At 61.4% G+C, this 224926-nt stretch carries 211 protein-coding genes, 3 tRNA genes, 1 other RNA gene, 8 pseudogenes and 1 other annotated feature (2 of these 224 running past the window's edge); of the genes and pseudogenes, 126 read left to right on the top strand and 97 right to left on the bottom strand.

From position 1 onward, the window contains the following. The 3 genes from E2K80_RS10795 to E2K80_RS10785 all read right to left on the bottom strand — a co-directional run. On the bottom strand, window positions 1-1063 hold the 5' portion of the coding sequence (locus E2K80_RS10795) for a 5-(carboxyamino)imidazole ribonucleotide synthase (protein WP_135375013.1). The gene continues 8 nt to the left of window position 1, outside the view; the window shows 1063 of its 1071 coding nt (coding positions 1-1063); the start codon lies at window positions 1061-1063; the stop codon falls past the left edge of the window. Further along, on the bottom strand, window positions 1056-1544 hold the full coding sequence (gene purE / locus E2K80_RS10790) for a 5-(carboxyamino)imidazole ribonucleotide mutase (RefSeq protein WP_135375012.1): 489 nt from the start codon (window positions 1542-1544) through the stop codon (window positions 1056-1058). Before purE ends, E2K80_RS10795 begins: the two co-directional genes overlap by 8 nt. Before the next feature lie 268 nt (window positions 1545-1812). Next, window positions 1813-2031 carry a YdcH family protein gene (locus tag E2K80_RS10785; protein ID WP_135375011.1) on the bottom strand — a complete coding sequence of 73 codons (219 nt, stop codon included), beginning with the start codon at window positions 2029-2031 and terminating at the stop codon, window positions 1813-1815. Window positions 2032-2208: 177 nt separating this feature from the next. Here E2K80_RS10785 and E2K80_RS10780 point away from each other — a divergent pair, with 177 nt between their 5' ends. The 9 genes from E2K80_RS10780 (at window position 2209) to E2K80_RS10740 (ending at window position 10653) form a co-directional block, all read left to right on the top strand. Next, on the top strand, window positions 2209-2637 hold the full coding sequence (locus tag E2K80_RS10780) for an Hsp20 family protein (RefSeq protein ID WP_135375010.1): 429 nt from the start codon (window positions 2209-2211) through the stop codon (window positions 2635-2637). After that, complete coding sequence (locus E2K80_RS10775; RefSeq protein WP_135375009.1) at window positions 2630-2857, top strand: DUF1150 family protein; 228 nt, start codon at window positions 2630-2632, stop codon at window positions 2855-2857. The genes E2K80_RS10780 and E2K80_RS10775 overlap by 8 nt, the downstream gene beginning before the upstream one ends. Window positions 2858-3316: 459 nt before the next feature. Continuing rightward, on the top strand, window positions 3317-5299 hold the full coding sequence (locus E2K80_RS10770; RefSeq protein ID WP_135375008.1) for a thiamine pyrophosphate-binding protein: 1983 nt from the start codon (window positions 3317-3319) through the stop codon (window positions 5297-5299). Window positions 5300-5333: 34 nt separating this feature from the next. Continuing rightward, window positions 5334-6545, top strand: a complete 1212-nt coding sequence (locus tag E2K80_RS10765; protein WP_210405368.1) for a cation:proton antiporter — start codon at window positions 5334-5336, stop codon at window positions 6543-6545. 14 nt (window positions 6546-6559) lie between these two features. After that, entirely contained in the window at window positions 6560-8170 is a 1611-nt protein-coding gene (locus tag E2K80_RS10760) for a glutamate synthase-related protein (protein WP_135375007.1), read from the top strand. After that, window positions 8167-8544 (top strand): hypothetical protein, encoded by a 378-nt coding sequence (locus E2K80_RS10755; RefSeq protein WP_135375006.1) that lies wholly within the window; start codon window positions 8167-8169, stop codon window positions 8542-8544. Before E2K80_RS10760 ends, E2K80_RS10755 begins: the two co-directional genes overlap by 4 nt. Further along, a complete protein-coding gene (locus tag E2K80_RS10750; RefSeq protein WP_135375005.1) occupies window positions 8541-9641 on the top strand; it encodes a Rieske 2Fe-2S domain-containing protein in 1101 nt (366 codons plus the stop codon). The genes E2K80_RS10755 and E2K80_RS10750 overlap by 4 nt, the downstream gene beginning before the upstream one ends. Beyond that, window positions 9641-10402 (top strand): hypothetical protein, encoded by a 762-nt coding sequence (locus tag E2K80_RS10745; protein WP_135375004.1) that lies wholly within the window; start codon window positions 9641-9643, stop codon window positions 10400-10402. The genes E2K80_RS10750 and E2K80_RS10745 overlap by 1 nt, the downstream gene beginning before the upstream one ends. Then, on the top strand, window positions 10399-10653 hold the full coding sequence (locus E2K80_RS10740) for a hypothetical protein (RefSeq protein ID WP_135375003.1): 255 nt from the start codon (window positions 10399-10401) through the stop codon (window positions 10651-10653). The genes E2K80_RS10745 and E2K80_RS10740 overlap by 4 nt, the downstream gene beginning before the upstream one ends. A gap of 146 nt (window positions 10654-10799) precedes the next feature. Here E2K80_RS10740 and E2K80_RS10735 read toward each other — a convergent pair whose 3' ends face one another. Next, a complete protein-coding gene (locus E2K80_RS10735; protein WP_238475497.1) occupies window positions 10800-11255 on the bottom strand; it encodes a Fur family transcriptional regulator in 456 nt (151 codons plus the stop codon). A 102-nt stretch (window positions 11256-11357) separates the two neighbouring features. On the opposite strand from E2K80_RS10735, the gene E2K80_RS10730 reads away from it, so the two are divergent. The 4 genes from E2K80_RS10730 to E2K80_RS10715 all read left to right on the top strand — a co-directional run bounded on the left by E2K80_RS10730 (window position 11358) and on the right by E2K80_RS10715 (window position 15018). After that, window positions 11358-12272, top strand: a complete 915-nt coding sequence (locus tag E2K80_RS10730) for a metal ABC transporter substrate-binding protein (RefSeq protein WP_135375002.1) — start codon at window positions 11358-11360, stop codon at window positions 12270-12272. Window positions 12273-12380: 108 nt separating this feature from the next. Further along, on the top strand, window positions 12381-13277 hold the full coding sequence (locus E2K80_RS10725) for a manganese/iron ABC transporter ATP-binding protein (RefSeq protein WP_135375001.1): 897 nt from the start codon (window positions 12381-12383) through the stop codon (window positions 13275-13277). After that, on the top strand, window positions 13274-14173 hold the full coding sequence (locus E2K80_RS10720) for a metal ABC transporter permease (protein WP_135375000.1): 900 nt from the start codon (window positions 13274-13276) through the stop codon (window positions 14171-14173). The genes E2K80_RS10725 and E2K80_RS10720 overlap by 4 nt, the downstream gene beginning before the upstream one ends. After that, window positions 14170-15018 (top strand): metal ABC transporter permease, encoded by an 849-nt coding sequence (locus E2K80_RS10715; protein WP_135374999.1) that lies wholly within the window; start codon window positions 14170-14172, stop codon window positions 15016-15018. Before E2K80_RS10720 ends, E2K80_RS10715 begins: the two co-directional genes overlap by 4 nt. Before the next feature lie 132 nt (window positions 15019-15150). Here the strand turns inward: E2K80_RS10715 and E2K80_RS10710 are convergent. The 3 genes from E2K80_RS10710 to E2K80_RS10700 form a co-directional block, all read right to left on the bottom strand. Beyond that, a tRNA-Gly gene (locus E2K80_RS10710) sits at window positions 15151-15225 on the bottom strand. 294 nt (window positions 15226-15519) lie between these two features. Next, window positions 15520-18957, bottom strand: a complete 3438-nt coding sequence (locus E2K80_RS10705) for a pyruvate carboxylase (RefSeq protein ID WP_135374998.1) — start codon at window positions 18955-18957, stop codon at window positions 15520-15522. A 190-nt stretch (window positions 18958-19147) separates the two neighbouring features. Then, window positions 19148-20281 carry an alpha-hydroxy acid oxidase gene (locus E2K80_RS10700; protein ID WP_210405367.1) on the bottom strand — a complete coding sequence of 378 codons (1134 nt, stop codon included), beginning with the start codon at window positions 20279-20281 and terminating at the stop codon, window positions 19148-19150. Window positions 20282-20479: 198 nt separating this feature from the next. Between E2K80_RS10700 and E2K80_RS10695 the strand changes: the two genes are divergently transcribed. The 5 genes from E2K80_RS10695 to ribD all read left to right on the top strand — a co-directional run bounded on the left by E2K80_RS10695 (window position 20480) and on the right by ribD (window position 25730). Then, window positions 20480-22924, top strand: coding sequence for an ATP-dependent helicase (locus E2K80_RS10695; RefSeq protein WP_135374996.1), 2445 nt, complete (start codon window positions 20480-20482; stop codon window positions 22922-22924). Between the two features lie 68 nt (window positions 22925-22992). After that, complete coding sequence (locus E2K80_RS10690; RefSeq protein WP_135374995.1) at window positions 22993-23310, top strand: hypothetical protein; 318 nt, start codon at window positions 22993-22995, stop codon at window positions 23308-23310. Between the two features lie 66 nt (window positions 23311-23376). Next, window positions 23377-23793 carry a secondary thiamine-phosphate synthase enzyme YjbQ gene (locus tag E2K80_RS10685; protein ID WP_135374994.1) on the top strand — a complete coding sequence of 139 codons (417 nt, stop codon included), beginning with the start codon at window positions 23377-23379 and terminating at the stop codon, window positions 23791-23793. Between the two features lie 359 nt (window positions 23794-24152). Next, complete coding sequence (gene nrdR, locus E2K80_RS10680) at window positions 24153-24620, top strand: transcriptional regulator NrdR (protein WP_135374993.1); 468 nt, start codon at window positions 24153-24155, stop codon at window positions 24618-24620. A gap of 3 nt (window positions 24621-24623) precedes the next feature. Then, the gene (ribD, locus tag E2K80_RS10675; protein ID WP_238475496.1) at window positions 24624-25730 is read left to right on the top strand and encodes a bifunctional diaminohydroxyphosphoribosylaminopyrimidine deaminase/5-amino-6-(5-phosphoribosylamino)uracil reductase RibD; all 1107 of its coding nucleotides are present in this window, start codon (window positions 24624-24626) and stop codon (window positions 25728-25730) included. 209 nt (window positions 25731-25939) lie between these two features. On the opposite strand, the gene E2K80_RS10670 is transcribed toward ribD, so the two are convergent. The 3 genes from E2K80_RS10670 to E2K80_RS10660 all read right to left on the bottom strand — a co-directional run bounded on the left by E2K80_RS10670 (window position 25940) and on the right by E2K80_RS10660 (window position 30505). Next, window positions 25940-28003: a capsular polysaccharide biosynthesis protein gene (locus E2K80_RS10670; protein ID WP_238475495.1), complete on the bottom strand. Its 2064-nt coding sequence runs from the start codon at window positions 28001-28003 to the stop codon at window positions 25940-25942. Between the two features lie 8 nt (window positions 28004-28011). Beyond that, on the bottom strand, window positions 28012-29145 hold the full coding sequence (locus tag E2K80_RS10665; protein ID WP_135374992.1) for a polysaccharide biosynthesis/export family protein: 1134 nt from the start codon (window positions 29143-29145) through the stop codon (window positions 28012-28014). Between the two features lie 85 nt (window positions 29146-29230). Further along, window positions 29231-30505, bottom strand: a complete 1275-nt coding sequence (locus tag E2K80_RS10660) for a capsule biosynthesis protein (RefSeq protein WP_238475494.1) — start codon at window positions 30503-30505, stop codon at window positions 29231-29233. Window positions 30506-30774: 269 nt separating this feature from the next. Between E2K80_RS10660 and E2K80_RS10655 the strand changes: the two genes are divergently transcribed. The 7 genes from E2K80_RS10655 to E2K80_RS10625 all read left to right on the top strand — a co-directional run bounded on the left by E2K80_RS10655 (window position 30775) and on the right by E2K80_RS10625 (window position 35069). Beyond that, entirely contained in the window at window positions 30775-31365 is a 591-nt protein-coding gene (locus E2K80_RS10655) for a riboflavin synthase (protein ID WP_135374990.1), read from the top strand. Then, the gene (locus tag E2K80_RS10650; RefSeq protein WP_135374989.1) at window positions 31362-31592 is read left to right on the top strand and encodes a hypothetical protein; all 231 of its coding nucleotides are present in this window, start codon (window positions 31362-31364) and stop codon (window positions 31590-31592) included. The genes E2K80_RS10655 and E2K80_RS10650 overlap by 4 nt, the downstream gene beginning before the upstream one ends. Continuing rightward, window positions 31589-32164, top strand: a complete 576-nt coding sequence (locus E2K80_RS10645; protein WP_135374988.1) for a hypothetical protein — start codon at window positions 31589-31591, stop codon at window positions 32162-32164. The genes E2K80_RS10650 and E2K80_RS10645 overlap by 4 nt, the downstream gene beginning before the upstream one ends. Next, window positions 32157-33293 carry a 3,4-dihydroxy-2-butanone-4-phosphate synthase gene (gene ribB / locus E2K80_RS10640; protein WP_135374987.1) on the top strand — a complete coding sequence of 379 codons (1137 nt, stop codon included), beginning with the start codon at window positions 32157-32159 and terminating at the stop codon, window positions 33291-33293. Before E2K80_RS10645 ends, ribB begins: the two co-directional genes overlap by 8 nt. After that, window positions 33294-33842 (top strand): 6,7-dimethyl-8-ribityllumazine synthase, encoded by a 549-nt coding sequence (locus E2K80_RS10635; protein ID WP_135374986.1) that lies wholly within the window; start codon window positions 33294-33296, stop codon window positions 33840-33842. Beyond that, a complete protein-coding gene (nusB, locus tag E2K80_RS10630; protein WP_135374985.1) occupies window positions 33839-34324 on the top strand; it encodes a transcription antitermination factor NusB in 486 nt (161 codons plus the stop codon). Before E2K80_RS10635 ends, nusB begins: the two co-directional genes overlap by 4 nt. 436 nt (window positions 34325-34760) lie before the next feature. After that, window positions 34761-35069 (top strand): hypothetical protein, encoded by a 309-nt coding sequence (locus tag E2K80_RS10625; protein ID WP_135374984.1) that lies wholly within the window; start codon window positions 34761-34763, stop codon window positions 35067-35069. A gap of 294 nt (window positions 35070-35363) precedes the next feature. Here E2K80_RS10625 and E2K80_RS10620 read toward each other — a convergent pair whose 3' ends face one another. Then, window positions 35364-35771: an SRPBCC family protein gene (locus E2K80_RS10620; RefSeq protein ID WP_135374983.1), complete on the bottom strand. Its 408-nt coding sequence runs from the start codon at window positions 35769-35771 to the stop codon at window positions 35364-35366. Beyond that, window positions 35768-36088, bottom strand: a complete 321-nt coding sequence (locus E2K80_RS10615) for an ArsR/SmtB family transcription factor (protein ID WP_135374982.1) — start codon at window positions 36086-36088, stop codon at window positions 35768-35770. The genes E2K80_RS10620 and E2K80_RS10615 overlap by 4 nt, the downstream gene beginning before the upstream one ends. Before the next feature lie 103 nt (window positions 36089-36191). Here E2K80_RS10615 and E2K80_RS10610 point away from each other — a divergent pair, with 103 nt between their 5' ends. Then, window positions 36192-36644: an MmcB family DNA repair protein gene (locus E2K80_RS10610; RefSeq protein WP_135374981.1), complete on the top strand. Its 453-nt coding sequence runs from the start codon at window positions 36192-36194 to the stop codon at window positions 36642-36644. 53 nt (window positions 36645-36697) lie between these two features. Here E2K80_RS10610 and E2K80_RS10605 read toward each other — a convergent pair whose 3' ends face one another. After that, window positions 36698-36886, bottom strand: a complete 189-nt coding sequence (locus E2K80_RS10605; protein ID WP_135374980.1) for a DUF6324 family protein — start codon at window positions 36884-36886, stop codon at window positions 36698-36700. A gap of 96 nt (window positions 36887-36982) precedes the next feature. Here E2K80_RS10605 and E2K80_RS19950 point away from each other — a divergent pair, with 96 nt between their 5' ends. The 8 genes and pseudogenes from E2K80_RS19950 to E2K80_RS19590 all read left to right on the top strand — a co-directional run bounded on the left by E2K80_RS19950 (window position 36983) and on the right by E2K80_RS19590 (window position 46129). After that, window positions 36983-37903, top strand: coding sequence for a bifunctional helix-turn-helix transcriptional regulator/GNAT family N-acetyltransferase (locus E2K80_RS19950; RefSeq protein ID WP_135374979.1), 921 nt, complete (start codon window positions 36983-36985; stop codon window positions 37901-37903). A gap of 157 nt (window positions 37904-38060) precedes the next feature. Continuing rightward, window positions 38061-39127 (top strand): annotated as a pseudogene (locus E2K80_RS10595) (AI-2E family transporter). Window positions 39128-39130: 3 nt separating this feature from the next. Then, complete coding sequence (locus E2K80_RS10590) at window positions 39131-39808, top strand: DnaA ATPase domain-containing protein (protein ID WP_135374978.1); 678 nt, start codon at window positions 39131-39133, stop codon at window positions 39806-39808. A gap of 41 nt (window positions 39809-39849) precedes the next feature. Next, complete coding sequence (locus E2K80_RS10585) at window positions 39850-42024, top strand: RNA degradosome polyphosphate kinase (protein WP_135374977.1); 2175 nt, start codon at window positions 39850-39852, stop codon at window positions 42022-42024. Window positions 42025-42045: 21 nt separating this feature from the next. Continuing rightward, complete coding sequence (locus E2K80_RS10580; RefSeq protein WP_135374976.1) at window positions 42046-43635, top strand: Ppx/GppA family phosphatase; 1590 nt, start codon at window positions 42046-42048, stop codon at window positions 43633-43635. 122 nt (window positions 43636-43757) lie between these two features. Next, window positions 43758-44551, top strand: a pseudogene (locus tag E2K80_RS19600) (IS3 family transposase); the annotation flags it as partial. Continuing rightward, window positions 44030-44146: a sequence feature (AL1L pseudoknot), on the top strand. Its footprint overlaps the pseudogene before it by 117 nt. 15 nt (window positions 44552-44566) lie before the next feature. Then, window positions 44567-45451: a type IV secretory system conjugative DNA transfer family protein gene (locus tag E2K80_RS19595; protein ID WP_274379265.1), complete on the top strand. Its 885-nt coding sequence runs from the start codon at window positions 44567-44569 to the stop codon at window positions 45449-45451. An 84-nt stretch (window positions 45452-45535) separates the two neighbouring features. Beyond that, window positions 45536-46129: a DUF7678 domain-containing protein gene (locus E2K80_RS19590; RefSeq protein ID WP_238475765.1), complete on the top strand. Its 594-nt coding sequence runs from the start codon at window positions 45536-45538 to the stop codon at window positions 46127-46129. On the opposite strand, the pseudogene E2K80_RS10565 reads toward E2K80_RS19590, so the two are convergent. Together E2K80_RS10565 and E2K80_RS10560 are read right to left on the bottom strand one after the other, a co-directional pair. Continuing rightward, window positions 46013-46348: pseudogene (locus E2K80_RS10565) on the bottom strand (recombinase family protein); the annotation flags it as partial. The gene E2K80_RS19590 and the pseudogene E2K80_RS10565 overlap by 117 nt on opposite strands. Window positions 46349-46352: 4 nt before the next feature. Beyond that, complete coding sequence (locus E2K80_RS10560) at window positions 46353-46706, bottom strand: hypothetical protein (RefSeq protein ID WP_135374973.1); 354 nt, start codon at window positions 46704-46706, stop codon at window positions 46353-46355. 262 nt (window positions 46707-46968) lie between these two features. Between E2K80_RS10560 and E2K80_RS10555 the strand changes: the two genes are divergently transcribed. The 3 genes and pseudogenes from E2K80_RS10555 to E2K80_RS10545 all read left to right on the top strand — a co-directional run bounded on the left by E2K80_RS10555 (window position 46969) and on the right by E2K80_RS10545 (window position 49454). Further along, on the top strand, window positions 46969-47274 hold the full coding sequence (locus E2K80_RS10555) for a hypothetical protein (protein ID WP_135374972.1): 306 nt from the start codon (window positions 46969-46971) through the stop codon (window positions 47272-47274). Continuing rightward, a complete protein-coding gene (locus E2K80_RS10550) occupies window positions 47262-48746 on the top strand; it encodes a recombinase family protein (RefSeq protein ID WP_135374971.1) in 1485 nt (494 codons plus the stop codon). The genes E2K80_RS10555 and E2K80_RS10550 overlap by 13 nt, the downstream gene beginning before the upstream one ends. Beyond that, window positions 48646-49454: pseudogene (locus tag E2K80_RS10545) on the top strand (IS5 family transposase). The gene E2K80_RS10550 and the pseudogene E2K80_RS10545 overlap by 101 nt, the downstream one beginning before the upstream one ends. A 190-nt stretch (window positions 49455-49644) precedes the next feature. Here E2K80_RS10545 and E2K80_RS10540 read toward each other — a convergent pair. After that, window positions 49645-49730 (bottom strand) — tRNA-Leu (locus E2K80_RS10540). A 247-nt stretch (window positions 49731-49977) separates the two neighbouring features. Further along, window positions 49978-50229: a hypothetical protein gene (locus E2K80_RS19120; protein ID WP_168193045.1), complete on the bottom strand. Its 252-nt coding sequence runs from the start codon at window positions 50227-50229 to the stop codon at window positions 49978-49980. A gap of 5 nt (window positions 50230-50234) precedes the next feature. Between E2K80_RS19120 and E2K80_RS10535 the strand changes: the two genes are divergently transcribed. Next, entirely contained in the window at window positions 50235-50645 is a 411-nt protein-coding gene (locus tag E2K80_RS10535) for a 3-methyl-2-oxobutanoate hydroxymethyltransferase (protein WP_210405366.1), read from the top strand. An 85-nt stretch (window positions 50646-50730) separates the two neighbouring features. On the opposite strand, the gene E2K80_RS19585 is transcribed toward E2K80_RS10535, so the two are convergent. The 9 genes and pseudogenes from E2K80_RS19585 to gatC all read right to left on the bottom strand — a co-directional run bounded on the left by E2K80_RS19585 (window position 50731) and on the right by gatC (window position 56564). Continuing rightward, window positions 50731-51096, bottom strand: a complete 366-nt coding sequence (locus E2K80_RS19585; protein WP_238475493.1) for a substrate-binding domain-containing protein — start codon at window positions 51094-51096, stop codon at window positions 50731-50733. A gap of 70 nt (window positions 51097-51166) precedes the next feature. Beyond that, window positions 51167-51724: a LacI family DNA-binding transcriptional regulator gene (locus E2K80_RS19580; RefSeq protein WP_238475492.1), complete on the bottom strand. Its 558-nt coding sequence runs from the start codon at window positions 51722-51724 to the stop codon at window positions 51167-51169. A gap of 422 nt (window positions 51725-52146) precedes the next feature. Further along, a pseudogene (locus tag E2K80_RS20075) lies at window positions 52147-52359 on the bottom strand (IS3 family transposase); the annotation flags it as partial. Window positions 52360-52461: 102 nt separating this feature from the next. Then, window positions 52462-52815 (bottom strand): annotated as a pseudogene (locus E2K80_RS20070) (DDE-type integrase/transposase/recombinase); the annotation flags it as partial. 142 nt (window positions 52816-52957) lie between these two features. After that, window positions 52958-53354: RNase P RNA component class A (rnpB, locus tag E2K80_RS10515), an RNA gene on the bottom strand. A gap of 11 nt (window positions 53355-53365) precedes the next feature. Further along, window positions 53366-54043: an N-acetylmuramoyl-L-alanine amidase gene (locus E2K80_RS10510; protein WP_443216529.1), complete on the bottom strand. Its 678-nt coding sequence runs from the start codon at window positions 54041-54043 to the stop codon at window positions 53366-53368. Then, window positions 54043-54759, bottom strand: a complete 717-nt coding sequence (locus E2K80_RS10505; RefSeq protein WP_135374969.1) for a hypothetical protein — start codon at window positions 54757-54759, stop codon at window positions 54043-54045. Before E2K80_RS10505 ends, E2K80_RS10510 begins: the two co-directional genes overlap by 1 nt. Before the next feature lie 33 nt (window positions 54760-54792). Continuing rightward, the gene (gene gatA / locus E2K80_RS10500; protein WP_135374968.1) at window positions 54793-56277 is read right to left on the bottom strand and encodes an Asp-tRNA(Asn)/Glu-tRNA(Gln) amidotransferase subunit GatA; all 1485 of its coding nucleotides are present in this window, start codon (window positions 56275-56277) and stop codon (window positions 54793-54795) included. Further along, window positions 56277-56564: an Asp-tRNA(Asn)/Glu-tRNA(Gln) amidotransferase subunit GatC gene (gene gatC / locus E2K80_RS10495; RefSeq protein ID WP_135374967.1), complete on the bottom strand. Its 288-nt coding sequence runs from the start codon at window positions 56562-56564 to the stop codon at window positions 56277-56279. Before gatC ends, gatA begins: the two co-directional genes overlap by 1 nt. Window positions 56565-56876: 312 nt before the next feature. Here gatC and chrA point away from each other — a divergent pair, with 312 nt between their 5' ends. The 5 genes from chrA to E2K80_RS10470 all read left to right on the top strand — a co-directional run bounded on the left by chrA (window position 56877) and on the right by E2K80_RS10470 (window position 59767). After that, window positions 56877-58160 carry a chromate efflux transporter gene (chrA, locus tag E2K80_RS10490; protein ID WP_238475491.1) on the top strand — a complete coding sequence of 428 codons (1284 nt, stop codon included), beginning with the start codon at window positions 56877-56879 and terminating at the stop codon, window positions 58158-58160. Between the two features lie 104 nt (window positions 58161-58264). After that, window positions 58265-58432: a 50S ribosomal protein L33 gene (gene rpmG / locus E2K80_RS10485; RefSeq protein ID WP_108800588.1), complete on the top strand. Its 168-nt coding sequence runs from the start codon at window positions 58265-58267 to the stop codon at window positions 58430-58432. Window positions 58433-58525: 93 nt separating this feature from the next. Next, window positions 58526-59032, top strand: coding sequence for a GNAT family N-acetyltransferase (locus E2K80_RS10480; RefSeq protein WP_135374965.1), 507 nt, complete (start codon window positions 58526-58528; stop codon window positions 59030-59032). Window positions 59033-59141: 109 nt separating this feature from the next. After that, window positions 59142-59381 (top strand): type II toxin-antitoxin system prevent-host-death family antitoxin, encoded by a 240-nt coding sequence (locus E2K80_RS10475; protein WP_135374964.1) that lies wholly within the window; start codon window positions 59142-59144, stop codon window positions 59379-59381. Further along, window positions 59378-59767 carry a type II toxin-antitoxin system death-on-curing family toxin gene (locus tag E2K80_RS10470; protein ID WP_135374963.1) on the top strand — a complete coding sequence of 130 codons (390 nt, stop codon included), beginning with the start codon at window positions 59378-59380 and terminating at the stop codon, window positions 59765-59767. The genes E2K80_RS10475 and E2K80_RS10470 overlap by 4 nt, the downstream gene beginning before the upstream one ends. Before the next feature lie 89 nt (window positions 59768-59856). Here E2K80_RS10470 and E2K80_RS10465 read toward each other — a convergent pair whose 3' ends face one another. Continuing rightward, a complete protein-coding gene (locus E2K80_RS10465; protein ID WP_135374962.1) occupies window positions 59857-60636 on the bottom strand; it encodes a Bax inhibitor-1/YccA family protein in 780 nt (259 codons plus the stop codon). On the opposite strand from E2K80_RS10465, the gene E2K80_RS20065 reads away from it, so the two are divergent. Both E2K80_RS20065 and E2K80_RS10455 read left to right on the top strand, forming a co-directional pair. Continuing rightward, window positions 60559-61038, top strand: coding sequence for a hypothetical protein (locus tag E2K80_RS20065; protein WP_443216569.1), 480 nt, complete (start codon window positions 60559-60561; stop codon window positions 61036-61038). The two genes, E2K80_RS10465 and E2K80_RS20065, sit on opposite strands and share 78 nt — an antisense overlap. 66 nt (window positions 61039-61104) lie before the next feature. Further along, a complete protein-coding gene (locus E2K80_RS10455; RefSeq protein WP_135374960.1) occupies window positions 61105-61959 on the top strand; it encodes a LysR family transcriptional regulator in 855 nt (284 codons plus the stop codon). Here E2K80_RS10455 and E2K80_RS10450 read toward each other — a convergent pair. After that, entirely contained in the window at window positions 61897-62517 is a 621-nt protein-coding gene (locus E2K80_RS10450; protein ID WP_338014541.1) for a peptidoglycan-binding domain-containing protein, read from the bottom strand. The two genes, E2K80_RS10455 and E2K80_RS10450, sit on opposite strands and share 63 nt — an antisense overlap. A 200-nt stretch (window positions 62518-62717) precedes the next feature. On the opposite strand from E2K80_RS10450, the gene E2K80_RS10445 reads away from it, so the two are divergent. The 3 genes from E2K80_RS10445 to aspS all read left to right on the top strand — a co-directional run bounded on the left by E2K80_RS10445 (window position 62718) and on the right by aspS (window position 65845). Continuing rightward, entirely contained in the window at window positions 62718-63041 is a 324-nt protein-coding gene (locus E2K80_RS10445) for a 2Fe-2S iron-sulfur cluster-binding protein (RefSeq protein WP_135374959.1), read from the top strand. Then, on the top strand, window positions 63041-63835 hold the full coding sequence (locus E2K80_RS10440; RefSeq protein ID WP_135374958.1) for an FG-GAP repeat domain-containing protein: 795 nt from the start codon (window positions 63041-63043) through the stop codon (window positions 63833-63835). The genes E2K80_RS10445 and E2K80_RS10440 overlap by 1 nt, the downstream gene beginning before the upstream one ends. Before the next feature lie 159 nt (window positions 63836-63994). After that, window positions 63995-65845 (top strand): aspartate--tRNA ligase, encoded by a 1851-nt coding sequence (gene aspS, locus E2K80_RS10435; protein ID WP_135374957.1) that lies wholly within the window; start codon window positions 63995-63997, stop codon window positions 65843-65845. Between the two features lie 12 nt (window positions 65846-65857). On the opposite strand, the gene bhcD is transcribed toward aspS, so the two are convergent. From bhcD to bhcA, 4 genes are all read right to left on the bottom strand, one after another. Continuing rightward, window positions 65858-66835 (bottom strand): iminosuccinate reductase BhcD, encoded by a 978-nt coding sequence (gene bhcD / locus E2K80_RS10430; RefSeq protein ID WP_135376571.1) that lies wholly within the window; start codon window positions 66833-66835, stop codon window positions 65858-65860. Window positions 66836-66906: 71 nt separating this feature from the next. Further along, window positions 66907-68070 carry a 3-hydroxy-D-aspartate aldolase BhcC gene (gene bhcC / locus E2K80_RS10425; protein WP_135374956.1) on the bottom strand — a complete coding sequence of 388 codons (1164 nt, stop codon included), beginning with the start codon at window positions 68068-68070 and terminating at the stop codon, window positions 66907-66909. 104 nt (window positions 68071-68174) lie between these two features. Beyond that, window positions 68175-69161 carry a beta-hydroxyaspartate dehydratase BhcB gene (bhcB, locus tag E2K80_RS10420; RefSeq protein ID WP_135374955.1) on the bottom strand — a complete coding sequence of 329 codons (987 nt, stop codon included), beginning with the start codon at window positions 69159-69161 and terminating at the stop codon, window positions 68175-68177. Window positions 69162-69183: 22 nt separating this feature from the next. Further along, window positions 69184-70374, bottom strand: coding sequence for an L-aspartate--glyoxylate aminotransferase BhcA (gene bhcA / locus E2K80_RS10415; protein WP_135374954.1), 1191 nt, complete (start codon window positions 70372-70374; stop codon window positions 69184-69186). A gap of 215 nt (window positions 70375-70589) precedes the next feature. On the opposite strand from bhcA, the gene bhcR reads away from it, so the two are divergent. Both bhcR and E2K80_RS10405 read left to right on the top strand, forming a co-directional pair. Continuing rightward, window positions 70590-71408: an HTH-type transcriptional regulator BhcR gene (gene bhcR, locus E2K80_RS10410; protein ID WP_135374953.1), complete on the top strand. Its 819-nt coding sequence runs from the start codon at window positions 70590-70592 to the stop codon at window positions 71406-71408. 134 nt (window positions 71409-71542) lie between these two features. Next, complete coding sequence (locus tag E2K80_RS10405; protein WP_135374952.1) at window positions 71543-72265, top strand: GNAT family N-acetyltransferase; 723 nt, start codon at window positions 71543-71545, stop codon at window positions 72263-72265. 178 nt (window positions 72266-72443) lie between these two features. Here E2K80_RS10405 and E2K80_RS10400 read toward each other — a convergent pair whose 3' ends face one another. Beyond that, window positions 72444-73148 carry a response regulator gene (locus E2K80_RS10400; protein WP_135374951.1) on the bottom strand — a complete coding sequence of 235 codons (705 nt, stop codon included), beginning with the start codon at window positions 73146-73148 and terminating at the stop codon, window positions 72444-72446. Between the two features lie 151 nt (window positions 73149-73299). Between E2K80_RS10400 and mce the strand changes: the two genes are divergently transcribed. Both mce and E2K80_RS10390 read left to right on the top strand, forming a co-directional pair. Next, window positions 73300-73704: a methylmalonyl-CoA epimerase gene (gene mce / locus E2K80_RS10395; RefSeq protein WP_135374950.1), complete on the top strand. Its 405-nt coding sequence runs from the start codon at window positions 73300-73302 to the stop codon at window positions 73702-73704. Next, complete coding sequence (locus E2K80_RS10390; protein ID WP_135374949.1) at window positions 73704-73982, top strand: DUF1467 family protein; 279 nt, start codon at window positions 73704-73706, stop codon at window positions 73980-73982. The genes mce and E2K80_RS10390 overlap by 1 nt, the downstream gene beginning before the upstream one ends. On the opposite strand, the gene E2K80_RS10385 is transcribed toward E2K80_RS10390, so the two are convergent. From E2K80_RS10385 to E2K80_RS10375, 3 genes are all read right to left on the bottom strand, one after another. After that, a complete protein-coding gene (locus E2K80_RS10385; RefSeq protein ID WP_135374948.1) occupies window positions 73954-74658 on the bottom strand; it encodes an EI24 domain-containing protein in 705 nt (234 codons plus the stop codon). The two genes, E2K80_RS10390 and E2K80_RS10385, sit on opposite strands and share 29 nt — an antisense overlap. 145 nt (window positions 74659-74803) lie before the next feature. Next, the gene (topA, locus tag E2K80_RS10380) at window positions 74804-77446 is read right to left on the bottom strand and encodes a type I DNA topoisomerase (protein ID WP_135374947.1); all 2643 of its coding nucleotides are present in this window, start codon (window positions 77444-77446) and stop codon (window positions 74804-74806) included. Between the two features lie 123 nt (window positions 77447-77569). Next, window positions 77570-78025: an Lrp/AsnC family transcriptional regulator gene (locus E2K80_RS10375; RefSeq protein WP_135374946.1), complete on the bottom strand. Its 456-nt coding sequence runs from the start codon at window positions 78023-78025 to the stop codon at window positions 77570-77572. A gap of 126 nt (window positions 78026-78151) precedes the next feature. Between E2K80_RS10375 and E2K80_RS10370 the strand changes: the two genes are divergently transcribed. After that, a complete protein-coding gene (locus tag E2K80_RS10370; protein WP_135374945.1) occupies window positions 78152-79201 on the top strand; it encodes a Glu/Leu/Phe/Val family dehydrogenase in 1050 nt (349 codons plus the stop codon). 108 nt (window positions 79202-79309) lie between these two features. Beyond that, entirely contained in the window at window positions 79310-79621 is a 312-nt protein-coding gene (locus E2K80_RS10365; protein ID WP_135374944.1) for a hypothetical protein, read from the top strand. Here E2K80_RS10365 and E2K80_RS10360 read toward each other — a convergent pair. Further along, entirely contained in the window at window positions 79579-80085 is a 507-nt protein-coding gene (locus E2K80_RS10360) for a low molecular weight protein-tyrosine-phosphatase (protein WP_135374943.1), read from the bottom strand. The two genes, E2K80_RS10365 and E2K80_RS10360, sit on opposite strands and share 43 nt — an antisense overlap. Before the next feature lie 121 nt (window positions 80086-80206). Here E2K80_RS10360 and E2K80_RS10355 point away from each other — a divergent pair, with 121 nt between their 5' ends. Then, a complete protein-coding gene (locus E2K80_RS10355) occupies window positions 80207-80914 on the top strand; it encodes an NAD-dependent deacylase (RefSeq protein ID WP_135374942.1) in 708 nt (235 codons plus the stop codon). Between the two features lie 302 nt (window positions 80915-81216). Here E2K80_RS10355 and E2K80_RS10350 read toward each other — a convergent pair whose 3' ends face one another. From E2K80_RS10350 to rpmB, 3 genes are all read right to left on the bottom strand, one after another. Next, the gene (locus E2K80_RS10350) at window positions 81217-81723 is read right to left on the bottom strand and encodes a copper chaperone PCu(A)C (protein WP_135374941.1); all 507 of its coding nucleotides are present in this window, start codon (window positions 81721-81723) and stop codon (window positions 81217-81219) included. A 47-nt stretch (window positions 81724-81770) separates the two neighbouring features. Then, on the bottom strand, window positions 81771-82121 hold the full coding sequence (locus E2K80_RS10345; RefSeq protein ID WP_135374940.1) for a hypothetical protein: 351 nt from the start codon (window positions 82119-82121) through the stop codon (window positions 81771-81773). 105 nt (window positions 82122-82226) lie between these two features. Continuing rightward, entirely contained in the window at window positions 82227-82514 is a 288-nt protein-coding gene (gene rpmB / locus E2K80_RS10340) for a 50S ribosomal protein L28 (protein ID WP_135376570.1), read from the bottom strand. A 426-nt stretch (window positions 82515-82940) separates the two neighbouring features. Here rpmB and E2K80_RS10335 point away from each other — a divergent pair, with 426 nt between their 5' ends. Continuing rightward, entirely contained in the window at window positions 82941-83609 is a 669-nt protein-coding gene (locus tag E2K80_RS10335; protein WP_135374939.1) for a DUF2161 domain-containing phosphodiesterase, read from the top strand. 104 nt (window positions 83610-83713) lie between these two features. Here the strand turns inward: E2K80_RS10335 and E2K80_RS10330 are convergent, their stop codons facing one another. Both E2K80_RS10330 and E2K80_RS10325 read right to left on the bottom strand, forming a co-directional pair. Continuing rightward, window positions 83714-84733, bottom strand: coding sequence for a glycosyltransferase family 4 protein (locus tag E2K80_RS10330; protein ID WP_274379264.1), 1020 nt, complete (start codon window positions 84731-84733; stop codon window positions 83714-83716). Window positions 84734-84783: 50 nt separating this feature from the next. Then, window positions 84784-85995 carry an O-antigen ligase family protein gene (locus tag E2K80_RS10325; protein WP_135374937.1) on the bottom strand — a complete coding sequence of 404 codons (1212 nt, stop codon included), beginning with the start codon at window positions 85993-85995 and terminating at the stop codon, window positions 84784-84786. 343 nt (window positions 85996-86338) lie between these two features. Here E2K80_RS10325 and E2K80_RS10320 point away from each other — a divergent pair. After that, window positions 86339-86415, top strand: a tRNA-His gene (locus E2K80_RS10320). A 55-nt stretch (window positions 86416-86470) separates the two neighbouring features. Here the strand turns inward: E2K80_RS10320 and E2K80_RS10315 are convergent. Continuing rightward, on the bottom strand, window positions 86471-86788 hold the full coding sequence (locus E2K80_RS10315; RefSeq protein WP_135374936.1) for a DUF6476 family protein: 318 nt from the start codon (window positions 86786-86788) through the stop codon (window positions 86471-86473). Between E2K80_RS10315 and E2K80_RS10310 the strand changes: the two genes are divergently transcribed. After that, window positions 86787-87815, top strand: coding sequence for an RluA family pseudouridine synthase (locus E2K80_RS10310; RefSeq protein WP_135374935.1), 1029 nt, complete (start codon window positions 86787-86789; stop codon window positions 87813-87815). The two genes, E2K80_RS10315 and E2K80_RS10310, sit on opposite strands and share 2 nt — an antisense overlap. Before the next feature lie 181 nt (window positions 87816-87996). Beyond that, on the top strand, window positions 87997-88890 hold the full coding sequence (rpoH, locus tag E2K80_RS10305; protein ID WP_135374934.1) for an RNA polymerase sigma factor RpoH: 894 nt from the start codon (window positions 87997-87999) through the stop codon (window positions 88888-88890). Between the two features lie 243 nt (window positions 88891-89133). Here rpoH and E2K80_RS10300 read toward each other — a convergent pair whose 3' ends face one another. After that, the gene (locus tag E2K80_RS10300; RefSeq protein ID WP_135374933.1) at window positions 89134-89631 is read right to left on the bottom strand and encodes a DinB family protein; all 498 of its coding nucleotides are present in this window, start codon (window positions 89629-89631) and stop codon (window positions 89134-89136) included. A gap of 537 nt (window positions 89632-90168) precedes the next feature. Here E2K80_RS10300 and E2K80_RS10295 point away from each other — a divergent pair. The 5 genes from E2K80_RS10295 (at window position 90169) to E2K80_RS10275 (ending at window position 93834) form a co-directional block, all read left to right on the top strand. Then, complete coding sequence (locus tag E2K80_RS10295; protein ID WP_135374932.1) at window positions 90169-90588, top strand: hypothetical protein; 420 nt, start codon at window positions 90169-90171, stop codon at window positions 90586-90588. Window positions 90589-90813: 225 nt separating this feature from the next. Further along, window positions 90814-91122, top strand: coding sequence for a DUF4389 domain-containing protein (locus tag E2K80_RS10290; RefSeq protein WP_135374931.1), 309 nt, complete (start codon window positions 90814-90816; stop codon window positions 91120-91122). Between the two features lie 130 nt (window positions 91123-91252). Beyond that, window positions 91253-92908: a tryptophan halogenase family protein gene (locus tag E2K80_RS10285; RefSeq protein ID WP_135374930.1), complete on the top strand. Its 1656-nt coding sequence runs from the start codon at window positions 91253-91255 to the stop codon at window positions 92906-92908. Between the two features lie 372 nt (window positions 92909-93280). Beyond that, window positions 93281-93529 (top strand): BrnT family toxin, encoded by a 249-nt coding sequence (locus E2K80_RS10280; RefSeq protein WP_135374929.1) that lies wholly within the window; start codon window positions 93281-93283, stop codon window positions 93527-93529. After that, window positions 93526-93834, top strand: coding sequence for a BrnA antitoxin family protein (locus E2K80_RS10275; RefSeq protein ID WP_135374928.1), 309 nt, complete (start codon window positions 93526-93528; stop codon window positions 93832-93834). The genes E2K80_RS10280 and E2K80_RS10275 overlap by 4 nt, the downstream gene beginning before the upstream one ends. Here E2K80_RS10275 and E2K80_RS10270 read toward each other — a convergent pair. From E2K80_RS10270 to E2K80_RS10245, 6 genes are all read right to left on the bottom strand, one after another. Further along, entirely contained in the window at window positions 93821-95671 is a 1851-nt protein-coding gene (locus E2K80_RS10270) for a M3 family oligoendopeptidase (RefSeq protein ID WP_135374927.1), read from the bottom strand. The genes E2K80_RS10275 and E2K80_RS10270 overlap by 14 nt on opposite strands. 145 nt (window positions 95672-95816) lie before the next feature. Next, window positions 95817-96170, bottom strand: coding sequence for an AAA+ family ATPase (locus E2K80_RS10265; RefSeq protein WP_135374926.1), 354 nt, complete (start codon window positions 96168-96170; stop codon window positions 95817-95819). Between the two features lie 31 nt (window positions 96171-96201). Beyond that, window positions 96202-97248: an endonuclease/exonuclease/phosphatase family protein gene (locus tag E2K80_RS10260; protein WP_135374925.1), complete on the bottom strand. Its 1047-nt coding sequence runs from the start codon at window positions 97246-97248 to the stop codon at window positions 96202-96204. Between the two features lie 10 nt (window positions 97249-97258). After that, window positions 97259-97942: a molecular chaperone DjiA gene (locus E2K80_RS10255; RefSeq protein WP_135374924.1), complete on the bottom strand. Its 684-nt coding sequence runs from the start codon at window positions 97940-97942 to the stop codon at window positions 97259-97261. Between the two features lie 33 nt (window positions 97943-97975). Further along, window positions 97976-98446 carry a GNAT family N-acetyltransferase gene (locus E2K80_RS10250; RefSeq protein ID WP_135374923.1) on the bottom strand — a complete coding sequence of 157 codons (471 nt, stop codon included), beginning with the start codon at window positions 98444-98446 and terminating at the stop codon, window positions 97976-97978. Then, on the bottom strand, window positions 98443-99057 hold the full coding sequence (locus tag E2K80_RS10245; protein ID WP_135374922.1) for a VOC family protein: 615 nt from the start codon (window positions 99055-99057) through the stop codon (window positions 98443-98445). Before E2K80_RS10245 ends, E2K80_RS10250 begins: the two co-directional genes overlap by 4 nt. 274 nt (window positions 99058-99331) lie before the next feature. Between E2K80_RS10245 and E2K80_RS10240 the strand changes: the two genes are divergently transcribed. The 5 genes from E2K80_RS10240 to E2K80_RS10220 are packed head-to-tail and all read left to right on the top strand — an operon-like array spanning window position 99332 to window position 103890. After that, window positions 99332-99898 carry a 5-formyltetrahydrofolate cyclo-ligase gene (locus E2K80_RS10240; RefSeq protein ID WP_135374921.1) on the top strand — a complete coding sequence of 189 codons (567 nt, stop codon included), beginning with the start codon at window positions 99332-99334 and terminating at the stop codon, window positions 99896-99898. A gap of 48 nt (window positions 99899-99946) precedes the next feature. Beyond that, the gene (locus E2K80_RS10235) at window positions 99947-100759 is read left to right on the top strand and encodes a TIGR00282 family metallophosphoesterase (RefSeq protein WP_135374920.1); all 813 of its coding nucleotides are present in this window, start codon (window positions 99947-99949) and stop codon (window positions 100757-100759) included. Then, on the top strand, window positions 100756-101682 hold the full coding sequence (locus E2K80_RS10230; RefSeq protein ID WP_135374919.1) for a DMT family transporter: 927 nt from the start codon (window positions 100756-100758) through the stop codon (window positions 101680-101682). Before E2K80_RS10235 ends, E2K80_RS10230 begins: the two co-directional genes overlap by 4 nt. Window positions 101683-101703: 21 nt before the next feature. Next, on the top strand, window positions 101704-103482 hold the full coding sequence (locus tag E2K80_RS10225) for an SLC13 family permease (RefSeq protein ID WP_135374918.1): 1779 nt from the start codon (window positions 101704-101706) through the stop codon (window positions 103480-103482). 27 nt (window positions 103483-103509) lie between these two features. Next, a complete protein-coding gene (locus E2K80_RS10220) occupies window positions 103510-103890 on the top strand; it encodes a hypothetical protein (RefSeq protein WP_135374917.1) in 381 nt (126 codons plus the stop codon). Between the two features lie 72 nt (window positions 103891-103962). On the opposite strand, the pseudogene E2K80_RS10215 reads toward E2K80_RS10220, so the two are convergent. Then, a pseudogene (locus E2K80_RS10215) lies at window positions 103963-105737 on the bottom strand (SLC13 family permease). A 150-nt stretch (window positions 105738-105887) separates the two neighbouring features. Between E2K80_RS10215 and E2K80_RS10210 the strand changes: the two are divergent. Beyond that, window positions 105888-106628, top strand: a complete 741-nt coding sequence (locus E2K80_RS10210) for a YebC/PmpR family DNA-binding transcriptional regulator (RefSeq protein ID WP_135374916.1) — start codon at window positions 105888-105890, stop codon at window positions 106626-106628. Between the two features lie 106 nt (window positions 106629-106734). Here the strand turns inward: E2K80_RS10210 and E2K80_RS10205 are convergent, their stop codons facing one another. Next, window positions 106735-107625 (bottom strand): LysR family transcriptional regulator ArgP, encoded by an 891-nt coding sequence (locus tag E2K80_RS10205; RefSeq protein WP_135374915.1) that lies wholly within the window; start codon window positions 107623-107625, stop codon window positions 106735-106737. Window positions 107626-107715: 90 nt separating this feature from the next. Here E2K80_RS10205 and E2K80_RS10200 point away from each other — a divergent pair, with 90 nt between their 5' ends. The 3 genes from E2K80_RS10200 (at window position 107716) to E2K80_RS10190 (ending at window position 110326) form a co-directional block, all read left to right on the top strand. Then, entirely contained in the window at window positions 107716-108321 is a 606-nt protein-coding gene (locus E2K80_RS10200) for a LysE/ArgO family amino acid transporter (RefSeq protein WP_135374914.1), read from the top strand. 97 nt (window positions 108322-108418) lie between these two features. Continuing rightward, the gene (locus E2K80_RS10195) at window positions 108419-109294 is read left to right on the top strand and encodes a DMT family transporter (RefSeq protein WP_238475490.1); all 876 of its coding nucleotides are present in this window, start codon (window positions 108419-108421) and stop codon (window positions 109292-109294) included. A 342-nt stretch (window positions 109295-109636) separates the two neighbouring features. Next, window positions 109637-110326, top strand: a complete 690-nt coding sequence (locus tag E2K80_RS10190; RefSeq protein ID WP_135374913.1) for an HAD family hydrolase — start codon at window positions 109637-109639, stop codon at window positions 110324-110326. Between the two features lie 50 nt (window positions 110327-110376). Here E2K80_RS10190 and E2K80_RS10185 read toward each other — a convergent pair whose 3' ends face one another. From E2K80_RS10185 to E2K80_RS10175, 3 genes are all read right to left on the bottom strand, one after another. Further along, a complete protein-coding gene (locus E2K80_RS10185; protein WP_135374912.1) occupies window positions 110377-110844 on the bottom strand; it encodes a CoxG family protein in 468 nt (155 codons plus the stop codon). Between the two features lie 53 nt (window positions 110845-110897). Continuing rightward, window positions 110898-112295, bottom strand: coding sequence for a helix-turn-helix domain-containing protein (locus E2K80_RS10180; RefSeq protein ID WP_135374911.1), 1398 nt, complete (start codon window positions 112293-112295; stop codon window positions 110898-110900). Window positions 112296-112396: 101 nt separating this feature from the next. Beyond that, window positions 112397-113599: a multidrug effflux MFS transporter gene (locus E2K80_RS10175; RefSeq protein WP_238475489.1), complete on the bottom strand. Its 1203-nt coding sequence runs from the start codon at window positions 113597-113599 to the stop codon at window positions 112397-112399. 285 nt (window positions 113600-113884) lie between these two features. Here E2K80_RS10175 and E2K80_RS10170 point away from each other — a divergent pair, with 285 nt between their 5' ends. The 9 genes from E2K80_RS10170 to E2K80_RS10135 all read left to right on the top strand — a co-directional run bounded on the left by E2K80_RS10170 (window position 113885) and on the right by E2K80_RS10135 (window position 121842). Beyond that, window positions 113885-115417, top strand: a complete 1533-nt coding sequence (locus E2K80_RS10170) for an acyl-CoA carboxylase subunit beta (protein WP_135374909.1) — start codon at window positions 113885-113887, stop codon at window positions 115415-115417. Next, on the top strand, window positions 115387-116157 hold the full coding sequence (locus E2K80_RS19575; RefSeq protein WP_238475488.1) for a cupin domain-containing protein: 771 nt from the start codon (window positions 115387-115389) through the stop codon (window positions 116155-116157). Before E2K80_RS10170 ends, E2K80_RS19575 begins: the two co-directional genes overlap by 31 nt. Beyond that, window positions 116154-116549 carry a RidA family protein gene (locus tag E2K80_RS10160; protein ID WP_238475487.1) on the top strand — a complete coding sequence of 132 codons (396 nt, stop codon included), beginning with the start codon at window positions 116154-116156 and terminating at the stop codon, window positions 116547-116549. The genes E2K80_RS19575 and E2K80_RS10160 overlap by 4 nt, the downstream gene beginning before the upstream one ends. A 47-nt stretch (window positions 116550-116596) precedes the next feature. Next, a complete protein-coding gene (locus tag E2K80_RS10155) occupies window positions 116597-116950 on the top strand; it encodes a DUF6497 family protein (RefSeq protein ID WP_145988590.1) in 354 nt (117 codons plus the stop codon). 202 nt (window positions 116951-117152) lie between these two features. Then, a complete protein-coding gene (locus tag E2K80_RS19110; RefSeq protein ID WP_168193160.1) occupies window positions 117153-117293 on the top strand; it encodes a hypothetical protein in 141 nt (46 codons plus the stop codon). Window positions 117294-117515: 222 nt separating this feature from the next. After that, a complete protein-coding gene (locus E2K80_RS10150; protein WP_135374907.1) occupies window positions 117516-117890 on the top strand; it encodes a hypothetical protein in 375 nt (124 codons plus the stop codon). Between the two features lie 265 nt (window positions 117891-118155). Next, on the top strand, window positions 118156-118362 hold the full coding sequence (locus tag E2K80_RS10145; protein WP_135374906.1) for a hypothetical protein: 207 nt from the start codon (window positions 118156-118158) through the stop codon (window positions 118360-118362). Between the two features lie 120 nt (window positions 118363-118482). Next, complete coding sequence (locus E2K80_RS10140; protein ID WP_135374905.1) at window positions 118483-120483, top strand: acetyl-CoA carboxylase biotin carboxylase subunit; 2001 nt, start codon at window positions 118483-118485, stop codon at window positions 120481-120483. A 120-nt stretch (window positions 120484-120603) separates the two neighbouring features. After that, window positions 120604-121842 carry a Y-family DNA polymerase gene (locus E2K80_RS10135; RefSeq protein WP_135374904.1) on the top strand — a complete coding sequence of 413 codons (1239 nt, stop codon included), beginning with the start codon at window positions 120604-120606 and terminating at the stop codon, window positions 121840-121842. A gap of 1 nt (window position 121843) precedes the next feature. Here E2K80_RS10135 and E2K80_RS10130 read toward each other — a convergent pair whose 3' ends face one another. Beyond that, on the bottom strand, window positions 121844-122317 hold the full coding sequence (locus tag E2K80_RS10130; protein ID WP_135374903.1) for a DUF4174 domain-containing protein: 474 nt from the start codon (window positions 122315-122317) through the stop codon (window positions 121844-121846). A 227-nt stretch (window positions 122318-122544) separates the two neighbouring features. Between E2K80_RS10130 and scpA the strand changes: the two genes are divergently transcribed. Next, the gene (gene scpA, locus E2K80_RS10125) at window positions 122545-124677 is read left to right on the top strand and encodes a methylmalonyl-CoA mutase (RefSeq protein ID WP_135374902.1); all 2133 of its coding nucleotides are present in this window, start codon (window positions 122545-122547) and stop codon (window positions 124675-124677) included. 411 nt (window positions 124678-125088) lie between these two features. On the opposite strand, the gene rimO is transcribed toward scpA, so the two are convergent. After that, a complete protein-coding gene (rimO, locus tag E2K80_RS10120) occupies window positions 125089-126462 on the bottom strand; it encodes a 30S ribosomal protein S12 methylthiotransferase RimO (protein ID WP_135374901.1) in 1374 nt (457 codons plus the stop codon). Window positions 126463-126731: 269 nt separating this feature from the next. Here rimO and E2K80_RS10115 point away from each other — a divergent pair, with 269 nt between their 5' ends. Further along, complete coding sequence (locus E2K80_RS10115; RefSeq protein WP_135374900.1) at window positions 126732-128771, top strand: AsmA family protein; 2040 nt, start codon at window positions 126732-126734, stop codon at window positions 128769-128771. Between the two features lie 198 nt (window positions 128772-128969). Here E2K80_RS10115 and E2K80_RS10110 read toward each other — a convergent pair whose 3' ends face one another. Next, a complete protein-coding gene (locus E2K80_RS10110; protein WP_135374899.1) occupies window positions 128970-129470 on the bottom strand; it encodes a hypothetical protein in 501 nt (166 codons plus the stop codon). 316 nt (window positions 129471-129786) lie between these two features. On the opposite strand from E2K80_RS10110, the gene E2K80_RS10105 reads away from it, so the two are divergent. Then, a complete protein-coding gene (locus E2K80_RS10105; protein ID WP_135374898.1) occupies window positions 129787-130266 on the top strand; it encodes a transglycosylase SLT domain-containing protein in 480 nt (159 codons plus the stop codon). A 161-nt stretch (window positions 130267-130427) separates the two neighbouring features. Here E2K80_RS10105 and E2K80_RS10100 read toward each other — a convergent pair whose 3' ends face one another. Beyond that, entirely contained in the window at window positions 130428-131006 is a 579-nt protein-coding gene (locus tag E2K80_RS10100; RefSeq protein ID WP_135374897.1) for a GcrA family cell cycle regulator, read from the bottom strand. 141 nt (window positions 131007-131147) lie between these two features. On the opposite strand from E2K80_RS10100, the gene E2K80_RS10095 reads away from it, so the two are divergent. Continuing rightward, window positions 131148-131969 carry an ABC transporter permease gene (locus E2K80_RS10095; RefSeq protein ID WP_238475486.1) on the top strand — a complete coding sequence of 274 codons (822 nt, stop codon included), beginning with the start codon at window positions 131148-131150 and terminating at the stop codon, window positions 131967-131969. Further along, complete coding sequence (locus E2K80_RS10090; RefSeq protein ID WP_168193159.1) at window positions 131966-133036, top strand: serine hydrolase domain-containing protein; 1071 nt, start codon at window positions 131966-131968, stop codon at window positions 133034-133036. Before E2K80_RS10095 ends, E2K80_RS10090 begins: the two co-directional genes overlap by 4 nt. On the opposite strand, the gene E2K80_RS10085 is transcribed toward E2K80_RS10090, so the two are convergent. The 6 genes from E2K80_RS10085 to metF form a co-directional block, all read right to left on the bottom strand. Continuing rightward, window positions 133033-133872 carry a DMT family transporter gene (locus E2K80_RS10085; protein ID WP_135376565.1) on the bottom strand — a complete coding sequence of 280 codons (840 nt, stop codon included), beginning with the start codon at window positions 133870-133872 and terminating at the stop codon, window positions 133033-133035. The genes E2K80_RS10090 and E2K80_RS10085 overlap by 4 nt on opposite strands. A 62-nt stretch (window positions 133873-133934) precedes the next feature. Then, complete coding sequence (gene argF, locus E2K80_RS10080; RefSeq protein ID WP_135374895.1) at window positions 133935-134861, bottom strand: ornithine carbamoyltransferase; 927 nt, start codon at window positions 134859-134861, stop codon at window positions 133935-133937. 70 nt (window positions 134862-134931) lie between these two features. Then, window positions 134932-135477: a GNAT family N-acetyltransferase gene (locus E2K80_RS10075; protein WP_135374894.1), complete on the bottom strand. Its 546-nt coding sequence runs from the start codon at window positions 135475-135477 to the stop codon at window positions 134932-134934. Beyond that, complete coding sequence (locus E2K80_RS10070; protein ID WP_135374893.1) at window positions 135461-136657, bottom strand: aspartate aminotransferase family protein; 1197 nt, start codon at window positions 136655-136657, stop codon at window positions 135461-135463. Before E2K80_RS10070 ends, E2K80_RS10075 begins: the two co-directional genes overlap by 17 nt. Before the next feature lie 75 nt (window positions 136658-136732). Continuing rightward, window positions 136733-137230: a PaaI family thioesterase gene (locus E2K80_RS10065; protein WP_135374892.1), complete on the bottom strand. Its 498-nt coding sequence runs from the start codon at window positions 137228-137230 to the stop codon at window positions 136733-136735. Window positions 137231-137370: 140 nt separating this feature from the next. Further along, on the bottom strand, window positions 137371-138237 hold the full coding sequence (metF, locus tag E2K80_RS10060; protein ID WP_135374891.1) for a methylenetetrahydrofolate reductase [NAD(P)H]: 867 nt from the start codon (window positions 138235-138237) through the stop codon (window positions 137371-137373). 93 nt (window positions 138238-138330) lie between these two features. On the opposite strand from metF, the gene E2K80_RS10055 reads away from it, so the two are divergent. Both E2K80_RS10055 and E2K80_RS10050 read left to right on the top strand, forming a co-directional pair. After that, complete coding sequence (locus E2K80_RS10055) at window positions 138331-139236, top strand: LysR family transcriptional regulator (RefSeq protein WP_135374890.1); 906 nt, start codon at window positions 138331-138333, stop codon at window positions 139234-139236. A gap of 154 nt (window positions 139237-139390) precedes the next feature. Continuing rightward, complete coding sequence (locus E2K80_RS10050; protein WP_135374889.1) at window positions 139391-140191, top strand: inositol monophosphatase family protein; 801 nt, start codon at window positions 139391-139393, stop codon at window positions 140189-140191. Between the two features lie 30 nt (window positions 140192-140221). Here the strand turns inward: E2K80_RS10050 and E2K80_RS10045 are convergent, their stop codons facing one another. From E2K80_RS10045 to fsa, 4 genes are read right to left on the bottom strand one after another with little or no spacing between them, the layout of a single operon-like run. After that, window positions 140222-140920: a CDP-alcohol phosphatidyltransferase family protein gene (locus E2K80_RS10045; RefSeq protein WP_135374888.1), complete on the bottom strand. Its 699-nt coding sequence runs from the start codon at window positions 140918-140920 to the stop codon at window positions 140222-140224. Window positions 140921-140980: 60 nt separating this feature from the next. Then, complete coding sequence (locus tag E2K80_RS10040) at window positions 140981-141904, bottom strand: tyrosine recombinase XerC (protein WP_135374887.1); 924 nt, start codon at window positions 141902-141904, stop codon at window positions 140981-140983. A 10-nt stretch (window positions 141905-141914) separates the two neighbouring features. Further along, entirely contained in the window at window positions 141915-142634 is a 720-nt protein-coding gene (locus E2K80_RS10035; RefSeq protein WP_135374886.1) for a DUF484 family protein, read from the bottom strand. A gap of 49 nt (window positions 142635-142683) precedes the next feature. Further along, window positions 142684-143337, bottom strand: coding sequence for a fructose-6-phosphate aldolase (gene fsa / locus E2K80_RS10030; RefSeq protein ID WP_135374885.1), 654 nt, complete (start codon window positions 143335-143337; stop codon window positions 142684-142686). 75 nt (window positions 143338-143412) lie between these two features. On the opposite strand from fsa, the gene E2K80_RS10025 reads away from it, so the two are divergent. The 4 genes from E2K80_RS10025 to E2K80_RS10010 all read left to right on the top strand — a co-directional run bounded on the left by E2K80_RS10025 (window position 143413) and on the right by E2K80_RS10010 (window position 148909). Continuing rightward, window positions 143413-145605 carry a primosomal protein N' gene (locus E2K80_RS10025; protein WP_135374884.1) on the top strand — a complete coding sequence of 731 codons (2193 nt, stop codon included), beginning with the start codon at window positions 143413-143415 and terminating at the stop codon, window positions 145603-145605. A gap of 262 nt (window positions 145606-145867) precedes the next feature. After that, window positions 145868-146953, top strand: a complete 1086-nt coding sequence (gene hisC, locus E2K80_RS10020) for a histidinol-phosphate transaminase (RefSeq protein ID WP_135374883.1) — start codon at window positions 145868-145870, stop codon at window positions 146951-146953. Continuing rightward, the gene (locus E2K80_RS10015; RefSeq protein WP_135374882.1) at window positions 146950-147885 is read left to right on the top strand and encodes a prephenate/arogenate dehydrogenase family protein; all 936 of its coding nucleotides are present in this window, start codon (window positions 146950-146952) and stop codon (window positions 147883-147885) included. The genes hisC and E2K80_RS10015 overlap by 4 nt, the downstream gene beginning before the upstream one ends. A gap of 271 nt (window positions 147886-148156) precedes the next feature. Then, complete coding sequence (locus tag E2K80_RS10010) at window positions 148157-148909, top strand: extensin-like domain-containing protein (protein ID WP_238475485.1); 753 nt, start codon at window positions 148157-148159, stop codon at window positions 148907-148909. Between the two features lie 175 nt (window positions 148910-149084). Here E2K80_RS10010 and E2K80_RS10005 read toward each other — a convergent pair whose 3' ends face one another. Beyond that, window positions 149085-150086, bottom strand: coding sequence for a DUF2125 domain-containing protein (locus tag E2K80_RS10005; protein WP_168193158.1), 1002 nt, complete (start codon window positions 150084-150086; stop codon window positions 149085-149087). Between the two features lie 68 nt (window positions 150087-150154). On the opposite strand from E2K80_RS10005, the gene E2K80_RS10000 reads away from it, so the two are divergent. From E2K80_RS10000 to mdoH, 10 genes are all read left to right on the top strand, one after another. Continuing rightward, on the top strand, window positions 150155-150709 hold the full coding sequence (locus E2K80_RS10000) for a gamma-glutamylcyclotransferase (protein WP_135374880.1): 555 nt from the start codon (window positions 150155-150157) through the stop codon (window positions 150707-150709). Between the two features lie 78 nt (window positions 150710-150787). Continuing rightward, a complete protein-coding gene (locus E2K80_RS09995) occupies window positions 150788-152008 on the top strand; it encodes a biopolymer transporter ExbB (protein ID WP_135374879.1) in 1221 nt (406 codons plus the stop codon). A 6-nt stretch (window positions 152009-152014) separates the two neighbouring features. Beyond that, window positions 152015-153952, top strand: a complete 1938-nt coding sequence (locus E2K80_RS09990) for a peptidoglycan -binding protein (protein WP_135374878.1) — start codon at window positions 152015-152017, stop codon at window positions 153950-153952. Between the two features lie 192 nt (window positions 153953-154144). Further along, entirely contained in the window at window positions 154145-154612 is a 468-nt protein-coding gene (locus E2K80_RS09985; protein WP_135374877.1) for a DUF302 domain-containing protein, read from the top strand. A 12-nt stretch (window positions 154613-154624) separates the two neighbouring features. Further along, window positions 154625-156247, top strand: a complete 1623-nt coding sequence (locus tag E2K80_RS09980) for a thiamine pyrophosphate-binding protein (protein ID WP_135374876.1) — start codon at window positions 154625-154627, stop codon at window positions 156245-156247. Next, a complete protein-coding gene (locus E2K80_RS09975; protein ID WP_443216528.1) occupies window positions 156231-157430 on the top strand; it encodes a CaiB/BaiF CoA transferase family protein in 1200 nt (399 codons plus the stop codon). Before E2K80_RS09980 ends, E2K80_RS09975 begins: the two co-directional genes overlap by 17 nt. 149 nt (window positions 157431-157579) lie before the next feature. Beyond that, window positions 157580-158953 (top strand): tetratricopeptide repeat protein, encoded by a 1374-nt coding sequence (locus tag E2K80_RS09970; RefSeq protein WP_135374875.1) that lies wholly within the window; start codon window positions 157580-157582, stop codon window positions 158951-158953. A gap of 20 nt (window positions 158954-158973) precedes the next feature. After that, window positions 158974-160215: an OpgC family protein gene (locus E2K80_RS09965; RefSeq protein WP_238475484.1), complete on the top strand. Its 1242-nt coding sequence runs from the start codon at window positions 158974-158976 to the stop codon at window positions 160213-160215. Beyond that, a complete protein-coding gene (locus E2K80_RS09960) occupies window positions 160212-161729 on the top strand; it encodes a glucan biosynthesis protein (RefSeq protein ID WP_210405365.1) in 1518 nt (505 codons plus the stop codon). Before E2K80_RS09965 ends, E2K80_RS09960 begins: the two co-directional genes overlap by 4 nt. Continuing rightward, window positions 161726-163627: a glucans biosynthesis glucosyltransferase MdoH gene (gene mdoH / locus E2K80_RS09955; RefSeq protein WP_135374874.1), complete on the top strand. Its 1902-nt coding sequence runs from the start codon at window positions 161726-161728 to the stop codon at window positions 163625-163627. The genes E2K80_RS09960 and mdoH overlap by 4 nt, the downstream gene beginning before the upstream one ends. Before the next feature lie 26 nt (window positions 163628-163653). On the opposite strand, the gene E2K80_RS09950 is transcribed toward mdoH, so the two are convergent. From E2K80_RS09950 to E2K80_RS09895, 12 genes and pseudogenes are all read right to left on the bottom strand, one after another. Then, window positions 163654-164493, bottom strand: coding sequence for an alpha/beta hydrolase family esterase (locus tag E2K80_RS09950; protein ID WP_135374873.1), 840 nt, complete (start codon window positions 164491-164493; stop codon window positions 163654-163656). Continuing rightward, entirely contained in the window at window positions 164486-164962 is a 477-nt protein-coding gene (locus tag E2K80_RS09945; protein ID WP_210405364.1) for a rhodanese-like domain-containing protein, read from the bottom strand. Before E2K80_RS09945 ends, E2K80_RS09950 begins: the two co-directional genes overlap by 8 nt. A 384-nt stretch (window positions 164963-165346) precedes the next feature. After that, window positions 165347-166327 (bottom strand): TAXI family TRAP transporter solute-binding subunit, encoded by a 981-nt coding sequence (locus E2K80_RS09940; protein ID WP_135374871.1) that lies wholly within the window; start codon window positions 166325-166327, stop codon window positions 165347-165349. Further along, window positions 166324-168462: a TRAP transporter permease gene (locus E2K80_RS09935; protein ID WP_168193157.1), complete on the bottom strand. Its 2139-nt coding sequence runs from the start codon at window positions 168460-168462 to the stop codon at window positions 166324-166326. The genes E2K80_RS09940 and E2K80_RS09935 overlap by 4 nt, the downstream gene beginning before the upstream one ends. Further along, complete coding sequence (locus tag E2K80_RS09930; RefSeq protein WP_135374869.1) at window positions 168455-170119, bottom strand: sulfatase-like hydrolase/transferase; 1665 nt, start codon at window positions 170117-170119, stop codon at window positions 168455-168457. Before E2K80_RS09930 ends, E2K80_RS09935 begins: the two co-directional genes overlap by 8 nt. A 361-nt stretch (window positions 170120-170480) precedes the next feature. Continuing rightward, window positions 170481-171560: an alpha/beta hydrolase gene (locus E2K80_RS09925; protein ID WP_168193156.1), complete on the bottom strand. Its 1080-nt coding sequence runs from the start codon at window positions 171558-171560 to the stop codon at window positions 170481-170483. Window positions 171561-171787: 227 nt separating this feature from the next. Beyond that, window positions 171788-172699, bottom strand: a complete 912-nt coding sequence (locus tag E2K80_RS09920) for a LysR family transcriptional regulator (protein ID WP_135374867.1) — start codon at window positions 172697-172699, stop codon at window positions 171788-171790. Window positions 172700-172857: 158 nt separating this feature from the next. Next, window positions 172858-173304 carry a GAF domain-containing protein gene (locus E2K80_RS09915; protein WP_338014540.1) on the bottom strand — a complete coding sequence of 149 codons (447 nt, stop codon included), beginning with the start codon at window positions 173302-173304 and terminating at the stop codon, window positions 172858-172860. Between the two features lie 21 nt (window positions 173305-173325). Further along, complete coding sequence (locus E2K80_RS09910) at window positions 173326-174060, bottom strand: ABC transporter ATP-binding protein (RefSeq protein ID WP_135374866.1); 735 nt, start codon at window positions 174058-174060, stop codon at window positions 173326-173328. Continuing rightward, window positions 174057-174883: pseudogene (locus E2K80_RS09905) on the bottom strand (ABC transporter ATP-binding protein). Before E2K80_RS09905 ends, E2K80_RS09910 begins: the two are co-directional and overlap by 4 nt. Further along, window positions 174880-175776 (bottom strand): ABC transporter permease, encoded by an 897-nt coding sequence (locus E2K80_RS09900; RefSeq protein WP_135374865.1) that lies wholly within the window; start codon window positions 175774-175776, stop codon window positions 174880-174882. The pseudogene E2K80_RS09905 and the gene E2K80_RS09900 overlap by 4 nt, the downstream one beginning before the upstream one ends. Continuing rightward, the gene (locus tag E2K80_RS09895; protein WP_210405363.1) at window positions 175777-176820 is read right to left on the bottom strand and encodes an ABC transporter permease; all 1044 of its coding nucleotides are present in this window, start codon (window positions 176818-176820) and stop codon (window positions 175777-175779) included. Between the two features lie 124 nt (window positions 176821-176944). Between E2K80_RS09895 and E2K80_RS09890 the strand changes: the two genes are divergently transcribed. From E2K80_RS09890 to E2K80_RS09880, 3 genes are read left to right on the top strand one after another with little or no spacing between them, the layout of a single operon-like run. Continuing rightward, window positions 176945-177562: a helix-turn-helix domain-containing protein gene (locus E2K80_RS09890; protein WP_135376560.1), complete on the top strand. Its 618-nt coding sequence runs from the start codon at window positions 176945-176947 to the stop codon at window positions 177560-177562. A gap of 24 nt (window positions 177563-177586) precedes the next feature. Beyond that, a complete protein-coding gene (locus tag E2K80_RS09885) occupies window positions 177587-179176 on the top strand; it encodes an ABC transporter substrate-binding protein (RefSeq protein WP_135374863.1) in 1590 nt (529 codons plus the stop codon). Window positions 179177-179236: 60 nt separating this feature from the next. Next, window positions 179237-180346, top strand: coding sequence for a M24 family metallopeptidase (locus E2K80_RS09880; protein ID WP_135374862.1), 1110 nt, complete (start codon window positions 179237-179239; stop codon window positions 180344-180346). A 91-nt stretch (window positions 180347-180437) separates the two neighbouring features. On the opposite strand, the gene E2K80_RS09875 is transcribed toward E2K80_RS09880, so the two are convergent. Together E2K80_RS09875 and E2K80_RS09870 are read right to left on the bottom strand one after the other, a co-directional pair. Beyond that, window positions 180438-181196, bottom strand: a complete 759-nt coding sequence (locus E2K80_RS09875) for a DsbA family protein (protein WP_135374861.1) — start codon at window positions 181194-181196, stop codon at window positions 180438-180440. Beyond that, window positions 181193-182548, bottom strand: a complete 1356-nt coding sequence (locus E2K80_RS09870) for a M48 family metalloprotease (protein WP_238475483.1) — start codon at window positions 182546-182548, stop codon at window positions 181193-181195. The genes E2K80_RS09875 and E2K80_RS09870 overlap by 4 nt, the downstream gene beginning before the upstream one ends. A gap of 51 nt (window positions 182549-182599) precedes the next feature. Between E2K80_RS09870 and E2K80_RS09865 the strand changes: the two genes are divergently transcribed. The 6 genes from E2K80_RS09865 (at window position 182600) to E2K80_RS09840 (ending at window position 192082) form a co-directional block, all read left to right on the top strand. Continuing rightward, complete coding sequence (locus E2K80_RS09865) at window positions 182600-183760, top strand: pyridoxal phosphate-dependent aminotransferase (RefSeq protein ID WP_135374860.1); 1161 nt, start codon at window positions 182600-182602, stop codon at window positions 183758-183760. A gap of 403 nt (window positions 183761-184163) precedes the next feature. Beyond that, window positions 184164-185396 (top strand): N-acetylmuramoyl-L-alanine amidase, encoded by a 1233-nt coding sequence (locus tag E2K80_RS09860; RefSeq protein WP_135374859.1) that lies wholly within the window; start codon window positions 184164-184166, stop codon window positions 185394-185396. Window positions 185397-185872: 476 nt separating this feature from the next. Further along, the gene (locus E2K80_RS09855) at window positions 185873-188449 is read left to right on the top strand and encodes a penicillin-binding protein 1A (RefSeq protein WP_135374858.1); all 2577 of its coding nucleotides are present in this window, start codon (window positions 185873-185875) and stop codon (window positions 188447-188449) included. Window positions 188450-188593: 144 nt separating this feature from the next. Continuing rightward, window positions 188594-189721, top strand: a complete 1128-nt coding sequence (gene prfB, locus E2K80_RS09850) for a peptide chain release factor 2 (protein WP_135374857.1) — start codon at window positions 188594-188596, stop codon at window positions 189719-189721. A gap of 492 nt (window positions 189722-190213) precedes the next feature. Further along, window positions 190214-191149, top strand: a complete 936-nt coding sequence (locus E2K80_RS09845) for an IS110 family transposase (RefSeq protein WP_238475482.1) — start codon at window positions 190214-190216, stop codon at window positions 191147-191149. Window positions 191150-191335: 186 nt separating this feature from the next. Then, window positions 191336-192082 carry a DUF2189 domain-containing protein gene (locus E2K80_RS09840; RefSeq protein ID WP_238475481.1) on the top strand — a complete coding sequence of 249 codons (747 nt, stop codon included), beginning with the start codon at window positions 191336-191338 and terminating at the stop codon, window positions 192080-192082. On the opposite strand, the gene E2K80_RS09835 is transcribed toward E2K80_RS09840, so the two are convergent. The 5 genes from E2K80_RS09835 to E2K80_RS09815 all read right to left on the bottom strand — a co-directional run bounded on the left by E2K80_RS09835 (window position 192052) and on the right by E2K80_RS09815 (window position 196925). After that, window positions 192052-193557: an MFS transporter gene (locus tag E2K80_RS09835; RefSeq protein WP_238475480.1), complete on the bottom strand. Its 1506-nt coding sequence runs from the start codon at window positions 193555-193557 to the stop codon at window positions 192052-192054. The genes E2K80_RS09840 and E2K80_RS09835 overlap by 31 nt on opposite strands. A gap of 3 nt (window positions 193558-193560) precedes the next feature. Continuing rightward, window positions 193561-194130 carry a bactofilin family protein gene (locus tag E2K80_RS09830; protein ID WP_135374855.1) on the bottom strand — a complete coding sequence of 190 codons (570 nt, stop codon included), beginning with the start codon at window positions 194128-194130 and terminating at the stop codon, window positions 193561-193563. Beyond that, window positions 194120-195460 (bottom strand): M23 family metallopeptidase, encoded by a 1341-nt coding sequence (locus E2K80_RS09825; RefSeq protein WP_135374854.1) that lies wholly within the window; start codon window positions 195458-195460, stop codon window positions 194120-194122. The genes E2K80_RS09830 and E2K80_RS09825 overlap by 11 nt, the downstream gene beginning before the upstream one ends. A 179-nt stretch (window positions 195461-195639) precedes the next feature. Further along, window positions 195640-196449 carry a ferritin-like domain-containing protein gene (locus E2K80_RS09820; RefSeq protein ID WP_135376556.1) on the bottom strand — a complete coding sequence of 270 codons (810 nt, stop codon included), beginning with the start codon at window positions 196447-196449 and terminating at the stop codon, window positions 195640-195642. Window positions 196450-196463: 14 nt separating this feature from the next. After that, entirely contained in the window at window positions 196464-196925 is a 462-nt protein-coding gene (locus tag E2K80_RS09815) for a peroxiredoxin (RefSeq protein WP_135374853.1), read from the bottom strand. Window positions 196926-197121: 196 nt separating this feature from the next. Between E2K80_RS09815 and E2K80_RS09810 the strand changes: the two genes are divergently transcribed. The 6 genes from E2K80_RS09810 to lpdA all read left to right on the top strand — a co-directional run bounded on the left by E2K80_RS09810 (window position 197122) and on the right by lpdA (window position 206017). Further along, window positions 197122-200331, top strand: coding sequence for a YhdP family protein (locus E2K80_RS09810; protein WP_135374852.1), 3210 nt, complete (start codon window positions 197122-197124; stop codon window positions 200329-200331). Continuing rightward, window positions 200328-201383 (top strand): tRNA preQ1(34) S-adenosylmethionine ribosyltransferase-isomerase QueA, encoded by a 1056-nt coding sequence (gene queA, locus E2K80_RS09805; RefSeq protein ID WP_135374851.1) that lies wholly within the window; start codon window positions 200328-200330, stop codon window positions 201381-201383. The genes E2K80_RS09810 and queA overlap by 4 nt, the downstream gene beginning before the upstream one ends. Before the next feature lie 328 nt (window positions 201384-201711). Then, window positions 201712-202977 carry an MFS transporter gene (locus E2K80_RS09800; protein ID WP_135374850.1) on the top strand — a complete coding sequence of 422 codons (1266 nt, stop codon included), beginning with the start codon at window positions 201712-201714 and terminating at the stop codon, window positions 202975-202977. A gap of 53 nt (window positions 202978-203030) precedes the next feature. Beyond that, window positions 203031-203612, top strand: coding sequence for a DUF924 family protein (locus E2K80_RS09795; protein ID WP_135374849.1), 582 nt, complete (start codon window positions 203031-203033; stop codon window positions 203610-203612). Between the two features lie 48 nt (window positions 203613-203660). Further along, the gene (locus tag E2K80_RS09790) at window positions 203661-204527 is read left to right on the top strand and encodes an alpha/beta hydrolase family protein (RefSeq protein WP_168193155.1); all 867 of its coding nucleotides are present in this window, start codon (window positions 203661-203663) and stop codon (window positions 204525-204527) included. A 92-nt stretch (window positions 204528-204619) separates the two neighbouring features. Continuing rightward, window positions 204620-206017 (top strand): dihydrolipoyl dehydrogenase, encoded by a 1398-nt coding sequence (gene lpdA / locus E2K80_RS09785; protein ID WP_135374847.1) that lies wholly within the window; start codon window positions 204620-204622, stop codon window positions 206015-206017. Window positions 206018-206255: 238 nt separating this feature from the next. On the opposite strand, the gene E2K80_RS09780 is transcribed toward lpdA, so the two are convergent. Then, a complete protein-coding gene (locus E2K80_RS09780) occupies window positions 206256-208721 on the bottom strand; it encodes a vWA domain-containing protein (RefSeq protein WP_168193154.1) in 2466 nt (821 codons plus the stop codon). Between the two features lie 174 nt (window positions 208722-208895). On the opposite strand from E2K80_RS09780, the gene E2K80_RS09775 reads away from it, so the two are divergent. The 3 genes from E2K80_RS09775 to E2K80_RS09765 all read left to right on the top strand — a co-directional run bounded on the left by E2K80_RS09775 (window position 208896) and on the right by E2K80_RS09765 (window position 213900). Beyond that, complete coding sequence (locus E2K80_RS09775) at window positions 208896-210056, top strand: MFS transporter (RefSeq protein ID WP_135374845.1); 1161 nt, start codon at window positions 208896-208898, stop codon at window positions 210054-210056. 98 nt (window positions 210057-210154) lie between these two features. Further along, window positions 210155-213037: an excinuclease ABC subunit UvrA gene (gene uvrA / locus E2K80_RS09770; protein WP_135374844.1), complete on the top strand. Its 2883-nt coding sequence runs from the start codon at window positions 210155-210157 to the stop codon at window positions 213035-213037. Between the two features lie 113 nt (window positions 213038-213150). Further along, window positions 213151-213900 (top strand): GIN domain-containing protein, encoded by a 750-nt coding sequence (locus E2K80_RS09765; RefSeq protein ID WP_168193153.1) that lies wholly within the window; start codon window positions 213151-213153, stop codon window positions 213898-213900. A 41-nt stretch (window positions 213901-213941) separates the two neighbouring features. On the opposite strand, the gene E2K80_RS09760 is transcribed toward E2K80_RS09765, so the two are convergent. Further along, window positions 213942-215108 carry a cytochrome P450 gene (locus E2K80_RS09760; protein WP_135374842.1) on the bottom strand — a complete coding sequence of 389 codons (1167 nt, stop codon included), beginning with the start codon at window positions 215106-215108 and terminating at the stop codon, window positions 213942-213944. A gap of 255 nt (window positions 215109-215363) precedes the next feature. Here E2K80_RS09760 and E2K80_RS09755 point away from each other — a divergent pair, with 255 nt between their 5' ends. Next, window positions 215364-215939, top strand: a complete 576-nt coding sequence (locus E2K80_RS09755; protein WP_135374841.1) for a hypothetical protein — start codon at window positions 215364-215366, stop codon at window positions 215937-215939. Further along, window positions 215897-216604: a pre-peptidase C-terminal domain-containing protein gene (locus E2K80_RS09750; protein WP_210405362.1), complete on the top strand. Its 708-nt coding sequence runs from the start codon at window positions 215897-215899 to the stop codon at window positions 216602-216604. Before E2K80_RS09755 ends, E2K80_RS09750 begins: the two co-directional genes overlap by 43 nt. Before the next feature lie 59 nt (window positions 216605-216663). Here E2K80_RS09750 and tpiA read toward each other — a convergent pair whose 3' ends face one another. The 4 genes from tpiA to E2K80_RS09730 form a co-directional block, all read right to left on the bottom strand. Then, on the bottom strand, window positions 216664-217431 hold the full coding sequence (gene tpiA / locus E2K80_RS09745; RefSeq protein ID WP_135374839.1) for a triose-phosphate isomerase: 768 nt from the start codon (window positions 217429-217431) through the stop codon (window positions 216664-216666). A gap of 365 nt (window positions 217432-217796) precedes the next feature. After that, on the bottom strand, window positions 217797-218420 hold the full coding sequence (locus tag E2K80_RS09740; RefSeq protein WP_135374838.1) for a TadE/TadG family type IV pilus assembly protein: 624 nt from the start codon (window positions 218418-218420) through the stop codon (window positions 217797-217799). 10 nt (window positions 218421-218430) lie between these two features. Further along, a complete protein-coding gene (locus tag E2K80_RS09735; protein WP_135374837.1) occupies window positions 218431-218976 on the bottom strand; it encodes a TadE/TadG family type IV pilus assembly protein in 546 nt (181 codons plus the stop codon). A 5-nt stretch (window positions 218977-218981) separates the two neighbouring features. Beyond that, window positions 218982-220613, bottom strand: coding sequence for a TadE/TadG family type IV pilus assembly protein (locus E2K80_RS09730; protein ID WP_135374836.1), 1632 nt, complete (start codon window positions 220611-220613; stop codon window positions 218982-218984). A 285-nt stretch (window positions 220614-220898) separates the two neighbouring features. Here E2K80_RS09730 and E2K80_RS09725 point away from each other — a divergent pair, with 285 nt between their 5' ends. Further along, window positions 220899-222323 carry a Glu/Leu/Phe/Val family dehydrogenase gene (locus E2K80_RS09725; protein WP_135374835.1) on the top strand — a complete coding sequence of 475 codons (1425 nt, stop codon included), beginning with the start codon at window positions 220899-220901 and terminating at the stop codon, window positions 222321-222323. A 22-nt stretch (window positions 222324-222345) separates the two neighbouring features. Here E2K80_RS09725 and E2K80_RS09720 read toward each other — a convergent pair whose 3' ends face one another. Beyond that, entirely contained in the window at window positions 222346-222828 is a 483-nt protein-coding gene (locus tag E2K80_RS09720; RefSeq protein ID WP_135374834.1) for a hypothetical protein, read from the bottom strand. Between the two features lie 187 nt (window positions 222829-223015). On the opposite strand from E2K80_RS09720, the gene E2K80_RS09715 reads away from it, so the two are divergent. Beyond that, the gene (locus tag E2K80_RS09715; protein WP_135374833.1) at window positions 223016-223927 is read left to right on the top strand and encodes a pirin family protein; all 912 of its coding nucleotides are present in this window, start codon (window positions 223016-223018) and stop codon (window positions 223925-223927) included. 22 nt (window positions 223928-223949) lie between these two features. On the opposite strand, the gene E2K80_RS09710 is transcribed toward E2K80_RS09715, so the two are convergent. Then, window positions 223950-224321 carry a hypothetical protein gene (locus E2K80_RS09710; protein WP_135374832.1) on the bottom strand — a complete coding sequence of 124 codons (372 nt, stop codon included), beginning with the start codon at window positions 224319-224321 and terminating at the stop codon, window positions 223950-223952. A gap of 256 nt (window positions 224322-224577) precedes the next feature. Between E2K80_RS09710 and E2K80_RS09705 the strand changes: the two genes are divergently transcribed. Continuing rightward, window positions 224578-224926 carry the 5' portion of an alpha/beta fold hydrolase gene (locus E2K80_RS09705; RefSeq protein WP_135374831.1) on the top strand. It continues 446 nt past the right edge of the window, so 349 of the gene's 795 nt are visible here — the first part of the coding sequence; it begins with the start codon at window positions 224578-224580; its stop codon lies beyond the right edge, outside the window.

Raw genomic sequence — 224926 nt, 5'->3', positions numbered from 1 at the left:
GGCCGGTGATGCGGTTGATATGGCCCATTTTGCGGCCTTCGCGGGTATCGGTCTTGCCATAGAGATGGATCTGGGTGCCGGGTGTGGCGGCATGGGCCGGGGCGCTGTCGATTTCTGTGCCGATCAGGTTTTCCATGAGGACATTGGCGTGGCGGCTGCCATCGCCCAGGGGCCAGCCGGTGATTGCGCGGATATGCTGTTCGAACTGGTCAACGGCGCAGCCGGCCTGGGTCCAATGGCCGGAATTATGCACCCGTGGTGCGATTTCATTGACGATAAGGCCCTTTGGGGTGACGAAAAGCTCCACCCCCAGAATACCCGTATAGTCCAGTGCAGTGAGGATGCGCGAGGCGATCAGGATCGCGTCGGTTTTGACGTTTGCAGGGAGTGATGCAGGCACAGTGGTGGTGGCGAGAATGCCGTTTTCATGGTGGTTTTCGCCCGGGTCATAGGCGGCCACGCTGCCATCGCGGCCGCGCGCGGCGATGACGGAAATCTCCCGGGTGAAGGAGACAAACCCTTCGGCAATGGCGGGGGCGCCTTGCAGATCGTCCAGCGCGGCTTGCGCATCATCGGGGCTGGCGATGCGGGCCTGCCCTTTGCCATCATAGCCGAAACGGCGGGTTTTGAGGATCGCGGGGGTGCCGGTGACGGCCAGCGCGGCGGCAAGATCGGCGGCGTTGTCGATCGGGGCAAAGGGGGCGGTGGAAAGGCCCAGATCCGTGAGAAAGCTTTTCTCGGTCAGACGATCCTGGCTGATCTCCAGCGCGCGGCGATCGGGAAAGAGCGGCGTGTTGCCTGAGAGGATATCAAGGGCTGCGGCGGGGATGTTTTCAAACTCGAAACTGATCAGATCACACGCCGCGGCGAAGGCGCGCAGCGCGTCATGATCGCTATAGGGGGCCTGGGTCCAGGCGGCGGCGGCATCGGCGGCGGGGGCGGCGCCGGGCTCATAGATATGGGTCTTGTACCCAAGCCGCGCGGCGGCCATGGCCAGCATCCGGCCCAGTTGCCCGCCGCCAAGGATGCCGATGGTGTTGCCTTGCGGGAGCGGGTCAGTCATCCTGCGGTCCCTCGGGGATCGAAGCGGAAAGATCGGCGCGCCATGTGTCGAGGCGTCTGCCAAGAGCGGGATCGGAGACGGCCAGAATGGCGGCGGCCATCAGACCGGCATTGGCAGCACCCGTGGCACCGATGGCCATGGTGGCGACCGGGTAGCCGCGGGGCATCTGCAGGATGGAATAGAGGCTGTCGACCCCGGACAGCGCCTTGGTCTGGACCGGCACGCCGATCACCGGCACCCGGGTTTTCGAGGCCATCATGCCGGGCAGATGGGCCGCCCCGCCTGCGCCTGCGATGATCACTTTCAGCCCGCGTTCGACGGCGGTTTTGCCATATTCCCACAGCCGGTCAGGCGTGCGGTGGGCCGAGACGATGCGGGTTTCATAGGCCACATCAAGTGCATCCAGCATATCGGCGGCTTGCTGCATCGTGGGCCAGTCAGACTGGCTGCCCATGATGATGCCGACCTCGATTTTATCCATGATCTGTGGCCCCTTCGGCGGATCAGAGCGCGCACTATAGAGCGAAATCGTTTTATTCCGCAATATCAATCATCGAAATTCTCGTTCGAGATCAGCATCTTGCTGACCCGGAGGCAGGGAATTTTGTGTCAGATTAAACGATTTCTGCTTTAGCCGGACGGGCGGGCTACAGCATGCTGCCTTAAACCTGAGACATCGCGCATCACAAATGTCCCGAGAACGCGAAGCGTGGCAGGGTATTTGTGATTCAAGTTTAAGGCAGGGTGCTTTAGGCAATGATGTCGGGGGTCAGTTCATCCTCGATCCGGGCAATCCGGTCTTTCAGGGATAGTTTCTGCTTTTTCAGCCGTTTCAGTGTCAACTGATCCGGCATGGTGCGGTCCGCCAGGGCGGCAATCGCCTCATCCAGATCACGATGTTCGCGGCGCAGCACTTCAAGCTTCACCCGCAGCACATCTTCATGGGTCATCTCGGTGGGGGCGTTCATGGGCCGGCCTTGATGGGGATTCGTCGGTTAGAGCCGCTAACGATACCCACAAATGCCCGTGAGGCAAAGCGGTCCTGCCCTTGCAGGTCTGTGCCCGGTCCCCCATATTTATTGCAACAGGGCTGCCGAATGCGGGGCCCGACCCTGCAGATCGCTTGAATGCTAAGGATGTGCCGAATGACGAAACTGACCCTTGGATCACACCCGTTTTTACTGGGCTTTGATCAGCTGGAGCGGCTGGTGGAGCGCACCGCGAAATCCGGCAATGACGGTTATCCACCCTATAATATAGAACAAAAGGGCGAAAACGCCTATCGCATTACGCTGGCTGTGGCCGGGTTCGCCGAAGAGGATTTGTCGATCACCGTTGAAGACCGTCAGTTGATGGTCCGGGGTCGTCAGGCCGAAGAGAACAGCGACCGGATGTTCCTGCACCGGGGCATTGCGGCACGGCAGTTCCAGCGCAGTTTCGTGCTGGCAGAAGGGGTCGAGGTTGCAGGTGCCCTGATGGAGCATGGGCTGCTGCATGTGGATCTGGCGCGCGTGATGCCCGACAGTATTGTACAGACAATTGAAATCAAAACCGGAGGTCAGAGCAATGTTTGAACAAAATGAAGCTGCCCAAACCGAAGGACAGCCGATTGTTTATATCCGCAAGGTTGCGGTCGCGGATTTGCCGCGCGATGTGCGCAAACAGGCCAAGGGTCTGGAGGAGCTTTACGCGATCGGCAGCGAGACAGGCGAACAACTGGCGCTGGTCAAGGACCGCAAGCTGGCCTTTATGGTCGCAAGGCAGAACGATATGACGCCGGTCAGCGTGCACTGACACGGGCGACACACGAGGTGTGTGTGGGGAAGGGGCGCCTGTGACGGGCGTCCTTTCCTTGTGATCGGGTTCAGGGGGCGTCTTCATTTAATCTGAATCAAAATTCGCTGCCTCCGGGTCAGCAAACTGTTGATCCAATGCGTTTCAACAGTAAGTCGAAACGCTATAGAACGCGAATTTTGATGAGCGGTGGTGCAGAATAAAACGATTTCGCCCTAGTAAAGTGTAACGCCTGTGATACCCCTATGTGCCCGGTTGACAGGGACACCGGCCCTGATGTGTCATCACAGTCCCTGACAAATTCTTGAGATGAAGTGAGTTTCTGCACATACAGCCGATCCCTAATGTTCCGGTCAGGGGATTTGAGGGATGGCAGCGCGCGTATTTTTTTGAAGTCGTTATATTTGCCAGATGTCTGCCTTGAGACATATCCGGGGTCGACAGCAAAGAGAGACATATATGAACGATACAGCTACGGATCTGGACTGGATCAAGGTCGCCGAAGCCAAACAATTGCCGGAAGGCCGGGTGATGACGGTGACGGCGCGGACAAGTTCGATCTGTCTTGTCCATTTTGACGGTCAATGGGCCGCGATGGACAATCACTGCCCGCATCAGGGTGGCCCCCTGGGTGAAGGGTCTATCGAGAAGGGTGTCGATGGCGCCTGCTGGATCAGATGCCCCTGGCACGGGTGGGATTTTGACCCGGTCACCGGCGCGCCTCCCGGCGGGCATGAGGATACGGGCCAGGCGATCTTTCCGGTCCGGGTTGAGGATGGGGATGTTCTGGTCGGGCTGGCGCCCGAGCCGCCACATCAGCGGACCGTCACCGATGTGATGGCCGAGACATTCTCGAACTGGGGTATCCGGGCGGTCTTTGGCATGGTGGGCCATTCCAATCTGGGTCTGGCCGATGCGATCCGGCGGCAGACTGCGGATGGAAAGATGCGCTATATCGGTGTCCGCCATGAAGGGGCGGCGGGGTTTGCGGCCTCGGGCTATGGCAAGCTGACCGGCAAACCTGCCGCCTGTCTGACCATTGCCGGGCCGGGGGCCACAAATCTGATGACCGGCATGTGGGACGCAAAAGTGGACCGCGCGCCGGTTCTGGCGCTGACCGGTCAGGTGCAGACACAGGTGTTCGGCCCCGGGGCGTTTCAGGATATTGATCTGCTGGCGGCCTTTGCGCCGGTTGCGAAGTTTTCGCAGCCCGTGCTGACCAGTTCACAGCACAGCGAATTGGCCTCTCTGGCCTGCAAATCGGCGATCATCGAACGCGATGTTGCGCATCTGGTCTTCCCCGATGATGTGCAGACCATCCCCTCGGACGCGCCCGCAAAAGGGCCGGAGGGGCGCATGGCCCTGCCGGTGGTGATCCCCGCCGATAGCGAGCTGGACCGTGCGCGCGCGATGATCGCAGCGGCCAAACGGCCCTTCATCGTCATCGGCCATGGGGCGGTTGACAGCATGGACAAGGTGATGCCGCTGATCGAGGCGTTGAAAGCGCCCGCTGTGACCACCTTCAAGGGCAAGGGGCTGATCCCCGATGATCACCCCTATGCAGCAGGTGTTCTGGGCCGCTCGGGCACGCCGATTGCCAGCTGGTTCATGAATGAGGCCGATCTGGTGCTGACCCTTGGGTCGTCTTTCGCCAATCACACCGGGATCGAACCGGGAAAAACGATCATCCAGGTGGATTTCGAGCAGGCGCAGCTGGGCAAGTTCCATCCCGTCACCCTGCCGGTCTGGGGGGAAATCGGGGCGTTCTGCGATGCGGTGCAGACCGGGCTGACCCGCCATGCGGAGGCCGAGGATCATGCCGCCGGAATCGCGGAGCGCTGGGCCATCTGGCGGGAGGAAAAACAGAGCCGGGTCAGCGATGACGCGGGCAAGGGGCTGGGATCGGCGGTGATCTTCCGGCATCTGTCCGATCTCTGCCCCGCGAATGCGGTGATTGCCGTGGATGTGGGCAACAACACCTATTCCTTTGGACGCTATTTCGAGACCAAGGGCCAGCGGGTGCTGATGTCGGGGTATCTGGGCTCCATCGGGTTTTCCTTCCCTGCGGCGATGGGGGCCTGGGCCGCCACGCAGGAGGACCCGGAATATGCCGGGCGGCCGGTCATCTCGATCTCGGGCGATGGCGGGTTTGGCCAATATGCAATGGAATTCACCACGGCGGTAAAATACCGGATGAACATCACCCATATTTTGCTGAATAACGGCCAGCTTGGGAAGATCACCAAGGAACAGCGCGCGGGCCATTTCGCGGCCTGGCAGACCGATCTGATCAACCCCTCATTCGCGGCCTTTGCCCGGCTGTGCGGCGGGCACGGGGCCAAGGTGACCAAGGCAGATCAGATCCCTGCCGCGATTGCAGAGGCGCTTGCCTATGACGGGCCCGCCCTGGTGGAGATCATGACCGATATGGAACTGGTCTGATGCGTATCTGGCCACAGGATGCGGGGGAGGACGGGTGACTGTTGCGCTGCTGGCCCTGTCGGCTTTGACCTTTCTATATGCGCTGATGGCGCGCCGTCTGGCTGAGGGCGTGGTGACCGCGCCGATGGTGTTTCTGGGCATGGGGCTGGTGGCCACGCTGTTTGTCGACGCGCCCGAGATGCAGCAGCTTCAGGATTTGCTGCATCCTCTGGCCGAAATCACGCTGGTGATCGTGCTGTTCACCGACGCGGCGATGATGCGGCTGAAACGCGGCGACAGGGCCGGGGTCACCCGTGCCGGGCGGATGCTGGTTCTGGGGCTGCCGCTGATGATCCTGATCGGCTATCTGATCGCCCGCCCGCTGCTGCCTGACTGGCCCCTGTGGGAGGTCGCGCTGCTGGCGGCCATTCTGGCGCCGACCGATGCGGCCCTTGGTCAGGCGGTGATCAGCAATACTGCCGTGCCCGAGCGTATTCGGACGGCGATTACCATGGAAAGCGGGCTGAATGACGGTCTGGCGCTGCCGGCGATATTGCTGTTCGGATGCCTGGCGGTTGCGGGGCTCCACGACAATGTGCAGACAAGCTGGGTTGTCTTCGCGATGGAGCAGGTCGGGCTGGGTGTTCTGACCGGAGCATTGGTCGGGGCCGGAGGTGGCTGGTTTATCAAAAAAGCCTCCTCCACCGGATACAGCAATGATCTCTATGAGGGGATCGGCGTTCTGGCGCTGGCCGGGCTGGCCTATCTGCTGAGTGCCGAGCTGGGCGGCAACGGGTTTCTTGCAACTTTTGTGGCGGGTCTGGCCTTTGGCATGGTTCTGGGCGAACGCCACCCGTTCCTTCTGGAATTCATGGAAACCGAGGGTCAGATGCTGGTTCTTCTGGCCTTTCTGACCATCGGGCTGACATTTTCGATGGACCGGCTGATGGCTGTGGACCCGGTCTGGATCGGGCTGATCGTCACCAGCCTGTTTGTCGCCCGCCCGCTGGCGATCTGGCTTTCCCTCACGGGCAGCGGGGCCGAGCCGGGTGAAAAGCTTTTCATGGGTTGGTTCGGTCCGCGCGGTCTTGCCACGGCGCTGTTCGCGCTTCTGGTGTTGCATGATTTTGACGGGCTGACCCACGGGGATGAGATTTTGCTGATCGCCTTCACCGCGGTTCTGATCAGCGCGGTTCTGCATGGCGTGTCCGCCGCGCCTGCCGCAAGATGGATCGGGCGGGTATCGGGATTGCAAAAAGACGTATAAAAGAAGAGGGACTTATGACCAAAGCCATAATAGCCAAACTGTCCAACCTGCCAGACCGGTCCCCCGCTTATGCGCTGGTCGGCGAAGTTGATCTTGTGGTCGTGCGTTTTGATGAGGAGCTTTCGGTTTTCTATGGCCGCTGTCTGCACCGGGGCGCGTTGATGTCCGATGGGTTCGTGCGCGGCAAAGACCTGATCTGCGGGGTGCATAACTGGGATTACCGGCTGGAAACCGGCGTCTCGGCCTATGCCAATGAGGAGGCGCTGCCGAAGTTCAAAAGCTGGGTGGAGGGCGATGACATCTGCGTCGATGAAGACGAGATCACGACCTGGGCCGCCGAAAACCCGCAACCTTTCAACCGCGATGCCTATCTGGGTCTTTATGCGGACACGTCACATGGCACGGCGGAGGAACCCCATACCGGGCTGATCCAGTCCTATGCGAAGAACGGATTGTCGAAAACCGGCCATCACGGGGTGGTCGATGCGATGGGCGTGCCACGGGATGAACTGCCCACATGGGACGATATCCAGATTCTGACCGCGCAGCTTCACCGCCCGCCGCTTCTGGATGATGCAGAGGTGGGCACCGATGTGGTGATCGGCCCGAATGCCCAGAAACCCCTGCGCCTGAAAATCCCGCTTTTCGTCTCGGACATGTCTTTTGGCGCGCTGTCTGAGCCGGCCAAACTGTCGCTTGCGATGGGGGCCGAGATGGCGGGCACCGGCATCTGTTCGGGCGAGGGTGGCATGCTGCCCGAGGAACAGGCGGAAAATACGCGGTATTTCTATGAGCTTGCCTCGGCCCGGTTCGGGTTTGACTGGGACAAGCTGGCCAATGTGCAGGCGTTCCATTTCAAAGGCGGGCAGGGGGCCAAGACCGGCACCGGCGGGCACCTGCCGGGCTCCAAGGTCAAAGGCAAGATTGCCGAGGTCCGGGGGCTGGAACCGGGGCAGGATGCGATTTCCCCGTCGCGGTTCCCCGACTGGACGGACCCGGCCCAGATCAGGGATTTCGCCGATGAACTGCGCGACCGGACCGGTGGTATCCCGATCGGGTACAAACTGTCCGCGCAGCATATCGAACAGGATATCGACGCGGCTCTTGCTGTGGGTGTTGATTACATCATCCTTGACGGGCGCGGGGGCGGCACGGGCGCGGCGCCGATCATCTTCCGCGACAATATCTCGGTCCCGACCATTCCGGCGCTTGCCCGGGCCCGGCGGCATCTGGACCGATCGGAGCGCAAGGATGTCACGCTGGTGATCACCGGGGGGCTCAGAAAACCGGCGGATTTCGTGAAAGCCATGGCCCTTGGCGCCGATGCCATCGCGGTGTCGAACGCGGCGATGCAGGCCATCGGCTGTATCGCGATGCGGGCCTGCCACACCAATAATTGCCCGGTCGGCATTGCCAGTCAGAAACCGGAACTGGCCAGCCGGATCATCGTCGAAAGCTCGGCCCGGCAATTGGCGAATTTCTTCGAGGCCAGCACCCATCTGATGGCGGTGATGGCACGGGCCTGTGGGCATGATCATCTGTCGGGGTTCACATCCGCCGACCTGACCACCTGGAAACGCGAGATGTCTGACCTGTCGGGCGTGGCCTATGGAGGTATTCAATGACACTGGCCGCCGCCCTTGTTCTGCTGACCAAAATCTGGCTCTGGGTCGGGGCCGCCGTGGCGCTGGCCTTTCTGACCATCGGCATGGGGCGGATCGACGAGGATGCCCGGGGAGCCTATGTGTTCCGGCCGCTGATCGCCCCGGGGGTGATCATGATCTGGCCGCTTGTGCTGTGGCGCTGGTGGGTGCTGGAAACCGGTCGCGATGACTGGACACGCCGCCACCATCCGCCGCGCCGTTTCCACGCCCGGGCCTGGTGCGTTATGGCCATCATCATCCCGCTGATCTTCATCGCGTCACTGGCCGCGCGCCAGAGCCTGACCGAACTGACCGCCCCGGTGCTGCTGGAGCCGCCACAGGAGGCCGGGCAATGAGCGTCAAATACATTCCGGTTCAATGGAACCCGAATAAATGGATATATGACGCGATCATGCTGACCGGCGTGGCGCTGTTCTTGTGGATTTTCATCTTCATCAGCCCCGGTCTGCTGAATCATGAACAACCGATCAATCCGCAAATCCGCAATGCGCGGGCGTTTGGCGCCTGCGGGTTTTTCATGCTGACGGTGATCCTGTGCATCGGTCCTCTGGCGCGGCTCGACACCCGGTTTCTGCCGTTGCTGTATAACCGGCGTCATTTCGGGGTGATGGTGTTCTTCATTGCGCTCTCCCATGCCTATTCTGTCCTTGGCTGGTATTTTTCCTTCTCGCCGGTGGATCGGTATGAGGCGCTTTTATCGGCCAATATCTCCTTCACCCGGTTGCGCGGGTTTCCCTTTGAAATCCTGGGTCTGTTCACCTTGCTGTGCCTGGGGATCATGGCGCTGACCAGTCATGATTTCTGGATGAAATTCCTGACGCCGCGGATCTGGAAAAACCTGCATGTCCTTGTCTATGCCGCCTATGCGGCCCTGGTGGGCCATATCGGTCTGGGCGTGTTGCAGGATATGCATGCCCCGGGCATGGCGATCAGCTTTGGTCTGGCCACGGCGCTGGTGGTGGGGCTGCATGTGGCCGCCGCCTGGCATGATCGCCGCAAGGGCGACCCGGGCGCGACAATGGCGGCAGAGCCCGGATGGGAAACCGTCTGCCGGGTTGAGGATGTGCGCGAAGGGTTCGGCAAGGTCGCGATCCTGTCTTCGGGGGACCGGGTGGCGGTGTTCCGGCAATCCGATAAACTGTCGGCAATCTCCAACGCCTGCGCCCATCAGAACGGCCCATTGGGTGAGGGGCGGATCATTGATTGCCTTGTCACCTGCCCCTGGCACGGGTTTCAGTATGATGTGACCACCGGGCGCTCCCCCGAGCCGTTTACCGAAAAAGTGCCCACCTATGATTTGCGGGTCAGCGACGGGGCGGTGATTATCCGCACCCTGCCCAACCCGCCCGGAACATATGTGGCGCCGGTGCCTGTCCCACCCGGGGCGGCGCCGGCACAGACAGGACCAACACAGACAACGGAGACTGCGTGATGTCTGACCCGGATCGCCCTTTCTTTGTGGGTTACCTGCCGGTCCCTGCCGGATTGCGCGGGTTTCTGCTGCTGGTCTCGGCGGTTCTGATCTGGGGGTTTGCGCTGTTCAGTTGGGGGGTGGGCTCCACCCAGGAGGATCCGGGGCCGGGCCGGTTCCGGTTCGATTACGGGCGCCAGGCTCTGACCGGTGTGATCTCAATGGTGCCCTACCCGATGCTGCATGTCACAGAGGGAACAGACCATATCGGGGCCGGTCAGTCGATCATGCTGGCGGGGGGCGGCAAATTCGGCGTGGCCGGGCGGGTCGCGGATTTTGATGGCGCATTGGTCACCCTGCAGGGCGTTGTTCTGGAGCGGGGCGATCTGAACATGCTGCAACTGGCGGGCGGCAATCAGGGTGTCATGCCGGCAGAGGGGGAGGTGCCCGATGTGGAGACCACCGATCTGGGGCGCTGGCGGCTTTCCGGCGAAATCTGCGACGGGAAATGCCTGGCGGGCGCCATGCGGCCGGGGCGCGGGATTGCCCATCGCGCCTGCGCCTCGCTGTGCCTGATCGGGGAGGTGCCACCGGTTTTCGTGTCCTCCGAACCGGTGCAGGGGCATGAGTTTTTTCTTGTGGGACGTGAAGATGGCACCCCGATTGACCGCGCCATCCTTGAATATGTGGGGCTGCTTGTGATGGCAGAGGGGCGGGTGTCGCTGCGCGGCGATCTGCCGGTGTTCATTCTGGATGAAGACACGCTGGAGGCGCTGGAATGATTGCACGTCTCCTGCGGATTGCGGTGGCTGTCATTGTCGGTGTGGCGCTGCTCTACCTGTCCCGTTTCTGGCCGTTTGACTTGTGGTCGCGCCCCGGTCTTTTTGGTCTGCGCGCCCTGCCGCCGGGGGGAGACCTTGTGCGCCTATGGCTGCGCGGTACGCCTTACGCGCCTTTCAGCCTGCAAATCTGGGTTGTTCTGACGTTTCTGGTGCTGTCATTCACCGAACGGGTGACCTCCCGAAAGACCTGACCCGTCTCGGGATGCGGGCGCTACCGGCTTTTACAGCATGCTGCCTTACACCTGAGACATCGCTTATCACAAATGTCCCGGACCCGCGAAGCGTGGCAGGGTATTTGTGATTCAAGTTTAAGGCAGGGTGCCTTAGGCAGGGGGCTTCAAGATTTTCGCCGCCCGCGCAGGATGGTGTGCTGGCTGATGATTTCATATCCCAGCTCTGCCGCCGCCTTGTCGCGCAGCCGGGCAATTTCATGGGCCGGTATCTCGATCAGTTCACCGGTGTCGATATCCACCAGATGATCATGGTCGTTATGCGGCGTCATTTCATAGCGGGCGGGCGCGTCCTCGAAAGTCAGCTTGCGGATGACCCCAGCCGCTTCAAGGGTGGCCATCGTCCGGTAAACGGTGGCGACCGAAACCGTGTCATCCAGCAGCCGGGCCTTTACAAACACATCATCTGCATTCGGGTGATCATCTGCCGTTGCAAGAATGGCGATGATCACAGTCCTTTGCTGTGTCACCCGCAACCCGGCTTCACGCAGAAGCCGGGCATATTCGGTGTTTTTCTCTGCCGGGGGTTCAGAATGCTCCATGAGATATGAATAGCCTGTCATCACCGGGCAAGCAAGAAAATGAGTATCATTCTCATTTGGCTTGACTCTTGCGACTGCTTCGCATTCACAGTATGCCGGTCTTAACTGATTAGGAGTTTAAAAATGATACGATTCTCACCGCGATCCGCCGTACTGGCCGCGACGCTGGCATCTGCTTCGGTACTCGCCTCTTCTGCCCTTGCCGAAGACGATGATTTTGTCGTCGTAACAACCTTCACGGTTCTGGCCGATATGGCGCAGAATGTGGCCGGTGATGCGGCAGAGGTTGTTTCGATCACGCAGCCCGGCGCGGAAATCCACGGGTATGAGCCCACACCACAGGACATTGTCGCCGCCAGCGATGCCGATCTTATCCTGTGGAACGGGATGAATCTTGAACTGTGGTTCGAACAGTTCCTGGACAATCTTGGCGATCTGCCCTCGGTGACGCTGACTGACGGGATTGTACCGATTTCCATCGCGTCTGGTTCCTATGAAGGGCTGCCCAACCCCCATGCCTGGATGGGTTTGGACAATGCGTTGATCTATGTCGACAATATCGCCGCCGCCTTTGCCGAACATGACCCGGACAATGCCGACACCTATATGGCCAATGCCGAGGCGTATAAGCAGCAGATCCGCGATACGATCGGGCCGCTTCGGGCTTCGGTTGAAGAGATTCCCGAAGATCTGCGCTGGCTGGTCACCTGCGAAGGGGCGTTCAGCTATCTTGCCCGTGATTTCGGCATGCGTGAACTGTATCTGTGGCCGATGAATGCCGATCAGGTTGGCACGCCGCAGCAGGTGCGCAGTGTGGTTGATGCGGTGAACGAACATGACATTCCGGTTGTGTTCTGTGAAAGCACCGTCAACACATCGCCGGCCGAGCAGGTCGCCCGTGAAACCGGGGCAGCCTATGGCGGTGTTCTTTATGTGGACAGTCTCAGCACGGCGGATGGCCCGGTTCCGACCTATCTTGATTTGTTGCGTGTCACTGCCCAGACCGTGGCCGATGGTCTGACCGAGAATATGAACTGAGACGCACAGACCAATTAACAAGTGTTGCCGCCGTGAGCCCTGGTTCACGGCGGTTGGTTTATGATTTATCGTTGATATCAAAGACCCCGAAACAGCAAGGATGTCATGATGCTTGACCAATCCCCCGAGCCATTGCACAGCATTGATACCAATGGGCCGTCAGGCGGTATCCTTGCCCGGGAGGTTACGGTGACCTACCGTAATGGTCACACAGCCCTGCATGACGCCAGTTTTGAGATACCACGGGGCACCATCACCGCCCTGGTCGGTGTGAATGGCGCGGGCAAATCAACCTTGTTCAAGGCGATCATGGGGTTCGTGCCTGCCGCGCGCGGGGACATCCGGCTGCTGGGCAAGACCGTGAAAGAGGCGCTGGCCGCAAATCTTGTCGCCTATGTTCCCCAGTCCGAAGAGGTCGATTGGGCCTTCCCGGTGCTGGTCGAGGATGTGGTGATGATGGGCCGCTATGGCCATATGGGATTTTTACGGCGCCCCCGCCGCGCGGATCATGACGCTGTTGAAGAGGCGCTGCGCCGCGTCAACATGCAGGATTTCCGCCACCGCCAGATTGGCGAACTGTCCGGCGGGCAGCGCAAACGCGTGTTTCTGGCCCGCTCGCTGGCGCAGGACGGGCAGGTGATCCTGCTGGATGAACCTTTCACCGGCGTGGATGTGAAGACCGAAGAACAGATTGTCGCGCTCCTGCGGGAGTTGAAGGATGAAGGCCGCGTCATGCTGGTCTCAACCCATAACCTTGGCTCGGTTCCGGAATTTTGCGACCGCACCGTTCTGGTCAAGGGAACCGTGCTGGCCTACGGACCGACAGAGACAACCTTTACGCGTGACAATCTGGAAAAGGCCTTTGGCGGCGTGTTGCGCCACTTCACATTGGGTGGGGATGAACTGCACGAGGATGACGACCCGCGCGTGGTTCGCATCATCACCGATGATGAACGGCCCTTCGTGGATTACAGCGAGCGGTCTGAGCCGAAAGGCAAGACATGATCGGCACGCTTCTGGAGCCCTTCGGCTATAGCTACATGTTCAATGCGATGTGGGTTTCGTCGCTGGTTGGCGGGGTCTGTGCGTTTCTGTCCTGCTATCTGATGCTCAAGGGCTGGTCGCTGATCGGCGATGCCCTGTCCCATTCGGTCGTCCCCGGGGTGGCCGCCGCCTATATACTGGGCCTGCCCTTTGCGCTTGGCGCGTTCATCGCGGGCGGGCTGGCGGCGGGCTCAATGCTGTTTCTGTCCGGGCGATCAGGGCTTAAAATCGACGTCATCATCGGCATCATTTTCACGTCTTTCTTCGGGCTGGGCCTGTTTCTGATCTCGCTGTCGCCGATGGCAGTCAACATCCAGACGATCATTCTGGGCAATATTCTGGCGATCACGCCGGAAGACACCATGCAACTGGCGATCATCGGTTTTGTGTCGCTGGTGGTGCTGCTGGCCAAATGGAAGGATCTGATGGTTGTCTTTTTCGATGAAAACCACGCCCGTACTATCGGCCTCTATCCGGAGCTTCTGAAAGCAGTGTTCTTCGGATTGCTGTCCGCGGCCATCGTGGCGGCGATGATCACCGTGGGCGCGTTTCTGGTGATTGCGATGGTGGTGACACCGGGGGCCACGGCCTATCTGCTGTGCGACCGCTTTCCGCGCCTGATCATCGTCTCGGTTCTGATCGGAACCGTGACCAGTTTTGTCGGCGCCTATGCCAGCTATTTCCTGGACGGGGCGACGGGCGGGGTGATCGTGACCTTTCAGACGCTTCTGTTCCTGACGGCATTTGTCTTCGCGCCGAAGCACGGGATGCTGGCCGCCCGCCGCAAGGCCTCTCAGGCGCTGGCGGAAAAGCGCGGCGCTGGTCTGGCCGCGACACAAGAGGAGGTCCGCCCGTGATCGACACGCTTCTGCAGCCGTTTCAGTTCGTGTTCATGCAGAACGCCTTCTGGATTGCCATACTTGTTGCCCCGCCCACCGCTTTGTTGTCCTGTTTTCTGGTGCTCAAAGGCTGGGCCCTGATGGGGGATGCGGTCAGCCACGCCGTGTTGCCCGGTGTGGTGCTGGCCTGGATCACCGGTATTCCCCTGATCCTGGGCGCGTTCGGCGCCGGCATGACCTGTGCGCTGCTGACCGGATACCTGTCTTATAACAGCCGGGTGAAACAGGATACGGTGATGGGGGTGGTGTTCTCGGGCATGTTCGGGATCGGGATCATCCTCTATACCTCGATCACCACGAACCAGCATCTGGACCATATCCTGTTCGGCAATATGCTGGGTGTCGGGTCTCAGGATCTGTGGACCTCGGGCCTGATCTCGCTTGGTGTCTGCGCGTTTCTGGTGATGAAATGGAAGGATCTGCTGCTGCACGCATTCGATCCGGCGCAGGCCCGTGCCAGCGGCTTGCGCACTGGTTTGCTGCATTACGGGCTGCTGTCGGTGCTGTCCCTGACAATCGTCTCCACGCTGACCGCCACCGGCCTGATTCTGGCGGTGGCCCTGCTGGTCACCCCGGGGGCGATTGCCTTCCTGATGGTGCGCAGCTTTGACCGGATGTTGCTGGTCTCGGTTGCGGTCTGTCTTTTCGCAATGCTGTTCGGCAGCTATGCAAGCTTCTATATCGACAGTGCGCCTGCCCCGACGATTGTTCTGATCCTGACGGGGGTTTTCATCATTGCCTTCCTGCGGCGGCTGCATGTGACCCATAAGACATCGCAACAGACCATTGCGACGACCCGCTGATCCGCGCGCGACCGGATCCGGGCAAGCAGGTTGCCATGGGCTGCGCCCCGGGCATGAGGGCGCGCGCCCCAAAAAGCAAAAGGACCGCCTGAGCGGTCCCGTGCCGGACTGTTGGATTGACAGTCTTGAAATTGGAGCGGGCGATGAGATTCGAACTCACGACCCTAACCTTGGCAAGGTTATGCTCTACCCCTGAGCTACGCCCGCTCTGTGCCGGTGGTATCTATTTTGACCAGCCGGTGCTCGCAAGTGCTTTTTTCCACTTGTGCGGATTTTTATCCCATGGCGCCCGGGGCCTCCCGAGGCGGGTCAGGTCTCTGCCACCGGAATGGCGATCTTGCCGATATGGCGCTTTTCGCCAAAGGCGACCTGGGCGGCGACCAGAACCACGCCGCACATGGTTGCGGGAAGGCTGGATGTCATCTGTTGCTCCCCGGTCTGAAACTGGGGGCAGAATGTGTGTATATCAGCGGCGATGCAAGCCGGAGCGTCTGCGGTGTATCATTCCACCTCAACCAGCAGATCCTTGGCATCAATCTGCCCGCCCGGCGCCACATGGACCGCCGTCACCACCGCGTCGCGATCTGCGTGGATACCGGTTTCCATCTTCATGGCTTCGATGGTCAGCAGCAGATCGCCCTCTTTCACCTTTGCACCGGGTTGCACCGCGACCGTGGCCACAACCCCGGGCATCGGCGCGCCGATATGGTTTGCATTGCCCATTTCAGCCTTGGGGCGTTTTGCGGTGCTTGCGGCGACCTTGCGGTTTGGAATGCGGATCGTCCGGGGCTGGCCGTTCAACTCGAAAAAGACCTTGGCCTCGCCTTCTTCATTGGTCTCACCCACCGCCTGCATGCGGATCACCAGGGTGACGCCCGGGTCGATGGCGGCCTCGACCTCTTCGCCGGGTTCCATCCCATAGAAAAACGTGCGCGTGGGCAGGGTGCGGACCGGGCCATAATCGGCGTGACGGGTGATGTAATCGGTGAAGACGCGGGGATACATCAGATAGCCGTTCAGGTCTTCATTGTCGATTTCCATGCCGGTTTCATCTGCCAGTTCGGCGCGCGTGGACTCAAGATCGACCGGTTCCAGATGTTTGCCCGGGCGATCCGTCAGCGGCTTTTCGTCTTTCAGAACCTTTTTCAGTATCCCGGCCGGAAACCCGCCCGCAGGCTGGCCCAGATTGCCGCGCATCATGTCGATGACCGAATCCGGGAAGGCGACATCGGTTTTCGGGTCTTCGACCTGATCCCTGGTCAAACCCTGGCTGACCATCATCAGCGCCATATCACCCACAACTTTCGACGACGGGGTGACCTTCACGATATCGCCGAACATCTGGTTCACATCCGCATAGGTCTGCGCGACCTCGTGCCAGCGGTCCTCCAGCCCCAGAGAACGCGCCTGCGCCTTGAGATTGGTGAACTGGCCGCCGGGCATCTCATGCAGATAGACCTCGGATGCCGGGGCCTGCTGACCGGTTTCGAAGGCGGCGTAATGGGCGCGCACATATTCCCAGTAATCCGAGATTTCGCGGATGGATCCGATATCCAGCCCGGTGTCACGCTCGGTATGTTTCAGGGCTTCCACCACGGTGCCAAGCGTGGCCTGGCTGGTGTTGCCGCTCAGCGCATCCATCGCGCAATCCACCGCATCCACTCCGGCCTCCGAGGCCGCAAGGATCGTGGCGCAGGCGATGCCCGCCGTGTCATGGGTATGGAAATGGATCGGCAGGCCGACCTCCTCTTTCAGCGCCTTGATCAATATCCGCGCCGAGGCCGGTTTCAGAAGACCCGCCATGTCCTTCAGGCCCAGCACATGGGCGCCCGCCGCTTTCAGCGCCTTGCCCATCTCGACATAGTATTTCAGATCGTATTTCGCCCGGTCCGGGTTCAGCAGGTCGCCGGTGTAGCAGATCGTGCCTTCGCAGACCTTGTTCGCCGCGATCACCGCATCCATCGCCACGCGCATGTTTTCGACCCAGTTGAGTGAATCAAACACGCGGAACAGATCGACACCGGATATGGCGGCCTGGGTCACGAAGCTTTGCACCACATTGTCGGGATAGTTGGTATAGCCCACCCCGTTTGATGCCCTGAGCAGCATTTGCGTCATGATATTGGGCATCGACCGGCGGATATCGCGCAGCCGCTGCCAGGGGCATTCCTGCAGGAACCGATAGGCCACATCAAAGGTCGCCCCGCCCCAGCATTCGACGCTGAACAGCCCCGGCAGGTTCGCCGCATAGGCGGGTGCTGTGCGGATCATGTCGATCGAGCGCATCCGCGTCGCCAGAAGCGATTGATGCCCGTCGCGCATGGTGGTGTCGGTGATCAGCAGATGGGTCTGTTCCGCCATCCAGTCGGCCACCGCCTGCGGGCCCTTTTCGTCCAGCAGGTTGCGTGTGCCGGGGGTCGGCTCGGCCTTTTGCGCGGGCGCGCGGGGCAGTTTGATATCGGCAGCGGGCAGGGGGCGGCCCTCGGTTTCCGGGTGCCCGTTCACGGTGATATCGGCGATATAGCGCAGGATTTTCGTGGCCCGGTCGCGGCGCGGGGCGAAATCGAACAGTTCCGGCGTCTCGTCGATGAATTTCGTGGTGTACTGGTAGTTCAGAAATGTCGGATGTTTCAGCAGGTTCTCGACAAACGCGATATTGGTCGACACCCCGCGGATGCGAAACTCGCGCAGGGCCCGGTCCATCCGGGCAATCGCGGCTTCGGGCGTGGGCGCCCAGGCGGTGACCTTTTCCAGCAGCGAGTCGTAATAGCGTGTGATCACCGCGCCGGAATAGGCGGTGCCGCCATCCAGGCGGATGCCCATGCCGGTCGCCCCGCGATAAGCGGTGATCCGGCCATAATCGGGAATGAAGTTATTGGTCGGGTCTTCGGTTGTGACCCGGCACTGGATCGCGTGACCGTCCAGCTTCACGTCATACTGGCTGGCCACACCTGTTGCCTTGGCCAGATGCTTGCCCTCGGCAATCAGAATCTGGGCGCGCACGATGTCGATCCCGGTCACCTCCTCGGTCACCGTGTGTTCCACCTGCACGCGCGGGTTCACCTCGATGAAATAGAAATCGCCGGTCTCCATATCCATCAGGAATTCGACCGTTCCGGCGCATTCGTAATTCACATGCGCGCAGATCTTCTTGCCAAGCCGGCAGATCTCTTCGCGCTGGGTATCGCTCAGATAAGGCGCGGGCGCCCGTTCCACCACTTTCTGATTGCGCCGCTGGACCGAACAGTCACGCTCATACAGGTGATAGATATCGCCATGCTGATCGCCCAGTATCTGCACCTCCACATGGCGCGCGCGCAGGATCATCTTTTCCAGATACCCCTCGCCATTGCCAAAGGCGGCTTCGGCCTCGCGGCGGCCCTCGCGCACTTTCTCTTCCAGCTCATCGGGCCCCATGATCGGCCGCATGCCGCGCCCGCCGCCGCCCCAGGAGGCTTTCAGCATCAGCGGATAGCCCACCTTTTCCGCCTCGGCGCGGATCGCCTTGATATCCTCGCCCAGAACCTCGGTTGCCGGGATCACCGGAACCCCGGCCTCAATCGCCACGCGCCGCGCGCTGGCCTTGTCGCCAAGGGCGCGCATGGTGTCGGCCTTGGGGCCGATAAAGGCGATCCCGGCTGCCGTGCAGGCATCGACGAAATCCGGGTTTTCCGACAGCAGACCATAGCCGGGATGAATCGCATCCGCGCCCGCCATTTTGGCCACGCGGATGATTTCGGGGATCGACAGATAGGCCGCCACCGGGCCCAGCCCCTCGCCGATCTTATAGGCCTCATCAGCTTTGAACCGGTGCAGGCTCAGCTTGTCCTCTTCCGCATAGACCGCGACCGTGCGTTTGCCCAGCTCATTGGCCGCGCGCATCACGCGAATGGCAATCTCGCCGCGATTGGCGATGAGGATCTTGCTGAAATTGGTCATGCGTTATTCCTTTAACGTCATAAGTCACGGGATCAGGCCCCATGCTGCAGAGCGGCATAATAGGGCTGACGCAGCGAAAGGAAAGCGGCGATAGCGGTTTGCGTTTGATCTGTATCGAAAACCGCTGCCTCTCCCCTTCGGGTCGAACGCGGGTTTCGATGGGGCTGTCTCATCTAAAACGCAAACCGCTTTAAACGACGCGCCCCGGCAGATCGGCAAGCGAAACGGCCCCGATCTGCGCCATATTCGCCACCATATCCTGTGCCAGCATATCGTGCAGATGGGCAGGCCCGGCGCGGCCAAGGGCGCCAAGCGCATAATGCCAGGCCCGCCCCAGCATCACGAAATCCGCCCCAAGCGCCAGGGCGCGCAGGATATCAAGACCGCCTTCAATGCCACTGTCGAAAATCACCGGCAGATGCGTCGCGGCGCGAATGGCGGGCAGGGCGCTGATGCTGGCCGGTGCCCCGTCAAACTGGCGCCCCGCATGGTTAGACACCCAGATCGCATCCACCCCTTCATCGCCCAATCGCGCCGCGTCGCCCGCATCAAGCACCCCTTTCACGATCAGCGACCCGTCCCAGGCGGCTCTCAAATCCGCCAGATAGGCCCAGTCCGGTGAGGTGCGCAGCAGATAGCCCACATGGGCGGTGGAGGGCAGGGTGCCCTGCGCCTCGGGTGCATAGCTGTCCATCAGCCGCATCCGCGGCAGGCCGGTTTTCCGCATACCCGCGGCCCAGACCGGGCAGCGCGCCACCTGCATGGCCAGACGGGGCGTCAGCTTCGGCGGCTGGACCAGCCCGCCACGGGTCTGCCGCTCCCTCCGCGAGGCGGCGGGCACATCCACGGTCAGAACCAGCGTGTGAAACCCGGCCTCCCGCGCCCGGCGCAGCATATCGGCGCGGATATCCATATCGCGCGGCGGATACATCTGAAACCAGCCCTGATCGCCGATCACACCGGCCAGTGCATCCGGGGTCTGGGTCGCCACGGTGGACAGGGTATAGGGCACGCCCGCCGCCGCCCCGTGACCTGCCAAAAGCCGCTCGGCCCCCGGCCAGATCAGCCCCGACATCCCGAAAGGCGCGATCCCGAAAGGCACCGGATACGCGCGTCCCAGAAACCTGGTGGACAGATCCGGCACCATCTCCCCATGCAGGATCGAACTGCGGAACAGCACCTGATCAAGCGCGGCCCGATTCCGCGCTGTGATCGTCTCGGCCCCCGTCGCGCTGTCCAGATATTCCCACACAAAATACGGGATGCGCCGCCGGGCGCGGGCTTTCAGATCGGACAGGGCCGGGTATGTCTGTGACAGGGACATCGGGGTCAACCAATGCGCTCCCCGCCCGCTTGTCCAGCAAAATCAACCGCTCACGACAGGGCGCGCGGGATAGCGGGTCCCCTGCTTCTCTATCTCAAAAATACTTCCGCCGGAGGCATCCGGGCCCCGCCACCACTGGGGTGGAACAATCTAAGAACATGCCTTCCCACAGGCCCCAAGCCCCTATATGCTTGCCGCATGAGCAGATTTGACGACACAGACACGTTCGAGGCCGCGTCGCTTTCCGCCCGCGCCATGGGCGCCATGGGCGCACCCGCCCTGTCCTATATGGACGGGCTGAACCCGGCGCAGCGCAAAGCGGTGGAAACGCTTGACGGCCCGGTTCTGATGCTGGCGGGGGCGGGCACCGGCAAGACCCGGGCCCTGACCGCCCGGATCGCCCATCTGCTGGCCACACACACGGCGCGGCCCAATGAAATTCTGGCGGTGACCTTCACCAACAAGGCCGCGCGCGAGATGAAAAACCGCGTTGGCGCGCTGATGGGCGGTGCCGTTGAAGGCATGCCCTGGCTGGGCACCTTCCACGCGATCTGCGTCAAACTGCTCCGCCGTCATGCGGAACTGGCGGGGCTGAAATCCAATTTCACGATTCTGGACACCGATGACCAGATCCGGCTGATGAAACATTTGATCCTGGCCGAGGGGATTGACGAAAAACGCTGGCCCGCGCGGATGTTGGCCGGGATCATTGACAACTGGAAAAACCGCGCCTGGACGCCTGAACATGTCCCGGAGGCCGAGGCCGGGGCCTATAACAAACGCGGGGTGGCCCTTTATGCGGCCTATCAGGCCCGGCTGAAAACGCTGAACGCGGCCGATTTCGGCGATCTGCTGCTGCATGTCATCCGTATCTTTCAGGAAAATGAGGATGTGCTGACGCAATACCAGCGCTGGTTCCGCTATATTCTGGTGGATGAATATCAGGATACCAATATCGCCCAGTATCTCTGGCTGCGGCTTCTGGCGCAGGACCATCAGAATATCTGCTGCGTCGGCGATGATGATCAGTCGATCTATGGCTGGCGGGGCGCGGAGGTGGGCAATATCCTGCGCTTTGACAAGGATTTCCCCGGCGCCAAAATCGTCAAGCTTGAGCAGAATTACCGCTCCACCGGGCATATTCTGGCGGCCGCCTCCGGCGTGATTGCGGGCAATAAGAACCGGCTTGGCAAGACGCTGTGGACCGAGGGGGAGGATGGCGAAAAGCTGCGCCTGATCGGCCATTGGGATGGCGAGGAAGAGGCCCGCTGGGTCGGCGATGAGATTGAGGCGATGACCCGGGGCACCCGCCATATGGACCCGATCACACCCGACCAGATGGCGATTCTGGTCCGGGCCAGCCACCAGATGCGCGCCTTTGAAGACCGGTTCCTGACCATCGGCCTGCCTTACCGGGTGATCGGCGGGCCCCGGTTTTACGAGCGGATGGAGATCCGCGATGCGATGGCCTATTTCCGCGTGGTCGTCAGCCCCGAGGATGATCTGGCGTTCGAGCGGATCGTGAACACTCCCAAACGCGGGCTGGGTGATGTGGCGATGCAGAAAATGCAGGTCACGGCGCGGCAGAACGGTGTGGCGCTGATCGAGGGCGCGCGGATTCTGCTGGATGAAAAGGGCCTCGGCGGCAAAGGCGCCAGGGAACTGGCCAGGCTGCTGGACGGTATCAAGCGGTGGCGGGCCATGTTGCGCGGGCCGCAAATCGCTGCCGCGCCGGATAGCGACCTGATCGAGGTGGACAGCCCCGCAGGCACCGCCCCCACCCATATCGAACTGGCCGAAATCATCCTCGACGAAAGCGGCTATACCGGTCATTGGCAGAACGACAAGACCCCGGAAGCGCCCGGGCGGCTGGAAAACCTGAAAGAACTGGTCAAGGCGCTGGAAGCGTTCGAAAACCTTCAGGGTTTCCTCGAACATGTCTCTCTCATCATGGATAATGAAACCGAGGATGGAGAGGCGAAAGTCACCCTGATGACGCTTCACGCCGCCAAGGGGCTGGAATTTCCCGCGATTTTTCTGCCGGGCTGGGAAGACGGGCTGTTCCCCAGCCAGCGCTCGATGGATGAGGATGGGGTAAAGGGTCTGGAGGAGGAACGCCGCCTGGCCTATGTGGGCATCACCCGCGCCGAGGAGGTCTGCACGATTTCCTTTGCCGGCAACCGCCGGGTCTATGGCCAGTGGCAAAGTCAGATGCCCTCCCGCTTTATTGATGAACTGCCCGAGGCCCATGTGGAGGTGCTGACACCGCCGGGCCTGTATGGCCATGGCGGGGGCATGTCGGCCAGCGCATCGCCCGTGGCCCAGGCCGTGGACGGCTCGGATCTGCACCGGAAAGCGGCCAGCGCAGATGTCTATAATTCCCCGGGATGGAAACGTTTACAGGCCAATCAGGGCAATCGCGGCATCCGCCAGCCGCGCGAAAGCCGCACCATGACCATCGACAGCGAGGCAGTCAGCGCATTCTTGCTGGGCGACCGGGTGTTTCATCAAAAATTCGGATACGGGCAGGTGAATGCGGTAGAAGGGGACAAGGTCGAGGTCGATTTCGACAAGGCCGGTGTGAAACATGTGGTGGCCCGGTTTCTGGTCACGGCGGATGGCGCGGGCGATGTGCCGTTCTGACAACAAAAAACGATCGAGAGAGGCAGGATCTTAGACTGGGCCGGTCTGGCCCAAGACAGGAGGCTGCTATGAAAACCCTCATTCTGGAACCTGATGCGGCCCGTGCACGGGGTTGGGTTGCGCGCTATGGCACGGATGATGATACCTGTCATGTGGCGATCAGTGCCGCGCAGACCCGGCTGATGCTGATTGCAAGCTGCTATGACCGTCTTGGTCTGCGTCTTGGCCATCTGGGCGGGCAAAGCCATGCGATCCTGTCGGTGGCGCGCGCCTGCAACCCCGAATGCGAGATTGTTGATCTGTCACGCAAAACCCGGCGCCCCGTATCCGGCCCCAGCCTTGGCTTGTTGTCGGATGCCGGGACCGGGCTGCCCGCCGAGGTCTGAGCCCGCTTTTCCTTTCCTCTGAAACCGGGCAGGGTGCTGCTGCCCGGCAGGATCAGGTGAAGGCAGATGCAAACCGTATTGACAGCGCAGACAGATGGCCCCGGTCTTTACGAGATCACCGGAGAACTGCGCAGATGGCTGGCGGGGCAGGGCGATGGTCTGCTGACGCTGTTCATCCGCCATAGCTCGGCCAGCCTGCTGATCCAGGAAAATGCCGACCCGGAGGTGCAGACCGATCTGATCGCCTATTTCGACCGTCTGGTGCCGCCCTCCGATCACCCGTCCATGTCCTATCTGACCCATACCTATGAAGGCCCCGATGACATGCCGGCCCATATCAAGGCGGCGATGATGCCGGTTTCCCTGTCGATCCCTGTGGCGGCGGGCCAGATGATGCTGGGGACATGGCAGGGGATTTACGTGGTCGAACACCGCCGCCGCCCACATGCGCGACAAGTGGTGGCGATGCTGATGCAGGGCTGACGCGCCCCGGATTTTCAGGTTATGGCGCTGCCTCCCGGGTGGAAAACTCCAGTTTTCCATGTGGAATTCTTGAGAAGTCTGCCGCCCGGGGTTTGCGACCGACCCAGCCTGTCACCATTGGGATGAAATCTTGAACCGGTTTGCGTTGGTCTTCCTTGAAAGCCGCTGCAGACCAGAGTGGCCCGCCGGAACATGGCGGGGCTGTTGCAGATTTCCCCCTCATCTAGGGGGTTGAATTGCCCTCTACCCAACCCCTCGCGGCTCCCCTATAGTGCCTGTGGATAACTGGGCTTCAGACCCAATCAGGCAAGATCAGCGGCCGGTATCCGGGCGCCAAGCGATAAGAAGAGGGGACATGGATGCGCTGCCCGTTTTGCGGAAATGTGGACACTCAGGTGAAAGACAGCCGCCCGGCCGAAGATCATGTGGCGATCCGAAGGCGGCGGTTCTGCCCGGCATGTGGCGGACGGTTCACCACCTATGAACGGGTGCAGCTGCGCGATCTGGTGGTGATCAAATCAAACGGCAAACGCGAGGATTTCGACCGCGACAAGCTGGAACGCTCGATCCGCATTTCGATGCAGAAACGCCCGGTGGAACCTGAACGGATCGACCAGATGATCAGCGGCATCGTCCGGCGGCTGGAAAGCATGGGCGAGACGGATATCCCATCGGGCACCATCGGCGAGATCGTGATGGAAAGCCTGGCCCGGATCGACACGGTCGCCTATGTCCGCTTCGCCAGCGTCTACAAGAATTTCAAGGACGCGGATGATTTCGAGGAATTCGTGGCCGAACTGCGCCCGCCCAACCCCTCAGAAAGCTAGGCCATGACCGGGGAAGACGCCCGCTGGATGCGTCTGGCGCTGTCCCTGGGCGCGCGGGGGCAGGGCCGGGTCTGGCCAAACCCGGCTGTGGGTTGTGTCATCGTCAAAGAGGGCCGTGTGCTGGGCCGGGGCTGGACCGCGCCGGGCGGGCGGCCCCATGCAGAACCGCAGGCGCTGGCGCAGGCCGGGGCGGGTGCCAATGGCGCAACGGCTTATGTCAGCCTGGAGCCTTGCGCCCATCACGGGGTCACGCCGCCTTGTGTGGAGGCGCTGATTGCGGCCTCGGTTGCGCGGGTTGTCATTGCCATGGACGATCCGGACCCGCGCACAGATGGCCAGGGCATGGCCCGTTTGCAGGCGGCCGGGATTGCAGTGACCATGAATGTTCTGGAAGATCAGGCCCGCCGCGCCCATGCGGGGTTCATCAGCCGTGTGACCCGGGGACGCCCGGCGCTGACCCTGAAACTTGCCACCTCCTTTGACGGGCGGATCGCCACGGCCAGCGGTGAAAGTAAGTGGATCACCGGGGCTGCGGCGCGCCGGGTCGTTCATGGACTGCGCGCGCGCCATGATGCGGTGATGATCGGTGCGGGTACGGCGCGCGCTGATGATCCCAGCCTGACCATACGCGATCTGGGCCTGTCCCACCAACCGGTGCGGATTGTGATCTCGCGCAAGCTCGACATCCCCGAGGGCGGTGCGCTGGCCCGCAGCGCTGATACGGTGCCGCTCTGGCTGTGCCACGGGGCCGGCGAGGTTCCGGCGAAGGTGGAGGCCGCCTGGCGCGCGCGGGGCGCGGTGCTGATTGGATGCGCGACTGCGCCGGGCGGACAGCTGGACCTTTCCGATGTGATGCAGGCGCTTGGCCGGGCGGGGCTGACCCGGGTGTTCTGCGAAGGTGGCGGCGCATTGGCTGCCACGCTTCTGGCCGGGGATCTGGTGGATGATCTTCTGGGCTTCACCGCCGGGCTTGTGCTGGGCGCCGAGGGGCAACCGGCGATTGGCGCGATGGGCGTGGCCGCCTTGCAGGAAGCGCCAAGGTTTACCCTGCGGAGCACCCGCGCCATTGGTCCCGATATCCTCCATCAATGGACCCGCGAAACCGGTTGATCCACTCCCTTCCGTTTCTTCTGGTCAAAAATACTCCCGCCGGAGGCATCTGTGATCGCAGATTTATGGCTGAGACGTGCTTTACGGCGCCGGACTGACATTCTGCAATACATATGCATTTCGGAGAGGGCAGCGTCCGAACCGAGGGGTGGGCGCTGCCCGGCGGTGCCGCCGGGCGGAAGAGTGATGCAGGTCTAAGGCGGGGTGCTTCAGCGTCCGCGCCGCCAAAGCCAGGCATGACCTGCAAACCATCCCTGCAGTTTTGCCAAAACCCGCAACCCGGGTTTGCGTGGCAGACCCTCGCCTGCGGCCAGCCGTTCCATCGCCACCTCGACCGGGCAGGGCAGGGAGGTGACCGGGTCCAGATACCGGGGATAGGTGATCAGCGCGGCATGGGCCATCGCTGCCAGCGAGGGGCGGGCCTGACGACGAACGGGGATCGGGCCAAGATCATGGGTCAGGCCCCACCCGGCATAGAAAGGCGTGCCAAGCGTGGTGACCGGCACCCGGCGCAACAGCGCTTCGAACCCCAGAAGCGAGGTCATGGTCACCACCTTATCGGCCTGCGCCAGAAGGGCGGCGGGATCGGCGCCCCGGGCCACATGATCGGCCAGCCGGGCCAGCGCATCCTCGGGCACAGCACCCGGTCGCAGGTCCGCCTCCACATCCGGGTGGGGTTTATAGACCACCATCGCATCGGGGTGCAGGCGCCGTGCGGTTTGCAACAGATCGAGATTGGTCTTCACCTTGCCCGCCCCAAGCGTGATCGAGGCATCATCTTCCACCTGTCCGGGCACCAGCACCACGTGCCGGGTGCCGGGATCCGGCAGATCGGGGGGGCTGCCCAGATTATATTTGCTGAGGCCCAATGCCGTCAGCCGGGCAATCAGGGCTTCGGCGCGGGCCAGCCGCTTGGCGGGCAGGGCGGCGGCCTCGGTGATCAGTCGTTCAAGCCTGCTTTCGCGGGACGGGTCGTAATAGATCCCCAGATCATCACGTACCAGCGACAGGGGCGGGATCAGCGCCGCCCCCAGCCCGCGGGAGCGCAGGAACCCGTCTTCGACGCGGGTCAGTGGCACGCCGGTGGCGCTACAGGCATGGCCCAGGTGGTCATCTTCACGGCCCGCCCAGACCATGACCGGCTTGCCCGATGTGACCGCCGCCTCGGCCGTGTCGGCAAATTGCACAGATTTGCCGCTGGCGCCGTAAAACGCCTGCAAATGGGTCCGTTTCCAGGCGCGCATGCCGATTGCCACATGGCCATGCCGATCCGCGCGCCAGCTGCGGGTCTGTGCCTCCAGCGCGCCCAGAACATCCTCCAGCGGGCAAAGCCGGTCGTGATAGGGATCATACCAGCTTGGGTAGAGGATCAGCGCACCTGCCACCAGTTGTGCGCGGGTCAGCACCCGCTGGCGGCGCTGCACCGGCTGACGATCATCGCTCAGCCCCCAACCGGCATAGAAGGGTTGCCCGAAGACCACCGGCCTGTGGCCTGCCAGAATAGCCTCAAACCCCATCTGGCTTGAAACGGTATAGACCGCCCGGGCATGTTCCATCAGCCGCCAGGGCGATACCGGCCCTTCGCAAAGCAGGATGTCCCCCCCGGCATCCGCAGCACTGAAATGCCCCTCGCGATGCCCGCCCCGGGTTTCGGGATGGGTCTTGATGACAATCTTTGCGCCGGGATGATCCTGCTGCGCCCAATAGAGCATTTCGCGGAAACTGTCACCATTGGCCCCGCCAAGGGTGATCGAGGCATCACCCCGGGTCTGGTCGATGACCAGAACATAACCGGGTGGCGGCGGGTCCAGCGTGGGATCGACGGCGGCATATTTGGTCAGATGCGCCTCGACCATGCGGGCGATGGCGTTCCGGGCGCGGTCCAGCAATGCGGTGTCATCCAGCGGATGGGTGGCCAGAAGATGTTCCAGATCCGAAGGCTGACTGGCATCGAAATACGCGCCGCGCCGATCGATGGTCAGACCAAGGGGCGGTTCCCCTGCGCGGCCCGGATGCAGGGAGCGTAAAAACGCATCCTCCACCCGCACCAGATGCGCGCCCGTGGCGGCGGCGGCTTTTTCGCCGCGTGGGGCATAGGGGGAATGACCCCAGACCAGCACATCGTCATCAGGCCCCGGCTTGCCGATTTTCAACTGATAGCCCGACAGGGTCAGAATGCGCCGGATGCGTGCGTTGGTCAGAAACCCGGCATTGAAATGAAACCCCTTCCGGGGCGTATCCCCGGCAAGGTTCTCTGAGCCGGTCCTGGCCACGACCGGCGTCAGTCGCTTGCCAGACCGGCGATCGAATTGGCCGTGCCAAGGGTTCCGGTCAGGGCGTTGAGCGCCTTGCTCCACTGGGCAAAAGGTGCCTCGGTCACATAAACGGTGTCTCCGTCCCGGATGACGAAATCGCGCGCTTCGAACATACCTGTGGGGGCAGTCAGGTCCAGCACATAGATCATCCGCTGGGTGCCCTGCAGATCGCCACGGCCCAAAACCTGTGATGCAATCTCCACCGGTTCATTGCGCAGAACGAAGACCCCGGTGGGGTCGGCCAAGGTCGATTGCAGACCGCCCACGGTGGCAATCGCCTCGATGGCAGAGATCGTCTGGCTTTCAAACGGCACCCGGGCTTGTTGCCCGGTGGCGCCAAGAGAGGTGAAACTGCGGCTGTCTTCCTCCACCAGAATGCGGTCGCCGCCGCGCATCGCAATATCGAAAGCGGGATTGACATAAAGGTCTTCGAACCAGATCGTGCCGCTTTGCGCCCCGCGCACAACGGTGATCCGGGCGATATCGGCCTCGCCCCGGATGCCACCGGCAGCGGCCAGCATGCCCGACAAGGTGCGGGTGGCGCGTTCCACCGGGAAAATGCCCTGGCCGTTGACGGCCCCGGCCACCGAAACGGTGGCGCCATCGCCTGAGGCGCGGCGTATGATCACCTGTGGATCAGGGGTTTGTTCATCAAGATTTCGGGTGATGATTTCGCGCAGGGCATTGGGGGTGTTGCCTGCGGCGCGGATCCGGCCCGCATAGGGAATAAAGATAAAACCGGCACCATCAACGGTGACCTCGTCGATCACGGCCGCATTTGCGCCTTGCCCGGCCAGCAGCCCGTCTTCGACGTTTTCATAGATCGTCAGGCCCAGCACATCGCCGGGGCGGATCACCTCGGTCGAACTGATGCCGGCATTCTGGAAATCCTCGGAAAAGCCAAGCGCGGGCACCACGGATGTGGCTGCGATGACACGCTGGTTCACCTCAACCACGAAGGCGTCGCCCTCGCGCTGTACCGATCCTGCGAAGATTTCGTTGCGTGTGGGCCCGGATCGCGGCAGGCCGCAGGACGCAACAATACCCATAACAACAGCAAGCGCGACCATGCGCGCCCCTTTGGAAGCCAGTAATTTCACGGAGTGGCTCCTTATAACCCGAAACTGCCTCAGTATATTTTTTTGTGACTTTAGCTTATTTGTGCAAACTGCGCCAGCCTTTGGTTTATTTCACAACGCGCAGGTGTTGCCTTGGTGCCGGTCGGCCCGCTTTCAGCGCATCATAGGGGTCTTCGGATAACAGCATCATATCGACCACCTGGCGCAGCAACTGGCGGCGCCCGCGGCTGGAATAGAAGCTGCCGGTGATCTGTGAGGTTTCCAGCAGATAATGGCGATAATCGCGATAGGCCCGGCTGTCGGGGCGGGTCGGATTGGTGAAAAACGCCTCCATCGGCTGGGTCGAGACGAATTCCGGCTTCAGATAGACCGCTGTCCCGAAAGCCTTCAGCGGCAACCCGCGCCAGAGCGCCTGTTGCGCGGCGGTGGAATTCACGGTCACCGCAGACCGGGCGTCGTTCAGCAGCCGGGCCAGTTTGCCGCCGCGCACGTAATGGACGCGGTCAGAAACACCATGCATGCGCGCCAGGCGGCGGATGTCGCGGCGGATCGGCACCCGGCCATCCTCCAGAGGGTGGGCCTTGAACACCAGATGATGATGCTCCGGTGCCCCCTGGGCGAAGCCTTCGATCAGAACCGCCAGGAAATCGGCCATGGTTTCAAACGGCCCATGGTCGCGGAACGAGGCATCATGTTCCAGTTGCAACAGGGCCAGATGATAGGGAAACCCGCCCTGGCGAATCCGCCAGGTGGCCTGCACCCGGTCGAGCCACAGGAACGGCATAAGCGCCAGACGGCGCAGATAGAGCCATAGCTCGCGGGCGACGGTGATATTGCGATGCGGTTTGAAATTCCGGTAGCGGATGTTCAGGAACATCACAAACCAGTGGTAAAGCGCACCGTAAAAGACGTGCTGACGCATATCGCCCCATTTTGAAGGCGTGTCCGGCAGATTCAGATCCAGACCTTTCAGCGCTTTGCGCATCTGCGGCACAGATCTGTCCATCAGCCGCGAATGCCCGTTGGCGCCGCCTCGTTCATAGGTCACCCAATAAGGTCTCAGATACCCTTCCTCGAACACATGCACGGTCATGCCAAGGGCTTTGGCGATGGCGACCGCGTCTGCATGGACGGGCCTTGTGTCACCATAAAGCACCAGATCGGTTATGCCTTTGTCTTCGATCAGCTGGCGCAGGCGATCCGGCCAGTCTTCGATGATGCCGGTATAGGCAATATAACTGTCCCGGTGGGGCCAGAATGCGCTGTCGCCCTGGTTGAAACCCACGCGCCACACATCCGCCCCCGCCGCGCGCAGCATTTTGCCAAGCCGATGGAAAAAAGGTCCATGGGGGCCTTGCAGGAACAAAAAAACCTTGTGCAACTGGCTAATCCTTCAGGGGCGTGCCGTTGTCACGGCTTATCGCTTTGACGTAAGGTTTCATAGAGGCTTGGCTGATTGAAGGCCGGTTTTGGTGCGGATTATGGCGCGGCGCGCCTTGCCCCGCGTCTCTGCGGCGGCTAAAGCGTTTCGACTTAATGTTGAAACGCCTTTCGCTGCCTTTCGCCTTTGGCTCAAACGCGAAAGCCGTTCTACTGCTTCAATGTAAAGTCGAAACGCTATAGTTGGAACCGGGAAACAACGAGGCTGTTATGTTCACAGGTATCATCACCGATATCGGCACGGTTCAGGCGCTGGAGCATCGCGGCGATCTGCGGGCACGGATCGGCACGGGCTATGACACCGCCGGCATTGATATCGGGGCCTCGATCTGTTGCGATGGTATCTGCCTGACAGCGGTGGCGCTCGGGGCCGGTTGGTTCGACGTGGATATTTCCGCCGAAACAGTGTCGAAAACCAATATCGGCGACTGGGTTGAAGGGGGCCGGATCAATCTGGAACGGTCCCTGAAAGTGGGCGATGAACTGGGCGGGCATATTGTCAGCGGCCATGTGGATGGTGTGGCCGATCTGATTGGCATGGCGGAGGAAGGCGACAGCACCCGGCTGACCTTTCGCGCCCCTGATGCGTTGGCACGCTTCATCGCGCCGAAAGGTTCGGTGGCGCTGAACGGCACATCGCTGACCGTGAATGATGTGAAGGGTGCCGAATTTGGCATCAATGTCATCCCGCATACCAAAGAGGTCACCACCTGGGGGGATGTGGCCGTGGGTGACAGGATCAATCTGGAGATCGACACCCTGGCCCGCTATGTGGCCCGGCTGCAGGAGTGGAGCGCATGAGCCCGGTTGTGATCCTGTCGATCAATGATGCCAGCGGGCAGCGCTGCGTGGATTTCCTGAAAGACGGGGCAGGCGTGTTCTGGTCGGACTGCCGCCGCGACCCGGAAGATGCCCATGGCTGGCGGCGCCTGGATGCGCCTCATGGGCCTTATGCGGATAAACCCGCAGCGCTTGATGTTGCACGCGGCAGTGTCGGCTGGCTGGCCGCAGAGGAGGCAGACAGATGAGCGGGATCGGTCACAATGGCGGCCCGGTGATGGGGCCGGGCTTTGGTTTTCGCAAACATGCCTGGGCCAAGGCGCGTAAGGATTTGCTGCCCAAACTGCCCTTGCAGATCGTGCGCATCCGTGTGGCGCGGGCCAAACGCCTGGGGCTGGAATACAGGACCTATGCCACGATCCGGGCCACTGCGGGCCGGGATATCGTGGGCTTTCTGTTTTCCGGCAATGCGCTGGATTTGCGGCCAAGACAGGTGGCGGTGCCGGAAGGACTGCGCGCCCGGCTGGCGGGGCTGGAGGGCGAGGCCGTGCGGGTTGCGGCGGTCTATGCACCCGCCCATCCCGGGGCGGTTCTGGCGGCCAACCCCGATCTGATTGATTTTGCCGCCCCCGCACCGGGGTTCACCGACAGCTGGGCGGCCCTGCGCGACCGGATCAAAACCACGCTTTGCACCAGCAACCTGCCCGCTGACGGGGTTGTGCTGGTCGCGGCTACCGCCATCGAACGGGACTGGTGCGGGGCGGGGCAACTGGCCGGTCTGCTGAGCGCCGATGCCTTTTTCAGGAGCCAACATGTCTGAGCCCATCCCTTTCGAAAAACCGGGTCCGGTCGAACAGGACTGGTCCGATGCGGTGTCTTCCATCGAGGAGATCATCGAGGATGCCCGCAACGGGCGGATGTTCGTGCTGGTGGATCATGAGGATCGCGAGAATGAGGGTGATCTGGTGATCCCGGCGCAGATGGCCACGCCCGAGGCGATCAATTTCATGGCGATGCATGGGCGCGGGTTGATCTGCCTGTCCCTGCCGGGGGACCGGGTGGATGCGCTGGGCCTGCCGCTGATGGCGTCGTATAATTCCTCGCGGCATGAAACGGCCTTCACGATCTCGATCGAGGCGCGCGAAGGGGTTTCCACCGGAATTTCCGCCCATGACCGGGCGCGCACCGTGGCGGTGGCCATCGACGCGGGCAAGGGGGCGGCGGATATCGCGACACCGGGCCATGTGTTCCCGCTGCGCGCACGCGATGGCGGGGTGCTGGTGCGCGCCGGGCATACGGAGGCCGCGGTCGATATCTCGCGGCTGGCCGGTCTGAACCCGTCAGGCGTGATCTGCGAGATCATGAACGAGGATGGCTCCATGGCGCGGCTGCCCGATCTGGTGGCCTTCGCGCAGTTGCACAATCTGAAAATCGGCACGATCAGCGATCTGATCGCCTATCGCCGTCGCCATGACAATCTGGTGAAAGTCCGCACCGAAGACACGATCATCTCGGAATTCGGCGGCGAATGGCGGATGCGCATCTATACCGATGAGACACAGGGCGCTGAACATATCGTGCTGATCAAGGGGGATATCACCACCGCTCAGCCGGTTCTGGTCAGGATGCACGCGCTGGACCCGATGCTGGATGTGGTTGGCGCCGGTGGCCCGGGCCGGGCGGGTGAGTTCGGCGATGCGATGCGGCTGATCGCCGAAGAGGGGCGCGGCGTGCTGGTCTTGCTGCGTGATCTCAACATGAAACTGAGCGCGGAGCATGAGGTGTCGCCCCAGACATTGCGGCAATACGGGTTGGGCGCGCAGATATTGTCATCACTTGGATTGTCGGAGCTGGTTCTGCTGACCAATTCGCCCAAGCCGAAAGTGGTGGGGCTTGAGGCCTATGGCCTGAACATCACGCAGACGCGCAAAATATCGGAGATCGGATAGATGGCAGGCCCGTCCCATCATACGCTGGCGCTGCCGAAACTCGACCGGCCGGTCAAACTGCTGATCGTCATCGCGCCCTATTACAAGGATATTGCCGATGGGCAGCTGGCCGGTGCCAAAACCGTACTGGAGGAGGCCGGGGCCAGTTATGAATTGGTTGAGGTGCCCGGGGCGCTGGAAATCCCTGTCGCCATCGGGATCGCGCATCGGCAGTCGAATTTCGACGGCTATGTAGCGCTTGGCTGTGTCATCCGGGGGGAAACAACCCATTATGAGACGGTCTGCGAGGAATCGAACCGGGGGATCACCGGGCTGGGCCTTGGCGGGGCCTGTATCGGCAATTGCATTCTGACCGTGGAAAACCACGCACAGGCAGCGGTGCGCGCGGACCCGGCGCAGATGAACAAGGGCGGCGGCGCGGCGGCGGCAGCCCTGCATCTGATCGCGTTGACGCGGCGGTTCGGGGCGCCTAAAGGCGGCATCGGATTCAAACCGCGTGGAGACAGCATCCAGATCGCGGGTGACAGCGAAGGACCGGCGATCGCATGAATGAGACCCGCCCGAAAGGGCCCAGCCGAGACGAGAAATGGCAGATGAAATCGGCGGCGCGGCTTTACGCCGTGCAGGCGCTGTTTCAGATGGAACATTCCGGCCAGGGCGTGGATGTCGTGCGCCAGGAGTTCGAGAGCTTTCGCTTTGGCGAGAGGATCGAGGGCGATGAGATGGCCGAGGGCAATGTGGATTTGTTCCGCAAGCTTCTGGATGATGCCGTGGACCGGCAGGCGAAGATCGACCAGATGACTGACCGGGCCCTGGTCGCCACATGGCCGATTGACCGGATCGACCCGACCCTGCGCGCCCTGTTCCGTGCTGCGGGCGCCGAACTGGTTGCGGCGGAGACACCGCCCAAGGTGGTGATTACCGAGTTTGTCGATGTGGCCCGTGCGTTTTTCCCCGAGGGGCGGGAGCCGAAATTCGTGAATGCGGTTCTGGATCACATGGCGCGCGAAGCCAGACCCGAGGCGTTTTAAGCGGGCGTCCCTTTCGAAAACGGATCGGAAAACTGCAGTTTTCCGTCTGGAATTCTCGAGAATTCCGGCTTCGCGCCAGAGTTGGGGCGTTGGCGATATTCGGCCGCAGGTTGCGTCCCTTTCGGAAACGGATCGGAAAACTGCAGTTTCCCGTCAGGAATTCTTGAGAATTCCGGTTTCGTGCCAGAGTTGAGGTCGCTGGCGGTATTCGGCCGCAGGTTGCGACTCTTTCGGAAATGGACCGGAAAACTGCAGTTTTCCATCAGGAATTCTTGAGAATTCCTGCTCCGCGTCAGAGCCGGAGCCGCTGGCGATATTCAGCCGCAGGCTACGGCATTGCTTTGCAACACTGCCTTGCGCTGCTAAGGTAGTTTGCGTTTGCCCTATCAAAAACCGCTATGGATTATCAAAAGGCTGACAGAGGACCCGGTTACTTATGCCCGATCATATCAAACTCATCCTGCGCCACGCCTTTTACGGCTTTCTGATCGCGCTGGCCTTTGTTGCCATGCTGCTGTGGTTCAATATCGCCAATCTGTGGCATCTTGTGACCCATACGGTCGAAGGGCCGATTGCGGTGGTGATGCTGGTGGTGTTCAGCACGATCACCTTCGGCTCGGTTCAGATCGGCTATAAAATCATGTCGATGGGCGAGGAAGATGAGGGCCCGCAGGGTGGCAGGCGGGACAGGATGCCGCTTTTGAACGCAGCACCGGTCCCGATCCGGGTAGAGGATCGTCACTGATTTTTACGTGTACAAACAATGCACTGTAAACAAACAGGCCAGCCTGCACGGGGCTGGCCTTCGTTGTATGTAAGGCGGCGGGACCGCATAAACCGTCGGGGTTTTCATTCCCGAGGACCTGTGAGTACAGGTGGGCGCCAGGTAAACGGACCAGAATCCGCACAGAGCCAGCTCCCTCGGAGATGTGTAAGGCCACCGGAATCATGCCCCATGTGACAAGAAAAGCAGTACCCGCCTGTGTCAGCAGATAAGGTGGTGTAAGGGGCGGGGCAAGGCTTTGGATCGGGCCGGGCGTTACGCCATCGCCTTGCGAAACCGGATCAGGTGGTCATCCCAGCCGGAATCGAAGGCGGTCAGCAGGCCGAATGTTGCGGCCCCCTCCGGGATACCGTCATGACACAGATGCAGGCGGGTGCCGGCCTCAACTGCGGTGAGGGTCCAGGTCACATGCGTCATCAGCCCGTCCATGGGCCGTGCCGTAAAGCTGTAGCTGAGTTTCGAGACCGGTTTGACCTCCTGCACCTCGCCCCAGCACAGCGGGTCCCCATCCTGGCCCGGCATCGAAAACGGGCCGGTCTGATCCAGCGGCGCCGTGGGCCGGTGGAACCAGATCGCCAGTTTGTCCGGCTCGGTCAGATAGGCCCAGACATCAGCTGGCGGGGCGGCAAGGATCTGGGTTTTCTCAATCCGGTGGGTGGTCATTGGGTCTGGTCCTTTTCAATGGCGGTTTTCAGCGCGGCAAGACGGTCATCCCAGAAGCTCTCGAACAGGTCGAGCCAGCTTTGGACGGCCCTGAAACCCTCGGGGTTGATGCTGTTCAGGCGTTCGCGGCCCCGGGGGGTGATGGTGATCAACTCACCGGCCTCCAACACGCTGAGATGTTTTTTGATCGCCGGGCGGGTCATGTCGAAACGCTCTGCCACGGCGCCGATGGTCATTTCCTGCCCCATCAGAAGGTGCAGAATGCCGCGCCGTGTCGGGTCTGCCAGGGCGCGGAAGGTGGTTTGAGTGTCTTGCATTGGAAATAACACCTTCTGGTTTCATGTTATTTATGACACCCTCTGGTTTCATGTCAATCCCCGCCCGGCTTGATTTTTGTTCCCCTATTGTTCATGGTTCGGCATGCCAGATGATCTGCCCCCCACATCCCTGCGCCCCGGCCAGTTGCTGGCCCGGGGTGTGTGCCGCCATCTTCGCAGCCATGATTTCGCCGTGCTGGAGGAGTTCACGCCGGAACGGGGCAAACGTGTTGATGTCATGGCCCTCGGCCCCAAGGGGGAGCTGTGGGTGGTCGAGTGCAAATCCTCCCGTGTGGATTTCACCTCGGACAGCAAGTGGAAGGGATATCTGGACTGGGCTGACCGCTATTTCTGGGCCGTGGATGAGGATTTTCCGACCGACCTTCTGCCTGAAGGGACAGGGTTGATGATCGCCGATGCCTATGATGCGGATATTCTGCGTTTCGGGCCGGAAACCAAACTGGCAGCGGCCCGGCGCAAGGCCCTGACCCAACGGTTTGCGCGGCATGCGGCCTTGCGCCTGCAAGGGCTGCGAGATCCGGGCGGGGCAGTCTGAGACAGGGGTGTTACCGGCCCTGACCGGGAGACAGTGCAGTCACAGGCTGTGTGTCACTTCGCCATCTTTTGTGCGGCCTGGGCGGCGGCGCGCAGTTCCTCGGCAATTTCCAGCGCTTCCTCGGGCTCGAAATCCAGCGGCAGGTCCACACCCTCGGCATCGACATAGATACGCACCATGCCAAGCGTCGTGGGGCCGATCTGCAAATTCGCGGCCTGATCGCTTTCTGTGTTGATGCTCATTGGCGGGTCTCCACTTGGGTGCGCAAATTCAGGTAGCCCCTTGCCATTTCCGAGACAAGGGGCTAATACTTGCTTTCGGCAAGTATATAGGGTGCAATGGACGAAATTGATCAGATCAGGGCCTTCAACCGGTCGCATACACGGCGTCTGGGGTTGTTGCGTCAGGAATATCTTCAGGCCGGGCTGAGCCTGGCCGAGGCGCGGGTGGTATTCGAGCTGGCCGATGGCGTTGACTGGACCGCGGGCGTTCTGTCCCAGCATCTTGGCCTGAATGAGGGGTATCTCAGCCGGATGCTGAGCCGCCTGTCCCGGGCCGGGCTGGTGGAGCGGACCCGACATTCGCGGGATCGCCGGGTGCATATTCTGGGCCTGACCCGCAAAGGATTGATCCGCGCGGCGGAGCTGACAGCGCTGTCGCGGGCGCAGATTGCGGAGTGGATTGAGGATATGCCAGCGGTTGAACGTGCCGCTTTGGTTGCCCGGATGGCTGGGGTGGATGCGACCCTGTCAAGACAGGCGGCGCAGAGGCCCGAGATTGAATTGCGGGATCTGGCCATCGGCGATCTGGGCTGGCTGATCGAGCAGCACGGCGTGCTCTATGCCCGCGATGAAGGGTTTGATGCCAGTTTCGAGGCGCTGGTCGCGGAAATTCTGGCGGATTTCATCCGCAATCATGATCCCCGCCGGGAACGCGGCTGGATCGCCTGGCAGGGCGGTCGCCGTCTGGGGTCGATCTTCTGCGTCACCGGGCCGGAGCCGGATGTGGCCAAGCTGCGCCTGTTTCTGCTGACGCCCGAGGCGCGGGGGCAGGGGCTGGGCCAGTGCCTGCTGGAGACCTGCATGGGGTTCGCCCGCGATAAGGGCTATCGGCGGATGGTGCTGTGGACCCATGAAAGCCATCGCGCCGCCTGTGCCCTTTACCGCAAAAACGGGTTTTCGCTGGGCAGGTCCGAGCCGGTCACCTCGTTCGGCGTGGCGCTGGTGGAACAGGAATGGTCAATCAATCTGGCGCCGTGATCCGGTGCCCTGACCCGGTTCGCAGCAAGAGGGTCGCCTGTTCCCGGGCGATGATTTCGGGCTCTGAATACCCATATCCGTCCTGAGTTGCGGGCCTTTGGGCTTGCCCTGAGCGGTGCGCTGTCGCATTTACTGGACCAAAGGAGACCTGCGCGCCATGGCTTTGCCGGTTCGACAACAGCTGATATATTGGGGCATCGCGGCGGCGGTGTTTTTTCTGCTGCTGCGGGCGCTTGGAGATATCATTCTGCCCTTCGTGGTCGGCGGTGCGGTGGCCTATTTTCTTGATCCGGTGGCTGACCGTCTGGAACGTCTGGGCCTGTCGCGGATATTGGCGACCGTGCTGATCTCGCTGGTGGCCCTGTTGATTGTGGTTCTGGCGGGGCTGATCGTGATCCCGGTGCTGATCTCGCAACTGGCGGAACTGGTGCAAAGCGCGCCGGATCTGTTTGGCCAGTTACAGGCCTTTCTGTCAGAGCGCTTTCCCACAATCATGGAAGAAACCTCACCACTCCGGCAATCGCTGGCCTCAATCGGTGAAACGATACAGGCGCGCGGTGGCGAGTTGGTGAATACGGTTCTGTCATCGGCCATGGGCGTGGTGAATTTCATGGTCTTTGTGGTGGTCGTGCCGGTGGTGTCTTTCTACCTGCTGCTCGACTGGGACCGGATGGTGGCGCAGATCGACAGCCTGCTGCCGCGCGATCATCGCCCGGTGATCCGGCGTCTGGCCTCGCAGATCGACCGGACGCTGGCCAGTTTTGTGCGTGGGCAGGGCACGGTCTGCCTGATCCTCGGCACCTTCTATGGCGTTGCGCTGATGTTTGTGGGGCTGCAATTCGGGGTTGTTGTGGGGTTCGTGGCCGGATTGATTTCTTTCATTCCCTATGTGGGGGCGCTGTTTGGCGGGGCGCTGGCCGTTGGTCTGGCGCTGTTCCAGTTCTGGGGGAATGGTGGTGGATTCTGGCGGTGGCCGCGATCTTCCAGATCGGCCAGCTGATCGAGGGCAATATCCTGACCCCGAAACTGGTGGGCGGGTCCGTGGGGCTGCATCCGGTCTGGCTGATTTTCGCCCTGTCCGCCTTTGGGGCGCTGTTCGGCTTTGTCGGCCTGATGATTGCCGTGCCGATTGCCGCCGTGATCGGCGTCCTTGTGCGCTATGGGGTGGAGCGATATCAGCAAAGCCTGCTTTACCGTGGCCTGGATCGCCCCGAGGACGATTGACCCATGGGTGAGCAACTGGTGTTTACCCTTCCCATCCGCGCAGCGATGGGGCGTGATGATTTCTTTGTCTCCCCCGGCAATGCGGTTGCGGTTGCAGGCATTGACACCTGGGCAGAATGGCCTTTTGGCAAAATGGTGCTGGTGGGCGAGGCCGGCGCGGGCAAAACCCATCTGGCCCATGTCTGGGCCGATATGGCGGGGGCTGAGGTGGTGGAGGCCCGTGACCTGACCGACCATCATGGCCAGGTGCTGGCCGGTGCGGGCGGTGTTGCGGTGGAAGATGTCGACCAGATCGCCGGGCGCGAGGAGGCGGAAACCGCGCTTTTCCATCTGCACAACGCGCTGGCTCAGGCGGACGCGCCCCTGTTGCTGACCGCGCGTGATGCGCCGGAGCGCTGGGGCCTGCATCTGCCCGATCTGGACAGCCGGATGCGGCAGGCCGGTGTGTTGCGTCTTGGCTCCCCCGATGACGCGCTGTTATCGGCGGTGATGATGAAACTGGCGCACGACCGCAACATGCCCCTGAAGCCGCGTATTCTCAGCTATGCGTTGGCGCGGATTGAGCGGTCTTTCGCCGCAGCGCAGGCCTTTATCGCGGCCCTTGATGCCATGGCACTGGCGGCAAAACGCGCCCCCACCCGGAAGATGGCCAAAGCGATCCTTGCGGAGGATAAGCAATAAATGTCACGCTGCTGTCACATATTCCACCTAGCGCCAGCCCTATGACATACGCAGATTTTCTGACCGCACCGATCCCTGATCCCGTTGCCCTGCCGGAGGCTGAAACCAAAGGCCCGCAACGGTTTTTCAATCGTGAGCTCAGCTGGCTGTCCTTCAACTGGCGGGTGCTGGATGAAGCTGAAAACCCCCGTGTTCCGCTGTTGGAACGGGTGCGGTTTGTCTCGATCTCTGCAGGCAATCTTGATGAATTCTATACGGTCCGTGTCGCGGGTCTGCGCGAACTGGCCCTGGCGGGCAACACGATGCCGTCTGACGATGGTCGCAGCCCGTCGGAACAACTGACCCTGATCAATGAAAATGCCCGCGCACTGATGCAAAGCCAGCAGAAAGTATGGGCCACGCTGCGCAAAGAGCTGGAAGCCAAAGGGATCACGGTGGTCAGCCGATCCGCTCTGGGCGCGGCCGACAAGACACATCTGGAAACCGCATTCCTGACGCAGGTCTTCCCGGTTTTGTCGCCGCTGGCCATCGACCCGGCGCATCCGTTCCCCTTCATTCCGAACGAAGGGTTCTCGCTGGCATTGCAGATGAAGCGTGAACGTGACGGGCGGAGCCTGAAGGCGCTGTTGCCGATCCCCTCACAGATCGACCGTTTCGTGCGCCTGCCGGCCGCAGAAGGCCAGGCGCGGTTCCTGCCGATGGAGGAGTTGCTGCTGCTTCATGTCTCGGCGCTGTTCCCGGGGTACAAGCTGACCGGATCGTGCAATTTCCGGGTGCTGCGCGACAGCGATCTGGAGGTGGAGGAAGAGGCCGAAGATCTGGTGCGTGAGTTTGAAACCGCGCTGAAACGACGCCGCCGGGGGGAGGTGGTGCGGCTGCAGATATCGACCGACGCGCCTGCGGATCTGCATGACGAGATTACCGAAAATCTGGGCGTGCGCGGGGATGAGGTGGTCGAAAGCCACGGTATGATCGGCCTGATCGGGCTGAAGGAACTGGTGCTGGATGAACGCCCCGATCTGCTCTGGCCCAGTTTCATGCCCCGCGTGCCCGAACGGGTGCAGGACCATGAGGGTGATATGTTCGCGGCGATCCGGCAGAAGGATATGTTGCTGCATCACCCTTATGAGACTTTCGATATGGTGATCCGCTTTCTGGCGCAGGCCGCGCGGGACCCCAATGTGGTGGCGATCAAGCAGACGCTGTACCGCACCTCGAATGAATCCCCGATTGTCGAGGCGCTGTGCGAGGCGGCGGAAAACGGCAAATCGGTGACCGCGCTGGTCGAGTTGAAGGCGCGGTTCGACGAGGCTGCGAATATCCGCCAGTCGCGCAAACTGGAACGTTCAGGTGCACATGTGGTGTACGGGTTCATCAATTATAAAACCCATGCCAAGATCAGCACGGTGGTGCGCCGCGAACAGGACAAGCTGGTGACCTATACCCATTACGGCACCGGCAATTACCATCCGATCACGGCGCGCATCTATACCGATCTCAGCCTGTTCACCTGTGATGATGCCCTGGGGCGCGATGCCACCAAAGTGTTCAACTATGTCGGCGGATATGCAGAGCCCGAGGGGCTGGAGAATCTGGCGATTTCACCGATCAGTCTGAAATCAACGCTTCTGGAAAACCTGAAAGCCGAGGCTGAACATGCCCGTGCCGGCAAACCCGCCATGGTCTGGGCCAAGATGAACAGCCTGATCGAGGCCGATATCATTGATGCGCTTTATGAGGCCAGTCAGGCGGGTGTGAAGATTGATCTGGTGATCCGGGGCATTTGCGGCTTGCGGCCCGGCGTGAAGGGGTTGAGCGAGAATATCCGGGTGAAATCCATCGTCGGGCGGTTTCTGGAACACAGCCGGATCGTGTGTTTCGGCAATGGCTCGGGCCTGCCGTCGAAAAAGGCGCGGGTCTATATCAGCTCGGCGGACTGGATGGGGCGAAACCTGAACCGGCGGGTCGAAACGCTGGTGGAATGCACCAATGCCACGGTGAAGGCGCAGATCGTCAGCCAGATCATGGCCGCCAATCTGGCCGATGTGGCGCAAAGCTGGGTGCTTTGTGCCGATGGCACCTTTCTGCGCCCCGATCTCGGCGCGATCGACAATCCGTTTTCCTGCCACCGCTTCTTTATGGAAAACCCCTCCCTCTCCGGCCGCGGGTCTGCGGGCGCCAAGGATGTGCCCGCGCTGACCCATTCCGATGATTGACGCGCGCGGCACCCCCATGTCATGCCTGTGACCATGATGGGGGATGCATCGCCAGCGCTGGGCAGTGAAACGGATGCGTTGCCGTCCGACTGGGGCCCGTTTGGTGAACCCTTGTTCAACGATCCCCGGGCCCGGGCGCTCAGCCGGGTGGGGGTGATCGACATCGGGTCAAACTCTGTCCGTCTGGTGGTGTTTGACGGGGCCGCGCGTTCCCCGGCCTATTTCTTCAACGAAAAGATATTATGCGGTCTTGGGATCGGATTTTCCGAAACCGGGCGGCTGAACCCCGATGGCCGGGTGCGGGCGCTGGCAGCGCTGAAACGCTTTGCGACGCTGGCCGAAGGGATGGGCGTCTCGCCGCTGGTCACCGTGGCAACCGCCGCCGTGCGCGACAGCGCAGACGGCCCCGCATTCCGCGAAGAGGTGGAAGCCGAAACCGGGTTGCGCATGGTTGTGATCGACGGTGCCGAAGAGGCGCGGCTTGCCTCGCAGGGGGTGCTGCTGGGCTGGCCCGGCGCGCAGGGGCTGGTCTGCGACATTGGCGGCTCATCCATGGAACTGGCCGAATTGTTGGGCGGCGGCAGGGTTGGGGCCCGTGCCACATCTGATCTGGGCCCGCTGAAGCTGATGGGGATGAAGGGCGGCAAGAAGGCGATGCGCGCCCATATCAAGGACCGGATCGGCGCCCTGGCCAACCAGTTTGCCGAACGACCGGATCGGCTGTTTCTGGTGGGCGGGTCGTGGCGTGCCATTGCCCGGGTGGATATGGAGCGGCGCGGTTACCCGCTGAAAGTGCTGCATGAATACCGGATGACGCCCAAGGCGATCATGCAAACCATCAAATATATCGGCAAAACTGACATGTTGGCCCTGCGGGGCCAGACCGGCACCAGTGAGGCGCGGATGCGGCTGGTGCCTCTGGCCTCCGAGGTGCTGCGCGTGCTGGTGCGCAAATTCAAGCCGCGTGAGGTGGCGGTTTCCAGTTATGGTATTCGGGAGGGGCTGCTTTACGAGCAGATGGGCGATGAGCTGCGCCATCGTGACCCGCTGATCGAGGCCACACGTTATGCGGAATCGGTCAATGCCCGGATGCCGGGATTTGGCCGGGCGCTGCATTATTTTGTCGAACCGATCTTCTCCGGTGCCAAACCGGCACGCAAACGCCTGATACGGGCGGCCTGTCTGTTGCATGATGTCAGCTGGCGCGCCCATCCCGATTACCGGGCCGAGGTCTGTTTTGACAACGCCACCCAGGCCAATCTGGGCGGCTTGACCCATGCGGAACGGGTGTTTCTGGGTCTGGCCCTGCTGCATCGCTACAAATCCAGCCGGGCGGGGACGAATTTCGACGCGGATCTGCTGAACCTGCTGCCCGAGGCCGATGTGCGGCAAGCAGAAATTCTGGGCCGCGCCATGCGGTTCGGCGCGATGTTCGCGCTGGACCGCCCCACAGATCATGGCCGGTTGAAACTGTTCCCCAAGAAGAAAATCCTGGAACTGCACCTTCTGACAGGGGTCGGACAGGACCTGTTTGGCGAGGTCGCGCAGGCCCGGTTTCAGGCGCTTGCCAACGCAATCGGGGCCGATGCGGTTGTGCGCAGCGGGCGCTGAACCGGATTAAGGGTGAGCCGCGCTCCCCTCTATTCCAAAGCCAAGGTTTGCCAGAGTTGTTGTACGCGCCGAACCGCGCCGGGTTTGCCGGAGGCTCCAACTCATGAGTAGGATGGAGCATCATGACAAAGACAACGAACAAGTATTCACCAGAAGTGCGCGAACGTGCCGTGCGGATGGTTTTGGGCGGCGCAGGACAGCATGAGAGCCGTTGTGCGGCGATTGCGTCAAAGATCGGCTGTGCACCGCAAACGCTGAACGAATGGGTCAAGACGGTCGAAGTCGATACTGGCCAGCGTGGCGGTATCACGCCCGAACAGGCCGAGAAGATGAAGGCTTTGGAGCGCGAAGTGCGCGAGCTCAAGCAAGCCAATGAGATCCTTCGCAAAGCATCCGCATATTTTGCTCAGGCGGAGCTCGACCGCCCACTGAAACGATGATCCAGTTCATCGAAGATCACCGCGCTGATCATGGGGTCGAGCCAATCTGCCGTATTCTGCCGATTGCCCCAGCGACATTTTATGATCATTTGGCCAAGCGGGCTGACCCGTCATTGCTGTCGGATCGCGCCATGCATGATGCAGAACTCAAGCCCGAGATTGAGCGGGTATTTGAGGAAAACCTAAGCGTCTATGGCGTTCGAAAGGTTTGGTATCAAATGCGCCGAGAAAGATTTGATGTTGCGCGCTGCACTATTGCACGGTTGATGAAGGACATTGGGATCGAAGGCGTCGTGCGTGGTAAAAAACCAAAGACAACGATCCCGGACAAGGCTTTGCCATGTCCATTGGACAAGGTGACCCTGCGGTTCCCTGCGCCAGCGCCAAACGTGCTGTGGGTCAGCGATTTTACCTATGTCACGACATGGCAAGGGCTTGTCTATGTCGCCTTTGTCATCGATGTCTTTGCTCGCCGTAACGGCGATGCGCTGATGGAGCAGTTCCAGTATATGGCGAACTCTCCGCATCACCTCGTGGCCTCCACCGGCGCGCGGTCGCTGCAAAAGGAACCGAAGCTCATGGCCAATGTCATGGCCTCGGCCCAGGCAGAGACCCATATGCTGGACAGTGGCCGCTTGCGGGACAGCCTTTCGGTCTCGGATTTCGACTTTGGGGATCTGAAGACCAACCCAACGTCCATCTTTCTGATCCTGCCAGCTGATCGCCTGGATGCGTTCAGCCGCTTTCTGCGCCTGCTGGTCCAGCAGGCTATCACGGTCAATGCGCGCAATGTGGCCGACAAGCCCAAGAAGCCCGTGCTGTTCATCCTTGATGAGATGCCCGCCCTAGGGCGGCTCTCGATGGTGGAACAGGCCTATGGGCTGATGGCGGGCTTTGGCATCCAGCTTTGGGGCATCACCCAGGACCTCTGCCAGCTGCGGCGGGTCTATGGCGAAGACTATGAGAGCTTTATCGCCAACTCGGGTGCGGTGGCCTACTTTGGGTCGCCGGACAAAACCTCGACGGAGTATTTTGCGGCGGCCTGTGGCACCACAACGGTGTGGAACTTCTCCTCAGCGGTCTCCAGTGCCTTCACCTCGAACACCAGCAAGGATGGCTATTCCTCGGGGACAACCACGACCTATTCGGACAACAGGGCCGCGTCCCAGCGCAACCTGGCCTATCCCGATGAGCTGCGCCGTCTGCCGCTGGATCGTCAGCTGCTGCTGATCGAGAACATGAACCCGATCATGGCCAAGAAGATTCGCTGGTATGAGGATGAAGAGCTCTCTGTCATGGGTGTGAACACCCATGCGCGCGAAGACGAAGCTGACAACGTCGATATCCAGAACGTCCAAGACATCCAGGCGGCGTGACCTAACGCCTTCCCCCCACCCCGGCGCGTGCGTCGGGGTGGGTTTTCCTTTCATCACCGATGACAGTTTCTGAGGAGCCACATCATGGCCAAAGATGACAGCAAAGACCCGTTCAACCGCATCGCCAATCCCGATGGCTGGCCACTGCGCGACAAGGATAATGATGCGCCCCAGCTCAGACCCCAGATGCAATATTCTCGGCCTGCGCCCAATCTGGCGCCAAGCGGGGCGATGGGCATTCGGACGGGGCTTGGACAGGCGCAGGTCAGAGAAGCTGATCCACCACCGCTTGATCCAGAGGCAAAGCTCACCTTCACCAGCGCCATCAACGCCGACCCCATGCGCTACTACACTGGCGATATGCCCACGATGCCGGGGTATTCGTTTCTGGCCCGCGTCAATGACGCCCCCACACCCTATGGGATGGAGGAGGGGCGGATTGAGCAACTGGTTCTCAAACATGATGACGAAGTCGTGGCGCGATACAATCACGGTCGATGGATTGGTGCGCTCCCTGATTTGCTCCCGCTCAAACTCCGCAAAGACCGGCAGGTGGCCATAGAGCATTCGCCCTACTGCAGTAGTCGTGTCGATACCCTGCGTGACCGCGATGAAGTCCACACCGTTCTGCCGGAGATCATCCAGAATCTGCAGCAGGTGCAGCATCGACCGGCTTAGACGGTCCAGCTTCCACACGACCAGCACATCGCCTTCACTCAGTTCGCGCCGTAGGGTTTCCAAGGACGCCCTGTCCTTGATCGCGCCTGAGACGCCCAGATCCCCATAGATAATGTCACATCCGGCTGCTTTCAGCGCATCCACCTGGAGCGCCTCAGACTGATCCGCATCAGATACTCTTACATAGCCGATCTTCCGGCCCGTTGTTTCTTGCTTCATATCCTCAGACTGCCTGAGTCCGTTCGTCGCACACCCGTTCGTCCGGCTCCCCTTCCACCGCATTCTCTTCCACAAACCGCGCAAACCGCTGATCCGGCGTTTCTGGGAACAACGCCGCATCCACCTCATTTGCGTTTTTGAAGTGATGCTTCATCAACCAATCATACATCACCCGCGCACGGTGGCTGTCGTATTGGCCCTTGCGCAGGTTACTTAGTGAGCTCTCGGACAAGGCCCATCCATTTGGAAAAGGCAAATTGAGCGCGGCCAGCGCGTTGTGACCGTACAAGCGGCCCACCTTCACAATGGCTGTGTAGAGGGCGGCCTTGTCAGCGGGGTTTTTCGGATCAAAGCTCATACATACGACCGTATGATGGGTTGGTTTTGCTCGCCAAGCCTCAAAGCGTCCACGTCACCCGTTTTCACTCCGCCCTCACCCAAGATGACCACAGGTCTGCCGTGCTAGTGACAGGCTAAGCGTCTTAGATCATTGCAAAATAATCTTGCGCCCACGTGAGATGTGTGTCATGTTTGTTCTGTAATTGTTCTTTTTCCGTCTGCGGCAATAACAACGGAACGAACGGCACAATCTCAACCCAGTAACAAAAGGAGCCCTGGCCATGTCACGCCTGCCAAACACCCATGCCTTATCACCAGCACCCCCCAGTCTGACTGTGGATTGGGAGCTCTATGCTGCCATGTTGGAGGAGAGTGATTTGCCGTTGGATCAGCAGCGCGAGCTTATTGAAATCTTGTGGTCCATCGTTGTGATGTTTGTCGATCTTGGTTTTGACGTCGATCCGGTGCGTCAAATCTGTGGACAAGAGGATGAAGCCTTGTCCGATGATCCGCCGGATTTGCTATCCTTGATGGAACAGGAATGGGCGGATCAATCCGCCAGCGAGGAGGATTCATGGACGGAGTAGCAAACACAAAGAATGAACCCATGAAGGCCGTGATCTATTGCCGAGTCAGCTCCAAGGCGCAAGAATCTGAGGGGCATGGGTTGGAAAGCCAGGAGACGCGGTGTCGGCAATATGCCGAGGCCAAGGGCTATGAGGTCGCGGCGGTATTCCCGGATACGATTACAGGCGGCGGGGACTTCATGAAGCGACCGGGCATGGTCGCACTGTTGTCGTTTCTCGATGCACAACCGGATGAACGCTTCGTCGTCATCTTCGATGATCTCAAGCGCTTTGCGCGTGACAGAGATTTCCACTTCCGTTTGAGGGATGCGTTCCGTCAACGAGACGCCCAAGTTGAGTGCCTCAACTTCAAGTTCGAAGAAACACCCGAAGGTGAGTTCATCGAAACGATCCTCGCGGCCCAAGGCCAGTTGGAGCGCAAACAGAATGGCCGTCAGGTGGCCCAGAAGATGCAGGCGCGGATGGAGAATGGCTATTGGATTCACACCGCGCCCATTGGCTATTGCTATCAAACGATCAAAGGGCGCGGCAAAGTGCTGGTGCCCAATCCGCCTTTCGATGCGATCATCCGTGAGGCGTTCGAGGGCTTTGCCTCGGGGCGCTTCGCCACGCAGGCCGAAGTGAAGCGCTTCTTCGAGAGCTGCCAGGAGTTTCCACGCAACCGGAATGGCGTGGTCGAACAGAAGCGCGTCGTCGATATCTTTACGCAGCCCGTCTATGCCGGGTACATCTGTTCCGAGCGCTATAAGCTGAATTGGCTCAAAGCACAGCATGAGCCCCTGATCTCGCTGGAGGTCTTTGAGAAAGTGCAGGAGCGCCGCCAAGGCGCAACCTACGCCCCCAAACGCAAGAATATCGGCAATGACTTCGCCCTGCGGGGGATCGCCACCTGCACCTGCTGTGGCGCGCCTCTGCGGTCCAGTTGGTCGAAAGGCAAATACCGCCAATACGCCTATTATCTTTGCCAGACCAAGGGCTGTGAGGCCTATGGTAAATCGATTCCCCGGGGCAAGCTGGAAAGCCAGGTCGGAGAAATCATCAAGACGCTGGAACCCACCCAGGGCCTGATCACCGTCGCAACCGCGATGTTCCGCAATGCCTGGGCGATGCGGGCGGAACAGGCGAAGTCGAATATCCAAGCGGCGAAACAGCGCCTGAGAAAGATCGAGGCCGAAATCGACCAGATCCTCACACGTATTGTCGAAGCCACCAACGGCGCAGTTATCCGCGCCTATGAAACCAAGATCGCGGACTTGGAAAAAGATCGCGCGAGAATGAGTGAGACTCTCACCAAACAGAGCCCACCAAAGCACGCCTTCGACGAAAAACTAGGCAGCGTACTTACAAAGAGCTTCACGTTTCCAGCCTGTTATGATTCATTTCCCGCAAGACAATATGCGGAGCAGTGGAATGGCGCGGTCAGATTTGAGCGATTTGGAGTGGGAGTTCATCAAAGCAGTGCTCCCAAATAACAGCCGAGGGGTTAAGCGTGTCGATGATCGGCGTGTGATCAATGGCATCTTCTATGTCTTGCGCACAGGCATCCCGTGGCGCGATTTGCCCGATCAATACGGCCCCTACACAACGATCTACAACCGTTTCAACCGATGGACTTATGCGGGCATTTGGGATCGGGTAATGGAGGCGGTCGCCGATGCGCACAATATCGACACCGTGATGGTGGATGGCACATCGGTTCGGGTTCACCATTCTGCAGCGACGCTCAAAAAAACGACCCGCGTCGTTGCATGGGCCGGTCGCGGGGTGGGTTAACCACGAAAATACATGCACTTACCAATCAGGACGGGTTGCCGATCCGCTATGAACTGACGCCGGGCCAAGCCCACGATGCACCCCCATGCGAACAGCTTTTGGACGGGCTGCAACCTGGCCAATACGTTCTGGCTGACAAGGCATATGACGCGGATTCGATCCGCAAGATGATCTGGGAACAGGGCGCCATCGACGTCATCCCGTCCAAATCCAACCGCAAACTGCCCGCCGAGTTCGACGTCGATATCTATCGCGAGCGCAACAAGATCGAGCGGTTCTTTGGCCGCCTCAAAGCTTCCTTCCGCCGTATAGCCACCCGATACGAAAAGACATCTGCCAACTTCTTGGCGATGATCAAACTCGCATCCGTCAGGCTATGGTGCCAGTTTTATGAGTCCGCTGCCTAGAACTCTGCCTGAGATTCCTCTCAAACCCTTGGAAAATCTGGGAAAGTGGTTGTGTGAATGCCCGCCGACTGGTCCTGAAACTGGCCTTTATGGAGCCCCTCCAATACCACCGATTTGAGGGAGCTAGAAATCCGCAAATATCCAAGCCATTCAAGGCCTTAAGGAGTGTTGAAACCCAATATTTGAGAAGTGGTGCGGGCGGTGGGACTCGAACCCACACGGGCATACGCCCTTCAGATTTTAAGTCTGATATGTCTACCATTCCATCACGCCCGCATCTGGCGTCGCCTTCAGATTGCCAGCTCCCGGCCCGTTTCAGGGCTGAAACCCGGCTCCTCATCGCAACGCTTTGTCCTGTATACGTTTTGCCATACAGACCCAAGGGTATTAAGCTGGTGTGTGTTTCCTTCGGTCAAGCCCGTACCCGTATCACGCCTATAGGACCGGATATACCTTCGCACGAAACGCGGTTTTCCGGGACTTTTTCAGGGGGAGATCAACATCCCTGACGAGAAGCAGGACCCTAATCTCCCGGCAGGTTTTCGCGGAAAATTACCTTAAGGCGCGGGAGGGCCATGTGATAACCCTGTCCGCGGACTGCATGGGTCAGCGTGTTGAACATCTCGCGAATCTCGACCTGTGGGTTCTGGTCAATCACCGCGTCCAGCGTGCCGTTCAGCAGCAATGTCTTGTTGTCATTGGTCGCTTCATGGGCGACAAAAACTGTATTCACGGCCCGGTCATGATCCTTCAGCGCCCGCACCCTACCCAGCATCGCCGATGCTGAAAGCCCTGAAGGGCCGTAAGCGACTGACCATGCTGCGCTATTTCACCCTGGATGAGGCCGCGGCGGCGGAAGTGGCGGGGATCGGCATCGTCCCGGCAGAGGTCGTCCATGCAATCAGTGCCCGGCTGGATATTATGCTCTGGTCCATGGGCTCCGGCGCCGGATATGAAGCGCAATATCTGTTTGCCGAGGATATTCCGGGCGAGGATCGCGGCCATATTCCGCGCCATGCCAGAATCTATCGCAATTTCGCCGCTGAATATGACCGGTTGCAGGCGGAACGCATCGCGGCCTTTTCCGAATTTCGCGATGATGTGGCCTCGGGCGCCTTTCCGGGCGACCGCCAGATTGTGAAGATGCCAAAGGCAGAGCTTGATACCTTTCTGGACAGGATCGGCGGATGAAGCTTTCGCCGGCCGATAAGGTGATTGATCTGGAACAACAGGTCACAGGGGCCTTGGGATGAGGCCGTTTTGCAAGACCGCAAAATCAGGCAGGCGGCGCCCTGCTGTCCCGCATCATAAGCGCCACATCGACCATATTCACCTGCGGCACAACCGGGTCGTCCGGGCATGCCAGCCGATCCAGCAGCAGTGCGGCGGCGCGCAGGCCGATCCTGTGCCTGTCCTGCCAGATGGTGGTCAGCGCGGGCACGTAATATTCCGCCATGTCGATCCCGTCGAAGCCGATGACCGAAATATCCCCCGGCACCGACACCCCACCCTCCTGCAGGCCGGAGATCAGACCGAAAGCCACCATATCGGCGGCACAGAAAACCGCGCTTGGCCGGTCTGCCATCGCCAGTATCCGGGCGGCGGCGTCATGGCCGGATTGCAGCGAAAAATCCCCCCGCATGATCCATTCATCCCGCGTGGGCAGGCCAACCGGGCGCGTTCTTCCAGCATGCCCCTGCGACGCTCAGCGGTCAGCACATTGCCCTGGGGCCCGTCACATGGGCGATGCGCCGGTGGCCCAGGTCATGCAGATGCCGGATCGCAAGCCGGGCGCCTTTCACATTGTCGCTTTGCACAACCGGAAACCTGTCGCCCTTGACCCATTCGCAGGCAAAGACGATGCGGTTGCCGACCCCGGTTTCAACACAGTGATCCAGCATCGCGGGCGGCAGGCCGCCATCCAGCGAGATCACCCCGCCAATCCGCCCGTCAAGGAAATTACCCGCAAGCTCCGTATGCCCCAGCGGGCGGGCCTCGGTATCGGAGATCAGAACCGCATAATCGCTGCCTGCAAAGCCCGCGCTCAACCCGGCAAGGATGGTGGAATAGAACGGTTTTCCCAGATTTGGCGCCAGCAACAGCACCGCGCCTGCGCGCTGCATCCTGAGATTGCGGACCGCCTGATTGACCCGGTAACCGGTGCGGCGGATCGCATCGAACACCGCGTTCCAGGTGCGGTCGGTCAACAGGTCCGGGTTGCCGAGCGCCCGGCTGACCTTCGCGGTGGAGACACCCGCGGTCCGGGCCACATCCTGAATCGTTGCGGGTTTGGATGCCCTGCTCTCTCAGGGGCTTTCTGCATAACTTGGGTTGACACGAATCTGATGACAGATCGGGTATGTAGTCGTTTTCATAACCTGATACCTGCTGTCTCGCTTATTCTGAAATCGACATGTAAACGATTGCAACCTCAGCTCAGGAGCATTGGATTGCAGATCAGCGCGAATGCCATGACAGGATGGACTGCCCGATGACAGAGGCCCGGGGATTTGACCAGCTTTATCACCGGCATGAAGGCACAGGCGGTGTTCGCTGTCTGAACCGCGCCGGGTTTTCTGGAGGCTGATTTGCCTTAAAGAGTTTCGACTTACTGTTGAAACGCCTTTCGCTGGCTTTCGTCTTTGGCTCAAACGCGAAAGCCGTTACACTGTCTCAATATAAAGTCGAAACGCTATAGTTGAGCGGCCAAGTCTGATCTTTCCAGTGCGGCGTAGAAGTTCGCCTCGGCTTCGGCTGGTGGGATGTTCCCGATCGGCTCCAGCAGTCGCCGGTTATTGAACCAATCTACCCATTCGAGGGTGGCGTATTCGACGGCCTCAAAGCTGCGCCAGGGCCCCCGCCGGTGAATGACCTCTGCTTTGAAGAGACCGTTGATCGTTTCTGCTACAGCATGCTGCCTTAAACCTGAGACATCGCGCATCACAAATGTCCCGAGAACGCGAAGCGTGGCAGGGTATTTGTGATTCAAGTTTAAGGCAGGGTGCTTTAGGGCATTGTCATAGGAATCCCCGACGCTGCCGACGGGCGGAGCGATCTTCGCCTCAGACAATCGTTCAGTGTATTTAATCGACAGATATTGCGACCCGCGATCCGAGTGATGCACCAGTTGGTCCTGTGCAGGCCTGCGTTGATGAATGGCCTGCTCCAAAGCATCGAGGACAAATCCGGCAGTGGCCGTGCGACTGACACGCCACCCAACGATACGGCGAGCAAAGACATCGATGACAAAGGCGACATAGACAAGCCCTTGCCATGTCGTGACATAGGTAAAATCGCTGACCCACAGCACGTTTGGCGCTGGCGCAGGGAACCGCAGGGTCACCTTGTCCAATGGACATGGCAAGGCGCACCATATCTCCTCTTTGCTTTATAAATATGGCCGCCGGAGGCTCCTGCAGATCAGGCCGTCGCTTTGGCTGCGGGTTTGGCATTCGCATGAATGCCACACGGTTTCCTTGTGGAAACCGGTTGGGTCAACAGAAATGCGCGGAGGGTCTGTAAGCCGGATTTTGTTCAGGCGTTGCCGCCCTTGATGACCATTCCTCTATACCGGCGATTGCCCGCCGGCTTTAGCTGCCAACCCGGATCTCTCGGGCTGAAGCGGCCCTGGGACAGGCCCGCGAGATCCCTATTTGGCATTGCTCCCGGTGGGGCTTGCCATGCCGCCGCTGTTGCCAGCGGCGCGGTGGGCTCTTACCCCACCGTTTCACCCTGACCTCCGCTGCACACCCGGGGTGACCCCGGGCAGCCCGAAGGCGGTCTGTTTTCTGTGGCGCTTTCCGTCGGATTGCTCCGCCCGGGCGTTACCCGGCACCGTTGCTTCAGGGAGTCCGGACTTTCCTCGAACCTTTACGGGCTCGCGGCCATCCGACCCTCCGCGCCCGGCGGCTCTACGCGGTTGTGGCGCCCCGGTCAACGCCGTAGCGGGTGGCAAGATCGGTGATCAGGGCCATATCGGTGCCATCCAGCGGCCCACGGGCCCAAGGGCGAAACCGCAGGCGCATGGTGTCGAGCAACAGATCCTCGGGGCAATCGGGATAGCCGAAGCGCGTGGTCTGCACCGCAAAGGCAGCGGGGTCAGGGGATATGCCCGGGCCGGTGTCGGACCCGGGCCAGACCGAAAGCCCGGCCGCTGCCAGCCGCCGCCAGTCGAACCGGGGTCCCGGGTCGATCTTGCGGCCCGGAGCCATGTCGGAATGGGCGATGACACCCTGGGGCGGGATGTGCCAGCGCGGCAGGATCTCTGCCAACAGCCCTTCAAGCGCATCCATTTGCGGCGCGGAAAACGGGGTGGCGCCGTTATTGGCAAGCTCAATCCCGATTGAGCGGGAATTCACATCGCCCGCACCGGCCCATTGGCCCGCGCCCGCATGCCAGGCGCGTTTGTCTTCATCGACCAGCGCCAGCACCTGCCCGGTTTCGGAAATCAGATAATGGGCGGAAACCGCACGCTCCGGATCACAGAGCGCGCGCAGTGCTGCCTCACAGCTTGCCATCGCGGTATAGTGGAGCACGACAAGCACCGGGGTCAGCCCGTCGCGCCGCGCCCCGAAATTGGGAGAGCGCATCAGTTCCCGCGCGCAGCCTGGGCGGCGTTGCGATAGACTGTCGGGTTCCATCCGCAGGCATAGCCATCGCCATCCGGGTCCAGCGCCTGCCGGTCCCGCTCAGGGCCGCCAAGGGACAAAAACGCCTCCTGCGCAAGATCATCCGAGCGATAGGCCAGGCAATTGGCCTCGTGACGCCCCTGACGGAAGGGAGAGCGGGAATGGCGCGCCTCGCCCACGGGATGCGAGGTGGAAAGCGCATATTCGATGATATTGGGGCCGGTGCTGCCGGGGCGGTCGGGCAGGGCAGTGGGTTGGACAATCACCAGCTGCTCCTGCATCTGTTCGCGGCGTTCCGCATCGCTTTCGATGCTTTCGCGGGCGGCGACGGCCTCAAAATTCTGCTCGTCCGAGATATCCGGGTTGTTGGTGTCGATCTGTGCCGTGGCGGTCTCTGTCGGGCCGGTTTCGGCCTCGGCAATCGCGGCGGCGGCCCGGGCGGTCACACTGTCGGTCCCGGCGGCTGTTGGCACTGCGGCACTGGCGCTTGTGTCTGCGTCAGGCGCGCGCAGGGATTGCGGCGGCTCCCCCCGCAATTGCGCCTGCCGGGCGGCGCGTTCCGCGGAATAGCTGCCGTAATCGTTGAAACCGACGCCTTCGCTGACATCATTCGGCGGTCTGCTGTTGCAGGCCGCTGCGACCAGCAGACAGGCCAGGGCCAGGCTCAGTTTACCCATTGCTCAACCTCGTTTTACGCTTTGGCGCCGTATTTACCACCATTGGGCCGGTTTCGCCACAAAACCCGCCGCCTGCTCCAGCGCATAGGCGGTGTTGAGCAGATCACCCTCTTCCCAGGGCCGCCCGATCAGTTGCAGGCCAAGAGGCAGGCCCTGACGGTCAAGGCCCGCAGGCACGGCGATACCGGGCAGTCCGGCCAGGTTCACGGTGACGGTGAAAATATCGTTGAGATACATCGCAACCGGGTCTGAAACTTCCTGGCCCAGTTCAAAGGCCGCCGATGGGGTGGCTGGTGTCAGGATCGCGTCAATGCCTGCGTCAAACACGGTTTCAAAATCGCGTTTGATCAGCGCGCGCACCTTGCGGGCGCGATTGTAATAAGCGTCGTAAAACCCTGCGGACAGGACATAGGTGCCGATCATCACCCGGCGTTTGACCTCGGCTCCGAAGCCTTCGGCGCGGGTTTTCTCATACATCTCGGTGATGCCATCCCCCTGGGACAGGTCCGCGCGATAGCCATAGCGCACACCATCATAGCGCGCGAGGTTCGAGGAGGCCTCGGCCGGGGCGACCACGTAATAGGCGGGAAGCGCGTATTTGGTGTGCGGCAGGGTAATGTCGCGCAGTTCTGCGCCTGCGTCTTTCAGCATCGCGGCGCCCTCGGCCCACAGCGTTTCAATCTCGTCCGGCATCCCGTCCATGCGATATTCTTTCGGAATACCAATCACTTTGCCCTTGATATCGCCGGTCAGCATCGCCTCGAAATCCGGCACCGGCAGATCGGCCGAGGTGCTGTCTTTCGGGTCATGGCCCATCATCGCGGCGCCCATGATCGCGGCATCGCGGACGGTTTTGGTCATCGGGCCCGCCTGATCGAGGGAGGATGCAAAGGCGATGATGCCCCAACGCGAACAGCGCCCATAGGTGGGTTTCATGCCGACAATCCCGGTCAGGGCGGCGGGCTGGCGGATCGACCCTCCGGTATCGGTGCCCGTGGCCGCAAGGCAGAGATCGGCGGCCACAGCGCTGGCAGAGCCGCCGGAGGAGCCGCCCGGTGTCAGCGCCGCATCGGAATTGCCCGCGCGCCAGGGGTTGACCGCATTGCCATAGACCGATGTTTCATTGCTGGAGCCCATGGCGAATTCATCCATGTTCAGCTTGCCCAGCATCACCGCGCCTGCGTCTTTCAACCGGCCCGAAACGGTGGATTCATATGGCGGCAGGAACCCTTTGAGGATTTTCGATGCCGCCTGCGATGGCACGCCTTCGGTGCAGAACAGGTCTTTGATACCCACCGGGATGCCGCACATATCCGGGGCGTCACCGGCCTTGATCCGCGCATCTGCCGCTTTGGCACGTTCCAGCGCAAGGTCGGGTGTTTTATGCACAACAGCGCCAAGGGCATCGGCGGCGTCGATGGCACCGAGGCAGGCCTCGGTCAGCTCCACCGATGTGGTTTCGCCCTTGCGCAGCGCGTCCCGCGCCCCGGCGATGGTCAATTTGGTCAGATCAGACATCACTCAACCACCTTCGGCACGGCGAAAAACCCCTCGCGGGTATCGGGGGCATTTTGCAGCACCTTGTGTTGCTGATCCCCATCGGTCACCACATCCTCGCGTCGTTTCAGGCGCATGGGTGTCACGCTGGTCATCGGCTCCACATCGTCGACATCCAGCTCGTTCAGCTGTTCGATAAAGCCGAGGATCGCATTGAACTCTCCGGCCAGCGCGTCAAGCTCGCTGTCCTCAACCTTGATCCGGGCCAGTTTCGCCACTTTCGCGGCGGTGTCTTTGTCGATGGACATGGGTGCTCCATAGCTTGTGCCAGAACGGGGTTTAGCCCCGGCCTGCCTGCGCCGCAAGCCGGTGGAGGCAGGAAATGCGGATCAACCGGTGCGGATCAGGGCCGTTGGGACGGCGGGTCTGACCCCCGTCATCGCCATCAGGGCGGTCTGGAAAGAATGCAAACCATGAGAGGGTGCGGAAAACGCGCGTTTTCCCGGTGGAATTCTTGAGAATTCCGCGCCGGATCGTGATTGACATGATGGGCGCACGCATGGTGAGGGTGAGCGCGAATATCACCGCCCGATATGTCTGATCTGATGGAGCGAGAAAAGATGACCCGGACCTCGCCGATGCCCGATCTGGCCCATCTGATCCGGGTTTTTGCCCGTATCGGCCTGTTGAGTTTTGGCGGGCCTGCGGCGCAGATCGCGTTGATGCACAAGGAACTGGTCGAAGACCGCGACTGGCTGAGCGAACGGCAATTCCTGAATGCGCTCAGTTTCTGCATGTTGCTGCCGGGCCCCGAGGCGATGCAACTGGCGACCTATGCGGGCTGGCGCATTGCGGGCACACGGGGCGGGCTGATCGCGGGCGGGCTGTTCGTGCTGCCCGGTGCAGTGCTGATCCTGGGGCTGGCGATGCTGTACGGCGCGTTCGGGCAGGTGCCGCTTGCCGCGGCCATGTTTCTGGGCATCAAGGCGACGGTGATCATTATCGTGATCCAGGCGCTGATCAAGGTCAGCCGCAAGGCCCTGATCTCGGCCCTGGCATATGGGCTTGCTGGGGCGGCCTTTATCGGGATTTTCTTTCTGCATATTCCCTTTCCGCTGATCATCCTTGGGGCGGCACTGATCGGCGCGCTGTTCATGACCGGGGACCGCCCTGACGCCCCGCTGCCGCCGCCGGTCAGTCCCGGGCAGACTTTCAGAACCATCGCGCTTTGGCTGATGATCTGGCTCTTGCCCGTGCTGGCGCTTTGGTTGAGCGCGCCAGACACGGTGCTGACCCAGCTTGGTCTGTTCTTTGCAAAGCTGGCGGTGGTGACCTTTGGCGGGGCCTATGCGGTGCTGGCCTATATGGTGCAGCAGGTGGTGGGTGATTTCGGCTGGCTGACCACGGGGCAGATGATGGATGCGCTTGGGCTGGCGGAAACCACACCCGGGCCGCTGATACTGGTGACCGAGTTCGTGGGCTATCTTGCGGGTGCGCAGGCCGGTGGTCCGGGTTATGGGGTTGCGGCGGTTCTGGTCACGCTTTGGGTGACATTCGCCCCCTGTTTCCTGTGGATTTTTGCCGGTGCGCCCTATGTCGAATGGATCAGCCACCAGCCCCGCCTGACCGGCGCCCTGACCGCGATCACCGCTGCGGTTGTGGGGGTGATCCTCAACCTGTCGCTGTGGTTTGCGCTGAATGTGTTCTTTGGCGAGGTCAGTCGCGCGACATTCGGGCCGGTGCAGCTTTGGCTGCCTGCGCCCGGCACCCTGTCGGTCGCGGCGGTGGCCCTGTCCGGTCTGGCGGCGGTGTTGCTGCTCTGGTTGCGGCTGGACCTTTTGAAGGTGATCGGGCTGATGCTTTTGCCCGGTATCGCGCTTCATCTGTTGATGACGGGGATTTGAGGTTGACACCTCGGGCCCTGCGGATAAAAAGCGCGCTCAGCTAAGAGATTCACCCGTGCGCGCAAAGCCGCGCCCCGGCCCGACCGTTCTAAGGAGCCCGCGTTATGGCGAAACCGACCACCATCAAGATCCGCCTGAATTCCAGCGCAGGCACCGGCCACTTCTATGTGACCAAGAAAAACGCACGCACAATGACCGAGAAGATGATTGTACGAAAGTATGATCCGGTTGCGCGCAAGCATGTGGAATATAAGGAAGGCAAGATCAAATAAGTCTTCCACATTTCGACTGAACGGGGCCGCGCAGCATCAGCTACGCGGCCCTTTTTTATTGCCTGAAATGGGTGCCGTATCAGGGCCAGCATCATGACCGAGACATTTACCATACGTCCCAGCAATGCCGCCGATCTGCCGGCGCTGGATGCGCTTGTCGCCCGCAGCTATGGCATATTGATGAAACGGGATTATCCGCCCTCGATTCTGGTCACGGCCCTGCCGCTGATTGCACGCGCGCAACCCCGGCTTCTGACCTCGGGCAGTTATTACGTGGCGGTCTCGGCAGAGGGCGCATTGGTGTCGGCAGGCGGGTGGACCCATCAGGGCCCGCAGGGCGGGGTCGGGCCAAGGGATCTGGGGCATATCCGCCTGTTCGCCACCGACCCGGACGCCACGCGCAAAGGCCTGGCCCGCGCGATCATGCGTCATAGTCTGAAGACAGCCGCCGAAGCCGGGATCACCCGGCTGATCTGCCAAAGCTCCTGCACCGCAGTGCCGTTTTACACCGCCATGGGGTTTGAGAGGCAGGGCGAGATCGAGATCACGCTGCGCCCGGGGATCAGCTTTCCCGCCATGCAGATGGTGCGCAGCCTCTGAGACTGCTCAACCAATCACGCCCTCCCTATGCCTGTACAAATAGGAATATTGCCTTATGGACAAAATGGACATTTTGGCTATATTATGGTTGCATAAAAAGGAGGCTGTCATGACACGCGTCACAGCAACAGAATTCAAGAACAACATTGGCGCATTCAGCGATGCTGCAATGCAAGAGCCAGTCATCATTACGAGCCATCAGCGTGACCGGCTCGTACTCCTCTCTGCGGATGAGTATCGCCGTTTGACTGACGGCATATCCAGGGGCGTAAGCGAAGATCGCAAACGTCTGATCCGCGAAAGAGCGGACTATCATCGCGATACCATCATCGAATTAGCTAACCGGTGAGTGAGCCAAAGTGGATGTCGCGGGAGGATGTTGAAGCGATCCACGAAACGATGGTCGATATAGGCGGCGGAATGTATGGTTTGCGGGACGCCGACCTTTTGGAATCTGCCCTGGCACGGCCTCAAAATTTACATGCCTATGGTGAAAACGATCATTTCCAACTAGCGGCCAGCTACGCCGAAGGCATTGCCCGCAATCACCCGTTTGTTGACGGAAACAAGCGCACCGCGTTTGCGACAGCAGATATTTTCCTTGCCGAAAACGGACACAACCTGAATCGCGCTAAAGGGCACGAACATGCGGAAATGATGGAACAGCTCGGGCAAGGTAACATCAGCCGCGAGGATGCCGCCGGGCACTTCAGGAAATATTCCCACTCTTTGTAGCAGGAAGGGTGCGCAGTCTCTGAGACCGCTCAAAAGAAAAGGGCCAGCCCATCGGACCGGCCCTGTTACACGGTTCTTGCGTTCAGCGTTCAGTTGCGGTTGCCCAGAAGCTGCAACAGGAACATGAACATATTGATGAAGTCGAGATAGAGGTTCAGCGCCCCCATGATCGCGGCTTTGCCCAGCCATTCCTGATCCCCATGAGAGGCATGGGCCAGATAGGTGGTTTTGATCTTCTGGGTGTCATAGGCGGTGAGACCTGCAAAGATCAGCACCCCGATTGACGAGATCGCGTACATCATGATCGGCGATTGCAGGAAGATGTTGATGATCATCGCCACAACCAGGCCGATCACCCCCATGATCAGGAAGCTGCCCCAGCCAGAGATGTCCCGTTTGGTGGTGTAGCCCCAAAGCGACAGGCCCGCAAAGGCGATGGCTGTCACCAGAAAGACCTGCACAATCGAGTATGAGGTGAAAGCGATGAATATCCAGCTGATCGACACGCCCATCGTGGCCGCGAACACGTAGAAGAACAACTGTGCCGCCGCCGCCGACAGACGGTTGATCGAGGCGCTGAACGCAAAGACCAGCACCAGCGGCAGGAACATCACCACCCAACGCAGGGCCGACGTATACAGAAGCGCGCCGAAATTCGTCAGCAAGATGCCATTGCCGATGCTGCCCGCCGCCAGTGCGGGGTCGGTTGTGGTGGTCAGCCCGCTGATCGCGAACGCGGCCAGCGCGGTGATCAGCATGCCCACGGACATTGTGCCGTAGACTTTGTTCATATGGGCGCGAAGGCCCTGGTCGATCTCGGCCTGGCCAATGGCAGCGCCGCGGCTCCGGATCGTGTCGAATTCTGCCATGTCATCCTCCAAAAGGTGATTGAAACGGGCAGAATACAAAAAACGCCCGTCCTTGCCGATAAATATGGCGAGAACGGGCGGATTTTCAAGCTGTATCAGCCCTGGAAATGGGCGGAATCACGCAGCGTTCAGCGCTTACAGGCGCCAGTTTTGCGGAACATCCCAGATCGGTCGCGCGGATTCGATGGAAATCTGGCGGTCGCTCAACCCCAGATCGCGGCGGGCATGGGCGTCCAGCGCGGCCAGGGCGCGGCGTTGGCGCCACACGGCAAAAGCGTTAAGAATAAGGGCGTTCAGGCCAGTTCGGCGGGCATGCGTGACGTGGCGTTGAGTAAGTGTGTGGGCCATGATAAGTCCTTTCGATTTCGTTATGCAATGGCAGTTTCATATTCTGATGCTTGATATATGGTATAGTATGATGCATTTTGAAAACGAATGTTTCTGAACATCAATATCACGGAGATTGATATGCCGAGAAATCTCGATATGACCGCACTTCGCTCTTTTGTCACCGTTGCCGATGCAGGCGGTGTCACCAAGGCCAGCGGGTTTCTCAACCTGACCCAGTCGGCGGTTTCCATGCAGTTGAAGCGGCTGGAAGAGAATATCGGCGTTTCGCTGCTGGACCGCACGGCGCGGCGTCTGTCCCTGACCGGCGCGGGAGAACAGATGCTGGGATATGCCCGGCGGATGCTGGAGCTGAATGATGAGGTTCTGGGCCGTCTGACCTCCAAGGATTATGAGGGTGAACTGACCCTGGGCGTGCCCCATGATATTGTCTATCCGGCGATCCCGCAGGTGTTGCAGCGGTTCAACGCGGCCTATCCGCGGATGAAGGTGCAGCTTATGTCGTCTTACACGTCGCGGCTGAAACAGATGTTCGGCCGGGGGGAGATCGACGTGATCCTGACCACCGAAAACAGCCTTGACCCCGGAGGCGAGACCCTGCGCGAGCGGCCCCTGATCTGGGTCGGGGCGACAGAGGGCCAGGTCTGGAAGCAACGCCCGCTGAGGCTGGCTTTCGAGCATAACTGCATTTTCCGCAAAAGCGTCCAGACGGCGCTGGATTCAGACGGCATCAGCTGGGAAATGGCGGTGGAAAGCGATTCCACCCGGACGATCGAGGCCTCGGTCAGCGCCGATCTGGCGATACATGCCTGTATTGAGGGGACCGAGCCGCCCTATGTGGAACGTATCGCCCATCAGGGCGCGCTGCCCGATCTGCCTTCGGTCAAGATCAACATGTATGGCGCGGATATTTCAGGCGATGAACCGACCAACGCGCTGACCGATCTGGTGCATCAGGCCTTTGGCTCGATCTGAATGAAGGTCAGCTCTCTTGCGGGCCGGCGGCGGCCTCCGGGTTCCAGACCGAGATGCCCAACTGCCGGGCTGCGGCCAGCGACAGGATCGGGCTGTCCAGACCCTGGGGGCCTGAAAGGCGCGAATGGCGCGCCTTGTGCGCCCATCCATCACCCCGGTGATCCGTCCGCGATACAGGTCGCGTGCGGCCAGGGCCCGTTGCAGGTCAGACAGGAATGCCGGATCGCCGATCTCGGCCTGACACGGGGTCTCGAACCACAATTCGCGGCGTTCCCTGACAATCTGCTGCCGGGTTTCGGTGACAAAGATGGCCGGTTCCTGAACATGACCGGCACTGCTGATCTGTGGCGGTTGCAGCATGATCTGATCGGTCACCGTTTCGATCACCGCAGGGGTGGTTTCGCGCCCGTAGCAGGCATTCGGGTCCGCGCCCGGTGGCCCCATGCCGCGGCTGACCTCGACCGTGTTGGGCGCGATCAGCCCGCTGATATCGGGCGGAGCCGTCGTGTCACAGGCACAAAGGACCAAAAGGCCCGGAAGGAAGAAACGAAGGGTCACTGCTCTGTCTTGTCCTGCCCGGTTGATCCGGTTGGGATGCAATCTACAGAGTTTTGTCCTTTCGGGAAAGTGGTGCCGGCGCGCGGCATACCCAAGTGGGACCGCAAAGCCGCAGCTTGATGAGATCGCATAAGGGCTGGAAAGGGCAGGCCATGCCGGTTAGCTATGGCCGGTACAGTTTTAAGCGGCAAAGGCAAGACATGGCGAAGATCACCTATATCGAACATAATGGCACCGAACATGTGGTTGATGTGGCGGACGGGCTGACCGTGATGGAAGGCGCGCGCGACAACAACGTTCCGGGGATCGAGGCCGATTGCGGTGGCGCCTGTGCCTGTTCGACCTGTCATGTCTATGTGCACCCTGACTGGTTCGCCAAACTGCCTGCCATCGACCCGATGGAGGAAGACATGCTGGAATTCGCGTTTCAGCCCGACCCGGAACGGTCCCGCCTGACCTGCCAGCTGAAGGTCAGTGCAGAGCTGGATGGTCTGGTGGTGCAGATGCCCGAAAGACAGATCTGATGTTCCGGGCGGGGCTGGCCGGTTTTGCACTGGCGGTTTTGCCGCTGGCCGCATCGGCCTGTATCATCCCCGCCCACAGCATGACCGATATGCCGGAGACCGTGGTGCAGCATGACGGGTCGGGGATTTACCGCGCCTGGTTTGACGGGCCGACCACGCATTATACCCATGGGGTTCTGGGCGATGCGGTCGAGGCGACGGAACTTTGGGCGGAATCGCCCGGTTCCGCCAATTCCTGCGCGACGCTGAATATCCGTCTGGACGCGGATCATGTGTTCGAGGATCTGGCCCCCCGCCTGCAGGATCTGGACGGGGATGGTGCCGCCGAGGTGATTGTGGTGCGCACCCATGTGGATCGTGGCGCGCAACTGGCAATTTACGGCGATGCGGGCAACGGCGCCGATCTGCGACTGCTGGCGGCCACGCCCTATATCGGCCGGACCCGGCGCTGGCTGGCACCCATCGGCGCGGCCGATCTGGATGGGGATGGCCGGGTCGAGATCGCCTATATCGACCGCCCGCATCTGGCGCGGACCCTGCGGGTCTGGCGCTATGACCGGGGCCGACTGGAACAGGTTGCCGCCATTTCGGGCCTGACCAATCACCGGATCGGGGAGGCTTTTATCTCGGGCGGGATACGCGATTGCGGCGCCGGGCCCGAGATTGTGACCGCAGATGCCGACTGGACGCAGGTCATGGTGACCAGGCTGGATGCGGAGGGTGGGTTGAATGCCCATGCGGTGGCGGATTTCACGCGGCCAGCGATGGGGGATGTGCTGGCCTGCCGCCGCTGAGCGCTGCGTGTGGCGCATCTGCCGGATGCCTCCGGCGGAAGTATTTCGAAGATAGAGAAGCAGGGGCGGGGCGGACAGATCGGCTTTGCCGGGGTTGACTTCGCCTGTCTGCCAAGGTGTATCGGCGCGAACCGCTTTTTCCATCCGAGGACGCCCCAGATGCACGCCTATCGCAGCCAGACCTGCGCCGAGTTGAACACCGCCCATGTGGGTCAGACCGTGCGTCTGGCCGGTTGGGTCCACCGGGTGCGGGACCATGGCGGGATTTTGTTTATCGACCTGCGCGACCATTACGGGATGACCCAGGTGCTGTGCGACCCGGACAGTCCGGTTTTCGCACAGATGGAAGAGGTCCGGTCTGAATGGTGCATTCGGATTGACGGTGTGGTGAAGGCCCGCGATGCTGAACTGGTGAACCCGAAAATCCCGACCGGCGAGATCGAGGTGTTTGTGCGCGATCTGGAGGTTCTGGGCGCGGCGGGGGAATTGCCGCTGATGGTGTTCGGCGATCAGGAATACCCCGAGGAAACCCGCCTGAGCTATCGTTATCTGGACCTGCGGCGCGAGAAGATGCAGGAGAATATGAAGCTGCGCTCTGACGTTGTGGCCTCGATGCGGCGGCGGATGTGGGATATCGGGTTCCGCGAATATCAGACGCCGATCATCACCGCCTCCTCGCCCGAGGGCGCGCGCGATTTTCTGGTGCCCTCGCGCCTGCATCCGGGCCGGTTCTATGCGCTGCCGCAGGCGCCGCAGCAGTTCAAGCAATTGCTGATGGTCTCGGGCTTTGACAAATATTTCCAGATCGCGCCGTGTTTCCGCGATGAAGACCCGCGCGCCGACCGCTCGCCCACGGATTTCTACCAGCTTGATCTGGAGATGAGCTTTGTCGAGCAGCAGGATGTGTTCGATACGGTCGAACCGGTGATCGCGGGCGTGTTCGAGGAATTCGGCAAGGGCGCCGTGGTTGACCAGGACTGGCCGCAGATTTCCTATCGCGATGCGGCGCTTTGGTATGGCACGGACAAGCCGGATTTGCGCAACCCGATTAAAATGCAGGTGGTCAATGAGCATTTCGCGGGTTCCGGCTTTGCGATTTTCGCCAAGCTGCTGGAGCAGGAGGGCACGCAGGTGCGCGCGATCCCCGCGCCGGGGGGCGGCAGCCGGAAGTTTTGTGACCGGATGAATGCCTTTGCCCAGAAAGAGGGGCTGCCGGGGATGGGGTACATCTTCTGGCGCGAAAAAACCGCGGATGCGGTCGCGCAGGAGATGGGCATCACCGTCAAAGAGGCGCAGGCCAGGATGAAAGCGGGCGAGGTGGCAGGCGGGATGGAAGCCGCAGGCCCCTTGGCCAAGAATATCGGCCCGGAACGGACCGAGGCGATCCGTCAGCAGCTTGGGCTGGGTCTGGGCGATGCGGCTTTTTTCCTTGGCGGGAAACCCAAGGATTTCGAGGCCGTCGCCGGGCGCGCCCGCACTGTAATCGGTGAGGAGCTTGGGCTGACCGACAAGAACCGGTTTGCCTTTGCCTGGATCGTGGATTTCCCGATCTATGAACGGGATGAAGAAACCGGCAGGGTCGATTTCGAACATAACCCGTTCTCCATGCCCCAGGGTGGGATGGCGGCGCTGGAGGGCGACCCGCTGGAGGTTCTGGGCTATCAGTATGATCTGGCCTGCAACGGGTATGAACTGGTCTCGGGCGCGATCCGAAACCACCGGCCCGAGATCATGTTCAAGGCGTTTGAGATCGCCGGTTATGGCGCGGATGAGGTGCGCAAACGCTTCGGCGGCATGGTCAACGCGTTCCAATACGGCGCGCCGCCCCATGGGGGCTGTGCCGCCGGGATCGACCGGATCGTGATGCTGCTGGCCGATGAGGCGAATATCCGCGAGGTCATCCTGTTCCCGATGAACCAGCGCGCCGAAGATCTGATGATGAATGCACCGTCCGAGCCCACCAGTGATCAGTTGATGGAACTGGGCCTGCGGGTGATCCCGCAGGATTGACGGGGCCGGGCCCTACAGGGCCACCAGTGTCGCCGCCCCGCGCTTCGCCGCCAGATCCGCCGCGACGGAGGCGATTGCGAGATCCTGCAACCCCACGCCGGTGCCGTCGAATATGGTGATTTCATCGGCGCTGCGCCGCCCGGGATGTGCGCCATTGATCACTTCGCCGATGGGGGTGATATCCGCATCGACGATCAGGCCGGATTTGATGGCATGCTGGGCCTCACCCAGGTTCACCGACTGGGCGACCTCATCGGTGAACAGGCTGGCTGTGGCCAGCAGCGCCGGGTCAAGCTCCTGCTTGCCGACGGTATCGGTGCCCATGCAGGCGATATGGGCGCCCGGTTTGATCCAGTCGGCCATCAAAAGCGGCTCAAAGGCCGAGGTGATGGTGATGATCACATCGGCCTCTGCGCCAAGTGCCTCGCGCTCCACCGCCTGAAATGGCAGGCCAAGCTCTGCCGCGACCGCTCCCAGTTTCGGCAGCATCTCGGGATGGGGGTTCCAGGCGATGACCTTCTCGAATGCGCGCTGTTCGGCGGCCGCGCGCAACTGGAAGGTGGATTGATGGCCCGCGCCCACCATGCCCAGAACCTTCGCATCCCGGCGCGCCAGATGGGCGATGGAAACCGAGGAGGCCGCCGCCGTCCGCAGGGCGGTCAGGTAATTGCCGCCCACCAGCGCCTTCAGCCTGCCGCTATCGGGGTCAAACAGACACACAGTCGACTGGTGATTGGTCAGCCCCTTGTCGGCATTGCCCGGCCAATACCCGCCCGATTTCAGGCCCAATGCCAGCCCGGCGCGGTCAAAGCCCGATTTGAACCCGTAAAGCGCATCCGCATGGCCAATCGCCTCGCGGATCACCGGGAAATTATACGCATCCCCCCGCGCCATGGCGGCAAAGACCTGCTCCACCGCGGTGAAGGCATCGCCCCGGCCCACAACCTGCTGGCAGACCTCTTCGGACACAATCACCAGACCGTTTGTCATATCCATATCCCCGTCCATGGCCACCACTCCCCCTGCTTTCTTCTTGTGTCAAATACGCAAATTCTGCCGGTTCAATAGGCCTTGCCGCGTGCGGAGACAGGCCAGAGCGTTTCAACCCTGCCGTTCCGCACGCCCACATACCAGTCATGGGTATTGCAGGTCGGGTCACAATGCCCCGGCACCAGTTTCAGCTTGTCATTCACCGCCAGCACGCCGCCCGGGTCGGCCACCACGCCATGTTCGTCAGAGCATTTGACATATTCCACATCCGCGCGCCCGAAGATGACCGGCAGGCCACTATCCACCGATTGGGCTTTCAGGCCCGCATCGACAATCGCCTTGTCGGCCTTGGTGTGAGACATCACCGAGGTCAGGATGAACAGCGCATTTTCCCATTCGCCCTGATCAATCCGCTGGCCATGTTCATCCAGAATGCGCCCGTAATCCGCATCCATGAACGCATAGCTTCCGCATTGCAATTCATTGTAAACCCCTGATGTGCTTTCGAAATAATAGCTGCCGGTGCCGCCGCCGCCGACGATGTCACAGGCGATGCCACCTGCGGCCAGCGTGTCGACCGCGTCTTTCACCTGCGCCACCGCGATGTCGATCGCGGCCTTCCGGTCGGCATAGCTGTCCAGATGCTGCATCGCGCCCTGATAGGCCTGAATGCCCGCAAATTTCAGGCTGTCTGCGGCCTCGACGGCCCGGGCGATCTCCACCACTGCCGGTGTGCTCGTCACACCGCAGCGGCCCGCGCCACAGTCGATTTCCACCAGACATTCGATCTGCGTGCCATGCCGCGTGGCCGCCGCCGAAAGCTCCGCCACATTGGCCAGATCATCAACGCAGCAAAGGGTGCGCGCGCCCAGTTTCGGCAGACGGGCAAGCCGGTCGATTTTCGCCGGGTCACGCACCTGGTTCGACACCAGCACATCGCGGATACCGCCACGGGCGAAGACCTCGGCCTCTGAAACCTTCTGACAACAGACACCGCAGGCTCCCCCCAGATCGACCTGCATCTGCGCCACATCGACGGATTTATGCATCTTGCCATGCACCCGGTGGCGCATGCCATGGGCCTTGGCGTAATCACCCATCTTCCGGATATTGCGTTCCAGCGCATCCAGGTCGAGCACAAGGCTTGGTGTCTGTATCTCCGCCTCATCCATGCCGAGCCTGGCGGGGATGTCATAGCCGACCTCCAGATCGTCGATCTTCACATTCGCATTCATGGGAAACCCTCCTTATAGCGAAATCGTTTTATTCTGCACCACCGCTTATCGAAATTTTCGTTCGATATCAGCAGCTTGCTGACCCGGAGGCAGAGAGTTTCGATTCAGATTAAACGATTTCTGCTCTCGCCTGCCATCCAGGGCAGTTTGTCCATATCCACATTGCCGCCGGTGATGATCACCCCGATCCGTTTGCCCCGAAACACCTGCGGGTTTTTCAGGATCGTCGCCAGAGGCACGGCGCAGCTTGGTTCGATCACGATTTTCATCCGCTGCCAGGTGAGTTTCATCGCCTCGATAATCTCTGTTTCCGAGGCGGTCAGAATGTCGGTCACATAAGTTGAAACGAAATGCCAGGTATTCTCTTTCAGCGGCACTTTCAGCCCGTCGGCGATGGTCACGGGCGCATCATCGGCGATGATGTGACCGGCCTTGAAACTGCGGCAGGCGTCATCGGCCTGTTCCGGTTCGGCTGCATAAATCTGCATATCCGGGGCCAGCGCCGACAGGGTCAGACAGCAGCCCGAGATCATGCCGCCGCCGCCGATGGGGGCGATGACCGCATCCAGACCGGCAACCTGATCCAGCAATTCGCGCGAACAGGTGCCTTGCCCGGCAATCACCCGCGGGTCGTTATAGGGATGCACGAAATCGGCGCCGGTTTCCGCCTGCACCCGGGCAAACACCGCCTCGCGGCTTGTGGTCGAGGGCTCACATTCCACGATCCGCCCGCCATATCCGCGCACGGCGGCTTTCTTGGCCTCGGGCGCGGTGTGCGGCATCACCACGGTACAGGGAATGCCCCGCCGCCCGGCGGCATAAGACAAAGACAATGCGTGATTGCCCGAGGAATGGGTGGCAACCCCCTTGGCGGCCATGCTGTCGGACAGGCCGAACACCGCGTTCGAGGCCCCGCGCACCTTGAAGGCGCCCGCTTTCTGGAAGTTTTCGCATTTGAAGAACAGATCCGCCCCGGTCATCTCGTTAAGGAAGCCTGAGGTCAGAACCGGCGTGCGGTGGATATGGGGCGCGATACGGGTATGGGCCGCGATCACATCCTCAAATATGGGCAGGGGGCGGGGATCGGTCATATCTTTCACTTTCCTGTGCTTTTCAGGCTGCGGATTGCAGGCTGTGGCTGCGGGACATGCGGAAATATTCCTGTGCCGCCGCAACGCCAGAGCCAAGCCGGACCGGATATTCCAGATCGGCCATCGCCATTTCGATCGTGGCCAGACCTGCAAGAACCATGACCTCGGTCAGGGCGCCCAGATGCCCGATCCGAAAGGCTTTGCCACTCATCTGCCCCAGCCCGACGCCAAAGCTGACATCATAGGCGTTGAACGCATGGTCGGTGAGAGTATTCGAATCGAAGCCTTCGGGCACATAGATCGCGCTGACCGTATCGGAATAGAGATCGGGCGATTGCGCGACGAGTTTCAGCCCCCAGGCCGCAACCGCGCGGCGCACGCCTTCAGCCAGGCGGTGATGGCGGGCATAGACAGTCTCAAGCCCCTCTTCCTCCAGCATGGTCAGGCTTTCGCGCAACCCGTGGATCAGTTGCAGGGGCGGTGTATAGGGATAGCCGCCATTGCGGTTGGCCTGCAGCATGTCGCGGAAATCAAAGAAGCTGCGGGGCAGCTTGGCCCGCTCCATCGCTGCCAGTGCTTTCGGGCTGACAGCCAGGATTGCCATGCCGGTGGCCAGCATAAAGCCCTTCTGGCTGCCGCTGACCGCAATATCGACACCCCAGTCATCCATTTTGAACGGCATCGAGGCCAGCGAACTGACGCAATCGACCAGCAACAGGCCGGGGTGATCCGCTGCCTCCATCGCCCGGCGCACTGCGGCGATATCCGACACCACGCCGGTGGCGGTTTCATTATGGGTGACCAGCACGGCTTTGATCGCATGGCTGCCATCCTCGGTCAGGGCCTTCTGAAACGCATCTGCCGGCGCGCCTGCACCCCAGTCACATTCAATGATCCGCAGATCCAGCCCGTGGCGGTCGCACATGTCGATCCAGCGGTGGCTGAACATGCCATAACGCGCGATCAGAACCGTATCACCGGGGCTGAGCGTGTTGGTAATCGCCGCCTCCCACCCGCCGGTGCCCGAGGCGGGGAAGGTGAGGGCATGCCCTTCTTTGGTGCCGAAAACCTTTTTGCACCCGTCCAGCACGGGCAGCAGCGTGTCCGCAAAATCCGGCGCGCGATGGTCCCGGGTCTGCACCATCATCGCCTGACGCAGGCGGTCGGGCATATTGGTGGGGCCGGGAATGAACAGCGGGTTCTGGTCTGACATGGCAGGTCTCCTCCGTGGTGGTGAGGGTGTTTTACCAGTTTCAGAACAGCGCGCAATTTTTTCGAAAATATTTTTCATAAATAGAAATATCTCATATAACATTGTTATATAGTGATGAATTATTTTTCAGGATGTCGGTTTCTTATTTTATTGAAAATATTTTTCATGTACTTACTTTGCGAGAACAGACCCAACCCATCACACAGGCGGTCAGGATGGCAGAGATACATCGCAAAGCGCGCGGGCGCCCCAAATCACCGTTTACCGAGCCCGGCGGCAGCACCATTCAGGCGCTTGACCGGGCGCTGGTGGTGCTCAGCGCGCTTGCAAAGCAGGATCATGCCTCGCTGACCGACCTGTCGGAAAGGCTCAACATTCCGACCGCCACCACCCACCGTATCCTCGCCACATTGCAGCAAAACGGCTATGCAGAACTGGACGAGGCAAGCCAGACCTGGGCTGTGGGGATCGAGGCGTATCGCACCGGTTCGGCCTATCTCAACCGCACCACGCTGATGGATGTGGCCCGCCCGGTGATGCGGGCGCTGATGCTGGCCACGGGGGAAACCGCCAATCTGGCGGTGCCCGACGGGGCAGAGGTGGTGTTTATCGGTCAGGTTGAAACCCAAAACCCGATCCGCGCGTTTTTTGCCGCGGGCACCCGCACACCGATGCATGCCTCGGGCACGGGCAAGGCGATTTTGGCCAACCTGCCCGAGGCGCATCTGGCCCGAGTGCTGGCGCGGGCCGAACTGACCGGTTTCACCAGCCAGACATTGGCCAGCGAAACCGCGCTTCGGGCCGATCTGGAGGAGACGCGCCGGCGCGGCTGGTCTTTCGATCAGGAGGAACGCCATGCGGGCATGTCCTGCATCGGGGCGGCGATTTATGACGCCCGGGGGGAGGTGGTCGCGGGCGTGTCGATCTCCGGGCCCAGCACCCGGTTCGCGGATCGCCGGATGGATATGTTCGGCACCCGCGTTGCCGAAGCTGCGGCTGAGATCACCCAAGGGATCGGGGGAATACCGGCTTGAAGCAGGGGCCTGACCCTTTCAGGTTTCTACATGCCTATCCTGTGCGATGCCGTCTGCGACCGCCAATCGCTTGCTATTGCGGCGCTTTTCCCGTTTTCTGATGTAAGATGTGTTTGATTGCTGGGGTGATGTAAATGGCAGGTCAGGATTCAGCGGGGCCATTGGTCACCGGTTTTCAGCCGCCGCCCGTGCCGGATGGGGCGTCGCTGGCCGGGCGTTATGCGCGCCTGGTCCGGTTGCGGGCCGATGATCATGCCGCTGATCTGCATCGGGCCAATTCCGTCAGCGATGCGATCTGGGACTATCTGCCCTATGGTCCGTTCTCTTCAGCCGCGGCCTATCACCGGTGGGTGCGCGAGATGGAGGCCGGGCCGGACCCGATTTTCTATGCGATCGAGAATCTGGAAACCGGCCAGTTAAGCGGGGTGGCCAGTTATCTCAGGATTACCCCGGAGATGGGCACGATCGAGGTGGGCCATATCAATTTCGCGCCCGAGCTTCAACGCAGCCGCGCTGCGACAGAGGCGATGTATCTGATGATGGCCTGGGCGTTCGAGGCCGGGTATCGCCGTTATGAATGGAAATGCAACGCCCGAAATCTTGGCTCACGCCGGGCGGCAGAGCGGTTGGGGTTTTCCTATGAAGGTGTGTTTCGCCAGGCTGCCATCGTCAAGGGCCGCAATCGTGACACAGCCTGGTTTGCCTGTATCGACGCGGAATGGCCTGCATTGAAAGAAGCGTTTCAGGCCTGGCTGGCCCCGGGCAATTTCGATGCCGGGGGGCAGCAGAAAGAACGCCTTGCCGATCTGACCCGGTTGGTTCGGGTCAGTTCTGACCCCGCGCTATCGGGCCGTTGACGCGCGCCCCGGGCTTGCATCCATCGGATTGATGCAGAGGCAGAGGGGTTTAAACCCTGTTGCGTTTCGAGACGTGCTATAGCGGTTTGCGTTTGATCTGTATCGAAAACCGCTGCCTCTCCCCTTCGGGTCGAACGCGGTTTTCGATGGGGTTGCCTCCTATAAAACGCAAACCGCTTTAAACAGCCGCCACATGCTGAATGCGATCTGACAGAAGCGCGCGCAGGTTGCTGCGGTCACTTTGGGCCAGCGGTGCTGTGGCGCGGGTCACGATATCCTCCAGCCCTTTGTCATGGGCGGCGCGGGCCACACCCAAAAGGAAAGGTCTCAGATAGGCCATGGGGGGTGTGTCCAGCTCCAGCAGGTCCATCGCATGGGTCAGATCCTCCCGATAGGCGAGCGTGTCGGGCTGCACCCGGTCACTGACCGACGGGCGGGGGCCGTTGGGGCGCAAATCCTCGGGCAGGTGGCGCAATATCTCAGACTGGAAAAAGGCGATGGTTTCCATGGGTTTCGGCAGAAACCCGTCGGCACCTGCGGCTGTCGCGGCCGTGGCTGCGGCCTCCCGCTCGGCCCCGGAGGTTGCCAGGATCGCGGGCACTTTCGGCTGGCTGGTGGCGATTTCCGCTATCAGATCAAGCCCGGAGCCATCGGGCAGGCCCAGATCAATGATGGCCACAGAGGGGCGGTAAACCGCAAGATGCCGCCGCGCGGAGGTCAGGCAATCGGCCCTGCGGATCCGCGCCCCGGACCGCAGGCAGAGCAGCCTGAGCGCCTCAGACGCGAAGCGGCTGTCTTCCACCACCAGAACGGTCAGGCCCAGCAAGGGGCGCGCCGCCGTTGGTTTCGGTCGAAAGTCGAGATCTGTAACACGGTCATCCATTTTTTGTTGTCCCCGGTTGCGGCGATTCCCGACCCGATTAGAGCGGGGTAAGGTTGACAAGGTGTAAACGGGCAGACGCGGCGATGGCGCTCTTGGCAATTGCCCGGATGCGGGCCATATCAACGGTCAGGGATCAGCCAAGGAGGGGCCCATGATCGGACGCCTGAACCATGTTGCCATCGCCGTGCCTGATCTTCAGGCCGCCATGGCGCAATATCGCGGGACACTCGGGGCAGAGGTCGGCGCGCCGCAGGATGAACCCGATCACGGGGTCACGGTGGTGTTCATCACCTTGCCGAACACCAAGATCGAACTGCTCTATCCGCTTGGCGAGAACAGCCCGATTGCCGGGTTTCTTGAGAAGAATCCGGCGGGCGGCATCCACCATATCTGCTATGAGGTGGCGGATATTCTGGCCGCCCGTGACCGGTTGCAGGCGGCGGGCGCACGGGTTCTGGGCACGGGGGAGCCGAAAACCGGCGCCCATGGCAAACCGGTATTGTTCCTGCATCCCAAGGATTTCACCGGGGTCCTTGTGGAATTGGAGCAGGTCTGATGTCGATTGTCACCGGTATCGTGCTGTATGCCATCATCTGGTTCATGACCTTGTTCGTGGTCTTGCCGATCCGCATGACATCGCAGGGCGAAGCGGGGGATGTTGCCCCGGGCACCCATGCCTCGGCACCCCATAGACCCGCCATGAAACGCCGGTTTCTGGTGACCACGCTGGCCGCGGCGGTGGTCTGGGGGATTGCGGCCTGGCTGATCCTGTCGGATGTGGTGACGCTGGAGGATATCGACCTGTTCAACCGCTTCGGGATGGGTCAGCGTTAAGCCGGTGATAAAGATGGGTGAAGGTGGCCGCGCCCAGAACCGGCACCAGCAGGTTCACCACCGGGATGGTCAGGGGCACGGCCATCAACACGCCTGCGGCAAAGATGGCGACCCGGTTCGACCTGCGAAAGGATGCGGTCCCAGGGGCGTCCTGACGGCGCAGCGCCACCATCTGCGCATATTCCCGGCCCAGAAGCACGCCATTGACGACCCAGAACAGGATCGGGGCCAGCGGCGCGAAGCTGAGATAGAGGATCAGCGCGCAGAGGTTTACTGCGATGATCACCCCCAGAAACCGCATCCCGTCGCCCAGACCCTCGACAAAGCCGATCTGCCGGGCCGGGGGCAGATGCGGGTAATGTTCCGCCTCGACCGCATCGGCGATCCGGTCCAGGAAAAGCCCGGTAAAGGCCGAGGCGACGGGGATCATCAGAAAGACCGAGAGGATCAGCATCAGCGGGATGCCCGCGAGGGTCAGCGCATTGTCGAGCCAGGTGACCTCGCCAATCCAGGGCAGCGAAAAACTGTCGGGCAGAAGCCAGCCGATCAGAATGACGAAACCGGCATAGAACGCGGCCAGCAGCGCGGTTGTCAGGCCGATGCCAAGCCCGAGAACGCCCAGAAACCGGCGGTCTGACAACTGGCTGACGGCTTTGAGGAAGTCGGAAAGGATCATCGGGGCTCCGCGCCGGGTTTTGGGATGTTATGTAGTTTAACATTGGGGGACGCCGGGCGCAGATCAACCCCTGTCACCACCGAATATGCACCAATACTTTCCCGGCATCTGCACGCGCCCCGTGAGATGCCAACCCCCGGCCGCCCTATGAGGCCTTTTTACGTGTTGTCCGGCGTTTCTTGCCGCCCTTGGCCTGACGTTCAACGATCAGCTGCACCGCCATCTCCATGGTGACATCCGCAGGTTCGGTGCCCTTGGGGATGGTGGCATTCACCTTTTCCCATTTCACGTAAGGCCCATAACGCCCGTCCATCACATTGACCGGCCCGCCATGTTCGGGATGTTCGCCCAGCTCGTGCAGCGGGGGCACCGCCGCACCGCGCCCGCCGCGTTTGGCGGCTTTCTCGGCGATCAGCTCCACCGCGCGGTTCATGCCGACGGTCCAGACCTCTTCCACATCGGGCAGGTTCGCATAGATCCGCCCGTGTTTCACATAAGGCCCGTAGCGACCGATGGCGGCCTCCACGATCTCACCGTCTTCGGGATGTGTGCCAACCTCGCGCGGCAGGTTCAGAAGCATCAGCGCCTTGTCGATATCAATCGTCGCCGGGTCCCAGGTTTTCGGCAGGGAACCGCGTTTCGGCTTCTTCTCTTCCTCGGTCACCTCGCCCAGTTGCACATACGGCCCGAACCGCCCGGTCTTGAGAGAAACGGGCAGGGAGGTATCGGGGTCAACGCCCAGCATCCGTTCCTCGGGCTGCGTGTCATCGCCTTCTCCCGGCGGGGCAAAGGCGCGGGTATAGCGGCATTCTGGGTAGTTGGAGCAGCCGATGAAGGCCCCGCCCGACCGGGCCGTGCGCATCGACAGGCGCCCTGCGCCGCAATTGGGGCAAAGGCGCGGGTCGCTGCCATCTTCCTTGGCCGGAAACAGATGCGGCTCCAGCACCTCGTTGATCTTTTCCAGCACCTCGGTGATCCGCAATTCGGCGGTTTCATCAATCGCCGCCTTGAAATCGCGCCAGAACCGGTCAAGCACGTCCTTGTAATTGCGGTCGCCGGCGCTGACCTCATCCAGCTGGTTTTCCAGATCGGCGGTGAAATCATAGCCCACATAGCGGCGGAAATAATTGCTGAGGAAAGCCGTCACCAGCCGCCCCTTGTCTTCGGGGATCAGCCGGTTCTTGTCTTTCACCACATAGCCGCGATCCTGAATGGTGGTGACGATCGAGGCATAGGTGGAGGGCCGCCCGATGCCCAGTTCTTCCATCCGTTTGACCAGCGTTGCCTCGGTATAGCGCGGCGGGGGCTGGGTGAAATGCTGCTGGCCCAGAATGGCCCCGTCATTGCTGAGCACTCCGCCGCCATTCTGGCGCAGATCGCCTGGCGCATCGTCTTCGATCACCGCGCCCCCATCACCGGCGGCTTTGGTGAAATCGGCCTCAAGCGCGGCGGGTTTCGGGGTGACAGGCTCGCCCTGGCTGATCTGCGGCAGACGTTTGGCATCATCGGTTTCCACATCATCGCGGCCTTCCTCATAAACCTTGAGGAACCCGTCAAACAGCACAACCTGACCGGTGGCGCGCAGCACCACCTGGCCATCCGCACTGCCGATATCGACGCTGGTGCGTTCCAGCCGCGCGCCTTCCATCTGGCTGGCAATCGTGCGTTTCCAGATCAGGTCATAAAGCTTGCGCTGATCATCTTCCGACAGTTTGATATCGTCCGGCCCGCGCGACATATCCGTTGGCCGGATACATTCATGGGCCTCCTGCGCGTTCTTGGCCTTGTTTTTGTAAACACGCGGCGATTTGGGGATATAGGCCTCGCCATACCGGTCCTTGATCGCGCTTCGGGCGTCGCTGACGGCCTCGGGCGCCATATCAATCCCGTCGGTCCGCATATAGGTGATGTGCCCGGCCTCATAGAGCCGCTGTGCTGTGCTCATCGTCTGGCGCGCGCCCATGCCGAATTTGCGGCTGGCTTCCTGTTGCAGGGTCGAGGTCATGAACGGGGCCGAAGGGTTGCGATTGGCTGGTTTCGCCTCGACCGACTGCACGCTCAGATCGCGTGAGGACACCGCCTTGACCGCCATCGAGGCCGCAGCCGCATTGTCCAGATCGTATTTGTCGAGCTTGTTGCCGCCCAACACCGTCAGCCGCGCCTCGAAACTTTGACCGCGCGGGGTGTCCAGCACTGCCCGGACCGACCAGTATTCGCGGTGCTTGAACGCCTCGATCTCCATCTCGCGTTCAACGATCAGGCGCAGGCAGACCGATTGCACCCGGCCTGCGGATTTCGCACCGGGAAGCTTGCGCCACAGAACCGGCGACAGGTTGAACCCCACCAGATAATCCAGCGCCCGGCGGGCCAGATAGGCCTCAACCAGTTCCATATCGACCTGACGGGGGTTTTCCATCGCGTCGGTAACGGCGGATTTGGTGATGGCGTTGAACACCACCCGGCTGACCGGCGTGTCCTTCCTGATCGCCTTGCGCTTGCGCAGGGCTTCCTCAAGATGCCAGCTGATCGCCTCGCCCTCCCGGTCCGGGTCGGTGGCGAGGATCAGATTATTGTCGTCTTTCAGCGCATCGGCGATGGCTTTGACATGTTTTTTGCTGTCGCTGCCGATCTCCCACAGCATCTCGAATCCGGCGTCTGTATCCACCGATCCATCTTTCGGGGGCAGATCCCGCACATGGCCGTAAGAGGCAAGAACGGTGTAATCATTTCCCAGATATTTGTTGATTGTCTTGGCTTTGGCAGGGGATTCGACAACAACAACGGGCATGGAAAGCACCTTCGAGTCAGGGGGTGTAGTGGCGGCGGAACATGTGGGGGCATCGCGGCACTTGTCAATGCGGCTTGGTCTATATCCGGCCTGTTTTGACGATTAAATGGCTTTCCCGCCGCATCAATCCAGCGGCAACACATCCCTTTGGACCATCGTGCGCAGCGAAAAACTTGACCGTGTTGCGCGGATGCCGGGGATATGGACCAGCTGGGTTTCCAGAAACCGGTCAAAGGCGGTGAGGTCGGGGGTGACGACCTTCAGCAGGATATCACGGGTGCCGGTCATCAGGTGGCATTCGACAACCTCGTCAAACCGGGTGACCGCCCGTTCAAAGCCGGACAGGGTTTCATGGCTTTGGCGTTCCAGTTCCACAAAGATGAATACGGTCAGGGGATAGCCGAGTTTCGCCTGATCCACCCGCGCGGAATAGCCGGTGATGATGCCCTCGGCCTCCAGCCGCGCGACCCGGCGGGCGCAGGGGGTGGGGGTCAGGCCAACCCGGTCTGCAAGGTCGATGACCGGCATGCGGCCATCTTTCTGCAGATGGGCGATAATGCGGCGGTCAATCTTGTCCATTGGCGATAATCTTTCTGAAATCATCCTCTTTTAGAGAATAGCTCTAATATCAAAGGCAGCCAAGGCCGTATTTGCCGCCATTCGCTCCACGCTCCGGGCTAGGCTCATGGGAAACAGGAGGTCTGTATGAACATCACATCCATCGCTTGCCCTGGTCATGAACAGGTGATCCGCGTCGAAGACAGCTTATCGGCTCTGACCGGGTTTATCGCCATCCACTCCACCCGGCTTGGACCGGCGGCAGGCGGGTTGCGGATGCGGCCCTATGACACCGAGGATGCGGCCCTGGAAGATGTGTTGCGGTTGAGCCGGGGGATGACCTTCAAGAATGCCGCCGCCGATCTGCCGCTTGGCGGTGGCAAGGCGGTGATCATCGGTGATGCGAGGGCAAAGACCAGGGCGCAACTGGTGGCATTCGCCCGGGCCATTGACGGCTTGCGGGGGCGGTACTGGACGGCGGAAGACATGGGGGTCGACCCGGGGGATATGGCGGTCATGGCCTCGGTCACCCCCTATGTGGCGGGGTTGCCGGATGGGGCATTTTCCACCGGTGATCCCTCGCCGGTTACTGCGCGGGGCATTTTTCATGCAATCCGCACCACGGCCAGATACCGGTTTGGCAGCCCGCTGCTGGAAGGGCGGCATGTGGCGGTGCAGGGGCTGGGCCAAGTGGGCTGGCATCTGAGCAAATTGCTGCGCGCTGCGGGGGCCCGCCTGACTGTGGCCGATATCGACGCGGAGCGGGCGGAATGGGCCGGGCAGAGCTTTGGTGCGGTTGTAGTGGCGCCAGATCGGATTCTGGCGGTGGAGGCGGATATTCTGGCGCCCTGTGCCATCGGCGCGGTGCTGAATGCGCAGACGATCCCGGCACTGCGTGTGCAGGCCGTGGCGGGCGGGGCCAACAACCAGCTGGCGGCTGAGGCGGATGGCGCGGCATTGCATGCGCGGGGTATTCTCTATGCCCCTGATTATGTGGCCAATGCAGGCGGGATCATCAATATCGCCACCGAGATTCTGAAAATCCGGGACCGGCGACGCTTTGTCAGCGACAGGCTGACGGCGCTGGATGCCACGCTTGAGACCATCTTCAAACATGCCGCCGAACGCGACGTGGGACCAGATCGTGTGGCGGATGAGATCGTGGCCGCCAAGATGCAGGGGGCTGAGGCCGCATAGGGCGGAACAGACAGGATATGTTGAAAACCGGGCCGGTTTCTGGCATGTTCCGGTGGTATCGGGCGGGCATCAGATCTGCCGTATATGCCTAGGAATGGGGCCGGACACATGAAGAAACCCGTCTTGCTTTTGGTGGTGCTGATATTGGGCAGCGCCCCGATCGGCACAGCTGTATCGGCAAATGCGATTGAACGCGCCTGCAACCAGTCGAACAGGCAGGCGGCCAGTCGGCAGCTTTGCGGCTGTATCGGTCTGGTGGCGGATATGACGCTCAGCGGTACGGATCAGCGTCAGGCCGCACGGTTCTTCAGCGATCCGCAACGGGCACAGGATATACGCATGTCCGACCGCGCCAGTGATGAGGCATTCTGGACCCGCTACCGGTCTTTCGGGGAAACCGCCGAAGCGATGTGCGGCTGAGCGGCCCAGCCCCGCGCACCCTGTTCGATCAGGTCCAGGGTTTCGTCGAAATCCCTTGTATAATAGGAGTCCGGCACGTCTTCGGGCGCCTCTTTCACATGGGCAAGAAACAGCGCCAGATCGGCCTTTGATCCTTCAGGCCGGATCGCGCGCAGATCGGCCAGATTCTGACGGTCCATCGCCAGGATCAGATCAAACCGGTCGAAATCTTCCGGGCAGACCTGCCGGGCCCGTTGCGTTGACAGGTCATAGCCCCGTTGCAGGGCGGCCTTTTGCATCGGCGCATAAGGCGCATCACCGATATGCCAGTTGCTGGTTCCGGCACTGTCCACCGCGACGCCATGCAGCATGGCCTGCAACACGCCCTGCCCGGTGGGAGAGCGGCAGATATTGCCAAGGCAGACGCAGAGGATGCGCTGGACAGGGGCGGCATTGCGCGACAGGCTGGTGGGATCGGCGGGCATGGAGGGCTCCGGTGAAAGGCAATGCTGTCATCATGGGGCTGCCCCGGACAAAGGGTCAAGCGGGGCGGGGAGGCCCGGGCCGGCACTGGCGGCTGAAACCGCCTTTTGTGGTCTCATGAACATGACGGGCCGGATTGTTCTGCTGATCGGGGCGGGGGTGTCTGCGGAAAGCGGGTTGGGTACGTTTCGCGACAAAGGCGGGCTGTGGGACCAGTATGATCTGGCCGAGGTCGCCACGCCCGAGGGTTTTGCGCGCAATCCGGCACTGGTTCATGACTTCTACAATGCCCGGCGGGCCAATGCGCTGGATGCGACACCAAACGCCGCCCATGAGGCGCTGGCGCGGTTGGAGCAGGGCTGGCCGGGTGAGGTTTTGCTGGTCACCCAGAACGTGGATGATCTGCATGAGCGGGCCGGATCCTCCCGGCTGATCCATATGCATGGAGTGCTGACCGGGGCGCTTTGTGCGGCCTGCGGCCATCGCTGGCCCGCACCACGGGTCATGACGGTGACTGATAGTTGTCCGGGTTGCGGTGCCTCTGCAACCCGGCCCGATATCGTCTGGTTCGGCGAAATGCCCTACCGGATGGAGGCGATTTATGAGGCTGTGGCCCAGGCCGATCTGTTTGTCTCCATCGGTACCTCGGGGGAGGTCTACCCCGCCGCAGGCCTGGTGGAGGAGGCGCGGATCGCGCGCGCAGAGACGCTTGAGATCAATCTGGAGCCGAGCTCAAGGCCAGGCGTGTTCGATCAGGTGATTGCCGGGCCTGCCTCTGAGGTGGTGCCGCTTTGGGTGGAAAAGATGCTGGCTGGTGAAATCCAGATATGAGCATCGTTCATGTGATCTGCACCGCGTATGGATTGCGCAGAGGGCATCGCCTGAGCCGAGGGATGGGCGAGAAGCGCCCGCGCCCCGTGGGGGCGGCTCAGGCGCTGCCCGGCGGTGCCGCCGGGCGGGGAGGTGATGTGGGGTGATTCAGGATTATGGGCCGAAGCTATAAGGCGATTTAGGTTTCGTGAAACGCTTCAAAAATGTGGCGGCGCGTCCTCGGAGTTAAAATAAAGAGGCGCGCCGCCCTTCGGTCGCCAAAGGCGAGGGACACCGCCCGCGCGACCGAAACTGCATCAGGCTTAGCTGTCGCTGCCATGATTCATGTTGGAGTGATCCATTTCCCCATGATTCATGCCGCCATGATCCTGGCGTTCCAGATCAACCGGGATCATCAGGGTGACCGGTTCGGCATGTTCAAAGCTGATTGTCACCTCAAGCTCTTCACCCTGTATGAAAGGATCGGTCAGGCCCATGAACATGATGTGATCACCGCCGCGCATCAGCGCGATTGTCTGGCCGGCGGCAACCGGAAAGCCGTCTTCAACCTCGATCATCCGCATCACGCCATTGCTGTCCTGCAGATGGGTATGCAGTTCCACATGATCGGCCGCATCCGAGGTGACGGCGACAACCCGGTCATCGGTATCGCTGTGATTGGTGATGGTCATGAAGGCGGCACCGCTTTGCGCCACCGCGCTGGAGGAGCGCGCATAGGCATCCTCGATGATCATATGGGCCTGAACCAGCCCGGGCAGAACCAGACCGATGCTGGTGGTGACGGCAAGCGCCAGCGTTTTGATGGACATGTAATGTCCCTCCGTTCGTGCAATAATTTGAAAAGTCAGGTCAGGGATCAGGCGGAATGCGCAGGTGGCGCGCGGGCCTGAGCCCCTTGCACGGGGACGGGACGGGTTGATTGAACATGGGTGACGACCACCGCTTGCGTGGTCAGCAGGATCGGTATTGCATGGGGTGCATCTGAACCCGTTGCCAGAGGACCGATAGTGCAATCGGGGCAGATATGGTCCTGCAGGATCGGGGCGCCATCGCTGCCGATGGGAACCGTCACCTGCACGCTGCCGATACACAGGACCATGGTGCCATGCACGGCCATATTCCCCCGGGCAAGCGCCATGCTGACGCTGGTCAGCGACAGAATCAGCGCAAGGCCGACAGCACAGAAGGGGCGGATCATCCGGCTCATACAGACAGGTCTACGCCCTCGCATGCCGGATTGGAAAGCGACAAAATGATAATGACCCCGCAGCGGTCAGGATGCGGGGTCATGTTCTGGACATCTGTATAGGGGTCAGGCTTCGGCCTGGGCCTTGGCGATATCTTTTTTGATTTTCAGCGCTTTGGGTGACAATTCGTCATCCTTGGCTTTCGCCAGAAATGCATCCAGCCCGCCGCGGTGATCAACCGTGCGCAGGGCCGCGTTTGAAATGCGCAGCTTGAAGCGTCGATCCAGCGTGTCGGAGCCAAGTGTGACCTCGCTCAGATTCGGCAGGAAGCGGCGCTTGGTTCTGTTTTTAGCATGGCTGACATTGTTGCCAGTCATCGGACCTTTGCCGGTCAGTTCGCAGACGCGAGACATGGGGCTACCCTCGGATTTTAGAAACGGAAGGGGGCGCGTGACCGACGTGTCAGCGCCCCGAAAATCTGTGCGGTGGATAAAAGGAGGCTGGCGGGGTGTCAAGCGTGGAATCGCGGGTTTTGCAGCCTGACAGGCCGTGCTTGCGCGGCTAGGGTCAGGCCCCCTTAAATCCATGCCGTCAGTTTGGCAGATTTTTCGCGTGACGAGGCGCAGGGCTGCCGGAATAGTGGTTCTATTTCAAAGGCCTGCAACGATGCTCACGCGGGACATCCGCCAAACCCGAAGGGCACCGATTTCACATCATCTCAGCGGCGTGCGCCGCTTGACCGTAGAACACCTATGGCCGGCGCGCCGCAAACCACTGATATTTCGTGAAATCGGCGCTGACGGTATGGATTTAAGGGGGCCTGACCCTAATCTGACCCCATGGTAAAAGAAACAGATTTGTATCCGCCGGTGAAGGCGTTTCTGGAAGCGCAGGGCTATGAGGTGAAGGCCGAGATTGCGGGTGCCGATGTGGTGGCGCAGCGCGGCGCGGAGGAGCCGGTGATCGTGGAACTGAAAACCCGGTTCTCGCTGGCGTTGTTCCATCAGGGGGTTGCCCGGCTGGGCGTCAGTGATCTGGTCTATCTGGCGGTCCCGCGCGGCAGCGGGCGGATGTTTCAAAAATCCCTGACCGAGAATGTGAAACTGGCCCGGCGTCTGGGTCTGGGCCTGCTGACCGTGCGGCTGAAAGACGGGTTTGTCGAGGCCCATTGCGACCCGGGCCCCTATGCGCCGCGCCACTCGAAACCGCGCAAAGCCCGGCTGCTCAGGGAATTTGCCCGCCGCGTCGGGGACCCGAATGCTGGCGGCACCCGTGGCGGGATTGTCACCGCCTACCGGCAGGATGCCCTGCGCTGTGCCCGGCATCTCGCCGCCCACGGCCCCTGCAAAGGCGCGGCGGTCAAGGCAGCAACAGGGGTGGAGCGCGCCACGACCCTGATGCGGGACGATCACTATGGCTGGTTTGAACGGGTGGAGACCGGCATATACAGGCTGACCCCGAAAGGGGGGGAGGCGCTGACGGTGTATCCGGGGGAAGAGGGGGGCTGACCCTAAAGCACCCTGCCTTAAACTTGAATCACAAATACCCTGCCACGCTTCGCGTTCCCAGGGTATTTGTGATGCGCGATGTCTCAGGTTTAAGGCAGGGTACTCTAGCCATCAGCATAGGTGGCCAGAATATCTTGCTGCAACTGGTCGATGTGGAAACGTCTTCTTGCTTCCTTTTGAGCGTTAGACCCAAGACGGTGTCGATGCGTCGGATCACTGATCAATTGGGCAAGGGCATCCAAGATTTCCTCGGTATGCTCCCGGTCGTCTACAAGCACAGCCGTTTCGTTCTCCACGACGACCTCTGGTATACCGCCCACTCGTGTTGATATGACCGGAAGTCCCCGGGCCATTGCTTCGGCCAGTACGATTCCAAATGTTTCAAAACGAGGCAGATGAACCATGATGTCGGCGGCGTCGAGCGGGTCTATAACGTTCGTCAAAGCGCCGGTGAACAGGATACGATCGCTTAAATCCAGGTCGCGGGCCATTTTTTCGCAATACGCGCGAGATTCACCGTCCCCCACAAGCGTGAGTGTCGCGTCCAGGCTATGTTCGTTCACAAGCTTCCCAAGCAATGGAATGATGAATTCATGGCCTTTGTTGCCGGTGAACATCGCGATACCTATCAAGTTGACAGGCTTACCAGGGCTGCCATCATTTTGCGACATCTCCGGCACCGGCGCAAAGAATTCATCGTCAAGGGTCGCGTTGTAAACAACAGATATCTTTTTCTCCGGGACCTTTGCTTCAATGAGACGTCTTCGGACATCTTTTGAAACGGCAATCACCTTTCCCGGAAAAATCCGGTTCGTCCACTCTCTACCGGTCCCCAGGACCGTGTTAACGTGGATGCGGCGCTGTGGAATATCGGCCAATGCTGCGTAGAAGCCTGCGTGGAAATTAAAGGAGTTGACCACCGCCACTTTTTTACTGCGCATCAGCATGGCTATATTTCGAATGCAACCGGGCGTGCCGCGCAGGCTGCGATCCGGGATAGCAAGGCCATGTATTTTGTGGTGCTCAAAGCCGTCTGCGACCAGTTGTTCGGCATACTCACCACCGCCGCTTGCAATACAAACGGAATGACCAGCCATCCGAAGCGCTCGGGCATACGCATGCATAAGCTTGGCGGGTCCCGCAAGCTGAACGTCTGATCTAATCAGCAATACGTTCATGCGCGTCTATCTTCTAGGACTGTCGCGCGAAACTGCCCGCCGACGAATAAGAGCAAGACCGTCAACACCCTCACATCTGAAATCAGCGCTTCAATCATCCCAAAGCCGCCAATGATAACAAGGGTTCCGGCCAATACCCAGTTTTTCCTTTTAACCGAGACCACAAGAAGTGTCACAAAGGCCAGAAACAGGCAAAAGGTGGCCAGAGAACCGTAGGCGAGATATCCCTGCAAAAGGAAATTATGTGCGTGCTGGAAATCCGTACCGTCCAGAATTGGCGGAGTGTTGATCGCGACGACGGCGGCGGCGTCCCCCATGCCTATCAGGTTGGGGAAAGTCTGCCTGGCAGCAGTTAAGGCTTGCGCTAATATCTCGAGGCGTCTTCGATCGGACCAGGTTCCAATTTGGAGCAAATCCTGTCGCGGGAGGTTTCGATCAAGTTCAAAGGTTCCATCAGTCACCATCCCTGCTAGGTTTTTGATTTGACGAATTAAAGTATCCTGTGGCGTTGTGTCGGACCAGGACAGGCCCATCCAGATCAGTACCACACAAAGAAGAACTGGAATGCCATAGCGCCAATCCAGGAAAATGTTGATGATGATGATACAGCAGAGCACGAGAACTCCGACCCTGCTTTCAATCATCGAGCAAAACAAGAAGCCCAAGACCAATAGTATCGCACGCAGGCTACCGAGACGTAATGCCAGAACGGCCGGCAATAATGGAATAAGGATCGAGGCGGTGTTGTTTTGATCGGGCGAGTAGAACATCCAAGCCTGCGAAATGCGGAAAACAGGCCCAGATGCGAGCGCTGCGAACACAAAAAAAGTAATCGCGGTGCAATAGACAACGATTGTAAAGGCGGAACAGCTTTCCTTTTCGCGTAGAGCAACAAACCCTATCATAAAAGCTGTTGCGTAGACCGCAAACTTGAGGAACTCAAATTGTATGTCTGACTTTTGCTGAATGGGAAACGTACCCATAAGACAAAAGACTGCTCCGGCGACAAACATACCGGCCACAACCAGCACAATGCGGTCATAACCGTTGTTTCGAAATTCCAGCCAACCCAGATATAAAGCAGGCAGCCCGGCCACTGCTATGAACGCAACCAGCAGTTTAGGCGGCAGTATAAGTGTGCTTGCTAGAGCGGCTGCAAGTATGAGTTTTAGTGTATAAAAAGAGCGGACTTGGCGAGCTGCCTGCATCTGGTGCCTCACTGGGTATTGTTTGCATCAACCACAGATAGCTGCAGGTCACAAGACGCTTCTCAAGACCTGCGTGGATCAAGATCTATTGATTTCTGGAGGCTCCGGATAACCCATCGTTTGAGACACGCACTGCGACATGTTTGATCGTTTCTGATCGGGTGATGTGCGGATGATGCGTCTGGAGCCCCGTTTCCCTGCGTCCCATGGGGCAGTTCTTCGTCACATGGAAAAGCCGCGACCAAGTTGTCGCGGTTTTTTCTGCGTTGCATCCGCTCAATGATGGTTGCTATATCCCCTGCAAGTTCTCGGAAAAGAGACTTGGAAGAGACAAGACTGTCGTGCCGGCGTAGCTCAGTAGGTTAGAGCGCCTGATTGTGGATCAGGAGGTCCCCCGTTCGAGCCGGGGCGCTGGTACCATTCCTTAACCGATATCCTGACTTGCCGGGCCTGACAGGGGCATCGCCAAAGGATGTCACTCATCGGTCAGATCGATCTCGCGGGTCACCTCGCCGCTTTCCATGTCAAAGACGCGGATCACCCCGTCATCGCCGACAATCACGGCCTGCCCGCCCAGTTGGCTGTACCCCGTCATGGCGACCCCTGCCGGCAGGGCAAATGCTTCGGGGAAGACCAGAACCGGCGCAGGCGGGGCAGACAGGCGGATGACAAGCAGCCCGGTGATCGCTATGACCCCGAAAATCATCACCACCGTCAGCACGGTCACCAGATTGCGCAACAGGCGCAGATGGCCCGGCAGCGGGGCATTATCTTCCTGCGGAGTGTCCATCATGGCGCCCACCCAGATCATCACGGTCCTGATCGGCCCGGACCCGGCCCCGCGTCTTGATAAGGCACTGGCCCGCGATGTGCCAGAGGCCGCCGCGCTTAGCCGGTCGCGTCTGGCCCGGTTGATTGCCGCGGGCGCGATCCGGGTCAATGGCGACACCGTGACCGATGGCAAGGCCCGGGTGGAGGAGGGGGACAGGGTGGAGATCACCGTGGAGGCCCCGGCCGAGGCCCGTATCCGGCCAGAGGATATTCCGCTTGATATCAGATATGAGGATGCGGATCTGATCGTGATCAACAAACCGGTGGGGATGGTGGTGCATCCGGCGCCGGGCACGCCATCGGGCACTCTGGTCAACGCGCTGCTGCATCATTTTGGCGGCAATCTGTCAGGCGTGGGGGGCGAAAGGCGCCCGGGCGTTGTGCACCGGATCGACAAGGATACCAGCGGGCTGCTGGTGGTTGCGAAATCTGACCGGGCGCATCACGGGCTGGCGGACCAGTTTGCCGATCACTCGGTTGAACGGCTGTATCAGGCGCTGTGCCACGGGGTGCCTGATGCCGCCGATCCGCGCCTGCGCGGGACCAGAGGCATCCGTTTCGAACCCGGTGGCGTGCTGAAAATCTCCACCCAGTTGGCCCGGCATAAAACCGACCGGCAAAGACAGGCGGTGCTGTTCCAGGGCGGGCGTCATGCGGTGACGCGGGCAAGGGTGAGGGAAGGGTTTGGCATCGCCGCGCTGGTGGAATGCCGTCTGGAAACCGGGCGCACCCATCAGATTCGCGTGCATATGGCCCATGCGGGGCACGGGCTGATCGGCGATCAGACCTATGGCGGGCGGCGCCGGATCGGGGCAAAAACCGCGGGTGAGGATCTGGCCCGGGCGCTGAACAGTTTTCCGCGACAGGCGCTGCATGCCGCCAGCCTGGGGTTCACGCACCCGGTGAGGGGGGATGTGATGCGATTTCAGGTGCCTGTTCCTGCCGATATGACGGGTTTGCTTGAAAACCTGCGCGAAGCGGCCCTGTAACCTGTGCACAATTGCACGTTATTATCCTGTAACACGGATTGCCGTGCGCGCAGTCGGGGGTTAATTTTATCACAACAACGCGGATGCCACATCTTGACGTCTCGCCTTCGAATACCCACGTTCATCTAAAGTTAATATATTTTACATTATCAAGCAAACCAAACAGAGAGGGTCAGCTATCATGAGTACATATGCAAATCTGCCCGCACCGTCACCGGAACAGGGCCTGAACCGTTACCTTCAGGAAATCCGCAAATTCCCGATGCTGGAACCTGAACAGGAATATATGCTTGCCAAGCGCTGGGTCGATCATGAAGACACCGATGCCGCCCATCAGATGGTGACCAGCCATCTGCGTCTGGCGGCCAAGATCGCCATGGGCTATCGCGGCTACGGGCTGCCCCAGGCCGAGGTGATCAGCGAGGCCAATGTGGGCCTGATGCAGGCGGTCAAGAAATTCGACCCGGAAAAAGGCTTCCGTCTGGCAACCTATGCCATGTGGTGGATCCGCGCCTCGATTCAGGAATATGTCTTGCGGTCCTGGTCGATGGTGAAACTGGGCACCACCTCGGCGCAGAAGAAACTGTTTTTCAACCTGCGCAAGGCCAAGGCCCGGATCGGCGCATTGGAAGAAGGCGATCTGCGCCCCGAAAACGTGGCCCGCATCGCCAATGATCTGGGGGTGACCGAAACCGAGGTTGTGTCGATGAACCGGCGGCTGTCGGGCGGCGATGCGTCTTTGAACGCGGTTGTCGGCAGCGATGGCGAAGGCGCCACCCAATGGCAGGACTGGCTGGAGGATGATGACGCCGATCAGGCCGGAGACTATGCCGAGAAAAACGAGTTTCAGCATCGCATGGCGCTGATGAAACAGGCGATGGAGGTTCTCAATGAGCGGGAGCGGGATATTCTGACCCAACGCCGCCTGCAGGATCAGCCGGTCACGCTGGAGGATCTTTCAGGCGTCTATAATGTCAGCCGCGAACGGATTCGCCAGATCGAGGTGCGCGCGTTCGAGAAATTGCAGAACCGCATGCGCGACCTGGCGCGCGAAGACGGGCTGCTGCCCGCCTGAGCAAGGGGCCAGAGGACAGTCTTTCGCGGCCTGATCTGGACGCCGATACCTCCGGCACATCCGAAATATGATAGAAAAGCCCCGCCGCTGTCGGCGGGGCTTTTCTTATGTGGGTGAGTGTCAACGCTGGCCTAAATCGTTTGACTTTATGTTGAAACGCCTTTCGCCCTTGGCTCAAACGCGAAAGCCGTTGTACTGCTTCAATGTAAAGTCGAAACGTTATATGCTAATTGAGAGCATTTTCTAAGGCATCGCCGGAATGTCGGTCGGCTCAGGTTCGGCGCCTGTAGCTGTGAGCATGGCATGTATCTGTCCCCGGTGATGGGTCTGGTGGTTGAATAGCTGTACGACGCAGATCGCCTTAGACATTTCAATCTTGTCTGAACCGTCGAGCGGATACCACCTGATAACGCCATTGAGATCTGAGTTGGTGATGCTGCCAGCCCATTGTGCGATTTCTGCATCTCGCCATGCGCGTAAGCCTTTGAACTCAGACCAATCTGATGGGCTGGTCAGTGAATGTGTGAACGTGTCCTGCGGTCTTTCATTACCTTTGATGCGCTCAAGCATGAGAGCATCGGCCCAATAAAGATGGTTCAGTGTTGCTGCTATGGATCTGAAGAACGCACCTCGATCCAGCCAACGCTCGGATGCGGTTAATCCGTCGGCTGCAGCAATGAGTGAGGTGTTTTGCCAGCTGTTGTAGCGTGCGAAGAGACGGCAATATTCGGCTGTAATCATCTTTCATGGCCTCAGTGTTATGATGGAAGTTTGGGAAAATTGGCCGCTTTGCATAGGCATAGAGCAAATTGCGCCTCGACCCGCACAGGCTGTCGCGCCGTCGGGTGAGTGTCATGGTATAGCTGCTATCGGCTTTGCGTAAGCCTTTTCTTATTCGTGCCTGATTGGATGCAGGATCACCAAGTACCGTTTTCGGTACGCGTCGGGTGATGAGATTGCCCCCTTTTCCCGAATCAACCGGACGCCCTGTTGTGCCTGATGCGCGGCGGGGGTGTGCTTTGTGTTGCATTTCTCACGGGTCTGCGAGGGTAACCGGCTGTTTTCGTGAGGGATGTTGCCATTTCTCACGGAACCGAGAGGGCCCGTGTTTCAAGGGCAACCGGTGCAGGGTTTATGTGCACATACGCACCATTATTCGGTATTTATCACGGGTTCGTGGGGTGAAACACAGGTCCGCCTGCCCTAAATTCATCTCATCGGAAGCACAGACTTCCACCAACACACGACCAAACACACACACCCGAAAGGACCATACCCATGAAACGCTTCGCTCTCACCACCGCTCTCGCCCTGGCCGTTGCCGCACCTGCTTTTGCAAATGACCAACTGGCCGCCTCGCTGGGCGTCGATGCCGGGGACTACACTGTCGCCGAACTGATCCAGCTGCGCGACGCACAGGAAAACGGTGATTATTCCGTGGCCCGCTACATCCGCAACGGCGGCGGGTCTGAAACCATCTCCACCCAGTCTTTCGGCGGCACCTCGGCGTCCGATTTCGCGCTGCGGGTTCTGGAAGAAGGCGATGACCATATCCGCGCCAATTTTGTCCGCAACGGCGGCGCCGAGACGGTTTCGACCCAAAGCTATGGCAGCAACCCGGTGGTGGACGCTTTCATCCTGCGCAACCTGCAGGAAGATGACGACCACACCCGCGCCTTCAACCTGAGCCATAACTAAGGCACATCGCCTGACCATACCAAGAACGGCCAGACGGGGCCCTCCCTCCCCCGATACGGCCAGACAAAAAGCCCCCCGGCAAACGCAGGGGGGCTTTTTTAGAGCGCCGGGAGAGGCAGTGGCCCGGATCAGCATCAAGGCCCGGTAGCTTTCGCCGTCTTTGCGATGGCGAAAGGGGCCCGAACCGGTCTATCATCCCCCAAACGCGATGAAGGAGATGTAAGGATGCCGCTGAGCGATGAAGAGAAGGTTGATGGCCGCCTGAACGGGGAACAGAATGAACCGTCAGGCCGCGAAGGTCTGGTGATGCGTCTGGTCTTTATGGTGATCATCGCGATCATGATCAGCCTGGCCCAGACGGTTCTGGGGGTTCTGACGATCATTCAGTTCGTCATCATGGTGATCAATAGCGGAGAACCCAACCCGCGCCTGTCGGAATTCGGGACTGATCTGGGCATCTGGATTGCCAAGGCCGCCCGGTTTCAGACCGCCGCCAGCGAGGTCAAACCCTGGCCCTGGACCGAACTTGACTGATCCCTGTTCGCATGGGTTTGCGACGGTCTGAAAACACTCTACCTTGCCCCCGAATTCAGGCACTTGGTCATGCTGTCTGACAATCGGGGTGGATACGGCATGCCTGTGCATGTCTGCGGGGGAAACGGCCATGGGTGAACCGATTACCGAGATCACGATTGTGGGCGGCGGCACCGCTGGCTGGCTGACCGCAAGCCTGTTGCAAAGCATTCTGACGCGCCCGGGCCGGGCGGATAAGGATGTGCGCATCACGCTGGTGGAATCGCCCAATGTGCCCACCGTGGGCGTGGGGGAGGCCACGGTGCCCGGCATGCCGCGCACGTTGAAAAACATCGGCATTCCCGAGGCCGAGTTCTTCAAGACCTGCAACACCTCTTTCAAACTGGGCGTGCTGTTCCGCAACTGGAATGTCGACAATGACGGGGCGCCGGTTGATTATGTGAACCCGTTCAACCCCGTGCCCCGGGTCGAGGGTATTGATGCGGGCTATTTCATGCTGCGCCACGGGGCGGGTGCGCTGGATTTCGTGCAGACCTATTCGGCCGCCGTCGATCTGGCCCGCGCCCATAAGGGCCCGCGTGTGCTGGGCGCCAAGGAAAACGACCCGCGTGTCGGCTTTGCCTATCATCTGGATGCGGGCAAATTCGCCCATATGCTGCGCGATACCTGCATTGCGCGCGGGGTGACCCATATTCTTGAGGATGTGGTGGATGTGGAACAGGATGACCGCGGCTATATCGCGGCGCTGAACCTGAAGGAAAGCGGTCGCCATCCGGTCCAGCTGGTGATTGACTGCACCGGGTTTCGGGGCGTGATCATCAACCAGATCCTGAAAGAGCCTTTTGTGTCCTATTCCAGATATCTCGCCAATGACCGGGCGCTGGCGGTGCAGATCCCCCATAGGGAGCCATCAAAACTGCCATCGGTCACCCAGTCGACCGCACTTGGCGCCGGCTGGGTCTGGCGGGTGCCGCTGTTCCACCGGATCGGCACCGGATATGTGTTTTCCAGCGCGCATCGCACGGATGAACAGGCGATGGATGAATTCATGGCCCATCTGGGGGAGGAGGCCGAAGGCGCCGAACCCCGGGTGATCCCCATGCGGGTGGGCCGGACGGAACGGGCCTGGGTCAAGAACTGTATTGCCGTGGGCCTGTCGGGCGGGTTTATCGAGCCTCTGGAAAGCACCGCCATCCATATGATCGACACCGCCGTGCGCTGGCTGACCACCTATTTCCCCGATCAGGATTTTGCCGATCCGCTGCGCGACCGGTATAACAAACTGTCAGCGGCGCTTTATGACGAGGTGCGCGATTTCATCTGCCTGCATTACGCGCTTGGAAATCGCAGCGATGACCCGTACTGGATCGACGCGCGCAATCTGGAAGTGCCCGACAGCCTGGCCGAAAATCTGGAGCTTTGGAAACATACGCTGCCGGGGCCATATGATCTTGAATTTGCATCCCTTTTCTCTCCGGGCGTGTATCAGACGGTGCTTCTGGGCAAACGGGTTTATGAGACCGGCTATGGCAGCGCGGAGGTGACGCGCAATCTGCCGCTGCGGCAGGAGGTCTGGGGGCGGCATCTTCAGGCCGCGCGCACTGCGATCAGGAAAAGCGTGTCTGAGATGGCCGATCACCGCACACTTCTGACCCAGCTCAGGGGGGAGGATAGAGCCGCCCCTGTTTTCCCCATGGCCCAGCCCACCGTGGCAATGCCGGGCGCTGCGCCGCTGAAAGCCCCCCAAATTGCGCCACTGGAAAAGGAAGATGCCAGCCTGCTGTGATCAAGGGGCTACCGGTCGGGTGGCATTGCAGCGGTGTTGCAGATACTCACCCGGTCTTGTCCGAAGACGTATCGGCTGGTGGGGCCTCGGCCATCGCCACGGCCCAGACCCAGCCTCCAAGCGGAACCAGTTGATCATACAGATCTTTTCCAAGATCTGTGGTGACATATGCAGCGCCTGAACCGTCTGGGCGGCAGACGACCTTCGCAAGCCCCTTGATCAGTCAGAAACCCGGAAGAGCTTGGGAAGATGTTTGCAGAACAGTTCGACATTGCAAAAATGGGTTTTGAATAGTGCGTTTCAACATAAAGCCGAAACGCTATAGCGCATCCAACCTTGATTTTCTATTAGGTTTTTGCATATACAAAAACCATGATAACAATAGTCTGGGATGAGCCGAAACGGCAGATCAACCTGTCTCGGCACGGGTTGGATTTTGCTGATCTGGACGAATGGTTCTTCCTTGATGCTGTGACGGTCCCCGCCAAGGAAGGCCGTCACATGGCAATAGGTTGCTTGAGCGATGGAACCATCGCCGTTGTCTTCGCTGTTCTGGGAACAGAAGGCGTTTCGGTGATCTCTATGCGTCCTGCAAGTCGCAAGGAAAGGAGTTTGCTATGACTGCCAAAAAGCGCACTGGAATTTCTGACGCTGAGGAAGCTCGCATCCAGAAGATGATCGCATCTGACCCTGACAGCCCTGAACTGACAGATGACCAGATCGCCTCGGCCAAACCCTTTTCTGAGGGTTTCCCTGAGATTGCCCAGAAGATGCGTAAGAACATCGGAGGGCGTCCAAAGTCGGACTCTCCAAAGGTGCCCGTGTCGATCCGACTGGATCAGGATGTTATTGCCAAATTCAAGGCAACTGGACCGGGCTGGCAGAGCCGTATTAATGAAGTGCTACGCAAGTCTACGGTGCAGTAACTTGACTACAGTACCCCTCCATCGCCTCCAACTCGTCAATGAATCCTTCGATCATGGAAAGGCCCTTGTCCCAGAAAGCCGGGTCGCTTGCGTCCAGCCCGAAAGGAGCAAGCAACTCCTTGTGGTGCTTTGACCCGCCCGCTTTCAGCATCTCGAAATAGGCCTCTTCAAAGCCCGGCTGGCCCTCGGCATAGGCCGCATAAAGCGCGTTCACCAACCCGTCGCCAAACGCATAGGCGTAGACATAGAAGGGCGAATGCACGAAATGCGGGATATAGGCCCAGAAGGTCTCATATCCATCCATGAAATTGAACACCGGTCCCAGGCTTTCCGCCTGCACCGACATCCACAGCGCGTTGATATCACCGGGGGTCAGCTCCCCCTTGCGGCGGGCATCATGCAGCTTGCATTCAAAATCGTAGAACGCGATCTGGCGGATGACCGTGTTGATCATATCCTCCACCTTGCCTGCCAGAAGCACCTTTTTCTGTTCAGGCGTTTCTGCCGCGTCAAGCAGTTTGCGGAAGGTCAGCATCTCCCCGAACACGCTGGCTGTCTCCGCAAGGGTCAGCGGCGTCGATGACAGCAATTCGCCTTGCCCGGCGGCCAGCCGCTGATGCACCCCGTGCCCCAGTTCATGGGCGAGCGTCATGACATCCCGGGGTTTTCCCAGATAGTTCAGCATCACGTAAGGATGCACATCAACCACGGTCGGATGCGCAAAAGCGCCGGGCGCCTTGCCCTCTTTGACGCCTGCATCAATCCAGCCATCGGTGAAAAACGGCTCGGCCAGTTCGGCCATGCGCGGGTCAAATGCGGCATAGGCCTGGGTGACTGTGGCGCGGGCCTGATCCCAGCTGACCAGAGCGGTATCTTCCATCGGCAGGGGCGCGTTGCGGTCCCAGACTTCCAGCGTGTCCAGCCCCAGCCATTTCGCCTTCAGCGTATAATACCGATGGCTGAGGCGCGGATAGGCGGCGACCACCGCATTGCGCAGGGCCTCCACCACCTCGGGTTCCACATGATTGGACAGATGGCGCCCGGCCTGCGGTGTCGGCAGCTTGCGCCAGCGATCCTCGATCTCTTTTTCCTTCGCCAGCGTGTTATGCACCCGCGCAAAAAGGCCAAGGCGCGTCTGGAAGGTTGCAACCAGCGCTCTGGCGCCGGCCTCGCGCCGGGCGCGGTCCGGATCGGTCAGCAGGTTCAGCGTGGCCTCGATGCCCAGGCTTTCGCCCTCGACCTCAAAACTCAGCCCGGCGATGGTTTCATCAAACAGCCGGTTCCAGGCCGCAGCCCCCACTGTCGATTGATCATGGAGGAACTGCTCCAGCTCATCGCTCAACTGATGGGGCTTCATCGCCCGCATCCGGTCAAAGACCGGCCTGTAGCGCGCCAGACCGGTATTCTCCGCCAGCAACGCCTCAAGCGCTGCATCTTCGATCCGGTTGAATTCCAATGAGAAAAACACCAAAGGCGTGGTGAAGGCGGTGACCTTGTCCTGCATGTCAGACATGAATTTGGCCCGCTCAGGGTCCGTTGTGTGCTGGTAATACCGCAGGCCCGCAAATGACATGATCCGCCCGCCGATCAGGTCGATCTTCTCATAGCGCAGCACACAACCCAGCATCTCAGCGGCGCTCAGCCCTGCCAGCTTCCCCTGATAGGTTGCGGCGAAATCGGCGCATTCCCCTTCCAGCCAATCCAGATCGCGGGTCAGTTCCGGCGCGTCCTGAGACTGATAGAGATCGCTGAGATCCCATTCCGGCAGATCGCCAAGTGGTGCGCCTCCGGCTTCGGTTGCGGCATCACAAAGAGGGGCGGGGAACGGCAGCATCATCGGAAAACCTCGGGGTTAAATCTTGGTTCCCCCTGATATGTGCCACATGCAACGGGGCCTCAACCCCCTGTCTTCCTGTTCCGGTCTTCTTCTTGTTCCAAATACGCATAATCCGGCGCTTGCAGAGGGATGCAGACGGCAGCGTCTACAGTTCCACCTCGCCACCCTCACCGATCTCGGGCAGATCCGGTGCATCATCCCTGCGGCGGATGAGGATGTCGCCATTGGGCAGACGTTCGGGCGGGTGATAGGCGGTCAGATCGTCCATTGCCTCTGCCAGACCCTGCATAAAGGGCAGCATCTCATGTTCCAGAAACGGCCGGATGTCTTCCAGCATCGGCGTCATCTCGTCACGCAGACCTTCCAGCATCAGTTCCGCGCCGCGGGCGAACAGATCAAACCCGTCGCGCATATTGCTGTCCGGAGGGCCATCGTCATTCGCCATCACCGGCGGGGCCAGAAGACATAAGCTCAGAACGGCGGGGGCAAGCTGTTTCATGCGGTGAATATAGGCGATTTCATCACCTTTTTTAAGGGGAAACCTTGCTTTGCTCCGTGACCTCCAGCACCATCGGGAAATGGTCCGAGGCGGTCAGCAATGCCTGGCGCAGGGTTTCATCCCGCCAGCAGGCCGGGTCATCGAACGGGTGCCAGATACGCCAGCGGCGGCAGCGCGGGCGCAGGGCGGGGCTGACCATGATGTAATCCAGCAGCGCCGACAGGAACCGCTCTTCGTCGCGCAGATAGAACCGCGCGGTGGTCGGCTGCGCGGCGATCCGGCTTTGCAGTGCGCGCCGGGCATGGGGGTCATAAAGCTGTCGGTCCGGGGCCAGATCCTTGCCCAGCACAATCTCGATGCCAGAGCGGCCGAACAGCTTTTCATAGGTGTCCAGCCCGGGGCCGTCATTGAAATCCCCCAGCACAAGCAATGGGTCACCTGCATCCAGATGCTGATCGACCCGCGCGCGCAGCCAGATACATTGCGCCAGTTGCTTGCGGCGGTTGGCGATGGCGATCCGCATCGTTTCATCCGCATTTCGCGCCCCATGGGGGGCTTTCGATTTCACATGCACACCGATCATGCGGATCACCCCGGATGCCGTTTCCAGTATTGCCTCAAGCGGGGGTTTGGAAAACCGCACCAGATCCTCGGTCGCGTCGATATCCAGGTCGATCCGAAAGGTGCCATCGAAGCGCGGCGCAGCATCCAGACCTTTCTTGCCGGTTATCGGGCCCACCGGATCATGTCGCGCATCCATCATATCCGGGTCGTATAGGAAGATCAGTTCCTGCTGCGTGTCATTGGCAAACCCCGCCAGCGCGCTGCGGGCACGCAGGCCGAACCGCGCGGCAAAATCTTCCAGCGCCGCCACCCCGTCCCGGTGGCGTGAGATGTCGGGCGCCTCCACGATCATCACCGCATCCGCATCAAGCCGCCCGAACACATGCCCAAGCGCCGCGATCTGCTGTTCCCGGGTCACATCCTGGCGCCCGGACCAGCCGCCATCCTCCCGCAACCGGTTCTGGTCATCGAACAGGTTGCTGAACCATTCCACATTATAGGTGGCGATGCGCATATCCCCGGGGTCAGCCCCCGTGATGGGCCTGGATTTCCTCCCAGGCGGTGTTCAGCGATTGCAGCCGGTTTTCCGCCAGGCGGATCGCCTCTTCCGGCACGCCCCGGCCCAGCATCTGATCGGGATGGGTTTCGCGCACCTGCTGGCGCCAGACCGCGCGGATCTCCTCCAGCGACATGGCCGTGTCCACACCCAGAACCACATAAGGGTCGGGGGCGGCATCGGGCACATGGCGCGCCCTGAGCGAGGTGAAGGCACGCGGTTCCATCCCGAAGATGCCGGCCACCCGTTCCAGAAACTGATCTTCATTCGGGTGATAGGTTCCGTCGGCGCAGGCGATGTGGAACAGCCCCTCCATCAGGTCGGACAGAACCGCCGGGTTGTCGCCGAACATCCGGGCAATACGCGCGGCATATTCCTCGAACCCGGCCACATCCTCGCGGGCCAGATTGAAGACCCGGGCGGCGGCGGGTTCATCCTCTGCCGGGACATGGAAGACCTCGCGGAACGCGGTCACCTCATCCCGTGTGACCCGCCCATCGGCCTTGGCCATCTTGGCGCTGAGCGCGATGATCGCGATGGTGAACGCGACCGAGCGTTCCGGCGGCGTGCGCAGCCGGTCAAAGACCGCGCCCAGCCCTTCGCCCGATGCCAGCGCCGACAGCGCGTCTGTTATGCGGCTCCACAAAGACATGGGGGTGTTTTTAGCCGAAAACCGGGCCGGATGTCAGAGGCATTTCTGCATCAGCACAAGATCGTGCCAGCGGTCGAATTTGCGCCCGACCCGGGGCAGGTGGCCAATTTCGGTATAGCCCATCGCGGTATGAAATGTGATCGCGCCTTTGTTGTCGCCAGAGAGGCCGGCAACCATCACATGGAGACCCTGATCGCGGGCATGGGTTTCCAGCCGCACCATCAGCGCCCGGCCCAGCCCGTTCCCACGCGCGTGAGCGGCAAGATAGATCGAATGTTCCGCCGTATGGGCATAACCGGGTCCGGGGCGAAACGGGCCATAGGTCGCAAAGCCAGCGATCTGATCATTGGGTATCGCCACGAAAACCGGCTGCCTTTTCAGAAGATCAGCGATATCGCCCGCTGTTTTCTCCTGCGTGGTGAAGGTCACCGTGGTCTCGCGGATCAGCGGATTCCAGATCGCGGCAATGGCGTTTGCATCTTCCGGTCTGCCGGGGCGGATCATATGTGCAGCACCCCGTTCGGCGTGTCGAAGCGGAGGCTCAGGCAGGCTGTGTCTCCGCTGATCACTTGTAGCCGGGGATCATCACAGATCGGGGTCATGGCCGCGCGCAGAGCGTCTGCCCCGGGGTGGGAAAGTTGCAGCCTTGTCAGCCGGATACCCTGATCCGGCAGGTGCGGGGCGGGGTGGGTCTGGCCCTGCCATTCGATCAGCGCCGGGAACAGGCCGTCAAACGGCAGTTTTCCGGTTTTGGGGATGGCCATTTTCCATGTCAGGTCATTGCGTTGCAAGCTCCATGGCACGCCGATCCCCTCGGGCGCGGCGGCAATGGCGGCCTCCAGATCGGGCACCTGCGCGATCCATGCCCGGGGGCGCGTGGGGCCGGTGAAAGTGTCCAGATCGAACCAGCGCGGTTGAGCGGGGCCGGGGGCGTCAGGGTTGATCGCGATGAGTTCCAGATATTCTTTGGGGCCGAGGGAGAGCAGGCGGTTTTGCGTCCCCATCTCTTTATGCTGGCCGCCGGGGGCCATGGGCACGGCAAAGGCGGTCTCGACCCAGGCGGTGCCGCTGGTCAGGTCGGTTGTGGCAAGGGCGATATGGTCAAGGGTCAGCATGCGGGGTCTCCTGAAGCCGGGGATATGGGTAACCCGGATGGGTGGTTTGGGGAAGTGCTGAGGGGCAGGGTGTGTGATATCGCCGCCTTCGGCACCGATCCGCTGGGGGCGCTGCCCCCGCACCCCCCCGCCATATTTTGAAAGCAAATAGTGGGATTGATGGGGGGGTCGTAAGCGGATTGCGGCATTTTCGGATAGGTGCTTGATCCGGTCGGCGGGGCGGAGCATCTTTGGTCGGATTGTCTTGTTTGCCCTGACCGGAGCCTGCGCTGTCATGAGTGTTGCCGAACAGAAAGCCACTCTGCGCCGCATGGCGTATGAGGCGCGCAAACGTGCCTTTGGGGAGGAGGATGTATCTGCTGCCTCCGCCGCGCTTCTGGCCGAGATCGGGCCGGTCAGGGGCAGGATCATCTCTGGCTACATGCCGATCCGGACCGAGATTGACCCGATCCCGGCGATGACCGTGCTTGCGGAGGGAAACCGGCTTTGTGTGCCGGTGATCGAGGCCAAGGGTCAGCCTCTCAAATTCCGCGTCTGGGCGCCGGGGGTGCGGATGATCCCGGGGCCGTTCGGGGCGCCGGTTCCGGTGGAAGGCGACTGGGTTGCCCCCGATATCCTGATTGTCCCGCTGGTCGGGTTCGATGCGGCGGCCAACCGTCTTGGCTACGGCGGCGGGTTCTATGACCGGACGCTTGCCGTGCTGCGTGCGGCGCGGCCCACATGTGCCATCGGGTTTGCGTTTTCGGCCCAGCAATTGCCGCCGCTGCCGCTGGAGCCCACCGATCAGCCATTGGATGCGATTGTGACTGAGGCGGGCACTCTCCGGCCCGTGGTCCCATAGGTCTGAGCACCCTTGCCGCCGGGCGCGTCCCGTCCTAAGCCGGTAGGCATGAAATGTTTATTCCTGGGCGATGTGATGGGCCGTGCGGGCCGAGCGGCGATAATTGCCCATCTGCCAAAGCTGCGCGCCGAGTGGCGGCTGGATTTCGTTGTGGTGAATGGCGAAAATGCCACCTCCGGGGTGGGGTTGTCTGCGGGCCATGCGAAAACCCTGCTGGATGCGGGTATCGATTGTCTGACCCTGGGCGATCACGCGTTCGATCAGCGTGACATGCTGCAATTCATCGAGAAGGAACCGCGTATTCTGCGCCCGGTGAATTTCTCAAAATCCGCGCCGGGCAAGGGCGCGCGCCTGTTTGAGGCGACCGGGGGGCGCAAGGTTCTGGTCACGCAGGTTCTGGGCCAGGTGTTCATGAAACGGCCTTTTGATGACCCGTTTTCGGCCTTGCAGACCACGCTGGCCACCTATCCGATGGGGGGGCAGGCGCAGATGGTGATTGTGGATATCCATGCCGAGGCGACATCGGAGAAAATGGCCATCGGGCATTTCTGCGATGGGCGCGCCAGTCTGGTTGTCGGCACCCATACCCATGTGCCCACGGGCGATGCGCAGATCCTGCCCGGCGGCACCGGCTATATGACCGATGCGGGAATGTGTGGCGATTATCATTCCGTCATCGGGATGGAAAAGGCCGAGCCGCTGCGCCGGTTCATCACCGGCATGCCGAAAGAGCGGTTCACGCCCGCCACGGGTGAGGCCACCCTGTCGGGTGTGTATATCGAAACCGATGACCAGAGCGGCAAAGCCACCAAAATACACCCCATCCGCATCGGTGGCCGGTTGCAGCAGGCCACCCCGTGAAGCGCGAGACGGCCGGGCTTCTTGCCCTTCTGGTCTGTCTGGGGGCGGCCTGGGGCCTGACGCAACCGTTGTCGAAAATCGCCGTCTCAGAAGGGTATCGCCATTTCGGCATCATCTTCTGGCAATTCGCCATTGGCGCGGGGCTGCTGGGGGCGATCACCCGGGTCCGGGGGCGGGGGCTGCCCCGGGCGTCGCGCCATATCATCGTTTACACCGTTATCGCGCTGATCGGCACATTACTGCCGAACGCCGCCAGCTATACCGCCGCCATCCATCTGCCCTCGGGTATCCTGTCGATTACGCTTTCGCTGGTGCCGATGCTGGCCTTCCCCATTGCGCTGGCCTGGGGGCTTGACCGGTTTTCGGGCCTGCGCTTTCTGGGCCTGCTGCTGGGTCTTGTGGCTATTGTGATGATCGCGCTGCCCGAGACCAGCCTGCCGGACCGGGCCATGGTCTGGTGGCTGCCGATGGCGCTGATTGCCCCGGCCTTCTATGCGTTGGAGGGCAATGTCGTGTCGCGTTACGGGACTGCCGGGCTTGATCCGGTGCAGGTATTGCTGGGCGCATCGCTGATCGGCATGGGGCTTGCCGCTCCGCTGGCCCTTCTGACCGGCCACTGGATTTCACCCCTGCCGCCTTACGGCCTGCCGGATCTGGCGATCCTCGCCTCGGGCAGTCTGCATGCGGTCACCTATGCCGGGTATGTCTGGATGGTCGGGCGCGCCGGTGCGGTGTTCGCGGCCCAGGTCAGCTATCTGGTGACCGGCTGGGGTATTCTCTGGGCGCAGATGATCCTGGGCGAAAGTTACAGCCCCTGGGTCTGGGGTGCCATCGCGGTGATGTTCGCGGGGCTTTTCTTGGTTCAGCCCCGCCCGAAAGAGATGCTGGACGCCGCCGCCCCCTTGGGGAATGATGCGCGCTGAGGCAGACGCGCAAGGGCATCCATGATCAATCTGACGCTATCGGCCGAGACCCAGGCCATCGCGACCCTCGCGGTGGTTGGTCTGATGTTCGTGATGTTCCTCCGCGAACGCTACCCGACCGAGGTGGTGGCGCTGGCGGGGGTGGCGCTGCTGCTGATCACCGGCCTTCTGCCCTATGCCGATGCGCTGGCGGTGCTGTCAAACCCCGCCCCTTGGACCATTGCGGCAATGTTCATCGTGATGGGGGCATTGGTGCGCACCGGGTCACTGGAACGGTTCACCGCCATCGCCGAGGCAAATGCCAAATCCCGCCCGCTTATGGCCCTGGGCGCACTGATGGGTTTTGTGGTGCTGGGGTCGGCCTTTGTCTCGAACACGCCTGTTGTGGTCGTCATGATCCCGGTATTCGTGCAGATCGCGCGGTCGCTTCGGCGTCCGGCCTCGAAACTGCTGATCCCGCTCAGCTACGGGGCGATCATGGGTGGCACGCTGACCCTGATCGGCACATCGACCAACCTGCTGGTGGATGGGGTGGCCCGGTCCCAGGGTTTGGCGCCATTCACGATTTTCGAGATCACCCCCATCGGTCTGGTCGTGGTGGTCTGGGGCATGGTTTATCTCTGGCTGTTCGGCCGCCGCCTGTTGCCGGATCGCGGGTCGATGGCCGATATGCTGTCAAATCGCGGCCGGATGAAATTCTTCACCGAACTGGCCCTGCCCGAAGACAGCGACCTGATCGGCGAGAACGCCACGCATGTGGATATTTTCCGCCGCGATGGTGTGCGCCTGATTGACGTGCTGCGGGGCGATGCCTCGCTGCGCCGGGAGATGGAGGAGGTGGTGCTGGAAGCGGGCGACCGGGTGGTACTGCGCACCGAGATGTCCGAGGTGCTGGGCCTGCAAGCCAACAAGCAGTTGCGCACGGTCGACAAGCTCAGCTCGGTGGCGACCCAGACCGTCGAGGTGCTGATCACGCCGGGCTGCCACATGGTGGGCCGGTCGCTTGGTGCCCTGCGTCTGCGGCGGCGCTATGGGGTTTACCCGCTGGCGGTGCATCGGCGGAACCAGAATATCGGGCGGCAGTTGGACGATCTGGTGGTGCGTATTGGCGATACCCTGCTGCTGGAGGGGGATCCGGCGGATATTCAGCGGCTGGCGACGGATATGGATCTGGTCGATGTCGCCAAACCCTCGGCCCGGGCCTATCGCCGCAGCCATGCGCCGATTGCCATCGCCGCGATGATGGGGATCGTTTTGCTGGCCGCTTTCACGACGGCGCCGATCTTTCTTCTGGCCGTTGTCGCCGTGGCCCTGGTGCTTCTGACCCGCTGTATCGACGCGGATGAGGCGTTTTCCTTTATTGATGGCCGTCTGCTGGCGCTGATCTTCTCGATGCTGGCAATTGGCGCTGCCTTGCAGGCCACGGGCGCTGTGGCGCTGGTTGTGGGCGGGTTTGCCCCCTGGCTTGCCGGTCTGCCGCCGTTTCTGCTGGTCTGGGCGATCTATCTGATCACCTCGGTCCTGACGGAGCTTGTGTCGAACAATGCGGTGGCCGTGGTGGTCACCCCCATCGCCATCGGGCTGGCCCAGGCCATCGGCGTTGATCCCCGTCCTCTGGTCATTGCCGTGATGATTGCCGCCTCGGCCAGTTTCGCCACCCCGATCGGCTATCAGACCAATATGCTGGTCTATGGGCCCGGCGGCTATAAATTCACCGATTTCATGAAAATCGGCATTCCACTGACGCTGAGCACGGGGCTTGTTGTCAGCGCTGTTATCCCGCTCCTCTGGCCTCTCTGACCCATCTGACCGCAAAGGATTTCCCTTATGCTGCGCCACCCCACCATCCTGACCGCTGCTGCGCTTATCGCGCTTTCCGCCTGTTCCATTGGCCCCGCACGCCCGCTTTCCGTGGCCCTGACCGAGACAAATATCACCGTGCCCATGTCGAACGGGACCACTTGCCGCGATACCGCCTCTCCGGGGGCCGGAAACCAATGGTCGGGCAATTTGCAAGGCTGCCCCACCCCTTACGCCTATACGGTCGAGATTGACCCGGGCACCAACCCGGTCCGTTATATTCTGCAAGAGATATTCACTGCCCTTGGCAACCCGGATGTCATCGCGCCGGTGGCCCGCGTTACGATCACCGATGACACAGGTCGCACCCGCGTCTTCGCCTCTCCCCAGCCTTCGCTTGAGGATTGAGTGCCGGAAACCCGGCGTCCCTTCTTCTTGTCTTATGACTTTCCTCGCGTCCCGCGCGGCGGGAGGTGCCGGTCAGAGCGGCCAGAACACCAGAATGGACGGAATCGAAACCGCGATGATGATGATCTCAAGCGGCAGGCCCATTCGCCAGTAATCGCCAAACCCATAACCTCCGGGCCCCAGGATCAGGGTGTTGTTCTTATGCCCGATAGGGGTCAGAAACGCCGCCGAGGCGGCAATCGCCACAGCCATCAGAAACGGGTCGGCGGACACTTCCAGTGTATGGGCCATCTGGATGCCCACGGGGGCGGCGACAATCGTGGTGGCGGTGTTGTTCAGGATATCGCTCAGCGTCATTGTGACCACCATCAGCACGGTCAGGATCATCCAGGCGGGCAGCCCGTCGGTCAGGCCTACCAGGGCGCCCGCGATAAGGTCCGTCCCGCCCGAGCTTTCCAATGCGGCCCCCAGTGGGATCATCGAGCCCAGAAGCACCACAACCGGCCATTCGATATGATCATAGATATCCTGGATCGGCAGGATATGGGTCAGCACATAGCCAATCACCACAACCCCAAGCGCAACCGGCAGATAGACCAGCCCCAGAGACGCCGCCAGAACCGCCCCCCCGAACAGCCCGATCGCCAGCCAGGTCTTGCTGTCCCGGGTCACGTTCAGCCCGCGATCGGCCAGAGCCAGACCGCCCAGCCAATCCACCACATCCTCCGCATTGTCAGAGGGCACCAGCAGCAACAGGATGTCACCGGGTTCAATCACGGTCTTGCGCAGGCGTTTGGTGATCCGCCTGCCTTGCCGGGCGATCCCCATCAGGACCGAGCGTTTCCGCCAGGACAATCCGATACCTTCGGCGGTTTTCCCGGCGATTCTGGCGGTTTCCGGCACCACCATCTCAACCAGGCTCACGCCGTCGCCAAGGGCATTTGCCGCAGGGTTGTCTGACGGGGCCAGAGGCAGGGAAAACGCGGTGCGGAATTCATCCAGAGCTTCGGGCGTGGCTTCCAGCACCAGCAGGTCACCGGCTTTCAGTTTCAGGTTCCGCCCCGTGCCAAAGCGGCGTTTGCCATCGCGGAGCAGGCCCAGTATGGCCACATCGGCTTTTTCCGCCGGATCCAGCAGCTCCCGCAGGCGGGTGCCCACCAGTTTGCTGTCCGCAGGCAGGCTCAGCTCGGCAATATACGGGGCCAGTTCCGCCATCCGGTCGCCGCCCACGCCGCTGTCCCGCGCGGGATCAGCCGCCAGCCGATCAGCGCCACAAACGCCAGACCTGCAAGGGCCGCGATCCCGCCCACGGGGGCGAAATCGAACATCCTGAACGGGGCGCCCAATGCATCCTCACGAATTGTGGCGATGATGATATTGGGCGGTGTGCCGATCAGCGTGACCATGCCGCCCAGGATCGTCGCGAAAGACAGGGGCATCAGTGATACGCCGGGGCTGCGCCCGGCTTTGCGTGCGGTTGCGATATCCACCGGCATCAGCAAAGCCAGGGCCGCCACATTGTTCATAAAGGCCGACAGGACACCGCCGACACCGCCCATGATCGCGATATGGGCCCCGAGGGAGCGGGATGCATCCACCAATGTGCGGGTGATCAGAAACACCGCGCCTGACCGCACCAGCCCGGCAGACACGACCAGCACCAGCGCCACCACCAGTGTGGCCGGGTGGCCAAAGCCCGAAAACGCCGCGTCCGAAGGAACAACCCCAAGGAGAACCCCGGCGATCAGCGCTGAAAACGCCACCAGATCATAGCGGAACCGTCCCCAGAGAAGCAGGCCGAAGACAGTGCCGAACAGGGCGAAGAGGATGATTTGATCTGTGGTCATGGGGTCTGTTGTATGCGGAACGATGCAGCAGGGAAACCACCCTGATTTGGCCCGTCAGGGGGCCGCAGGCCTTCGCCGCCTTTCGTGTTGCCCCGCCGGTCATGCCTGCCGTATAGACATTCTGCCGAAGATTTTGCGCGGGAGATAATGATGGCAGGCCATTCAAAATGGGCGAATATTCAGCACCGGAAGGGGCGGCAGGATGCGGTCCGCTCCAAGCTGTTTTCCAAACTTGCCAAGGAAATCACCGTGGCTGCCAAGATGGGCGACCCGGACCCGGATAAAAACCCGCGTCTGCGTCTGGCGGTGAAAGAGGCCAAAGGTCAATCGGTGCCCAAGGATGTGATCGACCGCGCGATCAAGAAGTCGCTTGGCGGCGATGCAGAGAATTATGATGAGATCCGGTATGAAGGATATGGCCCAAGCGGTGTTGCGGTGATTGTCGAGGCGATGACCGACAATCGCAACAGAACCGCCTCTACCGTGCGGTCAACCTTCGGAAAACATGGCGGAAATCTGGGGGAGACCGGATCGGTTGCCTTCATGTTCGACCGCAAGGGGCAGGTCAGCTATCCGGTTGAGGCCGGGGATGCGGACACGGTGATGATGGCCGCGATCGAGGCCGGGGCCGAAGATGTGGAAAGCGCCGAAGACGGCCATGTGATCTGGTGTACTGACACGGATCTGAACGAGGTGTCGACCGCGCTTGAGGCGGAACTGGGGGAGAGTATATCGACCAAGCTGGTCTGGCGGCCCACCACGACGACCGAGCTTGATATGGATGGCGCGCAGAAGCTGATGAAGCTGATCGAGGCGCTGGAGGATGATGACGACATCCAGACGGTGACGGCGAATTTCGACATCTCCGATGAGATCATGGAGCAGCTTTAAGGATTGAAAACCGCTGCTGAGGGTCGCGCCCGAGCCTGGGCGGGTGCGAAGCGCCCTCCCGGGGGGAGGGTCGGGCGCGGCCCGGCGGTGCCGCCGGGCGGAAGGGTCATTTCGGGTCAACCGGATGCAACCGCTCTGCCGCCGCTTTCCGCATCGCCCGGGTCAGTGGCCGCAATGCCTTCACCATCTGTCTTGGCACCTGCCAGCTTAGCGGCACGTCGAACACCTGATCAGGCACCAGCGCCACCAAAGACCCCTCTGCCAGCGCCTGCGTCACCATGCTTTCCGGGTTCAGCCCCCAGCCTATGCCCAGTTTTGCGGCCTCTACAAACCCGTGGCTTGAGGCGAAGAAATGCGTCGGCAAGGCCAGTTTCCGGCCGGTCACCTGTTCGGCCCATTGCTGTTGCAGCCGGTCCTTGGAGTTGAAGGTCAGCGCCGGGGCCTCGTCCAGCGCCTCTGCGGTGACGCCATCGGCAAACCATGTCTGCCGAAAGCCCGGCGCGCAGGTCGCCACATAGCGCAGGGCGCCAAGCGGGAACAGGTCACAGCCCGGCACCGCCACATGTCCCGCTGTCACCGCTGCCGAGACCTCCCCCCGTTTCAGCCAGTCGGCTGAATGTTCCTGATCGTCGATCTCCAGATGGTACAGAAACCCGGGTACGGCGGCCAATGCGGGCAGGGTCCAGGTTGCCAGACTGTCCGCATTCACCGCCAGTCGCAGCGGCGTGGCCGGATCCGGCAGCAAACCCTCCAGATCAGCGGCCAGAGTCTTCTCCAGCAGCCCCACCTCTTCGGCATGGCGCAGCAATCGGGAGCCTGCAATGGTGGCGCTGGCAGGGCGGGTGCGGCGGATCAGCACTGTGCCCAATCTCTCCTCCAGCGCTTTTACGCGCTGGGACACCGCGGATTGGGTGATGTTCAGCTGCGCTGCCGCACCTTCAAACGATCCGCTGCGCAGCACTGCGGACAGGGCCATCAGGGCATGGGTGTCAATCATTCGCAACTCTAATGTCGATATAGAAAGCTTAACTGGCCTAATGAAGACCTATGCCCTAACCGGGGCAGGTTGCCAAGAGAAAGCCCCAGAATGACCGCTGCCTTCTTCCCCGGATTCGCCCTTGGCTTCAGCCTGATCCTTGCGATCGGGGCACAAAATGCCTTTGTCCTGCGTCAGGGGCTGCGACGATCCCATGTGTTTGCGGTCTGCCTGACCTGCGCGGTGTCAGATGCGCTTCTCATCACGCTTGGGGTCAGTTCATTCTCTGCCGTGGCCGAGCTATTGCCCTGGCTGATCCCGGCTTTCCGTTATGGCGGGGCTGTTTTCCTGATCCTCTATGGGGCGAAAGCCTTCCTGGCGGCCTGGCGTGGCAATGAAACCCTGAACGCCGGGCAAAACGGCACCGGCACAGGGCGCGCCACGGTGCTGACCGTGCTGGCCCTGACCTGGCTGAACCCCCATGTCTATCTGGATACGGTGGTGTTGCTGGGCTCTGTGTCCACGCAATATGCGGATCGCGCGCTCTGGTTCGGGGCAGGGGCTGTCACTTCCAGCTTTGTGTTCTTCTTCGGCCTTGGCTATGGCGCACAATTGCTGGCCCCGGTCTTCGCCCGGCCCCGGGCCTGGCAAATGCTTGATATTCTTGTGGGCCTTGTGATGTGGGCCATCGCGGGCAAGCTGATCTTTCTGATGTGATCTGCTGTCAGCGTATGGGTCACGAGGAGACCCTTGTCATTGCCGGGTGAACCTGCCACCCAAAACCATGATCCGGTTTGCGGCAAAATCTCCCCTAATGGCGGTCTTCTGGATGCTGGTCACCGGGGCCTGCTTTGTGGCCGTCACGGCGATTGTGAAAATCGTCGGCAATGATGTGCCGCCCGCACAATCGGCATTTCTGCGGTATGTTCTGGGGCTGGTTTTTCTGATCCCGATGATCCGCCCGATTCTGAATGCGCAACTGACACCCCGGGCCTTGAAGCTTTTTGGCATCCGGGGTGTGGCACATAGTCTGGGCGTGATTTGCTGGTTTTACGCCATGACCCAGATCCCCATCGCCGAGGTGACGGCGATGAATTACGTCAATCCCGTCTATGTCACACTTCTGGCGGTGGTGTTTCTGGGGGAGAAACTGGCGGCGCGCCGCATATTGGCTATCGTGGTGGCGCTGATCGGGGCGGCGATCATCCTGCGCCCCGGGTTCCGGGCGTTAAACTTGGGCCATCTGGCGATGATGTTCACCGCGATTTCCTTTGCTGTCGGCTATCTGATTGCCAAGATGATGACGGATGAATTCGGGCCGGTGGTTGTGGTTGGCATGCTGTCGATCACGGTCACCCTTGGTCTGGCGCCGTTTGCCTATGCGGTCTGGGTGCCGGTGACGCTGGTGCAGGTGGGCTGGCTGTTTCTGGTCGCGGTTTTTGCCACGGCAGGGCATTACACGATGATGCTGGCTTTTGCCGCAGCTCCGTTGACGGTGACCCAGCCGGTCACCTTTCTGCAACTGGTCTGGGCCACGCTTCTGGGCGCAGTCGCCTTTGGGGAGCCGCCGGATATCTGGGTCATCACCGGCGGTGGGCTGATCATTGCGGCGATCAGTTTCATGACCTGGCGCGAGGCTGTTCTGCGGCGACGTAACGTCACCCCGGCGGTCGCGCAGACCAAAGGGTAACACTTTGTTATCTTTCGTAAAGATCAAGGGCGCGGCTCGGCACGACCGGCAGTGAGCGATCCTGCGCGCCCTCGCATTTTCATGCCGCTTGAATTTGAGGCATGACCCTTAACCATCGCCCATCGCAGCGCCAATCTGCCATGCTGCATCGCGGCAAATGCGCCATTGCCCTTGCCAGTGCGGCCCGGTTTCCGCTGCCATGAACGGGCTATAGAGTTTTGACTTTACATTGAATCAGCACAACGGCTTTCGCGTTTGAGCCAAAGGCGAAAGGCAGCAAAAGGCGTTTCAACATAAAGTCGAAACGCTTTAGGGGGCTGCCGTGATCTGGCGGAGGATTTGATGAAACCACACGCAGTTATTTTTGGCGGAATTGGCAGCCTTGCGGAATGTGCCGATCTGGATCGGGCTGCCTGGAATGCGGCGTTTCGCACTCATGGGGTGCCCTGGGAATGGTCCTGGGATGTCTATGTCGAACTGATGCGCCCCGGCGGGGACCGGCAACTGGCCGCACGGTTTGCCGATCATCTGGGTGTGGTGGTTGATGCAGACCGTCTGGATGCCACCCATCAGCGGATTTTTGCGGCGCGGCTGACCGATGGCATTCCGCTGCGCCCCGGTGTCGGCGAGGTGCTGAAATGGGCGGCAAAGGCCGGTGTGGCGCTGGCGCTTGTCAGCCGGTCTGAAACCGGGCCGGTGCGCGCGCTTTTGAAAGCCACGGCGCGGGGGCGGGCGGGCATTCCCTTTGATCTGGCGGTTCTGCGGGGCGATGTGACCCGCATGGCCCCGGACCCCGAGGCGATGATGCTGGCCCTGACCGAGATGACCCTGACACCGGATCAATGCGTTGCGATTGTCGATACGCCCTCCACCGCGACGGCGGCCTGTGCCGCCGGCATCCCCTGTCTTGGGTATCCAGGGCTGCTGGCGCAGGACGCGCAGTTTGACGACCCGATCACCCAGACCCCTATTCTGCGTGTGGAAACGGTGTTGGAGGCCTGGCGTGGCCTGCCTTTGGCTGCGGCGGAATAATCATAATCGGCGTTGGAAAGATCAGACAGAACATACCGCAAAAGAGGCCGTTACCCGGCCGTATCTTCGGCGTCTGTACCTTCTACATGGGCCTGAAAACTCTCAAAGAACTGGTCGGCCAGCTTGCGGGCAAAACTGTCGATCAGGCGGGACCCAAGCTGTGCGATCTTGCCGCCGACCTTGGCCTCTACATCATATTGCAACTCGGTGCCGCCGTCTTCCGCATCGCGCAGCACCACCTGCGCCCCGCCTTTGGCAAACCCGGCCACACCGCCCTTGCCCTCGCCCGAGATGGTGTAGCTGATCTCCGGCACCACATCGCTTAGGGTCACATCGCCCCGGAATGTGGCCTTCACCGGCCCGACCTTCTGCTTGACCACGGCGGAAAACCCCTCTTCCGGCGAGCCGGTCAGGTCTTCACAGCCCGGAATGCAGGTTTTCAACGTGTCTGCGTCGTTCAGAGCGGCCCAGATCGTGGCCCGATCCGCGGCGATGATGCGGGTGGCGTGCAGTTCCATAATCTTCTCCCCCTTGGCGGTTTCTCAGCAGTAGAGTGGGCAGCAAGGCGGCGTCAACGCTCGATCTCATAGGGCAGGGGGCCGCGATGGTTGGGATCAACGCGGAGCTTGCGTTCCAGTGGCGGGACCGAACGTTGATGACAGGTGCTGCGTTCGCAGATCCGGCAGGAAATGCCGATCGGCTGAAAACTGTCTGCACTGTCCAGATCCAGCCCGTCCGCATAGATCAGCGCGCCGGCATGTTTCACCTCGCAGCCCAGCGAAATGGCGTAGCGCCGCATCGGTGCCCCCCATGTGCCGCCGGATTTGGAGACATCGCGGGCAAGGATGACATACCGCACCCCATCGGGCGTTTCAGCCAGCTGGCGCAGAAATTGCCCCGGTGTTTCAAAGGCCTGATGCACGTTCCATAAAGGGCAGGCACCGCCGAACCGGGCAAATTGCAGCCGTGTGGCCGAATGGCGTTTGGTGATCGTGCCAGCCTGATCCACCCGGGTGAAGAAGAACGGCACGCCCTTGGCGCCGGGCCTTTGCAGGGTCGACAGACGATGGGCGATCTGTTCGATCGAGGCCCCGAACTGGATCGACATCCGTTCCAGATCATGGCGGGTTTCGGCGGCGGCCTCAGTAAAGCGGGCATAGGGCATCAGCACCGCGCCTGCGAAATAATTGGCCATACCGATCTGGGCAATGGCACGCGCGGTGTCGCTTTGAAACCGGGCCAGATCCAGCGTCGCCTCCAGCAGTTTTCCCTGTTCCAGCAGGGCGTATTGATGCAGCAGCTGAAAGCGTTGCGTTTCCGGCGCGGCGCGCGGCGACAGGGTCAGCTGCCTGCTGTCCGCATCATAATGGCGGACCCCGCCACCGGCGGTATGGCGGATGGTGATCCCGCGGGCGCGCAACCGTTCGGCCGTATAGCTGGCCAGATCGCCCCGGGCCTGCGCCGCGAACCGTTCGGCGGCCCGGTCCACCGCGTCGATATAATTGTCGCAATAATGGAAGAAATCCCGCACTTCCTCCCAGGGGGAAGGGGCCGGGCTTGCCCCGTCGCGGCCAAGCGCCTCGTCCAGCGAGGCCAGCCGTTCATGGGTTTGCCGATAGCTGCGATGCAGGTCCAGAAAGGCGCGCGCCAGCGCCGGGGCGTTGGAGGCCGCGAGCCTCAGATCGGCCAGCGCGGGCGGGGTGTCGGTGAACACCGGATCGGCCAGCGCCTCGCGCATGTCACTGACCAGACGTTCCGCATCGCCGGTGCTCAACTCGGTCACGTCAAAGCCGAATTCCTGCGCCAGCCCCAGCACCACCGTGGTCGAGACCGGGCGATTGTTGTTTTCCATCTGGTTGAGATAGGGCAGGGACACGCCAAGCTTGGCGGCAAAATCCTTCTGCGTCAGGCCAAGCCGTGTGCGCAATTCCCGCAGTTTGGCCCCGGCATAGAGTTTCTGGACGGCCATGGATCCTCCACTTTGCAGGGTTTGCAGAATGGTTTGCAAACCCTGCAGCAGAGAACAGGCGTCCGGCAGGGTTTGGCAAGGCAATTCTTGAATTCTGCGGATCAGAGACCGCTGATCTGTCGTTCCCGCCGGATGGTGTAGAGGATTGAAAAGAGTGCCAGAACCGAGGTGATCAGCATGATCCAGATCAGCGGGAATGCCCCTTCACCTACGGTCAGCAGCGTGCCTGCCAGCGCCGACAGGGCGGCGCCGCCACCGATCATGATCGACCCGCCAATGCCCGAGGCCGTGCCCGCCAGATGTGGACGCACCGACAACATGCCCGAGGTTGCATTGGGCATGACCAAACCGTTGCCGAGGCCCACAAAGGTCATGAAGCCAAAGAAAACGACGGCCGTTTTCAGCCCGGCCAGAAACAGCAGAAGCGAGGCCAGCACACCGACGGTGGTAATGATGCAGCCCCACAGGATCATCGTGTTGATGCCCATCCTGACGGAAAACCGGCCCGAGATGAAATTGCCAAAGAAATACCCCAGGGCCGGGGCGCCAAAGAAGAAGCCGACTTTTGCGGGTGACAGGCCAAACACCACGGACCCGACATAGGGCGCGCCGCCCAGATAGGCGAAAAACGCCCCTGCGGCAAAACCTGCGGCGGCGCAATACCCCCAGAACCGGCGCGAGGTCAGAAGTTCGGGATATTCGGCAAACTGGGCGCGAAAGCTCACCGCGTTGCGTGGTGCCGTCTCTCCCAGATCGCGCCAGATCAACAGCCAGACCAGCATCCCAAGACCCGCCAGGACCAGGAAATTCGACTTCCAGCCAAAGGTTTGATCCAGAATGCCGCCAAAGACCGGGCCAATCATCGGCGCCACGGCCATGCCCATGGTGATATAGCCGATCATCGAGGCGGCTTCCTCCTGCGGGACCATGTCGCGCACCACCGCGCGGCCCAGAACCATGCCCACCACAACCGCGCCCTGGATCATCCGGAACAGCAGAAACACCTCGATCGAGGTGGAGAAAATGCAGCCAAGAGAGGCCAGAATGAAGATTCCAAGCCCCCAGAGCAGCACCGGCCGTCGGCCATACTGGTCCGAGAGCGGCCCGACAAACAGTTGCAATATCGCATTGACGCCCAGATACCCCGCCACGGAAAGCTGCATCACCTGATAATCGGTGCCGAAATAAAGCGACATATTCGGCAGGGAGGGTAAAAACAGGTTCATCGACAGCGCACCGATGCCGGTCAGCATGATGAGTGTGAAGATATGCGGAGGGGTGGTGCGGTCGAGAAATCGGACCATGGGAAAAGAAGACATGCCCGTGGTCTACGCCTGCCCCCGCCCCTTGTCTATGAGCGGGGATGCACAAGGGGGTGTGCACCGGCGGATAGCGGGGCAGCGGTGGCCCGGATGGGGCCGGGATCGGGGTGCGCGCGCCGTGCCGCTTGTCGCTGAATTTGCAGGTTTGCAGTATTGCAGGATAAGTGGCGAGTGCATTTGCAAATATTCCAATTCTTCCTGTCTTTGCGGGGCTTTCGCCTGTAGGCTTTCCTGAAATGCGCCATGGCCCTATCGGAGGACCCCCCTGTGAAAGATATCCTGCAAGAGCTTGAACATCGCCGCGAAGAGGCCCGTCTTGGCGGCGGCGCGAACCGCATCGACAGCCAGCACGCCAAGGGCAAACTGACCGCGCGCGAACGGGTGGAACTTTTGCTGGATGAAGGGTCTTTCGAAGAATACGACATGTTCATCACCCATCGCTGCACCGATTTCGGGATGGCGAAAACCAAACCCCAGGGCGATGGCGTGGTCACCGGCTGGGGCACGGTCAACGGGCGTATGGTCTATGTGTTTTCCCAGGATTTCACGGTTCTGGGTGGGTCCGTGTCTGAAACCCATGCGGCGAAAATCTGCAAGATCATGGATATGGCCATGCAGAACGGCGCGCCGGTGATCGGCATCAATGATTCAGGCGGCGCGCGGATTCAGGAAGGTGTCAGCAGCCTTGCCGCCTATGGCGAGATTTTCAAACGCAACATCCTGGCCTCGGGCGTTGTGCCGCAAATCTCGATGATCATGGGCCCTTGTGCGGGCGGGGCGGTTTATTCACCGGCGATGACCGATTTCATCTTTATGGTCAAGGACAGCTCCTACATGTTTGTCACCGGGCCTGATGTGGTGAAAACGGTCACCAATGAACAGGTCACGGCGGAGGAACTGGGCGGGGCCAGCACCCATACGCGCAAATCCTCGGTCGCTGATGGCGCGTTTGAGGATGATGTGGAGGCCCTGGCCGAGGTCCGCCGCCTGATCGACTTTCTGCCGCTGTCCAATCGCGAAAAACCGCCCGTGCGTGCGTTTTATGACAGCCCCGACCGGGTGGAGGAAAGCCTGGACACGCTGGTGCCGGACAACCCGAACATGCCCTATGATATGAAGGAACTGATCCTGAAAGTGGCCGATGAGGGCGATTTTTATGAGCTTCAGGAGGAGTTTGCGAAAAACATCATCACCGGTTTCATCCGGCTGGAGGGGCAGACCATCGGCGTGGTGGCGAACCAGCCGCTGAACCTGGCCGGTGTGCTGGATATCGACAGTTCCCGCAAGGCGGCACGTTTCGTGCGGTTCTGCGATGCGTTTGAAATTCCGATCCTCACCTTTGTCGATGTGCCCGGGTTTCTTCCCGGCACCGGGCAGGAATATGGCGGGGTCATCAAACATGGTGCCAAGCTGCTGTTTGCCTATGGCGAGGCGACAGTGCCGAAAGTGACCGTGATCACGCGGAAAGCCTATGGCGGGGCCTATGTGGTGATGGCGTCCAAACATATGCAGGGCGATATCAACTATGCCTGGCCAACCTCGGAAATCGCGGTGATGGGGGCCAGGGGCGCAACAGAGATCCTGCACCGCGCCGATCTGGGTGACCCTGAGAAACTTGCGCAACACACCGCGGATTACGAGGACCGGTTCGCCAACCCGTTTGTGGCGGCTGAACGCGGTTTTATCGACGAGGTGATCCAGCCCCGCAGCACCCGCCGCCGGGTCTGCCGGGCCTTTGCCGCGCTTCGGACCAAGAAGCTCGAAATGCCGTGGAAGAAACACGACAATATTCCGTTGTGAGGGTGGGTGTCGGGATGCAGTGGAGAGATGAAATTCTTCATGCTCTCAGAGTTTTAGGCGGCGCTGCTCGCTATGATGAGTTGTACCTATTCATTGAACGAACTACCGAGCGCGAGCTGTCTAGGGAATGGAAGGCTACTGTGCGCCGTACTATTGAGGACCATTCGAGCGACTCGATGAACTACCGAGCCGCCGATCTCTTTGTGCATTTGGATCGTGGATTTTGGGGAATTCGTGGTGAGCCGATCAGCCCAGAATTCCTTGAGGCACGCGAGGGCGCGGGTACCGATGAGATTGTAGACATGGTTCTGGTGCGCGAACATTGGCGACGAATGCCAAATAGGGCTAGATTCGATCCACAAGCCTTCACCATCTCCCACGCCGATTCTTCCTCCTTTATTGACGAGGGTCTTCGCGCGTTTTTCGAATATCGCCAGCTCGGCGTCGCCGATGCCACATCCGGCAAATTTGGCGCCCATGTAATCCGTGCGGTGCCAGGTGAAGAGAGTCCTGGCGAGTGGCATTCCCATACCCTCGATTTCCAGATGGTCTATGTCACAAAAGGTTGGGTCGTGTTCGAATATGAAGAGCACGGGGAACACGTGCTCCGAATAGGGTCCTGCGTTCTTCAGCCACCCGGTATCCGCCATCGTGAGGTCCGGCATTCCGAGGATATGGAACTGATCGAAATTACTTCCCCGGCGGAGTTTCCCACCCACTCCCGGGACGCCCCTGTGTGACCTCCCCCCTCTTCCATATGATCGCCGGCGGCGCCCGGCCCGTCGCGCCGTTTTCCCACGCGGTGGAGGCCGATGGCTGGGTGATGCTGACCGGGCAGATGCCCACGGACCCGGATGCGCCGGATGCGCCGCTGCCCGAGGGGATCGTGGCGCAGACCCGGGCGGTGATGCGGAATCTGGAGATTGTGCTGAATGGTCTTGGCCTTGATCTGAGCCATATTCTGCAATGCCGTTGCTATCTGACTGAATTTGAACGTGATTATGCGGCGTTCAACGACACCTATCAGGGCTGTTTCCCGGCTGATCGCCGCCCTGCACGCACCACCATCGGGGTGACGGCCCTGGCGGTGGGGGCGCTGGTGGAAATTGACATGCTGGCGCGACGCCCGTGATCCGGCACATGCGCATATCCGCCTTATGCCTCACCGCATCTGCCGCAATGGCGCAGCCCCTTTCCGCCCGTGCGCAGGAGCTGCTCTCGCCCTCTGGTCTGGCCATGGAATTGCATGAGGTGCTTTACGAGCTGCAGCCCTATTCCGATGAGCTTTGGGCCATTCTCCGTATCCTTGCACCCGGTCTTGCGGGCAGCACCGCCGATCCGCAGGCGGACCTGGACTGGGCCTGCGCCGAATGGGGGCCGACGGCGATGGATACCGCGCCGGAGCCGCCGGTGCAGGTCGTTGTGCAGATCATGGATCAGATCGTGCCGCGTGGGCAGGTAAATGCCGATGCCACGCAGTTTTTCGCCGGTTATGTCATCCGGAACAATACCTGCATATGGGAGGGTTTTTGATGCAACCCCAATATGTTGCGGGGATTAACTGTTGCGGGCAAAGGACTGATGCAGTCCCGCCACAGCGCGCGGCTCTGGACCGAAACCGGTATGGATCAGACACCATTCGCGCTATCCTGAAAGCCGGGCACCAAAAGGTGGCCGTCCCTTTGATCGTGCCCGGAGTCTTCTCTGGTCCGGTCCAACATAACAGGAGAGCGAGATGTATAAGAGCATCAATGCCATTCTTGCACTGGGTCTTTTGGCAAGCGTCGCCGCTTGCTCGCAGGCACCGCAGGAAGAAATCGTCATTGTCGAGCCGGCCCCAATCGTCGAGGAACCGGTGTACAACAAGTACAACTGACAGTACTCAGCCAGGACGGGCCACCGCGCCCGTCCGGCATATTTCCGCCGTCTTGCAAGCGGCTTTATTTGAACCTCTTTGGGGTTTTGGCCGGACACAATATTGTGATGCCATTAGTTCCGAAGACGTTTTTCAATGTTCATATCCCGTATCATTGTTTTGGTGGCCATCGCCAAACCATAACACCCGGCGCCAAAAACCGGCAATCGGGGAGGTGCGGCGATGATCAAGCATCGCGGTTTCCCCGGTCGTCTTCCGGGCACCGATTACCAGTTCACCATTCGCCGTGAGAACAAGGCGGGGGCCACCCCTTTGGTCCGGCGCGAACGGCATGCGGACCGGCGGCCTGCGGACCGGCGCGCCGATGCCGGGTTCATCGAGGCGCTGTGGCTTTATTTCGGGTCTGAGCCGTTTGAGCGCGGCAATCTGGATGCAGGCCGGTTGAGCTGGCTGTTCGGGCGCGAGATCATCAGTATCGAAGACCCGTTTGATCCCGAAAGCTATGATGCGCTGTTGCAAATTGACGAATCCCGCGCCCGCGTGTCCTTCCCCGAGGCGTTTGACGGATCGGGCGTTTGGGAGGGGCTGTCGGCATGATGCTGCCTATCTCCTGCCCGATTGCGCGAATTCCGGCCCAAAGCGAAACCGGTCAAAGCTTGCCCTTTGGTGCCGGTTTCTCCTGTGCAAGCTTTGGACGACCGGCCCCTGTCCCCAGTCGTTATTGGGTCGGTCGTGACAAGACGTGTTACCCTTCACCTTCGACGCGGTCGGCCAGAACTCTGCGCCGACCGCCTTTTTATGTGAGGCCGGATAGGGTAAGCTTACGTCACAGAGGCATAATATCGACAGGAGAAGACGCAAAATGCGCGCAACCTACAAACTTACCATCGCACTTGTTGCCATATTGGGCCTATCGGCCTGTGTGTCATCTGATCTGGAACGGGCCGGTGTCGGCGCGGCAGCAGGCGGTGTCGCGGCTGCGGCGCTTGGCGGCAGTGTCGCAACCGGCATCGTTGTCGGCGGCGCCCTTGGCGCGGTCTGCGACGAGATCACCAATATCTGCCGCTAAGGCGCGGCACTTCACAACCGAGATCATCGACCTGACAAAAGGCCGCCGGGGTAAGAGCCCGGGTGGCCTTTTTTGTGCTGAAGACAGGCGTCTGCGCCTGAAAAGAAGGGACAGACCGACATGTTCAAGAAACTCCTGATCGCCAATCGCGGCGAGATCGCCTGCCGGGTGATCAAGACCGCCCGCAAAATGGGGATCACCACGGTTGCGATCTATTCCGATGCGGATCGCGATGCGCTGCATGTGAAGATGGCCGATGAAGCGGTGCATATCGGGCCGCCCCCTGCTGCGGAAAGCTATATTGTCATCGACAAGGTGATGCAGGCCATTCGCGATACCGGGGCAGAGGCCGTGCATCCCGGTTACGGGTTTCTGAGCGAAAACAAGATGTTTGCCGAAGCGCTTGAGGCCGAGGGCGTGGCCTTTGTCGGCCCGCCTGCCACCGCGATTGAACAGATGGGCGACAAGATCACCTCCAAGAAGATCGCGCAGGAAGCGGGGGTTTCCACCGTCCCCGGATATATGGGCCTGATTGCCGATGCCGATGAGGCGGTGAAAATTTCGAACGAAGTCGGTTACCCGGTGATGATCAAGGCCAGCGCGGGCGGTGGCGGCAAGGGTATGCGGATCGCCTGGAATGACACGGAGGCCCGCGAAGGCTTCCAAAGCTCGAAAAACGAGGCGGCCAGCAGTTTCGGCGATGACCGGATTTTCATCGAGAAATTCGTGACCCAGCCCCGGCATATCGAGATACAGGTTCTGGCCGATGCCTATGGCAATGCGGTCTATCTGGGGGAACGGGAATGTTCGATCCAGCGGCGCAACCAGAAGGTGATCGAGGAGGCCCCAAGCCCGTTTCTGGATGAGGCGACCCGAAAAGCCATGGGCGAACAGGCCGTCGCCCTGGCTCAGGCTGTGGGCTATACCAGCGCCGGCACGGTGGAGTTTATCGTCGATGGCGACAAGAACTTCTATTTCCTTGAAATGAATACCCGATTGCAGGTGGAACACCCGGTGACCGAATTGATCACCGGGGTCGATCTGGTGGAACAGATGATCCGCGTTGCAGGGGGGGAAACACTGCCCTTCGCGCAAGGGGATGTCACCCTGACCGGCTGGGCGATGGAAAGCCGGCTTTATGCCGAAGACCCGTATCGCGGCTTTCTGCCCTCCATCGGGCGGCTGGTGCGCTATCGTCCGCCCGAGGAAGGCCATTGGGAAGATCACTGCGTCCGCAACGATACCGGGGTGTTCGAGGGGGGCGAGATCTCGATGTATTATGACCCGATGATCGCCAAGCTTTGCACCTGGGCCCCGACCCGGGCCGGGGCGATCGAGGCGATGCGCAATGCGCTGGACGGGTTCGAACTGGAAGGGATCGGTCATAACCTGCCTTTCCTGGCTGCCGTCATGGACCATCCGCGCTTTACCTCGGGCAATATCACCACCGCTTTTATCGAAGAGGAATATCCCGACGGGTTCGAAGGTGTGACCCCGGAAGGAGATGACCTGAAATATCTGGCCGCCGTGGCCGCCCATATGAAAATGCTGAAAGAGGAACGCGCCGCCCGGATCAGTGGCACGATGCCCAACCATTCCCGCCGGGTGGCGCCCGATTGGGTGGTGTTTGTGGGCAGGCAATCTTTCCCCGTGCATATCGAAGAGACTGATTTCGGCACCGAAGTGACCTTCGAGGATCAGACCCAGTACAAGGTCAATTCTGACTGGCATCTGGGCGAGACACTGTTCAAAGGCACGGTGGGCGACCGGCCGATGATCGTGAAGACCGATTTCATTCGTGGCGGGGCCCGGTTGCGGTATCGCGGGGCGGATTTGAAAGTGGTGGTGCGTACCCCCCGGCAGGCGGAACTGGCCGAGTTGATGCCCGAGAAACTGCCGCCCGATACCTCGCGGCTGCTGCTCTGCCCGATGCCGGGTCTGATCGTGAAGGTCGATGTGGCCGAAGGCGACGAGATTCAGGAAGGCCAGGCGCTGTGTACCATCGAGGCGATGAAGATGGAGAATATCCTGCGCGCCGAGAAAAAGGGCGTGGTGGCCAAGATCAATGCCGGTGCCGGTGACAGTCTGGCGGTCGATGATGTGATCATGGAGTTCGAATGACAGCCAGGGGCGCATATAACCGGTTGCAGAAGGCTGACGGGCTGGCCAGTGCCGCCCGCTTGCATTTGTTCCCTTTATGTTCCAGAATTGCCCACCCCGGCACAGCTTCTGAGTCCCGCCATGTCACAGCGTGTATCGACCCTGTTTTTCGACATGGATTCCTATTTTGCCTCTGTCTGTCAGGCAGAGGAACCCGCGCTGATCGGGCGGCCCGTGGGGGTTGTGACAACCGATGCGCCGGGGGCCGCCCTGATTGCCGCCAGCCGCGAGGCGAAAATCTGCGGTATCGGTTTTGGCACCCGCGCCGCCGAGGCGCGGCGCCTGTGCCCGGATATCGTGTTTCGCGCCGCGCAGCACGATGTCTGTGTCGCCTATCATCATCAGATCCGCGATGCGGTGGAAACGGTTCTGCCGATCCATACCGCCCATTCGGTGGACGAATTTTCCTGTCTGCTGATGGGGGAACAGCAGGAGCTTGGGCGCGCGCGGGAGATCGGGCTTGCCCTGCAACAGGCCATCGCGGGTCATGTGCATCCGGCGCTGACCGCCTCGGTCGGGGTGGCGCCAAACAAGCTTCTGGCGAAGGTGGTGGCCGAAATGTCCAAGCCGAAAGGGCTGGGCTGGATCACGGCGGAAGAGCTGCCGGGCAAGATATCCCATCTGCCGCTTTCCAGGTTTCCGGGCATTTCCAAAGGGGTGCTGGCGCGGCTGGACCGGGCGGGCATTCACGACGCGGCGGGGCTTTATGCCCTGACGCCGAAAGCGGCGCGCCATCTTTGGGGCAATGTGGAAGGGGCGCGGTTTCTGACGCAATTGCAGGGCGGCAGGGTGATCTATCCGCCGACCCGGCGCAGTTCGCTTGGCCATGGGCAGCGGCTGGTGCCGCAAAACCGCACCGCGCAGGGCGCGCGGCTGGTGGCGCGGCGTTTGCTGGTCAAGGCGGCCTCCCGCCTCAGACGGGAGGGGCTGCTGGCGCGGTCGCTGCATATCAGCGCCAGTTGCGACCGTTGCGGGCGGCAGTCAACGGGCGATACCATGATGGCGACGCAGGACACATTCACCCTGCTGCGAACCTTCGGGCGCTATTGGGACCGGTTGGAGCTTGCCGCCCCGCGAAGCGTTTCGGTCATGCTGGCCGGGCTGGTGCCGATGAGCGCCCATATGGCCGATCTGTTCGAGGCACGCAGCGCGGGGGAACAAAGCCGGAGCGAGCGATTATGCTCGATGATCGACGGGCTGAACGCGCGGTTCGGTCAGGACACGGTGCGCTTTGGCGAGTTGCCACCGCACAAGGTGCCCTTCACCGGCGCGAAAATCGCCTTTCAGCGGGTGCCCGACCGGGCGGAGTTTCACGAATAGATCACTGCGTCTCTTCGATGCGGATCGGCATATTGTCGATGGCGCGGGTGATCTCGCGCACATCTCGGGGCGAGGGGCGGCGCAGATTGACGGTGCCGTCCTTGTCCATCAGCACCAGGGCAAAACCGCGCGGGCGCAAGGCGCGCCGGATGTCAGAACCGGCATCGGGATCGGTGTCGAAGATGATGACCACATCCCGTTCCAGCAGCGGATCAGGGCGCGCGGCCAAGAGCGCCATCTGCTCGCGAAATCTGGGGTCTGCATCGGTATCGGCAAACACCACGATGGGCCGCGCAACCCAGAGAAAATCGTCAAGCTCCAGACCGATCGCGGATCGCGGCTCCAACGGGTCCACGATTTCGGTGGCCCCGTCGGTGACGGTGCCCTGGTCCATGGCCACATCCTGCGACAGGGCCGGTAGCCCAAGAAACAGTGCAAAACCAAGGGCTAGAAATGGTATGGAACTTGCGCGCATCACTCCTCCGTCTGTGTCAGATATAGGGGCTGGTCGGGGGAAAGCGAAGGCTTTCGTGACCTTTGGTCATCCGGATCGTGTCGATTGCGGGATGTATCGCGAACTCAGGCAGCTATTGGCGGCTAAAACGCTGCACGACGGGGCACCGCCGCCGGACGGGACGGGCCGGGGGATCAGCACCCAAACGACGGCGCGGGCTGTGACAGGATAAGGAAGAGGACACCCACATGACCAAGAAAACCGATGCCTGGCATGCGCTTGCGGAGAAAGAGCTGCGCGATCGCGCGCCCGATGATCTGACCTGGAACACATTGGAAGGCATTCCGGTCAAGCCGCTTTACACCGCGACCGATACGGACGGTCTGCCGCATATGGGCGGCATCCCGGGGGAGGCGCCCTTTACCCGCGGGGTGAAGGCGACGATGTATGCGGGCCGCCCCTGGACGATCCGGCAATATGCCGGGTTCTCCACCGCCGAGGAATCGAACGCGTTTTACCGCAAGGCGCTGGCCGCCGGGCAGCAGGGGGTATCGGTGGCCTTCGATCTGGCGACCCACCGGGGCTATGACAGCGACCACCCCCGTGTGCTGGGCGATGTGGGCAAAGCCGGTGTGGCCATCGACAGTGTCGAGGATATGAAAATCCTCTTTGACGGCATCCCTTTGGACAAAGTTTCGGTCTCGATGACGATGAATGGTGCGGTGATCCCGATCCTGGCGAATTTCATCGTCGCAGGCGAGGAACAGGGCCATGACCGCGCGGTGCTTTCCGGCACCATTCAGAATGACATCCTCAAAGAATTCATGGTGCGGAACACCTATATCTACCCGCCCGAACCCAGCATGCGGATCATCGCGGATATCATCGAATACACTTCTGACGAAATGCCGAAATTCAACTCGATCTCGATCTCGGGCTACCACATGCAGGAGGCCGGGGCGAACCTGGTGCAGGAACTGGCCTATACCATTGCCGATGGCCGCGAATATGTTCGTGTGGCGCTGGAGCGCGGCATGGATGTGGACAAGTTCGCAGGTCGCCTGAGCTTCTTTTTCGCCATCGGGATGAATTTCTTCATGGAGGCCGCCAAGCTGCGCGCCGCCCGGTTCCTGTGGCACCGGATCATGACCGGTTTCGGTGCCAAATCCGAACGGTCCAAGATGCTGCGGACCCATTGCCAGACCTCGGGCGTGTCCCTGCAGGAACAGGACCCCTATAACAATGTGGTGCGCACCGCCTATGAGGCGATGAGCGCGGTTCTGGGCGGCACGCAAAGCCTGCACACCAACGCGCTGGACGAGGCGATTGCCCTGCCCACGGAATTCGCGGCCCGGATCGCGCGGAATACCCAGTTGATCCTGCAGGAGGAAACCGGGGTGACCAATGTGGTCGACCCGCTGGCGGGCTCTTACTATGTCGAGGCGCTGACCGCTGATCTGATCGAACAGGCCTGGGCCCTGATCGAAGAGGTGGAAGAGATGGGGGGCATGACCAAGGCGGTCATCTCGGGCATGCCGAAACTGCGGATCGAGGAATCCGCGGCCAGACGACAGGCGATGATTGACCGGGGCGATGAGGTGATCGTGGGCGTCAATAAATACCGCCTGGCCGAGGAAGACCCGATCGACATTCTGGATATCGACAACGACGCCGTGCGCGAGGCGCAGGTGGCGCGGCTGGAGCAGATCCGCAGCACGCGGGATGCAGCCGCATGTGACGGGGCCCTTGCCGCGCTTGAAAATGCGGCGGCAACCGGCACGGGCAATCTTCTGGCATTCGCGGTAGAGGCCGCCCGCGCCCGGGCTACAGTGGGGGAAATCAGCATGGCGATGGAAAAGGCATTTGGTCGCCACCGGGCCGAGGTGAAAACCCTCGCCGGTGTCTATGGCGCGGCCTATGAGGGCGATGAAGGCTTTGCCGCCATCCAGGCGGATGTGGAGAAATTTGCCGAAGATGAGGGCCGCCGCCCGCGCATGCTGGTGGTGAAAATGGGCCAGGATGGCCATGACCGGGGCGCCAAGGTCATCGCCACCGCCTTTGCCGATATCGGGTTCGATGTGGATGTGGGCCCGTTGTTCCAGACGCCCGAGGAAGCCGCGCAGGATGCCATCGACAATGATGTGCATGTGATCGGTATTTCCAGCCAGGCCGCAGGTCACAAAACCCTGGCACCCAAGCTGATCGCGGCACTTGCCGCCGAGGGGGCAGGCGACATTATTGTTATCTGCGGCGGCGTCATCCCGCATCAGGATTACCAGTTCCTGAAGGAAGCGGGGGTCAAGGCGATCTTCGGGCCCGGCACCAATATTCCCGAGGCCGCAAAGGATATCCTGAACCTGATCGGTCAGGCGCGGGGCTGACTGGGGCGGGGGCGGCCGATGATGAAAGGTTATGAGCTTGCGCCCGGCGGCACCGCCGGGCAGCGCCCGAACCGCCCCCACGGGGCGGGCGCTTCTCGCCCTCCCCTCGGTTCGGGCGCGGCCCTTTATGTTCATACAAACAGGTTCCGGAATTTGTAGTGTTTCAGGTAAAATCCGAAACGCTATAGCAGAAATCGTTTAAAGCACCCTGCCTGAAACTTGAATCACAAATACCCTGCCACGCTTCGCGTTCTCGGGACATTTGTGATGCGCGATGTCTCAGGTTTAAGGCAGCATGCTGTAATCTGAATCAAAATTCCCTGCCTCTCGATCAGCAAACTGCTGATACCGAACGCGAATTTCGATGGGCGATGGTGCAGAATGAAACGATTTCGCTCTATAGAAGGGCGTTCAGATCAGCCGGCCCCACAGGTCATATTCGCTGGCCTCATCCACCTCGACGGTGACGATCTGCCCCGGTTCCAGCGCTTCAAACCCCGCGTCGATGAAAAGATTGCCGTCAATCTCGGGCGCGTCTGCTTTGGTGCGGCAGGTTGCGCCCTCGGCATCAACCGCGTCGATGATCACCTCGATCTGTTGCCCCAGCTTCGCCTCAAGCCGGGCCGCAGAGATTGCCTGCGCCTTTTCCATGAACCGGGCGAAACGCTCTTCCTTGACCTCTTCGGGCAGATGATCGGGCAGGGCATTTGACCGTGCGCCCTCGACATTTTCGTATTTGAAACAGCCAACCCGGTCGAGCTTTGCCTCGTCCAGCCAGTCAAGCAGGGTCTGGAATTCGGCTTCCGTCTCTCCGGGGTAGCCGACGATAAAGGTGGATCGCAGGGTGATATCCGGGCAGATGGCGCGCCAGGCGGCAATCTCATCCAGGGTTTTCGCAGCAGCGGCCGGGCGCGCCATGCGGCGCAGCACATCGGGATGGGCATGCTGGAACGGGATATCGAGGTAAGGGAGAAGCCCGTTCGACGGGTCCGCCATGATCGGGATCAGCTGGCGCACATGGGGGTAGGGGTAGACGTAATGCAACCGCACCCAGGCCCCAAGCGCCCCCAGATCGCGGGCCAGATCGGTGATATGGGCGCGGTGACCCCGGTCTTCCGCATGGCGGATATCAACGCCATATGCCGAGGTATCCTGACTGATCACCAGCAGTTCCTGCACCCCGGCCTCTACAAGTTTTTCCGCCTCCCGCATCACCGCGAAAGCGGGACGCGAGGCCAGCCGCCCGCGCATATCGGGGATGATGCAGAATTTGCATTTGTGGTTACAGCCCTCGGATATCTTCAGATAGCTGTAATGGCGGGGCGTCAGGCTGACACTGCTGCCCGGCAGCAGGTCGATGAACGGGTCGGGGGCGGGCGGCACGGCGGTGTGCACCGCATCCAGCACCTGTTCATATTGATGCGGGCCGGTCACCGCCAGCACTTTGGGATGGGTGCCGGTGATATAGTCAGGCTCGGCCCCCAGACATCCGGTCACGATCACCCGGCCGTTTTCGCGGAGCGCTTCACCAATCGCGTCCAGGCTTTCGGCCTTGGCGCTGTCAAGAAAGCCGCAGGTGTTCACAATCACCGCCTCGGCCCCATCATAATCAGGCGAAATCGCATATCCCTCCGCCCGAAGGCGGGTCAGAATACGCTCACTGTCGACCAGCGCCTTGGGGCAGCCAAGAGAGACCATGCCGATGGTGGGCTGGCCCGGTCGGGCGTCGCGTGGCACATGGGCCCGGGCTAGATCCGGGCGGAGGTCTGGCGGGTTCTGGCTCATAAGGGTGCCAGATAGCGGCTGAGACGGCGCGGGGGAAGGGCGCTTTTGATAGGCAGTTGATCAGCAAGGGTACGTCTTTGCCCATTTTCCCCCTGAGCAAAGCCGCAAAGGGCTGTTTCCGTTTGCCAAGGCGCGCTAACCCGTTTCGGGTCAGCCTTGGATCGAAAAAAGCGGCCTCTCGCCTTTGGCTCGAACGCGGTTTTCGATACTGTCTGTTTCAGGGTAAACCCGAAAGCTATAGGTTTGAGTCGTAACGATAAGGACAGGTGATGCGGTGGATTTTCCGAACAATTCTGGCGCTTCTGATCCTCGGGTTGCTGATCATAGGGGCGCTGTTGTCGATTCCGGCGGAACGGATTGCCGCTTTGGCGGCGGATCGTCTGGAACAGGCCACAGGCCGGCCCGTGCAGATCACCGGCGGTATCCGGCCAAGCTTTACGCCCTATCTGGGGGTCCGGGTCGCGAATGTGCAGATCGGCAATCCTGACTGGGTCACGGATGGCCCGATGCTGACAGCCGAGGCGCTGAACCTGGGTGTAAGCTGGCAGGCCTTGCTTGCCGGGCGCATTCAACTGGAACAGGCCCGGCTGGAGACGGCCCGGCTGGTTCTGGTGCGCGCGGCGGATGGGCGCGAAAGCTGGCGCTTTGAGGATGCGGAAGAGGTCTCTGACACCGGCACAGACACATCCACCGGGACCGAAGACAGCGGCGGCGGCGGCATTCTGGCAAGCCTTGGCTTTGATGCGGCCATGCTGCACGATGCCTCCCTGTTGTATCGAGATCTGGGGACCGGGCAGGAATTTCGGGCCGATGCGCTTGATCTGACCCTGCGTCTGCCCGAAGCCGGAGGAGCCGCCAGTGTCGAGGCCAGCGGCAGGGTCAATGGCAGTGACCTGACCCTTGAGGCCTCGGTCGCGGGCATCGCCGCCTTGCTTGACGGCGCGGTACAGTCGGTGACCGTCCATCTGGGCTGGGATGGGGGCGATCTGAGTTTTGACGGGCGTGCAGGTCTGGCCCCGGCCGCGGAAGGCGAATTGCGTTTTGCCGCCCGTGATCTGGGCCCATTGATGGCCGTGGCAGGTCAGGCCGCACCGGTTCTGCCACAAGGCCTTGGCCGGGAGCGGATTGAACTGGCGGGCAATGTGGTTCTGGCCTCAGAAGGCTCCCTGCATCTGCGGGGTGGGGATATTTTGCTGGATGACCACCGGTTCGAGGCCGATCTGGATATGCTGCCGGGGGATGAGCGCTGGATGCTGAATGGTGCGCTGATCGGCGGTGACGTGGATTTAAGCGCGATAACCGGCGGTGAGACCCAAAGCGGTGCCAGTAGCGGCGGTGCCAGCAGCACCAGCGCTGGCTCCGGCTGGTCCCGGGACCGGATTGATGTCAGCGGCTTGTTTGCGATGGATGCAGAGCTTTCCGTAGCCCTGGAGCGTCTTGATCTGGGTCTGGCGGTGCTGGATGGGGTCGATCTGCGTACAAATCTGGATCGCGGGCGTCTGGTGCTTGGGCTTGATCGGATCGGGGCCTATGGCGGTACGCTGTCGGGCGAAGTGGTGGTCAATGGGCGCGGCGGCCTGTCTTCCCGTGTCAATCTGGCGTTTCGGGGTGTGGCGCTGACCCCGCTGTTGTCGCAGCTTGCAGGTTATGACCGGCTGGACGGGCGGGGGGATATCGCGCTGAATGTGCTGGGCGTCGGGGATGACATGAACAGCCTGATGCACAGTCTGGATGGCAGCGGTTCGGTCACTTTCGGCCAGGGCGCCATTCTGGGGTTTGATCTGGCCGGTATGATCCGAAATTTCGACAGTTCCTACCGGGGGGAGGGGGCGCGGACGGTCTATGACAGTCTGGTGGCCAGTTTCACAATCACCGATGGCGTGTTGCGGAATGAGGATCTGGCACTGGCGGCCCCCTGGGGCCGGGTCACCGGTGCGGGCAGCACGGATATCGGGGCGCAAAACGTGGATTACCGGGTGATCCCCGCCGTCATGCAGGATGATGATGGCAGTGGCGGGCTTCGGGTGCCGATCCTGATCACCGGGCCATGGGCCGATCTGAGCTTCCGCCCTGATCTGGCCTATATCGCCGAGCAGGAGCTTGCGGAACAACGCGAACGGCTGGAGGCGGCAGCGCGCGAGCGGCTGCAAGCCGAGCAGGACGCGCTGGAACAGCGGTTGCGGGATCAGGCCAGAGATGCGCTTGGCGTCGATGTTGAGAACGGTCAGGGCGGGGAGGGAATCGAGGATGCCCTGGAAGATCGCCTGCGCGATCAGGCCGAGGAACAGCTGCGGCGGATTTTCGACTGATCGGCGGGCTGTTGAACGTCAGACGGTTTTGACCTTCACGTCATCAACTAACCCAGAATCGGGAAAGCAGACCTTGGCGCTGGATGCAGCGAAAGAGGAAAAAGAGCCCAAAGGGACAGATGCTGCACTTTGAACAAATGTCCGCACAGGCGAAGTTATGAGGTAAACTAAGTCAGCCCGCGGTACCACTTGGCCAACTCAAAAACCCCTCTTTTCGAATATCTCGGATTCTATCTCATCTTCACTTCGAAGGTAGAGGTTAAATTCCTTTGGGTGCGGTCTGTACGGCTCCGGCTTTGGAGCATTATCGATCACATACTGGATCACTAGGCTAATGTCGTTGGTTAGTATCGGTACAGCCTCTTTGAACGCTGGATATGAGGCCACTAGCCCGTAACTCGTTATCAATGCCGCACCGATCATTTTGAAGCGACCGACAATGCTACCCTCGAAAACATCTTCTAATTCGAGTGTCAGTGATTCAAGCGAAACCTCGTAACCCGATGTCGCAAAACCAGTTTCGCTGCCAATCACGGTAGCAAGGCGCTCATTGATCAGCGCCCCTATTTCCATAGCAACTAGCTCAGCAAGATCCTCGTCGATCTCTTCTAATGAGACACCTTTGAAGATGACCTCGGCATGCCCGAGAGTGATGACCTCCGGCTCAGGTTGCGGCTCATACATTTCAACCATTGCCATTTAGACACCCATTCATTTTTCCGCCTTGAACGACATGTTCACACAAGGCATTCCAATTTTGAAGCGGCTATTGGCGCAAGTGTCGCGAACGGCAGGTTTGTCCCGCACTGCCGATCTCGGCTCGGACCGCGCAGAACGTCTGGTCTGAGCTAGAATTTCTTGACGTTTGGGCCATTATTGCATGACGGGCAAGGCGTAAGGATTCAGAAACTCGCCCGATATTGAATCAAAGGTGTGCGGTGTTCCAAAGCGGGTTGTTGCCGCTCTGCGATTTCGGCTCTGGTCAGTAGGGGGCATGCTCGGCTAAAGGCAGCGTATGATACGTTGCATCGCCATCCTGACGCTTCTGATTTTGCTGACTGCCTGTGGCCGGTCCTCTGCCCCGGACGCATCTGTGCCCGGGCTTTACCCGAATGAGACGCCGGCCATCCGCGCTTTGATCAATGAGAATGCCGCGCGCTATGATGTGCCGCCGGCGCTGATCCACCGGGTGATCCAGCGGGAAAGCGATTATCGCCCGGAGGCGCGCAATGGTCCCTATTACGGGATGATGCAGATATTGCCCGCCACCGCGCGGACCATGGGCCATCAGGGCCCGGCCTCCGAATTGCTCGATCCTGATACCAATCTGCGCTACGGGGTGCGGTATCTGCGTGGCGCCTGGCTTTTGTCAGACGGGGATTTCGATACCGCCGTGGGCTGGTATGCGCGCGGTTATTACTATGAGGCGCGCAACCGCTGCATGCTGGTGGAAACCGGGCTGCTGGATCGGGAAATCCGGCGGGATTGCCGGTAGGCAAATGTCGCTATCGGTTGCCCGGATTGAAATTCTGATCCACCCCGCATCACCCTCCCGCCCGGCGGCACCGCCGGGCAGCGCCCGTACCGCCCCCACGGGGCGCGGGCGCTTCTCGCCCACCCCTCGGTGCGGGCTCTGCCCTCCGCGTGATGTATATCCTACCGCCGCCGGTCCCGTCTGCTGCTCATCGGCTGGAAGGCCACGCCCACATGGGCCTCGCAATAGGGTTTGCCCTGTTGCACCGGCAGGCCGCAGAAATAGAAATCATCCGTGGCCGGATCGCCGATGGGCCATTTGCAGGTCCGCTCGGTCAGTTCCATCAGGTTGATGCGCTTGGCGTGTTTCTCAACCTCATTGACCTTGGCCAGCGCCTCGGGGCTGATCTCATTGGCCGAGGGTTGCGGCGGCAGCGGCTGGCCTGCGGGCACGATCGGTTTGCGCAGCGGCGTGACGTTGTTCGCGCGCGCAGGCGCGGTTTCGGCACGGGCCGGTTCAGTCTTGGGGGCCGCTTTCGGCGTGGCCGGGGCGGCTTTGGCGGCCGGTTTCGCAGCCTCTTTCGCGGGGGCGGATTTTGCCGCCGCACCACTGGTGGCCCGGTTTGACAGACCCAGACGATGCACCTTGCCGATCACCGCATTGCGCGTGACGCCGCCCAGTTCCTTGGCGATCTGGGAGGCCGATTGACCTTCGCCCCACATCTTCTTGAGTATCTCGACGCGCTCGTCGGTCCAGGACATGGATGCCCCTCCTGCTCGTTTATGCACATGGCTCGGTGCGCCACGGCCCTTGCATATGGGCCCGGGACCAGCGAGTTGGAAGACCTATCCTATCGCGTCTGAGGGAGTGGATACAAGGCGATGACGAGCAAAATACCAACAATGATGACAGCAGAGGGTTTTGGTGGCCAAACCGGCATGGGCGTGCGTCGCTTTGGCCGGGTCAACTGGCTGGGTCTCTACACGCTGGCCAAGCGCGAAGTGATGCGTTTTGTCGTGGTCTGGACCCAGACGCTGCTCGCGCCTCTGGTCACGGCGGGGCTGTTCATTCTGATCTTCTCGCTGGCCATTGGCGGGCAGCGCGGCGATGTGATGGGGGTCAGCTTTCTGCATTTCATTGCACCGGGCATCCTGATGATGACCGTTATCCAGAACGCATTCGCCAATACTTCATCGTCGATTGTCATCGGCAAGGTACAGGGCAATATCGTGGATACATTGATGCCGCCGCTCAGCCCGCTGGAACTGGTTCTGGGCTATATCATCGGCGGGGTCTTGCGCGGCCTGCTGGTGGCGCTGGCGGTGACGGTCATCATGTTCCCGGTCATCGGTCTGGGCGTGGCGCATCCGCTCTGGGCACTGGTCTTTGTGATCCTTGGCAGCGCGTTTCTGGGCGCCCTGGGCATTGTCGCGGCCATTATCGCACAGCGGTTTGACCAGATTGCCGCGATCACGAATTTCATTGTTGTCCCGCTCAGCTTTCTGTCGGGCACATTCTATTCCATTGCGGCCCTGCCGGGCTGGTTGAATAGCATTACCCACTGGAACCCGGTTTTCTATCTGATCGACGGGGTGCGTTACGGTGTTCTGGGCGTATCTGACAGTACGCCATGGCTGGGTCTGGGGGTTGCGTCGGGGGCGACACTGGCGGTGATGGCGCTGGCATGGCGGTGGTTCAAAACCGGGTATCGGCTGAAATCATGAAAACGGGTTTGTTCGGTCTGATGATGGGGGTTGTGATGACAGGCACAGCATGGGCAGATGACCTGCAAAGCCTGGCAGATGGGTTGGTCACCCACGATCTGATCCCCGGTGCAGTTGTCGGGCTGGCCGAGGCAGAACGGCTGGACTGGGCTGTGGCGGGTCTGCGCATCGCGGGTCGGGATGAACCGGTTGCGACCGGGGATCTCTGGCATCTGGGATCCCTGACAAAATCAATGACAGCGATGGTGGCCGCGCGGCTGGTCGAACGGGGGCTGATTGGCTGGGATGACAGCGCGGGCGAGGTTCTGGGCCAGGACGACCTGCCGGGCAGTGCGGCGACACTGGAGATGCTTCTGACTCATCGCTCCGGCATCGCGGCCAATCCGGGGCGGTGGGGGATGATGACCCTGCCCCGGAACTGGACAGAGACCGATCATCATGCCGACCGCCAGACGTTGGTCGAGGAGGTTTTGACCTGGCCCTTGGCCGAAACACCGGGAACGTATCTTTATTCAAATATGGGCTATGTCGTGGCAGGGCAGATGCTGGCCACGCGCGCAGGGACAAGCTGGGAGGCGTTGATCATCGCCGAGCTGTTTGAACCTCTGGGCCTGGACAGCGCGGGCTTCGGCCCGCCAGGATACGCAGCGCCAGACACGCAACCATGGGGGCATCGCCGGGGGTTCGGGGGGCGGCTTCGGCCCGCTGACCCGGCGACAGGGCCGGATAATCCGCCGGTTTTTGGCCCTGCGGGATCGGTTCATATGAACGCCGGGGACATGCTTGCATATCTTCGCGCGCATCTGCTGCGCGATGACCGCTATCTGAGCGCGGAAAGCTGGGATCGGTTGCATATACCCCCCGAGGGCGCGGATTATGCCATGGGATGGCTTGAATTGGAGCCGGGCCGATTGGCACATAACGGGTCGAACACCTTCTGGCTGGCGATGGCATGGCTTGATTTTGAAGTGGGAAGGGCCCTGTTCGTGGCGGCGAACTCAGGGTTTCTGGAGCAGATTTCTCCGGCTTTGACTGAGGCAGGACTGACGGCAGCGGCGTTGCCTTAGGGGCGGCGATGCACGGTTTCGCGCCAGACCAGAAGGGCCGCGCCGCCGATGATAATGGCTGCACCTGCCAGGCTGATCCCGTCAGGTATGACGTTGAAAATCAACCGGTCATAGAGGGCGGCGAAAACCAGAGTCAGATATGAAAACGGGGTGATGAAACTTGCATCCGCCTGTCGCAGGGCGCTGAAAAAGCAGATCTGCGCACAGGCCATGATCAGGCCCAGACTGACCAGAGCGCCCCATTGTGCGACAGTTGGCGGTTGCCAGACAGCGATCACTGCGAGGCTGGACAGGATCATACCAAGCGTATTGTTGATCAGCAGAACCTGCAGCAGTTTTTCGCGCCCCGAGAGGCGTTTGATCAGAATGATCTCCAACCCGGTGAACAGGGCGGCGCCAAGGGCCAGAAACGCGCCCGCCTGCATGGTCGTGCTGCCCGGGCGGATCAGCAGCATCGCGCCGGTCAGGGCAATCGCGGCAGCCAGCCAGCGCCAGGGGCCAACCCGTTCGCCAAGCAGCGGGATCGCCAGAATCATGCCGAAGACCGGGCTTAGAAAGCTGATCGCGGTCGCATCGCTGAGCGGGATTGCGGCAGCGGCAGCGAAAAGCAGGCTGACCCCGGCCCATCCGCATAAGGTGCGGGCAATGTGAACGCGCATATCCGGCCGGGTAAAGCGCGGGCGCAGAACCACAACAGCGCTGACAACCGCAACCCAGGCAAAAAGAAACCGGCCATGGCTGACCTGAAACGGGTGCAGCGCAGGCCCAAGCGTATCGGTGCCGAGCGCTTTGGCCAGAAGTGTGGTCGCGGCAATGAACACCGTGGCCAGAAGCATGAACCCCACCGCGAGAACCGGGTTCTGCGGGATTTTCGCGGCGGTGGGGGCGGCGGTATCGCTCACACGCCCAGGCACCAGCGCAGAATGGCCTTTTGGGCATGAAGGCGGTTTTCAGCCTCGTCGAAAATCACCGACTGGGAGCCATCCATCACAGCGCTTGTCACCTCATCCTCGCGATGGGCGGGCAGGCAATGCATGAACAGCGCCCCGGGCCTGGCCCTGGCCATCAGCGCGTCATCCACCTGATAGCCGCGCAACTGATTATGGCGGCGTTCCTTGGTTGACTGGCTGTCATGCATGGACACCCAGGTGTCGGCCACCACCAGATCGGCGCCTTCGACGGCCTGGGCCGGGTCACGGATGATCTCGATATTGGCCCCTTTGGCGCGGGCCTCGGCAATGAAACCCGGCTCCGGGTCCAGGGGTTCGGGCCCGGTGAAGGTCAGATCGAAGCCGAATTGCCCGGCGGCATGGATGAAACTGGAACAGACATTGTTGCCATCCCCGGTCCAGACGATTTTCTTGCCTTTGATCGGGCCGCGATGTTCTTCGAAGGTCATCACATCGGCCATGATCTGGCAGGGATGGGTGCGGTTGGTCAGCCCGTTGATCACCGGCACGCTGGCGTGGTCTGCCATTTCCAGCAGCACGTCTTCCTCGAAGGTTCTGAGCATGATCAGATCCACATAGCGCGACAGCACGCGGGCGGTATCGGCAATGGTTTCGCCATGGCCAAGCTGCAGATCGGTGCCCGAGAGGACCATGGATTGCCCGCCCATCTGGCGCACGCCCACATCAAAGCTGACCCGGGTCCGGGTCGAGGGTTTTTCGAAGATCAGCGCGACCATATGGCCGGCAAGGGGCTGGTCATCATCCATCATGCCTTTGGGGCGGTTGCCACGGGCGGTTTTCATGACGCCCGCCTGGTCGATCATCTGTCTGAGTTCGGCGGGGCTGGTTTTGTTGATGTCGAGAAAATGTTTCATATCGGTCGCTTGTGGTTTGCCGAGGGGGCGAGGGGGTTTGCCACCCCCTCGCGCTCCCCCGCGCGTATTTTCAACAAGAAGAAAGCAGGGCGGGGGGTGCCGGTCTGGCCATCTGTCGTCGGAACAGCATCACCAGAACCCGGTCACCATCGCCGCAATCGCGTTCTTCCACCGGGTCGAAACCTGCGGCGGTATAGGTGACGATGGCCCGGGTATTTGTCGGGTCCGGGTCGATGGCGACGGCCCGTGTGCCCGTGCCCATCAGGTCAGTGGCGCGTTGGCGGAGATAGGCCCGGGCATGGCCTTTGCCAAGGAAGGCAGGGTCCCCCAGAAAGGTATCCATGGCGCGGGCATCGGCGGGCAGATCGGCGAAATGCGGGGCGGGCCAGTGATGGGCGGGGTAATCCTGCACAAAGGCAAAGGGATGCCCGTCCAGCGCGACAATCCGCATATCGGTGGGGCCGTTGTCGATATCTTCCTCCATCAGCGCGATTTCGGCAGCGGCCTTGCCCCACCAGCCGCCGATATGGGGCTGGCTGAGCCAGATTTCGATCAGCGGGTAATCGGCGCGGGTGAGCTTGCGGAACGTATAGGTATTATTATTCTGCGGCATCATGCATCTGCGCCTCCAGCGCGGTTGCGGCCCGGTCAAGCCGGTCGATCCCTTCGGCAATCTCTGCCTCTGTCAGGGTCAGGGGCGGCAGCAGGCGCACCACATTATTGCCTGCCGGGACGGTCAGCATGTCCTGCGCATAAGCGGCGTTGATCACATCGAGATTGGGTGTCTTGCAGACCAGACCCAGCATGAAACCGGCCCCGCGCACCGTCTCGAACACCTCGGGATGGGAGGCTACCAGCCCTTCGGCCCGCTGGCGGAACAGCCCGGCGCGACGGTTCACATCTTCCAGAAAGCCCTCACCGGTGATCACATCCATCACCGCGCTGGCCACGGCGCAGCCAAGCGGGTTGCCGCCATAGGTGGAGCCATGGGTGCCGGGCGTCATGCCGACCGCCGCCGCTTCGGTTGCCAGCAGTGCTGCGATCGGAAAGCCGCCCCCGATGCCTTTGGCGATCATCATGATATCCGGTGTGATGCCGGCCCATTCATGGGCAAAAAGCTTGCCTGTCCGGCCCATGCCGCACTGGATTTCATCAAGGATCAGCAGCAGGCCGTGGCTATCGCAGATCTCCCGCAGCTCTTTCAGATCCTGATCGGGCACCGGGCGGATGCCGCTTTCGCCCTGAATCGGTTCGATTATGATCGCGCCCACATCGGGCCGCGCGGCGGCCATGCGCAGCGCCTGGGTGTCGCCAAAGGGCAGGTGGATGAACCCGGGCAGCAGCGGGCCGAAACCTTTGGTCAGTTTCTCGGCCCCTGCGGCGGAAATCATGCCGGTGGACCGGCCGTGAAACGCGCCTTCGAAGGCGATGATCGTGCTCCGGTCAGGCTGACCGGTTTCAGACCGGTATTTGCGGGCCATCTTCACGGCCAGTTCACCGGCCTCGGTGCCGGAATTACAGAAGAACATGGTGTCGGCGAATGTATGTTCCACCAGCTTTTCCGCCAGTTCCTGCTGTTGCGGCACCGTATAGAGATTGGAGGTGTGCCAAAGCTGGTCTGCCTGCGATTTCAGGGCATTGACCAAAGCCGGATGCCTATGGCCCAGGGCCATCACCGCAACGCCACTGGCGAAATCCAGAAACCGTCGGCCATCTGCCTCCACCAGCCAGGCCCCTTCGCCTTTGACGAAGGAAAGCGGTGCGCGGGAATAGCTGGGAAGAACCGGCGATATCATGACCATCTCCGAATGAGGGATTGCAGGAAGACCCGGGCTTGCCCGAAAGCCTGCATCAAGTCAATTCAAGGCAGGTTATGTTCCATCAGTGATCTTCATGATGAGGCAGGTGGTGGAGCCGGTGGCATAGAGCTTTCCATCCTGGGCATCTTTGATCGTGCCCTCCGCCACCCCGGTGGAGCGGCCCGCATGGCTGGTGATGCCTTCGGCCAGAACCTCCATGCCCACGGGGATCGGGCGGATGATATTTATCTTGTATTCCAGGGTCGTATAAACCGAGCCTTTGGGCAGTTTGGTCATCACGGCGCAGGCCATGCAACTGTCAAGCACGGTGCCGTACCAACCGCCATGAACGGTTCCCATCGGGTTTGTATGATCGAAGGAGGGGGCGCCGCGAAAGACCACGCGGCCGTCTTCGACGATATCCAGATGATACCGCAACCCTTTGGAAATGGGGGGGACGGGCAGGGCGCCGTCGCGCATGGCTTTCATGAAGGCCAGCCCGGACATGGAGAGAAGCTGTTTGGTGTCGACAGCCTCGTCGACAGATTTTGTATGGGGTCCAGTGCCCATGACGCCCTCCGCTGTGTTGATCACTGTACCCAAGCCGGGGTGAGGGCGCGGCGCAAGATGATGCTTGATGTGACGTGGCGTAAATATGTTGATCCGGACCGCGCGGGGCCGAATTCTTGAGAAGTCCGGTGATGCCGGGGCTACGCCACCTCGGCCAGGGCCTGTTTCGGGGTCACGCCAAGGGCCGCACAGACATCGCGGGTCAGTTCCGGTGCGTTCAGCGTGTAGAAATGCAGATCGCTGACGCCGCCCTCGATCAGGTCGGTGCACAGTTCGGAACACAAGGCGGTGGACAGCAAAGCCTCCCGCCCGTCGCGTTTTGCGGCGGTGAACGCCTCGTCCAGCCAGGCCGGGATCACCGCCCCGCAACTGCTGGCAAAGCGGCGGATCCGGGCCCAGTTATGGATTGGCAGGATGCCGGGAATGATCGGCGCGGTGATGCCCGCCGCGGCGCAGGCATCGCGGAAGCGGAAGAAGGTTTCCGCCTCGAAGAAAAACTGTGTGATGGCGGAACTTGCGCCTGCGTCGATCTTGCGTTTCAGAAACGCGACACAGGCCGCCATGTCGGGCGCATCGGGGTGCGGATCAGGGTAGGCGCCGACGCGCAGGGTGAATTTGCCGGTTCTGGCCAGCGCCTCGATCAGATCGACGGAGCTTGCAAACCCGTCCTTATGGGGGGTGAAGCCGCCCGTGCCTTTCGGCGGGTCGCCGCGCAGGGCGACGATTTGCGTCACCCCGGCTTCCGCATAGCTGTCGGCAATCGCGAGTGTTTCGGCGCGTGTTGCGTCCACGCAGGTCAGATGCGCGGCCACGGGTACGCCGAAATTCGTATCAATCGCCTTCACCGCCTCATGGGTCAGTTTCCGCGTGGTGCCGCCCGCACCATAGGTGACCGAGACGAATTCGGGCGCCAACGGGGCCAGGACCCCAAGCGTGTCCCACAGCCGAAACGAGGCCTCCAGCGATTGCGGAGGGAAGAACTCGAAGGAAACGGACGGGACGGTCATGGCGATTGTGATCCTTGAAATGTCGGTAAGTGATGTCGCATAGAGGGAATGTGAAGACAAACTCATAAAACTCATCATCTATATGAGGCATATATGCATCTGGAGTTTCGCCACCTGCGCACGATCCGTGCGATCCATCAGGAGGGTGGGCTGGCCAAGGCCGCCGATACGCTGCACATCACCCAAAGTGCGCTGAGCCATCAGATCAAGGGTCTGGAGGCGCAGGCGGGGGTGGAATTGTTCGTGCGCCGGTCAAAGCCGATGCGCCTGTCGCCAGCGGGGATGAAGCTGCTGCGCCTGGCCGAGGAGATATTGCCCCGGATCGCGGCGCTGGAGGACGAGTTTGACGGTCTGCGCGCGGGTAAATCGGGGCGGCTCCATATCGCGATTGAATGCCATGCCTGTTTCGATTGGCTTTTGCCGGTATTGGAGGGGTTCCGCACCGCCTGGCCGGATGTGGATGTGGATATTCGCCCCGGGCTTCAGTTCGAGGCGCTGCCCGCGCTGTTGCGCGAAGAGGTTGATCTGGTAATCTCCTCCGACCCCGAGGACCTGCCGGGCATAGATTTCACCCCGCTGTTCGATTACGAGCCGGTTTTCGTTGCCTCGGCCCAGCATCCGCTGGCCGCGAAACCCTTTATCGAGGCAGAGGATTTTCGCGACGAATTGCTGATCACCTACCCGGTGGAGCGGCCGCGGCTGGATGTGTTCAGCCAGATGCTGATCCCGGCTGGGATTGAACCGAAAGGCATCCGGCAGGTGGAATTGTCGGCGGTCATCCTGCTTCTGGTGGCCTCGAACCGGGGGGTATCGGTCCTGCCCGATTGGGTGGTGCGCGAATTGCGCAACAACAGCAGCTATGTCACCCGGCCGCTGACCGAGACCGGCCTGACCCGGCGGCTTTACGGGGCAACGCGGGGCGATGATACCAGCAAACCCTTCATGTCCCATGTTCTGAAGCTTGCGCGGACCGAGCCGCTTAAACTGCAACGCAGCTAGGCAGGGGTAAGACCCGGTTGCACGAGGTGGTGTGTGACCGGTGCCTGCGTGGCGGCTTGCCTGTGCCGTGTTGAGGGCCGGGGCGCCCGATTGCGCCTTGGCAGCACGCGCCGACGGGTCTATAGCGCGGGCTTATCTTCAAAGGGGCCGGGCCATGCAGGGCAGCGCAAATCTCAATGTCATGATCAAGGCCGCCCGGTTGGCGGGGCGATCCCTGGTCAAGGATTTCCGCGAGGTGGAAAATCTGCAGGTCAGTGCCAAGGGCCCGGGCGATTTTGTGTCCAAGGCCGATATGGCCGCAGAACATATCCTGCGCGAAGAACTGATGGGCGCACGGCCCAATTACGGGTTTCTGGGCGAGGAAAGCGCCGAGGTCGCGGGCATCGACCCGACACGGCGCTGGATCGTTGACCCGCTGGACGGGACCACGAATTACCTGCACGGCATGCCCCATTGGGCGGTTTCCATCGCCCTGGAATACAAGGGTGACATTGTCGCTGGCGTGGTCTTTGACCCCGCCAAGGACGAGATGTTCTATGCCGAAAAGGGTCAGGGCGCCTGGCTGAACGACAATCACCGGCTGCGGGTTTCGGGCCGTGCCAAGATGATCGAAAGCGTCTTTGCCACGGGCGTGCCCTTTGGTGGCCGGAAATACCTGCCCGCCACCCTGCAGGATCTGGGGCGTCTGATGCCGCAATGTGCCGGTGTCCGGCGCTGGGGCGCGGCGTCGCTTGATCTCGCCTATGTGGCTGCGGGCCGGTATGAGGGTTATTGGGAACGGGGGCTGAATGCCTGGGATATTGCCGCCGGTATTCTGATCGTGCGCGAAGCGGGGGGGCTGGTGGAGCCCCTGCGCGAGGATCAGAATCTGCTGGACGGCGGGCAGTTGATTGCGGCAAACGCGGCGATGTTTGACAGTTTTGCCAAACTGATTCGCGAGCGGCCTGCTGCCTGAGACCCTCGCCTGAGATCCTCACCTCATGGATCAGGTCGGGTTTCGTTCGGTCAGCATCTGCTGCGCGATCCCTGCCAGCGCCAGATAGATCGAAGCGCCTGCAACCACCAGTGTCAGAACAGGGTTCGGGGCGAAATTGGTCCAGGCGGCCCAGCCAATGCCGAAGGTCCAGATCAGCGCAACCGGCAGGGTGACCATCTGCCAGCGTCTTGTGCGCACCGGATGGACGAATTTCAGCGGCAGGAACATGGCCACGCTGAGTATCAGCACCAGCGCCAGTGTCACCCAGACCCCCGGGGTCATCACCAGCAGCGCCAGCACCAGCATGTTCCAGCAGCCCGGAAAACCCGAAAAACTGTCATCTGCGGTTTTCATCCGTGTATCCGAGAAATAGAGCGCGCTGGCAAAGGGGATCAGAAGCACCGCCAGCCATCCGGTCCAGCCGGGCAACAGCCCCGAGGCATAAAGTGCATAGGCGGGGATCACCACATAGGTCAGAAAGTCGATGATCAGATCCAGAAGTTCGCCATTGATCTCCGGCGCATGTGTCTTGACCTGAAAATGCCGGGCAAGCGGCCCGTCGATGCCATCCACAACAAAGGCCACGGCCAGCCACAGCGCCATGATATCCCATCGCTGCTGCATCGCCTCCAACAGCGCCAGCATGGCCAAAGCCGCGCCGATGGCAGTGACCCCATGGACCAGAAAGGCGGAAAACCGGGCATTCATGAAAATGTCATGACGCAAGCGGGGCGCCGCTTCAATGGTCAAATAAGTGCGATAAGGGCCTCAGGCTTTGGGATGGGCGTTGCGATAGACCTCCATCAGGCGGGCGGTATCCACCGCTGTATAGGCTTGCGTGGTTGTCAGGGAGGCATGGCCAAGCAGTTCCTGAATGGCTCTCAGATCGCCGCCTGCATCCAGAAGATGGGTGGCAAAGCTGTGCCGCATTGCGTGTGGTGTGGCGGTTGCGGGCAGGCCAAGCTGCATCCGTGTCTGCGCCATCGTCTTCTGGACCTGACGCGGGTTCAACGCGCCGCCCCGGATGCCGCGAAACAGCGGGCTGCCCGGGTCCAGCCGATGCGGGCAGAGCCTTGCATAGGTGGCAACCGCCTGTCGCGCGGCGGGCAGAACCGGCACCTCGCGTTCCTTGCTGCCCTTGCCAAACACGCGCAGAACCTCGCCAAGTGGCAGGGTCGCGCCGGTCAGGCCAAGCGCTTCGGAAATGCGCAACCCGCAGCCATAAAGCAGGGTGATGACCGCCAGATCGCGGGCGCTGACCCAGTCGCGGCCATCCTGCATGCCCATGGTCTCCATCATGTCCCGCGCGGCGGTTTCGGCCAGTGGGCGGGGCAGGGGGCGCTGGAATTTCGGTGCGCGGGCGGCGAATATGGCGGTGGCTTCAAACCCGTCCCGCTCGGCCCACCAGCGATAAAAGCTTTTTACAGCGGATAATTGCCGGGCGAGAGATCTTGCCCCCACGCCGCGCCCGCGTTCATGGGCCATCCAGGCGCGCATATCGCGAATCCCAAGCGCTTGCAGCGGGGCCAGCCCCAAAGCACCCCCGTGATGCTGGGTCTGAAACGCCAGAAACCCGGTCAGATCGCGCCCATAGGCGTCAACCGTGGCCTCTGCCGCGCCATCAAGGGCTGCGGCATGGGCCAGCCAGTTTTGCAGAAGGTCCCGGGCGGCAGGGCTGATCGAAAGGGTCATCTGCCCGTCCTCAGTCCAGATATCTCCGCATCAGCCGTTCGAAGGTGCCGTTGAAAAAGGTCAGCAAATCGGTGCCCTGGCTGGGGCGGAACTGATGCGGATCCTCGGCCCCCATGATCAGAAGACCGGGCAGACGGCCCTCCCCCAGATCAAGCCGCAGCAAGGCTTCGGATTTGATCCAGTCCGCAGCGGTGCCATAGATCACATCGGAACTGTCGCCGACCTGGCGCAGGGTGACGGAACGTTGCGGCACATCCCGCCCGCCCGTCAGGTACTGATCGACGAAACCGGGGGCGACGATGCTCAGCAAATCCTCAAGCTTCTGCACACTGGGCGCGCTGGTTTCCGTGGCCTCGGCGCTTTCCAGCACAAGGCGGATGCGATCAACGCACAGGATGCCGGCCACATCCGTGCCAAGCGTCTTGAGGAATGCCTCGAAATCGGGCTGATCCAGCAGGGCCAGAATGGCGCGGTGGATCTGGTTGGTGCCCGAGAGGTTTTCATAAGCTGCGGCAATCACCGACCGATGGGTATCCTCCAGCCGGTCCAGCCGGTTTTCCAGCCGTTCCATCGCGATCCCGCGCATATCGACGATATTGCCGCCCATCTGCCGGTCATTGGCTGCAATCAACGCCCGCATCAGGTCGCGGTCTTCCAGAACAAGCTCAGGGTCGCTCAACACCCGTTCGCGCCAATCACTCAATATATCTACAGTATCGCCCAAATTCATACTTGCGCCTCAGTCGTTTTTATTGGTTGGCGACAACCTTACACGATATTTACAGGATTTTCTGCCCCGTTTTTTCCCAATCCGCCATGAAGCCTGCCAGACCCTTGTCGGTCAGCGCATGGCTGGCCATGGATTTGATGACACCGGGCGGCGCCGTGGCGACGTCGGCGCCGATCAGGGCGGCGTCTTTCATGTGGTTGGCTGACCGGATCGAGGCGGCAAGGATCTGCGTCTCAAACCCGTAATTGTCATAGATCGTGCGGATATCGGCGATCAGGTCCATCCCGTCGAGGTTCAGATCGTCCAGCCGCCCGATAAAGGGGCTGATAAAGGTCGCGCCCGCCTTGGCGGCAAGCAGGGCCTGATTGGCCGAGAAACACAAGGTTACATTGACCATTTTGCCTTCACCCGACAGCGTTTTGCAGGCTTTCAGCCCGGCCCATGTCAGGGGCACTTTCACGGTGATATTTTCGGCGATCTCCGCCAGCTTGCGACCTTCGGCGATCATCGCATCGGCCTCCAGCGCGACCACTTCGGCGGAAACCGGGCCTGCGACCAGATCACAGATTTCCCTGGTCACTTCCAGAATGTCGCGCCCTGATTTCAGGATCAGCGAGGGGTTCGTGGTCACACCGTCGACCATTCCCAGATCGTTCAACTCGGCAATCGCGTCAATATCTGCGGTGTCGACAAAGAATTTCATCGCAATGGTTCCTTTCAGGTGGCAGCCGTGATCATCTGACGATCTCTTATCGCAAGGGCCGCCAAGCGGAAAGACATGAGCCAAGACTATTTCGCAGAAGGAGAGCTGGTGGGCGTTCTGACCACCGAGCCGCTGGACCGGGTGCTGGACTATAAGGCGCCCGAAGGCGGGTGCTGGCTGGGCGCGTTTGTCGAGGTGCCGCTGGGCCCGCGCAAAGTGCTGGGCGTGGTCTGGGATCAGGGGCGTGGCGATTGGGATATGGCCAAGGTACGGTCCATCCGCCGGGTGCTGGATGTGGCGCCGATGCGGGAGGAGTTGCGGGCGTTTCTGGAAAAGGCCGGCGCCTATACGCTGACCCCCTTGCCCGCGATGCTGCGGCTGGCGACCCGCGCGCCGGGGCTGTCCGACCCGCCCTCGATGCGGAAAGTCTATCGTCTGGGCGCGGGCCTGCCCGACCGGATGACCGATGCGCGGCGGCGGGTTCTGGCCACGCTGGAAGACTATGGCGGGCTGGCCTTCACCCTGAAAGAATTGTCTGACATGGCGGGGGTGACTGCTTCGGTTGTCAAAGGTCTTGCAGCCCAGGGTGCCGTGGAAGAGGCCGATACCCCCCGCGATGCACCCTTTCTGCCGCTGGACCCGGCGCGGCCCGGCAAAACCCTGACGCCGGATCAGGCCGAAGCCGCAAACCTGTTGCGGGCCGCTGTCAGCGCAGGCCGTTATGGCACCACGCTTTTGAAGGGCGTCACCGGGTCCGGCAAGACAGAGGTCTATCTGGAGGCTGTTGCCGCCTGTCTGAAAGCCGGACAGCAGGCGCTGGTGCTGTTGCCCGAAATTGCGCTGACCTCGGAATTCCTCACCCGGGTGGAGGACCGTTTCGGCGCGAAACCGGCAGAATGGCATTCCGGCGTGACCATGACCGAACGCCGCCGCTGCTGGCGGATGCTGGGGCAGGGGGCGGCGCAACTGGTGGTGGGTGCACGTTCTGCCCTGTTCCTGCCGTTTCGGGACCTTGGGCTGATCGTGGTCGATGAGGAACATGATACCTCTTACAAGCAAGAGGATGGGGTGCTTTACAACGCCCGCGACATGGCGGTGTTGCGTGCCTCGATCAACGGGGCGCAGGTGGTGCTGGCCTCGGCCACGCCATCGCTGGAATCCTGGGCCAATGCAGAGGCGGGGAAATACACAAGGTTTGATCTGACCGCCCGGTTCGGCGCGGCGGTGCTGCCGGAAATGCGGGCGATCGACATGCGGGCCGAGGATTTGCCCGGCAATGCCTGGATTTCCCCCAGCCTGCAGACGGCGGTTGCCCGGCGTCTGGCAGCAGGCGAACAATCGCTTTTGTTCCTCAACCGCCGGGGCTATGCGCCGGTCACCATCTGCCGGGCCTGTGGCCATCAGGTGGGATGTGACAATTGCGATGCGCGGATGGTCGAACACCGGTTTCAGAAACGCCTGATGTGCCATCAATGCGGGGCGACCAAACCGATGCCGCTGGTCTGCCCGAACTGCGAGGCTGAAGGCAAAATGGCCGCGATCGGCCCGGGGGTGGAACGTTTGGGGGAAGAGGCCGCCGCGCTGTTCCCGGACGCGAAACTGGCGGTGCTGTCTTCTGATCTTTTCGGGTCTGCCCGGGCCCTGAAAGCACAGATCGAAGAGATTGCCCAGGGTGAGACCGATATCATCATCGGCACGCAACTGGTCGCCAAAGGCCATAATTTCCCCCGGCTGACGCTGGTGGGGGTGATTGATGCCGATCTGGGTCTGCAGGGCTCTGACCTGCGCGCGGCTGAGCGGACGTTTCAGCTTATGCGCCAGGTGTCGGGCCGGGCCGGGCGGGTGGACACACCCGGCGTGGCGCTGATGCAGAGCTTCCAGCCGGAACATCCGGTGATCCGTGCGATCCTGTCCGGTGACGAGGAAGGGTTCTGGCAGGCCGAAGCGGCGGAGCGTGAACAGGCGGGCATGCCGCCCTATGGCCGGATGGCGGGGGTCATCATCTCTGGCCCCGATGCGGCGGCGGCCTTTGATCTGGGCAGTCATCTGGCTCGCAATGATGCGCCGCTGCGTGCGCTTGGGGGCACGGTCTATGGCCCGGCGCCCGCGCCGATTGCCCGCATCCGGGGGCGCCACCGGGTGCGCTTGCTGGTGAAAGCGCCCAAGGGCGTCGCCCTGCAACCGGCCATTGCCCAATGGGTGGGCGGGTTTAAACTGAAGGGCGGGCTGCGGCTGGCCGTCGATATCGACCCGCAAAGCTTCTACTAGTTTTGGGCGTCGCCCTGAAATTCTGCAACGCATATGGATTGCACAGAGGGCAGAGCCCGTACCGAGGGGAGGGCGAGAAGCGCCCGCCCCGTGGGGGCGGTACGGGCGCTGCCCGGCGGTGCCGCCGGGCGGGATGGTGCTGGGGTGCTGCTTCAGGATTTCAGGCCGAAGCTATAAACAGGTTCCGCTAAAATCGGTTCCCTTGTCCGGTCTGCGCCGCTATGAACCGCGCACCATTAGATGAGAAGGGACACCAGGCCCCATGCCCGCCCCGATCCGACCACAGCCAGGCATTCTTGAGATCGCGCCCTATAAGGGCGGGGACAGTGCGATTACGGGTGTCGACACGCCGCTGAAGCTCAGCTCGAACGAGAACCCGTTTGGCCCGCCGCCCTCGGCGGTTGCGGCGATGCAGGCGGCGGCGGCGAATATTCACCGCTACCCATCCACCGATCACGCGCCGCTGCGTCAGGCGATTGCCGAGATGCATGGGCTGGACGCAGACCGGATCATCATCGGTGTCGGCTCTGACGAGGTTCTGACCCTGCTGGCGATGGCTTTTGCCGGGCCGGGGGATGAGGTGCTGTACCCCGAATACGGGTTTTCCATGTACCCGATCTTTGCCCTGTCTGCCGGTGCCACGCCCGTGGTTGCGCCGGAAGCGGGGCGGGTCGTGGATGTGGATGCGCTTCTGGCGCGGATCACACCGGCCACCCGTCTGATCTATCTGGCCAATCCCGCCAATCCGACCACGACCTTGCTGGAAAACGCGGAGCTGACCCGGCTGGCCGATGGTCTGCCCGCGCAATGCCTGCTGGTGCTGGATGGCGCCTATGCGGAATTTGCCGAAGGCTATGATGGTGGCGCGGCCATGGTGGGCGCGCGGGATAATGTGGTGATGACGCGGACCTTCTCGAAACTCTACGGGCTTGGAGGTTTGCGTGTCGGCTGGGGATATGCATCGCCCCATGTGATTGACGTGCTGACCCGTATCCGGGGGCCGTTCAACATGTCGGCCATTGCCCTGGCCGGGGCCGAGGCCGCAGTGCGGGACCGGGCGTTTGCCCGGACCTGCCAGCAGGTGAATGCGGAACAGCGCGCGCGTCTGTCCGGCGGGTTAAGGCAGCTTGGCATTCAGTCGGATGACAGCCATACGAATTTCGTGCTGGCGCGGTTTGCCAGTGAGACCGAGGCGCTGGCCGCAGATGCATATCTGAAATCGCAGGGCATTCTGGTGCGTCCGGTCAAAGGTTATGGCTTCCCCGACGCGCTGAGGATTACGGTGGGCAGGCCCGAAGATGTGACCCGGGTGCTGGACGCCCTGGCAGAGTTCAGGGGCATTTCATGAGCATGATTTACAATAAGGTTGCCCTGATCGGTCTGGGCCTGATTGCGGGCTCAATGGCCCATGCCATGCGCCGCGCCGGGTTGGCAGGTGAGATCGTGGGCACCGCGCGCTCGGCGGAAACCCGGAAGATCGCGGTTGAGATCGGGTTGTGTGACCGGGTCACCGAGACAGCGGCCCAGGCTGTGAAAGAGGCCGATCTTGTGGTTCTGTGCGTGCCCGTGGGCGCAATGGCCAGCGTCGCCGCCGAGATTGGCCCGCATCTGGCCCCGGGGGCAACGGTTACCGATGTGGGATCGGTCAAACAGGATGTGATTGCACAGGTCGCACCCCATCTGCCGACCGGTGTTCACTTCATCCCCGGGCATCCGCTTGCCGGGACCGAGCATTCCGGCCCGCATGCGGGTTTTGCCGAGTTGTTTGACAATCGCTATACGCTTTTGACCCCGGTGCCCGGCACCGAGCCGGAGGCGACTTCCAGACTGGGCCGCTTCTGGGAAGGCTGCGGCGCGAATGTGGAAGAGATGCCGCCCGATCACCATGATCTGGTTCTGGCCGTCACCTCACACACGCCGCATCTGATCGCCTATACGATGGTCGGCGTGGCCGATGACCTGCGCCGGGTCACCGATAGCGAAGTGATCAAATATTCCGCTGCGGGTTTCCGCGATTTTACCCGGATCGCGGCCAGCGACCCGACCATGTGGCGCGATGTGTTCCTGTCGAACAAACAGGCGACGCTGGAGATTCTGGGCCGCTTCACCGAGGAGCTTTTCGCCCTGCAACGGGCGATCCGCACCGGCGATGGGGATCATCTTCACGACTATTTCACCCGCACCCGTGGCATCCGGCGGGGCATTATCGAAGCCGGGCAGGACACCGATGCGCCTGATTTCGGGCGCGGTGCCAGCCGCCAGGAAGATGGGCCGGAATGAGGATCGGGCTGGCCGCCGCGCTGAGCCTGGCATTGGCCGCCCCTGTCGGGGCGCAACCGCCCGACCGGTCTCTGCTGCCCGTTCCACGACCCGATAACCGTCTTTCCGGCCCGCCTGACGCAGAGGTGACGCCGCCCATAGAGCCCGATCTGTCGCGTGTGGTGATCCGCGCCGGTGCCCATGCGCCGCACCAGTCGCTGCGTCCGATATCCCGCCCCGGAGCCGGCACGCCGACATCCCCGGCGGGGGTGCCGGGGGGGCGGGTCGCAACGTGGCGGCGGATGCAACACCGGTGGCGGGGGAAACCGTGCAGATCATCCAGCGGGGCGGGCTGTTCGGTGCCGGGCGGCGGGTGGTTGAAGTGCGGGCGATACCGGGCGCCACCCGGCTGGCCGTGGTGCAATCCCTGCGCCCGCAGATCCGCCCTGACGGGTTGGAACAACAGGTGCGTGCGGCCGCAACCCGCACCACGCCAAGCCGTGTGGCACAGCCGGGCCGCCGCGGCGCGCTGTGTGGCAGTGCGGGCATCATTGGCGAACGCCTGTCGCCGATCACAGGGCGCATTCAAGGCTGCGGCATTGCCGAACCGGTGCGCGTGCGCGAGATCGACGGGGTGACGCTGAGCCAGCCTGCAACGATCAATTGCGATGCGGCCCGCGCGCTTCAGACCTGGCTGGCGGACGGGGCCATACCCGCCGTTGGCCGCACCGGGGGCGGTATCGCCTCGCTGCGCGTTGTGGCCTCCTATTCCTGCCGCACCCGCAACAGCCGCCGTGGCGCACGGCTTAGCGAACATGCCAGCGGCAATGCGATTGATGTGGCGGCGATCGGCCTTGTGAATGGTCAGGAACTCACCGTGTTGACCGATTGGGGGCGTGGCCGGACCGGGCGCCTGATGCAACGGCTCCACCGCGAGGCTTGTGGCCCTTTCGGCACGGTTCTGGGCCCCAATTCCGACCGGTTCCACCGGGACCATTTCCATTTCGACGTGGCCAGCTACCGGTCTGGCCCCTATTGCCGCTGAACGCTTAGAGTGCCGGGCAGAAATTCTGCATCACCCTGCACCCCCTTTCCGCCCGGCGGCACCGCCGGGCAGCGCCCGAACCGCCCCCACGGGGCGGGCGCTTCTCGCCCACCCCTCGGTTCGGGCGATGCCCTCAGCGCAATGTACATGTGGCGCAGAATTTCAACCCGATGCCTTACCGCAATACCAGTTGCGGGGCGTGGCCCACCGGGATCGGGCCGAAAAACACTCGCTGATTGCGAAAACTCAACGGTGCGTCGATATCCGTGTCGCGGCCCGAGAGGCCCGCAACAAGCGCCAGCACCCGTTCAACCCCACCGCGGGTTTCCGCCGGGATCGCGCCGGTATTCACCGCCATTTCGACCATCTCCCGCCAGTTCTGGGCGCGCACGGCAATCTCCCCCGTGGGGTAGCCGTCTGCATCCACCTCCATCTCTCCGGCCAGGCGCAGCGACAAGCGGCCCCAATGGGCGCTCAGATCCGCCAGATCAATCCGGGTGATGCCGGGGCGTGATTGTTCCAATGCGCTCAAATCCCAGGGCCGGTCAAACGCCATCACCGCCTCGAACCGCATCTGCTCCATCGCCTCGGGCAGAATGCCCGCCGGGTTGAGAGCCGCCTGCCAGGGGGCGGGCGGGGTCAGCGCATTGGCTTCGAACAGGATGTTATAAGCCGCGTCTTCGCCCGCCTGCCGGCTCATGCGAAACTGCGCGGCCTCCAGCGCCATCTGCCAGCCTTCGGTGCTGGACACCGCCAGATCGGTCAGGGTCATCTCTGACTGGTCCAGCGCCAGATTGGTGCCGGGCAGCACCTGCAATACGGCCTCCATCACCGTGTTGGTGATGGTCAGCCGCTGAAAGGGCGAGGCCAGGGTTTGCGTGGATGGCCAGGCCATCTCGATCCGCTGCGGTTTATAGCTGGGCTGGGTGATTGCCATCTCCGGTGCGCCCCACGCCCATCCGGTCCGGGGATCGGCCAGTTCCGGCCCGGTCAGGACCGTGCGAAACCGGATCGGATAGCCGGTGGTCGACAGGTCGTCATAATGTACCAGCCAGCCCTCTGCGGCGCGGGCGTCCAGCCAGCCGGTCATCACCCGTTTGGTGCCATAGGCCCCTGCAAACCAGATGCCTGACCAGGCAAGGGCAATGACGCCAAAGACCGAAAGCCAGACTTTCATATGCTGTGTCCCTTCAAATCCGTACCGGCACTGCATATAGGCAAGGGTTCAGGAAAGGACCATCTCTCATGTCTGATGCGCTTTGGGTCTTTGGTTATGGCTCGCTGCTCTGGCGGCCGGGGTTTGAGGTTGCCGAACGGCGGCTGGCGCGGCTGCATGGCTGGCATCGCAGCTTCTGCATGTCTTCGGTCCATTACCGGGGCACGCAGACCGACCCGGGGCTGGTTCTGGCCCTTGATGCGGCCGATAATGCTTGCTGTGACGGCGTGGCACTGCGTGCTGTGCCCGGGCAGGAAGCGGCGGTGCTGGCCTATCTGCGCGAACGGGAGCTGATTTCCTCGGCCTATCTGGAAGCCCGCCTGCCGATCCGGTTCCATGGCGCAGACGCAGGCGAAGCTGAGGCCGAGGCGCTGACCTATGTGATCAACCGCGATCATTTCCAATATACAGGCGCATTGAGCCTGGAAGATCAGGCGCAGATCATCGCCTATGCCCATGGCGATCAGGGTCCGAATGCCGATTATCTTTACAACACCGCCGCCCATCTGAGCGAACTGGATCTCGCGGATGCGGATATGGACTGGCTGGTGGTCCGGGTTCGTGAATTGACGAATGCGGCCTGACCCGCCACAGGTGTTGGCAGGCAGCCATAAGCCGGGTAGTCTTCCCTTCAGACCTTTCAGGATGGCCAAAGACCAGCCATGACGAGCAGACCAGACGGCGCGCGCGCCCCCCGTTTCACCCGCCCCTTGCGACAGATCGTGTTGATGTTGATCATCTGCGGTCTGGTCGGTTTTGGCGGTGTGCTGGTCTTCCCGCAGGTGCAGCCTGTGTTTCTGGCCAATCCGTTCCTGAATGGCACGATCGGTCTGGTGTTTGTGGTTGGCGTGCTGGCCTGTTTCTGGCAGGTGGTGCAGCTGTTTTCCTCGGTCAGCTGGATCGAGGGTGTCGCAACCGCCCGTGATGGTCATGACATGGACCGGGCACCGCGCCTTCTGGCACCGCTGTCGGGTGTGTTCCGGGGCCGGGGCGCGCGGATGCAGCTGACATCCTCCTCCTCCCGCTCGATACTCGATTCCGTTGGCGCGCGGATGGAGGAAAGCCGCGATATCACACGCTATATCGCCAATCTTTTGATTTTCCTTGGCCTTCTGGGCACATTCTTTGGCCTCGCCACGACCGTTCCGGCAGTGGTGGAAACGATCCGCAGCCTGCAACCGACCGAAGGGGAGCAGGGCATCGCCGTCTTTGGCCGGCTGATGGACGGGTTGGAGGACCAGTTGGGCGGCATGGGCACGGCCTTTGCCTCCTCGCTTCTGGGTCTGGCCGGGTCGCTGGTTGTGGGCCTTCTGGAACTTTTCGCCGGGCATGGCCAGAACCGGTTTTATCGCGAGATGGAGGAATGGCTGTCGACCATCACCCGGGTCGGCTTTTCCTCCACCGACGGGGATGGTGGCGGCGTGGACCGGGGGGCGATTGCCACGGTGCTGGATCATATGGTCGATCAGATCGACACGCTGCAAAGCCTGTTCACCCAGTCCGAAACCCGCCGCGCGGAAACCGAAACCCGGATGGTGGACCTGTCTGATGCGATCACGGGGCTGGCTGACCGGCTTGGGGCGGGGCCGGTCGAGGCCACCGAACGTCTGGCCGCCGCACAGGACCGTCTGTCAGAGGTTCTGGGCGCGACCCTGGGGGAGGCCGGGATGGACGCGGAAAGCCGGATGCGCCTGCGTTCGATCGACGTGCAATTGCTGAAGATATTCGAGGAAATGGGTGCCGGACGGCAGGATGAACTGGGCGCCCTGCGGGAGGACCTGAAGGCCCTGACCGAAGCCTTGCGCAGCCTGACTGAGGCTGCCGCGGCACCGCCACCGGGCCCCCGTCGCCGTACCCGTTCGGCCCCTGCCACCAAGGAGTGACCGGCCATGGCCTTTCAAAGACGGGCAGGGACACGGTTCACCGCCTCGATCTGGCCGGGATTTGTGGATGCGATCACCGCCCTTCTGATGGTGATGATCTTCCTGCTGACGATTTTCATGGTTGTGCAATATGTGCTGAATGAAGAGATCAGCACCCAGGATGATGAGCTGAACGCGCTGAACGCGCAGCTGAATGATCTGGCCGATGCGCTTGGGCTGGCGCAGGGCAGCAATGCACGGCTGGAAGACCGGGTATCCACACTCAGCACCGATCTGTCGGAAGCGCAGGCGCAGAGCGATCTGCAGGCCGCGCTGATTGCATCGCTGAATGCCGAAAGTGAGGCACAGGCCGCCCGGATCGCCAGTTTCGAGGAACAGGTTGCCAGCCTGATCGCGGCCAATACGGACCTGACCGATGATCGCGATGCGGCCCGGGCCGAGATCACCGAACGGATCAGCCAGGCCGAAGCGCTGGAACTGGCGCTGGCCACGGCCCGTTCCGAGATTGATGAAGCGGCAGAGGCTGCCCGGCTTGCCGCAGCCTCACGGGAGGCGTTTGAGGCGATGATTGCCGAATTGCAGGCCGAGGCCGCGACGACCGAGGCAAGTCTGGCCCAGACCCTTGCCGCCTTGCAGGCCGAGGAGGCGGAAACCGCCGCGCTGTCTGCGGAGAGGGCGGGGTTGCAAACTGATCTGGACGCGGCGGAAGCGGCGCGGCTGGCTGAGATCGCCGCCGCCGAGGCTCTGCGCGCCCGTCTGGCAGAGGCGGAAACCGCGCTTAGCGATGAAGAAACCGCCCGTCTGGCCGAGGCCGCCGCGGCAGAGGCCCTGCGCGCAAGGCTGGAAAATGCGGATGCGGAACTGACCGCGATGGCGCTGGCGCTGGAAGAACAACGCCGCGAGGCGGAGGACACGCTGACATTGCTGGCCGCCGCAACACAGGCCGAGGATAATCTGGCCGCGCGTCTGGCCGCAGCCCTGGCCGAAGGCAGTGCACAGGGCGATGCGGCAGCCGCGCTTGAGGCCGCGCTGGCCGAGGCCGAGGCGCGGGTGACCAGCCTGCAAGGCGACAGCGAAACCCGGGAAGAGCGTCTTTCAGCCCTTGAGGTGGCCTTGGCAGAAGCGCTGGCCGCGCAGCAACTGGCCGAGGCGGATCTGGACAGCAGTCTGAGCGAGGCCGAAATCCGGGCGGCACTTCTGGCACAGGCCAATCTGGAACTGGAGACGGCCGAGGCCCTGTCTGCCGAAAGCCAGCGTCAGGTTGCGGCGCTGAATGAGCAGGTGGCGGCGCTGAGGGCGCAACTGGGCGGGCTGCAAACCCTGCTGGATGCCTCTGCCGCCCGCGACGCTGAGGCCGAGGTGCAGATTGATGCGCTTGGGGCGCAGTTGAACACCGCGCTTGCGCAACTGGCCGCCGAACAGGGCGTGCGGGCCGATCTTGAGGCGGCGGAAGCTGCGCGGCTGGCCGCCGAGGCCGAAGAACTGGAGCGCTACCGTTCGGAATTTTTCGGGCGTCTGCGGGACCTGCTTGAGGGTCGCGAAGGGGTGCGGATCGAAGGCGACCGGTTTGTGTTCTCCTCCGAGGTTCTGTTCGCGCCCGCCTCTGCCGATCTGTCGCCCGAGGGCCGGGCGCAGATCGCCAATGTGGCGGCGCTGCTGACAGAGGTGGCCGATGACATCCCCGACAGCATCGACTGGATCATTCGCGTTGACGGCCATACCGATGATCAGCCGCTTTCCGGCTTTGGCGAATTTGCCAATAACTGGGAACTGAGCCAGGCGCGCGCCCTGTCGGTTGTGCTGTATATGTCCGAAGACCTGGGCATTCCGCCCCGCCGTCTGGCGGCCACGGGTTTCGGGGAATACCGCCCGATCAACTCTGCGGATACATCAGAGGCCCGCGCCCAGAACCGCCGGATCGAGTTGAAACTGACCGAGCGTTAGAGTGTTTCGGGCGCAGATGTGCCGACCCCGGAAAGCTGCGGAAAACCGGGCACAGACCGGGCACAGACCGGGCCGGGATCTCTGTCATCTCTCGGCGAAATCCGGCGCCTCGGGGCCTGTCTCGAAAATGTGACTGTAAGCCCATCAGCCGATCTGGGAGGATATGGGGACTTTCAAATTCAGGTATGTCTTATGCGATATCTCTCCCTTCTCTTTCTGATCCTGTCCACCGGTTTTGCCACGGCCCAATCCGTTGATCCGCGCGACGGATGGGTTGTGATGGAGACCGATAAACCGTTCGAGACCCTGCTGGAGGATTTGAGCAGTGCTGTGTCTGATGAAGGGTTCGCCGTTGTGACCCAGGCCGGGCCGACGGGTGCTGCAAGGTCGCGGGGGATCGAGATCCCCGAGAACCGGGTGGTTGGCGTGTTCAACAATATTTATGCGGTGCGTATCCTTGGCCTGTCCACCGCCGCGATGATCGAGGCGCCGGTGCGGTTCTACCTGACCGAGGATGAGGATGGCACCGCCACCCTGTCCTACAAGACGCCGGGTTTTGTCTTTGCGCCCTATATGGAGGAGGGCGGCCCCGATCTGGCCGCGGCTGCCGCCGAACTGGATACATCCTTTCTGGCTATCGCCAACGCGGCTGTGCGCTGATAAATCCCACCCATGAAGACAGAGACTCACCCGCTCCGCGCGGCGGATATTCTTGCGCGACGGCTTTATGATGCGGGGTGCCGTCACGCGTTTGGCATGCCCGGGGGCGAGGTGCTGACGGTTATCGATGCGCTTGATAAAGCCGGGATCGCCTTCACACTTGCCAAACATGAAAATTCCGCCGGGTTCATGGCCGAAGGGGTGCATCATGTGGATGGCGCGCCTGCCATTCTGGTGGCGACCGTGGGGCCGGGCGCGATGAACGGCGTCAATGTGGTGGCCAATGCGGATCAGGACCGGGTGCCGCTGATCGTGCTGACCGGCTCTGTCGACGCGTTCGAGGCCGAGACCTATACCCATCAGGTGCTGGACCATCGCAAAGTGTTCGAGCCGATCACCAAGGCGACTTTCACATTGAACGCTGAGGCTGCGGATGTGGTGGCCGACAAGGCGCTGGCCATCGCAGGTGAGGGCCGGGCCGGGCCGGTGCATATCGACGTGCCGATCTCGGTGGCCGATGCGCCTGCGCGGGATCGCGGCTTTGCTCGTGTCGCGGCCAGCCCGAATATGCCTGCTGGCCCCGATCTGGACGCTGCACGGGACTGGCTGGCGGCGGCGGAACGGCCGTTGATCCTGGCCGGGCTTGATGTGCTTTATGACGATAGCGCGGATATGCTGCACAGCTTTGCCGAACGTTTCACGGTGCCGGTCATCACCACCTACAAAGCCAAGGGCGTGATGCCGGAGGATCACCCGCTTTCCCTTGGTGGCGCGGGCCTGTCGCCTCTGGCTGACCGGCATCTGCTGCCGCTGGTGGAACAGGCCGATCTGATCATTCTGGTGGGTTATGACCCGATCGAGATGCGACCGGGCTGGCAACATCCCTGGGACCCGGCGCAGAAACGGGTGATCGACATCCACGCCGCGCCCAACCATCATTATATGCACCAGACCAGCCTCAGCTTTCTGGCCGATACTGGGGCAACGCTTGCCGCCCTGTCCGATGGCCCCACCGCCCGCACCACCTGGCCGGGGGGAGAGATTGCCGAGACCCAGACCGCCCTTGCCGCGGCCTTCCCGGCAGATGAAACCTGGGGCCCCGGCGCGGTGATCGACACCTGCCGCAATGTGCTGCCTGCCGAAACGATTGCCACCGTGGATAGCGGGGCCCATCGTATCCTGCTGTCGCAGATGTGGGAATGCCCGGCGCCGCGTAGATTGCTGCAATCCTCGGCGCTTTGCACCATGGGCTGTGCCGTGCCGCTGGCCATTGGCGCGAAACTTGCCGCGCCCGCGCGCCCGGTGGTCAGCTTTTCCGGCGATGCGGGTCTGTTGATGGTGGCCGGTGAACTGGCAACCGCCGCCGAGCTTGGGCAAGCGCCGATCTTTGTGGTTTTCGTGGATCAGTCCCTTGCGCTGATCGAGTTGAAGCAGCGGCAGCGGCAATTGCCCAATCTGGGTGTGGATTTCGCCGGTCATGATTTTGCGGCCATCGGACGGGCCTTTGGCGGGCATGGCGTGACGGTCAGCAACCGGGCCGAGTTGACGGCGGCCCTGACCGATGCCCTGACCGCTGACCGGTTCACGGTGATTGCGGCGGTTATTCCACATCATGCCTATGACGGGAGGATTTAGGATGGCGGGGGCGCTGGACGGTCTGAAAATACTTGATCTCAGCCGGATTCTGGCCGGTCCGACCTGTACGCAACTGCTGGGCGATCTGGGGGCCGAGGTCATCAAGATCGAGAATCCGCGCACCGGTGGTGATGACACCCGCAGCTGGGGGCCGCCCTTTGCGCCGGGTCTGGATGGGGCGCCGACGGACCTTTCGACCTATTTCATGGCGGCAAACCGTAACAAACTGTCCGTTGCCGCCGACATATCGACCAAAGAGGGCCAGGCGCTGATCCTGGCGCTGGTGGCCGAGGCTGATGTGGTGATCGAGAATTTCAAACCCGGCGGGCTGAACCGTTACGGGCTGGATGCGGAGACCCTGCTGAACCGTTTCCCGCAGTTGGTCTATTGTTCGATCTCCGGTTTTGGGCAGACCGGGCCGAATGCCTCCAAACCGGGCTATGATCTGATGGCCCAGGGGTTCGGCGGGATCATGTCGCTGACCGGCGAACCCGACGGGCAGCCGATGAAAGCGGGTGTCGGCATCGCCGATGTGATGTGTGGCATGTATGCCTGCGTGGGCATCCTTGCCGCGCTGCGCCACCGGGATGCGACGGGGGAGGGGCAGCATATCGACGTGGCGCTGGTCGATACACAGATCGCCTGGCTGATCAATGAAGGGGTCAATTATCTCGCCTCGGGAAAGCCGCCCGTGCGCCGGGGCAATGGACATTCGAATATCGTGCCTTATCAGGTGTTTGCCAGCAGGGATGGCCATGTGATCATCGCCGTTGGCAATGACGGGCAGTTTCGCCAGTTCTGCGCGTTTCTGGGGGCTGATGATCTGCCCGCCGATGCGCGGTTTGCCAGTAATCCCGCCCGGCTGGCCAATCGGGAGGCGCTGATCGCCCTGATCTCCCCGATCCTGGCCACCCGCAGCAGCGCCGAGATTCTGACCGGACTGGAAGCAGCCGGTGTTCCGGTCGGGCCGGTGCAGACCCTTGATCAGGTGTTTGCATCCGATCAGGTCGCGGCGCGGGAGATGGCAATCGCGGTCCCCCGGGAGGATGTGGAGACCGGGGAGGTCCGTCTGATCGGCAATCCGCTGAAGCTGTCACGCACGCCGGTCAGCTATCGCCGCGCCCCGCCGCGCTTTGGTCAGGATACCGAGACAGTTCGCGCTCAGATCAAACCTGAGGCCTAACAGCAGGGTTCTGCTCACCTTTTCGACACGTAAGCGGATGTCCGCCTCACTTTCCCGTCATTCACCTGACTGTGAGGTGTGTCGGGTTTTTTGTCCCGTTAAGCCCATAGTATAGATCAGGTAATGGCATATTACGTAAAAGGCGGCGCATGACCCAGGATATCTTTGGCCAGACAGTGACATTGGCCCCCGGAGGATCGTTGGAAAGCTGGAATGCCACGCAAATGGCATTCCTGGCGCATTCAGCCGCCACGCCCACCCATCTGGCGGAAACGCTGACAACGGCGCCAGATTTCGCCCTTGGTCATGCGGTCAAAGCGATGTTTTACCTTTTGTTGGGGCGCCGTGAACTGGTTGCAACCGCGCAGGACGCTCTGACACAGGCAAAATCAGCCCTTACGACATCCAGCGTCACCCGCCGTGAGCAGCGCTATGTACAGGCGCTGGATATCTGGATGCAGGGGCATCCGAAAGCCGCGCTCGACATCTTTGCCGATATCCTGCGCCAGCATCCAGATGATGCATTGGCGATGAAACTGGACCATGCGCTGCGCTTCATGCTGGGGGATAGTACAGGCATGCGGCGGATGATCGAAACGGTGATGCCTGCCTATGGCACCGATCATGCGGCGCGTGGATATCTTTTGGGATGCCATGCCTTTACCCTTGAGGAAACCGGCGAGTATGCGGCGGCACAGGCGGCGGGCCGCGCCGGGCTTGAGCTTTGCCCCGATGATGCCTGGGGTCTGCATGCGGTGGCCCATGTCCATGACATGACCGCCGATGCAAAGGGCGGGCTGCAATGGTTGACCGGGCGCGAGGCGGCCTGGGCGCATTGCAACAATTTCCGCTACCACGTGTGGTGGCACAAGGCGCTGATGCATCTGGACCTGGGCCAGATCGGCCATGTGCTGGATTTGTATGACACCGAAATCCGCCGCGAAAAAACCGATGATTACCGCGATATCTCCAACGCCACCTCGTTGCTCAGCCGCCTTGAGCTTGAGGGCGTGAATGTCGGCGACCGCTGGGAAGAGCTGGCGGAATTCTCGGCCAAACGCACCGAGGATGGCTGCCTGATATTCGCCGATCTGCATTACCTGCTGGCTTTGGTGGGGGATCATCGTGATCAGGCGATCCGCGATCTGATGGGCCGCCTGCACCGGGATGCGGCCCGCGCCGCGACCGATATTGAAAAGACCATGGCCAATCCGGGCCTGTCAGCCGCCGCCGGTCTCGAAGCCTTTGGCGAGGGGCGGTATGGGCAGGCCTTTCTTGCCCTTGCGCGCGCGCGCAAAACCATGCAACAGGCAGGCGGAAGCCACGCACAACGCGACGTATTTGAACGCCTGACCATCGATGCCGGCATTCGCGCCGGATTTCTGGATGAGGCCGAGGGTATTCTGGCCGACCGCACCGCGCGCCGGGATGGCTGCCTTGATGGTTATGCGCTGACCCGGCAGGGCCTGATCGAGGATGGGCGCGACGCGGCACGGGTTGTTGCTCGCATGCCAGCCGAATAGGCCCACGGGAAACGGGTGCGATGACGATGGTTTCAGTAACGGATGCAGGTCTGCCGCAAACGGCACGCGCGCCGGTTTCCACACCCGGGGCGCGGGTGCGTGACCCGCGTCTGGATTTTTATCGTGGCATTGCCATGTTCATCATCCTGTTCGCCCATACGCCGGGCAATTTCTTCACCTCGTGGATTCCCGCCCGCTGGGGGTTTTCCGATGCGACCGAGATGTTTGTGTTCTGTTCGGGCATGGCCTCGGCCATCGCCTTTGGCGGCAGTTTCGACCGGTTCGGCTGGGCGATGGGCACGGCGCGGGTCGGGTATCGGGTCTGGCAGGTATACTGGGCGCATATCGGGATGTTCGTCATCATCGCCACGATGCTGGCGGGGATTGATCTGGCCCAGGTGTCGGACACGGTCTATATCGGCACGCTGAACCTCTGGCGGTTCTTTTCCGATCCGGGGCCGCAACTGGTGGGTCTGCTGACCCTGACCTATGTGCCGAATTATTTCGACATCCTGCCGATGTATATGGTCATTCTGATCATGCTGCCGCTGGTCATGGCACTGGCGCGGATCAACCTTTGGTTGCTGGCAGCGGCGTCCGTCACGGTCTGGGTTTTTGCGCAGAACGCCCTGCTTGAGGCGTTTGGCCTTGGCCATCTGCACCTGTCCTTCCCGGCAGAGCCATGGTCGGAACGGCAATGGTTCTTCAACCCGTTTGGCTGGCAATTGCTGTTTTTCAGCGGGTTCGCCTTCATGCGCGGCTGGATACCGGCGCCACCGCTGAGCCGCTGGCTGATCACGCTGGCGGTGGTGATCGTGCTGGCCAATGTGCCCCTGTCCAATATCGGTGTGCGCGAGTTCGGGTTCGACTGGGCGCGGGACTGGCGGATCGGAAATCGCGGCTGGATCAACAAATCCGACTTTGGCATCCTGCGCTATGTGCAGTTTCTGGCCCTTGCCTATCTGGGCTATGCGGTGGCCGGTGATGGCGGGCGGAACCTGATTGTGACCGGAACCCATGCACTGGCCCGTATCTGGGCCACGATCATCCGGCTGACCACGAAGGTGGGCCAGCAATCGCTGGCGGTTTTCCTGTTCTCGATGGTGCTGGCGCGGATCATCGGCTTTTCGCTGGACCAGGTGGGTCGCGACACATTGACGGTCACCCTCGCCAATCTGATCGGCATAGGGTTGCTCATTTGCGTCGCTCATGCGGTTGCCTGGTTCAAAGGTCAGCCATGGCGTGGGAGACCGGCAAGATGATTCTGCCCCGCCGCACCTTTCTGACGGCCCTTGCCGCCGCTGCCGCGCTGCCGAAAAAGCTGCGCGCGGAACTGGTCCGCCGGGAGCAGCCGTTTTCGACCGACTGGCTCTGGGCCGAGGCCGAGGCGCTGGCCACGCGCCCCTATCAGCCGATGCCCGAAGTGCCCGCCCCGTGGCGGGATCTGACCTATGACCAGTACCGGATGATCTGGTTCAACAGCCAGCGCGGCATCTGGACCGATACGGACCGCCCCCTGCATCTGGACCTGTTTGCGGCAGGGCTGTATTTCCCGCGCGCGGTTGAGGTCAATCTGGTCGAGAACGGCATTGCCCAGACCCTTGGCTTCGATATCGGCCTGTTTGACAGGACCGATCAGTTCCCCGATCTGCCGGTTGACGAGACCATGGGATATTCCGGTCTGCGCCTGCGGGCGGAGCTGAACACAGCCGGGATTTTCGAGGAATTCATGGTGTTCCAGGGTGCCAGCTATTTCCGGGCGATCGCCAATGGTCAGACCTATGGCCTGTCGGCGCGGGGTCTGGCCCTGGGCACCGGCGATGCCGAAGGGGAAGAATTTCCCGATTTCACGCATTTCTGGGTGGAGGCGCCTGAGCCCGGGGATGATACCCATGTGATCCACGCGCTGCTGGACGGCCCATCGACCACCGGGGCCTATAGTTTCACAATCCGCGCCGGTCGTCCGACATCGGTGCAGGTACATGCCACGCTTTTCCCCCGCCGGGATCTGGAACATGTGGGGCTTGCGCCCCTGACCTCGATGTTCCTGTTCGATGAGACAAACCATATCCGTTTCGATGATTTCCGCCCGGCGGTTCATGACAGCGAAGGCCTGTTGATCTGGAACGGGGCGGGTGAACGTTTGTGGCGGCCTCTGGCCAATCCGCGCAACCTGCAGATCAGCTATTTCATTGATGACGGCCCGCGGGGTTTCGGCCTGATGCAGCGCAGCCGCGAGGTTGAGGGTTTCGCCGATTTTGAAGCGCGTTATGAAAACCGCCCTTCGCTCTGGATCATGCCCCATGGCGATTGGGGGCAGGGTTCGATCGAGTTGGTGGAAATTCCCGCAGACCGGGAAATCTATGACAATATCGTTGCCTTCTGGCGTCCGCGTGAGGTGATCCCGGCAGGGGAGGGGTTTGATTTCTCCTATGATATGGAATGGGGCACCCAACCCCGAAACCTGCCTGATGTGGCGGTGGTGACCAACACCCGTATTGGCGGGGCGTTTGACCAGACCCGACAGGTTGTGGCGATTGATTTTGAGGATCACCCGGCCCTGCGCGGGGAGGATTTTTCGGATATCGTGATCCATCTCAGCGCCAGCGCGCTTACGCTGTCCGAGGGGGTGCTGGAGCGCAACCCCGGCACCGGCGGGTTGCGTCTGGCCTTCAGTTTCGACCCGGCCGAGGCCGAGGCAAGCGAGCTGCGCGCGCAGTTGCGGCGCGAGGGGCGCCAGATCAGTGAAGTCTGGCTCTACAGGTGGACGCAATGAGCCTCTTGAATGATCATCATGCCTGGATGCCGCCTGCCGCCCCGCTTTCCCGACCTATCCAGCAGCTGAACCGCCCCTATCGGGACAGCAACGCCCCGGAAGGCCGGACCCCGCCCTGGGCCTGGCTGTGGCGGCTGGTCACCTTTCTGCCTGCGGTTCTGACAACCCTGGCGCTGGTCGCGGCCTTCACCGACTGGTTCGCGATGGATGGGCTGACCGGGTTTGAGGGTGGATTGATCGCGATCATCTCGGTCACGTTCTTCTGGATTGCCCTGTCGGTCAGCACGGCGACACTGGGCATCGCCGCCCTGATCTTCGGCCCCGCCCGCCCGGCAGAGACACTCATGAACGAGGCTGCCAGCCCGATGGATGTGGCCCTGCTGGTACCGATCTATAACGAGGTTCCGGCGGATGTTTTCGGCAATGCCGCCGCAATGCTGACCGGCCTTGCCGCTGAGCCCAAGGGGCACAGCTATACCCTGTTCATCCTGTCGGACACGACGGATGATGCGGTTGCCGCCCTGGAAATACGGGCCTTTTTCGCGCTGAAGGCCAGCCTGCCCGGTGCGCGGCTTCATTATCGCCGCCGGACCGCCAATACCGATGGCAAGGTGGGCAACCTGGCCGATTGGGTGGAACATTGGGGCGGCGCCTATAGCGCGATGCTGGTGCTGGATGCGGACAGTCTGATGTGCGCGCAGGCAATTGCCGCGCTGACCGATGCGCTGGCCCGCGACCCGTCTGCCGGGCTGATCCAGTCCTTTCCGCTGCTCTATGGTGCGCGTACGGTTTTTGGCCGGGTGCAGCAGTTTTCCTCCCGCGTCTATGGCACGCCGCTGGCCGAGGGGCTGGCGCGCTGGACCGGGCGCGAGGGCAATTACTGGGGCCATAATGCGATCATCCGCAGCGCGGCCTTCGCGGCCTCGGCCGGGCTGCCGCGCATGGGGTCTTATCGTGGCAAGGCGGGCCGTCTGATCCTCAGCCATGATTTTGTCGAGGCCGGTCTGCTGCGTCGCGCCGGATGGGCGGTGCGGTTCCTGCCGCGTATCGGCGGCAGCTATGAGGAAGCGCCACCGACGCTGATCGACTATATTCTGCGCGACCGTCGCTGGTGTCAGGGCAATCTGCAACATCTGGGCCTGCTGGCCACGCGCGGCTTGCACCCGGTGTCCCGGTTCCACATGTTCAGCGGTGCGATGGGCTATCTTCTGTCGCCTGCCTGGTTCATGTTGCTGGTGGTCTGGGCGCTGATCGGCAATGGGCATGAAACCAATGTGATCCATTATTTCAGCGGGGTGAATCCGCAGGTCACCTGGCCCGAGATGACCACAAGCAACAATCTGGCGATCCTGATGTTCATGTATGGGATGCTTCTGGCCCCGAAACTGGTGGCGGCCGGCACGATCCAGCGGCTTGGTCTGCGGTTGCGCGATCTGGGCGGTTTGCGGCAGTTCCTGATCTCTCTGATGGCCGAGATTGCGCTGTCGATCCTGTACGCCCCGATCCTGATGATCCAGCAGTCACTGGCCGTTTTGCGGGTGACGTTCGGTCGTCGCGTCGCCTGGAAACCGCAGCAGCGCAAAGGCGGGCAGTATGGTCTGCCGGAGCTGATGAAGGTCCATTTCATCGAGACTGTGCTTGGTCTTATGCTGGTTACGGGGATGGGGCTTGGCCTGGTCAGCATCTGGCTTCTGCCGATTGCGGTCAGTCTGGCCGCCGCCATCCCGCTTTCCGCGTTCAGCGGTGTCGATCTGAATGCGCGGCGCTGGTCGCATCGGCATCTGGGTACGCCCGAGACGCTGAATGCCCCGCCGATCATCCGCCGGGCTTTGGCTGAACGTCGGCGTTTTGCAGATGTGCTGAACAGGCCCGCATCGGACCATGTCGCGGCGGAATAAAGCGTTTCGGGATAAAATCGAAACTGTTATTCGGCCTCCAGCCCCTCGAACCAGTCCAGCGCCAGATCAGACCAGCCTTGTGGAATGCCATGCCCGCCCGGATGCAGCGCAAATTCCAGCGCTGTGGCATCTGTGCAGGCATCCCACCGGCGTATCCAGAACAGGCCCGAAGTGTCGAACGCATCGGCGCGCATCTGGTCGCAGCCATTCACCTCCCGCCAGATTTGCATCGCCTGCCAGACATCGCCCTGATAAATCCGCCCCCCGCCAAGCGGGCGGCCTTCCAGTGGCACGGTCCGGTCACGCCAGCCATGGGTGTGGAGGAGACGTAGAGGCCCGGCGCAGCTTTCCGGGTGTGGCCGCCAGAAACTGCCCGCGACCGGGGCATAGGCGGCAAAGCTGTCCGGGGCCTCGCAGGCCACATAGCTGGTCATCGAGCCACCGACCGAGAAACCGCCAAGCAATACCCGATCTGCATCAATCCCGAAACGCGCGGCGGCATCGTCGCGGATCTGGGTCAGAAACGCGATTTCATCGCGCGCGCGCGGGTAATCCGGGTGAAAATACCAGCCGGTGCCAAACCGTCCCGGCCGGTCCAGCCCGTTCGGTCCGATCACCGCATAGCCCCGTCCGAGGATCGTGTCTGACATGCCGGTATTGTTGATCGCGCCCATGCCCGTGCCACCCGCCCCATGCAGAAACATCACGGCGGGCAGGCCCGTCTCAGCCCCCTCCGGCAGGGCCAGATGATAGGTGCCAAGGGGCACTTCGCAGGGGTTCGGGTCGTCCAGACAGCCCGCCAGCAGGGCGCCGGGCAGGCAGGCCAGTATCAGGCCTGCAATCCATGTCGCCGCGCCCTTACCCATTCCGGGCAACCGGCAGGTCGCGGGCCAGCCAGCCGGGTCCGGCGGCAGAGCCCAACATTCCTTCGGGCACATCCATGATGTCGGTGAACCCGGCATCGTTCAACCGGTTCGAAACCCGGGCCGAGCGGACGCCACGGGCGCAGATCAGGGCAATCGGCGCATCGGTCCGACCCTCGACCAGATCGGTCAGGGCCGGAACGAAATCATCGCGACGCATGTCCAGCTGTATGGCCCCTTCAGGTGACCCGGTCGCGGCCCATTCATCCGGGCGGCGGATGTCGATCAGGATGATGCTGCCCTCCGCCAGCAGGTGATAGGCTTCATCGGCGGATACTGTGTCTGCCGTGATCTCGGGGCGCAGCAAACTGTAGAACAGGTTCTGCCCGCCAAGCGACCAACCCGCCATCAGACCCCCGGCCAAAATGATCAGATCGATCAGAAGCCGGTACCGTGTCAAAGCCAACGCCATGGGGTTACCGCGTGAGAGAGGGACGGTGCGCCTCATGTGCAACCGGTATGAGGCCTGCGGAATGGTGTGTTGCAAAGCTGTCATTGCCCGCTGTCTTCTTGCGGGCGGCAAGAGCAATGACACATGGCATAAGCGGCAGCGTCAGCGCCAAAAGGCCAATCGGAAAGATGTGCACATCCATTTTTTGGTCAACTCCATGCCAGCAATGGCATCAGCCTGAGCGTTGGGCGTTGTATTGTCCAATCTCAATTCGGTGAGCGGCGCACAGGGTTTGATCGGGAGATGGATATCCGTTCCGGTGCAGCCATTTGATCTGGCTGTGCCCCGGCAATATTCAAGGCCTCGTGCGACCAACGGGAAACGCTGGTCGCACGAGGTCCGGTGTCACTCGATCGCGCCGGCTTCGCGGTAATAGCGCGCGGCACCCGGATGCAGTTCCATCGGGCCAAGCTGCTGTACGGCAAATGCCATATCAATCCCTGCCGCCCAGGGTGCGTCACTTGTGATCTGGTCGAGATTTTCCCAGAAGGCGCGGGTGATCTGGTACACGGTCTCCTCCTCCAGATCGCCGCGCACCCCGATGCCGACCGAGGTGTTCATCGAAATCACCGGCGCATCATTCAACTGATTTCCATAAAGTCCCGGCTGTACCTGTTCGATCCAGCGGAAATTTCCCAGAAAATTCGTCACCGCCTCGCCCTCGGCGCTTTCGGGGCCGATGAAACGGACATTTTCGGTTTCCGTGAACTGGATGAATTGCTGGCATGGATCCATGCATCCATTCACATACATGTCGATATTGCCGTCCAGAAACGCCTGGAACCCGGTTTGCCAATTGGCGCTGATCGCCTCGTAATCCTCGCCCACGACCAGCCCGGTTGTGGCCTCAACCCAGCGGCTGGCGGCGTTATAGGCGCCACCGCCCTGGGGGCCGAGGAAGACGGTCGCGCCCTCGATATCATCCAGCAGTTCGATGTCGCTTTCGCCACGCACGGCGAAATGATAATTGCCGTAGGGATACCACATCAACAGCCGCAGGTTTTCTGCGGCCTCTGTGGCGTCGGCCTCGTTTTGATACATCGCGCGGCCCTGTTGCAGCAGGGCGTAGATGGTGGGGGAGGTCATCGCAAAGTCCAGATTGCCGCGCCCGACTTCCAGCTGGTGCAGGGTTGCGGCACCGCCTGCGGCCACCTCGATGGTGGTCCCGTCAAGATTGTCATTCACCACATTGGCGAAGGTCGCCATGGTGATCGCCTGGCCCAGGCTGGGCGCAATGGTGGCCATGCGCAGAACCTGATCCTCGGCGAGCGCCGGGCCTGCGGCAAGAAGCGCCGCGATGGTGGTGCCTTTGATGAAATGGGTCATGTCTCCTCCTTCAACTGATCCATGGGTGTGTTTTCGATTGGTGATTGCGCCCCGGCTCTGTTGGTCACGCGATGGGCGATGATCAACGCCAGCCCCAGAAGGGCGGCGGGGCCTGCGATAAGGGTGTTCGGCACAAGCATGGCAAAGCCTGCGCCTGTCCGCAGCAGCCGTTCGGTCAGGGTCAACCGGTGTGTTTCCTGCCCGGCCAGGGCCGAGGTCAAAAGCCAGAGCGACAGGCTGAACCCGGTGACGACCCAGACGAGTGCGCTCCACGGAATTGTGGCGGCATCCAGCATGGCGCGGGAATTGGCGGCGTCCCCCCCGAACCATTCAAACAGCACCTGCAATTTATACAGCATCGCCGGGTGATAGACGAAGACGAAGGGGATCAGGAAACCGGCAATGCTGATCCGGGCGGCGGCAAAGCCGGTCCTGATCGGGTCCGCCCCGGCAATCGGTGCCGCCGCAAAGGCGGCCAGCGCCACGGGCGGCGTTACTGTTGACATCACCGCGAAGAACACGACGAAAAGATGCAGGGAGAGGGGCGGGATACCCACGGCCTCGATCCCCGAGCTTAGCGCGATAACAATGATGAAATAGGTGGCGCCCGGTGGCAGCCCCATACCCAGTATGATGGACCCAAGCGCGACCACCACCAGCACGCTGAACAGCGGGCCCGAGGCAAGCTGTGCCAGCAGCAGCGACAGACGCCCGGCAAAGCCCGAGATCTGGATCAGCCCCACGATCAGCCCGATGGCCGCGACGATGGTGACGATCGAGGCCGCCATCCGCCCCGCGCCCACAAAGGCGCGCCAGATCCGGTCGCGCGACCGGAAGCCGGGGAACAGCGCCAATGCTGCGATCAGCGCGGCGGCGAACCCGTAGAACCCTGCCTTGGGCACCGAGGGCTGGATGAACAGAAAGGTCGACAGCACCGCAAGCGGAATCAGGAAGACCAGACATTGCCAGCGTTCGGTGCTGCTCAGGCGCGGGCGGGCCTCCGGCGGCAGGGTGCCGATGCCCTGGCGGCGGGCCTCGAAATAGACCGACAGGAACGTGCCGAGATAATAGAAGAGCGCAGGCAGGATCGCGGCCACCACGATATAGCGGTATTCCAGCCCGATCTGGCCTGCCACGAAAAAGGCAACAACGCCCATGACCGGCGGCATCACCTGCCCGCCGGTGGAGGCTGCGGCCTCAACCGCGCCGGCGAAATGCGGTTTGAACCCGGCGCGTTTGATCACCGGGATCGTCATTGTGCCCGTGGACACGACATTGGAGACGGCCGCCCCCGAGAGCGTGCCGAAAAGCGCCGAGCTTGCCACCGCCGAATGCGCCGCCCCGCCGACAAAACCGCCGGTCAGACGGTTGGCGACTTTCATCAGCAGATCACCGGCGCCCGAGGCCATCAGCACCGCGCCGAAGACGATGAAGATCAGCACATTGCCGGAAACCACCTGCAACGGCTGGCCGAACAGCCCGCCGGTCTGCGCCCAGAAATTCTGCACCATGGCGCGCAGGTTCTGGGCGAATGTCGCCTCGGCTCCGGCAAGGATACCGGTCCAGTCGGGCAGCAGGCCGCGGGTGAAGAAATAGACCACCCAGAATATGCAGAACAGCGCGATGAACGCCCCGAAAAGCCGCCATGTCAGGTAAAGCGTGATCGCGGTCACAATCGGGAACAGCCAGAAATCAAGCGGTTCCGCGGAGGGCAGCAACCCTGCATCGGTGGCGAATATCTTCACGATCCAGGCCCCGAAACAGCCTGCCGCGGCCAGCGCCATGATCCGGTGTCTCCAGGGACCGCGCGTCAGATTGCGCATCGCCAGAAGCGAGATCACGAAGGCAAACAGGATCGGCAGGCCCAGGATCAGCCCGGTCGGCTGCAGAACCCCCCGCTCAAAAGCGCGGTAACTGCCGCCCAGCCAGTGTTCGCGCAGCAATACGCGCTGGTCCCGGCGCGACATCTCCTCCCATCCATCGCTTGTTGTCTCGACGAACCAGCGCACGAAATCCGATATCGGTCCGTTCGCGGCATAGGTCAGGATGATCAGCACAAAGCCCACGGCGAGAAGATCGGCGATCCGGTCGTCGATGCGCGGAGAGATCACAAGCGGTGGGGTCTTCTCAGTCATTTGCCGCCCCGTCCGTGTCATCCTGTAGATGGATCTGCTCTGCCGGGCCCCGGTATTTCTCGGTCAGTTCCGGGGGCACTTCGGACCCATCCACAAGGAAGGGCAGGATGCCCCGGCGCAGGCTTTTGCCGCGCATGGCCATCAGATCCGCATCTGACTTGGTGACCCGTTGCGACATGCGCAGCCCCCATTCCGCCAGAAGCTTGTAAAGCCGGTCGGTCTCAGCCCGAAACGCATCGGTCTTGGCAAGGTCGTGGAATTCATCGGGGTCGGTTTCCAGATCGAACAGCATCGGCCGGAACCCGCCCTCGGCATGGATCATCTTCCAGCGCCCATCAAAGACCATGAACAGCCGCGCATCATGGGTGGAGGACACCAGATCATCGGCGAAAGGCCGGACGGAATAATCATATTCGCTGATCACCACATCCCGCCATCCGGGGGTTTCGCCACGCAGCCAGGGCATCAGGGAACGGCCCTCGATAATATGTTCGGGCACTGCGCCGCCTGCGGCCTCGACAAAGGTGGCGGCCAGATCAATCGCTTCCACCAGTGCATCGCAGACTGTGCCGCGGGTGGCATCGGCATGGGGGCGGGGATCGGATATGATCATCGGGATTTTCACCGACGGGTCATGGAACAGGTCTTTTTCACCCATCCAGTGATCGCCCAGATAATCCCCGTGATCCGAGGTCAGCACGATCATCGTATCCTTCATCCGGCCGGTTGTTTCCAGATGGTCCAGCAATACGCCAAGCTGATCGTCGCATTGCTTGATCAGGCCCATATAGGCCGGGATCACCTTCTGGCGGATCTCATCGCGCTGAAACGCCTGGGAGATTTTGCTGTCCAGAAATGCTTTGAAAACCGGATGTGTCTCCTCCAACTCGACCGGGTTCCGGGTGGGTGCGGGCACATGGTTGGCCCCGAACATAGTGTGATAGGGGGCGGGCACGATATAGGGCCAGTGCGGCTTGATATAGCTGACATGGGCACACCATGGCCCGCTGGTCTGGTCGATAAAGCGGATCGCCTGCCGGGTCAGCCAGGGGGTTTCGCTGTCTTCCTCGCGGATATTGGCGGGTTTGTCGCTGTTCTGAAACATCCAGCCCGAGGCGATTTCGCCATCCTCGACACCTGCATTGGCGTAATCCGCCCAGGGGTTTCCCCCCGCATACCCCTTTGATTTCAGATATTCATTATAGGGGGAGCGGTTTTCATCATAAAACCCGTCAGGCCCCTGACCCCAAAGCCCGTCATCGCGGATCCAGGTGTCGAACCCGCATTCCGCCTGCCGGGCGCCGATGATGCTGTCAGGGTCCAGCCCCAGCCGGGCCATGCCTTCGGCATCGACGCGCATATGGGTCTTGCCGATCAGCCAGCAGCCCATGCCGAGCTTGCGCAAATGATCGCCCATCGTCATCTCGCCCACCCGCAGGGGATAGCCGTTCCACTGTGCCCCATGGGATGAGGGATAGCGCCCGGTATAGAAGCTCATCCGGCTCGACCCGCAGATCGGCGACTGGCAATAGGCATTCGTGAACCGTACCCCCCTTGCGGCGACACGGTCGAAATTCGGGGTCTGCAAATGCGGATGACCGGCACAGCTGAGGTAATCAAAGCGCAACTGGTCATACATGATGAACAGAATGTTCACCGGTCTCCTCCCCTTCCCATGGCGGTTGTCCACCTCATTGTTGACAGGAGTGTTAGAGCATATCGGTCCCGCCGGGCAGGCCCTAAAAAGTTACCGAGATAACTTTTTGGAATATGTCAGATATGTGTGATGCCGGAATGTCTGACTTTTCGTCACGGTATTGACCCGGGTGGCCGGTCAATCGAAGGCCGGACCTTCGGGCTTCACTCAGTGACTGGCTGGAGAGAGCCCTTTCGAACACCGCGCAATGCATCGTGCTTTCGAAAGCTTTGATCACGACGTGCAGTCCGAGTTTTGCGCATAGGATGCAGTCAGGCACCGGCTGCTTCAAAGACCCAATGAAAACCGTTACGTAAGCGACCTATTCCGGAACACTCAGCCGCTCAGCAACCCATGGGAAGACGATGTTTTCCAAACGTTCGCCGACGTGTTGGCGATGATCTCCCGCATAAACATCCAGACGATGGGGAATACGCTCGGCGCCAAGCCGTTGCGAAAACTCAAGAGTTCCAGTGGGAATATGCAAGAACTGATCGCCAAGCCCGACGCCTAATGCCAATCCCCGCATATTACGAAGATTTTCCCGGGCTTCACGGACTTGCCGCACGGGAAACTCATCAAGAAACCGATCGAATGCCGCATCATCGAGAATGATTTCTCCACGAACTGTGTCGAACGGGAAGTCACCGTAAATCGGAGGAGCTTCGACATCCGGACTGAAGGCTGTCACAATTCCCAGAACGGCAATCGGATAAAAGTCTCCATCATCCATCAGGTCTTGTAAGGCGTCTGGTCCCGTCACTGCGGCAGCGCGTTGCCACGCGTCGTTTCCGAAACTGAGGTCATCGTTCACGGCCAGGCAGCAGGGGCTTAGGGCCCATACCACCGAGAAAATCTCGGGCCGCGTCATGGCCAAATTGAGCGCACCGTAACCTCCCATGGAATGGCCCACCACCGCGCGGCTTTCGACATCCGCAAACGTGCGAAACTGCTCGTCGACAAACCCAACAAGGTTGTCTGCAATGGCGTCCGCCCAATTTCCACTGACGGGCGAGTTTCGGTAATAGCCACCGCCATACCTATTGCCGGCATTGGGCATGACCATGATCAGCTCTGGTATCTCTCCCTCTGCAATCAGGCGATCCAGGATCGAGGGAACCTCAAAGTTCTCGATCCAAACTCCGTAATCGTCAAAGATGCCATGAAGAAGATACACAACCGGGAAGCTGCGGTCCGGCTGTTGGTCATAGTTCGGGGGGAGATAGATGGCCGCGCTCAAAGTGCTGGGACTGTTGAGAAGATTACCCCTCAGTGCAGGCGCCGGAACGTCGACGTCAATGACGCGCCCGCCGGTCTGATCACCGGTTTGAGCCAGTAACTGATCAGGGCTCGAAAGCACGATCAGGGCAGAGATCAGGCCGCAGGAAAGCAGCTTCCACATTGTCGCAAGCTCCATGTAAATATTGTTAACATCTAGGGGCTGATCTTCAGATGTGCAAGTGATTATCAATGATCGTGTCGGACAAACGGCTTTGTCCCGCAAACCAAACCTCTGCCGCCATTGGCGCAGCAATGTTTGGCGTATGAGCCAGGACTGCCTGTCGGATCACCGGGGCTGGGTTTCGGAAAACTGTGTCGTATCAGATCAAACAAGCGCGGCGTTCGGTATTATGGGTCGTGGCTGTGCTTTGCGAAGTCCTCTGCCACCGCCAGCACACAGTCGCGGAAATACATGCCTGCGGGGGTCAGGGGGCGGTCAGCCGAATGGGTGATCGCGATAGAGACCGGTTCGAACTTTTCTTTGATGGGGATGCGCCGGATCTGCCAGATCGTCTCAAAATCATCCAGAAACAGCGCCGGGAAAGTGCAGACCATGTCACTATCGGCCAAAATCGCCAGAATGCTGAGCACGCTGTCGGAGTTCAGCAGGGGCTGTGGCGCAGGCAGGCCCAGATTGGTGAACCGTGCGGCGACGATGGCGCGGCGTTCTTTCGGGCCGATCATCACCCATTGTGCATCAGACAGGTCCAGCAGACTGGTTGCCGTGGCATATTTGGAATTCTGCCCGGTCACGACGGCAATCGGTGTGCGGACAATCTCGGTCACGTTCAGCCCGTTGATCCTGATGCCCTGGGGCGCCGGACCGATGACGAAATCGACAACCCCGTTGCGCAAGGGGCCAAAAGCCATCGGTTCATGGCCGCCACCGATCTGGACATGCACCTTGGCAAACCGGCGGCGAAACCGGTGCAGGGCGCGGGGCACGAATTTCGTTGCCGCCAGCGGCGAGACGGTGACATTCAGATTGCCATCCATCTCGCCTGTGATCTGGCTGACCTCTTCATGCATCCGGCGCAGTTCTTCCTGAATGATCCGCGCCCGGCGCAGGATCACCCTGCCATGTTCGGTCACCAGAACACCGCTGGGGCCGCGTTCGAAAATGGAGGTTCCCAGATCGGCCTCGGCCTGTCTGAGCGCTTTGGTCAGGGCGGGCTGGGTGCGCCCCAGCATCCTGGCCGCAGCGCGCAGGCTGCCTGCCCGTTCGATGGTCAGGATGATCTCGATATGTCTGAGGTTCATCTGTGGTCTCCCCCAGCAAACAGATCAGATTGCCCCGCTGCCCGCCATGGTTTTGTTGACCCGGGTGAGGCGGGGCGCGCGGTCTTACGGCTTTCGATGGGCAAGCTGCCGTGCCGCCAGGAGAGCTGTCAGCGCGGGCAGGGCCAGCGCGGCGCGGATCATGGCCACACGCTCGGGTGTGAAATGCCCGGCGCCATCCAGCAGGTTGATCGTTGCCAGCAAGGCCCCCCGCTGACCACCGGCAGGTTCACCACCGACGCGCAGCCAAGCGAGCCGATCAGCTCAAAATCCGGGAAGACATCCGCAATCTCGTCCAGCGTGTTGGCGACAAACACCTCATGGCGGTCATGAACGATCTGGAACCAGTCATTCTGCATCACCGGCTTGGTGCCAGAGGTCGGATAGGCCTCGGGCATGTTGCTATAGGCGCGCCGGGCCAGACCGGCCTCCATATCCACGGTCATCACCGTCCAGAGCCGGACCGGCACCAGCGCGGTGCTCAACCGGTAAAGCGCGCCGAATATCGCGTCTTCGCTGCGGGCCTGGGCCAGATCGGCGACAAAATTCCGCTGCGCGTCGCCGGTTGTCTTGGGGTCGGAATGCATATCGGGTTGGTCCTTGTCAGATCATGCGCCTTCGCTGGCCGCGTACAGCGCCCGGGCATAGGGGGTGGTAAAGGCACCGTCATGAAGCGCGTTCGCCGGGGCGATTTCGACAATCCGGCCCTTGTGCATCACCGCCATCCGCTCACACAGAAAGCTGACAACGGGCAGGTTATGGGTGACCATCAGATAGGTGAGGCCGCGTTCGCGGCGCAGGCGTTTCAGAAGGTTCAGAATTTCGGCCTGAACGCTGACATCCAGCGCGCTTGTGGGTTCATCCAGCAGCATCACCTGTGGCTCCAGCATCAGGGCGCGGGCGATGGCGACGCGCTGGCGCTGCCCGCCTGAAAGCTGATGCGGATAGCGGAACCGGAATCTGCGATCCAGCCCGACATCGGCCAGCGCCTGTTCCACTTTCGTATCCCGGTCGCCGATCCGGTGGATTGTCAGCGGTTCAGACAGAACCGCATCCACGGTCTTGCGCGGGTGAAGCGCGCCGTAAGGATCCTGAAACACCATCTGGCACTGGCGCGCCAGATCCCGGTCGGGGCGATGGCTGCGCGGGCGGCCCAGCAAACTCATTTTGCCGGTCCATTCCGGTGCCAGGCCCGAAATGGCCTTCAGCACCGTCGATTTGCCCGATCCGCTTTCGCCCACAAGGGCAAAGCTTTCGCCCCTGGCCACATCGAAGCTGACCCCTTCGACAACGCGCTGCCCGTTATAGGCGATATCAAGATTGTTGAGCGAGATCGCCGTCATGTGCCCGCCCAAGCGCTGCGATCCATCACCGGCAATTCGGCCCGGGTTTCATGCATCTGCGGCACCGCGGCAAGCAGGCCCTGCGTATAGGGGTGGCGGGCCGCATGCAGGGCGCCGGCATCACAGCTTTCCACCATGCGGCCCGCATTCATCACCACGATCCGGTCGCAATAGCGCGCCACCAGCGGCAGGTCATGGCTGATCAGGATCAGACCCATCCCATGATCTTTTACAAGATCGTCGATCAGGCGCAGAACATCCCCCTGACGCTGACATCCAGCGCGCTGGTCGGTTCATCCGCGATCAAAAGGCCGGGGCGCGGGATCAGCATCATTGCAATCATCACCCGCTGGCCCATGCCGCCTGAAACCTCATGGGGGTATAACCGGGCCACCCGGTCGGGGTCATCAATCCGCACCGCTTCCAGCATGTCGCGGACCCGGGCGCGGATGGCGCGGCCCGGCAGGGTCTCATGAACCCCAAGCGCCTCGGCGATCTGGGTGCCCACGGTCATCACCGGGTTCAGGGAATAACGCGGATCCTGCATGATCATCGAGATGCGCGCGCCCCGCATCCGGCGCATCCGCCGTTCCGACAGGGCCATCAGATCCGTGCCCTCGAATGTGACGCGCCCGGCGATCTGCCCGGGCGGGCGGATCAGGCGCAGAATGGCGCGCCCGGTCATGGATTTCCCCGACCCGCTTTCGCCGACGATGCCAAGCCGTTCGCGCCCCAGATCGAAAGACAGGTTATCAACCACTTTGATCCGGCCCCGGGATGTGGGGAAGCTGACCTCCAGGTTTTCAACCGAAAGCAGGGTCATGAATTGCCCGCCGATTTCGGGTCCAGCACGTCGCGCAGCCCGTCGCCGAGAAAGCAGAACCCAAGGGAGACCACGATGATCGCAAAGCCCGGCATTGTCGCGACCCACCATTGATCCAGAATGAAGCTCCGCCCGCGTGAGATCATCGCCCCCCATTCCGGCAGGGGCGGTTGCGCGCCCAGTCCCAGAAAGCCCAGACCGGCAGCGGTCAGGATGATCCCGGCCATGTCCAGGGTTACGCGGATGATCATCGACGAGGTGCAAAGCGGCAGGATGTGCTGGCCGATCAGCCGGGTGTGAGAGGCGCCGAGCAGACGGGTGGCGGCCACGAATTCCGAATTCCGCAGGGTCAGTGTTTCGGCCCGGGCGATGCGCGCATAGGCGGGCCAGGTGGTGATTGCGATGGCGATGATCGCATTCTCGATCCCCGGGCCAAGGGCGGCGGCAAAGGCCAGCGCCAGAATCAGTTTCGGCATCGACAGGAAGACATCGGTAAGCCCCATCAGCACCCGGTCCGTCCAGCCGCCGAAATAGCCCGAGACCGCGCCGATGATCAGGCCAAGAGGGGCCGAGATCACCGCCACCAGCCCGACAATCAACAGGGTGATCCGCGCGCCATAGACAACGCGGGAAAAGATGTCGCGGCCCAGTTCATCAGTGCCCATCCAATGGGCGCCGGAAGGCGGCAGAAGACGGTTGGACAGATCCTGACCCACCGGGCTTTCCGGCGCGATCCAGGGGGCGAAACCGGCTGTCAGGATCAGGATCAGGATGATCAGACCGCCCAGCACCGCCAGCGGGTTGCGCATCAGGTTTGCGGCCATGCGATAGGCCCGCCCGGCGGCGGCCTGACCGCGCGAGGCGGGGCTGTCATCCAGCAACCAGGCCCGCATCTATCGGCTCCTCGGGTCAAGCAGACGATACAGCACGTCAGAGATTTTGTTGATCACGATGAACACCGAGCCGATGACAAGTGTCGCGCCCAGAACCGCATTCATATCGGCATTGAACAGGGCGGTGGTCAGGTAATTGCCGATGCCGGGCCAGGAAAAGACGGTTTCGATCATCACCGACCCTTCCAGCAGGCCCGCATAAGACAGGCCGATAACGGTGATCAGCGGCACCCGTATCGCGCCAAAGGCATGGACCCAGATCACCCGCCATTCCGGCACGCCCTTGACCCGCGCGGTTGTCACATATTCCTGGCTCAACTGGTCCAGCATGAATGAGCGGGTCATCCGTGCGATATAGGCCAGGCTGAAGACCCCCAGGATCGTGGCGGGCAGCACCAGATGCGACAGGGCGCTTTGCAGCACATCCCAGTCACCGGCAAGAATGCTGTCAACCACCAGCAGGCCGGTCACCGTGGGCACCAGCCCGTCATAGAAAATATCAACCCGGCCGGGCCCCGAGACCCAGCCAAGCCCGGCATAGAAAACCGCCAGCCCGACCAGCCCCAGCCAGAAGGCGGGTACGGAATAACCCAGCAGGGCAAACACCCGGATCACCTGATCAATCCACCGGCCCTGATGGGACGCGGCCAGAACACCGGCGGGGATGCCCAGCCCGACCCCGATCAGAATGCCAAGCGAGGCCATTTCAAGCGTTGCGGGAAAGACCCGGGCCAGATCCTCGGCCACGGGCCGGTTGGTGGAGATCGAGAGGCCCAGATCGCCTTTGAGCACATCCAGCACATAGCTGGCGAATTGCACGATCATCGGGCGGTCCAGCCCCATGGCCACGCGCGCGGCCTCATATTGCGCATTGGTGGCGCGATCCCCGACCACGGCCAGCACCGGGTCAATCGGGACCACGCGGCCGATGAAAAAGGTCAGGGCCAGAAGCCCCAGAAAGGTCAGCGCCACCACAAGGCCAAACCGCGCGATGGCGGCCAGCGGGCCGAGAATGGCGATCTGTCCTGTCTCATGTGCAATCATCGGGCAGGGCGCCTTTCGGGCGGGCAAAATCACAATGGGCAAGAGGTGGGGTGCCATATTTCGCTTGGTTTTGGCAAATAGTTTTGTTTAGATCAAAAAAATTATGATGGACCGGAGACAGACCATGGCCCGTCCAAAGCCAAAGAGCGATCCTAACCTGGGCGCCTTGATCCGCAAACGGCGCAAGCAGCTTGATCTGACCCTGCAGGCGCTTTGCGACAAGGCAGGCCTGTCGGTGGGCTATCTCAGCCAGGTGGAACGCAATCACGCCACCCCGTCGCTTGGCACCCTGGCGCAGATCGCCCGGGGGCTGGATGTGGGGCTGGAATATTTCATCGCCGCCTCGAAACCGGCTGACAGCCTGACCCGCGCCGGTGCCCGCCCGCAATTCGCGATTGACGGGTCGTCTATCGTCTATGAATCCCTCGGCGCCGAATTTCCGGGCGCTGAATTGTCCTGCTACATCCTGCATGTGCCACCCGGCTATGCATCCGAGATTGTCAGCCATGAGGGGGAGGAGATTATCTTCATCCTCGATGGCGAGATCACCCAGATGCTCGATGGCCAGCACTTCATTCTGCAAAAAGGGGACAGCCTGCACTACAGCGGCTCAACCCCCCATTCCTGGTCGAACCAGACCGACACCACCGCCTGCCTGCTCTGGACCGGCACCCTGTCGGTGCTTCAGCGCAAAGGGGCGGTACGACTGCCTGAAATGACGCCTGCGAATACCAATGGCTGATAAAGATAACGGAGGTTACCCCAAATGAAACTGCTGAAACCCGCCCTGTTGGCGGCGGTTATGGCGCTGCCGCTGGCAACACCGGCCGCCTATGCCGAAACCCCGCCCGAATTGCTGGTCGTGGCCCAGAATATCGACGACATCGTCGCGATTGACCCGGCCCAGGCCTATGAATTCACCTCAGGCGAACTGGTGACAAACACCTATGACCGGCTGGTGCAATATGATGCCGAGGATACCACGGTGCTGGCGCCCGGTCTGGCCACCGCCTGGGAGATCGATGCAGAGGCCAAGACCATCCTCTTCACCCTGCGCGATGGTGTGACCTTCCAGTCCGGCAACCCGTTGCGTGCAGAGGATGTGGTGTTTTCCTTCGCCCGTGTGGTCGATCTGAACCTGACGCCCGCCTTTATCCTGACCCAGCTTGGCTGGACGCCCGAAAACGTGCGCGAGATGGTGACGGCCGAGGGCAACACGGTCACCGTGCGCTATGACGGGGATTTCAGCCCCGCCTTCGTGATGAATGTCCTGGCCGCACGGCCGGCCTCTGTCGTCGATGAACTGACGGTGATGGAACATGAGATGGATGGCGATATGGGCAATGCCTGGCTGAACGCCAATACCGCCGGCAGCGGCCCGTTCTCTCTGGCGGCGTTCCGCCCGGCAGAGCTGATCCGCATGGATGCGAACCCGGATTACTTCAATGGCGGCCCGGCGATTGAAGGTGTGATCATCCGCCATGTGGCCGAGGCCGCGACGCAGCAATTGCTGCTGGAATCCGGCGATGTGGATATCGCGCGGAACCTGACACCGGATCAGATCGCCTCGCTTGACGGGGATGGTGTCCGGGTCGAAACCTTCCCCCAGGCGGCGGTGCATTTCCTGTCTTTCAATCAGGCCGTCGACAGCCTGACACCGCCCGCCTTCTGGGAAGCGGCGCGCTATCTGGTGGATTATGAAGGCATGACCAGCTCGATCATCGCCGGTCAGATGGAGGTGCATCAGGCGTTCTGGCCCGAGGGGTTCCCCGGTGCGCTGACCGATACGCCCTATACCTACGATCCTGAACGCGCCCGCGAAATTCTGGAAGAGGCCGGTGTGGAACTGCCGATCACCGTCACCCTTGAGGTGATCAATGCAGCCCCGTTCACCGATATGGCACAGTCGATCCAGGCCAGTTTTGCCGAAGCCGGGATCAATTTTGAAATCCTGCCCGGGACGGGAAGCCAGGTCATCACCAAATATCGTGAGCGGAGCCATGAGGCGATGCTGCTTTACTGGGGCCCGGACTTCATGGATCCGCATTCAAATGCAAAGGCGTTTGCCTATAATTCGAACAATGATCAGGATGCCTATGCCGCGACCACGACCTGGCGCAATTCCTGGGCGGTGCCGGAGGAGATGAACGAGATGACAATCGCCGCCCTGGTCGAACCGGACCCGGCCGCGCGCGAAGAGATCTATCTGGATCTGCAACGCCGGGTGCAGGAAAGCTCCCCCATCGTGATCATGTTCCAGGCGTCTTATCAGGTGGCGATGTCTGACGCGGTTTCGGGCTATGTGAATGGCGCGACATCGGATTTCGTCTTCTACCGTCTTGTGGAAAAAAGCTGATCTTTCCAGGGATCGCCGGCCTTTCGGGGCCGGCGATCCACCATTCTGTGGAGCCGTTTGATGACCCTCTACCAAGACCGTATGACCCGGCTGCGCGCCCGGATGGCCGAAACCGACACCGATCTGGTGGCCCTTGGCCCGACCAGCCATATGCGCTGGCTTTCGGGCGCCGACCCCCATGGAGATGAACGCCCGGTGATGCTGCTGGTCAGTCAGGCCCATGCAGGGTTTCTGATGCCCGCGCTGAATGCGAATTCCGTGCGGCAGATGACTGATCTGCCGTTTGAAACCTGGAGCGATGATGCCGGGCCGCATGCGGCGCTGGCGCAATTGCTGACCCTTTGCGATATGGGCGGCGCGGGCCGGTCGGTGGTGCTTGACGAAGCCATGCGCGCCGATTTCGCCCTGTTGTTGCTTGAGGCGATGACCGCCCCCGAGCACAGGTTTTCCGGTGACACGATCGGCCATCTGAGGGCGATCAAGGATGCCTCGGAGATATCCGCCCTGCGCGCCTCTGCCCTCATCAATGATGCGGCGATGCGTGCGGGGTTTGCTGCGCTTGCCCCGGGCATCACTGAACGCGATGTGGCCCGGGTGATCCGCGATCACTACAAGGCCCATGGCGCGGTAACAGAATTCACGATTGTGGGGTTCGGCGCGAATGGCGCCTTTCCGCATCATCACACCGGGGGCACCAAACTGGTTGAGGGCATGGCGGTGCTGATCGACACCGGCTGCCGCATCGGGGGTTATCCAAGCGATATGACCCGCTGCGGCTGGTTCGGGGCCGCGCCCGATGCGGAATTCCGCAAGGTTGCGGCGGTGGTGGAACAGGCGGTTTCCGCCGCGCTTGATGCGGCCCGCCCCGGCGTTCGGGCCCGTGACGTGGATGCCGCCGCACGCGGCGTGATCGAGGCCGCGGGCTATGGCCCGTATTTCGTGCATCGCACGGGCCACGGGCTTGGGATCGACGTGCATGAGCCGCCATATATCACCGCCACAGCCGAAACCGTGTTGCAGGAGGGCAATGTCTTCTCGATCGAGCCGGGGATTTACCTGCCCGGACGGTTCGGCATACGGCTGGAGGATATCGTGACCGTAACAGCGGAGGGCGCACAGGTCCTGTCTGAACTGTCGCGGGATATCTGGACCCCGGGACTGAACGCCTAAAGCGTTTCGACTTACTGTTGAAACGCCTTTCGCTGTCTTTCGTTTTTCGCTCAAACGCGAAAGCGGTTACACTGTCTCAATTTAAAGGCGCTCAATTCGCGGCGCTGCGCAGTTCTTCGGTCAATTGCACCATTGTGTCATAGGGCAGGTAGCCGCGCAGCAACTGATCGCCCATCACAAAGCTTGGCGTGCCGCTGATCTGCAAGCGCTGTCCCAACGCATAATTCGCCTCAAGCACCGCGTCGATCCCGGGGTCATCCATCCCCGCAAGGATCGCGTCACCGTCAAACCCAAGCCCATCCGCCAGCCGGATCAGGCTGTCTTCGGTCACATCCGCACGCATCACCATCAGCGCATCATGGATATCCTTATAGCTCTCATCCCCTTCCAGAATCCGGGCCGAAAGCGCAAAACGTGCGGCCAGCACGGATTGCGCGCCCAGAATTGGGAATTCCACGATCACCAACCGGATATTCCCGTCGGCTTCGATCAGCTGTTCCACCTCGGGGAAGGCGCGGCGGCAATAGCCGCAGCGATAATCCAGAAACTCGACCAGCACGATATCGCCATCCGGGTTGCCGCCCTCCCAGGCGGTGGTGGAGTTGAACAGCAGATCTGCATTGGCGGCCACAAGATCCATGTCGCGGGCAGCCTCGCTTTGGGCCTGGCGCTGTTCCAGAACTGCGATGGCCTCCATCAGAACTTCCGGGTTTTCCAGCAGATAGCTGCGTATCTCGGCGCGGAACGCCGCGCGTTCCCCATCGGTCAACGCGTCCAGATCAATGGCAAATGACGGAACGGCCCAGATCAGGGTCAGTCCGGCCAGGGCAGCGATCAACAGCGATTTCATCGGCGGTTTCTCCGGCTTTGGGCGATTTCGGCCACCCGTAACACATCTTGCGCGCGAAGCCACCCGCCTGATCCGTTGGGCAGTAATCCGCTGGCCCGGGTGGCCTGTATCTCTGCATCCTCCATCCGCCCGATAATCGCATAGCGTTCGGCTGTGACGACCGAGGCCATGCCATTATTGCCGCCCCGCGCATAGGCCAGCGCCAGATCGCGCAACATCCGCGGGTCAAACGGGTCGCGGGCATAGGCGCGTTCCAGCACCGTGCGGGCCTGGGCATTGCCCGAAGACGTGTCGGCGGCCAGCAATGCGCGGCCATGACCCGCCAGGATCAGCGCCTCACGCGGGGCCAGCTGGGCGGCACGGGCATAGGCGCGTACGGCTTGCGGGAAATTGCGGGATTCATAAAGTATCTGCCCCTGAAGTTCCTGATAATAGGGATCATTCGGGCGCATCTGAAGCAACCGCCCGACCTCGGAAATGGCCCGGCTGGCATCGGCGCCCTGATGATAGGCAATGGCGCGGGTCAGGGTTGCGATCTCGCCCTCATCCCTGCGGCCGACCCGGCGCAGGGTCTGGGCTGGATTGTTCAGAAATCCGCTGAGCTTGGCGTTGATCCGGGCAAACCAATAGCGGGCCTCGGGCGTGCTTTCAGCCCCTTCTGCCGTGCCGGACCGGCCATTCACGAAGGCCTGAACATTGCGCAGACGGGTGCGCGTCAACGGGTGCGTGCGCATATACGGGTCCTGCCGCCCGGTTGAAAGCGCCTCTTGTCCGCGAAAAAGATCCAGCACGCTCAGCATCGCGGCCGGATCAATACCGGCCTGCACCATATAGCGCAGACCGGCTTGATCGGCGCTGGTTTCCTCGGCGCGAGTATGGGCCAGAAACACCCGGACCGCAGAGGAATTCGTGCCAATTGCGATGCCTGCGCCCAGTTCCCCATTGCCCGAGGCCGAGCCCGCCGCGACCGCCAGCAACAGGCCCAGTGCGGCCGCGCTGCGGGCGCTGCGGGCATTGGCCGGTCTGCGCGACAGATGGCCATTGGCGATATGGGCCGCTTCATGGGCCAGTACGGCCTGCAGTTCGGCGGGGTCCTCCATCCGCATCAGCAGACCGGAATGAATGAAGATATGGCGGGCATCGGCGACAAACGCGTTTAAGGAGCGGTCGTTGATGATAATGATCCGGGTTGAGGCAGGCAGGCCCGCGGCGCGCAGAACCGGCGCGGCCAGTTCCCTGAGGCCCCGTTCAATCTCGGCATCGCGGATGATCGACTGCGCCTCTGCCGCCCAGCCAACAAGCATCAGCAGGCAACTGGCCATAAACGTCCTCAGGGCAGGGGCGCGGGGCATTGACGTCTCCCATCGGGGCTGCTTCAACCGCGCCATAGTACGGAGGCTTTCATGCGACATTCAAGCCGGGCCGAGGTGGATCCGTTCATTGTGATGGATGTGCTGGATGCCGCGCGCGCCGCCGAAGAGGCCGGGCGCCACATCATCCATATGGAAATCGGCCAGCCCGGCACCGGGGCCCCGCTGTCGGCCCGCCAGCGTCTGACCGATGAAATGGCGGCGGGCCCTCTGGGCTATACGGTGGCCCTTGGCCGCCCCGATCTGCGGGCGGGGATCGCGGCGCTTTATGGCGAATGGTACGGGCTGGATCTGGACCCGGCGCGGGTGGTGGTGACCGCCGGTGCGTCCGGTGCATTTCTGCTGGCCTTCTCGGCCCTGTTTGATGCGGGTGAGAATGTTGCACTGGGGGAGCCATGTTATCCCTCCTACCGGCAGATCTTGCGCGCGCTCAGCCTGACGCCTGTGGGTCTGCCCACCAGTCTGGACAGCCGGTATCAGCCGCTGCCATCACAACTGACCCCTGATCTGTCCGGGCTGATTGTGGCCTCCCCCGCCAACCCGACCGGGACAATGCTGGATCACGGCGGATTGCAGGCCCTGATCGACGCCTGTGCCGATAAGGGGATCGCGCTGGTTTCAGACGAGATCTATCACCGGCTGGATTATGAGCACCGGGCGGTGTCGGCCCTTGAGATCAGCGATGATGTCTATGTGGTGAACTCGTTTTCCAAATATTTCTCGATGACCGGCTGGCGTCTGGGCTGGATGGTGGTGCCGACAGATCACGTGCGTCTGGTGGAGCGTCTGGCGCAGAACATGTTTATCTGCCCGCCCCATGCGGCGCAGGTGGCCGCCCTGGGCGCGTTGAGCGCTGATGGCCGCGCGGAGCTGGACAGTCACCGCGTGGTTTACACGGCCAATCGGGCGCTGATGCTGGCCGGGCTGGCAGAGGCGGGGTTTGACCGGCTGGCCCCGGCGGATGGGGCGTTTTATGTCTATGCGGATGTCTCTGACCTGACCTCTGACAGCCGGGCATTCTGTGCAGAGATACTGGAACAGGCCGGGGTGGCGGTCACCCCGGGGCTGGATTTCGACCCAAATCGCGGGGCGGGCACGATCCGGTTTTCCTATGCCAGCGCGGCGGCGGATATCAGGGAGGGGTTGGCGCGGTTGCAGGCGTTCATGCGCGATTATCTGAGGCGGGTGGAATAACCTGCCGCGAAAGATTTCGGCCTGAAACCTGAATCACCTCCACACCACCCTTCCGCCCGGCGGCACCGCCGGGCAGCGCCCGCACCGACCCCCAGGGGCGGGCGCTTCTCGCCCACCCCTCGGTTCGGGCGATGCCCTCTGCGCAATGCATGTGTGATGCAGAATTAAACGATTTCGCTACAGCATGCTGCCTTAAACCTGAGACATCACGCATCACAAATGTCCCGGGAACGCGAAGCGTGGCAGGGTATTTGTGATTCAAGTTTAAGGCAGGGTGCTTTAGGGTCAGGATTTGGCGCAATAACCTGCCGCGAAACAGATGTGTGAACAGCCGTCAGCCACGGGGTTGGGCAGGCGCGGTGTCTCTGTTACTCTGGGTGCAAATCCTTTCGGCGGAAGACCGATGATCCGAGCAGTTCTGACCTTTCTGATGATTTTGCTGACCCTGCCTGCCGCCGCGCAGGAGTTTCGCGCTCTGGCCCGGGTGATCCCCGAGGGCAGTGCGTTGCGCGATGCGCCGGGTGGCGGTGCTGATCTGGTGCTGGCGCTTAGCCAGGCGGTGCCGTTCCGGGTGTTCACCCTGGATGATCCGGCCCGTGTGGTGGTGGATTTCCGCGAGGTTGCCTGGGACGGAATGACCTCCGATTTCGACACTGCCGGGCCTGTCGAGGCGGTTCAGACCGGTGGCGCGCTTCAGGCCGGGTGGTCGCGGATGGTGTTGCGTCTGGCCTTGCCCTTGAAAGTGACCGAGGCCGCGATGGAAACAGACCCGACAGACGGGACCGCAATTGTGCATCTGCGCATGGAACCTGTCAGTCAGGAGGTGTTCGCGGGCACAGCCGGTGCGCCCCCGGGGGTGACAACCCTGGTTACGCCGGGTCTGGTTGCGCCGGGGCCGGAACATAGCCAGATACCCCGGCAGGACGGGGGGCAAAGGCTGATCGTGGTGCTGGATCCCGGCCATGGCGGTGTTGATCCGGGCGCGCAGCGGGGGGGCCATGACGAAGCTGATCTGGTGCTGATCTTCGCCCGGGAGCTGCGCGAGATGCTGGTGCGCACCGGCCGGTTTGAGGTGATCCTGACCCGCGAAAGCGACAGTTTCGTGCCGCTGCCCACACGGGTGTCGATTGCCCGGGCGGCGCGGGCCGATCTGTTCATCTCGCTTCATGCGGATGCCCTTGCCGAGGGGCGGGCGACCGGGGCAACCGTCTATACCCTGTCGGATACCGCGTCTGATGCGGCCTCGGCCGCGCTGGCGGAACATCATGATCGTGCCGATCTGCTGGCCGGTATCGACCTTACCGGCAGTGATGATGTGGTGGCCGGTGTGCTGATGGATCTGGCCCGGCTGGACACCGACCCGCGATCCGAGGCGCTGGCCGATGCGCTGGTGGCGGGGATATCGGCAGGCGGCGGAGGCATGCATTCGCACCCGCATTCCGAGGCCGGATTCTCGGTCCTGAAAGCGGCAGATATTCCTTCGGTTCTGGTGGAACTGGGATTTATGTCCGAGCCAAGCGATCTGGCCAACCTGCTGGACCCGGAATGGCGCGCGGCGGTTCAGGCGGGGATACGCGATGCGATTCTGGGCTGGGCGGCAGGGGATGCGGCGGCGGCGGCCTTGCGGCGGCAATAATGCCGATCCGGTCAGGCCCTGCCTGTTTTGATTTAAAGCACCCTGCCTGAAACTTGAATCACAAATGCCCTGCCACGCTTCGCGTTCCCAGGGTATTTGTGATGAGCGATGTCTCAGGTTTAAGGCAGGGTACTCTAGATTAAATGATTTCTGCTCTATATCGCCCTCCCGCCCGGCGGCACCGCCGGGCAGCGCCCACCCCTCGGCTCAGACGATGCCCTCAGCGATATATCGAAAACGCGTTCGAACCAAAGGTAAGAGACCGGCATGACAGACCCTCGAAGCCCCGCGTTTGCCAACCGCTTTTCCATCTTCATGGTCGCTGGTCAGTATCCGTCGCGCCCGGGCCTCTGACAGGCTGGGCCGGAAATGGCAGATCATGACGCGGATTTGTGATTGCGGAAAGGTGCAGTGACTTTTGACCCCGCCCGCGCGGCCCCGTATAAGCAGGCATTGGTTGGCGATACAGGTTCGATATGATCCGATTCATTCTTGGCATTTTTGGCGCGATTTTCAGCTGGCTGACCATCGGGCTGGTGTTTGCCGCGCTTTCCATCGGGGCGGTACTCTACATGTATAGCCGCGACCTGCCGGATTATGAAACGCTGGCCCAATACACCCCCGCCACGATCAGCCGGATCTATTCCGCCGAGGGGGATATCGTCGATGAGTTTGCCCGGGAGCGGCGCCTGTTCGTTGCGGCCGAGGATATTCCCGATCTGGTGGCCCATGCCTTTGTCAGCGCCGAAGACCGGAACTTCTATGAACATGGCGGCTATGACCCGCGTGCCATCGGCGCCGCGATTGTCGAGGCCATACGTTCCCGCGGGCGCGATGTGCGTGGTGCATCGACCATCACCCAGCAGGTGATGAAGAACTTTCTGCTGGATGGGTCGCGCACCATTGAACGCAAGGTGCAGGAGGTGATCCTGGCTGCGCGGATTGAACGGACCCTCAGCAAGGACCGGATACTGGAACTGTATCTGAACGAGATTTTCCTGGGCCAGAATTCCTATGGTGTGGCCGCTGCGGCGCAGACCTATTTCAACACCTCACTCAGCCAGTTGCGCCCGGAACAGGCGGCCTATCTGGCGGCGCTGCCGCAACGTCCGGGCCGGTTGCATCCGGTGCGGGATCATGAGGATGCAATCGACCGCCGCAATTATGTGCTGCGCGAGATGTATGAGAACGGCTATCTCACCCTGCAGGAGATGGAACTGGCACAGGCCGCGCCTCTGGAAACCGTACAGGGCGGCCAGATCGAACCGTTCCGGGCAACGGTGCCACCGCGCAACTATTTCACCGATGAGATTCGGCGGCAATTATCCGTGCAGTTCGGCGAAGAGGAGTTTTTCTCGGGCGGTTATGCCGTGCGTGCGACCATGGATGAAAGCCTGCAGGAGGTGGCGGAAACGGCGCTGCGCCGGGGGCTGGAGCGGTATGACCGGGCGCAAGGCCTGTGGCGTGAGCCGCTGGCGGTGATTGAGCCCGCGCTGCTGGAGGGCGGCGAAGAGGTCTGGCGCGCGGCATTGGCGGATGTGGAATTCCCCCGTGACATTGATGGCTGGTATCCGGCGGTGGTGCTGTCGCTGGGCGACAGCAGTGCGCGGATCGGCATCGAAGGCGTGGAAGAGGATGAGGATGGCCATTTCATCCCCGCCGCTGATGTGACCTGGGCCCGGCCCGTGGATGCGGAAGGCAACCGGGGCGGCACCGCCCGGGTGGCAGGTGATCTTCTGGATGTGGGCGATGTGATCCATGTGCGGCGCATGACCAGCGACAGCGATGGCAGCTTCATCCGCTGGACTCTCCGGCAGATCCCCGAAGTGCAGGGCGGGTTCATGGCGATGGATGTGAATACGGGCCGGGTTCTGTCGATGCAGGGCGGGTTTTCCTATCAGCATTCGGTGTTCAACCGGGCAACCCAGGCCACGCGGCAGCCCGGGTCAAGTTTCAAACCCTTTGTCTATGCTGCAGCCCTGGACAGCGGGTACAGCCCGAACACCATCGTGATTGATGCGCCGATCGAACTGGATACGGGCGCGGGCATCTGGCGGCCCACCAATGCCTCGAACCAGTTTTACGGCCCGGCGCCCCTGCGCACCGGGATCGTCCGGTCACGGAACCTGATGACCGTGCGTCTGGCGCAGGATGTGGGGATGGAAACCGTCGCGCGCTATGCCGAACGGTTTGGCGTCTATGATCAGGCAGAGCCTTATCTGGCCAATGCGCTGGGCGCGCAGGAAAGCACCCTGTTGCGCATGGTCGGGGCCTATTCGATGTTCGCCAATGGCGGGGAACGGGTGGAGCCGACCCTGGTCGACCGGGTGCAGGACCGGTTCGGCGGCACCGTTTATCGCCATGATCAGCGGTTATGCCCGGATTGTGAACTTGCCTCGCTGGAGCCGGGAGTGGCACCCCGGATCGTGTCAAACCGCGAGCGGGTGATTGACCCGATCACCGCCTATCAGTTGACCTCGATGATGCGCGGCGTTGTCGAACGGGGCACGGCCTCATCCTCGGTGAACCTTCCGGTGCCGATCGCCGGCAAGACCGGAACCACCAATGATGCGCGCGATGTCTGGTTCGTGGGCTTTTCGTCAAATATCGCGGCGGGCTGTTATATCGGCTATGATCAGCCGCGTCCGCTGGGGCGGGGCGCCTCCGGCGGCGCGATGTGCGGGCCGGTGTTCAATGAATTCATGCAGGCCGCGATCGAGGAATATGGCGGCGGCCCGTTCCGGGTGCCCGAGGGCGGCGTGTTCTATAATATCGACCGGTTCTCGGGCCAGCGCCTGCCCGATGATGCCCGTGGCGATCATGTGGTGGCCGAACTGTTCCGCCAGGGGGAGGACCCGGTCTATGGGTTGCTTGCCGTGGTCGATGGCGGGTTTGCCATGGGATCGAACCTGCCAATATTCGCGCGCGGCGAAAATGATGGCACCGGGGGCAATGACCCGACCGGGCAGACCGTGACCACCTCGACCGGTGATACCGCAAGGGTGCCGACCGGAACGGGGTTTGGCACGCTCAGCTCCGGCGGGTTGTATTGAGGGTTTCGGGTCTGGTCTGATCCGAAACCTCCGGGCCGTGCCCATTGGTCTATCGCGGCGGGCCTGCGAGATGTTTTACATGAAAAGCAAACCGTTATAGATCAGTCTGACAGAGGCAAGATCATTCACAAGGCAGGCTGACCCATGCGGGCCGAAACCCAATCCCATATCGAAAAAGTGCAGAAATCTCTGGACCTTCTGGGCCAGCGCCTGGGGTTGGAGACAGCCCAGCACCGGTTGGAGGAATTCAATGCCCGTGTTGAGGACCCGGATCTGTGGAATGATCAGGCAGCAGCCCAGAAGCTGATGCGCGACCGGCAGGTGCTGGTCGACAAGATCGGCACCTATGAGGCGATCAAAGGCGCGCTGGAAGATAATACCGGCCTGATCGAAATGGGTGAAGAGGAAGGCGATACAGAGGTTGTGGCCGAGGCCGAGGCCGCTTTGGCGGCTTTGGTCGAAGATGCGGCCGCCAAGGAGTTGGAGGCGCTTCTGGACGGGGAGGCCGATGCCAATGACACGTTTCTGGAAATCAATGCCGGGGCGGGCGGTACGGAAAGCTGCGACTGGGCGTCGATGCTGGCACGGATGTATGTGCGATGGGCCGAGAAACGCGGCTATGAGGTTGAGCTGCAATCGACCACGGCGGGGGAAGAGGCGGGCATCCGCTCGGCGGTTTACAAGGTTTCCGGGCATAACGCCTATGGCTGGCTGAAATCCGAAAGCGGGGTGCACCGGCTGGTGCGGATTTCGCCCTATGACAGCGCGGCGCGGCGGCACACCTCGTTCACCTCGGTCTGGGTCTATCCGGTGGTGGATGACAATATCGAGATCGAGGTGAACCCGTCCGAGATCAGGCTGGATACCTACCGGTCCTCGGGCGCGGGCGGGCAGCATGTGAACACGACGGATTCGGCGGTGCGGATCACCCATATCCCGACCGGGATCGTGGTGACATCTTCGGAAAAATCCCAGCATCAGAACCGGGATATCGCGATGAAAGCCCTGAAATCCCGGCTTTATCAGATGGAGCTGGACCGGCGGAATGCGGCGATCAACGAGGCCCATGAAAGCAAGGGGGATGCGGGCTGGGGCAATCAGATCCGGTCTTACGTGTTGCAGCCCTATCAGATGGTGAAGGATTTGCGGACCGGGTTTGAAACCTCGGACACATCCGGCGTTCTGGATGGCGATCTGGACGGGCTGATGGCCGCGACGCTGGCGATGGATGTATCGGGCAAAAGCCGGGCCGAGGCGCAGGCCGAGGGGTAAGCGCGCCGCCTCGCGCCCCCCGGCCCGGGCGGGGAGCCCTCGGGCGGCACGCGTTGCCACGGGCATGTGGGGCCTGCGCCGGTTTGATTGGCGGGGTATGGGTATCTGGCAAAGCGCTGATGCCTCCGGCGGGCGTATTTGCGACAAGAAGAAGGGGCGGGGCCGGGAAGAAGGGGCGGGTCGGGTGCGCCCGGATCGCCCGGGCGAGACGGGCGGCTTTCGATTCAAATCAGGTGTGAAACGCTTGTCTTATGACTTTGCCCGTCTCCATGCGAAGATGGAGCCTCTGCCCGACACGCCATTTATGGCGGGCAGAGGCGGTGTGTGGATCGGGACACGCTTGGTCGTAGTGGACCGTTCTAAAGTGCGATCGCACACCGTCTTCTCATGAGGCCTGAACCACTGACCGGCAGGGTATTTGCGCAGCAAATGTCCCGAGAGGTGGATACCCGGGATTGCCGTCCCGGATGACAAGCATAGGACATGACGAAGATGAGCGACGATAGCATTGGCATAGACATTTCCAAAGACAAACTCGACTGCCACCGATTGAGCGACGGAGCTTTCGCGCAGTTCCCCAACACCAAACCTGGGTTCCAGAAGCTCCGCCGCTGGATTGGGCCAGACCTGCCAGCTCGCGTGGTCTATGAGCCAACTGGCCCATATCACGGCGCGTTCGAGGCCGCGCTGGCCGACCACCTTCCACTGGTCAAAGTGAACCCAAAGCACGCGCGCCGCTTTGCGGAAAGCAAAGGACAGCTGGCCAAGACGGATCGTGCTGATGCGCGTGTTCTGGCGCAGATGGGCGCGGCGCATGCGCTGGAACCAGACGCGCCCGTCGCCAAGGACCGTCCTATTCTCAGAGAGTTACAGGCTGCACGCGCCGCGCTGATCAAAGACAAGGTACGCCTTCAAAACCAACTGGATCGGCAGCAACAGAGGCTGACGCAAAAGCTGACCCGCCGCCGGCTGCGCCAGGTGGTCGATGATATTGCTGAACTTGATCAAGCAATCCGGGCGCAATTGGAAACCTGCCCAGCCCGCAAACGTGCGCTTCGCCTGATCCAGAGCATCAAGGGCATCGGCGCGGTCGCCGCCACGACGATCCTGATCGAGATGCCTGAGATCGGCAGCCTGAGAAAGAAGGCCGTCGCGTCACTGGCGGGGATCGCCCCGATCACAAGACAATCCGGCCGATGGCGCGGGCAGTCCTTCATTCAGGGCGGCCGGAAACCTTTACGCGATGCGCTCTACCTGCCTGCCATCGTCGCAACCCAATACAACCCAGATCTCAAGGCGCAATACCAACGCATGAAAGCCGCTGGCAAACCCTCGAAAGTCGCCATCACAGCTATCATGCGCAAGCTCCTCATCCTCGCAAACACACTCGTCAAAGAAGACAGAGAATGGGAAGAAATCAGAGCTTGATCAAAAGGGATACTATAGGCTTTGCCGCAGGGAGGATCAGGGATGGATGATATCAGCCCGCCACAACCTGCGTCGAAAGTGCCCCGGGTCAACCGGTTGGGTCCGGGGGATCTGGCCTACAGCATGCTGCCTTAAACCTGAGACATCGCGCATCACAAATGTCCCGGGAACGCGAAGCGTGGCAGGGTGTTTGTGATTCAAGTTTCAGGCAGGGTGCTTTATGCGCTGAAGCAGGGGCTGCGCGACTATCTTCGGGCGCCGTTCATGGGGCTGTTTTTTGCCCATATCTATGTGGTGGGCGGCTGGCTGATCTATCTGTTTCTCTTCGTGACCGATCAGATCTGGTATGCGATCCCGATCACCCTTGGCTTTCCGCTGCTCGGGCCGTTTCTGGCGGTGGGGTTGTATAAGGTCTCCCGCCGGCTGGAGATTGGCGAGGGCTGGCGGCGCAATGATATTTTCGGGGTGATCTGGCGGCAGAAAGACCGGCAATTGCCGTCGATATCCTGGGTGATCATCGTATATTTTCTGTTCTGGTCCTTCTTTGCGCATATGTTGTTCGCGCTGTTTCTGGGGCCTTCGGCGCTGACCAATGTCACATCCTCCTATGCCTATCTGCTGGCGCCCGAGGGGCTGTTGATGCTGTTTGTGGGCACACTGGCAGGCGCGGGTTTTGCCCTGGTGCTGTTTTCGCTGACGGTGATTGCGCTGCCGCTTTTGCTGGACAAGGAGTTGGATTTCGTGACCGCGATGCTGACCAGTTTTGCGGTGGTGCGGCGGAACCCGGGCGTGATGATATTTTGGGGGCTGATCATCGCCGGGCTGACCTTTCTTGGGATGCTGCCCTTTCTGCTGGGGCTGTTTCTGGTGTTGCCGGTTCTGGGGCATGCCTCCTGGCATATCTATCGCCGGGCGCTGACCCCGCTGGATTGATCCGGTTTGCGGATGAAAGCCCAGGCAAGCGCGGCACCACCCGCGCTGAGCGCGGCGGTGACCCAGCACAGGCTGGCGAAGGCCGCGTTCATTGCCGCCCCATGGCCTTGCGTATCCGAAAGTGCGCCGAAACTGTCGCTGCCGCCATGGCTGGCATAAAGTGATCCGGCCAGCGTGCCCATCACCGCAACCGCGACCAGCCCGGCGACCCGGCTGACCGCATTGTTGATGCCTGATGCGGTGCCGGACCGGGTTTCGGGGGCGCCGCCCATGATCGCCGTGGAAAGGGGGGCCACAACCAGCGCCATGCCCAGGCCCATCAATGCGGTGCAGGGCAGGGTGCGGTTCCAGAAATCCTGCAATTGAGTGGTGAGGGCAAGGCCGATGAAGGCCAGCGCGATCAGCCCGCTGCCAAGGGCAATCAGCGGGCCGGGACCGTAGGTATCTGCCCATTTGCCCGCCCTTGTGGACAGAAGCGGAATGAAGACCGACAGCGGCGCGAAGGCGGCGGCTGCGGTGATCTCGGGCAGGCCCCATCCGGCGATGAGCGTCATCGGCAGGAAGAACAGCACCGTCGAGATGGCGAAATAGACCAGCAGCGTCACCGCATTTGCGGCGGCGAAACCGGCATTGCGGAACAGATCAAGCGGGATCATCGGCTGGCGGCTGCGCGCCTCGGTTGCCAGAAAGGCGATGAAGAGCATTCCACCTGCGAGCGCCGGGGCCCAATTGACGGCATGGCCTTCGGTGGCACCAGTGAGGCCCAGGGCGATGAGGCCAAGCGCGCCGGTGATCAGCGCCGCACCCGGCAGGTCCAGCGGGTGATCGGGGCGGGCGAGGTCTGCGGTGACCCGGCTCAGGATCATCCAGAGCGCCAGACCCCCCAAGGGCAGGTTGATCGCAAACAGCAGCCGCCAGGTTTCGGGCCCGCCAAAGCTGAGCGCGAGCCCGCCGAGGATGGGCCCAAGGGCGGTTGTCAGCGCCGAGGCTGCGGCCCATATGCCGATGGCACGGCCCCGCTCCTCAGCCGGATAGGCCCGGGCGATCAGGGCCAGGCTGCCCGGGGTCATGATTGCGGCACCGATGCCCTGAACGATGCGGGCGGCAATCAGGGTTTCGGGTGTCGGTGCGATGGCGCAGGCCAGCGAGGCAAGGACAAACCCGGCAATGCCGATGGCGAAGACCCGGGCCAGCCCGTACCTGTCCCCCACCGCGCCGCCCAGAAGGATCAGGGCCGAAAGCGGCAGCAGATAACCATTATTGATCCACTGGGCCTGAACCAGCGTGGCCTCCAGCCCGTCGCGCATGGCGGGCAGGGCGATGGCCACAAGGGTGCCGTCGATAAAGCCAAGGGCCGAGGCCAGAATCGCCGCGATCAGAATGAACCGCCTTGCCCCGGGCGCGCAAAAGCCGGACGCGTGGCCCGGCTTTTGTTTTGGGTCCCTTGCCGTTTCGGGCGCGGGTTTTATCGCCAAGGATCAGGCTTTGCCGTCTGCGGCAGTCTGGGCTTTGGGCATGGCTGCCGCCGGGGCAGGGGCAGCCGCAGCAGGTTTGGTGACCGGTGCGGCCTTTTTGCCCTGCTGACCGGCGGTGGCCAGCGGGTCTTCCTGACGCTGGACCGAACCTTCGAAATGGGCGCCCGATTCGATGGCGATAGTCTTATGGATGATGTCCCCCTCGACCCGCGCGGTCGAGGTCAGACGGACCTTCAGGCCCCGGACCCGCCCGACAATGCGACCGGTGACAACCACGTCATCGGCAACAACCTCCCCCTCGATCGTGGCACTTTCGCCCACGGTCAGAAGATGGGCACGGATGTCGCCCTGCACATGGCCCTCGACCTGGATGTCGCCGGATGTGCGCAGATTGCCCACAACGGTCAGATCCGCGCTGAGCGTCGAGGCGGGCGGTTTGGCCTTGGGCGCAGAAGCGGCGGGCGCGCCAACAGGCATCGCCGGACGCTCTACCGGTGTACTGGTCACCGTGTTGGCAGCGGGGCTGCCATCTTGTTTCGGGGCGGGGTCATTGATTTTGGATTTAGAAAACATTTCTTCCTGCCGTGATAAAGTTCATCGGATCTACGGGGGTGCCGTCTTGGCGCACTTCATAGTGGACATGCGACCCGGTTACGCGGCCCGTTCTTCCCATATCACCGATCTGTTCCCCGCGCGAGACCCTTTGACCTTCGGACACCCGGATGCGCGACATATGGGCGTATCGGGTCTCGAGTCCAAAGGGATGCCGGATCTTGACCAGCAGCCCATAACCGCTCTGACGGCCAGAAAATGTGACCACGCCATCGCCTGTGGCATAAAGCGGCGTGCCGACGGGACCGGCAAAATCGCTACCGGCATGAAGTCGCTGACCGCCATGGAACGGGTCAGGGCGATAGCCAAACCCCGAAGTGTAGCGGGCAGAAGAACCGACCGGCATCGAAAAGGGCAGTTGTTCTGCGGCGAGGCGGTAGAGGTTCACCTGATCCAGGCCTTCCAGAACCTCATTGGCCCGCAGCGAGATTTCGTCGGGGGCCTGCCCGCGGGTCGACATGGTGATCGGCATCAGCGGGCCGCCCTGGCCGGAATAGCCCCGGCGGACCTGTTCGATGATCTGATCGGTGGGCATGCCCGCGCTGCGGAACATCGTATCCAGCGGTTCCAGCGACATCGCCACCGCATCCTCTATCTGGGTGAAAATACGCTCGCCGCGCTCTGCGGCCAGTTCGGCCTCGAACTCCAGCCGGTCGACCTCTGCATGGGCGACCTCCATATCCTGATGCGCGTCGTCACGTTCAACGGCGGTGTCTTCCAGCGCATCGGCCAGAAAGGCCAGCGTCAGTTCCATATCACGCTGATGGCCTGCGGCCGTCTGGATGGTGCCGGTTTCGGCCTGAATATCCGCCATAAGCTGATCGGCGCGACCCCGGGCCTCGTCCCTCTCGGTCATCGTGCGACGCAGGGTGGTCTGGATCACATCGACGGCGACTTCCATTTCGCGGCGCCGTTCCTCGGAAGCCAGCAGGCGTGACTGCATTTCCGAGACCTGATCCATGGCGATGGTGAAACGGTCCTGCGCCAGCCTGGCCTCGGAGGCACGGGCGTCGCGTTCATCCGACATGTCATTGAGCCGGATCTGATAGGTCATCTGGGCGCGCGCGACCTGTTCGCGGGCCTCGCCTGCGCTGATCGTGTCGATCAGGAAGATCGAGGTGACAATCGCGGTCCAGCCGACAAACACCGCGCCACCGGTGATCATCAGGGCCTGTGTCCCCGGGCGCAGGCGGATAAACCGCATCCCCGCGTCAGACTTCAGAAACAATCGCTGCTCAGGAAGGTGTTTTCCCAAAGCCGCGTTTAAGCGGTTCAGTAACCGTGCTATCACGTATTTAGCCCCATTATCTTCTCGGCCCGTCTCAATGCATCATCCCCTATGCGAAAGCTGGCCACCGGAACGGCATAAGCGATAGAGGATTTTGCCTCAATCTTTTATGTGTTAATATGGCCAAAAGACGCCATCATGCCTTATGTTTGAGCAAAAAACCGCCGAAAGATCGGTTGTGATCACCCCGATTTTTCCGACAGAGGCCAGTAAAAATCAGGTGGGATTCCCGCTTCGGCACGTTTTTCCTCGTTAAAGGGCGGCTTCAGCGCACCGTGGAAATAGCGCCGCACCAGATCGTGGAAGGCCGGTTTGGGATCAATGTTTTCGCGCCCGCACAGGAAGTGAAACCATTTCGAACCATAGGCCACATGGTGGACTTCTTCTGCATAAATCACCTCCATCGCGGCGACAGCCCGGGCCGCGCCAGGGGCGCCGCCGGCCCGGCGAAAGACCTCGATCATGTTCGGGGTAACGTCCAGACCACGTGCCTCCAGCACCATCGGCACAACGGCAAGACGCCCCATGATGTCATTGGCCGTATCTTCCGCGGCGCGCCACATGCCCGCATGGGCGGGCAGGGCACCGTAAAAACTGCCCATCTCTTCCAGACAATCGGCGATCAGGTTGAAATGCTTGGATTCCTCATCGGCGGCCTGCACCCAGTCATCATAATATCCCATGGGCATCGGCAGATCCGCAAACCGCGCGATGATGTCCCAATGCAGGTCCACCGCGTTCAGTTCGATATGGGCGACCGCATGCAGGATGGCGGTTCTGCCGGCCTCGGTCCCGGGTTTGCGGCGGGGCACATCGCGGGGGTCCAGAAGCGGGGGCTGCGGGGGCCGCGCCGGGCGGTCGGGCGGCGCGGCGCGGCCCAAAGGGATCGGGGTGGCCCCGTCGGCGCGTGCGGCTTTCCACTTTGCCGCAAAATCCCGCGACAGCGCGCATTTGGCGCGGGCATCTGCGGTTTCCAGCACCGCAACGGCCATTTCGGCAAGGGGGATCACAGCGCGCGCACCGCCTCCAGCACCGCCTCGGCATGGCCGGGCACTTTCACCTTGCGCCAGATCTGCGCAATTGTGCCATCGCCGCCAATCAGAAAGGTTGCGCGTTCAATTCCCATATATGTCTTACCATACATGCTCTTCTCGACCCAGGTGCCATAGCGTTCACACACATCGCCTTCGGCGTCCGAGACCAGCGCGATCCCAAGCTCATGTTTGGCGATGAATTTGTCATGTTTGGCAACCGTGTCTTTCGAGATGCCAAGAATGGTGGCGCCCGCAGCCTTGAATTCTGCTGCCAGACCGGTGAAGGCAATCGCCTCTTTGGTGCAGCCGGGCGTGTCATCCCGTGGGTAGAAATACAAAATCACAGGGGCCGGTTGCAGGCCGGAAAGCGTGATCTCGCCACCCCCGTCACGGGGCAGGGTGAAATCCGGGGCGGGGGAACCGATATCGGGCATGGGGAACCTCATTGAAATGTGACAGGCGGAAGACCTGAGTTTGGTTTGCAAGCTAGGGGATTTGCGGCGAAGATAAAGCCCAAGATTGATGCGCCCGCTACCGCCCCCTGAACAGGCCAAAAATGGCAGAGCAGCCCCAGGACGCCCCGAAAAACCACCGCGCCGCTTGCGGCGCCGGGTTTTATGGCTGTGCAGTGTGGTGTCGAGCCTTCTGATACTGATTCCCGTCATCATGGTGATGGCACTGATCTGGATGGCGATGGACAGGGTTCTGCGCCTGCCCGACTGGGTGCAGTCGCGGATCGAGGCGCGGTTGGATCAGGCGATGGCGGCCAACCAGATTCAGGTCGGTGACATCGGCCTGGCGCTGCGCGATGGCGGTGTGACCCCGCATATTGTGCTAAGCGATGTGGTCATGTGGGAGGGTGACGTGCTGCGGGCGCGGTTCCCGGACGTGACGGTGGATATAAACGGGCGCGCGCTTCTGCGGGGGGATTTGCGGCCCTACCGCGCCGAGGTGAGCGGGGCGGGCATGCGGATCGGGCGGGATGCGCAGGGGCGGCTTGATCTCGCGCTTGGCGACGCCGGCGCGGCCGAAGCCGGTGACCTGACCGAAACGCTTGCCCGGATCGACCGGATGTTCGCACAGCCGATTTTCGATGATCTGCAGGAAATCCAGGGCCATGGACTGGAACTGGTGCTGGATGACGAGATGACCGGCCGGGTGATACGCGCCCATAATGCCAATCTGCGTCTGGAACGCAAAGGCACGGCTTTGACCCTGATCATGGGCGGGCAGGTGGAAGGGTCCCGCGACGCGGAACTGTCTCTGGCGGTGTCTCGGAACCCTGATCTGGGCCATACGGATATGCGGGTGCAGTTCCAGAATATGGGTGCCCGTGATGTGGCCGCAATTACCCCCGCACTGGCCTGGCTTGACCTGATGCGCGCACCGATTTCAGGCGCCTTGACCACGCGTCTCACCGATGATGGCACGATTGGCGATCTGAGCGGGGCGCTGGATATCGGTCAGGGGCAGATCAATCTGGGCGAAGGTATTGACCCGATCCCCTTCATGTCGCTGAGCGCTTATTTCGAGTATGATGCGCAGGCCGGGCGGTTGGCGTTCTCGGCCTTGAACGTGGATGCTCCGGCACTGAAATTCAACGCAACGGGCCATGCGGATCTGATGCCTGACGGCACCAGCTATGTGGGCCAGTTCCAGTTCACCGGGATCGAGGCCGCGCCCGATGCCATGTTCGAGGCCCCGCTTCAGATCGAGGGCGGGGCGATGGATATGCGCCTGTCGTTGCAGCCTTTCATACGGCTGGAACTGGGGCAGGTCGTGCTGTTCAACGGCCCTTTGCAGGTTATGGCCCATGGAGAGATCATGGCTGGGCCGGAGGGGCTCAACACCCGGATTGATGCGTCCATCCCCGAGATCGCGGCCGCCGATGTTCTGCCCTACTGGCCGACCGAAAGTGTTCCCAATACCCGCCGCTGGCTGGAGACAAACCTGATTGCTGGCACCCTGCGCAATGTCTCTTTCGCATTTCGACAGGCGGTGGATGGCGTTCCCACCCATATGCTGCGGCTGGATTTCGACGACACGACCCTGCGCGCCCTGCGTCACATGCCGCCGATTGAAGGCGCGCGGGGGTATGTCTCGCTGACCGGGCCGCGATTTGTGATGTCGCTGAGCGCGGGGCAGGTGACCTCGCCGCTTGGCGGTGCGGTTGAACTGGCAGGTTCCACCATGGTGATCGAGGATGTGCGCCCGCGCGGGCCCGACACCCGGTTTGATCTGCGCGTGGCTGGCGCGTTGCCTGATGTGCTTGACCTGCTGGAACTGCCGCCGGTGAACCTGTTTGCCGGCGGGGCCCTGTCGGCAGAGAGTCTGGCAACGGGTCAGGCGGCACTGCATGGGCAGTTAGATCTGCCATTGCGCAATCAAGTGCCGTTCGAGGCGCTGGCATTTGATGTGACCGGGCAACTGACCGATGTCCGGTCCGAAAGCCTGATCGAGGGCCGTGTGTTGAGCGCGGACACCCTGCAGGTGGAGGTTGTACCTGACCGTGTGTCCATCAGCGGACGCGCAGATCTGGACGGGGTTACGGCCACGGGCAGATGGAGCCGTGCCCTGGGTCCCGATGCTGATGGCCGCAGTCGACTGGAAGGGACCGGTGTTCTGTCCGCAGCGACCCTGGACGCTTTTGGGGTCGTCTTGCCCGACGGGTTTGTGACCGGTTCTGCCGGGGCAGATTTTGTGCTTGATCTGGGGGCGGGTGACAGCCCCCCCGATCTGGTTCTGACCTCGGATCTGTCTGGTCTGGGCCTGCGTCTTGCACCGCTGTCATGGAGCGCATCACAGGGACAAACCGGGCGTTTGGCGGCAACTGTCCGGCTGGGCGCGACCCCCGGTGTGACCTCCCTTGAACTGGCCGTGGCCGGGCTTGATCTGCAAGGGTCTGTCAGTCTGCGCGACAGCGGCGGGCTTGATCGGCTGACCGCAACCCGGTTTCGCCTGGGCAACTGGCTGGATGTGACCGGGGCGCTGGTGGGGCGTGGCGCGGGCCGTGCGCCCTCGGTCGAGATCACCGGCGGCAGCTTTGATCTGCGGCAGGCCCCTTCTTTGGGCGGGGCGGGGAGATCGGGCGCCGGTAGCGGGCCGTTCAGTGTGCGCCTGGACCGGGTGCAGATCGCCGAAGGGCTGGCGCTGCGATCGGTCACTGCGGATATGACCACGACCGGCGGGCTTTCGGGCCAGTTTCAGGGCGATGTGAATGATGCGGTTCCGATCAGCGGAACCCTGGTCACAACCGCCAATGGCGTGGCGGTTCGGATACGATCCGATAATGGCGGCGCGGTTCTGCGCGCGGCGGGGCTTTATGAAAACGCCTATGGCGGCGATATGGAACTGGTGATGCAGCCCACGGGGCAGACCGGGTCTTATGACGGGCAAGTGACACTTTCTGGCCCGCGTCTGCGCAATGCGCCCGCCATGGCCGAACTGCTGAACATAATCTCGGTGGTGGGTCTTCTGGAACAGCTTGGCGGCACGGGCATCAATCTGGGCGAGGTCGAGGCCCGGTTCCGCCTGTCACCGCGCGCGATTGTCATTGACCGGGGCACCGCTGTCGGACCTTCCATGGGCATCTCTATGGATGGGGTTTACGATATCGCCAACCGGCAGTTTGACATGCAGGGTGTTGTCTCGCCGTTTTATGTGGTGAACGGTGTGTTGGGGGCATTGTTTGCGCCCCGCCGCGAGGGGTTGTTCGGTTTCAGCTACCGGTTGACCGGCACGCCCGAAAATACCCGGGTTACCGTGAACCCGCTGTCCATCCTGACCCCCGGCATCTTTCGCGAGATCTTCCGCCGCCCGCCACCGGAGCTGAGCCAGTGAAGCTGAGTGATTTTGATTTCGACCTGCCTGAGCATCTGATTGCCACCCGGCCTGCGCGGCCCCGGTCTTCGGCCCGGTTGCTGCTGGCCGAGGGGGCGAAGACGCAGGACCGTACAGTCTCGGATCTGCCGGGTATCCTGCGTCCGGGCGACCGGCTGGTGCTGAACGACACAAGGGTGATCCCTGCGCGGCTGACCGGGCTGCGGTTGCGCGACACAGGCGAGGAGGTGGTGAAAGCCAGGGTCGAGGTGACCCTGCTGGAGCCGCAGGCCAATGGCAGCTGGTCGGCCCTGGCCAAGCCGCTGCGAAAACTGGCAATCGGCGAAACCGTGGTGTTCTCGGGCGATCTGTCGGCTGAAGTCACCGGGTTGCAGGGCGGGCTGCGCCTGCGTTTCAACCTGACTGGCCCGGATTTCGATGCGGCCCTGAATGCGGCGGGGGCGATGCCACTGCCACCTTATATCGCGGGCAAACGGCCTGCGGATGCCCGGGACCACGAGGATTATCAGACGATCTGGGCCCGGCGCAGTGGCGCGGTTGCGGCGCCCACGGCCAGCCTGCATTTCGACGAGCCGTTGCTGGCGGGGCTGCGCGCCAAAGGCGTCACGATGAGCTTTGTGACCCTGCATGTGGGGGCGGGCACCTTTCTGCCGGTCACGGTGGAGGATGTCACCACCCACCGGATGCATGCGGAATGGGGCGAGATCAGCGCCGAAGCCGCCGCCGATATCACCGCGACCCGTGCCGCGGGCGGGCGGATCATTCCCGTGGGCACCACTGCCCTGCGCCTGATTGAGACGGCGGCGGGCGCGGATGGCCAACTGGCCGCCTGGCAGGGGGATACGGATATTTTTATCTATCCCGGCTACAGGTTCAAAATCGCCGATGCTTTGATGACCAATTTCCATCTGCCGAAATCGACGCTGATGATGCTGGTCTCTGCCCTGATGGGGGCGGGCCGGATCAGGGAAATCTATGCCCATGCGATTGATCATGAATATCGGTTTTTTTCGTACGGGGACGCCTCTTTGCTGATTCCGTCGCAGATGTGACAGACCTTGACGCAATCAGATGCCCCATAACGGTTTGCGTTTTATATGAGGCATCTCATCGAAAACCGCGTTCGAGCCGAAGGTGAGGAGCAGTGGTTTCCGATGAAGATTTAATGCAAACCACTTAAAGCACCGGACTGAAATTCTGAACCACCCCACACCATCCTTGCGCCCGGCGGGACCGCCGGGCAGCGCCCGTACCGCCCCAAGGGGCGCGGGCGCTTCTCGCCCTCCCCTCGGTTCGGGCGATGCCCTCTGCGCAATGTATATGTGGTGAAGAATTGCAATCCGGCGCTATAGCTGACACCAATCGGTTAGGGACGTCTTGATGCTTTATGTCTTCCGCTCTTCCTGGGCCCTGCTGCTGGGCATGATGCTTCTGATGGTCGGAAACGGCCTGCAAGGCACGCTTCTTGGTGTTCGTGGCGCGATCGAGGGGTTTTCGACGCTTGAGATGTCGATTGTGATGTCGGCCTATTTCGCGGGGTTTCTGGGCGGCTCCAGCGGGGCGCCGGGCATGATCCGCAGGGTCGGGCATATCCGGGTCTTTGCGGCCCTTGGCTCGATGATCTCGGCGGCTTTGATCCTGTTTCCGGTGCTGACCGACCCGATCAGCTGGACCTTGCTGCGGGTGATCATCGGGTTCTGTTTTTCCGCCGTTTATGTGACCGCCGAAAGCTGGCTGAACAATGCCTCCACCAATGAGACACGGGGCAAGGCGCTGTCGATCTATATGATCGTGCAGATGCTGGGCGTTGTGTCGGCCCAGGGCCTGCTGGTTCTGGGCGATCCGTCGGGCTACGCGTTGTTCATTGTCCCGTCGGTTCTGGTCTCGCTCAGCTTCGCGCCGATCCTCTTGTCGGCCACCCCGATGCCCGCATTCGAGACCACCAAACCGATGGGCCTGCGCGAGATATTCTCGGTTTCTCCCCTGGGCTGTACCGGTATCTTTATCATGGGCGGGGTCTATTCAGCGATGTTCGGGATGTCGGCGGTTTACGGCACCGAGGCCGGGTTGAGCCTGGGCCAGATTTCGATCTTCGTGGCGTCTTTCTATATCGGCGGCATGGTCCTGCAATACCCGATTGGCTGGGTTTCGGATCGTATGGATCGCCGGGTGTTGATCCTGGGGGTCAGTGTGCTGGCCGCAGGGGTGGCGGTTCTGGCGGTTCTGGGGGGCGATGTCTTCTGGCTGTTGCTGATGGTCTCTTTCCTGTTCGGCGGGCTGGCGAACCCGCTTTATGCCCTGCTGGTGGCCTATACCAATGACTTTCTGGAATATGATCAGATGGCGGCCGCCGGTGGCCGGTTGATCTTTATCAACGGAACCGGCGCGATTTTCGGGCCGCTGGTTGTGGGGGCGATCATGGGGGCGGTGGGGCCTGCGGGCTATTTCGGCTATCTCGCGGTTCTGATGGCCGGGCTGGCGATATATGCCGCCTATCGCGCCACTGTGCGGCCCGCCCCCGGCTGGGAGGAAACCGGCAGCTATGCCCCGGTCATGCCATCGGGGTCGCCCGTGGCGATGGAATGGGCGCAGGAGGCGTTTATCGAGGCCGCGCAGGAAGAGGAAGAGGCAGAAGACAAGCCGTAATCTGCTATGTAAGGTGACCCTACAGGCATAAGAAATCGCAAAGGAGCAAAGCGATGATATCCCACCCATCGGAGGATGTGCTGGCCTTCTGGCTGGACGAATGCAGCCCCGAAGATTGGTACAGGCAGGATCAGGCACTGGACGATCAGATCACCACCCGGTTCGGGGATTTATGGAGCAAAGGCGCGCGCGGCGATTTGGCGGACTGGCTGGGCAACCCGCGCGGCGCGCTGGCGCTGATCATCCTGCTGGATCAGTTTTCGCGCAATATGTTCCGGGGTCAGGGAAAAGCGTTCTCGGCAGATCAAAGGGCCAAATCAGCGGCCTGCTACAGCATCAAACAGGGTTGGGACATGCGGATCGGGGAACCGCAGAGACAGTTCTTCTATATGCCGTTTTGCCATTCCGAGCTTCTGACCGATCAGGATCATTGCGTGCGTCTGATGAAGGAACGGATGCCGGAAGGCGGCGCGGACAGCGTGCTGCATGCCTGCGCGCATCGGGAGATCATCCGCAAATTCGGCCGCTTCCCCTTTCGCAACAAGGCTTTGGGGCGCAGCACGACCGCCGAAGAACAGCGCTTTATGGATGATGGCGGCTATGGCAAGGTGATAGCTGATCTGAAGGCCGCCTGATCTGACCGGACCCTGTGACCTTCTGACAGCATCACGGGGGAGATGGGAATGATCAGGTTGGGTTGTGCAGTGATGGCGGGGTTTGTCATGGCAGGGCCTGGACTGGCCGAAGATGTCCGTCTGGAGGTCGCGCGCGACAGTGTCATCGGCACCTATCAGGCTGCTGACGGGGCCGGCCCGGCGGTTTTGCTGTTGCACGGGTTTACCGGTACCCGCGATGAACTGGCGATCGAAGGCACCGATGATTTTGTCTTCACCCGTTTTGCCCGCGCCCTGACGGCCGCAGGCATGCCCAGTCTGCGTATTGATTTCCGTGGCTCGGGCGACAGCCTGGAAATGCCCTGGGAAGAGACGACCTTTTCCACCCAGATCGAAGATGCCATTGCCGCAATCGACTGGATGGCGGCCCGCCCCGAGATCGAGGGCCGCGAAATTGCCGTGATCGGGTGGAGCCAGGGCGGGCTGGTTGCCGCCTTTCTGGCCGAAGCCCGCCCGGAACTGGACGGTGTGGTTCTGCTGAACCCGGTGACCGCGCCGCTGGACACCTATGGCGGGCTGTTCGGGCCCGAGGTGATGGCCGCAGGCATGGAGGCCGCCCCGACAGTGCCTGTGTCGTTCAGCCTGCCCTGGGGTGTCGAGATGGAATTGAACGGCGCCTTCTTCCATGAGATTGCCGAAAGCGATCCGGTGGGCGCGATCAGCCGCTATCCGGGCCCGGCCTTGGTCATCGTCGGCACCGAAGATGACCTGGTTATTCCGCAGCCTGACATGGGCCAGCGGGTGCTGGACGCCCGCAGCAATACCGATGACAGGCTGGACCTGATGGAGATGGATCACGTCTTCAATGTGTTCACCGGGCCCGAGACGCTGGATCAGGTGATCGCCGTCACCATCCCTTGGCTGGCCGGGCTTTGAGACCTGAAAATATGGCTGTATCCGTCAGGTCGATTGCGACCGGTACGGAGATAGTTTAATACTGAACAAAATACCCGCCAGGAGGATCACCCATGGCCGCCAGAAGTTTTGACGTCATCGTAATCGGGGCCGGACCGGGGGGCTATGTCGCGGCCATCCGGGCCAGCCAGCTGGGCCTGAAAGTGGCCATCGTGGAACGTGAACATATGGGCGGTATCTGCCTGAACTGGGGCTGTATCCCGACCAAGGCGATGCTGCGGTCTTCCGAAGTGTTTCACCTGATGCACCGGGCCAAGGAGTTTGGGCTGAAGGCGGACAATATCGGCTATGATCTGGATGCGGTGGTGAAACGGTCGCGCAATGTGGCCAAGCAGCTGAATTCCGGTGTCGGCGGGTTGATGAAGAAGAACAAGGTGACCGTGGTCATGGGTGAGGCGATGCTGCCGGCCAAGGGCAAGGTCAGCGTCAAGACCGACAAGGGCAGCGAGGAACTGACTGCAAAATCCATCATTCTGGCAACCGGCGCGCGGGCCCGTGAGCTGCCGGGGCTGGAGGCCGATGATGACCGGGTCTGGACCTACAAGGCCGCGCTGACCCCGAAACATATGCCGAAAAAGCTGCTGGTGATCGGATCAGGCGCGATCGGGATCGAGTTCGCCAGTTTCTACAACACGCTTGGCGCGGAAACGACCGTGGTCGAGGTGATGGACCGGATCCTGCCGGTGGAAGATGCCGAGATAAGCGCCTTTGCCAAGAAAAGCTTTGAACGGCAGGGGATGAAGATATTGCAGAAGGCGATGGTCAAGCAGTTGGACCGGGCCAAGGATAAGGTGACCGCCCATATCGAGATCGGCGGCAAGGTCGAGAAACAGGCGTTCGACACCGTCATCTCGGCTGTGGGCATCGTCGGCAATACCGAAGGTCTGGGGCTGGAGGCGCTTGGCGTCAAAACCGACCGGACCCATGTTGTGACCGATGAATTCTGCCGCACCGGGGTCGACGGGCTTTATGCCATCGGTGATATCGCGGGCGCGCCCTGGCTGGCGCATAAAGCCAGTCATGAAGGTGTCATGGTGGCCGAACTGATCGCGGGCAGGAACAAGGTGCATCCGATCAAGCCGGAAAGCATCGCGGGCTGCACCTATTGCCATCCGCAGGTGGCCAGTGTCGGCTATTCCGAGGCGAAGGCGAAAGAGCTTGGCTATGAGGTCAAGGTCGGCCGGTTCCCGTTTATCGGCAATGGCAAGGCGATTGCCCTGGGGGAGGCCGAGGGGATGGTGAAAACCGTGTTCGACGGCAAGACCGGCGAATTGCTGGGCGCCCATATGGTCGGCGCGGAAGTGACCGAGCTGATCCAGGGCTATGTGGTGGGCCGCCAGCTTGAAACGACCGAGGAAGATCTGATGGAAACCGTCTTCCCGCATCCGACACTCAGCGAAATGATGCATGAATCGGTGCTGGATGCCTATGACCGGGTGATCCATATCTGATCCGGTTTTGTAGAGTGAAATCGTTTTGTTCTGTACCACATATGCTTTGCGCAGAGGGCATCGCCCGCCCCGTGGGGGCGGTTCGGGCGCTGCCCGGCGGTGCCGCCGGGCGGAAGGATGACACATGGGGTGCGTCGGAATGTCAGTCCGGCGCGCTGGATACAGGTGATGACAGATTTCAGGCCAAACGCCATAAAGAAAGGGCAGCCCGTGATGGACTGCCCTTTTTGTTTGCCGATTACTCCACGATCAGCGGCCGGCTGACCAGGTCTCTCCGGTCCTGGCTCATGAAATACCGGATCACATAGGCCCCCGGCTCATCCGGCACCGATACCGTCAGGGGATTGCCCTCGCGGGTATAGGCATAGGTTTGCCATTGCCCACCACCATCGGCGCCCGCACGTCCGATACCGATGTAATCATCCTGATAATCGGGTCCGGTCCAGCCGATCTCGATCGTTCCGCCTGCCGGGGCTTTCTCCGCTGCCGTCAGGGTTGCGGTGACAGGTGTGACCGTCAGCGTGGCAAAGGCCTGAGGTGCGCGATCCTGGTTAAGGAAATAGGTGATCTGATACTCCCCCGGTTCTGTCGGAACCAGCAGTTGCAGCGGATTGCCGTCGCGCGTGTAGGCATAGTTTTCCCACTGATCCCCGCCGGATGATCCGGCGCGTCCGATGCCGATATAATCATCTGCATAATCCGGCCCGGCCCAGCCCACTTCGATGGTCGAGCCCGCCACGGCCTGACCCGGCGCAGTGATCGAAACCTGGACCTCGGTCAAGGTGATCGGCACCTGTGCCAGAAGCTCCCGATCCTGACCAAGGAAATAGCTGATCATATACGCCCCGGGTTCTGAGGGAACCAGAAGCTCCAGCGGGCTGCCATCGCGCGTATAGGTGTAATTTTCCCAGGCATCGCCACCACTGGCCCCGACCGGGCCGATGCCGATATAATCGTTCTCATAATCCGGCCCGGTCCAGCCAACCTCGATCGTTGCGCCGGCAATCGCCTCGGCAGGGGCTGTTATGGCAACCTGCACATCGCTCAGTTCAATCGGGATTGAGGTAATCGGTGTTCGGTCCTGCCCCATGAAATAGGTGATCAGATAATCGCCGGGTTCCGTCGGCATCAGCAGGGCCAGCGGACGGCCTTCACGGGTATAGGTATAGTTTTCCCAGGCATCGCCGCCCTCGGCCTCTGCCCGCCCGATGCCGATATAGTCGTTCTCATAATCCGGGCCGGTCCAGCCAACCTCAACTGTGTCGCCTGCGATGCCGGTCTCGGGCGCCACCAGGGTGACCTCCACGGGGGTGACCGTGATCTGCGCCATGGCCAGGCTTTCGCGGTTTTCGCCACGGAAATACTGGATCAGGTAATCGCCGGGTTCCGGTGGCACCAGCAGGTCCAGCGGATTGCCGTCCCGGGTGTAGGTATAGTTCCGCCAGAGCTCGCTGGGCCGGGCATCAACCGGGCCGATCCCGATATAGTCCAGCTCTTCATCCGGTCCTGTCCAGCCAACCTCGATTGTCGAACCTGCGACGGCCTCAACCGGTGCGATAATGCTTGCCTGCAATTGCGGTTCGGGAAAGACGACCGCAATCTCGCGGGGCTGGTCGACGATGACAAAATCGACGCTCTGCTCCATCTCCTGCACTGTCCAATAGGCCGTCGCGGTATAGGCCCCGGTGGCCATGTCATAGGTCAGTTCATTGCCCTCGACCGTCTCGTCCACGTTTTCGGGCAGCGGGCGGATCTCCCACAGCACCGGGTCGGTGATCATCGGGCCGGCTTCACCACCGATACGGGCGGTGAATGTCACCTCGACCATGGGGGGCGGAATGAAGGGCAGGGTGATGGTCACCACCTGGTCCACGCCTTCCTCGACGGTGAAACTTGCCTCATGCTCCGTGCCCTGCGCCATGCGGAGAACCCGGGCGCGGTAGGTGCCGGGCAGCAGGTCGGCGGAAACGGTCGGGGCCTGCGTCTCGGTCAGCACCGGGGCGCCATCGGCATCAAACAGGGCCCATTCCAGCGTTGAAACCGGGGCGGACATATCGGGTGCCACCACCGCGCGTAAGGTGATCGGCGCGGTGACGGGCGGCGGGGCCACGGCCACCTGTTCCAAGGCCTCGGCCAGTTCCTCGGCATTATCGGCAGTCAGGAATTCACCGCCGGTATTGTCCGCGATACATTGCATCTGTGCCCGCGCGGCCGGGTCGGCCACGTCAAAACCGATCACATGGGCGGTAAAGGCGATGCCCGAGGCCTCCAGTTCGGCCGCGATGGCGCAGGGGTCAGCTTCGCAGGTTTCGATCCCGTCCGAAACAAGGATCACCGTGGCGGCGTTTTCCGTATGGCGCAGGGCGCGCGCGGCTTCGGCCACAGAGGCGGTCATCGGTGTGCGCCCGCGCGGGTTGATCGTGTTCACGGCCTCTGCAATCGCATCGCGCGTGTCGAGGCCGGGGGCGATCAGCGTTTCGATATCGGCACAATCGCCCCTTGTGCGATGGCCGTAAACCGTCAGGCCCAGAGCCTGGCTGGCAGGCAGGTCCTGCAGCATCTCGCCAATCACCTCGCGGGCGATGACGATCTTGTTGATCCCGTCAATCTGCCCCCACATGGAGCCTGAGGCATCCAGAACCAGAATAGCGGCAGGGGTTTCATCCACCTGTGCGTGCCCGGGCAAAATAGCCCAGAAAGACATGAATATGGCGGCAAGAACTCTACGCATTTTTTGAAACTCCGCATTTGATATCAAAATTCAGGGGTGCACCTCTGAAGATGCGTCAATAGGGCCGGAGGCTAGGGCCATGGGTTTCATTTGTGAAGCCACAGACGGGTGCTTGACCCGATCTGGCTGCCCTGTCATGCCGCTGGAATGGTGCAGAGGGATAAAACGGATTGGCCGCAGGTTTTCCTGCTTTGGGGGATCGGCCTGTTTGCCGCCGCCCAGTTTGGCAAAGTGTCCCTTGCGTTCGAGAGCCTTGGCGCGGTCTATGCCCGGCCGGATCCGGTATTGGCGCTGGTGGTCTCCTCGGTCGGCGTGGCGGGGATTTTTCTGGGCGCCGTGGCAGGCATGGCGGCAGGCCGATTCGGGCCGCGCCCGGTGTTGCTGGCTGCACTGCTGGCGGGCGGCGCCCTGTCCGTATTGCAGGGCCTGCTGCCGCCCTTTCCGGTGCTGATCGGTCTGCGGGTGCTGGAAGGTCTGGCGCATCTGTCCATTGTGGTGGCCGCCCCGGTTCTGATGGTGCGCATCAGCACCCTGCGGGATCAGCCCTTGGTGATGGCGCTCTGGGCCAGTTTCTTCGGTGTCTCCTTCGCGCTCAGCGCTCTGATCCTGCCGGTGCTGATTGACGTCAGCGGGCTTGGGGGCATGTGGATGATCCACGGGCTGTGCCTGTGGCTGCTGGCCGCGCTGGTCTGGCGCAAAGTCGCGCGGATCGGGCCGTCGCCCGCGCCCTGGCCCGGCTTTCTGGCAGCCCATCGCGCGATCTACAGCGATCCGCGCCGCCTGGCCCCGGCGCTTGGGTTTTTCTGGCATACGCTGGTTTTCGTGGCGCTGCTGACCTTTCTGGCGCCTTTCGTGGCAGGCGATCTGCCGGTGTCGCTTGTGGCCAGTATCCTGCCGCTGACCGCGCTGGCGGGGACGTTTCTGGCAGGCTGGCTGGCCCGCCATATCTCTCCCCTGACGATCCTGAAACTGTCTTTTGTCACCACGATTGCGGGGATGATCCTTCTGGTCCTTGTTCCCGATCTGCTGCGCCCCTGGGTCGCTTTTGCCAGCTTTGTCAGTATCGGTGTTGCCCCCGGTGCGGGGTTTGCCGCGATCCCTGCGCTGAACGATGATCCGGTGACCCAGGCCGAGGCCAATGGCGCTCTGGCGCAGCTTGGCAATGTGGGCACAAGCTCGGGCAGTCCGCTGTTTGCGCTGGCCATGGGGGCGGCGGGGCTGGCCGGGCTGGTGGCCGCAACTGTGGCGATTATGGCTATCGGTCTGGTCGCCATGCTGTGGATAACCCGGCGTCTGGCGCGGGTCTGACCGGGCGTGTCAGCATGTTCTCGCTTCGTTCGCAGATTTTCATTGGAGACTCAGCCGCGCTCCCCTATGTGTGAACCGATGGTTAATCGGGGGCCTGCATGGCTGAGCTGAAGAAAATCGAGGTGCGCGGCGCGCGCGAGCATAATCTCAAAAACATCGACGTGGATATTCCGCGGGATGAGCTGGTGGTGATCACCGGCCTCTCCGGCTCGGGCAAATCCTCGCTGGCCTTCGATACCATCTATGCAGAGGGGCAGCGCCGTTATGTGGAATCGCTCAGCGCCTATGCAAGGCAATTCCTCGACATGATGGAAAAACCGGATGTGGACCATATCAGCGGGCTGAGCCCGGCGATTTCCATCGAACAGAAGACCACCAGCAAGAACCCCCGGTCGACCGTGGGAACGGTCACTGAAATCTACGACTATATGCGCCTGCTTTTTGCCCGTGTGGGCACGCCCTATTCGCCGGCCACCGGCCTGCCGATCGAGGCGCAGCAGGTGCAGGATATGGTTGATCGTGTGATGGCGCTGGACGACGGGACACGCGGCTATCTTCTGGCGCCGATCATCCGCGACCGGAAAGGCGAATACCGCAAGGAGTTTCTGGAACTGCGCAAGCAGGGGTTTCAGCGGGTCAAGGTGGATGGTGCCTTTTATGAGCTGGATGAGCCGCCAGGTCTGGACAAGAAATTCCGCCATGACATTGATGTGGTGGTGGACAGGATCGTTGTGCGGGACGGGGTTGAAACCCGGCTGGCCGACAGTTTCCGCACCGCGCTGGATCTGGCCGATGGCATCGCGGTGCTGGAAACCGCCCCGCAGGAGGGGGAGCCGGAGCGCATCACCTTCTCGGAAAACTTCGCCTGCCCGGTTTCGGGCTTCACCATCCCCGAGATCGAGCCGCGCCTGTTCTCGTTCAACGCGCCTTTCGGGGCCTGCCCGTCCTGTGACGGTCTGGGTGTCGAGCTGTTCTTTGATGAACGGCTGGTGGTGCCCGATGCCGCGCTGGCCCTGGAAGACGGCGCGCTTGCGCCCTGGCGCAAGGGCAAATCCCCCTATTTTCTGCAAACCATTCAGGCGATTGCGGATCATTACGGCTTTGCCGCCAAAACCCCGTGGAAGGATATTCCAAAAGAGATTCAGACCGTGTTTCTGCGCGGGTCGGGTGATGAGGAGATCAAGTTCCGCTATGATGAGGGCGGCCGTGTCTATCAGGTGACCCGCAGTTTCGAAGGCGTGATCCCGAATATGGAACGCCGCTATCGCGAGACGGATTCGGCCTGGATTCGTGAAGAGTTTGAGCGCTATCAGAACAACCGCTCTTGTGGTGCCTGCGACGGGTTCCGCCTGCGCCCGGAAGCGCTGGCCGTGAAGATCGGTCCTGCCGAAGGCGGGCAGGACAAACGCCTGCATGTGGGTCAGGTTGTGCAGATGAGCATTCGCGAGGCGGCGGAATGGTGCGCGACCGTGCCCGACAGCCTGACCAAACAGAAGAACGAGATTGCCCATCCGATCCTGAAGGAAATTCGCGAACGTCTTGGGTTCCTGAACAATGTGGGGCTGGAATACCTGACGCTCAGCCGCAATGCAGGCACGCTTTCAGGCGGGGAATCGCAGCGTATCCGGCTGGCCAGCCAGATCGGCTCGGGCCTGCAAGGCGTGCTTTATGTGCTGGATGAGCCCTCGATCGGGCTGCATCAGCGCGACAATGACCGCCTGCTGACCACCCTGAAAAACCTGCGTGATGCGGGCAATACGGTGATCGTGGTGGAACATGATGAAGAGGCGATCCGCGAGGCGGATTATGTCTTTGATATCGGCCCCGGTGCGGGTGTGCATGGCGGGCAGATCGTCAGCCAGGGCACCCCGGCGGAGATCATGGGGGATGCGGCCTCGATCACCGGGCAATACCTGTCGGGCAGCCGCGAGATTGCCGTGCCCGCCAGCCGCCGCAAGGGCAACAGGAAAAAGGTGACCGTGGTCAAGGCCACGGGCAACAATCTGCAAAATGTCACGGTTGGGTTCCCCTTGGGGAAATTCGTCTGTGTCACCGGTGTTTCGGGGGGCGGTAAATCCACCCTGACCATCGAGACATTGTTCAAGACCGCCTCGATGAAGCTGAACGGCGCCCGGCAGACACCCGCGCCCTGCGAGACGATCAGGGGGCTGGAACATCTGGACAAGGTGATTGATATCGACCAGCGGCCCATCGGGCGCACCCCGCGGTCAAACCCGGCCACCTATACCGGGGCCTTCACCCCGATCCGCGACTGGTTCGCGGGCCTGCCCGAGGCCAAGGCGCGGGGCTATAAACCGGGCCGGTTCAGCTTCAATGTCAAAGGCGGCCGGTGTGAGGCCTGCCAGGGCGACGGGGTCATCAAGATCGAGATGCATTTCCTGCCCGATGTCTATGTGACCTGCGAAACCTGCAAGGGTGCGCGTTATAACCGCGAGACGCTGGAGATCAAATTCAAGGGCAAATCCATCGCCGATGTGCTGGATATGACGGTGGAAGACGCGCAGGAGTTCTTCAAGGCGGTGCCGTCAATCCGTGAGAAAATGGATGCGCTGGTGCGTGTGGGGCTGGGCTATATCAAGGTGGGTCAGCAGGCGACGACGCTTTCGGGCGGGGAAGCGCAGCGGGTCAAACTGTCGAAGGAACTGGCCAGACGCTCCACCGGGCGGACGCTTTATATTCTGGATGAGCCGACCACCGGTCTGCATTTCGAGGATGTTCGAAAACTGCTGGAAGTGCTGCATGAACTGGTCGATCAGGGCAACACCGTCATCGTGATCGAACATAATCTGGATGTGGTGAAGACCGCCGATCATATCATTGATATCGGGCCGGAAGGGGGCGATGGCGGTGGCCGGATCGTGGCCGAGGGCCCGCCCGAGAAAGTGGCGGATGTCGCGCAATCCCATACCGGGCGATACCTCAAGCCGATGTTGGAAAAACGCAACCTGGCGGCGGAGTGACCCGGGCGCGGATGCGCCGCTTCCTTTAAAAATACAGGCCGGGCCTCTTGTATGTAAATCTTATTTACATACGTCTCTCTCACACAGTTTGATGAATGAGAGAGGACAGTCACATGTTTGAACGTTTGGGCGCGGGCGCGATTGCCATTTCGCTGATGGCGGGTAGTGCCATGGCGCAGGACAGGGTTTTTGATTTTGAAGGATTTACCCGGGTTGATATCGCGGAAGGCGTTATCGCCACCCTGCATCCGGGTCCGTTTCAGGTGCAAGCCACCGCACGGCGCGGCAATATCGACCGTCTGGTGATCGAACAGGATGGCGATGTGTTGCGGGTTGAACGCCGCGCACCGGTGATCCGGTCGGTTCTGAACAGCACGGACCGGTTCGAGGTCGCCATCCATATGCCCGAACTGGCGCGGATCGTTTCCCGCGCAGGGGCTGTGGTCACATCGGATGTGCCCGTGACCGATAGGTTCGAGGGCCGGGCCCTGCACGGCGCATCGCTTCATATCGAGGGCGCAGCCTCGGAAGAGACCACGCTTTCGGCCTCGGGCGGGGCCAGTCTGCAGTTTGAAGGCAGAGCGGGTGAGGCTGATATCCTGGTCGAGAATGGCTCCACCATGCGTCTGGCGGGCGATTGCACCGATCTGAGCGCTGAAATCCGCGCCGGGGCGCATCTGAATGCGGGGCAGATGCAGTGCCACAATCTGGATGTATCGGCACGTGCCGGGGCGGATGCGGTGCTCTATGGCGATCAGACAGCGGAGGTCAATGCCAGGTTCGGCGCCTCGGTTCGGGTGCTGGGGGATCCCAGGGTCGAAAACAGCGGCCATAGTTTCGGCGGCGCGGTGCGGTTCAACTGACCGGTCTGATCAAAGCCCACTGATCAAAGCGTATCGCCCTGTCAGCACCGGACCATCAGCCGCTCCAACCCGTGGAAATGATAGATATCCGCATAGACCGGCGGTTCTGTCAGGCGCAGATCGGGGCAGCGCTGAAACAGGATCGGCAGGGCGATCTGCAATTCCAGCCGGGCCAGCGGCGCCCCGACGCAGAAATGCAGGCCCGCGCCAAAGGCAAGATTGGCGGGGCCGTCTTCACGGTCGGGCCGGAACATGGCGGCCTCTTGATAAGCGGCCTCGTCCCGCCCGGCGGAGGCCAGAAGCAGCGCCACCTGATCCCCGCGCCGGAATGTATGGCCGAACAATTCCACCGTTTCATAAGCGTGGCGGGTAAACAGATGCAGCGGCGGGTCATAGCGCATCACCTCCTCGACCAGAGGGGCGGGGTTCGCCCCGGGCCGGGCACCGGTTTCCAGGCAGAGCTTCACCGCATTGCCGATGGAATGCACCGTGGCCTCATGGCCAGCATTCAGCAGCAGAATGCAGGTGGTGATCAGCTCATCCGTTGTCAGTTTCTGACCGTCCTCCTCTGCGGCGATCAGATGGCTGATCAGGTCATCGCGCGGGTCATTGCGGCGGCGGGTGACATAGCTCCGCATGAAGCTTACGAAATCCTCGGTCGCGGCCACGGCGGCCTCTTCATCGGCGCGGGTGCGACCGGCCTGATACATGCCCACCATGGCGTTGGACCAGCGCAGAAGGTCGGGGGCCATGGTTTCGGGCACGCCCAGCAGCCGGGCGATGATGGTGACCGGCAGGGGCCGGGCAAGAGTGTCAAGCAGATCGAAGGCGCCAGAGGGCGCGGCACCGGTCAACTGACGGGTCAGCGCCTTGATCTCAGGGGCCAGTGCCTTGATCCGGCGGGAGGTGAAGGCGCGCAGAACCAGACGGCGCAGACGGGTATGGCGGGGGGGCTCAAGCTCCAGCATGGAATGGGCTTCGACCGCGTAGAAAGGGGCCAGATGGTCGGGGACCGGCAGCGGCTCAACCGGTTCCCGCCCAAACCTGCGATCGCGCAGCAGCGTGTTCACCGCCTCGAATGTGGTGGCGCAGATAAGATCATATTCCGCCCAGTGGATCAGCGGGCCCGCCGCACGGGCGCTTGCATAGAACGGATAGGGGTTCTGGACGAAACCGGGCTCTGTCGGGGCTTGGGTCAGGTGCTGCATGGGGGTTGAGTGCCAAATTGACCCGCCGGAGGAAAGAGAATTTCGCCTCCGGCGGGCGTATTTGGGACAAGAAGAAAGCCAGCGCGCCGCGCGCGGCTTCCCGGTCCGGGACATGCGCCACTCTTCGCGGATTGGCGGTGTTTGCAGAAATAGGGGAAAGACCCGTGTCTATTCTGCTGGTCAGAAATGGACCGGGCGGTTTAGTCTGAACTCAGTTGGGACCCGCAAGCGGTTCCTTGATTTGGAGGAAGAGGTATGAATTTCAGAATAGGCATATTCATGATGGGCGCGGGTTTTGCGCTGTCGGCTGTACCGGCATTGGCGCAGGATGCGGCTTTGTGTGGCGGCGTGGGAGAGACCGGGCTGTGGATGGGTGGATCGCCCGAAGCCTCCGATATTTCCACCTCTGCCTCCTTCATTGACCAGCCCGGTATGATGGTGCCCCCGGGTGGAGAAACCGTATCGCTGTTTTCGGTGAGCACGGCAGGGGATTACCGGATTGAGGCGAACCCGAATTTTGATGGGGATACGGTGATCGACATTCGCGATGCGGGCGGCGAGATTGTCGTGACCGATGATGACAGTGGCGGCAATTTCGCCTCGCGGGCGGATGTGGCGCTTGAGCCGGGCACCTATTGCGTGTCGACCCGGGCATTCGGTGGCGGGTCTGTCATCGCCGACCTGCGGGTGGGCCGGGCCGAGCATGAGGCGCTGACGCCGGGCTGGGGGGTGGCATTGAAGGGTTTGCAGGCGTTGACCCCTGCCAGCCGGCGACACCGGCCACGGCTTTGGGGACGGGTGCGATTGATGCCATGCTGGGGCAGGGGGTGACGGCGACCAATTCCATCGCCGCGACGCCGTTTTACCGTTTCTCGCTGGGCACGCCCCAGGCGATCAGCATCCGGGCCGATAACCCGGCGGCAGACCCCTATATCTACATCTATGACGGGCAGGGCACGCTGATTGCGGAAAATGATGATTATGACGGGTTGAATGCCCGGGTCGATTTCACCGATCCGCTGCCTGCGGGGGCGTATTGTATCGCGATGCGGTCCTTGTCCGATGACACGCAGCCGGTGACCGTTTCGGTTCTGGGGTATGATGCCGAGGCCGCCATGCGTGAAATGTTTGCAACAGGTGAGGCAAGCCCGCCCATTGGTGGCCCTTATCCGATCACCGATCTTGGGGTGTTGCAGACCAGCCTGATCATTGATCAGACCGTGGGCAGCGACGCTGTCTGGTTGAGCTTTTCGGTGCCTGCGGATGGCCTGCTTGTCATCGACGCGATCGAGATCAGCGACAGTGATCCGGTGATCCATCTGTATGACGCGCTTGGCCGGTTTATCGATTTCAATGATGATGCGGGGGACACGCTGAACAGCCAGCTGACCGTGCGGACCTCTCCGGGCACCTATATGCTGGGCGTGAGCCAGTATTCCGACGATTATTCCGGTGTGATCCGACTGGCTTTGCAGCGGTATGTTCCGGCCCAGTAATAGCAGGCGTTTGTGAAGAAGGGCCGTCCAATTGGGCGGCCCTTTGTCATGGGCCGTTCTCAGGCGGCGGGTGCGGCCTCCAGCGCGGTGATGATGGCGCTGAAATCACTGGCTTTCAAAGAGGCCCCGCCAACCAGCGCCCCATCCACATCGGGCACGGAGAAAATTTCGGTCGCATTGCCGGGTTTGACAGAGCCGCCATAGAGCAGGCGGATGCCCTGTGCGGTATCCGCGCCATAGCGGGTGGTCAATGCGCTGCGGATGAACCCATGGGCCGCCGCAATCTCGTCAAGGGTGGGCACAAGGCCGGTGCCGATGGCCCAGACCGGTTCATAGGCGATCACAAGCCGGGCGGCATCGGCGCTGTCGGGCAGGGACCCGGCCAGTTGCTGGTGCAGGATGTCGAGGGTCTGGCCCGTTTTATATTCGGCCTCTGTCTCGCCGATGCACAGGATCGCGATCAGATCCGCAGACCAGGCGGCGGTGATCTTGGCCTGAACATCCGCGTTGCTTTCCCCGTGGTCCTGACGGCGTTCGGAATGGCCAAGGATGACATAGGTTGCGCCCGCATCGGCCAGCATCGTGGCGGCGATATCGCCTGTATGCGCGCCTGTTTCTGCGCTGTGGCAATCCTGACCACCGGTGGCGGTGCTGGCGCCGAGACGGTCCAGAAGCCCGGTCATCCGGTCGATCAATGTGGCGGGCGGACAGATCAGCACATCGACCCCCGGCGTGGGGCAGGTGGATGTCAGCGCCTCCAACTCTGCCAGCTCGGCGGCCTGGCCGTTCATTTTCCAGTTCCCGGCGGCAAGTTTGCGACGTGTCATGATCTGTCCCCTTTTGCTCTGGGTTTGAGATGGCAAGAGAACGGGCCTGGGTCAAGCGGTTCAGCAAGGGGAAGGATCGCGCGCCTCTGGTGGAGGGTGGCTCGCGTGGTGGTCGACCAAGTATCGCTACAAGGTACTCACTGGCAACCGTCTTCCGATTGATGCCGTAGCGCGGCCGTTTATAGCGAAATCGTTTTATTCTGCACCACAGCTCATCAAAATTCTCTTTAGAAATCAGTATCTTGCTGACCCGGAGGCGGCGAATTTTGATTCAGATTAAACGATTTCTGCTCTAGCACCTGTCCCATAGGGCTTCCTTCCATTCCAGCGAAAGGAGCAGACCATCACACAGTGGGACTAAACACCTACCCCGTGGGTTCGGTATCGCCCTCGTCGCTCGGCTCTCCTTCGCCATCGCCATCGCCAAAGTTGCAACTGCTGCAGAAATCCGGGTCATTGCCACTGTTAAAATCCAACTGGCCAGCAAAACGCGGGCGCGTGATGGTGAAGTTGGTGAACTCCAGATCCGACAGGCCAATATTGAAGGCAGGGCGATAGGGCAGGAAGGTTTCCACCAGAATAATCCGCTCTCCGTGTACCATTTCGGGCAAATTCTCTTCAAGATCGGACATGTCGCTGTTGAACAAACGTGTCTGACCATTGGTGGCATAGGACCAGTCCACCCGGTAATCGTTACGGCGGCGGCGAATCTCGGTCACCCGCATGGAACTGTCCTCCACATTGCGGGTGATGTGCTGGAACAGGTTCGACAGACCCTCAATATCCGAGCCGAAAATCATTTCGGTCTGTCGCGACAGCACATCGGCCACCGCATAGGTTGCTTTCAGGGAGGTATTATAGGTACGGAATGCATCAAAAAACACGAAGCTGCCAACAAACAGCCAGGCCAGAATCGGCGTGATGATCACCGCTTCGAAAGCGACGGCTGCACGCTCTTGCTGGAGGAATTTTCTGAACAGACGGGTCATGGGCGGCTCCTCACGACGGTTCGTTGACGAAGATCGTGGCCGAGGTCATGTGCACCCCGCCGGTATCATCGCGCGTAAGGTTCAGGCCAAAGCCGGACAGCGGCAGAATCCGGTCCACCACGGCGCAGACCCGGATCAGCATCAACTGATTTTCCCGACCGGCATCACGGCCCGGATCGAAGGTGTTCGCCGGGCGCACCATGCCATCGCGGTCAACGCAGAGTGTCTGCTCATCGGGCAGGATGTAATTGGTCTGGTCGATGACCCGCAGGTCCAGCACCAGAATGTCGGTACAATTGGGAATGACCAGCGCATTGGCACAGACATTCTCGGCGATCTGGTCATGGGTGACCTCAAGATCGGCGGTCAGACGCATATAGCGCACGGTGCTGTCCAGAGCGCGTTCCAGCATCACCTGACGGGTCAGGATCATCGCTGTCTCGAATACTGCGATGAACAGGATCAGGATGATCGGAAAGACAATCACGAACTCTGTTGTCGCGGTCGCCCGTTCCGAGCGGGAAAACCGCCTGATATGATGCCCAAGCCCGATCATGCGGATTATTGCACCAGCTTGAGCTGTTCGATCGTGTTGGCGATCGAGGCGAAGGCCTCGCTGATTTCGATCCCTTCAACATCATAGTAATGGGCATCCGATGTGGCGCAATACCGCATCACATTTTCGCCGCGCCGGGGGGCCTCGAAGGCGATGGTGAAAACGATGATGTTCTGCTCGCGGGCGGCATCACAGATGTCGCGCAGGTTCGCATCGGCCGAATTTGCCCCAGCATAGAGTTCGGTCGAGTCGTAGCGCAGATCGTAGTAGTAATCATAGTCGCCCAACCGGCGTGCGGCCTGGTAGTAAAAGTGGCCGGCAAAGGTCCGCGCTGAATAGTTGGCCCAGATATACGGCCATGGGATCGCAACGGATTCGTTGCCGCGATAGGGCTCATCCGAGAACGTCCCGTTGCGGTCATTGTAGTTGTTATTGGGAATCCAGAAAATATCCTCATCGGGGATATACATCGACCAGCGCTCATCCTCTTCGTGATAATACACTGTCGAGGGACCACGTTTATACTGCTGCACGACGTCGTACTGATTGGTGTTTTCACCATCGGTCATCAGGATGACGATTTTCATGGTCTCGTCATCATCGAACGCACGGGGGCGATCGGCAAAATCTTCATGCACACTGCCCGCGTCTTCCAGCGCCTGCAGCGCTGGTGCGGCGACCGGGTCCAGCAGGCCCACCCCCCATTTCATGCCCAGATCAATGGCCGTCCAGCCATTGGCGTTGAGGCTGTTGATATGAGCGTGCAGGGCGGAAATATTGCTCGACCAGGGCAGGATTGCGCCATAATCGCTGGTCTGGCAATGGGGGCGGTAATAGTATTGCTGATACCGCGTGACGTTGCTGTAATACTGGTTGCGGTTGTCATAATCGAAATGGGCCAGGCGTTCGACCGGCTCAACGGGGTCAATCGCGGTTGTCTCATAATCAGCCGGGTCAAACCGAGTGCAGTTTGAGGCATCATGCTCATCCGACAGCGTGAACACGCTTTCGATGGTGGAGCCTGCATTGACCCGCCCGTTATAGGGGATGATCGACATCGAGACGAGCATTTCATCGGTGTCGTAATTATTCGGTTCCATCACCGAGGTGACAAATTCGCTGGCGGCGGATTGCATATTCGCGAGTTTGCTGTTCCGGCCCATGGAACCTGAGATGTCGAGGACCATGGAAATCTCGACATTCTGAACCCGTTCCTCGGCAACGCCGAAGGCCGGCGAGGTCAGCGCGCGAATGCCGAACATATGCATGAACATCGAGTTGATATCCATTTCGGCACGGGCCGACACGCGACGATAGTTGAACCCGGTTTCCGGCTCCACCGTCAGGCGATAATTTTCCAGGCCGGACACGGCGAAATAATCGCGCACAACCTCCTCTGGATCGCCTTGCTGATTGATGGCGGCGGCGGCCAGAATGGCGCGGTCCAGCGTATATTGAAGCTGAATCCGCTGCGTCTCATACCGCATCACATCGACGGCAATGCCGCCGACGCCGACCATCAGCACAAACATCATCAACCCGAAAATCGTGATTGTGCCGTCTTCATCGCAGGCAAACCTACGGAGGCCGGCGCAACTGCGCAGCCTTTGAAGCAGTGTTGGGGTCCGAACGATCATCACCGTGGTCCTCGTATAAGTCTGTTGAAACAGGCTTTTGTCTCATTTTCCGTTAACGGTTTGATCCCGAACCAAGGCAGAAATTGGGCAAAGCGGGGGAGGAAACAGGGTGTTTGCGGGGCAGAAACATCTGGATTAACACCGGATTAAGGATTTGCGGTCATATCCGGGCCGTTTTGCGGCGGCATGATCGCTTGCGTTGTGTTGGTGGCTGTGCCTTGCTTCGCCCAGGGCCTGTGCCTGCCTGCGACAGGTCAAATGTCATGCGCCCAGGGAGGATATGCCATGGCCATCGAGCCGAGTTTCCGACAATCCGTCGATCTGATGTTCAACCGTGCCGTGGCCCTGATGGACCTGCCACCGGGGCTGGAGGAAAAGATCAGGGTCTGCAATTCCACCTATGTGGTGCGGTTCGGTGTGCGCCTGAGGGGAGAGATTCAGACCTTCACCGGGTATCGGTCGGTCCATTCGGAACATATGGAGCCGGTGAAGGGTGGCATCCGCTATGCCCCCAATGTGCATCAGGACGAGGTGGAGGCGCTGGCCGCGCTGATGACCTTCAAATGCGCCCTGGTCGAGGCCCCTTTTGGCGGATCAAAAGGCGGTCTTTGCATCGACCCGCGCCATTACGAGGACCATGAGATGGAACAGATCACCCGGCGGTTTTCCTATGAACTGATCAAGCGTGACCTGATCAACCCGTCACAAAACGTGCCCGCCCCCGATATGGGGACCGGCGAAAAGGAAATGGCCATCATGGCCGACCAATATGCACGGATGAACACCACCGATATCAACGCCAAGGCCTGTGTCACCGGCAAACCGCCCCATGCAGGCGGCATTCAGGGTCGTGTCGAGGCCACGGGCCGGGGCGTGCAATATGCGCTGAAGGAATTCTTTCGCCATCCCGAGGATGTGGCCGCTGCCGGGCTGGACGGAACGCTTGATGGCAAGCGGGTCATCGTTCAGGGCCTGGGCAATGTGGGCTATCATGCAGCGCTGTTCCTGTCGACCGAGGATGGCGCGATCATCACCCATGTGATCGAACGCGACGGGGCGCTGGAAAACCCCAAAGGGCTGGATATTCCGCTGGTCCGTGACTGGATCGCCAATCATGGCGGTGTGCGCGATTGCCCGCATGGCACCTATATTGAAGACGGCAGCAAGGCGCTGGAGGCGGAATGCGACATTCTGATCCCCGCCGCGCTGGAAGGGGTCATCAACATGACCAATGCCGACAGGATTAAGGCGCGGCTGATCATCGAGGCGGCGAACGGTCCGATAACTGCAGGCGCCGATGAAATTCTGAACCGCAAAGGCACGGTGATCATCCCCGATCTTTATGCCAATGCAGGTGGTGTGACGGTCAGCTATTTCGAATGGGTCAAGAATCTCAGCCATATCCGGTTCGGACGGATGCAGCGACGCCAGGAAGAGGCGCGCCATGAGCTGATCGTGAACGAGTTGGAGCGCCTGTCGAAAGACAAGGAGCTTGGCTGGTCGCTCAGCCCTAATTTCAAGGAAAAATACCTGCGCGGCGCCGATGAGCTTGAACTGGTCCGATCCGGTCTCGATGACACGATGCGCGTGGCCTATCAGTCGATGCGCGAGGTCTGGCACGGGCGCAATGATGTGAGTGATCTGCGCACGGCGGGGTTTCTTGTGTCAATCGGCCGGGTGGCCGCAAGCTACAAGGCCAAGGGGTTGTGAAGCCTGTGCGACCATGGGCGGCTTACGCGTCATGGTCGCGTTCCACCAGCAGCATGGTGATCAGATCGGCCACCGATTTCGCCTGCGCCCCCGAGGTCACGCCGCCCACCATGATCCGGCGGCGAAACCGCCACCAAAGGCCCGGGGCATAAACCATAAGATCGGGCTCTCTGAGCCGGATCACAAAGCCGTTTGAGGGTTTGAAGGCAAAAAACCCGCGATCCACCGAAACCACATTCCCGATCCGGCACAGAACCTGCCCACCGGCTTCACGCAGCTCCGTGCGGGTCAGCTCCAGGGTGACGCCGCTGGCCTGCCAAAGGCGCCAGGACAAAAAGAAGGTGCTTATTCCCACCACGATCAGAAACGCCAGCCAGCCCAGGTCGGTAGGCGGCGTTGTGGCGGCAACATAGAGCAGGATCATGCCCAACAGGCCAAGGGTGCCGGTGGCAAAATAGCGCCGGATCGGTTTGGGCTCGATCACGCCGATCACTTCATCATCCATCAGACGCCTCCGTTCCTTCGGGCGGTGCTTACCGGGTTCTGCCGTGTTTGACGAGAGGCGGCGCGTAGCCGTCATGGCAGCCTGTGCGGTGACCCCTGCATCGCCGCACAGGCTTGGTTCAGCCTCGTGGAATTGCCCGGGGGCGGGGTCGGCATATATCCTCGCCAGACCAGACAGGAGACATGCCATGTCAATCCGCCCCGTAACCGAAACCCGCCGCGCCATGCCCGTGATGGAAGGGGCGGGCGTTCATCTGCATCGCGCCTTCGGCTTTCAGGACCCGGCGGAACTGGACCCGTTTCTGCTGTTCGATGATTTCCGCAATGACCGGCCCGAGGAGTACCTCAAAGGTTTCCCCTGGCACCCGCATCGGGGGATCGAAACCATCACCTATGTGCTGGCCGGATCAGTGGAACATGGCGACAGCCTGGGCAATACCGGCACGCTTGGCGCGGGCGATGTACAATGGATGACCGCCGGGTCCGGCATTTTGCATCAGGAAATGCCGCTTGGGAATGCGAAAGGCCAGATGCACGGGTTTCAGCTTTGGGGCAATCTGCCATCCAACCTGAAAATGACCGCGCCGCGCTATCAGGATGTGACCGGTGCCGAGATCCCGGACGTGATTGATGATGATGGTACCATTGTCCGGGTCATCGTCGGAGAGTTCTGGGGCAGGACCGGCCCGGTGGACGGGATCGCGGCCGATCCGCAATATCTGGATATCTCGGTCCCTGCGGGGGTGAAAAAGACCTTTCGGATCGACACCTATCGCCGCGCCTTTGCCTATGTGTTCGACGGGGCCGCCGCCTTTGCAGATGCCTCCGCACCCGTGGGCGTCTTGCTGGAAAAAGAGGTCATGGGGCAGGAGGTGAATATTCGCGACCTGTCCGGCAACCGGACGTTGATCCGCTTTGGCACCGGGGATGAGGTGACGGTGCAGGCCGGCCCGGACGGCGTGCGCTTCCTGCTGATTTCAGGCGCGCCGATTGCCGAGCCGGTGGCCTGGCACGGGCCGATCGTGATGAACACTCAGGCCCAGTTGCAACAGGCCATGCGCGATCTTCGGAACGGCACCTTCATTCAGCCGACCCATTGACCCTGCGGCCCCGGGGCAGGGGTCACAGATAGCCGCGCCAGACCAGCACCGTGACCAACAGGGCCAGAACAAGGGCCGCGCGAAACCCGATCTCAGCCCAGAAGAATGCGCGCGCCTGCGCCTGTCGTTTGCCCGGTTCGATGCTGCGCAACTGCCGGTTCAGGCTGGCCAGCGCCTGTTCGGCCATCGCGGGGTCTGTTCTCGCGGCCAGTTTCGGGTGCTGTATCCGCCTGTCCAGCTCCAACAGCTGTGTTGCCGCCTGCCGTGCCTGCGGTGGTAACAGACGCCCGGCGCGGGCCACCGCGCGTCTGAAGGTGGGCGCCCGGATGCCCAGGTGCTCAGAGATCAGCGCGCGCGCCTCCTCCATGATCTCTTGCAACCTGTCCGGTGTCATCTGTCGGCCCCCGCAGTTCCACCCGCACCATAAGCAGCGGGGCCGCATGCTCAACCCTCTGGCCCCTTCCGCAGGGGGGCGTTACAGCATCGGGTTGAAACCCCAAATCATTCTTGCGCCCGGCGGCCCCGCCGGGCAGCGCCCCTACCGCCCCCACGGGGCGGGCGCTTCTCGCCCTCCCTTCGGTACGGGCTCTGCCCTCTGCGCAATGTATATGTGGCGCGGAATTTCAACCCGGTGCTATAGAACATGTATCATGCTGATGACCTACAGTTTTGGCGATCCGGGTGATCTGCCGCCGATCCTGATTGCCCATGGCCTCTATGGCTCGGCGCGCAACCTCAACGTGATTGCCAAACGCCTCTCGGCCACCCGGCAGGTGATCAGCGTGGACATGCGCAACCATGGGGACAGCCCATGGAGCGCGCGCCACAGCTATCCCGATCTGGCGGGGGATCTGGCCGAGGTCGTCACCGGTTTCGGCGGGGTTGCGGATGTGATGGGCCATTCCATGGGGGGCAAGGCGGCCATGGCGCTGGCCCTGCTGCATCCGGCCGCGGTGCGGCGGCTGGTCGTGGCCGATATCGCCCCGGTGACCTATAATC

This window comes from Rhodophyticola sp. CCM32 (genome assembly GCF_004751985.1).
In the GTDB taxonomy this organism is placed as follows: Bacteria; Pseudomonadota; Alphaproteobacteria; order Rhodobacterales; family Rhodobacteraceae; genus Rhodophyticola.
The sequence above is the reverse complement of the archived record's forward strand: the minus strand, read 5'-3'. Positions and strand labels throughout refer to the sequence as shown.

What these genes read in the sequence shown, in the direction of transcription:
- purE (WP_135375012.1), bottom strand. Translation starts at nt 1,544, where the DNA reads ATGGATAAAATCGAGGTCGGCATCATCATGGGCAGCCAGTCTGACTGG.
- E2K80_RS10785 (WP_135375011.1), bottom strand. Translation starts at nt 2,031, where the DNA reads ATGAACGCCCCCACCGAGATGACCCATGAAGATGTGCTGCGGGTGAAG.
- E2K80_RS10780 (WP_135375010.1), top strand. Translation starts at nt 2,209, where the DNA reads ATGACGAAACTGACCCTTGGATCACACCCGTTTTTACTGGGCTTTGAT.
- E2K80_RS10775 (WP_135375009.1), top strand. Translation starts at nt 2,630, where the DNA reads ATGTTTGAACAAAATGAAGCTGCCCAAACCGAAGGACAGCCGATTGTT.
- E2K80_RS10770 (WP_135375008.1), top strand. Translation starts at nt 3,317, where the DNA reads ATGAACGATACAGCTACGGATCTGGACTGGATCAAGGTCGCCGAAGCC.
- E2K80_RS10760 (WP_135375007.1), top strand. Translation starts at nt 6,560, where the DNA reads ATGACCAAAGCCATAATAGCCAAACTGTCCAACCTGCCAGACCGGTCC.
- E2K80_RS10755 (WP_135375006.1), top strand. Translation starts at nt 8,167, where the DNA reads ATGACACTGGCCGCCGCCCTTGTTCTGCTGACCAAAATCTGGCTCTGG.
- E2K80_RS10750 (WP_135375005.1), top strand. Translation starts at nt 8,541, where the DNA reads ATGAGCGTCAAATACATTCCGGTTCAATGGAACCCGAATAAATGGATA.
- E2K80_RS10745 (WP_135375004.1), top strand. Translation starts at nt 9,641, where the DNA reads ATGTCTGACCCGGATCGCCCTTTCTTTGTGGGTTACCTGCCGGTCCCT.
- E2K80_RS10740 (WP_135375003.1), top strand. Translation starts at nt 10,399, where the DNA reads ATGATTGCACGTCTCCTGCGGATTGCGGTGGCTGTCATTGTCGGTGTG.
- E2K80_RS10735 (WP_238475497.1), bottom strand. Translation starts at nt 11,255, where the DNA reads ATGACAGGCTATTCATATCTCATGGAGCATTCTGAACCCCCGGCAGAG.
- E2K80_RS10730 (WP_135375002.1), top strand. Translation starts at nt 11,358, where the DNA reads ATGATACGATTCTCACCGCGATCCGCCGTACTGGCCGCGACGCTGGCA.
- E2K80_RS10725 (WP_135375001.1), top strand. Translation starts at nt 12,381, where the DNA reads ATGCTTGACCAATCCCCCGAGCCATTGCACAGCATTGATACCAATGGG.
- E2K80_RS10720 (WP_135375000.1), top strand. Translation starts at nt 13,274, where the DNA reads ATGATCGGCACGCTTCTGGAGCCCTTCGGCTATAGCTACATGTTCAAT.
- E2K80_RS10705 (WP_135374998.1), bottom strand. Translation starts at nt 18,957, where the DNA reads ATGACCAATTTCAGCAAGATCCTCATCGCCAATCGCGGCGAGATTGCC.
- E2K80_RS10700 (WP_210405367.1), bottom strand. Translation starts at nt 20,281, where the DNA reads ATGTCCCTGTCACAGACATACCCGGCCCTGTCCGATCTGAAAGCCCGC.
- E2K80_RS10695 (WP_135374996.1), top strand. Translation starts at nt 20,480, where the DNA reads ATGAGCAGATTTGACGACACAGACACGTTCGAGGCCGCGTCGCTTTCC.
- E2K80_RS10690 (WP_135374995.1), top strand. Translation starts at nt 22,993, where the DNA reads ATGAAAACCCTCATTCTGGAACCTGATGCGGCCCGTGCACGGGGTTGG.
- E2K80_RS10685 (WP_135374994.1), top strand. Translation starts at nt 23,377, where the DNA reads ATGCAAACCGTATTGACAGCGCAGACAGATGGCCCCGGTCTTTACGAG.
- nrdR (WP_135374993.1), top strand. Translation starts at nt 24,153, where the DNA reads ATGCGCTGCCCGTTTTGCGGAAATGTGGACACTCAGGTGAAAGACAGC.
- ribD (WP_238475496.1), top strand. Translation starts at nt 24,624, where the DNA reads ATGACCGGGGAAGACGCCCGCTGGATGCGTCTGGCGCTGTCCCTGGGC.
- E2K80_RS10655 (WP_135374990.1), top strand. Translation starts at nt 30,775, where the DNA reads ATGTTCACAGGTATCATCACCGATATCGGCACGGTTCAGGCGCTGGAG.
- E2K80_RS10650 (WP_135374989.1), top strand. Translation starts at nt 31,362, where the DNA reads ATGAGCCCGGTTGTGATCCTGTCGATCAATGATGCCAGCGGGCAGCGC.
- E2K80_RS10645 (WP_135374988.1), top strand. Translation starts at nt 31,589, where the DNA reads ATGAGCGGGATCGGTCACAATGGCGGCCCGGTGATGGGGCCGGGCTTT.
- ribB (WP_135374987.1), top strand. Translation starts at nt 32,157, where the DNA reads ATGTCTGAGCCCATCCCTTTCGAAAAACCGGGTCCGGTCGAACAGGAC.
- E2K80_RS10635 (WP_135374986.1), top strand. Translation starts at nt 33,294, where the DNA reads ATGGCAGGCCCGTCCCATCATACGCTGGCGCTGCCGAAACTCGACCGG.
- nusB (WP_135374985.1), top strand. Translation starts at nt 33,839, where the DNA reads ATGAATGAGACCCGCCCGAAAGGGCCCAGCCGAGACGAGAAATGGCAG.
- E2K80_RS10625 (WP_135374984.1), top strand. Translation starts at nt 34,761, where the DNA reads ATGCCCGATCATATCAAACTCATCCTGCGCCACGCCTTTTACGGCTTT.
- E2K80_RS10620 (WP_135374983.1), bottom strand. Translation starts at nt 35,771, where the DNA reads ATGACCACCCACCGGATTGAGAAAACCCAGATCCTTGCCGCCCCGCCA.
- E2K80_RS10615 (WP_135374982.1), bottom strand. Translation starts at nt 36,088, where the DNA reads ATGCAAGACACTCAAACCACCTTCCGCGCCCTGGCAGACCCGACACGG.
- E2K80_RS10610 (WP_135374981.1), top strand. Translation starts at nt 36,192, where the DNA reads ATGCCAGATGATCTGCCCCCCACATCCCTGCGCCCCGGCCAGTTGCTG.
- E2K80_RS10605 (WP_135374980.1), bottom strand. Translation starts at nt 36,886, where the DNA reads ATGAGCATCAACACAGAAAGCGATCAGGCCGCGAATTTGCAGATCGGC.
- E2K80_RS19950 (WP_135374979.1), top strand. Translation starts at nt 36,983, where the DNA reads ATGGACGAAATTGATCAGATCAGGGCCTTCAACCGGTCGCATACACGG.
- E2K80_RS10590 (WP_135374978.1), top strand. Translation starts at nt 39,131, where the DNA reads ATGGGTGAGCAACTGGTGTTTACCCTTCCCATCCGCGCAGCGATGGGG.
- E2K80_RS10585 (WP_135374977.1), top strand. Translation starts at nt 39,850, where the DNA reads ATGACATACGCAGATTTTCTGACCGCACCGATCCCTGATCCCGTTGCC.
- E2K80_RS10580 (WP_135374976.1), top strand. Translation starts at nt 42,046, where the DNA reads ATGCCTGTGACCATGATGGGGGATGCATCGCCAGCGCTGGGCAGTGAA.
- E2K80_RS19595 (WP_274379265.1), top strand. Translation starts at nt 44,567, where the DNA reads ATGGAGCAGTTCCAGTATATGGCGAACTCTCCGCATCACCTCGTGGCC.
- E2K80_RS19590 (WP_238475765.1), top strand. Translation starts at nt 45,536, where the DNA reads ATGGCCAAAGATGACAGCAAAGACCCGTTCAACCGCATCGCCAATCCC.
- E2K80_RS10560 (WP_135374973.1), bottom strand. Translation starts at nt 46,706, where the DNA reads ATGAGCTTTGATCCGAAAAACCCCGCTGACAAGGCCGCCCTCTACACA.
- E2K80_RS10555 (WP_135374972.1), top strand. Translation starts at nt 46,969, where the DNA reads ATGTCACGCCTGCCAAACACCCATGCCTTATCACCAGCACCCCCCAGT.
- E2K80_RS10550 (WP_135374971.1), top strand. Translation starts at nt 47,262, where the DNA reads ATGGACGGAGTAGCAAACACAAAGAATGAACCCATGAAGGCCGTGATC.
- E2K80_RS19120 (WP_168193045.1), bottom strand. Translation starts at nt 50,229, where the DNA reads ATGCTGGGTAGGGTGCGGGCGCTGAAGGATCATGACCGGGCCGTGAAT.
- E2K80_RS10535 (WP_210405366.1), top strand. Translation starts at nt 50,235, where the DNA reads ATGCTGAAAGCCCTGAAGGGCCGTAAGCGACTGACCATGCTGCGCTAT.
- E2K80_RS19585 (WP_238475493.1), bottom strand. Translation starts at nt 51,096, where the DNA reads ATGCGGGGGGATTTTTCGCTGCAATCCGGCCATGACGCCGCCGCCCGG.
- E2K80_RS10510 (WP_443216529.1), bottom strand. Translation starts at nt 54,043, where the DNA reads ATGCGCTCTCCCAATTTCGGGGCGCGGCGCGACGGGCTGACCCCGGTG.
- E2K80_RS10505 (WP_135374969.1), bottom strand. Translation starts at nt 54,759, where the DNA reads ATGGGTAAACTGAGCCTGGCCCTGGCCTGTCTGCTGGTCGCAGCGGCC.
- gatA (WP_135374968.1), bottom strand. Translation starts at nt 56,277, where the DNA reads ATGTCTGATCTGACCAAATTGACCATCGCCGGGGCGCGGGACGCGCTG.
- gatC (WP_135374967.1), bottom strand. Translation starts at nt 56,564, where the DNA reads ATGTCCATCGACAAAGACACCGCCGCGAAAGTGGCGAAACTGGCCCGG.
- chrA (WP_238475491.1), top strand. Translation starts at nt 56,877, where the DNA reads ATGACCCGGACCTCGCCGATGCCCGATCTGGCCCATCTGATCCGGGTT.
- rpmG (WP_108800588.1), top strand. Translation starts at nt 58,265, where the DNA reads ATGGCGAAACCGACCACCATCAAGATCCGCCTGAATTCCAGCGCAGGC.
- E2K80_RS10480 (WP_135374965.1), top strand. Translation starts at nt 58,526, where the DNA reads ATGACCGAGACATTTACCATACGTCCCAGCAATGCCGCCGATCTGCCG.
- E2K80_RS10475 (WP_135374964.1), top strand. Translation starts at nt 59,142, where the DNA reads ATGACACGCGTCACAGCAACAGAATTCAAGAACAACATTGGCGCATTC.
- E2K80_RS20065 (WP_443216569.1), top strand. Translation starts at nt 60,559, where the DNA reads ATGGGCGCGAAGGCCCTGGTCGATCTCGGCCTGGCCAATGGCAGCGCC.
- E2K80_RS10465 (WP_135374962.1), bottom strand. Translation starts at nt 60,636, where the DNA reads ATGGCAGAATTCGACACGATCCGGAGCCGCGGCGCTGCCATTGGCCAG.
- E2K80_RS10455 (WP_135374960.1), top strand. Translation starts at nt 61,105, where the DNA reads ATGCCGAGAAATCTCGATATGACCGCACTTCGCTCTTTTGTCACCGTT.
- E2K80_RS10445 (WP_135374959.1), top strand. Translation starts at nt 62,718, where the DNA reads ATGGCGAAGATCACCTATATCGAACATAATGGCACCGAACATGTGGTT.
- E2K80_RS10440 (WP_135374958.1), top strand. Translation starts at nt 63,041, where the DNA reads ATGTTCCGGGCGGGGCTGGCCGGTTTTGCACTGGCGGTTTTGCCGCTG.
- aspS (WP_135374957.1), top strand. Translation starts at nt 63,995, where the DNA reads ATGCACGCCTATCGCAGCCAGACCTGCGCCGAGTTGAACACCGCCCAT.
- bhcD (WP_135376571.1), bottom strand. Translation starts at nt 66,835, where the DNA reads ATGACAAACGGTCTGGTGATTGTGTCCGAAGAGGTCTGCCAGCAGGTT.
- bhcC (WP_135374956.1), bottom strand. Translation starts at nt 68,070, where the DNA reads ATGAATGCGAATGTGAAGATCGACGATCTGGAGGTCGGCTATGACATC.
- bhcB (WP_135374955.1), bottom strand. Translation starts at nt 69,161, where the DNA reads ATGACCGATCCCCGCCCCCTGCCCATATTTGAGGATGTGATCGCGGCC.
- bhcA (WP_135374954.1), bottom strand. Translation starts at nt 70,374, where the DNA reads ATGTCAGACCAGAACCCGCTGTTCATTCCCGGCCCCACCAATATGCCC.
- bhcR (WP_135374953.1), top strand. Translation starts at nt 70,590, where the DNA reads ATGGCAGAGATACATCGCAAAGCGCGCGGGCGCCCCAAATCACCGTTT.
- E2K80_RS10405 (WP_135374952.1), top strand. Translation starts at nt 71,543, where the DNA reads ATGGCAGGTCAGGATTCAGCGGGGCCATTGGTCACCGGTTTTCAGCCG.
- E2K80_RS10400 (WP_135374951.1), bottom strand. Translation starts at nt 73,148, where the DNA reads ATGGATGACCGTGTTACAGATCTCGACTTTCGACCGAAACCAACGGCG.
- mce (WP_135374950.1), top strand. Translation starts at nt 73,300, where the DNA reads ATGATCGGACGCCTGAACCATGTTGCCATCGCCGTGCCTGATCTTCAG.
- E2K80_RS10390 (WP_135374949.1), top strand. Translation starts at nt 73,704, where the DNA reads ATGTCGATTGTCACCGGTATCGTGCTGTATGCCATCATCTGGTTCATG.
- E2K80_RS10385 (WP_135374948.1), bottom strand. Translation starts at nt 74,658, where the DNA reads ATGATCCTTTCCGACTTCCTCAAAGCCGTCAGCCAGTTGTCAGACCGC.
- topA (WP_135374947.1), bottom strand. Translation starts at nt 77,446, where the DNA reads ATGCCCGTTGTTGTTGTCGAATCCCCTGCCAAAGCCAAGACAATCAAC.
- E2K80_RS10375 (WP_135374946.1), bottom strand. Translation starts at nt 78,025, where the DNA reads ATGGACAAGATTGACCGCCGCATTATCGCCCATCTGCAGAAAGATGGC.
- E2K80_RS10370 (WP_135374945.1), top strand. Translation starts at nt 78,152, where the DNA reads ATGAACATCACATCCATCGCTTGCCCTGGTCATGAACAGGTGATCCGC.
- E2K80_RS10365 (WP_135374944.1), top strand. Translation starts at nt 79,310, where the DNA reads ATGAAGAAACCCGTCTTGCTTTTGGTGGTGCTGATATTGGGCAGCGCC.
- E2K80_RS10360 (WP_135374943.1), bottom strand. Translation starts at nt 80,085, where the DNA reads ATGCCCGCCGATCCCACCAGCCTGTCGCGCAATGCCGCCCCTGTCCAG.
- E2K80_RS10355 (WP_135374942.1), top strand. Translation starts at nt 80,207, where the DNA reads ATGACGGGCCGGATTGTTCTGCTGATCGGGGCGGGGGTGTCTGCGGAA.
- E2K80_RS10350 (WP_135374941.1), bottom strand. Translation starts at nt 81,723, where the DNA reads ATGTCCATCAAAACGCTGGCGCTTGCCGTCACCACCAGCATCGGTCTG.
- E2K80_RS10345 (WP_135374940.1), bottom strand. Translation starts at nt 82,121, where the DNA reads ATGAGCCGGATGATCCGCCCCTTCTGTGCTGTCGGCCTTGCGCTGATT.
- rpmB (WP_135376570.1), bottom strand. Translation starts at nt 82,514, where the DNA reads ATGTCTCGCGTCTGCGAACTGACCGGCAAAGGTCCGATGACTGGCAAC.
- E2K80_RS10335 (WP_135374939.1), top strand. Translation starts at nt 82,941, where the DNA reads ATGGTAAAAGAAACAGATTTGTATCCGCCGGTGAAGGCGTTTCTGGAA.
- E2K80_RS10330 (WP_274379264.1), bottom strand. Translation starts at nt 84,733, where the DNA reads ATGCATGCGTATGCCCGAGCGCTTCGGATGGCTGGTCATTCCGTTTGT.
- E2K80_RS10325 (WP_135374937.1), bottom strand. Translation starts at nt 85,995, where the DNA reads ATGCAGGCAGCTCGCCAAGTCCGCTCTTTTTATACACTAAAACTCATA.
- E2K80_RS10310 (WP_135374935.1), top strand. Translation starts at nt 86,787, where the DNA reads ATGGCGCCCACCCAGATCATCACGGTCCTGATCGGCCCGGACCCGGCC.
- E2K80_RS10315 (WP_135374936.1), bottom strand. Translation starts at nt 86,788, where the DNA reads ATGATGGACACTCCGCAGGAAGATAATGCCCCGCTGCCGGGCCATCTG.
- rpoH (WP_135374934.1), top strand. Translation starts at nt 87,997, where the DNA reads ATGAGTACATATGCAAATCTGCCCGCACCGTCACCGGAACAGGGCCTG.
- E2K80_RS10300 (WP_135374933.1), bottom strand. Translation starts at nt 89,631, where the DNA reads ATGATTACAGCCGAATATTGCCGTCTCTTCGCACGCTACAACAGCTGG.
- E2K80_RS10295 (WP_135374932.1), top strand. Translation starts at nt 90,169, where the DNA reads ATGAAACGCTTCGCTCTCACCACCGCTCTCGCCCTGGCCGTTGCCGCA.
- E2K80_RS10290 (WP_135374931.1), top strand. Translation starts at nt 90,814, where the DNA reads ATGCCGCTGAGCGATGAAGAGAAGGTTGATGGCCGCCTGAACGGGGAA.
- E2K80_RS10285 (WP_135374930.1), top strand. Translation starts at nt 91,253, where the DNA reads ATGGGTGAACCGATTACCGAGATCACGATTGTGGGCGGCGGCACCGCT.
- E2K80_RS10280 (WP_135374929.1), top strand. Translation starts at nt 93,281, where the DNA reads ATGATAACAATAGTCTGGGATGAGCCGAAACGGCAGATCAACCTGTCT.
- E2K80_RS10275 (WP_135374928.1), top strand. Translation starts at nt 93,526, where the DNA reads ATGACTGCCAAAAAGCGCACTGGAATTTCTGACGCTGAGGAAGCTCGC.
- E2K80_RS10270 (WP_135374927.1), bottom strand. Translation starts at nt 95,671, where the DNA reads ATGATGCTGCCGTTCCCCGCCCCTCTTTGTGATGCCGCAACCGAAGCC.
- E2K80_RS10265 (WP_135374926.1), bottom strand. Translation starts at nt 96,170, where the DNA reads ATGAAACAGCTTGCCCCCGCCGTTCTGAGCTTATGTCTTCTGGCCCCG.
- E2K80_RS10260 (WP_135374925.1), bottom strand. Translation starts at nt 97,248, where the DNA reads ATGCGCATCGCCACCTATAATGTGGAATGGTTCAGCAACCTGTTCGAT.
- E2K80_RS10255 (WP_135374924.1), bottom strand. Translation starts at nt 97,942, where the DNA reads ATGTCTTTGTGGAGCCGCATAACAGACGCGCTGTCGGCGCTGGCATCG.
- E2K80_RS10250 (WP_135374923.1), bottom strand. Translation starts at nt 98,446, where the DNA reads ATGATCCGCCCCGGCAGACCGGAAGATGCAAACGCCATTGCCGCGATC.
- E2K80_RS10245 (WP_135374922.1), bottom strand. Translation starts at nt 99,057, where the DNA reads ATGCTGACCCTTGACCATATCGCCCTTGCCACAACCGACCTGACCAGC.
- E2K80_RS10240 (WP_135374921.1), top strand. Translation starts at nt 99,332, where the DNA reads ATGAGTGTTGCCGAACAGAAAGCCACTCTGCGCCGCATGGCGTATGAG.
- E2K80_RS10235 (WP_135374920.1), top strand. Translation starts at nt 99,947, where the DNA reads ATGAAATGTTTATTCCTGGGCGATGTGATGGGCCGTGCGGGCCGAGCG.
- E2K80_RS10225 (WP_135374918.1), top strand. Translation starts at nt 101,704, where the DNA reads ATGATCAATCTGACGCTATCGGCCGAGACCCAGGCCATCGCGACCCTC.
- E2K80_RS10220 (WP_135374917.1), top strand. Translation starts at nt 103,510, where the DNA reads ATGCTGCGCCACCCCACCATCCTGACCGCTGCTGCGCTTATCGCGCTT.
- E2K80_RS10210 (WP_135374916.1), top strand. Translation starts at nt 105,888, where the DNA reads ATGGCAGGCCATTCAAAATGGGCGAATATTCAGCACCGGAAGGGGCGG.
- E2K80_RS10205 (WP_135374915.1), bottom strand. Translation starts at nt 107,625, where the DNA reads ATGATTGACACCCATGCCCTGATGGCCCTGTCCGCAGTGCTGCGCAGC.
- E2K80_RS10200 (WP_135374914.1), top strand. Translation starts at nt 107,716, where the DNA reads ATGACCGCTGCCTTCTTCCCCGGATTCGCCCTTGGCTTCAGCCTGATC.
- E2K80_RS10195 (WP_238475490.1), top strand. Translation starts at nt 108,419, where the DNA reads ATGGCGGTCTTCTGGATGCTGGTCACCGGGGCCTGCTTTGTGGCCGTC.
- E2K80_RS10190 (WP_135374913.1), top strand. Translation starts at nt 109,637, where the DNA reads ATGAAACCACACGCAGTTATTTTTGGCGGAATTGGCAGCCTTGCGGAA.
- E2K80_RS10185 (WP_135374912.1), bottom strand. Translation starts at nt 110,844, where the DNA reads ATGGAACTGCACGCCACCCGCATCATCGCCGCGGATCGGGCCACGATC.
- E2K80_RS10180 (WP_135374911.1), bottom strand. Translation starts at nt 112,295, where the DNA reads ATGGCCGTCCAGAAACTCTATGCCGGGGCCAAACTGCGGGAATTGCGC.
- E2K80_RS10175 (WP_238475489.1), bottom strand. Translation starts at nt 113,599, where the DNA reads ATGGTCCGATTTCTCGACCGCACCACCCCTCCGCATATCTTCACACTC.
- E2K80_RS10155 (WP_145988590.1), top strand. Translation starts at nt 116,597, where the DNA reads ATGGCGCAGCCCCTTTCCGCCCGTGCGCAGGAGCTGCTCTCGCCCTCT.
- E2K80_RS19110 (WP_168193160.1), top strand. Translation starts at nt 117,153, where the DNA reads ATGTATAAGAGCATCAATGCCATTCTTGCACTGGGTCTTTTGGCAAGC.
- E2K80_RS10150 (WP_135374907.1), top strand. Translation starts at nt 117,516, where the DNA reads ATGATCAAGCATCGCGGTTTCCCCGGTCGTCTTCCGGGCACCGATTAC.
- E2K80_RS10145 (WP_135374906.1), top strand. Translation starts at nt 118,156, where the DNA reads ATGCGCGCAACCTACAAACTTACCATCGCACTTGTTGCCATATTGGGC.
- E2K80_RS10140 (WP_135374905.1), top strand. Translation starts at nt 118,483, where the DNA reads ATGTTCAAGAAACTCCTGATCGCCAATCGCGGCGAGATCGCCTGCCGG.
- E2K80_RS10135 (WP_135374904.1), top strand. Translation starts at nt 120,604, where the DNA reads ATGTCACAGCGTGTATCGACCCTGTTTTTCGACATGGATTCCTATTTT.
- E2K80_RS10130 (WP_135374903.1), bottom strand. Translation starts at nt 122,317, where the DNA reads ATGCGCGCAAGTTCCATACCATTTCTAGCCCTTGGTTTTGCACTGTTT.
- scpA (WP_135374902.1), top strand. Translation starts at nt 122,545, where the DNA reads ATGACCAAGAAAACCGATGCCTGGCATGCGCTTGCGGAGAAAGAGCTG.
- rimO (WP_135374901.1), bottom strand. Translation starts at nt 126,462, where the DNA reads ATGAGCCAGAACCCGCCAGACCTCCGCCCGGATCTAGCCCGGGCCCAT.
- E2K80_RS10115 (WP_135374900.1), top strand. Translation starts at nt 126,732, where the DNA reads ATGCGGTGGATTTTCCGAACAATTCTGGCGCTTCTGATCCTCGGGTTG.
- E2K80_RS10110 (WP_135374899.1), bottom strand. Translation starts at nt 129,470, where the DNA reads ATGGCAATGGTTGAAATGTATGAGCCGCAACCTGAGCCGGAGGTCATC.
- E2K80_RS10105 (WP_135374898.1), top strand. Translation starts at nt 129,787, where the DNA reads ATGATACGTTGCATCGCCATCCTGACGCTTCTGATTTTGCTGACTGCC.
- E2K80_RS10100 (WP_135374897.1), bottom strand. Translation starts at nt 131,006, where the DNA reads ATGTCCTGGACCGACGAGCGCGTCGAGATACTCAAGAAGATGTGGGGC.
- E2K80_RS10095 (WP_238475486.1), top strand. Translation starts at nt 131,148, where the DNA reads ATGATGACAGCAGAGGGTTTTGGTGGCCAAACCGGCATGGGCGTGCGT.
- E2K80_RS10090 (WP_168193159.1), top strand. Translation starts at nt 131,966, where the DNA reads ATGAAAACGGGTTTGTTCGGTCTGATGATGGGGGTTGTGATGACAGGC.
- E2K80_RS10085 (WP_135376565.1), bottom strand. Translation starts at nt 133,872, where the DNA reads ATGCTTCTGGCCACGGTGTTCATTGCCGCGACCACACTTCTGGCCAAA.
- argF (WP_135374895.1), bottom strand. Translation starts at nt 134,861, where the DNA reads ATGAAACATTTTCTCGACATCAACAAAACCAGCCCCGCCGAACTCAGA.
- E2K80_RS10075 (WP_135374894.1), bottom strand. Translation starts at nt 135,477, where the DNA reads ATGATGCCGCAGAATAATAATACCTATACGTTCCGCAAGCTCACCCGC.
- E2K80_RS10070 (WP_135374893.1), bottom strand. Translation starts at nt 136,657, where the DNA reads ATGATATCGCCGGTTCTTCCCAGCTATTCCCGCGCACCGCTTTCCTTC.
- E2K80_RS10065 (WP_135374892.1), bottom strand. Translation starts at nt 137,230, where the DNA reads ATGGGCACTGGACCCCATACAAAATCTGTCGACGAGGCTGTCGACACC.
- metF (WP_135374891.1), bottom strand. Translation starts at nt 138,237, where the DNA reads ATGACCGTCCCGTCCGTTTCCTTCGAGTTCTTCCCTCCGCAATCGCTG.
- E2K80_RS10055 (WP_135374890.1), top strand. Translation starts at nt 138,331, where the DNA reads ATGCATCTGGAGTTTCGCCACCTGCGCACGATCCGTGCGATCCATCAG.
- E2K80_RS10050 (WP_135374889.1), top strand. Translation starts at nt 139,391, where the DNA reads ATGCAGGGCAGCGCAAATCTCAATGTCATGATCAAGGCCGCCCGGTTG.
- E2K80_RS10045 (WP_135374888.1), bottom strand. Translation starts at nt 140,920, where the DNA reads ATGAATGCCCGGTTTTCCGCCTTTCTGGTCCATGGGGTCACTGCCATC.
- E2K80_RS10040 (WP_135374887.1), bottom strand. Translation starts at nt 141,904, where the DNA reads ATGACCCTTTCGATCAGCCCTGCCGCCCGGGACCTTCTGCAAAACTGG.
- E2K80_RS10035 (WP_135374886.1), bottom strand. Translation starts at nt 142,634, where the DNA reads ATGAATTTGGGCGATACTGTAGATATATTGAGTGATTGGCGCGAACGG.
- fsa (WP_135374885.1), bottom strand. Translation starts at nt 143,337, where the DNA reads ATGAAATTCTTTGTCGACACCGCAGATATTGACGCGATTGCCGAGTTG.
- E2K80_RS10025 (WP_135374884.1), top strand. Translation starts at nt 143,413, where the DNA reads ATGAGCCAAGACTATTTCGCAGAAGGAGAGCTGGTGGGCGTTCTGACC.
- hisC (WP_135374883.1), top strand. Translation starts at nt 145,868, where the DNA reads ATGCCCGCCCCGATCCGACCACAGCCAGGCATTCTTGAGATCGCGCCC.
- E2K80_RS10015 (WP_135374882.1), top strand. Translation starts at nt 146,950, where the DNA reads ATGAGCATGATTTACAATAAGGTTGCCCTGATCGGTCTGGGCCTGATT.
- E2K80_RS10005 (WP_168193158.1), bottom strand. Translation starts at nt 150,086, where the DNA reads ATGAAAGTCTGGCTTTCGGTCTTTGGCGTCATTGCCCTTGCCTGGTCA.
- E2K80_RS10000 (WP_135374880.1), top strand. Translation starts at nt 150,155, where the DNA reads ATGTCTGATGCGCTTTGGGTCTTTGGTTATGGCTCGCTGCTCTGGCGG.
- E2K80_RS09995 (WP_135374879.1), top strand. Translation starts at nt 150,788, where the DNA reads ATGACGAGCAGACCAGACGGCGCGCGCGCCCCCCGTTTCACCCGCCCC.
- E2K80_RS09990 (WP_135374878.1), top strand. Translation starts at nt 152,015, where the DNA reads ATGGCCTTTCAAAGACGGGCAGGGACACGGTTCACCGCCTCGATCTGG.
- E2K80_RS09985 (WP_135374877.1), top strand. Translation starts at nt 154,145, where the DNA reads ATGCGATATCTCTCCCTTCTCTTTCTGATCCTGTCCACCGGTTTTGCC.
- E2K80_RS09980 (WP_135374876.1), top strand. Translation starts at nt 154,625, where the DNA reads ATGAAGACAGAGACTCACCCGCTCCGCGCGGCGGATATTCTTGCGCGA.
- E2K80_RS09975 (WP_443216528.1), top strand. Translation starts at nt 156,231, where the DNA reads ATGACGGGAGGATTTAGGATGGCGGGGGCGCTGGACGGTCTGAAAATA.
- E2K80_RS09970 (WP_135374875.1), top strand. Translation starts at nt 157,580, where the DNA reads ATGACCCAGGATATCTTTGGCCAGACAGTGACATTGGCCCCCGGAGGA.
- E2K80_RS09965 (WP_238475484.1), top strand. Translation starts at nt 158,974, where the DNA reads ATGACGATGGTTTCAGTAACGGATGCAGGTCTGCCGCAAACGGCACGC.
- E2K80_RS09960 (WP_210405365.1), top strand. Translation starts at nt 160,212, where the DNA reads ATGATTCTGCCCCGCCGCACCTTTCTGACGGCCCTTGCCGCCGCTGCC.
- mdoH (WP_135374874.1), top strand. Translation starts at nt 161,726, where the DNA reads ATGAGCCTCTTGAATGATCATCATGCCTGGATGCCGCCTGCCGCCCCG.
- E2K80_RS09950 (WP_135374873.1), bottom strand. Translation starts at nt 164,493, where the DNA reads ATGGGTAAGGGCGCGGCGACATGGATTGCAGGCCTGATACTGGCCTGC.
- E2K80_RS09945 (WP_210405364.1), bottom strand. Translation starts at nt 164,962, where the DNA reads ATGGCGTTGGCTTTGACACGGTACCGGCTTCTGATCGATCTGATCATT.
- E2K80_RS09940 (WP_135374871.1), bottom strand. Translation starts at nt 166,327, where the DNA reads ATGACCCATTTCATCAAAGGCACCACCATCGCGGCGCTTCTTGCCGCA.
- E2K80_RS09935 (WP_168193157.1), bottom strand. Translation starts at nt 168,462, where the DNA reads ATGACTGAGAAGACCCCACCGCTTGTGATCTCTCCGCGCATCGACGAC.
- E2K80_RS09925 (WP_168193156.1), bottom strand. Translation starts at nt 171,560, where the DNA reads ATGTGGAAGCTGCTTTCCTGCGGCCTGATCTCTGCCCTGATCGTGCTT.
- E2K80_RS09920 (WP_135374867.1), bottom strand. Translation starts at nt 172,699, where the DNA reads ATGAACCTCAGACATATCGAGATCATCCTGACCATCGAACGGGCAGGC.
- E2K80_RS09915 (WP_338014540.1), bottom strand. Translation starts at nt 173,304, where the DNA reads ATGCATTCCGACCCCAAGACAACCGGCGACGCGCAGCGGAATTTTGTC.
- E2K80_RS09910 (WP_135374866.1), bottom strand. Translation starts at nt 174,060, where the DNA reads ATGACGGCGATCTCGCTCAACAATCTTGATATCGCCTATAACGGGCAG.
- E2K80_RS09900 (WP_135374865.1), bottom strand. Translation starts at nt 175,776, where the DNA reads ATGCGGGCCTGGTTGCTGGATGACAGCCCCGCCTCGCGCGGTCAGGCC.
- E2K80_RS09895 (WP_210405363.1), bottom strand. Translation starts at nt 176,820, where the DNA reads ATGATTGCACATGAGACAGGACAGATCGCCATTCTCGGCCCGCTGGCC.
- E2K80_RS09890 (WP_135376560.1), top strand. Translation starts at nt 176,945, where the DNA reads ATGGCCCGTCCAAAGCCAAAGAGCGATCCTAACCTGGGCGCCTTGATC.
- E2K80_RS09885 (WP_135374863.1), top strand. Translation starts at nt 177,587, where the DNA reads ATGAAACTGCTGAAACCCGCCCTGTTGGCGGCGGTTATGGCGCTGCCG.
- E2K80_RS09880 (WP_135374862.1), top strand. Translation starts at nt 179,237, where the DNA reads ATGACCCTCTACCAAGACCGTATGACCCGGCTGCGCGCCCGGATGGCC.
- E2K80_RS09875 (WP_135374861.1), bottom strand. Translation starts at nt 181,196, where the DNA reads ATGAAATCGCTGTTGATCGCTGCCCTGGCCGGACTGACCCTGATCTGG.
- E2K80_RS09870 (WP_238475483.1), bottom strand. Translation starts at nt 182,548, where the DNA reads ATGCCCCGCGCCCCTGCCCTGAGGACGTTTATGGCCAGTTGCCTGCTG.
- E2K80_RS09865 (WP_135374860.1), top strand. Translation starts at nt 182,600, where the DNA reads ATGCGACATTCAAGCCGGGCCGAGGTGGATCCGTTCATTGTGATGGAT.
- E2K80_RS09860 (WP_135374859.1), top strand. Translation starts at nt 184,164, where the DNA reads ATGATCCGAGCAGTTCTGACCTTTCTGATGATTTTGCTGACCCTGCCT.
- E2K80_RS09855 (WP_135374858.1), top strand. Translation starts at nt 185,873, where the DNA reads ATGATCCGATTCATTCTTGGCATTTTTGGCGCGATTTTCAGCTGGCTG.
- prfB (WP_135374857.1), top strand. Translation starts at nt 188,594, where the DNA reads ATGCGGGCCGAAACCCAATCCCATATCGAAAAAGTGCAGAAATCTCTG.
- E2K80_RS09845 (WP_238475482.1), top strand. Translation starts at nt 190,214, where the DNA reads ATGAGCGACGATAGCATTGGCATAGACATTTCCAAAGACAAACTCGAC.
- E2K80_RS09830 (WP_135374855.1), bottom strand. Translation starts at nt 194,130, where the DNA reads ATGTTTTCTAAATCCAAAATCAATGACCCCGCCCCGAAACAAGATGGC.
- E2K80_RS09820 (WP_135376556.1), bottom strand. Translation starts at nt 196,449, where the DNA reads ATGGCCGTTGCGGTGCTGGAAACCGCAGATGCCCGCGCCAAATGCGCG.
- E2K80_RS09815 (WP_135374853.1), bottom strand. Translation starts at nt 196,925, where the DNA reads ATGCCCGATATCGGTTCCCCCGCCCCGGATTTCACCCTGCCCCGTGAC.
- E2K80_RS09800 (WP_135374850.1), top strand. Translation starts at nt 201,712, where the DNA reads ATGCTTTATGTCTTCCGCTCTTCCTGGGCCCTGCTGCTGGGCATGATG.
- E2K80_RS09795 (WP_135374849.1), top strand. Translation starts at nt 203,031, where the DNA reads ATGATATCCCACCCATCGGAGGATGTGCTGGCCTTCTGGCTGGACGAA.
- E2K80_RS09790 (WP_168193155.1), top strand. Translation starts at nt 203,661, where the DNA reads ATGATCAGGTTGGGTTGTGCAGTGATGGCGGGGTTTGTCATGGCAGGG.
- lpdA (WP_135374847.1), top strand. Translation starts at nt 204,620, where the DNA reads ATGGCCGCCAGAAGTTTTGACGTCATCGTAATCGGGGCCGGACCGGGG.
- E2K80_RS09780 (WP_168193154.1), bottom strand. Translation starts at nt 208,721, where the DNA reads ATGTCTTTCTGGGCTATTTTGCCCGGGCACGCACAGGTGGATGAAACC.
- E2K80_RS09775 (WP_135374845.1), top strand. Translation starts at nt 208,896, where the DNA reads ATGGTGCAGAGGGATAAAACGGATTGGCCGCAGGTTTTCCTGCTTTGG.
- uvrA (WP_135374844.1), top strand. Translation starts at nt 210,155, where the DNA reads ATGGCTGAGCTGAAGAAAATCGAGGTGCGCGGCGCGCGCGAGCATAAT.
- E2K80_RS09765 (WP_168193153.1), top strand. Translation starts at nt 213,151, where the DNA reads ATGTTTGAACGTTTGGGCGCGGGCGCGATTGCCATTTCGCTGATGGCG.
- E2K80_RS09760 (WP_135374842.1), bottom strand. Translation starts at nt 215,108, where the DNA reads ATGCAGCACCTGACCCAAGCCCCGACAGAGCCCGGTTTCGTCCAGAAC.
- E2K80_RS09755 (WP_135374841.1), top strand. Translation starts at nt 215,364, where the DNA reads ATGAATTTCAGAATAGGCATATTCATGATGGGCGCGGGTTTTGCGCTG.
- tpiA (WP_135374839.1), bottom strand. Translation starts at nt 217,431, where the DNA reads ATGACACGTCGCAAACTTGCCGCCGGGAACTGGAAAATGAACGGCCAG.
- E2K80_RS09740 (WP_135374838.1), bottom strand. Translation starts at nt 218,420, where the DNA reads ATGACCCGTCTGTTCAGAAAATTCCTCCAGCAAGAGCGTGCAGCCGTC.
- E2K80_RS09735 (WP_135374837.1), bottom strand. Translation starts at nt 218,976, where the DNA reads ATGATCGGGCTTGGGCATCATATCAGGCGGTTTTCCCGCTCGGAACGG.
- E2K80_RS09730 (WP_135374836.1), bottom strand. Translation starts at nt 220,613, where the DNA reads ATGATCGTTCGGACCCCAACACTGCTTCAAAGGCTGCGCAGTTGCGCC.
- E2K80_RS09725 (WP_135374835.1), top strand. Translation starts at nt 220,899, where the DNA reads ATGGCCATCGAGCCGAGTTTCCGACAATCCGTCGATCTGATGTTCAAC.
- E2K80_RS09720 (WP_135374834.1), bottom strand. Translation starts at nt 222,828, where the DNA reads ATGGATGATGAAGTGATCGGCGTGATCGAGCCCAAACCGATCCGGCGC.
- E2K80_RS09715 (WP_135374833.1), top strand. Translation starts at nt 223,016, where the DNA reads ATGTCAATCCGCCCCGTAACCGAAACCCGCCGCGCCATGCCCGTGATG.
- E2K80_RS09710 (WP_135374832.1), bottom strand. Translation starts at nt 224,321, where the DNA reads ATGACACCGGACAGGTTGCAAGAGATCATGGAGGAGGCGCGCGCGCTG.